Genomic DNA, 222,992 nt, shown 5'->3' on the forward strand with positions numbered 1-222,992 from the left:
TCCCAACCGCCGATCGTGCCCGGCACGGTCAGCGCGGCCAGCCCGCCACGCGCGGGGATCGCGTCCGAATGGCCTTGAGAGGCATACCATTCGGGCGTCGCTAGCGCTGCGGCGTGACCACCCGCGAAGATGCCGATCGGTTTCTCACCCGGGCGGTGGATCAGCCAGAACCCGTCCCCGCCGATCCCGTTCATATGCGGATAGGTCACCGCAACGGTCGCGGCCGCGGCCACCATCGCCTCGATGGCGGAGCCGCCCGCTGCAAGGATATCCTGTCCGGCCAGCGCGGCAGCGCGGTGGGGCGCGCTCATCGCGCCGTTATAGCCGAGTGCGGAATAGAGCATGTCTTACCATCCGATCAGATTGGGCAGCCAGGTCGTGAGCTGCGGGAAGAGATAGACGAGCCACAGCCCGATAAGCTGCAAGCCGATGAAGGGAATGACACCGCGATAGATGTCGCTCGTTTTCACCGATGGGGGCGCGACCCCCTTGAGGAAGAAGAGCGACCAGCCGAAGGGCGGCGTCAGGAAGGATGTTTGCAGGTTTACCGCGACGAGGATCGAAATCCACGCCATGTCGACACCGGCCGCATGAAAGATCGGCAGGAAGAGCGGCAAGGCGATGTAGGAGATTTCGATCCATTCAAGAAAGAAGCCCAGCACGAACAGGAGCGCCATCAGGAAGAAGATCTGCCCGGTCAGCCCGCCCGGAACCGCGCTGAAGGCGTCCTGCACGAGCCGTTCGCCACCAAGGCCGCGGAAAGCGAGGCCGAAGGGCTGCGCGAAGATCAGGATCAGGAAGACCATCGCGCTCGTGACGAAGGCCGAACGCACCGTCTCGCGCAGGATCGTGAAATTCAGCCGTCCCGAGGCGGCAGCCAGCAGGATCGAGCCGAAAGCCCCCATCGAGGCGGCTTCGGTCGGCGCCGCGACGCCGCCGATGATCGAGCCGAGCACCGCAACGATCAGCAAGATCGGCGGCAGCACGACTTTCAGCAGCTTCATTCCGATATCGCGCTTGGAATAGATCGCGCGTTCCTCAGCCGGGATGGCGGGGACGCGATGCGGTGTGATGATGCCGAGGATCAGCACATAGGCGATGAAAAGCCCCGAGAGCAGCAAGCCCGGGATCAGCGCAGCAGCAAAAAGCGTGCCGACGGATTCGCCGGTGATATCGGCCAGCAGGATCAGCACGAGGCTCGGCGGGATGATCTGCCCCAATGTCCCCGAGGCGCAGATCACACCGCAGGCCACGCCCGCGTCATAGCCGCGCCGAATGATCGGGCCGAGCGCAATCAGGCCGACCGTCACGACCGTCGCGCCGACCACGCCCGACGCCGCGCCCATCAGCACGCCCACGAGGATGATGGCCAGCGCCATCCCCCCGCGCAGCCCGCCCATGGCAAGGCCGATGACCTCTAGCAAGTTCTCCGCGATCTTTGATCGTTCGAGCATGATCCCCATGAAAATGAACAGGGGCAGCGCAAGCAGGGTGTAGTTGGTGACCACGCCGAAGATCCGCGCGGGCAGGAGCGAGAACAGCATCGGGCCGAACCCGGCATAGCCAAAGATCAGGCCGGTTGCGCCAAGACAGACTGCCACTGGCAGACCGCCGAGCAGGAGCACGAAGAAAGCTCCGATCATGCACAGGGCAAGGATTTCATTCACGGGCATCGGGAGTGGGTATCCATCAGGTCGAGCGCCCGTCGCGGGTGATATGAGGGATCAGCCGCGCGAGGCTTTCGGCCGTCATTGCGACGGCTTGAAGGGCAAGAAGGGCGAAGGCCGCGGGGATCGCCGCCTTGAGAATATAGCGATAGGGCAGACCGCCGGGATCGGGAGAGCCCTCACCGATCGCGTAGCTGCTCTGGACATAGGCGATCGAGAGCCAGCCGATGATCACCGCGATCGCGCCAAGCGTGACGTTCGCGACGAGATCGATCAGCGCCTGCATCCCGGGCGGCATCTTTGCGTAGAAGATGTCGACGCGAACCTCGCCGCCTTGGTTGAGCCCGTAGGACATGCCGAAAAGCGCGCCCACCGCCATCAGGTGCCATTCGCCCTCCTGAAGGGCGACGGAGCCGAAGGAGAAGAAATAGCGAAACAGCACGTTGAGCGCGACGAGCAGAACAAGCGCCAGCCCGCTCCAGGCCGCGATCTGGCCAATGACACGGACGGCGCCACCGGCACCGTCCGCGATTTTATGGAGAAGACCGGTCATCGTCTCATGCCGGGAGATTGTGATAGGGCTTCTCGGAGATCGCCGCCCATTCCCGGTGCTCTGCGCGGAACGCCATGAACGCGTCATGCACTTTCTTGGTCGCCGGATCCGCCGCAGCGCCCTCTGCAAGAACTTCCTCGGTGACGGTGCGCAGCTGGGCCACAACCTCATCGGGCAGAACATTCGCGATCACGCCCGAGTTCTCCACGAGGTCCTTCAGCGCCGCGGCGTTGTTCGCCTCGCACCAGGTGTGGCTCTCGAGGTTGCAGGCCATCGCGGCGGTCGAGACGATCGCCTGAAGATCGGCGGGCAGGCTTTCCCAGGCGGCCTTGCCGATCAGCAGCTCGGTGACGTTCGAGGGCTCGTGCCAGCCGGTCGTGTAGTAGTATTTCGCAGCGTTCTGCAGGCCGAGGCGGCGATCCTGATAGGGGCCGACGAATTCCGCCGCGTCGATCACGCCACGCTCCAGTGCGGGGAAGATCTCGCCGCCCGGCAGGAGTTTCACGTCAACGCCGAGCTTGGCATAGACCTTGCCCGCCAGACCCGGGATCCGCATCTTCAGGTCCTTGAAATCGTCGACCGTCTCGATCGGCTTGCGGAACCAGCCAGTCATCTGCACGCCGGTATTGCCCATCGGCAGCGCCTTGAGGCCAAGCGGAGCGTAAAGCTCGTCCCAGAGTTCCATACCGCCGCCGTGGTAGAGCCAGGCGTTCATACCCTGGAAGTTCAGGCCAAACGGAACGGTGGTGAAATACTGCGCCGCGGGGAGCTTACCGGCCCAGAAATAGGCGTTGGCCGCGTTCATTTCGACTGCGCCGGAACGCACCGCGTCAAAGCCTTCGAGCGCCGGGATCAGTTCGCCGGCTGCGAAATGCTGGATCTTCAGGCGGCCGTCGGACATCGCCTCGACCTTCTTGCAGAAATCGGTCGGGCTGCCGGGGCCTTCGACATAGAAGGGCGAGCCGGGACCGTAGGCATTGGTCATCTTCCAGCTGAAGCTCGTCTGCGCGCGGGCGATCGAGGGGGTCGCGAGGGGAACGGCGGCGATGGTCGCGCCTGCGGCGAGGAATTTACGTCTGTCCATTGGCTGTCCTTTAATCGGGGAGGTGAGACACAGCCCTTAGAGAAACGATCACGGCGCAATGCCAAAGAGTTGAACCCGCAATTAAGCCGCAAAACTCACTTTGTATACAAAAATAGTTCTTAATTGGTGTTATGTGCACGAAATTTGCGCGCTGCAGGTATGGATTCGGCTTAGAATCGGGAAGACTTGAGCTTTTGCTGCGGACCAATGCGCAAAAAGGTTCGAATCTTGCGCCCGCGGCGCCGGGGATTGGCTCCACAGAGCAAAATTCAGGGCAGCTGGCCCGAAAATCGGAAGATTTGCTGATTTTCAGGGCATTTTTCGCCCTGAGACAGATTTTTCAGGGGACGCCTCAGGCAATCGCCCGCACCCTGCCCTTCCACAGTTGACAAAAGCACGCGTCGAATCCCGCATGAACGAACCAAGAAGTGAATGGTTCATCCATGTCGGATCCGAAAAATACAATCTTAGAGGGAAATGCCTTTGTTGATGTGCTGCGTCAGCTTCGCCTGATGCTCGCGAGCGGCAATATTCCGGCGAACGGCAAGCTGCCTGCGGAGCGTGACCTGGCCGAGACGCTCGGGGTCGGCCGCCGCGCGATCCGGCGCGCGCTGGAGACGCTCGAGAACGAGGGGCTGGTCTGGCGCAAACAGGGCAAGGGCACCTTCATCGGCCAGCCGCCCGATCCGACCGGGGCGCTCGCGGCCTCGATCGCCGGGCAGACCCGCGCCTCCGAAGTGGCCGAAGCACGTCTTTATATAGAGCCCGCCTTGGCCGGACTGTGTGCCGCACGCGCCAAGCCCGACGACGTGCGGCGGATGCGTGTCCTTGCCGAGCGCATCCACAAGACGGCCGATCGCGACACGGCCGAGCTTTGGGACGGCGCGCTGCACAAGATGATCGCACGCAGTGCGGGCAATCGCGTGTTGTTGACTGCGTTTTCGCTACTCGACGAAATCCGTAGCTCGGGGGTCTGGCGCGACCTGCGTGCGAAGGCGCGCGATCCCGCAGCGCGCGCGCTGTATTTCCGCCAGCACATGCAACTCGTCGATTGCATCGAGGCGGGGGATGTCGTGGGCGCGGAGGAGGCGATGCGCGATCATCTCTCGACGGTCTGGCAACGCATGCGGCAGGTGATTGAGCGGAGTGAGGTCGAAAATGGCTAGCCCTGCCCGTCTCCGCGACGATCGCACGACACCCAGCCCCTCAGAAGGTTGCGGGCGTCGCCACCCAGAGGATACGCGAGGTCCCCGGGTCGATGTTGCGATACCGATGCGGCAGGTTCGAGGCGAAGAAGAAACTGTCGCCCGGACCGAGAAAATGGCTCTGCCCGTTCACGATCAACTCGACCCGGCCTTGCAGGATGTAGCCAACCTCCTGCCCCGCGTGATGGATGTCGCCCCCGCTTTCAGCGCCGGGTTCGAGCGTATGGATATTCGCGTCGAGCATCAGGTCGGGGAAAGTCGGCGTCAGGCGCTCCAGCAGGATCGCCCCGCTCGCCCCGCCATGGCTGACCTTGACCGAGGGGCGTTCCTCGGCGCGCATCACGCTGATCTCGTCCTGCGAGGCTTCACTGGCGAAGAGCGCCACGATCGAGGTGTCGAGGGCCGCAAGAATGCGATGCAGCGTCCGCAGCGAGGGCGTCGCCTGATCGGTCTCGATCTTCGAGAGCATCGAGGGAGAGCAGCCGACCTCCTTGGCCAGCACCTGCAAGGTCTTGCCGCGCGCCTTTCGCGTCTCACGCAGCCGTGCGCCCAGATCGGACATGGTGCTTTGCGCCGACTCGGTTGCCCTTCCGTCTGGCTCCTGCCCCGTCACGCGATCGTCATCGTGCTTAATTTTTACGCCCATCCCTCGAAACCCGGCTCATAGAAGCGTCGCGATTATAATATAGGTCAAAAAAGTCGATTAGATCGACATAAAGTTGAACCTCATTCAAAAAATCAACGCAGTCTTTCCTCATATCTCAATCTTCGTCAGGCAACCTTGAGGAAAGTGGAATGAAATTCAATACTGGAAACGGGCTTCGCCGGATCGTCTTCACGCTCGGCGCCACGGCTGGGCTGCTGGTTGCGACCGGCGCGCAGGCCAAGGATACGGTCGAACTGGGCTTCATCGGCCCGCTGACGGGCGGCGTCTCCTCGATGGGTCTGGGCGGGCGCAACTCGGCTGAACTTGCGGTGAAGCTGCGCAATGCCGATCCCGACTCGAAATATCACTACGAGCTCGTCGCGCTCGATGACGAGTGCAAACCCAATGTCGGCGTTCAGGTTGCAACCAAGATGGCGACCGACCGCAAGGTCATCGGTACCATCGCGCATTACTGCTCGGCAGTGGCCATGGGGACGGTCGATGTCTATCACCGCTTCGGCCTGCCCGCGACGGTCTGGGGAGCGGTGCTTCCCGATATCACCTATGGCAACGATTACCCCGAGATCACCCGTGTCAACGGCACGATGATCAACCAGAACGAAAAGGCCGCCCAGTTCATGACCGGGCTCGGCTACAAGACCTTCGCGATCATCCATGACACGACCGATTATGGCAAAGGTCACAACAAGTACCTGTCGCAATTCCTGGCCCAAGACGGGGCCGAGGTGGTCGGCACCTTCGGCGTGACCTCGGACCAGCAGGACTTCACCGCCGAACTGACCCAGGTGAAGGCGCTCAACCCCGATGTCGTGGTCTATGCGGGCCTCACCCCGGGCGGCGTGCGGGTGCGCCAGCAGATGGAGAAACTCGGTATCGAAGCTGTCTTCGAGGGCGTCTCGGGGATCAAATCCGACGCATTCTTCGAAGGTCTGGGCGGCGATCTGGCCGAAGGCACGGTGACCTTCCTCGAAGGCGCGCCGGCCGAGAAGCTGCCGGGTGGCGCTTATTTCCTCAAGGAATACAACGCTGCCGGTTATGACAGCCCCCCCGAAGCCTATGGCCCCTTCGCCTTTGCCGCGATGGACCTGCTGATCGACGCGGTCGAGACCACGGGTCCGGATCGCAAGGCGGTCGTCGACTACATGTCGAAGGTCAAGGAGCACGACTCGATCACCGGCCCGATCACCTTCGACGATCACGGCCAGAACACCGTCGCGCTGATCACCGCCTATGTGGCGCAGGGCGGCAAGTGGGTCGTGTGGGAAGACAGCGATTACGCCAAGGGCACGCTGTCGCTCGTCGCGCCGAAATAAGGCGTACCAGCCAAACGCGGGCGGGCCGGTCGCGGCCCGCCTCTCCAATTTCTCGGGACATGAAGAGGCACGAATGGATTTCGGTCTGATCGCTCAATACCTCGCCAACGGCATCCTGCTCGGAACCATGTATGCGCTTGTCGCGGTAGGGTTCACGCTGTTTTTCGGCGTGCTCGATGTCATCAAGTTCAGCCATGGCGACGTGCTCATGCTGGGCACCTTCATCGGCTTCACCGCCTGGCTCGGCCTCGAGGCGATCGGGATCGTGAACCCGTGGATCCAGCTGGTCGGCGTGCTTCTGTGCAGCCTTGCGGGTACCGCCCTGATCGGGGCGGCGATCGCGAACTGGCTGATCCTGCCGCTGAAGAAGGCGCCACAGCTCAACACGCTTCTGATCACCCTGATGCTGGGCACGGCGATCCGCGAAGCGGTGCGTCTCTTCTACCCGAACGGTTCGAACCCCAAGGCCTTCCCGGCCCTTCTGCCCGACGCCTCGGTCGAGATCGGCAGCTTCGCGCTGCGCGCCGACAGCGTGATCCTCGTCATCTCGGGGCTGGCGCTGATCGGGGCGCTGAACCTCGTGATCAACCGCACGCGCCTGGGCCTCGCGATCCGCGCTGTGGCGCAGGACGAAGAAACCGCGCGCACGATGGGGATCAACTACACGCTCGTCGTGCTGGCGACCTTCGCGATCGGCTCCGGCGTGGCGGCCTTCGCGGGGATCATGAACGGGCTCTACTACAACGAGATCAATTTCGGCATGGGCCTGATCCTCGGCCTGATCGGTTTCTCGGCGGCGATCATCGGCGGCCTGGGAAACCTCTATGGCGCGATCCTCGGCGGCTTTCTCTTCGCGGGCCTTCAGGTCATCGGCGCGGCCCTTCTACCCTTCGCTTCGGCCTACAAGGACGTGTTCGCCTTCGCCGTGGTGATTGCCCTGATGGCATGGAAGCCGACCGGGCTGATCCCTGAACGTTCCAGCGACCGGGTGTAAAACAAATGACCGATATTTCTCTTCCGCAATCGCAACCCTCGCGCCCCTGGATCTCCGCCGCTGCGGTGATCGTGGCCTCGGGGCTCTACTCCTGGGCGCTCCTGATGGCCGAGGAGACCTGGCAGGTTCTCTCGTTGCTCGTGCTCGCGGTCGTTGCGACAGGGGTCGCGATCAAGACCGGCTTCGTGCGGCGCGTCGAGCGTGACTGGGCGGCCTCCGAAACGCGGCTCAACCGGCTCGCCTTTGCGGTGCTGATCGCGCTGATCCTCGTCCTGTCGGGGTCGCATTTCGCGCTGCTGATGATCTCGACCGTGCTTCTTTATTTCGTGGCGTCTCTGGGGCTGAACATCCAGTTCGGCTTCACTGGCCTCGTGAACTTCGCGGGCGCGGCTTTCTTCGGCGCGGGGGCCTACACTGCCGCCGTTCTGGGCAATGTGCTGGTGATCCCGCCGCTCCTGATCCTGTTGGCAGGCGGTCTCGTCGCAATGGCGATCAGCCTGCCGCTGTTGATCCCGATCGTGCGCACGACTGGCCATTACGCCGCCGTCGTGACCATCGCTTTCGGCGTGCTGTTTCGCACCTTTCTCGAGGTCAACGAGATCCTCGGCGGCCCTCAGGGTCTGATGGTCAATTCGATGAAGCTCTTCGGCTGGGATTTCTACAACGCGCCGAGCCTCGGCAACCTCGAGATCTCCTTCTACCTCAACTACGCGCTGCTCGCGGCGGGGCTGGCGGCGCTGGTCTTCGCGCTGTTCCGGCGACTGGAGCGCAGCTGGATCGGGTTGCACATGGATGCGGTGCGACTGGATGAGACGGCCGCCGCCTGTTTCGGGATCTCGGTCAAGCGCACCAAGATCCTCGCCTTCCTGCTCGGCAACGTGATCCTCGGGGTGAGCGGGGCGCTTTACGGGATGATGATCTCCTTCATCGCGCCGGCCTCCTTCACCTTCTCCGACAGTCTGCTGCTGGTTTCGATCGTGCTCCTGGGCGGGCTTGGCAGCCCCTGGGGCGGCGCGATCGCGGCGGCGATCGTGGTACTCCTGCCAGAGAAGCTGCAACTGCTTCAGGAATACCGCTTCCTGCTCTTCTCGATCCTCGTGATGCTGGTGCTGCTGTTCCGCCCCGAGGGCATCCTGCCGCGCCATCTTCGCAACTTCTTCCCGAACCGGAGGACCGATGCATGACCGGACATTTGCTTGAATTCCGCAATGTCGTGAAGCGTTTCGGCGGCGTGACCGCACTGGACGATTTCTCGATGACGCTCGATCAGAGCGAGATCCTCGGCCTGATCGGTCCGAACGGCTCGGGCAAGACCACCAGCTTCAACGTGCTCACCGGCATTTACGGGCCGACCGAGGGGCAGGTCTTCTTCGAGGGACAGGAAATCACCGGCGCCGATCCGCGCGCCGTCTACGAAGCGGGGATCGTGCGTACCTTCCAGCGCTCGCGACTGTGCCTGTCGCTCTCGATCTACGACAACATCATGATCGGCGACACTTCACGGCTCGTGCGCGGGCTGTGGTCCAACCTGATCTCGCGGCGCCGGCTGGAAGAGCAGCTCGACATGACCCGCCGTCAGGCCCGCGATCTCGTGGCGACCTTCTCGGGGCATCTGGCCGACCGGATGGATCAGCCCGTGGGAGCCTTGCCGATGATCGAGCGGCGCCGGATCGAGATCTGCCGCGCGTTGATCTCGGGCCCGCGCCTTCTGCTGCTCGACGAGCCCTCGGCGGGGATGACCCATGACGAAACCCACCAGCTGATGGACGATATCCTCGACGTACGCGCGCGCGGCGAGGGGCTATCGATCATCATCGTCGAGCACGAGATGGGCGTGATCGAACGCATCACCGACCGCTGCATCGTGCTGAGCTATGGCCGCAAGATCGCCGAGGGCACCTATGCCGAGGTGGCCGCCGACAGCGAAGTGCAAAACGCCTATCTGGGAGCCGACTGATGGCAGGGATCGAAATCCGCAACCTCCGCGCGGCCTATGACAAGGCCGATGTGCTTCACGATGTCTCGCTCGACGTGGCGCCGGGCAAGATCACCTGCCTGCTGGGCTCGAACGGCGCGGGCAAATCGACCTTGATCCGAGCGATCCTCGGCCTGACGCCGCCCAATGCGGGCACCATCAAGCTTGAAGGCGAGGACATCACGGGCCTGCCAACCCACAAGGTGATTGCGCGCGGCATCGCCGCGATCCCCGAAGGCCGTCGCATGTTCCCCAAGATGAGCGTGACCGAGAACCTGCGTCTCGGCGCCTATCAGGTGCGCGACGAGGCACTCATCCGCCAGCGGCTCGAGAAGGTCTTCACGCTGTTCCCGCGACTGGCCGAGCGACGCGATCAGCTCGCAGGCACCATGTCGGGCGGTGAGCAGGCGATGGTCTCGATCGGGCGCGGCCTGATGGGCGGGCCAAAGATCCTGCTCATCGACGAGCCCTCGCTGGGTCTTTCGCCGCTCTACGTCAAAGAGAACTTCCGCATCATCCAGGGCATCCGCGACGAGGGGATCACCGTGTTCCTCGTCGAACAGAACGTGCGCCAGACGCTCGCGATTTCCGATTACGGTTATGTGCTCTCGGGCGGCAAGCTGGTTGCACAAGGAGCCGCCGCCGACCTGGCCTCGGACGAGGCCGTGCACGAAGCCTATTTCGGGTGACGGGATGGATGTCGTCGACCTCACACGCCACCTGATCGGTTTCGACACGATCAACCCGCCGGGACAGGAAGCCGAAGCGATGGCCTTCTGCGCCGATCTGCTGCGCGGCGGCGGGTTCGATGTCGAGGTCATTGCGCAAGGTTCGGACCGCTGCAACCTGATCGCCACGAAAGGCATCGGGGCGGGTCGGGCACTGGGTTTCACCGGGCATCTCGACACGGTGCCACTCGGAGGGGCCGCGTGGCGCTACCCGCCGCATGACGGGCTGATCGAAGGCGGCAAGCTCTACGGGCGGGGCAGTACCGACATGAAAGGCGGCGTCGCGGCGTTCATCTGCGCCGCGCTCGATGCGCCGGTACCGCCGGGTGGCATCGCAATCCTGCTGACCGCTGGCGAGGAAACCGGAAGCGATGGCGCCCGTGTGATGATCGAGGCGGGCCCGCTGCCGCCGATCGGCGCATTGATCGTCGCCGAGCCCACCGCAAACCGAGCCGTGCCCGGCCACAAGGGCGCGCTCTGGCTGCGGCTCGTGTTCCACGGGGTGACCGCGCATGGCTCGGCCCCAGAGGCGGGGGTCAACGCGATCGAACTGGCGATGGCGGCACTTACTCAAATCAAAGCGCTCGACCTCGGCCCGGCGCATCCGGTGATGGGCGCGCCGAGCCGCAATATCGGCACGATCTCGGGCGGGCTGAACACCAATTCCGTCCCCGACCGCTGCGAGGTGACGCTCGATCTGCGCTCGGTGCCGGGGATCGTTCATGATGACCTGGTCGCGAAGATCGAAACCTGCCTGCCCGCCGGGACCGAGCTTGCGCGGATCATCGACCTGCCCGCCGTCTGGACCGATCCCGACGATCCGTGGATCGAGGGGATCACGGAACTCAGTGCCCGTGTGGCGAACCAGCCCTCCAACCCGATGGCGATGAGCTATTTCACCGACGCGTCGATCTTCACGCCCGCGCTGGACGCGGTGCCGACCGTCATTCTGGGCCCCGGAGAGCCGCAGCTTGCGCACAAGACCGATGAATATGTGGCCCTGTCACGCCTTGAAGAAGCGGTTAGGATCTACCGCGCGGCGCTAGGCCAGTGGGAGGGATGAGCCGATGAAGGATCTCGCAGAGGGTCTGCCCGGAGCGGTCGCGACGGTACGCGCGATCTCGGAGGGGCGGCTGAGCGCGGAAAGCGCCCTGCAAGCGCGGCTTGAACGATGCGCCGCGATGGAAGCGGAGATCGGCGCCTGGGTGCATCTCGACGCCGAAGGCGCCCTGGCTCACGCCCGCGCGCTCGATGCCGGACCGATGCGGGGGCCGCTGCACGGGGTGGCGCTCGGGATAAAGGACATCTTCGCCGTGCGCGACATGCCCTGGCGTTGCGGCTCGCCAATCTGGGCCGACCGGATCGCGCCATTCGACGCGGGCTCGGTCGCGCTGGCGCGCGCCGCTGGCGCGGTGATCCTCGGCAAGACCGAAACGACCGAATTCGCAGGCTACCAACCCAGCCGCACCCGCAACCCGGTGGTGCCGGGTGCGACGCCGGGCGGCTCTTCCTCGGGCTCGGCCGCTGCGGTCGCCGCCGGAATGGTGCCGCTTGCACTGGGCACGCAGACCTCCGGCTCGATCATCCGCCCCGCCTCCTTCTGCGGTGTGGTCGGCTACAAACCCTCCTTCGATCTGGTCGAAACCTGGGGCGTGGCGGTCTTCGCGCGCTCCTTCGACACGGTCGGGGCCTTCGCACGTTCCGTGCCCGATGCGGCACTCGCAATCGAGGCGCTTTCGGGGCTCGCCCTGCAACCGGGCCGGACGACGGCCACACCGCGCCTCATCCCGTTCCGCGGGCCGACATGGGACATCGGATCCCCCGAGCTCCACGCTCTCTGGACCGATTTCGAGACCAGCCTGCCCGCCGAGCAGAGCGCACCATTCGCTGCCGCGCTGAGCGCCACGATGCGCGACATTCCCGCGCTGCATGCCCGGATCATGGCCGTCGAAGCCTCCGAGGCGCTGGCTCATGAATATGAGATCGGCGCAGACCTGCTTTCCGCCAAGCTGCGCGCGCAGCTTGAAGAAGGGGCGGCGCAAACGCCCGAGCAACGCCTGAACGACCGGTCCGCGATGCTGGCCTTCCGTCAGCGCATGATGGCCGAGACCTCTCCCGGAGACATCTGGCTGACCCCGGCCGCGCCCGGCGCCGCCCCGCCCTTCGAGAGCGGCACGGGCGATCCCGCCTTCAACCGGATCTGGTCGCTTCTGGGTTTTCCCGCCTGCACGGTCCCGTTGCTCGAAGACAGCGCGGGCCGCCCGATCGGGGTGCAGGTCGTCGGGCGACTGGGCGAGGACGCACTGGTTCTCGAAGTCGCTGACCGCCTCATGCGAGATCGCTTCGAGCACGGCGAGATCTGAGCCTTATCCCTTCAGCTACTCGAAAATATCTCTGGGAGGGCGCCCACGGGGCAGCGCCCCCTAGGTTATTTCCGCCCGAAGAACCGGTCGAAGAACCCTTTCGCGCCCTCCTCGGCATCGTCCCAGGCCTCGCCGGCATCTTCGAGCAGCGGGTCGATCGAGCGCTCGCGGAATTGCCGCCACATCGCCCGGATCGTGAGCAGGATCACCACCAGCAGAGTAAGGATGATGATATTTGCCCAAGGGATGATCCGCGTGTCGGGGCTGGGCACGACTTTCAGCCCGACTGCGTTGGGGAAGATGCTCAGCCAGCGCGAGCGCCAGCCGTAGCGCGTCACCGACACCCAGATCGGGTCCGCCTGGGTCGAGATCAGCGACTCGGCCTGGGCCTGGAGATCAGAGCTGTCGAGCTTGAAATAGGGCGGCCAGCCCCAGCCGGTATCCTCGTTCCGAAACACCAGCGTCTTGCTGTTCGGGCGCACCGTGTTGATGAAGCGTACATCGCGGCTCGTGGCGCTCGCGGTACCCACATCCGGCGTCGCCCAGAAGATCGAGTTCTCCCCGAAATCGACGCGGCGCACCTCGGTGCCGACGATACGCACGATGTCATGGCGCGGCAGGTTGTAATGCAGGAAAGTCGCCACGATGGCGAAAAGCACCGCCCAGAAACCCCATTTCACGTAACGCATCGCACCCTCACCTGTAATTCATGAAATAGACGATCACCGCGACCAGCGTGACCGGCAGCACATAGACGAGCCAGATCAGCTTGCGCAGCAGGCTCTTTTCGTAATCTCGCATACCCTCTTCGACAAATGCGTCGCGGGTCTGGGCTATATCACCATAGGCGTGAGTGACATCCCATTCCTTTTCGAGCGACTCCCGGCGCAGCGAGCGGGCATAGATCCGCACCAGCCAGAACAGGATCGTCAGCGCGATCAGACCGAAAACTGCCAATCGGATGAGAGCCAGCATCCTGCGCTCCTTGCCTCAACGGGGGCAGCCTAGGCCGGTGCTGCGGCGAAGGCCAGTCTCAGCGCAACCTCAGCCCCAGACTCACCCCTTGCGCGCGGCCATGGCCATGCGGATCAGCTTGATCGCGATGGCCGCGGCCGCGACCGGGATCAGCGCCATCACATAGGTCGCGGCAAACATCTGGCGCGGCGCGTAACCGTTCGTGCAGCTGCCCGCGTCCGAGAAGAAATTGAACACGAAGCCTGCGCCGCAGGCCGTGCCGGTCATGTAAAAAGCCGGCAACAACATCCCCACCGGCACCAGCGCGAGCAGTTTCGCCCAGTCATATTTCGACAGCCAGCCGCCGACCGCGATGCAGATCACCAGCGCGAAGCCCAGAAACAGGTTCATCATCGTCCTCCTGCCCGACGCCCTCGCCGGGTTTGCCCTGCAATAGCGCGCCGGGTCGTCCTTGGCCATGCGTTTTCCACTTGGAACACGGGCCGCGGCAGGTCTAGCGTGGCGGCATGGACCTCGCTGCGCGCCTCAAACTCGAGATCGACAGCCGCCACGACGATCTGGTCGCGCTGACCCAGGATCTCATCCGCATCCCGACGCTCAACCCGCCGGGGCGGCATTACCTCGAGATCTGCGAATATCTCGCGGATCGGCTGGGCGCGCGGGGCTTTTCGACCGAGCTGATCCGCGCCCATGATGCGCCCGGTGACAGCGAACGCTATCCGCGCTGGAACCTCGTGGCGCGGATCGAAGGCGGACGACCCGGCGAATGCGTGCATTTCAACTCGCATCACGACGTGGTCGAGATCGGCCATGGCTGGACCCGCGATCCCTTCGGCGCCGAGATCGAGGGCGACCGGATCTACGGGCGCGGCGCCTGCGATATGAAGGGCGGGCTCGCGGCCTCGGTGATTGCGGCAGAGGCTTTCCTGGCAGCCTGCCCCGATTTCGCGGGCGCGATCGAGGTCTCCGCGACAGCCGACGAGGAAACCGGCGGCTATGGCGGGGTGGCCTATCTCGCGGCGCAAGGCCGCTTTGACCCCGCCCGCGTGCAGCATGTCATCATCCCCGAACCCCTGCACAAGGATCAGATCTGCCTCGGCCATCGCGGCGTCTGGTGGGCCGAGATCGAGACGATGGGCCGGATCGCGCATGGCTCGATGCCGTTCCTTGGTGACAGCGCGATCCGCCATATGGGCGCGGTTCTGGCCGAGATGGAGGAGACGCTTTATCCGCTCCTGCTGGGCAAACGCACTGAGATGCCGGTGATCCCCGAAGGCGCGCGGGCCTCGACGCTGAATGTCAATTCGATCCATGGCGGCGAACCCGAGCAGGAGGCGGACTATACCGGCCTGCCAGCGCCCTGCGTGGCCGATCGTTGCCGTATCGTGATCGACCGGCGTTTTCTGATCGAAGAAGATCTGACCGAGGTGAAGGCCGAGATCACCGCGCTGATGGAGCGGGTGAAAGTGCGCCGCCCCACGTTCCGCTACGAGATCCGCGATCTCTTCGAGGTGCAGCCCTCGATGACAGAGCACGATGCGCCCGTCGTGCGCTCCACCGCCGCCGCGATCGAGGCGGTGCTGGGGCGCGAGGCCGCCTATGTCGTCAGCCCCGGCACCTATGATCAGAAGCATATCGACCGGATCGGGCGACTGAAGAACTGCATCGCCTATGGGCCGGGGTTGCTGGAGCTGGCACATCAGCCCGACGAATGGGTGGGCATCACCGACATGGCCGACAGCGCGAAGGTGATGGCGCTCGTGCTGGCGGAGCTGCTGGCCCCCTGAAGAAAACATGCCTTTGCCAAGGGGGGCTCTGCCCCCGTCCGCTGACGCGGACTCCCCCGAGATATTTTCGTCAAGAAGAAGGGAGATCAGCCGTGCCAGGCGGCAACAGTTTTCAGACTTGAGAAACCATAGAGCGCCTCGAAGCCCTTCTCGCGACCATGGCCGGATTTACCGATCCCGCCGAAGGGCAGCTCGACCCCGCCACCCGCGCCGTAATTGTTGAGAAACACCTGTCCCGCGCGCAGGCGTTTGGCAAGGCGCATCAGGCGCGGTCCGTTTTCTGACCAGACGGAAGCCACGAGCCCGTAATCGGTGCCATTGGCGATCGCGACGGCCTCTTCCTCATCCTCGAAGGGAATGACGATCTGGGCGGGGCCGAAGATTTCCTCTTGCGCGAGGCGGTGCGCACCATGTCCGCCGCCGATCAGGGTCGGAGCGACGTAATGGCCGGTCGCGGGCGCATCCCCGGCGATCGTGCCTTGCGCGGCGATGGTCAGGTCCGAGGCGAGGCTCAGATAGGTCTCGACAATCTGTTTCTGCCGTCCCGAGATCAACGGACCCAGATTGTGATCGGCAAGCGCGGGCCCGACGACCAGAGCGCGGTAGCGCGCGGCCATCTTTTCGAGCACCTCTTCGTAGCGCGATCTCTCGACGAGGATACGCGAGGCCGCCGAACAGGTCTGACCCGCGTTCTGGATGCCCGCATTGACGAGGAACGGGAGCGCGCGCTCGAGATCGGCATCCGCAAAGACAAGCTGGGGAGATTTTCCGCCGAGTTCGAGCGTGACGGGGACGACATTGGCGGCGGCGGCGGCCTGAATGAGCTGGCCCACCCCGACCGAACCCGTGAAAGAGATATGATTGATGCCCGGATGCGACGAGAGCGCCGCCCCCGCTTCCTCGCCCAGACCGGGAACGATATTCAGCGCGCCTGCGGGCATGCCGGCCTCTTCGGCAATACGGGCAAAGGCAAGCGCGGTAAGCGAAGCTTCCTCGGCGGGTTTGACGACCGCGGCATTGCCCATCGCGAGGGCGGCTCCGACGGACCGGCCGATGATCTGCATCGGGTAATTCCACGGCACGATATGGGCGGTCACGCCATGGGGCTCACGCAGGGTATAGGCGGTGTAGCCGTTGAGGTAGGGAATCGTCTCGCCCATCACCTTGTCGGCGGCCCCGCCGTAGAACTCGAGATAGCGCGCGAGCGCGGTCACATCGGCACGGGCCTGGCTCAGGGGCTTCCCGACATCCATCGCCTCGATCACCACAAGCTCTTCGGTCCGCGCAAGCACGAGACCCGACATCTTCATCAGGATGCGACCGCGTTCGGCGGCCGTGAGCTGGCCCCATTGCCCCTCGAGCGCCACTTGAGCCGCAGTCACGGCCTCGTCGATCTCGCTGGGGGTGCCGCGTGCGATCCGCGCCATTTCCGAGCCATCCGAGGGATTCTCGACGGCCAGTGTCTCGGGCGTCCGACGCCAGTTGCCGCCAATCAGCATTTCTTCGGGGTCGAACCATAGCGGCAGGGTCATGCGGGGCGCTCCTCTCGTCTCGCGAATGGCGCCAAGGTCCGCCGCAGATCCGTCAAGGTCAAGGGGGCGGCTTTCCGCCGACGCGGTAAGGAGGGGACTCGATCACATTCATGTTAGTGTGAGAGGAGGGAACTTTGGCCTATCTAGCGGATTGGTGATCGGGAACCGGGTGCGGGAGCGCCCTCCGAAGAGAGACAGGGAATTGCAAGTGACCACGTGTTCAATGACGCTCAAACGCGCGACCCGCCCGGCTTTGCTGGTGGGTCTTGTCGGGATTCTGGCAGCCTGCGCGAGCGAGCCGCACCAATACGCCCAGCCGACCCAGTCGAGCAAAACCGTTCCCTCGGAATATCAGGCGCGCGACGATGACGGGAAAGACATCCCGGCGGTGAACCCGAAATACCTCGTCGAACGCAACCGCCGCCAGATCGTGCCCTATCACGGGCCCGAACCGGTCGGCACGATCGTCGTCGATCCCTATGCGCGCTTCCTCTATTACATCACCGCCCCCGGTCAGGCCGAGCGCTATGGCGTTGCCGTGGGCCGCGACGGCAAGGGCTTTTCGGGCGATGCCACGATCCAGCGCAAACAGGAATATCCTAGCTGGACGCCTACGCAGAACATGATCAAGGAAGATCCCGATCTTTACGGGCCTTTGAAGGATGGTCTGCCCGGTGGTCTCGATAACCCGCTCGGAGCGCGGGCGCTTTATCTCTACAAGGACGGCAAGGATACCTATTACCGGATCCACGGCACGATGGACCCCTCCTCGATCGGGCGGGCGACCTCGGCTGGCTGTATCCGCCTGTTCAATCAGGACATCATCGACCTCTTCAACAAGATCCCGAAAGGGACAGAAGTGAAGGTGCGCAACCGCGAGGAAAGCCTCGATATGGAAGGGCCGGTCGTCCAGCTCCACTCGGGCTATGTCGTCTCAGCCTATAACCAGGTCGCGATCTCGGAAGACCAGAAGGCCTGGGAGGCCGGTCTGATCCCCGACCCGAACAAGGTCGAACAGGAGCAGCACGAAGCTTCGGTCGCGATGGCCGAGCAGGTGGGCGCCTCGGGAGAAACCGCGCAATCGCCCGATTGCGGCTATCCGGGTACCGCCCCCTGCACGGACGGGACCACGGCGAGCAACTGATCCACTTATTCAATCACCAGACAGACGGCGCGGCGCCTTCGGGCCCGCGCCGTTTGCCTTTGTAACAGCGGGGAAAAGCCGCCCCGATCTCCCCCGTGTCGCGGCGTTTCGGCATTCCTATCTTCCCTTGAGCGGCTCGGACCGTTAGGAGTTGCGACCAAGCAGATCAGGGAGGATTGCCCCATGAGCGCCACCGGAACCTCGCGTCAGAAGATGCCCGCCGACATTCTAGCGATGAAGGGCGGCGCGCCGATCGTTTGCCTGACCGCCTATACCACGCCGATCGCCAAGCTGGTCGACAGCCATTGCGATCTGGTGCTTGTGGGGGACTCGGTCGGCATGGTGCTGCACGGGCTGCCCTCGACGCTGGGCGTCACCATGGAGATGATGGTGATGCATGGTCAGGCCGTCGCGCGCGGGCTCTCGAACGCGCTGATGGTGATCGACATGCCGTTCGGCTCCTACGAGGAAAGCCCCGCGCAGGCGTTTCGCAACGCCGCCCGGCTGATGGCAGAGACCGGCGCAGGCGCGGTGAAGCTCGAAGGTGGCGTGCACATGGCCGAGACGATCGCGTTTCTCGTCGCCCGCGGCATCCCCGTGATGGCGCATATCGGGCTGACGCCGCAATCGGTGAACACGCTGGGCGGCTACAAGGTGCAGGGGCGCGGCGAGGGCCGTGCGCGGCTGATCGCGGATGCGAAAGCCGTGGCCGAGGCAGGGGCGTTCTCGGTCGTGCTCGAGAAAGTGCCGCAGGGCCTGGCCGATGAGATCACCGCCGAGGTCGCGATCCCGACCGTGGGGATCGGTGCCGGTGCGGGCTGCGACGGGCAGGTGCTGGTGGTCGATGACATGCTGGGCCTCTTCACCGATTTCAAACCGAAATTCGTCAAGCGTTTCGGGCAGCTCGGGGTGGCGGCCGAGGCGGCCGTGGCCGATTACGCCGCGGAGGTGCGTGACCGCTCCTTCCCGGCGGCCGAGCACAGCTTTGCCGATGAGGTCAAGAAATGACGCAAGTGATCCGCACCGCCGCCGAGCTGCGCGACAAGGTGGCCGCCTGGAAACGTTCGGGCATGCTCGTGGGCGTTGTGCCGACGATGGGGGCGCTGCATGACGGCCATTTGAGCCTCGCAAGGGCGGCACGCGAGCAGTCGGACCGGGTGATCGTGACGGTCTTCGTGAACCCGATGCAGTTCAACAATGCCTCCGATCTCGACAAATACCCGCGCGACGAGGCGAAGGATCTGGCGCTTCTGGAGGCCGAAGGGGTCGACGTGCTCTTCGCCCCCGGCGTGGACGAGGTCTATCCCGATGGCTTTGCCACGACCGTTTCGATAAAAGGCATCACTGAACCGCTCGAGGGCGCCTTCCGGCCCGGCCATTTTGACGGGGTCGCCACGGTTTGCTCGAAGCTTTTCGGCATGACGCAGGCAGGGCGCGCCTTTTTCGGCGAGAAGGACTGGCAGCAATTGCAGGTCGTCCAGCGCCTCGTGCGCGATCTCAACATCCCGACCCGCATCATCGGCTGCCCGACGATCCGCGAGGAAGACGGGCTCGCCATGTCCTCGCGCAATGTCCGCCTGACCGAAGCGGAGCGCGAGGTCGCGCCGCGCCTGCATGAGATCATGCAGCTTGCCGCGGCCGAGATCCGCGACGGGGTGTCGGCGCAGATCGCTCTGACCAATGCCGAAGCCGCGCTGCTGGAGGCCGGGTTCCGCGAGATCGAATATCTCGAGCTGCGCACCGTCGACGGGTTGCGCCCCGCGGAAGATCTGTCCGAGCCGGCGCGGATGCTTGTAGCACTCTGGCTGGGCGATGTGCGGCTGATCGACAATATCGCCGTCTGAGCCGCCAACCTGGCCCCTTGCGTGCGCCCTTCCTTCTGCCAAAGTGCGCCGGAGGGAGGAGCCACATGAGACTTGAAAACAAGACCGCCATCGTCACCGGTGCGGGTTCGGGCTTCGGCGCGGGCATCGCGCGCCGGTTCGCGGCCGAGGGCGCGCGCGTCATGGTTGCCGATCTGAACGAGGACGCCGCGCAGGCCGTTGCCGAAGAAATCGGCGGGGTTGCCTGTGCTGTCGATGTCAGCCGCGATGCGGATGTCGCCGCGATGACCAAAACCGCGCAGGACACCTGGGGCCGGATCGATATCCTCGTGAACAACGCAGGCACGACCCATCTGCCGAAACCGATGGAAGAGGTCACCGAGGAAGAGTTCGACCGCGTCTTGAACGTGAACGCCAAGTCGGTCTACCTGACCGCCCGCCATATCGTACCGCTGATGAAGGCGCAGCACGCGGGCGCGATCCTCAACGTGGCCTCGACCGCTGGCGTGAGCCCGCGTCCCAGGCTCAACTGGTACAATGCCTCCAAGGGCTGGATGATCACCGCGACCCGCGCGATGGCGGTGGAGCTTGCACCCGAGGGCATCCGCGTCAACGCGATCAACCCGGTCGCGGGCGAAACCCCGCTTCTGAAAAGCTTCATGGGCGAGGACACGCCCGAAGTGCGCGCGAAATTCCTCGCAACGATCCCCCTCGGGCGGTTTTCGACACCCGAGGACATGGCAAATGCCGCGCTGTTTCTGTGCTCCGACGAGGCGAGCATGATCACCGGCGTTGCGATGGAGGTCGATGGCGGGCGCTGTATCTGAGCGGGAGGGGCGTTCCCCTCCCCCACTCACAGCACGGCTGCGAGACGCGTGCCCTGATCAATCGCGCGCTTCGCGTCCAGCTCGGCCGCGACATCCGCGCCGCCGATCACATGCGGGCTGCGGCCAGCAGCGATGAGCGCATCGGCAAGCGAGCGGTCGGGAAGCTGCCCGGCACAAAGCACGACCGTATCGGCTTCGATCAGCGTCGGGTTCTCGCGGGCCTCGCCGAAGGTCACATGAAGCCCCTCTGCGGTGATCTTCTCGTAATTCACCCCGCCGATCATCTTCACATCCTTCATCTGAAGCGCCGCGCGATGGATCCAGCCGGTGGTTTTCCCAAGGCGACGCCCCAGCTTCTCGCGCTTGCGCTGCAGCAGGGTGACGGTGCGCGCGGGGGCCTCGGGCTGCGGCTCGACCAGACCGCCGGGCGTTGCCGCCGGATCGCCGACGCCCCATTCGCGCTTCCATTCCTCGAGGTCGAGCGTCGGGCTGTCGCTGACGGTCAGGAATTCGGCCACGTCGAAGCCGATCCCGCCCGCGCCGATCACCGCGACGCGCGGACCTGCGGTTACGCGCCCCTTGAGGATGTCGATATAGCTCACGACCTGCCCGCCCTCGTTGGGGATCTCGGGATCGCGCGGCAGAACTCCGGTGGCGATGATGATCTCGTCGAACCCGGCCAGCGCCTCGACCGTCGCTTCGGTATTGAGTTTCAGCGTTACCCCGGTTTTCGCGACCATCGTGGCGAACCAGTCGGTGAGGCCGTGGAACTCCTCCTTGCCGGGGATCGCGCGGGCCATGGTCAACTGGCCACCGATCTCGGTGCCGCGGTCGAAAACGGTGACCGCATGGCCGCGCTGCGCGGCAGTGATCGCGGCGGAGAGGCCGGCGGGGCCGGCGCCGACGACGGCGATGGTTTTCGGCGCATCGGTGGGGGTGATGGTGATCTCGGTCTCATGGCCCGCGCGCGGGTTCACGAGGCAGGACGACACTTTGCCCTGGAAGGTGTGATCGAGGCAGGCTTGGTTGCAGGCAATGCAGGGCGCGATCTCTGCGGCGCGGCCCTCCTGCGCTTTGACCACGAAATCTGGATCGGCGAGGAAGGGGCGCGCCATCGACACCATATCGGCGCAGCCTTCGCTCAGCACCGCTTCGGCAGTGGCGGGGTTGTTGATCCGGTTCGAGGTGATCACCGGGATCGAAACCTCGGGACGCAGCCGTCCGGTCAGCCAGGTGAAGGCCGCGCGCGGCACCGAGGTCGCGATGGTGGGCACGCGGGCCTCATGCCAGCCGATGCCGGTGTTGAGCATGGTTGCGCCCGCCGCCTCGATCGCCTTGGCCAGCGTCACGACCTCTTCCCAGGTCGAACCGTCGGGTACGAGATCAATCAGCGAGATCCGGAAGATCACGATGAAATCGGGGCCGACCGCCTCGCGCACGCGCTTCACCACCTCGACCGGCAGGCGCATCCGGTTCTCGAACGATCCACCCCAGCGGTCCTCGCGCTTGTTCGTATGGCGCACGAGGAACTGGTTGAGGAAATACCCTTCCGAGCCCATCACCTCGACGCCATCATAGCCTGCCTCGCGGGCGCGCGCGGCGGAAGTCGCGATATCGGCGATCTGCTTCTCGATCCCGGCCTCGTCGAGCTCTTTCGGCGGGAAAGGGGAGATCGGCGACTTGATCGCCGAGGCCGAGACACAATCGGGCCCGTAGGCGTAGCGGCCCGCATGCAGGATCTGCATCGCGATCCGCCCGCCCGCCGCGTGGACGCGATCGGTGATGAGGCGGTGATTGGCGATATCCTCCGGAGTGAAGAGGCCCGCCGCACCGGGAAACACGCCCCCTTCGGCATTCGGCGCCATGCCGCCCGTGACCATCAGCGCGACGCCACCGCGCGCACGCTCGGCATAGAACTCGGCCACCGCATTCCAGTCACCGCGCTCTTCGAGATTGGTATGCATCGAGCCCATCAACACGCGGTTGGGCAACGTGACATGGCCCAGGTTGAGCGGCTTGAGGAGCTGCGGATACTGGCTCATGAAATCCTCCCTGATTTGGGCAGCACTGTCGCGAGCGCGCCCCGTCTTGTCACGTCAAACGCGGCGTCATTGCGTCTGCGCATCGGTGTGAACGGGCGCGCGAGATGGCCCGTAACCACTTTGTCTGCACGGGAAACTATGCCGCGCGGAACCGTTTCGCGAGAGTAACCAACCCGTGACATTTCCCCCGTATTGTCGCCCCAAGGCCCCAATTGCGCCCGATTTGCCCCGGAAAACAGACGATAACGACAAACAAAACGAGTTCCGCAAAGGTGCGCTAGATGGATCGCCTGACTGAAATGGAAGCCTTCGCGATGGTCGTCGACCAGGGTGGCTTCACAGATGCCGCCAAGAAGATGGGCATTTCCAAATCCGCCGTGTCGAAGCACGTCTCCGCGCTTGAGGCACGTCTTGGCGCACGCCTGCTCAACCGCACCACGCGCCGCGTCTCCCCGACCGAGATCGGCTTGGCTTATTACGACCGTGCGCGCCGTGTGCTCAATGATGCAGGCGAGGCGGATGCCCTCGTCACCTCGATGCAAACCGCGCCCTCGGGGCTGTTGCGCATCTCGGTCGCGACGGATTTCGGCGTGAACCTGCTATCGCCCGTTTTGGGCGATTTCTTGCAGGAATTTCCCGACATCACCGTGAACATGGTTCTGAACAACCGCTACGTCGAACTGATCTCGGAAGGCTTCGACATGGCGATCCGTGTCGGCGAGCTGGAAGATAGCAGCCTGCGCGCACGCAAACTGACCGAGACGTCGCGGCGGATGATCGCCGCGCCCGAGTATTTCGAGAAATACGGGCGCCCCGAACGGATCGACGACCTCAACGAACACAAGCTGCTGCATTACTCCAACCAGTCGGCGGGCAATGTCTGGAAGCTGACCGCGCCTTCGGGCGAGCGGCGTCAGGTGCGTTCGGCGGGCTGGCTCACGGTGAATGACGGCCAATCACTGCTGCATGCCTGCATCGCCGGACTTGGCATCGCCTACCTGCCGTCCTTCCTTTACGCCGACGCGATGCGTCAGGGGCTCGTGGAAGAGGCGATGCCCGACCTCCCGATGGAGACGCTGGGCATCTACGCGATCTATCCGCCGGGCCGCTTCACCCAGCCGAAAGTGCGCGCTTTCATCGATTTCCTCGCCCAGACCTTCGCCGAGAAGGGCCCTGACAACTGGTGAGCCGATCTTCCCCTGCGGGGTCCGATCCGCCTGGACCGCGCTAACTCCGGGTCGAAGTGAGAACCACTTCGACCCGTCTGTTTTTCTCGCGCCCCTCTTTCGTCAGGCTGCTGGCGCGCGGAGCGAGAAATCCTGCCCCTTCGGCGCTCACCTGAGCCGGGTCGACCCCGTATTCGGAGATCAACTTGGCGCGCACCGATTGCGCACGCTTCTTCGAGAGCGCGATATTGGCCGCCAGAGACCCCACCGCATCGGTATGACCGACGAGCATCACCTGCATATCGGGATTGGCCTTGAGAAACTGCGCCAGCGTCGCGAGAGACGCAAACTCGCCCGGCCCAAGGGTCGATGCCCCGGAGGGGAAGTCGAGATCGTCGAGCGCAACGGAGCCGCGGGTCTCGAGCGCGCGGGCGAAGTTCGAAGGGGGCGGCGTCGCGGCTGATCCGGTCGCGGGCAGGGGAGCTGCGGCCTGCGGCGTCGCGAGCGGGTTATCGGGCTGCGCCGGTGTCACGTCGAGCACGCTCAGATCGGTGACCTGAATAAAGCCGGATTCGGACGATCGCGACACAGTGATCGCCACGTATTCGTCTCCCTTGCGCGCCGCGAGATAGCGGAAATCGCCCAGATCGACATGCATCGAGGGCTCGGGCAGCAGATCCAGCGCATAACGGAAATCGAAGCCGCCACAGGCATCGGTGTCGCATTCGTAAAGCAGGGTGTAGCCCGCCGCAGTCAGCTGGTCGCGAAGAGGCGCGAGGATCTGAAGCGTGGTGTTCTGGTTCGCCCTGAGCCGCCAAGCGGTATCGCTGCGCGCGCCTTCGAGCGCGATATGTTTGATCTTGCCATCCTGCCAGGGGCCGACCGCGAGCGAATAGCTCGTCGCGGGGCTCGCCTCCTGCGCCGATTGCGTCGCACCGCCCGGCAGGGTGAGGGCTAGCGGCTCCGCCAGCGCGGGCGCGGCGCAAAGCGTCGCCAGCAGGATGGCGGTCAGGCGGGTCACCGGGCCTCCTCCTTGCGGCGGTAGTGATACTGCGCACGCGCCTCCATCCCGAGGTCGTTCGCGAGCCCGTTCGAGGCGTCATTGACCAGCGTCACGATCATCTCGAACCGCGTTGCGCCCGCATCGGAAGCCCAGCGGGCCGCCTCGTGAACCATCTGGCGGGCAAGGCCCATGCGACGGAACTGGGGAGCGACGGCCAAAGCGTGCAACATTGCCGTGTCCTCATGGAGCGCGACGAACGCGGCACCCGCCGCGCGATCCTGCTTGCGACCCAGCACGCAGGCTTTCGGCCCGGTCACGCGCTCCATGATCGCCTGCCGCTCGGGGCCGACATCGAGCTCGCACCAAAGATCGCGGGCGATCTGGAGCGGCGGCCAATGGGCAAACGCTGTGACGGGCGGCACCTCGCCTTGCACCGTCTCGATCGGGGCGGACCAGAGACAGACCGGATCATAAGCCTCATAGCCACGCCCTTCGAGCACGGCGTCAAGCGCGTCCTCGCCATCGCGGATCATGAAACGCGGGATCTGACCGAGCGCGCGATGGGCGGCTTCCGCAGCCGGGATATCGGCCTCTGCCAGAGGCACTTCGAGCGTGGCGCAGCTCACGCGTGAGCCACCACCCTGACCGTCGCGGATCAGGAACCCTCCGGCGCGGCGGAATTGCGCGGGCGGCCAGGTCGCGTCGATGATCGCATAGGCGTCGGTCATTTGCCCTCCGGGAAGGCGGCCTTGAGCGCCTGCCAGCCCGCCTCGACCTGCTCGGGGTCGGTACCGCGGGTCACGAGATTGGTGCCATACTGCCCTTCCTGCACGAAGGGGTAGGACCCGATCGAGAGGTCGGGGAAACGTCCTGCGATCTCTCGCAGCTCATCGGCCACCGAGGCCTCGGCGACCATCACCTGCCAGTTGCGCGAGATCAGCGGTGCCCCGCCGGTGAGCTTCGGCAAGAGCCCCTCCACCATCGCCTGAAAGATATTGGGCACGCCCGCCATCACATGCACATTGGTCAGAGAAAACCCCGGTGCGCCCGAAACCGGATTGTCGATCAGTTCAGCGCCTTCAGGAATGCGCGCCATGCGCAGACGGGCGGCGGTGAATTCGACCCCGCGCGCGGCGTAATGTTCGGCAAGGATCAAGCGCGCATCCTCGCGCACGTCGAGCGTCGCCCCCATCGCCTCCGCCACCGCATCAGCCGTGATGTCGTCATGGGTCGGGCCGATGCCGCCGCTTGTGAAAAGATGATCGTGGCTTGCGGAAAGCTCACGCACCGCCGCCACGATCACGTCGTTGTCGTCCGGCACGACCCGGATCTCGCGGCACGTGATGCCATGCTCGACCAGCTTTCCGGCGAGGAAATGCGCGTTACCTTCGCGGGTACGGCCGGTGAGGATCTCGTCGCCGATGATCAGGATCGCTGCTGTGGGATTGGGCATCATCTCGCTCCTTTCGACTTGGTATAGGATGCGCGCGCGGCATCGAAAAGAGCGTGCACTGGTCAAGCCCTTCTTTTGTGACTATCTAGGGCCCCGCAACCTGCAAGGAGTGGACCCTTGGACGACAGCCAGGCCCGAGTGACCAAAGACGGAATCCGGATTTACAACGAGAGCGATTTTGCCGGAATGCGCGCCGCCTCTCAGGTGACCGCGCAGATCCTCGACGAGGTCGCGGATCTCGTGAAGCCGGGGGTGAGCACGAGCGAGCTCGACGCCTTCATCGAGAAGCGCGTGACCGAACTGGGCGCGACATCGGCCACGATCGGCTATCGCGGCTATCGCCATGCGAGCTGCATCTCGGTCAACCACGTGGTCTGCCACGGCATCCCGGGCGACAAGAAGCTCAAGGATGGCGACATCATCAATATCGACGTAACGGTGATTGTGGATGGCTGGTACGGCGACAGCTCGCGCATGTATGTCGCGGGCACTCTGAGCCGCAAAGCCGAGCGCCTGATCCAGGTCACCCATGACGCGCTGATGATCGGGATCGAACAGGTCAAGCCGGGCAACACCTTCGGCGATATCGGCCATGCGATCCAGAAATTCGTCGAAGGCCATCGCATGTCGGTGGTGCGTGACTTCTGTGGCCATGGCGTGGGCAAAGTGTTCCATGCGCCGCCGAACGTGCTCCATTACGGGCGCGCGGGAACGGGCGCAGTGCTCGAGGAAGGCATGATCTTCACCATCGAGCCGATGGTGAACCTGGGCCGCCCCGAGACCAAGGTGCTCGCCGACGACTGGACGGCAGTGACGCGCGACAAATCGCTCTCCGCGCAGTTCGAACATTCGGTCGGCGTGACCGCAGATGGCTGCGAGATCTTCACGCTGAGCCCCGCGAACCGTTTCCATCCGACCTGGCGATAAGCCGGCCGACGCGGCCGGACGAAACCGCATTTCCCAGGACCGCTATACGATCTAAAACAGTCGGCAAGGGGGATTGCCCCTTTTGGCTTTGCGGGCTCACTCCCCGGATTGTCCGGACGAATTCGTAGGAGGGTTGAATGCGCGCACCTGCCGATGAAACCTTTGCCGAGATGCTGCGCGCAGCAGTGCCGGGGCTGAGCGTCGGTGCGCCCGGAGCCTCCTACCTCGAAGAACCGCGCGGTCGGCACAAGGGCTGCGGCGGTGTGCTGGTCAAACCGGCCTCGACAGCGGAAGTCGCAGCCGTGCTGCGGACCTGTCATGCGGCGGGTGTGGGTGTCGTGCCCTATGGCGGCGGCACCGGGCTGGTCGGCGGGCAAATCGTCGAAGACGGTCCTGCACCGGTGATCCTGAGCCTCGAAAAGATGACGGCCATACGCGCCATTACGCGCCATGTGCTCGAGATCGAGGCCGGCGCCACCCTGCAGGCGGCGCAGGACGCAGCGGACGGCGCGGAGCGGCTTTTCCCGCTGACCATCGCGAGCCAGGGCTCGGCGCGGATCGGGGGCGTCTTGGCGACCAATGCAGGCGGGGTGAACGTGCTGCGCTATGGCAATGCACGCGAGCTGTGCCTCGGGGTCGAGGCGGTGCTGGCCGATGGCACGGTGATTTCGGGGCTCAAGCATCTGCGCAAGGACAACACGGGCTACGATCTGAAGGACCTGCTGATCGGCTCGGAAGGCACGCTGGGGATCATCACTGCGGCGACGCTGCGGCTGCTGCCGAAACCGGCGGCGGTGGGCACGGCGATGATGGTGGTCGAGAGCCCATCCGCGGCGCTGGAGCTGCTGGAGCTGGCCGAGGCGCGGATGCCGGGCTGTGTCTCGGCTTTCGAGCTGATCTCGGGACAGGGGCTGCGGTTCCTCGATGCGGTCGGCCCGGACGTGCATCAGCCATTTACCACCCGGCCCGACTGGTCAGTCCTGATCGAGATCGGATTGCCCGAGGGGCTGGCGGCCGAGGAAGCGCTGGCGGGACTGTTTGAAGCCGCCGAAGGGCTCGTCAGCGACGGGGTGATCGCAAGCTCCGAGAACCAGCGCGCCCAGATGTGGGCGCTGCGCGAGAGCCTGCCGGAGGCGAACAAGCGGATCGGTTCGATCTCCAGTCACGATATTTCTCTGCCGCTGCCGAAGCTGGCGCAGTTCATCGAAGAGGCGCAGGTGGCGCTGCGCGCGCTCGCCGATATCCGGATCAACTGCTTCGGTCATGTCGGCGACGGCAACCTGCATTTCAACGCCTTCCCGGCGGAAGGGCGCGACCGCAAGGAGTACGAAAACCTGCGTCGCGCGATCCCGGAGACGGTCTATGATTTGGTGGATCGTTTCGGCGGCTCGATCTCGGCCGAGCATGGGATCGGACGGCTGAAGGTCGGCGATCTGGAGCGCTATGGCGATCCGGGGAAGCTGGCGGCGATGCGGGCGATCAAGGCAGCGCTGGACCCGAAAGGCATCCTGAACCCCGGTGCGGTGCTCGCCGAGCGCTGAGCCCAAAAAGAAACGCGCCCCGCCAGGAGAGCAGGCGGAGCGCGGCGTTCCGGTTCACGTGTCTATGCAAGCAGCCGAACCATCAGGCCCGCTCACGATAGCCCGATTCGCGTAAGCAAGATGTTAACGCGCATGAGAATAGGGCAGCGCCGCTGCCTGACGCGCGACCCGCGCCACGTCACGGCTCAGCGGCAAATCCTCGATCCGGTCGAGATCGACCCAACGGGCATTCAGCGCATCGTCGGCAGCACTCGGCTCTCCGGCGAGCCAACGGCATTCGACCGCCACCAGCACGAAATGATGCTCCAGAGCGCCCTCCGCGTCATGGGCGAGGACATCGAGGGCCGTGAAGGCATGGGCTGCCTGCGCCTGCACGCCGGTCTCTTCGCGCAGCTCGCGCTCTGCCGCCTTCAGGAGTGTCTCGCCGAATTCGATCTTGCCGCCGGGAAATCCCCAGAGCCCGGCATCGGGCGGGTTCGCGCGCCGCACCAGCAGGGCCTGCCCGTCGCGGATCACCACGGCAAGGACGGCAGCAACCGGACCCGGGTTCACAGCCCCTCGAACTCGCAGAGCACGTTCACATTCATGCCGAGGCTTTCCAAGAGCTTGCGCCCGCCTAGTTCCGGCAGATCGACGATGAAGGAGAGGCCCACGATCTCGCCGCCGACCCGCTCGATCAGCTGGATGCCCGCCTGTGCGGTGCCTCCCGTCGCCAGCAGGTCATCGACGATCAGGACCTTTTCGCCGGGCTGGATCGCGTCCTCGTGCATCTCCATCACCGCCTCGCCATATTCCAGCTTGTAGGCCTGGCTGATCGTCTGGCCGGGCAGCTTGCCTTTCTTGCGGATCGGCACGAAGCCCTTGGAGAGCTGATGCGCGATCGCGCCGCCAAGGATGAAGCCGCGCGCTTCCAGCCCCACGACCTTGTCGATCTGCTGGCCCGCCCAAGGGTGCAGCAACTGATCGATCGCCATACGGAAGCCGCGCGGATCGGCAAACAGCGTTGTCACATCGCGGAACATGATCCCCTCATGCGGGAAATCGGCGATGGTGCGGATATAGTCTTTGACGTCTTTCATTCGGTCCTCAGAGGTCGAGCACGCGGCCCGCGATGGTCTTGAGTTTCGCTTTCATCTCGGCCGAGCGCTTTTCGGGCGCGGTCATGATCGCACTGTCGAGCGCGTGGGTGCAGCCGGTCGCACAATCGCCCGCGGCGCCCTTGAGCAGGTCCGGCAGGGCCGCGACCAGATCGCGGGCCTTGCCGGCATTCTTGATCGCGACGGCCACGACCTGCGCCACGTCCACCGCGTCGTGGTCGGGGTGCCAGCAATCGAAATCGGTGATCATCGCGACGCAGGCGTAATGCAGTTCGGCCTCGCGGGCGAGCTTGGCCTCGGGCATCCCGGTCATGCCGATCACATCCGCGCCCCATTGACGATAAAGCTCGCTCTCGGCCTTGGTCGAAAATTGCGGGCCCTCCATCGCGACATAGGTGCCGCCCTCATGAACTTTCACGCCGGTCTTGCGCGCGGCCTCGGCGCAGGCTGCCGAGAGATCGGCGCAGACAGGATGCGCAACCGAGACATGGCCGACCATACCGGGGCCGAAGAAGCTCTTCTCACGCGCGAAAGTGCGATCAATATATTGATCCACGATCAGGAAATCGCCCGGCGCATAGGCCTCTTTCAGCGAGCCCACCGCCGAGACAGCAATGAGATCGGTGACACCCAGCTGCTTCATCGCGGCGATATTGGCGCGGTAAGGAACGGTGGTCGGCGTCTCGACATGGCCGCGCCCGTGGCGGGGCAGGAAGGCCATCTTCACGCCGTTGAGCGTACCGGTCAGCACCTGATCGGAAGGCGCGCCGAAGGGCGTCTCGACCGTGACCCATTCGGCGGCCTCCAGCCCGTCGATCTGGTAGACGCCCGAGCCGCCGATCACCCCGATCATCTTCTCCATTCCACTCTTCCTCCGGCTGTCCGCAAACAATCGCGGCGAGCCTAAGCCCCGGGCGCGCGGGAGGAAAGGGGGATTGCAGCCGGGTGCCGCGCGGTTTATCGGCGCAGAGGGGGCCGGGAGCACCCCCTCGGGAGGATCAATGGAAAACCTGCGCGGCTCGGTGCTGATGGTCATCGCGATGGCGGCCTTCGCGATGGAGGACATGTTCGTCAAATCCGCCTCGACACATGTCGCGGTCGGCTTGGTGCTGATGCTGTTCGGTCTCGGCGGGATGGTGGTCTTCGCCACCCTGATCACGGCGCGCGGCCAGCGTTTGCTGCACCCGGCGCTGCTCTCGAAGCCTCTGCTGATCAAGCTCGCGCTCGAGGTGGTGGGGCGGCTCGGCTACACGCTCGGGATCGCGCTGACGCCGCTCTCGAACGCCGCGGCCATTCTGCAAGCCACGCCTCTCGTCGTGGTCGCGGGCGCGGCGGTGGTGTTCTCCGAACGCGTGGGGATGCGCCGCTGGATCGCGGTCGGCATCGGGTTTCTCGGCGTGCTGATCGTGCTGCGCCCCGGCCTCGACGGGTTCGTGCCCGCCGCGCTTTGGACCGTGCTGGGGATGCTGGGCTTCGCGGGCCGTGACCTTGCGACCCGCGCCTGTCCGCCGGTGTTGTCGAATTTCCAGCTCAGCTTCTATGGTTTCATGATGCTGATCCCGACCGGCGCGCTGATCCTGATGATCTTCGGTGGCCCGACCTTGCCCGACCTGATCGCGCTGCGCGACATCGCGGGCGCAGTCGCCTTCGGCAGCTTCGCCTATTGGTCGCTGACGAAAGCGATGCGAATGGGCGAGGTGTCGGTCATCACGCCCTTCCGTTACACCCGCCTGATCTTCGCGCTGATCCTCGGTGCGGTGGTCTTCGGCGAGCGGCCCGATACGGCAATGATTGCGGGGGCGCTTCTGATCGTGGCGAGCGGGCTCTACACCCTGCTCGAGGGCCGCCGCGCGCGCAGAGCCTGAGCGCAGATCTTACCCCCCGGCGGGCCGCAGCATCTCGAAATCCTCATTCACCGCAGCATAATCCCCGCGGTAGCCAAAACGCACGAGCCGGTCCTTGGGCCGGTAGAAACCGTCGCGCAAGCACGCGTCTGCGATATGAACGCCCGTGACCTCGCCATGGACGAGGAAATTCGCATCCCCCAACAGCTCCACCACCTGCACCAGCCGACATTCGAGACTCGCAGGAGCCTCCGCCACGCGCGGACAGTCGATCGTCTCGCATTCGGCTTTGTCGATCCCGCATTCGGCAAACTCATCCGTCCCCGCCGGGAAATTCGCGCAAGAAGCGTTCATCTGGTCCTTGAGCGCATAGGTCACGAGATTGACGCAGAACACGCCCGACTCGCGGATCTGCGCGACACTATCCTTGGTGCCTTCGCGATCAGGCTTGGAGGAGGTCGAGGAAAAGATCACCTGCGGCGGCGTGTAGGCCACCGCATTGAAGAAGGAATAGGGCGCGAGATTGTCGCCCATTGTCCCGCGCGTCGAGATCCAGCCGATCGGACGCGGCGCCACGATCGCGTTGAACGGGTTATGCGGCAGCCCATGGCCATCTTGCGGTCGATAGAACATGCTTTCTCCTGTTTGATCCTGATCTTAGTGCGTGCTACCGCGTCGAACAGGGCGAAAGGACGGGCGCGATGTATCAGCTCGAAGAGGAAACGGACGAGGACTGGTGGGAAGTCGAGGCGCTCTACGACCTCTGCTTTGCGCCCGGCCGCACGGCGCTGTCCTCTTATCGCCTGCGCGACGGGGTGAAAAAGGTCGCCCCGCTGTGCCTCACGCTGCGCCAGGATGGCATCCTCGCTGCGGTGATCCGCTACTGGCCGGTGCTCGTCGGCGGCAAACGGGTGCTGCTCCTCGGTCCCGTGGCGGTCCACCCGACGCGCCAAGGCGAAGGGCTCGGCGGGCTCTTGATGCACGAAAGCCTCGCCGAAGCGCATCGACTGGGCTGGGAACGCGTGCTGCTCGTAGGTGACGAACCCTATTACTCGCGCTTCGGTTTCGAAAAGCTCGAAGGGGTCGAGATGCCGCCCCCCACCAATCCCGACCGGGTGCTCGGGCTTGAGCTGGTTCCCGGTGCCTGGGAGGGCGTGAAAGGTCCGGTCGAGAAGGCCGCCTGATTGCCGAAAGGCACCCACGCCCCCATATTTGGCGAAAAGCAGGAGATGCCCATGGCCGAGATCCTACCCCCCGTGACCGACCCCGTGCTGCTCAAGGAGCTCGACGCGCTGGCCAAACGTCACCGCGTCGCGGGTGGCGTCGTGATGCAACTGATCGGCTATGTCGGCACCTCCGCAGAAAGCCTGCTCGAGAAACTGCCGGCCCAGGTCCGGGGCGGGCTCGACGGCGCGACGGAACGCGCGCTCTCGGGCGCGATGGTGGCGGCGGAACGCTCGCGCGGCATCGTCTCGGACCGCCCCGACTGGCTCAACCGCACGCTGACAGCGGCAATGGGCGCGGCCGGTGGCGCAGGAGGTCTGGCAAGCTCGCTGGCCGAGCTGCCCTTCACCGTGACGATGCTTCTGCGCGCCATTCAGGGCATCGCCGCGGAACATGGTTTCGATCCCGCCTCCGACGAGGTGCGTCTCGAATGCCTGCGGGTCTTCGCCTCGGCCGGACCGCTTGAAAACGATGACGGGATGGACCTGAGCTTTCTCGCCGCGCGCGCCACGATCACCGGGCCGAGCATGAAATCCCTCATCGCCAAGGTCGCACCCCGGCTCTCGGCTGTGCTCGGCCAGAAACTCGCGGCCCAGGCCGCTCCGGTTCTGGGCGCGGTCGCGGGCGCAGCCGTGAACTACGCCTTCACCAGCTATTATCAGGAAATCGCCCGCGTCCATTTCGGTCTCAAACGCCTCGCCCGCGACAGCGGCGCCGATGAAGGCGTGCTGCGCGAAGAGCTCGTGGCGCGGATTGCGAAGTGATCTCCTATAAGCGCCCCTCTCACCCTTCGAGATGCCTCCGAAGGGGATGTTGGACGCTTTGGAAAGAAGCGGCTCTTCGCCTCCAACTGCTCCAAATATCCCGGGGGTGAATGGCCGCAAGGCCAGAGGGGGCAGCGCCCTGTGCCCGACCGTTAATTGTCGGCCTTGCCGGTCCAATCGCTCCTGTCACCACGAGGTGGCATCTCGCGCCTGTATTGCCCTTTGTGCTGATGGTTTCAGTCATCGTGCTCAAGCAACCGTGCCGAGCTCTGCGCGTCCTGACCGGTAAAGAAGAATGCCGCTGGACGTCCCGGCCCAGCCAGCGGAACGCAATGGAGACGAATCCACGCCACCGCGCCTCACACTGTTCCCCCTTTAACGCAAATTGCCGAGATCCATATGGATCTCGGCTGCGAGGCCATCTGGGGACGCTGGGTCCGGTATGAGGGTGATAGATCGGATGAGGCTGCCAAGCTCTTCGTTTGCGCGCGCGACGAGATCAGGATCGCCGAGCAAGGCTTCAAGGTCCTGAATTGCGGCTTCGAAAAGCGCCGCGATGTCAGGTGGTGCTGTGTCTTTCTTGGTCTGCTGCGCCTTGATCTGCATGATCCGCGCTTCAAGATCCGCCACCTCCGCTTTCAGCTCCTTGTCGCGGGCCGAGTAGTCTGCGTAATCCGCGCCCTGCTCGATAGCTTTCATGATCCCTTTGCGCGCCATGGTCGCCTTCGTTAGATCGGCGTTCGCGCGCTTGATCGCGGTTTCCAGATCAGTGCTGTCGAGCGCGCGCAGCTCGGCTTGAAATGCAGCTTCGAACTCCGCGATCAGCTCGGCGCTGTGCAGTTCAGCGCGCAGGGTGTCGAAGACGCGGGGCTCGATCCTGTCCTGTCGGATCGAGATCGTGTTGTTACAAGCCGATCTGCGTGCCTCGCGGCACTGGAAGCGGTTCTTGCCGGATTTGACATAAGGCGCCCCGCAGCAGCCACAGATCAGGAGTCCGCTGAGCAGGTGCTTCGAACGACGCGCAGCATGGGCATTCCCCGACTTGTCGGCTTTGAGAGTGCGCTGCGCAAGCTCTGCTTGAACGGCGTCCCAAAGGTCCTGCGGCACGATCCTCAGATCTTCGTGGGTCCCGCGCACCACATCCTCCTCGGTAGCGAAAACGGCTTTCTCGCCAGTCTCCGGGTGATAACGACGGCCGAACTTACAGACCGAGGCCTCGCCGATATAGAGGCGGTTGTTCAGAATGCCTTCCTCGCGATCTTTGCGGCCTCGGATCGTCGAGCCATCCCAGCTGCCACCCTTAGGTGCCGGGATCCGATCGGCGTTCAACCCCTTGGCGATCGCGTGTGCAGATTTACCGTCAGCGGTCTCCCGAAAAATCCGTTGGACGACTTCGGCCTGTTCCGGGTCAATCTCCCGGTTCAATCCAGTAGGACTCTCGCGCTTCCGATAGCCGTAGGCGCTGGTGTGAAGGCGCCCACGCGCGACTGCGCCTTGCATTCCCCGACGCGTGTGAGCACCGATCATCTCCGAGAACTGCTGTGCGCCAAAACCTCCGAGAAGAACCTTGAAGAAATCCTGCGGGCCTTCTTTCACCGAATGCAGCTCGACGCCCTGAAACTTGAACAGATCGAACTGAGAAAGCGCATCCGCCACCTTACGGGTCAGGCGATCAAGCGCCTCGACCACAACGACATCGACTTCGCTTCGACCGATTGCGTCTTTCATCGCCTGAAAGCCGGGACGGCGCATATTGCGCCCGGTCTTCTCGCGATCTTCGAAGATTGCGACAACCGTCCAACCGTTGCGGTCGCATTCGCGCCGGGCCATGGCGATTTGGTCTTCGATCGAAGTCGCTTTCTGAAGGCTCGACGAGTAGCGGGCATAGATGGCGGCGCGGATCATTTGATGCTCCGCTCGGCCGGAGCTGCATTGATATTCGCGGGCTGGGCAGCCTCGACGAAGCGCCGTGCGGCCGCGCGACCGAGAAGGGAGACGAGCCCAGTCGGCGCGCGCTCGATCCGGATCGTGCCGCCGGGGTTGTCGTTGGCTGCGGTCAGCGTTTGGGTGGATGCCTGCATGTTGTGAGCCTCTTGGTCTGATTTTCGGTTTTCTGAAGCTGTAAAGACCCCCGAAAACTAAAAATGGAAATTTGGCGATCCGTATCGATTTTGACGCCAAGCCTTTGTTTTTGCGAAATAAGAAAATCCAAGCTCGGGTGATTAAATAGACTTAATCTGCCCCGAAAAGGGAGCGCAGATCCCGTTCGGACCCGCGCCCCAAGTTGGGTGGCTGGCTTACTTGCCGAGCCACCGAAGACGGCGGATTTCTTGATCCGCCGCGATCAGATCCGCAACGCGTTCCGAGTGGTTCAGGGCCACCCTCAACTCGTCGCGAAACACCTCGACCGTGTCGTCGGGGAGGAAGGCCCCGAGCCGCTCGATGCAGAGCGCGATTTCGGCTCGGGGCCCGTCGCCAATCGTGTCGCGCCGCTCCAGCCTGCGCTCGAGCGCGGTGAGCTCCGTGCGGATATCCTCGGCGATGCCTTGAGAGAGATCAGAGGCCGATTGCAGCGCAAGACGCAGCGCGCCGGTCGCATCGGCGGCGATGTCCTGAATCCGGTCGATGTCGGGCGTTTTCTGTTCGGGCGAGGACAGGATGATCCGATGGGTGTTGCCGCTCGGGATCATGTTGGGAACGAGCATTGTTGTAACTCCTGTTGCGATTGGGAAAGGCGGCAGCGCCGGCGAACTGACGCTGCCGAAAGGCTTCAGCGTCAGGTGCCGGTGATGACCGCCCGCGCCGCGGCCCGGGCCCGGGCCTCGATCACCGACTTGCGGTCATCGACGCGCGCGCGGCGGCGCTCGGCGCGCGCCTCGGCAGCGATGTCGGCCTCGGCCTGAAGTCGCGCCCGGATCGCGTGCATCCGCTGCAGCGGACGCCCGGTCAGACGGCCAAGCACAGGCGTGCGCAGGGTCGGGCTGACCGCGAAGGCGCGATTGTTGGGGCGCACGATCACAATGCGATCGCCGCGAAACGCCGTCGCGCGGTCGAGCCCGGCCACGCGCGCATCGTGCGAGCCGAGCGGGATGGCATAGCCCTTGCGGACTTTCTCGGTGACGGAGGTGCCGTAGGCGATGGTGAGCCAGCGCTGTCCGGAGATCAGGGCGGACGCGAGAACGAGACAAGGGCGGGCCTTCGGTTCAGGGCCGGTCTTGCCCTCGTTCGTGGGGAAGCGGAACGAGACGATGTCGCCGGAGCGCAAGGTCTCGGACCACGCGTGCGGCTTCGTCTCGACGGTCGAGGGAACGTTGTCGAACATGGGATTCTCCATTTTGGGAAAAGATCGACACGCTCCCGCTCCGGCCCCTGCGAGGTGTCCGGGTTTCGGTCGCGCGTCATATCGACTGCGCGACCGAAACCCGGACGCCTCGGCGGCCTCTCACGCGAAACCACTCGGGCCTTGGCCCGCAGTCATTCGAGGAGCGGCACAAAGCTGGAGGGGGTTCGGGGGAGGCGCGCCCAAGCGGCCTCCCCCGGGCGCAGGGGGTGTCCAGAGGGGGAGTGCAGAACGACGACCCTCTGGTCCCGCGGAAGGCGGCCGGGGTAGTCCAGAGGGGGTGGCGAGCGCCCCTATGGTCCGTCGGAGGACGCCAGGGGGAGGCCGGAGGGGGCGCGGCGAGCGATCTCCCTTCGGTCCCGCGGAAGGCGCGGGGTCCGGGGCAGCGCCCCGGCGAACGGCTTCTGACAGGGAGCGCCAACGGCCCGGACTGTCAGATGCTTAGTGAGTAGATACTTAGACCAAATGGAGATGTTGCTTGGGTTGCTTCGCAAGGCCTCCGAAACGGAATTTGCCATCTCAGGCACGATCCTTCTGCTTCCATTCAACGCGTCGGGTCTTCAGGCAAGAAACGAGCGAGCTGTTGACAGTGATGCAGGCGACAACGTCAAAGGAGGATCGACCTTCACAAGCTCTTGATCTCAAGTCGTGCGAGGTGTGAGATCTGATATAGATGTTGGCGCGACATTGGGATTGTTTCCGGTCAAATGTGACTCTACAAATGAAGAAAGGAAGATGATTTCCCAGATTTCTTTAAGAGAACAAAGTTTGGGTGGCAGACGGTTTGAATTTTACGGTGCGCCCGCCAAGTTGAGCGAGAAGATAAACGACATGAAAGATCGAGTATGACACCTAAAATTGTTTCTGTATTTAACAACAAAGGTGGTGTCGGAAAGACAACGCTTACTTTTCACCTCGCGCATGCCTTGGGCGAGTTGGGAAAAAAGGTTTTACTTGTCGATTTCGATCCCCAATGTAACTTGACCATTGTCTCTATGACCATGGAGCAAATTGAGAAAATTTGGACCGCCGAAGATGCATTCATTGAAGACTTTGCCGCAGCAAAAGAGAATGAGTCTGCCGACAATTTTGATAGATTATTGGATGACGTAAGATCTATCCACTTCATACTCAAGCCAACAGAAGACGGCACCGCAGAACTCCCTCGGCTGCCTCCTCCGGCCTCTTTAACAAAAAACGTGGACTTGCTTCCCGGAAGATTAACGCTCCACCTCTTTGAGGCAAAGATTGGTGAGCGTTGGAGCGGGATTTATCAAGGCGACCCTTTGGCGCTTCGGACCGCAACTCGGGCGCGAGAGTTGGCTTACAAATACGCAGATATGCATGGCTATGACATTGTAATATTCGACACTTCTCCGAGTCTAGGCGCCCTAAATCGGGACATCCTCACTTTGACCGATGGGTTTCTTATTCCGTGCTCTCCTGATCTTTTTTCGATATATGGGATCCGGAACATTGGTGGTGCCTTAGATCTATGGCGAAAGCAATTCGACACAATTTTTCACCTTTTGTCAGACACCAAGAGATCCCAATTTCCCGAGAAGTTCGTTCGCTTGATAGGTTACACTTTGTATAATGCGAGAAGGTATTCTGGGCAAAAAAATCCTCTCGGTTTGGCTGCAGCCCACTATCACTATGCGGAGCAGATTCCCGGCACAATTCGCAACCATATTGATCCAGAAAACTCGCTTCCCTTTGACGAAATATTGGGTGGTTCGATCGGTGGTGACTCTGTAATCTACGCTCATAACACCTTTCCGAGTTTAGCTCAAAAATACCACCTTCCCATGTGGCGCTTGCCCGAGTCCGAACTTCAACCAGAAGACAAGAGCACGATTGGGGGGAATCAACAAAAATTCAAAGATACGCAACAGATGTATCATGCGTTTGCTAGTGACGTAATTGATAGGATTGCGAAGCTATGACAGATACAAAATCCAATGAGGAGGCACCCCCTCTTGCTATTAGCGAAGATGCCATCGAAGAAGTCATTTCTGCCTACAGCGCACGAAAACTTGAGCTTCAGATTTTCGTTGATAGTGTCGTCGCTTTTTTGACAAGTCATCCTGATCTTTCACTGAATGGATCTTCTGTTGTGCACTCTGCGAAATCTCGACTTAAAGACGAGAGTCATTTGAGAGAGAAAATTCTTCGAAAGGCGAAAGATGGAAAAGAAATAAATAAAAACAATATTTTTGAGAGCGTCACCGACTTGGGCGGTGTTAGGATTCTTCATCTTTTTCAAGAAGACTTTAGGCACATTGATGCGCTAATAAGAAAGAAGGTTGAGGAAGGGGATTGGATTTTCAACGAAAAACCTGTCGCAAACACATGGGACCCAGAAACAATAAATTTCTTCAACAACTTCGACTTGGAGGTCAGACAGAGGCCGACATTTTACACCAGCGTTCATTATTTAGTGAAGCCGAGAGCAGACTCTCCACTTTGCTGTGAAATTCAGGTGCGAACATTGTTTGAAGAAATTTGGGGTGAAGTCGATCATCAAATTAATTACCCCCACGCTACGGAAAATATAGCCCTTCGCGAACAGTTACTGGTTCTATCGAAAATATCTGGAGCTGGGAGCCGATTGCTGGACTCTATTCGACGCGTGCGAGATGCGGAGCAAGAAAGTTAACTTTCTGAATTGATTTCTCAGAAAGTCACCCTGGATTGAAATTCAGAGACTAATCTTCTCACCTTCTGAGCCCTCGCAGATTCAGGCTGCATAATGGTCTTGGTCGGCGAGTTGCAATTCGACCTCCAGTGAGCCGCTCACACGCGCATAAACCCAGTTCCGCAGTGTGACCGCCCAACATAAAAAATGCGCGGGTTTCTGCGCTCATGATTTTAATTTTTCGGTGGCTTCCATGGCCAGAACCCTAAAAGAGAGGGTGAACATGCATATCTACACTGCGGCGCGTTCAAGCATTTCACAATGACTTATGCGAGCTATCTCACTTCAAGCGTCGGACCATATCAACGCATTTTTTATTAGGGCAGCCTCAGCAGAGCACACCGGCATCCCCTCAGATTCTTCGATAGATCGTTTAGAAAAGTGGTCGCGACTGAATCATCCTTGCGTCATAGGTCAAGAAAAATTTTCATTAATCCCCGCTCCTGTTCGTAAACATTAAATACACCACCAGAGTGATTAAGAACCGCTCAATAGGGCGCGGCCCTAGTGTCTAGCTTTCACGTTTTCTCCCTCCGCCCACTTTCCGACGGCAACCCCAACAGGAGGCCGTCATGTCCGCGTATCAACCTATCGACGTATCCGCTGCTGCGTCGGTGTCTTCGCCCCGTCCCGTCGTGCTGCGTTTTGCAGAGCTCTATCCACAGCAGCTCTACCGCTATCGGATGCACGGTGAGCGCAAGCAGCAAGAAGATCGACTGGATCATGTCGATCTGAGCCGCACACCGCTGAACGAACAGATCCTCGGCTCCTCGAATTGGCACAAAGAGCTTAGGCAGGCGGTGCGCCTCGCGAGCCTTCAGAATATCAATCAACAGGTCGAAGGGCTGCGCGCAGCCAAGCGTCACAAGGAAGCTGACCGTCGCTTGATCGAGGGGCCGCGCGACCCGTGGCGCAAGTCAAAATCCGGTCCATTGCGCGAGTTCATCATCACCGCAAACCGCGAGTGGTTTGTGCCCCCTGAGACTGACAGCCGCTTTGTAGGGACCGACGCAGAGAAAGCATCGGCACGGCAACAATTGATCCAAGAGCGCGAAGCGCAGTTTCAGGCAAGGGCAATCGAATGGCTGAGATCGCGCTTCGGCGATCAGGTTCTCCATGCCCGTGCGGATCGCGACGAGACAACATTCCACATCCACGGGGTGATCGCGCCCTGGACCGAGAAACACACGAAGCGCAGCGGCAAACAGCGCCTCATCCAGCCATCCTCCCATGCACTTCTGAAGGATTACGAGAAGGCGCAGGACGACATTGGGGAGTTCTTTACCTCTCTGGGACTGGCACGCGGAGAACGACAGGCCGCAGCTCGCCGGAAAGCGAAGGAAGAGAAAAAGACCGATCCGAGCGTGATCATTCCGGGTCGCAAGAAACATGTCCCGGCGCATGTCTGGCGCGCGAATGAGGAGGTCCGCTTGGTCCGCGAAAAAGCCAAGATCGAGGCCGAGACGAAGAAGCTCGAAGCAGAGCAGAAGCGCGCCGAGCGACTGCAGCGTGATGCCAAAGACCAACGAAAGGCTCTGAACGCCGCAAACAAGCGCGTCGAAGCGCGCGAGGCCGAGGCGAATGAAGTGATCGAATAGCCTCACACGCAGCGACGGGGAGCCTCATCCCGGCGCATGGCGACCGACTGGCGGTGGCACCGCGCCTTCCGAAGGAGTCGCGGGAGCGGGAGCGGCTGGAACGCCTCTTGACCGCGCCTGGTGCCTCGGCGCGCAAGCTACTGATCCATCTGGGCGGCGCCTATCGAGCCTTCCGGCTGGGGGCAGCCCGAAAAGCCGAGAATGATGTCGCCGCACGGGTGGCTGCGGTCGCGCAGAAAGAAACAGCTCTCGAAAAGCTGCGGGCCAAGATGCTCGCGGCTCTCCCGTCGAACCTGCGCGGCCATTTCATCGCGGATACGCAAATCGAAAAACGAGAGGTCGAAGATGCAACCAAGGCGCTGAAAGGAAAGAGCAAAAATGGTGATCAATGGAGCTGATAAATCCGCTTCTTGTCGAACCCCGGAGGTCCACATTCATTCCTCACCCCTCGCACGCATAGGAGCACGACATGACCGTTCAAATCCCCCAAACCCAGCAAGACCGCATCTTCCAGCAGTATCTGAATCTCCAGAACAAAGTCGCTCAGGTAGCCGAAAAAGAGCACAAGGCGCAACTGCGCCGACGGCGCTATGTCCTCGACGCCTTTGGCAAGTGGCTGGACAAGGCGCCCCGCAGTGAGGTCGAGGCTTTCCTCAAGGCGCTCTCGGAGGCTTCGTGCGCCGCTGACAGCAAGCGGATCGCAGACTACCTGGCGAAACTGCCTCCCGAACCGGAAGCAACCACTCCGGCCTCGCCTCCCGCACCGCGAGCCTCGACCACGGAAAAGCCTCAGGAGAGGCCCGCGGATCCCAAGAGCAACTGATCAGCGATCACTTCGTGTCGGCGTTAATAATCACGCACGCCAAGCACAAAAGCCCGCCAGTCGACTGGCGGGCTTTCGGCAATGCGCATAGCGTTAGTAGAAAGGCGAGGCCGTTTGACAACTAACGGTCGGGCAGCGCCCCCTCCCCCCTTCACCGGAAACCGATTGACCCGGCAAGCAGCTGTGCGACCGTCGGCTGATCGAGATAGCCGGTCACGGTCAGGCCACTCGCTTTCTGAAAACGGCGAATGGCGCGGCGGGTGTTGTCGTCGAACACGCCATCCACCTTGCCCGGTTTGAACCCCATCTGTGCGAGGCGCTGCTCTACAAGGGATTTCGCCACGCTGGGCAGGCCGAGCGCATCCTCGCGCGCCTTGGCCGCCTTGATCGCGTCGCTTTCCTGGCTTTGCTGCTGCAACTCGGCGATGCGCGCTTCGGCCTCGGCCTTGAAGGCCGGCTTCGGGCGGCTCGCGAGGTAATCGCGATAGGAAGCGATGGTATCGGCGTTGCGCGCAGCGTCCCAATCGGCACGATCGGCTGCCTGCGCTTCGGCGCGGCGGTCTGCCTCGATCGCGTCAAGCCGCTCCTGCGCGAGCTCAGCGAAGAGACCATCGGGGTATTTCTTCAGATAAGCGCGCAGACCCGCCTCATCGCCGGCCTTGCCGGTCTGCTCCCAAAAGGCGCGGTCCTGTCGGTCGATTTCGGCTTGGCGCGCCTCGGCCTCGGCTTTCAGCTCGGCGGCACGTTTCTCGCCCTGCGCTGACAGCGCGGTCAGCTGCGCGCGGGAGAGATAGCCGGTCGGGTCGAATCCGTTCGCCGTCTGCCAACGTGTGATCGCGCCACGTGAGCCGGGGCCGAAGATACCATCCACGCCCTTCGGGTCGAAATCGAGAATCGTGAGGTTCTGCTGCACCTCGCGGCGCTGGTCTCGCGTCAGGTTCAGCGCGTCTTCATCAGCCTTGGCCTGCCGTTCCGGCTCGGCCTTGAGCGTGGTGATCCGGGCTCTGGCCTCATCGGCATTCGGACCTTTGGGATAGCGATCAAGGTAAAGCTGATAGGCGGTGATCGAGTCTTCGGCCCGCGCCATATCCCAATACGGGGAGGAAGGATCGGCCTGCGGAGTCGCGACAGGAGCAGGCGCGGCCTGCATCTCGGCCGCAAGGAAACTGAAGCTGTCGGGCAGGTAGCCACTCGCGACGAGACCCTCGGACTGCGCGGCGCGCATCAGCGGCGCTCCGGGCTTCACCAGGTCACCGGACATCAGCGAGGCGACTTCCCGCGGGCTGCCACGCAATACGGTGACACCCTGCGGGATTGCGAGATCGCCAATGCCGGGTCGCGTCAGACCTCGACCCGTTCCCTCGTCATCGGCGCTACCGAGCAGCAGCACCGCCTGACCGGGATGAGATGCGAGCACGGTCATCACCGCCGAAAGCGGCAAAGCTTCGCTTACCGCCTCCGGCAGGGAGGTGTCACGCATGTCGGTCGGCAGGAACCACGTTTCGGCCCCCGCATGGATGAAGCGGCCCGAAAGAGCGACGACAACGCGGTCTGCATCGGTGGCACGGGTCACGAAATCGCGAAACCGCGCACGAATTTCCGAGGCAGACGCATCATCCTCGGTCAGGATCGAAAAGCCAGCCTGCTGCAAGCCAGCCTCGGCCTTGGTTGGCGCATCCGCGCCGCGCAGATCATCAATCCGGTCGTAATTTGCATTGCCCAGCACCAATGCCAGATCGGCGGCATGGGCAGGGAGCCCGAGCGCCGCCAGCGCGACGCCTGTCAGAAGAAGTTTTCGCATGGGGTCCTCCATCTCTCTCGACGAAGAAACCCGCGATCTTCCCTCCCGGTTCCTCAGTCGTATTTGCGCTGGTCGTCGATCACCTTGCCATCATTGGGCAGCGAGCCCGGCGCGACAAGCTCGATGACGCCCTTCATCTTCAAGGCCTCGCGAATTCCGCCGTCGAAACGCGCGGGATCGGAAGCTTCGGTCTCGATCTGCACCGTCATCACATCCATCTCGCCCTCGCGGGTCGCGACGACGCGAGCCTTGGCGACCTCGGCATGGGCGGCCACGAAGGCCGCGACCTGCTCCGGGCGCACGAACATGCCCTTGATCTTGGTGGTCTGGTCGGCGCGCCCCATCCAGCCCTTGATGCGCATATTGGTGCGCCCGCAGGGGCTGATCCCTTCCATCACAGCCGAGAGATCGCCGGTTGCGAAACGGATCAGCGGGTAATCGGGGTTGAGCGTGGTCACGACCACTTCGCCGACCTCGCCGGGAGCGACCGGATCGCCGGTGCCGGGGCGGACGATCTCGACGATCACGCCCTCGTCCACGATCATCCCCTCCATCGCCCGGCTTTCATAGGCGATATTGCCCAGATCAGCCGTGGCGTAGCATTGCAGGCAGGAGATGCCGCGATCGGCATAGCTCTGGCGCAGGCTCGGGAAGAGCGCGCCACCCGAAACGGTGGCCTTGGTGATCTTCAGCGCCTCGCCCATCTCATCGGCTTTCTCGAGGATGATGCGCAGATAATCGGGCGTGCCCGCGTAGGTGGTGGTGCCGATATCGGCGGCGGCGCGGACTTGCAGCTCGGTCTGGCCGGTGCCCGCGGGCAGGACGGCGGCGCCGACGGCACGCGCGGCGTTCTCGAACATCATGCCCGCCGGGGTCAGGTGGTAGCCGAAGCAGTTCTGCACGATATCGCCGGGACCAACTCCAGCCGCATGCGCAAACCGCCCGAGCCGCCACCAGTTCGGGCTGACATCGCCGGGTTCGTAGATCGGTCCGGGTGACTGGAAGATATGGGCGAAGGCATGGGCGGGCTTCGTGGTCAGACCGCCGAAGGGCGGAGCGCCCTTCTGCGCCGCGCCGAGATCGGATTTACGCAGAACCGGCAGTTTCGCCAAATCGGCACGCGAGATCACCTGTGCTGGATCGACACCCTCAAGATGCGCCGCGATCCCCGGCGCTTTCATCGCCGCTGCGATGAGAGCAGGCAGGCATTCGGCCAGCGAAGCCTCTCGCGCATCCGCGCTGCGGGTTTCCAAATCGTCGAAATACTCAGCCATCTCTCGACCCTTTCCGTTCGGCGGGCAAACCGCCCCCGTGCCGCACCCAAAACGCTGCGCAGCAATTGTTTTAATTCAATGTGTTACGATCACGCCAACCAACGCTTCCGGCGGCGATAGCTGCGCACGTCACGGAAGCTCTTACGGCCCTCGTCGGACATGCCGAGATAGAATTCCTTCACGTCGGGATTCTCACGCAGATCGGCCGCCGGGCCGTCCATCACGATGCGGCCCGATTCCAGGATGTAGCCGTAATGGGCATAGCGCAGCGCGACATTGGTGTTCTGCTCGGCCAGAAGGAAGGTCACGCCCTCGTTCTCGTTGACCGATTTCACGATCTCGAAGATCTGCTCCACAAGCTGCGGCGCGAGACCCATCGAGGGTTCGTCCAGCAGGATCGTCTCGGGGCGGCTCATCAGCGCGCGGCCCATCGCGACCATCTGCTGCTCCCCGCCCGAGGTATAGCCCGCCTGCGATTTGCGGCGCTCCTTCAGGCGCGGGAAGTAGTTATAGACCATCTCGAGATCGGCCTGGATCGCGCCGCGCCCGTCCTTGCGGGTATAGGCGCCGGTCAGCAGGTTTTCCTCGACAGTCAGGTGTTCGAAACAGTGACGGCCTTCCATCACCTGGATCACGCCCTTGCGCACGAGATCGGCGGGGCTCATTTCCTGCACGCGCTCGCCGCGATAGGTGATCGAGCCCTTGGTGACCTCGCCGCGCTCGGATTTGAGCAGGTTGGAGACTGCCTTGAGCGTCGTCGTCTTGCCCGCGCCATTGCCGCCCAGCAGCGCGGTGATCCCGCCCTTGGGTACGTTGAGGCTGACCCCCTTCAGCACGAGGATGACGTGATTGTAGATCACCTCGATATTGTTGACCTCGAGAAGGGTCGTGTCGGTTTTCGCAGCGTCCAGCATGGCTTTCTCCGGGGCGTTGGGGTGGCCCCCGGCGCAAGACGCCGGAGGCCGGTTTGGCTTAGTTGCACCGCTCGGCGATGTTGTTTTCCTTGGCGAAGGCCGCGGAATCTTCGGCGATCAGCGGGTCGATCACGCTCGAATCCGCCGAGATCCAGTCCGAAGCCGCGACCCATTTGCCGTCAGCGGCGTTCCACTTGAACATAAGGCCGGAGCCCGGACCGCCATGATCCGCGCAGGTCGCCTGGATCGGCTGGGCGAAGTTCGGAAGGCCCAGTTCATTCAGACGCGCCTCGGTCAGGTCGAGCTGTTCGAAACCGTCACGCACCTCTGCGGGCGTAACCGCCGAATGACCATGGATCTCCTGCGCCTTGCGGATCGCTTCGGAGATGATCATCGCCGCATACATGCCGCGCGAATAGAGCATCGTGCCCACTTCATCGCCCGCGCCCGCAGCCTTACCGGCGTCGATCACGTATTTCTGGATGTCCGCATAGACCGGGAAGTCCATGCCCGTGCCGTGGAAGGAAACGGTGGTGTACCCATCGGCCTTTTCACCAGCCGAGCGCACGTCGTTTTCCGAACCCGACCACCAGATGCCGACGAAGTTCTCCATCGGGAAGCGGATGTTCACGGCCTCCTGGATCGCGACCTGGTTCATAACGCCCCAGCCATACATGATGACGAAATCAGGCTTCGAACGGCGAACCTGAAGCCATTGCGACTTCTGTTCCTGGCCCGGATGGTCGACCGGCAGCAGTTCGAGTTCGAACCCGTCCCGCGCGGCGAGCTCCTGAAGGGTGCGGATCGGCTCCTTGCCGTAGGCGGAGTTATGATAGACCAGAGCGATCTTCTTGCCTTCGAGAGAGCCGCCAGCCTTGCCCATCAGGTATTGCTCGATGATCGAGGCGCCGTCCCAGTAGTTGGCGGGATAGTTGAACACCCACTCAAACACCTTGCCATTCGCCGCCGAGGTGCGGCCATAACCGGGCGTGTAAAGAACATGCCCGTCGGCGGTCACTTTCGGGATCAGCTGGTAGGTGATGCCGGTGGAGAGCGGGTTATAGGCCAGTGCGCCGTCGCCCTTGGTCGACTCGTAGCACTCCACACCTTTCTCGGTGTTGTAGGCGGTCTCGCATTCGGGCACGCGAACCATCTCGCCACCGATGCCGCCATCGCGTTCGTTGAGCAGCGTGAAATAGTCATTGAAACCGTCGGCATAGGGGATGCCGTTCGCGGCGTAAGGCCCGGTGCGATAGCTGAGGTTCGGCACCACCAGCTCGGCGAAGGCCGGGGCCGAGGTCAGCGTCATCGCCGCCGCGACCAGAGCGGTAAAGGTCTTCTTCATAGAGTTCTCCTCCCAGAGGTACTTTGTTCGTGCCGGGCTCGTCCCGGTTCTTCGATTTGTTGGGCGGCCCCGCCTTAGTGCGGGAAGGGCCAAAGCCGGAGTTTCTCTTTCGCCACGCGCCAGAGCTGCGCGAGGCCATGCGGTTCCGCGATCAGGAAGGTCACGATCAGACCGCCGACGATCATCAGCTCGATATGCGCGGCAAGGTCGGTCGGCCAACCAAGCGTGCCCACGAGCACGTTCTTGAGGAAGACCGGCAGCAGCACGAGGAAGGCCGCGCCCGCGAAGGAGCCGAAGATCGAGCCCAGACCGCCGATGATCACCATGAAGAGGATCAGGAAGCTCTTCTGGATCCCGAACGCCTCGCCCACTTCCGCCGCGCCCAGATAGACCGCGAAAAACAGCGCGCCGGCGATGCCGATGAAGAACGAGCTGACCGCAAAGGCCGAAAGCTTCGTCGTCAGCGGATTCACCCCGATGATCTCGGCGGCGATATCCATGTCGCGGATCGCCATCCATTTGCGCCCGACCGTGCCGCGCGTCAGGTTGCGCGCAATCAGCGCCACGATCGTCAGCATCACGAGGCAGAACATGTATTTCGCCATCGCCGAAGTCTGCGCGCCGGTGACGAACACGCCGAACATCGTGCGCTCGGGCGCGTTGATCTGGCCCGAAGCCGAGTAGTTGTAGAACCACGGCACCTTGTTGAACAGCCAGACAAGGAAGAACTGCGCCGCCAGCGTCGCCACCGCGAGGTAGAAGCCCTTGATGCGCAGGCTCGGCAGGCCGAAGAGCACGCCGACTGCCGCCGTGATACCACCTGCGAGAATGACATGGATGAAGATCGACACCTCGGGGAAGGCAGTCATCAGCTTGTAGACCGCGTAAGCGCCCACCGCCATGAAGCCCCCGGTGCCAAGCGACACCTGACCGGCGTATCCCACGAGGATGTTCAGCCCGATCGCCGCAATCGCGTAGATCAGAAACGGCACCGCGACCGCGTTGGCCCAGTAATCATTGATGAAGAGCGGCACGATCCCGAAGGCAATCGCCAGCACTACGTAATAACGCAGCCGGTCGAACTTGATCGGGAAGGTCTGGCTGTCCTCCCGGTAGGACGTTTTGAAATCACCTGCTTCGCGGTAAAACATCAGCCTCTCCCTTTCCCGAGGGAGAGACGATGTCCTCCCGTCAGCAGCCGCGCCGGATCCTGACCCAGGCCCAGAGCCCGGCCCCGGCGCCCAGCGCCGCCAGTGCGATATTCAGTGTTTGCAGTTGCGTCGGCTCTTCCGGTGGTGCGGCTAGCGCGATCCAGCCGAAGGCGAGCGCTGCTCCCCAGCCAATCGTGAATACGGTTGCGCAGGTCTTCATCGGTAACGGTCCTCCCAAAGCTCGTCACGGTGTCGTGACGGCGGGCTCCCTTCCCGTTGATGCCACGACATGTGACAGCTTGTCGCACCCCTGCGCACCGATCAAGAAAATTATCACTGCGGTGTGAAAGCATCGTGATCATGGTTCAGACCCTCTCGATGATCTTCTCGCCGAACAGGCCCTGCGGCCGGAACACGAGGAAGACGAGTGCGAGGACATAAGCGAACCAGTTCTCGGTTGCGCCACCGAGGAACGGAGCCCCGATCAGCAGCTCGAACAGTTTCTCGCCCACACCGATGATCAGACCGCCGACAATGGCGCCCGGGATCGAGGTAAAGCCACCCAACATGAGCACCGGAAGCGCCTTGAGCGCGATCAGCGAGAGCGAGAACTGCACGCCCGATTTCGAACCCCACATGATGCCGGCGACCAGCGCCACGAAGCCCGCGATCGACCAGACAAGGATCCAGATGAAGCGCAGCGAGATCCCGACCGACAGCGCGGCCTGGTGATCGTCAGCTACAGCACGCAGCGCGCGACCCTGCTTGGAGTATTGCGAGAACACCGTCAGCGCGGCCACCAGCAGCACCGCGACGATGGCCGCCACGATATCGAGATTGTCGATGAAGAAGCCGTAGCCGAACATGTTGTAGGTGACACTGTCGATGGTCTCGTTGATGCCCTGCGGCAGACCCACATCGAGCGTTTTGATGTCCGAGCCCCACATCACGTCCCCGAAACCTTCGAGGAAATAGGCCATCCCGATCGTCGCCATGAAGAGGATGATCGGCGCCTGATTGACGAGATGCTTGAGCACCACCTTCTCGATGATGATCGCGAGCACCACCATCACACCGACGGTCAACAGGATCGCGACCAGCGCCGGGACTTCCCAGGGAAAGTTGGTGTAATGCTTGCCGGTCATCGCGTTGATGAGATGGGCGAAGGGCACCTGCCCTTTCTGGATGCCCACCAGCGTGAGCGCGGCGAACAGGGCCAGCACGCCCTGGGCGTAGTTAAAGATGCCGGAGGCCTTGAAGATCAGAACGAAGCCCAGTGCCACGAGCGCATAAAGCACCCCCGCCATCAGGCCATTCAGCGTCACCTCGGCGGCGTAGAGAACGATATCAGGCATGACGCGCCTCCGATTTCTGAGTTGCGGTGCGGATGGTGTCAGTCATGGGCCACCCCCAGATAGGCGTCGATGACGTCCTGATTGTTGCGCACCTCGTCAGGGGTGCCGTCGCCGATCTTCTTGCCGTAATCCATCACCACGACGCGGTCGGAGAGGTCCATGACCACGCCCATGTCGTGCTCGATCAGCACGATCGTGGTGCCGAATTCGTCGTTCACATCGAGGATGAAGCGGCTCATGTCCTCTTTTTCCTCGACGTTCATCCCGGCCATCGGCTCATCGAGCAGCAGCAGCTTCGGCTCCGCGGCCAGCGCGCGGGCCAGCTCGACCCGCTTCTTCAGGCCATAGGGCAGACGGCCAACCGGAGTTTTCCGAATATTCTGAATCTCAAGAAAGTCGATGATCTTCTCGACCTTCTCGCGATGCTCGTCTTCTTCCTTCGCGGCACCCGTCCACCACCAGCCGGCCTGTGCCAGAAGACCGCTTTTCATATGGGTCAGGCGGCCGGTCATGATGTTGTCGAGCACCGACATGCCGTCAAAAAGCGCGATGTTCTGGAAGGTCCGCGCGATGCCGAGCCGGGCGACCTGGTAGGGCCGCATCGGACCGCGCTTGTAGCCGTGGAACCAGACCTCGCCCTCGGTCGGAATGTAGAAGCCCGAGATCACGTTCAGCATCGAGGATTTACCCGCGCCGTTCGGGCCGATGATCGCCCGGATCTCGCCTTCGCGAATGTCGAAGGAGATGTCCTTGATCGCCACGACACCGCCGAAGCGCAGCGTGATGTTCTTCATCTCCATGATCACGCCGCCGATCTGGCGGCCGTCGGCGGTGACGTAGCCGTCGCTCATATCGTTCATTCCGCTGCCTCCGCCATCGTCTTCGCCGACGCGACCTTCGCATCCGCGATCTTCAGCGTTGCCTTGATCGAGCCCTTGCGGCCGTCCTCATAGGTCACTTCGGTCTCGGTGTAGATCTCGTCGCGGCCGTCATAGAGCGCCTCGATCAGGTCGGCGAATTTCTCGCCGATCACGTTGCGGCGCACCTTGCGGGTCCGGGTCATCTCGCCGTCGTCCGCGTCGAGTTCCTTGTGCAGGATCAGGAATCGATGAACCTGACAGCCCGACAGCATCGGGTCTTCGGCGATGCTCGCATTCACCTCTTCGACATGCTCGCGGATCATCTCGTAGACGCGCGGATGGCCCGCAAGCTCCTGATAGGAGGCGTAGGAGATGTTGTTGCGCTCGGCCCAGTTGCCGACAGCCGTGAGGTCAATATTGATGAAGGCCGTGCAGCGATCCTTGCCCGCGCCGAACACCACCGCCTCGAGGATCGAGGGGTAGAACTTCAGCTTGTTTTCCACGTATTTGGGCGCGAACAACCGGCCATCGGCCATTTTGCCCACATCCTTGGCGCGGTCGATGATCCGCAGGTGACCGGTGTCTTCCTCGAAGAAGCCCGCATCGCCCGTCGCGACCCAGCCTTCCGGGTCCTTGGTCGAGGCCGTGCTCTCGGCGTTCTTGTAGTATTCGACGAAGGTGCCGGGGCTGCGGTAATAGACCTCGCCATTCTCGCCGATCTTCACCTCGACGCCGGGCGAGGGCACGCCCACGGTATCGGCACGCACTTCGCCATCGGGCTGCTGCGTGATGAAGACCGAGGCCTCGGTCTGACCGTAGAGCTGCTTCAGGTTGATCCCGAGCGAGCGGTAGAAGGAGAAGATCTCCGGCCCGATCGCCTCACCTGCGGTGTAACCAACGCGGATGCGCGAAAAACCGAGCGTGTTCTTCAGCGGCCCGTAGACGAAGAGATTGCCAAGCACATAGGACATCCGCTTGCCGAAGCTGACGGCCTTGCCGTCGAGAATGTCGGGACCGACTTCGCGCGCCACCGCCATGTAGCGGTCGAACAGCCATTTCTTGAGACGGCCCGCATCTTCCATGCGGATCATCACCGAGGTGAGCTGGTTCTCGAACACCCGCGGCGGGGCGAAGAAATAGGTCGGACCGATCTCGCGCAGGTCGGTCATCATCGTCTCGGGGCTTTCGGGGCAGTTAACGGTAAACCCAGCCCACATCGCCTGTCCGATCGAGAAGATGAAATCGCCCACCCAAGCCATCGGCAGATAGGCGAGCACTTCATCATTGTGGTTGAGGTGGTCGAACTCGCTGGAAGCCTTCGCCGTCTCGATGATGTTGCGGTTCGAGAGCACCACGCCCTTCGGCTTACCGGTGGTGCCTGAGGTGTAGAGCATCACGCAGGTGCTGTCATAGGTCAGCTCGGCGATGCGCTTGTCGAGCTCGCTCTCATAGCGCGAATGGCCGGCGCGGCCCTCGGCCTGCACATCCTCCAGCGCGTTCATGCGCGAGTGGTCGTATTTCCGCATACCGCGCTTGTCGGTATACATCACATGCTTGATCGCGTGGATGCGGTCTTCGATCTCCACGATCTTGTCGACCTGCTCCTGATCGCCGCACACGACAAAGCGTGCGCCGCAATGCTCCATCACATAGGCCATCTCTTCGGCAGCGGCGTCCTGATAGAGCGGCACCGGAATCGCACCGCACATCTGCGCGGCCACCATCGACCAGTAATGCATCGGACGGTTGCGCCCGATGATGGCGACATGGTCGCCCCGTTCCACGCCAAGGCTCAGGAAGCCAAGCGCCATTGCGCGGATTTCCTCCGCCGCCTGCGCCCAGGTCCAGCTCTGCCAGATGCCAAATTCCTTCTCGCGATAGGCGGGGTAGCCGCCATATCGGGCCACGTTCCGCGCCAAAAGCGCAGGAATCGATTGGGCAGGTGCCTGCCCCTTCGCGACTGCGTCAGCCAAATTGTCCTCCCTCGCGCCGGTGTCCCGACGTCCCTCTCCGCACAGGGCGAATCCTCCGCGCCCAGTTCGGCATGACCGGAGACTGGCTGTCAAAGTTTTCGTGATCTTTTCGTGATTGTAACGAATTCTTACAGCTTCGCTGCGCAGCGAAACGCTCTTTGCCAAGCCCCGCGCGGGTGCTACCCACGCGTTGGAGCGGGAGGAAACGACGTGAGCGAAACAAGCCGCGAAAGGCTGACCCAAGCGGGTCTGAACCTGATCGGACAGGCGTTGTCGATCTTCGACAGCGATCTGCGGCTTGCGGTTTCCAACCGGCAATATCAGCTGATGTTCGACCTTCCCGAACCGCTTACCCGCCCCGGCACCACGTTCGAGGACACGATTCGTCATCTCGTGGCGCGTGGGGAATATGGCGAGGTCGACGATCTCGAGACCGCCGTGCGCGAGCGCGTCGAGACCGCGCGCGCCTTCGAGGCCCATTACATGGAGCGCCAGCGCGCCAATGGCCGGACGATCGCGGTCGAGGGGGCCCCGCTGCCGCAGGGCGGCTGGGTCACCGTCTATACCGACATCACCGAGATCAAGCGCCAGGAGGCGCTGTTACGTGCCCGCTCCGAGGAGCTGTCCGATCAGCTGCTCGATCACGCCGAAGCATTGGCGGCCGCGAACCGTGAACTCGCCGCGACCAATGCCGCGCTGGAGGAAACCTCCCGCCAACTCGCCATCACCGAGGCCCGCACCCGGCAGGTGACCGAGATGACGCCCGCCCATATCGCGCGGGTCGACCACGATCTCATTTACACCTATTCGAATCGGCGTCTGTCCTCTGTCATGCCGGGTTCGCTCGCCAATGCGGTCGGCCGGCACGCCACAGAGGCGTTGGGACCGGAGACCTTCGCCAAGATCGAGCCCGGCTTCACCAAGGCCTTCGCGGGAGAGGCCAACGTGATCGAGATCACGCATGATCCCTCCGGACGACGTATTCGCATCGCGCTGACCCCAGACCGGGATCCCGAGGGCACGGTGATCGGGGTCTTCATTCTCTCGACCGACGTGACCCACGAGACGCAAGCCCGCGCCGCGCTCGCACAGGCCAGCAAGCGCGAGCTGGCGGCGAAGCTGTCCTCTGGGCTCGCGCATGATTTCGCAAACCTGCTGACGATCATCCTCGGGCTGCAAGGGCGGCTGGAGCGGATGGAGGATCTTCCTCCCGAAGCGCATGAGGCGATCCGCGCGACGCTGGCCGCGGCGCGGCGCGGGGGGACTCTGCTCGACCGGATCGCCGCGATTTCGGGGCCGCGCGAACTGCGCCCCGAAGCGGTTGTTCTGGCAGACCTGCTCGACGATCTTGCCGCGATGGCCGGGCCCACGCTGCACGAACCGGTCACGCTGGAGATCGACATCGAGGGTCTCGACACGCCGATCCTGCTCGATCCCGGCCCGCTTCAGGACAGCCTGCTGAACCTGATCCTCAACGCGAATGACGCGATGCGAGAGACAGGTGGCACGATCGCGATCGCCGCTCATCCGGTGCGCGACACTTGGGTCGAGATCTCGGTAAGCGATCATGGCTCCGGCTTCTCGGAAGAGGCGCTCGAACACGCGCTCGACCCGTTCTTCACGACGAAGGGCAGCGAGGGCTCGGGGCTTGGCCTGTCGATGGTCTATGACCAGACCAAGCTTGCGGGTGGCACGGTAAGGTTGCGCAATACCGGCGAGGGCGCACAGGTCACGCTGCGCCTGCCGCTGCGCGAGGTCGCGGCCCAACCCTCCCCGATGCTGGTTCTGCTTGTCGAGGATGACGAGGATATCCGCGCCACAACCCGCGACATGCTGCGCTCGATGGATCACACGGTGATCGAGGCCGGTTCCATCGCCGAGGCCGAGGCGCTGCTGACCCTGCCCGATATCGACGCCGTGCTGTCGGATATCCAGCTGCCCGGTGCGCGGACGGGGGTGGACCTTGCCCGCGCCATCGGCGATCAGGTGCCGGTGATCCTGATGACCTCGCTGCCCCCCGGCGATGCGCTGCGCGCTTCCGCCCCCTGCCCGGTCATCCAGAAACCTTTCACGGCCGCGCAGCTCGCGGCCCTGCTTGCCGGAGCCCGCGGATGAGTGCAGATCTGCCCCTTGTCGCCATTCTCGACGACGAACCCGAGATCCGCCGGATGCTGTCGGATGCGCTGGAAGAGGCGGGGTTCCGCACCCAATCCTACGCCCGCGCAACCGAGTTCGAGGCCGGGCTGAAGCGTTCGTCTCCCGATGTCTGCCTCGTCGATCTGGGCTTGCCCGATCGCGACGGGCTGGCACTGGTGCATCGGCTGGCACTGGAATCGGGGGCGGCGATCATCATCATCTCGGGTCGCGCGCAGGTGCAAGACAGGGTGACGGGGCTCGAGCTTGGTGCGGACGATTACATCATCAAGCCCTTCGACCCGGCCGAGGTCGTGGCCCGCATCCGCGCCCGCTTGCGAAAGGGTCGCACCGAGAGCCCGAGCATCTCGCAGACCGCTTATTTCGCGGGGTGGACTGCCCATTTCGACCGCTACGTTCTGATCGACGAAGAGGCGCACGAAACCTCTTTTTCCCATGCCGAGGGCGAGGTTCTACGGCTTTTCCTCGAAAGCCCGAACCGACTGATCACCCGTGCGCAGATGCAGGAATCCTTGGGCGGCGCTGCGGGTGAAAGCTTCGACCGGGCGATGGATGTGCGGATCTCGAGGCTGCGCACGAAGCTGGGCGAAGACCCGAAGAACCCGCGCCTGATCAAGACGATTTACGGTGCGGGCTACATCTTCCTCGGCGAGGTGCGCTGGGGCTGAGCCGTCCCGTTAACCCTTTTATTCTGGCCAAGGCGGCCGGGTTCTGATTCACTTCACAAAATCGGGATGTTCGGAGCACTGCCATGCTCAACCTCATTCTTCACACGCCGGGAGCCCGGCGGTTCTACCGCGTCGAGATCTCCGACAACCTCTTCGGGGAATACACGGTGCTGCGCGAATGGGGACTGCAAGGCCATAGCGGAAGTCAGTGCCTGCGCTGGTTCTCGAACCTGCGCGACGCCGTGACCGCAGCCGAGACCTTCCGTCGTCGTGCGCAGCGACGCGGCTACCGCCTGAGCGAAGCCGCAGCAGGCCAGAGCGGCAACTGAACAACGCGCTCAGTTCTCGGGCGTCGACTTGCTGCCCTTTTCCTCACGCTTGATCTTCGCCCGGATCTTCTCGAGCCGCGCTTTCAGACGCATGCGGCGGCGGTTCTGATAGGCGGTGATGATCGGCAGCGAGACATAGTAGCAGATCGTCGCCGCGATCACGCCCGGACCCAACCCGCCCACGAGATAGGGCAGCCAGACATCGGTGAAGAAACGTTCGAGCCCGCCCCATTCGGCATGGGCCGGGGTGAACATGGCCCAGAAATTATGGAGCAGATCGTGACTTGCCGCCTGAAAGGTGTTGAGCAGCCCTTCGGGTGCCGCCCCCCGATCGAGCCTGTCGCCCAGGATCTTGTGGCCAAGCTTGGTCGAGAAGACCGCGATGATCGGGAAGGTGACCGGATTGCCGAAGAAGGTCGCGAGGATCGCGGCCAGGATATTGCCGCGCATGATCCAGGCCACCGTGGCGGCACTCAGGAAATGGAACCCGAAGAGCGGCGTGAAGGAAACGAACACCCCCGCCCAGACGCCGCGGGCGATCCGATGCGGGCGGTCGGGCAAACGGTTCACCCTGTGCTTGACGTATTGAAACGCCCGCGACCAGCCGGATTTCGGCCAAATCGCCTCGCGCAGGTTTTCCCACACACCCCGTTTCTCGCGTCGTCTGAAGACCACGCTGCCGTCCTTTCCCCCGCCCGACGCGATGCACGTCAGGGTTTGCGCGACAGGTCTCTTATCCGCTCGACATGCGCCACGTCGCTTTCCGCTTCCAGCGCGGTCAGCAGACGGTGCATGTGCTCGGCATCGCACAGCTCGACCTCGACCAGAAGCGAATAGAAATCCGGTTTCCGGTCGATGAAATTGAGATCCGAAATATTGGCCTTCTGCTGACCAATCAAGGTGCAGATATGTCCCAGCACTCCCGCATCGTTCGAGATCGTGACCTTGAGCGTCGCGGTGTAGACCGGCGGATGATGGCCCGTCTTCCAGTGCAGATCGACCCAGCGCTCGGGCTGATCCTCGAATTCCTCCAGCGCGGGGCAGTCGATCGCATGGATCACCACGCCCTTGCCACGATAGGTGATACCGATGATGCGCTCACCCGGTAGCGGCTGGCAGCAATCGGCGCGGCGGAAGCTCTGATCGGCGCCGAGACCCAGAACCGCGCGGGTCGGTTCAATCTCGGCTTCGGTCTGACGCGCAGCAAGCTCAGGATAAAGCGCCTCGAGCACCACCGAGGTGGCCAGCTCCGCGGAGCCAAGACGCGCCAGCACCTCGAACTCATCACCCAGCCCGAGTGCCTTTGCCGCTGTCCGCAGCGCCTTGTCGGAAACCTTGCGCCCGACATGTTCGAAAGCCACGCGGGCCAGTTCGTGGCCGAGCTTGATAAAGCGGTCGCGATCTTCCTCGCGCAGGCTCTTGCGGATCGCGGCCTTCGCCCGTCCCGTCGCCACGATATCGAGCCAGGTGAGCTGCGGGCGCTGACCCGAAGCGGTAATCACCTCGACCGACTGACCGTTCTTCAGCCGGGTCCAGAGCGGCACGCGGATGCCGTCAACCTTCGCGCCGACACAGCTATTGCCGATCCGCGTATGGATCGCATAGGCGAAATCGATCGGGGTCGCGCCCTTCGGCAGCTTCACCACATCGCCCTTGGGCGTGAAGCAGAAGACCTGATCGGAATACATCTCGAGCTTCACGTTCTCGAGGAACTCGTCGTGATCGCCCTCGCCTTCCGAGAACCGTTCCGTCAGTGAGGCGAGCCATTTCGCCGGATCGACTGCGAAGGGGTTCGCGGCACGCTCGCCATCGCGATAGGACCAGTGCGCGGCCACGCCGGCCTCGGCGACCTCGTGCATCTGGCGCGTGCGGATTTGAACCTCTACGCGTTTGCCGTCCCGGCCCGACACGGTGGTGTGGATCGAACGATAGCCGTTCGTCTTGGGCTGGCTGATGTAGTCCTTGAAGCGGGTCGGCACCGCGCGCCAACGATGATGGATAAGCCCGAGCACGCGGTAGCAATCCATTTCGTTGCGGGTGATGACGCGGAAACCGTAGATATCGGAGAGGCGCGAGAAGGTGAGCTGCTTCTCTTCCATCTTGCGCCAGATCGAATAGGGGCGCTTGGCGCGTCCGAAGACATCCGCCTCGATCCCCTCATCCTCCAAGAGCGCGCGGATATCGGCGGTGATCTGCGGAATCACATCGCCGGTTTCCTTCTGTAGCGAAACGAAACGTCGGATAATCGAGGTGCGCGCCTCTGGGTTGAGCACCTTGAAGGCGAGGTCTTCGAGCTCCTCGCGCATCCATTGCATCCCCATCCGCCCCGCGAGCGGCGCGTAGATTTCCATCGTCTCGCGCGCTTTCTGGGCCTGCTTCTCGACGCGCATCGCACGGATCGTGCGCATGTTGTGCAAACGGTCGGCAAGCTTGACGAGGATAACTCGCAGATCCTTCGACATCGCCATGAACAGCTTGCGGAAGTTCTCCGCCTGCTTCGAGGCCGCGTTCGACAATTGCAGATTGGTCAGTTTCGTGACGCCATCGACCAGCTCGGCGATCTCCTCCCCAAAGAGCCGCGCGACCTCGGTATAGGTCGAGCGCGTATCCTCGATCGTGTCGTGCAGCAGGGCGGTGATGATCGTCGCATCATCCAGCCGTTGTTCAGTCAGGATCGCGGCGACGGCAACGGGGTGGGTGAAATAGGGCTCGCCGGAATGACGAAACTGACCGTCATGCATGTCCTTCCCGTAGGCATAGGCCTTACGGATCAGATCGGCATCGGTCTGGGGATTGTAATTGCGGACGAGCGCGATCAGGTCTTCGACGTCGATCATTCGCGCTCGTTCCGACCTTTCTGGCGATTACTCGCGGCCCTGCGCATCCATCAGCGCGCGCAGCATACGCTCTTCGCTCATGTCGTCTTCGACAGCGCGATCGGGGCTTTCGCCGCCCATCAGCAGAGCCATCGAGTCCTCTTCGGGCTCGTCGACTTCGATCTGGGTCTGGTTGCTTTCGATCAGACGCTCACGCAGATCCTCGGCCGACTGGGTTTCCTCGGCGATCTCGCGCAGGGCGACGACGGGGTTCTTGTCGTTGTCGCGGTCGATCGTGATCGGGGCGCCAGCCGCAATCTCGCGGGCACGATGCGAAGCAAGCATCACCAGCTCAAAGCGGTTCGGAACCTTATCAACGCAATCTTCAACCGTCACGCGGGCCATGGGTCTCTCCAGAAGAACTCGGATTGAAAGGCCTACTTAGGCGCTGCATCCGCGAAACACAAGCGTTCATTGGCCCGTCCGGCAGGCTCAAAGCGGCTCAATCGCGGCTTTTTCAGCCTCGGGAAGTGCCGCGAGCATCTCCATCACACTCATCCCGCTGACCGGATGACGCCAGAGCGGCGCGATATCGGCAAGGGGAATCAACACGAAACCACGATCCTGAAGGCGCGGATGGGGCAGGATCAATTCTTCAGGAGCCTCGCGCATCTGGCTCTCGATCGGCAAATTGCGCCAGCGCGTCCACGTATCGAGATCGGGACAGACGCGTTCCTCGACGGCCAAAAGATCGAGATCGAGCCCCCGCGAAGCCCAACGTGCATCGCGCTGACGACCAAACTCGCTTTCTACCTTATGGAGAGTCGCGAGGATTTCATCGAATTGCAAACCGCTTCGCATTTTGCAACAGGCATTGACGTAGTCCGGACCGCTGCCCTCGGGAACCGCCGGAGTGCGCCAGAACCGACTGACCGCTACGAGCGAAAAACCGAGTTCTTCCAAGCGGCAAAGAGCTGACGTTAGGGAATCTCCGGGCGAGCCGGCAATACTCGGAATATTTCCTCCGAGCGCAACATATGAAAGGGTGTCCATATAGACAGATTCCGTTTTCCATCGCGAATTGCGATATGTCAGTGAATAGTTCCGGTTCGACCCACTGATATGCGCAAGCGCTTTTACCCAATTCGCTTTGTCCCACGCAAACAGGTTTCGGGCTTATGGACTCACCTGTGCGAGAGGAATGCATGTTCTACAAGGACGAACGGCTAGCCTTATTCATCGACGGCTCCAACCTGTACGCCGCCGCGAAGGCTCTTGGCTTCGATATCGATTATAAACTCCTGCGTCAGGAATTCGAACGCCGCGGCAAACTGGTGCGCGCGTTCTACTACACGGCGCTTCTCGAAAACGAGGAATATTCCCCGATCCGCCCGCTGGTGGATTGGCTGAATTACAACGGCTTCGCGATGGTGACGAAACCGGCCAAGGAATACACCGATTCGATGGGCCGGCGAAAAGTGAAGGGCAACATGGATATCGAGCTCGCCGTGGATGCGATGGAACTCGCGCCGCGCCTCGATCATGTTGTGCTGTTCTCCGGCGACGGCGATTTCCGCCCGCTCGTCGAGAGCCTCCAGCGTCAGGGTTGCCGCGTTTCGGTCGTCTCGACCATCCGCAGCCAGCCGCCGATGATCGCCGACGAGCTGCGCCGTCAGGCCGATAACTTCATCGAACTCGATGCACTTCGCGACGTGATCGGTCGCCCTCCGCGCGAACCGCGCGAGGATGACGCCAGCTCGGACAGCTGATCTGGGCCTGACGCCGAAGGCAAAACATGATTGATAGGGCGCGCGGAGACCCCGCGCGCCCTTTGTCTTTTCCGGTCCGCCTCGCTCATGTTCGAAAACGTCTCCCTCTTCGGTCTTTTCATCTCGGCGCTCCTTGCGGCAACGCCGATCCCTTTTCAGTCCGAAGTGGTCTTCGTCGCGCTGCAAACCGCTGGGCACACAAATGTCTGGGCGATGATTCTGGTCGCGGCGGTCGGCAACACGATCGGCGCGCTGATCACCTATGTGATGGGCTTCGGCGTCACCCACTGGAAGGACCGCAAATGGTTTCCCGCAACCGAAGCACAACTCGCCCGAGGGCATCGCTGGTTTGAACGCTGGGGGATCGGGCTGTTGCTTCTGAGCTGGGCGCCCGGAGGTGACCTGATCTGCCTTGTTGCGGGCGTGCTGCGCATGTCGCTGTGGCTTTTTATCCCGCTCGTTTTCCTTGCCAAGGCGGGGCGCTATGCGGTGCTCGCCTGGCTCACTGCGAAAGCGCTCGGAATGATCGGGTGATCGTTCCCTTTACGAGCACGCGCCGGGGCTTTACCTGTGAGACCGAAACGAAGGAGAGCGCGATGAAACCGTCCCTGACCCTCTATCTCGCCGCCCCGCGCGGGTTCTGCGCCGGCGTCGACCGCGCGATCAAGATCGTCGAGATGGCGCTCGAGAAATGGGGCGCGCCGGTCTATGTGCGCCATGAGATCGTGCATAACAAATACGTCGTCGACAGCCTGCGCGACAAGGGTGCGGTCTTCGTCGAGGAGCTCGATGAATGCCCCGATGACCGCCCGGTGATCTTCTCGGCGCATGGCGTGCCGAAATCGGTCCCCGCCGAAGCGGTGCGGCGTGAAATGATCTATGTCGATGCAACCTGCCCCCTGGTGAGCAAGGTTCACAAGGAAGCCGAGCGTCATTCCGAGAACGGGCTCCAGATGGTGATGATCGGCCATGCCGGCCACCCGGAGGTACTGGGCACGATGGGCCAGCTCCCCGAGGGAGAGGTGCTGCTGGTCGAAACGGTCGAGGATGTCGCTGCGATCACGCCGCGCGACCCCGATCAGCTGGCCTTCATCACCCAGACGACACTTTCAGTCGATGACACGGCGGCGATCGTGGCGGCGCTGCAAGCGCGCTTCCCGAAGATCGTCGGCCCCGCGAAGGAAGACATCTGCTATGCGACCACGAACCGTCAGGCGGCGGTAAAGGCGATGGCGCATGAGATCGATGCGCTCCTCGTGATCGGGGCGCCGAACTCGTCGAATTCGCGCCGCCTGGTCGAGGTGGGTCGCGCCGCAGGGTGCCGCTATGCCCAGCTCGTGCAGCGCGCCGCCGATATCGACTGGCGCGCTCTCGAAGGGGCCGGTTCGGTCGGGGTGACCGCCGGAGCCTCGGCGCCCGAGGTGCTGATCGACGAGGTAATCGACGCCTTCCGGCAGCGCTATGACCTCACTGTGGACCAGATCGAGACCGCCCGCGAGGATATCGAGTTCAAAGTGCCGCGCGTGCTGCGGGAGGCCTCGTGATGCGCGGCGTGGGTCCGAAGATTCCGGGGCTGGCACTGGTTCTCGGGCTGGCCGGTCTGATCCCCTTCGTCTGGGGTGTACTGGTCGTGCAGACCGGGGCGTTGATGCTTCCCGGCATGGTCGATCCGCGCGTGGCGGTGCTGGCCTATGCGCTGATGATCTTCTGCTTCATGGCGGGCTGCCTCTGGGGCTTTGCCGCGAAGGGCGACTGGACGCCGGGCTACGGGATCTCGATCGCGCCGGTCCTCTATTTCATTCTCTTCGCGGGCTTCGGCATGCCGATCAATTTCGTGCTGCTGATCGGCTTTGTGCTGCTGCTACCCCTCGATTGGGTCTTCGCGAGCCGTGGCCTTGCGCCCGGTTGGTGGATGAAACTGCGCCTCGTCTTGACGGCAGTCGTCGTCGCCTGTCTGATCGCGATTGTGCGCACGGGCGCCTGACCGGAGATCCCTTTGATGAAACTCTATTCGATGCCCTCTTCGGGCAATAGCTACAAGGTGCGTCTGCTGCTCTCGCTGCTGGGGCAAAGCGCCGAGCTGATCGACGTGGAATATGACAGCGCCGCGCTGAACGAGGCCCATGCATCGGGCGCGCTGCCCTTCGGCAAGGCACCCGTTCTGGTGCTCGATGATGGCCGCGCCCTGCCCGAGAGCAACGCGATCCTGAACTGGCTGGGAGAGGGCACGCCCTTCATCCCCGAGGACGCGTTCGAGAAGGCACAGATGCTCAGCTGGATGTTCTGGGAGCAGAACCAGCACGAAGGCGTCATTGCCGTGCGCGCCGCGATCCTGTGCTACGCCCACCGCGCCGACGAACGCACGCCCGATCGGCTCGAGGCGCTCCTGACTCGCGGCAATGCCTTGTTGCAAGTGATGGAAGACCGCCTGTCTCGCGCCGATTGGCTTGTGGGTGACGCCATCAGCCTCGCCGATATCTGCCTTTATGCCTACACTCACACAGCGGAAACGCGCGGTGGCTATGACCTCGCCGCTTTCCCGGCCCTTCGAGGCTGGCTCGACCGTATCGCCGCACAGAGCGGTTATGTGGGGCTTGATGGCTGAGCTTTACGCATGGACGGACGGCGCCTGCAGCGGCAACCCCGGCCCCGGTGGGTGGGGCGTCTTGATGCGCGCGATGGAAGGCGACACGGTCGTCAAGGAGCGCGAGCTGAAAGGCGGTGAGGCCGAGACCACGAATAACCGGATGGAGCTTCTGGCCGCGATCAACGCGCTGGAAGCGCTGACCCGCGACACGGCGATCACCATCACGACCGACTCCGCTTACGTGAAGAACGGCGTGACCGGCTGGATTCACGGCTGGAAGCGCAACGGCTGGAAGACCGCGAACAAGAAGCCTGTAAAGAATGTCGATCTTTGGCAGCGGCTCGACGAGGCACAGCGCCGCCACAAGGTCACATGGGAATGGATCAAGGGCCATGCCGGCCACCCCGAGAACGAGCGCGCCGATGAACTGGCCCGCGCCGGGATGGAGCCCTTCAAACCGGCGAAGGCAAAATGACCGCGCTGCCCGACTGGCTGACGCAGGTGCCGCTCGGGGCGGCCCTCGATTACGCGGCGGTGGTGGTCTTCGCGCTGACCGGGGCGCTGGTCGCCTCGCGCCAGCAGCTCGACCTCGTGGGCTTCATCTTCATCGCTGCGCTGACCGCCGTGGGCGGGGGCACGCTGCGCGATCTGTTGATCGGGCGCGACACGGTCTTTTGGGTGGGCAATCCGACCTATGTGCTGATCGCCGCTGGCGCGGCGGTGGTGGTCTTCTTCACCGCCCATCTTCTCGAAAGCCGCTATCGGGCACTTTTGTGGCTCGATGCTTGGGCGCTGGCCGTGGCGGTCCCGGCCGGGGTCGCGGTGACGATGCGGCTCGAGCATGGACCGGTGATCGTTCTGATCATGGGCGTGGTGACCGGCACCTTCGGCGGCCTGATGCGCGACGTGGTCTGCAATGAAGTGCCGCTGGTTCTGAAACAGGGCGAACTTTATCTCACCTGCGCCTTTGCAGGCGCAGCGAGCGCTCTGATCGCGAATGCCGCGGGGCTCGACCGCCTCAGCGCGCTCCTGATCTGCGGCGCGGTCACCTTCATCCTGCGCGCAGGCTCGCTGCGCTTTGGGTGGAAACTGCCGGTCTACAAGGCGCGCCCGCCGCGACAGTATTAACCGAAGAGGCTCAGCACCACCGGGGCGAGGAAAGCGGTCAGCACCGCGTTCATCCCCATGCCGATCGAGGCGAAAGCCCCGGCGGTCTCATGCACCTGAAACGCCCGTGCCGTGCCGATCCCATGCGCGGCCACCCCAACCGCGAACCCCCGCGCCCGCCAGTCGCGGAAACCCAGTAGGTTGAGCATCGGCGTTACCGTGATCGCCCCGATCATCCCCGTGAGGATCACCAGCGCGGCGGTCAGCGAAGGCTCTCCGCCCAAGGATTGCGAAATCCCGATCGCCACCGGCGCAGTTACCGACTTCGGCGCAAGCGAAGCGAGCAGCCCCGGCCCCGCCCCCATCGCCTTCGCAATCGCCAGCACCGACACAATCGCCGTCGCGGACCCCGCAAGAAGTCCCGCGATGATCGGCAACAGCGCCTTGCGGACCTTTGGCAGGTTTGCGTGGAGCGGCACCGCGAGACACACGGTCGCGGGCCCGAGCATGAAATGGACGAATTGCGCGCCATCGAAATAGCGCTGATAGGGCGTCCCGGTCATCAGAAGCACACCCCCCAAAAGCACCACCGCAACCATTACCGGATTGGCAAAAGGGCTCCGCCTGCTCAGTTTGAAAAGCGTGTCACCCACCCAGTAGGCGATCAGCGTTGCCCAAAGCCACAGGAGCGGCCCGGAGGAAAGATAGGACCAGAGCTTGAACGGATCAGTCATCGGCCGCGCTCCCGGTCAGCTTCGCCACCGCCACGAAGACCGCAGCCCCGACGACGATCGCGAGCATGGTCGAGCCGATGAGCGCCGCCGCCAGCCCCAGCCCGTGTTCGCGCAGTGCATCGAGATGCGCCACGATGCCCACGCCCGCAGGCACGAAAAGCAGCGAGAGATGCTGCAGGATGAACTGCGCGACAGGCCGGACCACCTCCTTGATCGTGTGCGATACGCTCATCAACACGAGCAAGAAGATCATGCCCAGCACTGGGCCGGGCAAAGGCAGCATGAGCGCACGAGAAATGATCTCTCCGGCGAGCTGGCAGGCTAGGATCAGGGACAGGGCTGGGATCATCGGCAAACCTCCTCGGGTCAGATCCGATGCTAAGCCACCGCGCGCAAAAGAAAAGAGCGGAGCGGGTGCAACCCCGCGCCGCCCCGGATGCATGGCTTGATTGGCGCTTACTCGGCCGGAACCGCGATCGCCTCGGATTTGCCGAAATGGCGGCGGTTGAGATGCAGCACCAGCCAGATCGCCAGCGCCTGCGCGGCGAAGGCCACGCCCGACAGGATCCAATAGGCGACCGAGAATTTCTCCAGCAGCCCAGATTGCACCAGCCCCGCGTTGATCCAGAACTGGGTCATCACGCCGAAAGCCACCGCCGGGCAGACCAGCGCATAGGCGCCCACCGAATTGCCCGCGCCGGTCAGGAAGCGCTTCACATAGCCTGTGCGGCGCAGCATCTCGAGCCCGAACAGCGCGAAGAGAATCTGCACCGAATAGGTCTTGGTGAGGAACATCAGCACCTCCGCTGCCGTCCCGTGGTTCTCGAAATTCACATGCAGCCCGTGATTGACGCGCATGCCGAGGATCCCCAGCACGGTCAGGATCGGGATCACGATCAGGATCGTCGGCACGGCCTCGGCTGCGGCACCGTGGCTCAGCATCGAGTGGATACCCAGCACGAGCGCCACCAGCCCCACGATCAACGCCGCCATCATGAAGAAGGTGGCCAGCATGATGCCCATCCCAGAGGTCAGCGCGACATGGCTCAGCGCGCCTGGCGCGGCAAGGCCCACACCCACCATCGACAGTGCGAAGGCGGGCATCATCTGCGCGAAGGAGCCATTCGCGGTCCAGTCGAAATTGCCATCGGTCTTCACCCGGCCGAGGAAACGGCCCAGCTGCACCAGCGCCAGAATGCCGGTCGCCGTGAATGCCAAAATCGCCATCGGGAAGAGGTATTCCACAACGGTCCAAAGCCCCGGCACGAAGACCATGCCCAGGATGAATGCCACATTGATCGTCATCGCGATCGTCAGCGGCATCGCCATAAGCTGCGTCTCGGCATTCGAGGCGCGCAGCTGCGCATAGCCGTCGGTCTTCTTGAAAGACGACAGCTGGCGCAGGTTCCAGATCAGCAGGCGGATGTTGTGATAGGCAAAGAAGATGATGCCCGCCATCGCGGCGAGGATCATCGCTTTCTGGTAGACCGGCCCATTGGTCAGCGCCTTGGCGATATCCTCGAAGACCGGCACCGACTGGCCGGGATGCGGAATCCAGAAATAGAGCCAGAGGAAGAAGGTGACGGCAGTGCCGCCTGCCCCGAGCGAAGCGAGAAAATAGAGCGGCGAATAGCGGTCCGCCGGGCGCGCGAGAGTGGTCATGGCAGGCCTCCGATTGAGATGAGAGCGTAAAATATTCTACTTGTTGAATATGATGGTAACGCCCCTGTGAGGTTTCCATGCGGCAGGCGGTCGCGGCCCTCTTGCATGCCGTTTTTCGCCGGTCATTCTCGTTGCACGCGCAAGCGGATCACCCGCGACGCCAGGGAAGTTGAGCAGGAAAACGCCAATATCTTGTGGATAACCACCCCCTGAACGCCAGATACAGGGTGTTTTCATTGACTCGCCGCGCGGCCCTGCCGACACTTTCCTGAACCGCACCCAGATTCGGAAAGGCAGTCATTTGCGTTTCACCCGGCTTCGTCTCAACGGCTTCAAGAGCTTCGTGGACCCCACGGATCTCGTGATCCATGACGGTCTGACCGGGGTCGTTGGGCCCAATGGTTGCGGCAAGTCGAACCTGCTCGAAGCGTTGCGTTGGGTGATGGGTGAAAACCGCCCCTCGGCAATGCGCGGCGGCGGGATGGAAGACGTGATCTTCGCCGGTGCTGCCTCGCGGGGGGCGCGCAACTTCGCCGAAGTCTCGCTCCAGATCGACAATACCGAACGTCTCGCACCTTCGGGGTTCAACGACAGCGACGGACTCGAGATCGTGCGCCGGATCACCCGCGACGCGGGCTCGGCCTACAAGGTCAACACCAAGGATGTGCGTGCCCGTGACGTGCAGATGCTGTTCGCCGATGCCTCGACCGGCGCACATTCACCTGCGCTCGTACGGCAGGGCCAGATCTCGGAACTGATCAATGCCAAGCCGAAGAACCGCCGCCGTATTCTGGAGGAAGCGGCCGGGATCTCGGGCCTGTATCAGCGCCGCCACGAGGCGGAACTGAAGCTCAACGGCGCCGAGCAGAACCTGACCCGCGTCGACGACGTGATCGAGCAGCTCGCCGCCCAGCTTGCGACACTTGCCCGTCAGGCCAAACAGGCGGCGCGCTATCGTTCCATCGGTGAGGAATTGCGCCGCGCGGAAGGCATGCTCCTCTATCGCCGCTGGCGAGAGGCGGATATCGCCCGCGCCACCGCCGAGGAGGGCCATCGCGAGAAAATCACCGCTGCAGCGCAGGCGGAACGCACCGCGCGCGAGGCCTCGAAAACCCGCCAAGGCAGGGAAGATGCACTGCCGCCGCTGCGCGAAGAAGAGGCCATCGCGGGCGCGATCCTGCAACGGCTGACTGTGCAGCGCGACGCGCTTTCGGATCAGGAAGATCAGGCGCTCGCCCGCATTGAGACGCTCAAGGCCCGGATCGAACAGCTCATCCGCGACATGGAGCGCGAGGCGGGCCTGAACCGTGATGCGGGCGAAACGATCGGGCGGCTCGAATGGGAGCAGGGCCAGATCGCCAAGGCCTCCGAAGGCCATGCCGACAAGCTCGACGCAGCCGCAGATGCCGCTCATGAGGCCGCCCAGATTCTGCAAGAGCGCGAAGCCCAGCTGTCCGAGCTGACCGAGGATGTCGCCCGTCTTGCTGCGCGCCACCAGTCGGCGCAGCGCCTCGTGACCGATAACCGCGCCACGGCCGAGAAATCCGAAGCCGCCGCCGAACAGGCGAAAGCCGCCGCCGAAGCCGCCGCCGCCGCGCTGGCGAAGGCGAGCGAGGATTACGAGATCGCCGAGGCCCAGCAGGGCGAAGCGCAGGACGCCGCCGAGGCCGCCGAAGAGGCGCTCGCTGCCGCCGACGAGTCGCGCGCCGAGGCTCAGTCGCGCGAAAGCGCCGCCCGCGCGGCACGTTCGGAAGCCGAAGGCGAGGCCGGAGCATTGCGCGCCGAAGTCACAGCCCTTGCCCGCCTCGTCGAGCGCGAGGCGGCGAGCGGTACCCAGCTTCTCGATCGCGTCCGCGTCGACAAGGGGTACGAGGCAGCACTTGGTGCGGCGCTCGCCGATGACCTGCGCGCGCCCGAGGTCGATGACGACGCTCCGACCGGTTGGCAGACCCTGCCCGATTACCCCGCGCCTCAGCCTCTGCCGGTGGGTGTCGAGCATCTTTCGGCCCATGTCGACGTGCCCGGCGTGCTGGCGCGGCGAATCTCGCAGATCGGGCTCGTGGCCGATTACGACGAGGGCGCGCGGCTTCAGGAACAGCTGGCCCCGGGTCAACGGCTCGTGTCGCCCGAGGGCGATCTGTGGCGTTGGGATGGCTATCGCGCGGGCGCCGAAGATGCCCCGACCGCCGCCGCACTGCGCCTCCAACAACTCAACCGCCTGGTCGAGCTCAAGCGCGATCTCGAAGAAGCCGCGGCGCGGGCAGATGGGGCGAAGGACGCCCATGACGCGCTGACCGCCCAGCTCGCCGAAGCCACCCGCGCCGATGCCGCCGCCCGCGAGGCGCGCCGCGAAGCCGATCGCCGTCTGGCCGAGGCAGGCCGCGCCCTCAGCCGCGCCGAGGCCGATCGCTCGATCGCAAGCTCCAAGCTCGAAAGCGCCAAGCTCGCCGTCGCGCGCCATGAGGAAGAGGCGAGCTCCGCCCGCATGGCGCTACGCGAGGCGGCCAATGCTCAGGACTCGCTGCCCGACCTGGATGCGGCGCGCGGCGAGGTCGAGGCGGTGAAAATGACCGTGGAGGCCGCGCGGGTGACGATGCTCACCAAACGCTCCGCCCATGACGAGATCCGCCGCGAGGGCGAGGCCCGACTGAAGCGCCGGCAGGAGATCACCAAGGAAATTTCGGGCTGGCGGCATCGCCTTGAGACTGCCGAGAAACGCTCGGCGGAACTGGCCGCGCGCAAGACCGAGACCGAGGAAGAGCTCAAAGAGGCCTCCGCCGCACCCGAGGAACTGGCTGCCAAACGCGCCGAGCTCTCGGAAGCGATCTCGGATGCCGAAGCGCGCAAGGCCGACGCCTCCGACAAGCTCTCGGGTGCCGAAAGCGCGCTGCGCGAGGCGCAAATGGCCGAGCGCGAGGCGGAGCGTCTCGCCGGTGAGGCCCGCGAGGCCCGCGCCCGTGCAGAGGCCCGCGTCGACGCCGCACGCGAAACCGTCGCCTATGCCGCCGAGCGCATTGCGGAGGAGACCGAGAAGACCCCGCAGGAATTGCTCGACAGCCTCGACGCCGATCCCGAAAAGATGCCTGACGCGGAGACGCTCGATATCGACGTAAACCGGCTCAAGCGCCAACGTGAGAGCCTTGGCGCGGTGAACCTGCGTGCCGAGGAAGACGCGCGCGAGGTGCAGGAAGAGCATGACGCGTTGGTCAAGGAAAAGTCCGATCTCGAAGAGGCGATCCGCAAGCTGCGCGCCGGGATCTCGGGGCTCAACCGCGAAGGCCGCGAGCGCCTGCTGACCGCCTTTGAACAGGTGAACGAGAACTTCCGCACGCTGTTCACGCATCTCTTTGGTGGCGGCTCGGCCAATCTGCAACTGGTCGAGAGCGATGACCCGCTTGAAGCCGGTCTGGAAATCATGTGCCAGCCGCCGGGCAAGAAGCTCTCGACGCTGTCGCTTCTCTCGGGGGGCGAGCAGACGCTGACCGCAATGGCACTGATCTTCGCAGTCTTCATGGCCAACCCCGCGCCGATCTGCGTGCTCGACGAGGTCGATGCGCCGCTCGACGATGCGAACGTGACTCGCTTCTGTGATCTGCTGGATGAGATGACGCGCCGCACCGATACGCGCTTCCTGATCATCACCCACCACGCGGTGACGATGGCGCGGATGGACCGGTTGTTCGGCGTTACGATGCAGGAACAGGGCGTGAGCCAGCTCGTCTCGGTCGATCTGAAGAAGGCCGAAGCGCTGGTCGCCTGACGTCTCCCGGCGGTTCTGGGGTCAGAGCGACTTTTCCATATCCCGATGCGGGATGCCGGCATCGTCATAATCATCGCCATAGGCGACAAAGCCGAGCTTTTCGTAAAACGGGATCGCATAGACCTGCGCCGAGAGATAGGCGCGGGTGCAGCCCATCGCTTCGAACCGATCGCAGGCCTCCCGCACCAAAGCAGCGCCGAGCCCCGTGCCGCGCGCCGATTTCACCACGCAGATGCGCCCGATCTTGCCGGTTTCCTCCCGCCGGATCAGCCGAGCCGTGCCGAGCAGGCGCTCGCCTTCGCGGGCAAGGAGATGGATCGCCTCGTCATCGAGATCGTCCCACTCCTCGGGCTCGGGGATGCCCTGCTCCTCGATGAACACTTCGCGGCGCAGCGCGTGGCAGGGAGTGTAATCCGCGACCGGCTCGATGACGATCATGCGAAGTAATCCTTCAATATGCGGGCGTAGATGCGCGTGAGCGTCTCGATCTGATCGACCGGAACGCGCTCGTCCACCTGATGCATCGTCGCGCCGACGAGACCGAATTCCACGACCGGGCAATGATCCTTCACGAAACGCGCATCCGAGGTGCCGCCCGAAGTGGACAGCTCCGGCGCGCGGCCGGTCTCTGCCTCGACCGAGCGGGCGACGAGATCGACGAAGGGGCTGGGCGGGGTGACGAAGCTCTCCCCCGAGATATCGGGGTTGAGCGCGAAGGTGATGCCGGTTTCCATCGTCACCGCGAGCGCCATTGCCTCGGCCCAGGCGATCAGGCTTTCGCCGCTATGGGCATCGTTGAAGCGAATATTGACGGTCGCGCGGGCCTTGGCGGGAATCACGTTATTGGCCGGGTTGCCGCAATCGATCGTAGTGATCTGGAGCGTGGAGGGCTGGAAATGCTCGGTGCCCTGATCGAGCGGCTCGGCAGTCATCCGGCCCAGCAGATCGACCAGTGCATGAAGCGGGTTCTTCGCCCGATGCGGATAGGCGGCATGGCCCTGCACGCCCTCGGCCTCGATATAGAAGGTCATCGAGCCGCGCCGCCCGATTTTCATCATCTCGCCCATCTCATTGGGGCAGGTCGGCTCGCCCACGAGACAGACCGACATCGCCTCGCCGGTATCCTTCATCCAGTCGAGCAACGCCCGCGTGCCGTCGCGGCCCGGGCCTTCCTCATCGCCGGTGATGGTCAGGATCACCGCGCCATCGGGCGGGGTCTCGGTGACGAAATCCACCGCCGCCGCCGCGAAAGCCGCCACGGCAGTCTTCATATCCGTCGCACCGCGCCCCCACATCACACCATCGATGATCTCGGCGCCGAACGGGTCATGCGTCCATGCCGCCGCATCGCCCACCGGCACCACATCGGTGTGCCCGTTGAAACCAAAGCTCTTCGCCGCCCCCTTCGCGCCCCAGCGCGCAAAAAGGTTCGGCGTGCCGTTGCGATCGACGCGGGTGCAGGTGAAACCAGCCTTCGAGAGCAGGGCTTCCAGTAAGACCAACGCACCACCCTCCTCGGGCGTCACGGAGGGGCAGCGGATCAGCTCGGCGCTCAGGGCTACGGCATCGGTGGTCATGGGCTCTCCTTGTCTCAGCCACAGGCTTAGTGCGCGTGGGCCTGCGGGGCAATGGCTGTTGCAGCCTCGCTACGGCTGCAGCGCGCGCGCCCAGACGCCAAGAAGGGGGCTTCGCAAAACCCCGCGAAGATGTCATAAAACATAATAATGATAAGCCCATGGCAGGGCAGACGAGCAGGGCAAAGCCCGACAAACAAGACGACAAACCGCGCCCGCGCGGCCGTTCGCACATGCTCGCTCTCTGACCACACCGGGCCGGAGGCACGCGATGGAACGACAGGCACCTCTTCCCGCGTATGGGGAGGAACGAGCATGAGACCGCAAGGCGGCTGGATCGCCGCCCATATTGCGCATCGCGGCGCGCATCGCTTCGACGATCACCGGCTGCCCGAGCTTATTGCGCAGGGCACCTTGATGCTCGAATTCACGCTGATGCGCGGCGAAGAGGCGCCGCTACCGCTGATCCACCTCAACCAGCGCGAGGGCTGGCGGGACTTCCTGTCGCTTCAGCTCGATGCCGAGGGGCGCATCGTGATGGCCCAACGACGCGGCGACGCGGTTCATGCGGTCTCACTTGATGCGACACAGGAGCGGCTCGCGGGCGGACAGATGCGCTTGAGCTGGCGCTGGGACGGTCCGGGCCGTGAAAGCCTGCTGACGCTCGAAGCGTTGGATCTCGGGACGATCCGCCAGCAGGCGGGCCTCGCGCCCTTGCCGCTGACACGTGCCGAGATCGTGGCGCTGGCGCAAGGGTCGGGCGCCGCAAGGATCGGCCCGCGCGTGGACTGGCTCGCGATTGGCGATCACCTTCAACCCGTCGGTCCTGCCGCCTGTTTCGCCCCCGCCACGCCGATCGAGACGCCGGACGGGCCACGCCCTGCCGCCCATCTGCAAGCGGGCGATCTGGTACTGACCGCCGATGCCGGTCCGCAGCCCGTGCTCTGGTCAGGCCGCGTCACCCTGCCCGCACTCGGTCATCTGCGCCCGGTGAAGCTCTGCGCCCCGGTCTTCTCGCGGACGCGCGACCTCTGGGTGATGCCGCAGCATCGCGTGGCGCTCGAGGGGCCGTCGGTCGATTTTCTCTTTGGCCTCGACGAAGTGCTGATCGCCGCCGGGGATCTGGTCGATGGCTGCGCCGCGCTGCAACCTGATCGTCCAAGCCTGTTGAGCTGGCAGGGGATCTTGCTTGAAGACCATCACCTGTTGAGCGCCGATGGCTGCAAGATCGAGAGCCTGCATCTGGGCCGTCTCGCCCGCCAGCCGCTTCTGGCCGCAACGACCGCGCTTGCACCGCTGGTGAAGGACGGCCGGCTGCCGCTCCATCGCAAGCCGGTGCGCAAGATCGTACATGGGTATGAGGCCAAGACGCTGGCCTCGGCGCGGCGGCAAGGGCTCCGGCCTTTCGTGGCCTAGCCCATCAGCGCCCGGCGCAGCAGGTTCGCCCCGGCGAGCCCCAGCAGGATCAGCGTCCAGCGCCGGAAGCGCACCGGGTCAAGCTTGTCCTGCGCCTTGAAGCCAAGCTTCATCCCGGCCAATGCGGGCAGCACCATCAAGAGCGACAATGGAATTGTCTGCGCATTCAGCACGCCCGAGACCAGATGCGAGCCGGTCAGGATGATCGCGCCGGTCAGGAACACCACGCCAAGGATGCGCACGGCCTCCTGTTTCGGGGCGTCGATCGAGATCAGGTAGATGATCAGCGGCGGCCCCCAGATCCCCGAGATCCCGCCATAAAGCCCGCCGATGATACCCAGAACCGTCTCGGTCACGGCGCGATGGCGGGTCGGCACGGTGATCTGGCGCCCCGATATCTGCCAGATCGCGAAGGCGACGATCGGCCCACCCAGAAGCGCATACATCAGCGCCTGCGGAATAATGTCGACCAGCGTGGCGCTGACAGGGATGAAGACGATGATCATCGCGATGAAGAGCCGGTAGCGACTGACCGAGCCAAGTGCCGCGCGTACGCCCTGCCGGAAGGCCTGCATCACGTTGGTCACCAGCGTCGGCAGGATCAAAAGCGCCAGAGCCTGATGCGGCGGTAGAAAAGAGGCGAAGCTCGACAGCATGATCATCGGCATCGCGAATCCCACCGCGCCCTTCACGAAGCCCGCGAAAAGCGTGACGCCCAATGCGAGCGCGACCTGCCAGAGTTCCAGTCCGAACATGCACCTATCTCCCCTGACGCGGTTGTATCCGGGCGCGCGAGGCTCTGCATCCCGATTTTGCGGCGTACAAACGAGCAGATTTCAGGGCGTTGCGACATTTTCAGTCGCGCAATACATATGCCGCGAATTTTTATTGCGCTGCGACTGCGAAATATCTAGACAGGCTGCAACCGCAGAATAAGGAGCCGACTCATGGCACATGATGGGGCCGATATGCCGACGACGATCATTCTGGATGACCTTCTCGCTCTGACCGAAGCGAGCCTTCCCGAGCTGGAAACACTGGTGGCCGAGGCGACCGCAAGCCTGCGCGCCGTCACCGAAAAAGACGGTCGTATCTCGGGCGCGCTTCTTGAGGAAAACCAGTACCGCGCCCACGGCCTTGCCTGGCTGACCACCTACCAGCAGTCGCTCAAGCAGCTCCATGCCTGGGCCGCGCGGCTCGTCGAGGAAGCCAAGTTCGGCGAGATGGAAAAGCTGATCGTGCAGATCGGCTTCGGGGAATATCTCGCGCAGATCGCCGGCGGCATCCAGATGAACCAGGGCGAGATGGTGCGCCTGGCCGATATGGGCGTCAGCTGGACGCCCTCGGAGGCTGCGGCCAGGCTGATCGCACAAGGCAATTCGAACGCCGCACGTATGCGCCTGGTCGAGTTGATGCGCGACGTTCAGGGCCGTTCGGTGTTCGGCAATTCCGGTCTCGACGAAGAGCTCGAGATGATCCGCGAGCAGTTCTACCGCTATGCCGAAGACCGCGTGAAGCCGAACGCGCATGAATGGCACCTGAAGGACGAACTGATCCCGATGGAGATCATCGAGGAACTGGCCGAACTCGGCGTCTTCGGCCTGACCATTCCGGAAGAATATGGCGGGCTTGGCCTGTCGAAAGCCTCGATGGTCGTCGTGACCGAGGAGCTGTCGCGCGGCTATATCGGCGTCGGTTCGCTCGGCACGCGCTCCGAGATTGCCGCCGAACTGATCATTTGTGGCGGCACCGAGGAGCAGAAGCAGAAATGGCTGCCGGGTCTCTCGACCGGCGAGATCCTCTCGACCGCCGTCTTCACCGAACCCAATACCGGCTCGGATCTGGGCAGTCTGCGCACCCGCGCGGTCAAGGATGGCGACGACTGGGTGATCACCGGCAACAAGACCTGGATCACCCATGCGCAGCGAACCCATGTGATGACCCTGCTGGCGCGCACCGATCCCGCGACCGACAATTACAAGGGGCTGTCGATGTTCCTGGCGGAGAAGACGCCGGGCACCGATGACAATCCCTTCCCCACCGAGGGCATGACCGGCGGCGAGATCGAAGTGCTGGGCTATCGCGGCATGAAGGAATACGAGCTTGGCTTCGACGGCTTCCGCGTGAAGGGCGAGAACCTTCTGGGCGGCGAAGAAGGCAAGGGCTTCAAGCAGCTCATGGAGACGTTTGAATCCGCCCGTATCCAGACCGCTGCCCGCGCCGTGGGCGTGGCGCAATCGGCGCTGGAAATCGGCATGCAATACGCGATCGACCGCAAGCAATTCGGCAAGTCGCTGATCGAGTTCCCGCGAGTGGCCAGCAAGCTCGCGATGATGGCGGTCGAAACCATGATCGCCCGCCAGCTGACCTATTTCTCGGCCTGGGAAAAAGATCACGGCCATCGTTGCGATCTGGAAGCTGGCATGGCGAAGCTTTTGGGCGCGCGCGTGGCTTGGGCGGCGGCGGACAACGCGCTGCAGATCCATGGCGGCAACGGTTTCGCGCTGGAATACCAGATCAGCCGCATCCTGTGCGACGCGCGCATCCTCAACATCTTCGAGGGCGCCGCCGAGATTCAGGCACAGGTCATCGCGCGGCGTCTGCTGGGGTGAGTGCCGTCTCGGAGAGGCTCGAGTGGAGCCTCTCAGGCACGAACGCGCTGCCCGTGGCAGCGCCGGGCTGATCGCGACGCAGACTCTGAACAGGAAACCTGTCGCCCCGAAGGCGGCAGGTTTTTCATTTCCAAAGGCAGCTACACGCCCGGGGCGACTAGCCCCGGGCAGCGCCCGACCTCCCCCCGGGAGGGCGCTATTGCATTTTCGCAAATGGCTCGCGCGTTCGGCGGGGTGGAGGGATAAAGCGCCGTATGAAAACCGTGGGCCCGCGCCCACCCGAGGTCGGGCGCGGCCCTCCTCGCTTCCCCCGGAACCACTCGTATTCCGTCTCCTATTTGACTTCCCGCCCCGCGCCACCATCTGAACCGCAAGGTTCAGGCACAGGGAGAGGCGCATGGCCCGCAGGATTCTCGTCACCGGCATCACCGGCTTCATCGCGAAACGCATCGCCTATGACCTGCTGGCACAGGGCGAAACGGTGCGCGGCACGCTGCGCAAGGCCAGCCGGGGCGAGGAAGTGCGCGCGGCGCTGGCCGATCTTGGCCCCGAGGCGCTCGACCGGCTTAGCTTTATCGAAGCTGATCTGATGTCGGACGCGGGCTGGGCCGAGGCATTGGAGGGGATCGATGCGGTGATCCACACCGCCTCTCCCTTCCCGATCACCAAGATCAAGGACGAGCGCACGATCATCGCCCCGGCCGTCGAAGGCACGCGGCGCGTCCTCTCGACGGCACAGGCGGCAGGCGTGACGCGCGTGGTGCTGACCTCATCCATGGAAGCGGTGATGCACGGCGTCACATCGGATCCGATGACCGAGACGGACTGGTCGAACCCGAAGGCGCCAACTTGCAGCGCCTATACCCGCTCGAAGATCTTCGCCGAAGAAGCGGCCTGGGAATTCATCGAGGATCATCACGAGATGGAGCTGACGGTGATCAATCCCGGCCTCGTCTGCGGCACACCGATGGATCGCCATACCGGCTCCTCGGTCGAGGTGATCGAGCGGCTGATGGCGGGCAAGGATCCGGCTGTACCCGAGTTCGAACTTCCGGTTGTCGATATCGCGGATGTCTCGGCCTGTCATGTGGCTGCGCTCGACGCGCCTGCCAGCATCGGTCAGCGCTATATCTGCGCGGAGCGTTTTGTCTCCTTCCCCGACATGGCGCGGACACTGAAAGCCGAATTTCCCGACCGTCGAATCCCAACGCGACGCGCGCCGAACTGGCTGGTCGGGGCGCTGGCGCTGTTTGACAGTCAGATTGCCCTGATCAAACCGATGCTTGGCAAGAGGATGCGGCTCAGCCACGCGGCCGCAGCCCGCGATCTGGGTATGACCTTCGTACCCGCGGAGGAAGCGGTTCTGCGCACCGGGCGCTTCCTCGCCGCGAAATAGCCGTTGCACGGCGGGCGCAGGCGCGCCAAACCTTCCCGAAAAGGGAGATGCCGATGATCCGCGACGCCCGCCCCGAAGATGCCGAGGCCATCACCGAGATCTACAATGATGCGGTGCGCAACACGACCGCGATCTGGAACGAGATCGAGGTCGATGCCGAAAACCGCCGCGCCTGGATCGCGGAGCGGCAGGGCGCGGGCTATCCGCTGCTGGTCTGGGAAGAGGACGGGCGCGCCGTGGGCTATGCGAGCTTCGGTCCCTTCCGCCCCCATGACGGCTATCACCTGAGCGTCGAACATTCCGTCTATGTCCACCGCGATCACCGCTCGGGCGGCAAGGGGGCGAAAATGATGGAGGCTCTGATCGAACGCGCCAAAGAGGGCGGCTTCCACGTCATGGTCGGCGCGATCGACGCCGCCAATAGCGGCTCGATCCGACTGCACGAACGTTTGGGCTTTGCCCATGTCGGGTTGATGCCGCAGGTTGGCAAGAAATTCGGGCGCTGGCTGGATCTGGCGCTGCTTACGCTGCTGCTGGATGATCGCGAACGGCCGTGAGCTCCACGTGGGCTTCTAAGAGCTAGCCCGGGGCAACCAGCCCCGGGCCGCGCCCGACCCTCCCCCCGGGAGGGCGCATTGGCGATGTCATCGTGGGTTCGAGCGACTTGCGGGCTTTCTAGATAAAGTGCCAAGCCACAAGCGAAACAAAGCGCCCACCCAAGGATCGGGCGCTGCCCTCCTCTCAACTCACCCCATCCGCCCCAGCAAATCCACCAACCGCTGCCGCGCTTCCGGCAGGGGCCGATCGCCCAGATCCGGCGCCATCCGTTCGCCAAGGAAAAACCCGGTCAGCCGCAGCCCCTGCACGATCTCGGCCAGGCTCGCGGGCCCCTGTCCCAGCAGGCATAGCGGCAAGGGCAGGAGCTTTGGCGCCCACTCGCCTGCCCCCGCACGGCTCACCGCCCGGCCCGAACGCGGGCTGACATAGGCGAGATCGTCGCGCGAGCCGGTCACCGCGCAGGAGGACAGATCGAGCCCGTAGCCCATCTCTTCCAGCAGCCCCAATTCCCAACGCAGATAGAGCGGCACCCAGTCCCCGCCCTCGGCCATCGCGTCGAACAAGGCCTCTGACGCGGCGAACAGCGCGTCATGGGGTTCGCGTTCGGGCAGGGTGAAGCGCAACAGCGCCGTAGCCGCGTTCAGCCCAGCCAATGCCTGCCGATCCGACAGGATCACCGCGCGGCTTTGCAGCGGCTCGAGCGTGTAGCTGCCCAGATGATCTTCCAGCCGCGCGCGCCATGTCGCCATGACCCGGTTTCCCGGCTGCAACATCCCGGCCATCTTGCGCGAGGCCCCGCCGCGCACCACCCCCGCATGACGCCCATGCGCGGCAGAGAACAGCTCGACGATCATCGAGCTTTCCCCATGCGGGCGTGCAGAGAGGATCGTGCCGTGGTCTTGCCAGTCCATGCGCGGACTATCCGTGTCGTGACGTTGCGGCGCAAGCGGCTTCGTGAGTTGCGCGCGCGCCCGGTGCCGCTCTAGCGTCTCGCCATGACACGCGCATCCTATCTTCTGGCGGCCCTGATCGCCCTGATCGAGCTGACCGCTTTCGGGGCGAGCTTCGCCAACAACCTCTCGGTGCATCCAAACGCGGCGGTGCCGCTGGGCGTGCTGTGGCTGATGTTTCGCTATTTCACGATCTGGACGAATACGCTGGTGGGGCTGGCCTTCGCCTGGATGGCGTGGAAGAAGCGTTATCTGTCACGGCCCTTCCTCGCGGCGCTGGTGCTGTGGATCCTGATCGTGGGCGTGGTCTATCACCTGCTGCTCGCGGGCAATGAGCCGCTCTACGGGCTCGATTACCTGTCGAACCTGCTTTATCACACGATTGCGCCGGTGCTGGTGCCGATCTGGTGGCTCGCGCTGGCTCCGAAAGGGTCGCTGAACTGGCCCCATGCGGCGCTCTGGCTGCTCTGGCCGCTGGTCTATCTGGTCTATGCGGTGATCCGGGGGCTCGAAACCGGTTCCTACCCCTATTTCTTCCTCAACCTCGACAAGCTTGGCTGGGACGGGCTGGCGCTCTGGTGCGTGAAGTTCCTTGTGGCCTTCTGGATCGGCGGCTTGCTGATCGTGGCACTGGGGCGCGGGCTGAAACGGCTCGGCCTCAGCCGCTGAGCCCCTCTTCGTCGAGAAGCGTGCGCCCGTCGCGGCTTTCGATCTCGATCACCCACAGGTCCGGGTCGAAACTGCGCTGCTTGCGGATGCTTTCGTCTACCTCGGCCTCGGGCCCGTCATGCAACAGCATCCAGACGCTTTTCCCGGTCATAAGATCCGCGCGCCGCTCGTAGCTTTGCGCGGTGCCGTCGAGCCGCGCGCATTTCACCATCACGGCGCCCGAGGACGCCTGACCATGCGCGGTAACATAGGCGGGGATATTGGCCAGCTCCAACCGCTTGAGATAGGCGCGGACCCAGAAATCCGTGGTCAGCCGCGCCTCGCTCATCACTTCGAGTCCTTGAAATCGAGCCCCATTTCCGAATAGCGCTCGGCCTCTTCCAGCCAGTTCGGGCGCACCTTCACCTGCAAGAACAGGTGCACGGGCCGGTCGAGAAACGCGATCATCTCCTCGCGGGCGGCTTTCGAGATCGCCTTGATCGTCTCGCCGCCCTTGCCGAGGATGATCCCCTTGTGACCGTCGCGAGCGACATAGATCACCTGGTCGATCCGGGCCGAGCCATCCTTGCGCTCTTCCCATTTCTCGGTCTCCACGGTGAGCTGATAGGGCAGCTCTTCATGCAGGCGCAGGGTCAGCTTCTCGCGGGTAATCTCGGCGGCGATCATGCGCAGCGGCAGGTCGGCGATCTGGTCTTCGGGATAGAGCCACGGGCCCTCGGGCATCTCGCCTGCGAGCCATTCCTTGAGGTCCTGCACGCCGTAGCCGCGCTCGGCCGAGATCATGAAAGTCTTGGCGAAGTCGAAGGCCTCGTTGAGCTTCGAGGTCAGGCCCAGCAGCGCCTCGGATTTCACCTTGTCGATCTTGTTGATCGCAAGCGCCACGGGCTGGGACCCCTCACGACCACGCAGAGCCTCGAGAATGCTCTCAACCCCAGGTGTGATCCCGCGATGGGCCTCGACCAGCAGCACGATCATATCGGCATCGGCCGCCCCGCCCCAGGCCGCATTGACCATCGCGCGATCGAGACGGCGACGCGGGCGGAAGATGCCGGGCGTGTCGACGAAGACGATCTGGCTTTGCCCTTCCATCGCGACGCCGCGAATACGGGCGCGGGTCGTCTGCACCTTATGGGTGACGATCGAGACCTTCGCGCCCACCATCGCGTTGAGCAGCGTGGATTTGCCCGCATTGGGCTCTCCGATCAGGGCGACGAAACCGGCGCGAGTGGTCATCTGCAATCCTTCTTGTGCGATACGGGCGCGGAGGTAGCGTATTACGCCGCGTGATGCCAGTCATCATGTTGTTGTAGGCAAGTGACGAGGGCCGCGCCCGAGCCTTGGGTGGGCGCTTTGCTACCTCAGTGGTCTGCGCTTTATCTCAAAAGCCCGCAGGTCGCGTGAACGCGCGAGACATCGCCAATGCGCCCTCCCGGGGGGAGGGGTGAGCCGGGATTGAGCGGCCTTCCAGTGGAAGGACGCCCCGGCGAACGCCTGAGCTTCGCGAAGGCCGGACGGGCGCGGCCCGGGGCTGGTCGCCCCGCGCCAGTTCGGTCCTTCAGCCTTCGAGCCGCTTCAAGAGAGCCTTTGCCGCCGCCATCTCGCCCTGACGCTTCGAGCCGGCCTTGGCGGTCTCGCGCGCACCATTCTCGAGCGTCACTTCGATCGTGAAATTCGGAGCGTGATCGGGACCGTCGCGATGGGTGATCTCGTAACGCGGTGGCGGCAAGCCGCGCGCCTGAGCCCATTCCTGAAGCGCGGTCTTGGGGTCGCGCGCATCTTCCTCGACGCTCTCCAGACGATCCTGCCAGAGCTGCAGCACAAGGTCGCGCGCCGCCTCGAACCCGGCATCGAGATAGACCGCGGCGATCACCGCCTCCATCGCATCCCCCAAAAGCGCCATCTTGCGCCGCCCGCCGGTCATCATCTCGGACCGGCCAAGCTTCAGCGCCGCGCCGAGGTCGATCGCCCGGGCCATATCGGCACAGGCCTCCTTGCGCACCAGCGCATTGAAGCGCGGGGCGAGCTGGCCCTCGGAAGCGGACTTGTCGGCTAGAAACAGCGCCTCTGCCATTACCAGCCCGAGCACCCGGTCACCCAGAAACTCGAGCCGCTGGTTGTCGGGGCGGGTCGGCGTGGAGATCGAGCTATGCGTGAGCGCGCGCAAAAGCAGCTCGGGCCGTTTGAATGTATGCCCGAGACGCTCTTCGAAAGCCTTGATCTCCGCGCTCAGCTTCAATTGATCGCCTTGAAGAACCGGTCCGGACGCCAGGTCCAGAAGTAGAAGAGAGAGCGCCCCGCCGAAGAGAACATGATCCGGTCCGCGCGGCCGATCAGGTTCTCGGCCGGGACAAATCCGAGCCCGCCCACCGATTGCGGGAAGCGGCTGTCCTCGGAATTGTCTCGGTTGTCGCCCATGAAGAAATACATCCCCTCCGGCACGGTATAGACCGGGGTGTTGTCCACCGGGCCATTCTCGTTGATCTGGAGGATGTCATGCGTCACGCCATTGGGCAGCGTTTCCTTGAAGCGCTTCTTGAGGCAGGTATCGCCCATGCCCACCGGCGCGTTCGTGCAGCGCGGCAGCAGCCCTTGCGGTCCCTGCCGCTCCATCACCTCCGCGAAATCGGTTTCCGGCTGCATGCCCACGGCCTTGCCGTTGATCTGCAGAACGCCGTCGATCATCTGGATCTGGTCGCCCGGCAGGCCGATCAGACGCTTGATGAAATCGACATTCTTGGTCGGATGACGGAACACCACCACGTCGCCGCGCTCGGGATCGCTGGCAAGGATGCGGCCCGAGATCGGGCAGGCCGAGAAGGGGCAGGAATATTTGGAATAGCCGTAGGCCATCTTGTTCACGAAGAGGAAATCGCCGATCAGCAGCGTGTCCTTCATCGAACCCGATGGGATCCAGAAGGGCTGGAAGAACAGGGTACGGAACACGCCCGCAATCACCAGAGCCCAGACGATCGTCTTGACCGTATCGAGGATACCGCCCTCGGAGTTCTTCTTCGCCATGTTGTTCTTACCCTGCCTCAAAAATCCCTGCCTGAATACGCGGCCTCACGCCCGAGTCAAGAAAGCTTGCGGGCCTCGATCACGACGAAGGCCTGCGCCCAAGGGTGGTCATCGGTCAGCGTGACATGGATGATCGCCTCGTAACCCTCTGGCGTCATTTCCTTTAAGCGATCCGCGGCCCAACCCGTGACATGCATCGCCGGCTGCCCGGTTGGCAGATTCGTGACCGCCATGTCGCGCCAGGAAATCCCCATCCTCAAGCCCGTCCCGAGCGCCTTCGAGCAGGCCTCTTTCGCCGCCCAGCGTTTCGCATAGGTACCGGCCACATCCTTGCGCCGCTCCGCCTTGCGCTGTTCGGTCTCGGTGAAGACCCGGTTGCGGAAGCGATCCCCGAAGCGTTCGAGCGTGCGCTCTATCCGCTCGATATTCGCCAGATCCGTGCCGATTCCGAGGATCATGGAGCACGCTCCGCCGTGATCTCCTCGCTTGCAAGCGGCAACAAAGCCAGTCCGGCACAGATCACGATCTTCAGGCCCCCGCGCATCCCTTCACCCCTGCTCGCTCTGACGCGCGAGCGCCTTGAGCTGCGTGCGCGCGCCAAGGCCAAAGAAAATCCGGGTCGTGAAGAACAGCACCAGAAGTATCACCGCCATCATTGCGGCGAAAATCGCGAATACGCCCGGATCCATCATCCCGGCCATCTCGGACTGGAGATCGGGAAAGACCACGAGGAAACCCGCCGTCAGGGCGAGTGTGGTAAGAACCAGAAGGCCAAAGGCGATAATGGTGAAGCGCCAGCTCTCGGGCTTCTCCGGCCCGCGGCCAAATCGTTTCACGAAACTGCTCCCCGAGAGATGGGCGGCGATCATCGACGGGATGATCGAGACAGCCGAACTGATGATATCGAAGCCGGTCACGGCCTCGATCGCCATCAGCACAAGCGGCAGCCCGATCGTGAGACCAATGAACCAGGCCAGATAGGTCAGGTAGATTGTGCGCATCCGCTCAGCCCCGCGCCGCGTCCATCAGCTTGCGCATATGCTGGATCGCAGGGCCGAGGCCCACGAAAATCGCCTCGGCGATCAGGAAATGACCGATATTCAGCTCGCGAACCTGTTTCATCGCGGCGATCGGCTCGACCGTCTCATAGGTGAGCCCGTGACCCGCATGAACCTCAAGCCCAAGGCTGTCCGCATAAACGGCGCCGGCCTTGAGCGCCTCGAGCTCGGCATCGCGCGCATCGAATTTGCCTTCGTAATGCAGGTCGCAGTAATGGCCCGTATGCAGCTCCACCACCTGCGCACCGATCTTGGCCGAGGCCTCGATCTGAGCCGGATCGTGGCCGATGAACATCGACACGCGGATGCCCGCCTCGACCAGCGGGCCGACGAAATCACCCAGCCGCGCGACATCGCCCGCCACGTCCAAACCGCCCTCGGTCGTCACCTCCTGCCGCTTCTCGGGCACGATGCAGCAGGCATGGGGGATGTGACGCAGCGCGATCGCCTGCATCTCGGGGGTCGCGGCCATCTCGAGGTTGAGCGGCACCTTGATCCCCGCCATCAGAGCCTCGATATCGGCATCGCGGATATGGCGACGGTCTTCACGCAGATGCGCCGTGATCCCGTCTGCACCCGCCTCTTCCGACAGCAGCGCGGCGCGCAGCGGATCAGGATAGGCCGAGCCGCGGGCATTTCGCACGGTCGCGACGTGATCGATATTCACACCAAGGCGCAAGGGTTTGGGCATTTTTGCCTCCGCATCGTTACGCGCCGGAGTATGCCCGCAGGCTTAAGCGGGGGGAAGGGCGCGATTGTATCGGTCTCAGAACGGGACGGGCGCGGTGAAGGTCATGTGCTGGCCGCCATCGGGATGGCGAAAGCGCAGGGTCTCGGCATGAAGCATAAGGCGCGGGAAATCTTGCGCCGCCCCTTCCGCATAAAGCGGATCGCCGAGGATCGGGTGGCCCAGCTCGGCCATATGCACCCGCAACTGGTGGCTGCGCCCCGTTACCGGCATCAGCCGCACCCGCGTCGTGCCATCCTCAAGGCGCATCACCCGCCAGTCGGTCTGGGCGGGGCGCCCGTGCTCGTGATCCACATGCTGGCGCGGCCGGTTCGGCCAATCGACGCAGAGCGGCAGATCGACGCGCCCCTCCTTTTCAGCCAGCTCGCCCCAGAGCCGCGCCTGATAGGACTTCTTCGTCTGGCGCTTCTCGAATTGCAGTCCGAGATGACGCTGCGCATGAGGGGTCAGCGCGAAGACCATCACGCCGGACGTATCGGTATCGAGCCGATGGACCAGCAGAACCTCGGGATAGATGCCCTTGAGGCGCGAGATCAGGCAATCGGCCTTGTCCGGCCCCTTGCCCGGCACCGAGAGAAGCCCCGCCTGCTTGTCGACCACGAGGATCTCGTGATCGGCATGAAGGATGCGCGGGGCCTCCTGTGGCGGGTCATAGACATATTCCATGCGCGGGGGATGCACCGCCCCCGCGCGGCGGTCAAGTCAGAGCGCGCCGAACACGTCTTTCAGAATGCCTTCCAGCGCCGATGCATCCTCTTGAGTGAAAGCGTCAGGCTGGTCGCTGTCGATATCGAGCACGCCGATCAGCCCGCGCCTCGCGTAGACCGGGATGACCAGCTCCGAGCGGGTGGAGCTGGCGCAGGCGATATGGCCGGGGAAGGCCCCGACATCGGGCACGAGCTGCGTGCGCCCCTCGCGCGCCGCCGCCCCGCAGACCCCGCGTGCAAACGGGATCACGAGGCAGCCATGCCCGCCCTGATAGGGACCGATCTTCAGCAGTTCCGGCTCGGTCACGCGATAGAACCCCGTCCAGTCGAACCGGTCATCCGCGTGGTGGATCTCACAGGCGAGCGTCGCCATCAGCGCGACCTCGTCAATCTCGCCCGCGGTTAGCGCCGCGATGCGTTTGGCCAGATCCGAGTAATCGACCCTCATGGGCGTTCGATTGCGATGGCCGTGCCCTCGCCCCCGCCGATGCAGATCGCGGCCACGCCGCGCGTGAGCCCGCGCTTTTCCAACGCGTTCAGCAGCGTCACGATGATCCGCGTGCCCGAGGCCCCGATCGGGTGACCCAGCGCGCAGGCGCCGCCATTCACGTTCACCTTCTCATGCGGGATATTCAGCTTGTGCATGAAGGCCATCGGCACGACCGCGAAGGCCTCGTTGACCTCCCACAGATCGACATCCTCGACCGACCAGCCGAGCTTTTTCAGCAGCTTCTCGGCGGCAGGCACCGGGGCGGTCGGGAAATCGGCAGGCGCCTGCGCGTGGCTCGCATGACCCAGAATGCGCGCCCGGACAGGCCAGCCTTCCGCCTCGGCCACGGCTTGCGAAGCCAGCACCAGCGCCGCCGCGCCATCCGAGATCGAGGACGAATTCGCCGCCGTCACCGTGCCATCCTTGCGGAACGCAGGCTTGAGCTGCGGGATCTTGTCGGGGCGCGCATTGCCGGGCTGCTCATCGACCGCGACGACATGCTCGCCCTTGCGGGTCTTCACCGTGACCGGCGTAATCTCGCCCTCGAAAGCGCCCGACTTGTCGGCCTCCAGCGCCCGGCTCAGCGAGGCCAGCGCGTAATCGTCCTGCGCCTCGCGGGTGAACTGGAACGCCTGCGCGCAATCCTCGGCAAAGGTGCCCATCAGGCGGCCCTTGTCATAGGCATCCTCCAGCCCGTCGAGGAACATGTGGTCGATCACCTGGCCATGGCCCAGTCGCGCGCCCGAGCGCATCTGCGGCAGCATGTAGGGCGCCTTGGTCATGTTCTCCATCCCGCCCGCGATCATCACCCCGGTCTGCCCCAGGGCGATCTGGTCATAGGCGACCATCGCCGTTTTCATCCCCGAGCCGCACATCTTGTTCAGCGTCGTCGCGGGCACTTCTTCGCCTAGGCCTCCGGCGAACCCGGCCTGCCGCGCGGGCGCCTGACCCTGCCCCGCGGGCAGCACGCAGCCCATCAGCACTTCCTCGATCCGCGAGGGCGCAACGCCCGCGCCCTCCAGCGCCGCCCTGATCGCAGCGCCGCCCAGATCCGCCGCGCTCACATCGGCAAAAACACCCTGCATTCCGCCCATCGGGGTGCGCGCCGCCCCCACGATCACCACGTTTTCCATCTCGTCCTCCCGAAAATCTGCCTCACGGATACCGAATGGTAAGTATTGGCGTCTAGCCTCGATCTCGAATTCGCTTTGCGGGAGCCCAAGATGAACCTGTCTGCCGAAGCCTGTGAAGGCGCGCTCGTCGTCCACGTGGGGGAGGCGCGCCTGGATGCCGCGATCGCGCTCCGGTTCAAGGAACGGATGCGGGAAGTGACCGCGCAACCCGGTGGGCGCGTCCTTCTCAACATGTCCAAGGTGGAGTTTCTCGACAGCTCCGGGCTAGGCGCTGTAGTGGCGGTGATGAAATCGCTCGCCCCGAACCGACGGCTCGAACTTTGCGGACTGACGAGCAATGTCGACAAGGTCTTCCGCCTGACCCGCATGGATTCGGTCTTCGCGATCTATCCGGACCTCGCTGCAGCGCTGGAAGGGGGACGAAAATATGCCTGAGCCGGCTCTCTCGCAGCGCCCGATGCATGGCGAGGCGCCACCGGGCGAACCGCGCATCTTCCATCACAGCTTTCCCGCGACTGCGATGGCCGTGCGCGATGCGCTGCGCTCGGCACTTGCGCGCTTCATCCGGGTGATGACCGAGGAAGAGGCCGGGACGCTCGAACTGATCCTGGCCGAAGTGCTCAACAACATCGTTGAACACAGCTATCGCGACAGCGGAAAGGGTCATGTGACGCTCTCGATCGTTCGGGACGGCCGTGGGCTGAGTTGTTCGGTCAGCGATGACGGAATCGCATTGCCGCCCGGCTGCCTCGGCCCGGAGCCGTCGAACGGAAGCGACCGCCCCGATCCCGAGAGCCTACCCGAAGGCGGCTTCGGCTGGTTCCTGATTCGCGATCTGGCCACCGATCTCGGCTATCACCGGGAGGATGGGCGCAACCTGCTCGCCTTCCGCCTCCCCATCGCGCCACTGGGTGAGCGGCGGACGAATTGAAAGGCCTTCACAACTCAAGCACCAGAAACCGGAATGAGATTTTTACGGATCAGGATTAGGCGGGGGCCTAAGCGTTGGCGGAACAAACCTGGGTTCTGACGGATCTCACGCAATCGACGACGTCGAAGCCGGCACGTCGGAAAACGGTAAACCCGTTCAGTTCAGCTGGAATTGCAGCGAATAGGTTCCGTTGCCAAATTCGCCAAAGAGATCCGGTAGATCCGGATGACTCACCGGTTCGCCCGACCAGTCGGGAACGAGATTCTGCTCCGAGACATAGGCCACGTAATAGCTTTCATCGTTCTCGGCGAGCAGATGATAGAAAGGCTGATTCTTCGGCGGCCGCGCATCCTCGGGGATCGCGTCATACCATTCTTGGGAATTCGAAAAGATCGCATCGACATCGAAGACCACACCCCGAAACGGGTGCTTGCGATGCCGCACCACCTGTCCGATGTGATATTTCGCGCGCGTTGCGTACATAAGTGCTCCTCTTTCCTGATTACTAAATCGTGACCCGGCGGCATGTCCACGTTTTCGCCATATTTTTGCCGGAAACAGATTGTCCGATTCGGAAGGACAGTGACGAAATCCTTGCCGGTTTGCGGTTTTCGTATCGGTGAAATGCGCTTAAGATGGCCACAAACAAGGCCGTCAGAGCAAAGTTGAGCAGTAATGAAAAAATTTCTCGCCCTTGGCGTCGTGCTTCTGATTGCCGCCTGCGGAGGCGGCCCCTCGAAGCCCCCACGCAATCTTGATGACGCGTGTTCGATCATCAAGCAGCGCCCCCAATATTACGCCGCAATGCGTCGCACCGAGGCCCGCTGGGGCATCCCGGTTTCGGTGCAAATGGCGACGATCCATCAAGAAAGCAAATTCGACGGCGACGCCAAGACGCCCTATCGCTTTGCGCTCGGGATCATTCCGCTTGGTCGCCAGAGCTCGGCCTACGGCTACAGCCAGGCGCTTGATGGAACCTGGGATGAATACCGCGAAGAAACCCGCAGTTTCGGCGCGAAGCGTAACCGTATCTCGGACGCGACCGACTTCATGGGCTGGTACATGGATGGCAGCTCCGAGCGCCTCGGGATCTCGAAATCCGACGCCCGGAGCCAGTATCTCGCCTATCACGAGGGGCGCGGCGGCTTCTCGCGCGGCACGCATAACTCGAAGCCCTGGTTGCTGGCCGTGGCGAACCGGGTCGCGGCACGCGCGCAGATGTACGACATCCAGCTGGAGACCTGCCGGCGCTGATCAGCGCCGTTTGGCCACCTCGGCGTCGATCGAGAACATCAGCTGACTGAAATTGCCGCCCTCGGTGAGATTGTTGAGGATGGTCGTGGTCTTCTGGCCGCTCTGATCGGTGATGACCCATTGGCGCAGCTCGGTCGGGTTGTCGGTGAAGACAAGCTGGATCGTGCCGTATTCGGGATGTTCGGGATCCTGCGCAGTGACCACGGTCTTCGTGCCATCCGACGTATGCCCGACCACCATGCCGCTGCGCGACAGGTCGATATTGCGCCCGAGGATCAGGTTTAGCGGCGTCTTCACCAGCGGATATTGCTCGGGCGGCTGGTTCGATTTCGGATCGAATACCGCAACCCGGTTGGCCGAAGCGAGTACCAGGGTCGCATCGTTACTGTACTGGAAGCGCGCACGCCCCGGCCGCTTGATATAAAGCTTGCCGGTGGAGATTGAACCATCAGAATTCACCTGGGTGAAATCCGCCGAGGCCGATTGCATCGCGTTCAGATAAGCGGAGATCTGGGCGAGTGAAAGCTTGCCGGCCGAGGCAGGAAGCGCGAGCGCCAGCGCGAAGACGGCGGCGAGCAGGGTGCGGATCAGTTTCATGGCCATAGATTTAGGCACTCCTTGCGAAAGCGGAAGTCCCGCCGTAACGCGCCACTTTGGCTGCGGGTCCATATTGGGCGCATTTGTGCCGAAGGGCCGATGTCATGCAATAACAGCCAGCAGGTATCGACTAGCGGGTACGGAAAACACCCCGGCACAAAGCTCGGGGTGTTGTTTGCTTCCGCGAACTGAGCCTTACTGCTCGGGCACAAGGATCTCGCGCTTGCCGACATGGTTGGCTGCCGAGACGATGCCCTCATCCTCCATCTGCTCCACAAGGCGCGCGGCCTTGTTATAGCCGATGCCCAGCTTGCGCTGGATGTAGGAGGTCGAGCATTTGCGATCCTTGATCACGATGGCCACAGCCTGATCATAGAGCGCATCCTCGCCATTTGTGTTGCCGCCGGTGTTCAGGCCCAGCACCGCGTCGATATCCGAAACCACGTCATCATCCGGCCCATCCACCACGCCAGACATGTATTCCGGCGGGCCGAAGCTCTTGAGGTGATTGACGATTTCCTCGACTTCCTCGTCCGAGACAAACGGCCCGTGGCAGCGGGTGATCTTGCCGCCGCCCGCCATGTAGAGCATGTCGCCCATGCCCAGAAGCTGCTCGGCGCCCTGCTCGCCCAAAATGGTGCGCGAGTCGATCTTCGAGGTCACCTGGAAGGAAATCCGGGTCGGGAAGTTCGCCTTGATCGTGCCGGTGATGACATCGACCGAGGGGCGCTGCGTGGCCATGATCAGGTGGATGCCCGAAGCACGCGCCATCTGCGCCAAGCGCTGGATACAGGCCTCGATCTCCTTGCCCGCGACCATCATCAGGTCGGCCATCTCGTCGACGATCACGACGATATAAGGGAAGGGTTTGGGCTGGAATTCTTCGGTCTCGAAGATCGGCTCACCCGTTTCCTCGTAGAAACCCGTCTGCACCGTCCGCTTGAACATCTCGCCTTTCGCGAGGCTTTCCTTCACGCGACCGTTGTATCCCTCGATGTTGCGCACGCCCATCTTGGACATCTTGCGGTAGCGCTCTTCCATCTCCGAGACGACCCATTTGAGCGCCACGACGGCTTTCTTCGGGTCGGTCACAACCGGGCTGAGCAGATGCGGGATGCCATCATAGACGCTGAGTTCCAGCATCTTCGGGTCGATCATGATCAGGCGGCATTCTTCCGGCGTCAGACGATAGAGCAGCGACAGGATCATCGTGTTGATCGCAACCGATTTACCCGAGCCGGTCGTCCCCGCGATCAGCAGGTGAGGCATCTTCGCAAGGTTGGTCACGATCGGCTCACCGCCGATCGTCTTGCCCAGCGCCAGAGGTAGTTTCATGTTGGTGTCGCCGAAATCGCGCGCCGAGAGGATCTCGCGCAGAACGACTTTCTCGCGGTGGTCATTCGGCAGTTCGATCCCGATCACCGAGCGGCCCGGCACGGTCGAAACGCGCGCGGAAAGCGCCGACATCGAGCGCGCGATATCATCGGCCAGACCGATCACGCGCGAGGCTTTCAGACCCGGCGCGGGTTCCAGCTCGTACATCGTGACCACCGGACCGGGACGGACCGAGACGATCTCACCCTTTACGCCGTAATCGTCAAGCACGGTCTCGAGCATCCGCGCGTTCTCCTCCAGCGCCTCGTCGGAGAGCTGGTGACGCTGGATGGTCATCGGGTTGGTCAGGAGCGAGAGCGGCGGCGGCTCGTAGGGCGCGGCCTTCGGCGCATCGAACGCGAGTGCCGGCTGGGCCTCCTCCATCGCGCGGCGCGAGGGGGCAATCGGCTTCTTCGCCGGTTGCACAACGCGCTTGGCCTCACTCGATTGCTTGATCACCTGACGGTCGAGACCACGCGCGGCGGCGGGGATCTCGGGAACGGTATCTTCCTCGACCCATTGCGCCGCCCCGGTCTCGTCAAAGGAGTCGGGCTCACCGGCATAGAAATGATCGGTGTGCATCTCCAACGGATCGTCTTCGAACCCGTCGAAGCCCTGATATTCGGGATGCGTCCAGTCCCAGCCGTCATCGTTTTGCGACTCGAGCGCGATCTGCTGCGCGGCAGTCAGGTGCGGCTCTTCAATTCCCTCGAACTCGGAGACATAAGCCTCCGGAAGCGGCGCGGATTCGGGCGCGGGAGCTGATGCCTGCGGCATGTAGCGCGGCTTGGCATGAAGCGGTGGTTCCGCACGCAGCTGGGGCTGGGCCCGCAGCGGCGGCTCGTTATGAAGCACCTGCGGCTGGCGCGGCGCACGCGCAAGGCGCTTGGCCACCGCCGCCAGAACCGAAGCCGGAGCGCGCGGGGCCTCCGCTTCGGGCGTGGCAAAGCTCTCGGGCGCATCAAAGGCAACAAGCTGCGGCTCGTCGGGGGCGTAATCGGGCGCGATCGGCGCGGCTTTACGGCTTTGCACCGCCTGTGCGATGCGCGCACGGATGCGGTCCTCGCTCGGAGCGCTCTGCTCGGACCAGTCCGGCTCGATCTCGAACAGCTCGGGCGTGGGATCATAGGCGTCATATTCCGGCTCGATCGGGCGGCGGATGCGCGACAGCAGCGAGGGTCGCGCGCTCGGCGCGGGCTCCATCTCGGGCGCCCAGCCGGCAGCCATCGCCTGCTGCTCTTCCCATGCGGCAAGCTCGGCAGCGCGTTCGGCAGCCTCGACACGGCGCTGACGCGCGCGATCGGCGGCGGCTTTCGCCCCGAGCACCGAAGCCGACGCCCCTTTGCCCAAAAGGTTCGTGACGCCGACATAGGCGGCAACCGTGCCCAGCCACATGAAACGGGTGATCGCGCGCAGTTCCGGCTTGGTGAAGCCCAGAACGAAGCCCCCGATCGCCAGCATCGCCACGGCGAGTACCAGCGAGAGCAGCTTCAGACCGACCGTCCCGGAAACCGGGACGATGCCCAGAAGCGTGCCCGCGATCATGTCGCCGAAATGCCCGCCAAGACCGAAAGCCTGCCCCCATTGATCGCCCGGCACCAGAAGCGCGGCGTAGACCGCCGCGACCGCCACCGCGATCGGGAAGAAGATGATCCGCCCGGCGAGGCGTTCTTCACCGCGATGGGTGATCATCCGCGCGCCCCAGATCACCAGTGCGGCGGGCAAAAGCCACGCGCCATGACCCACGATCACGAAGAGCGGCGACGCGATCCCGGCCCCGATCCGGCCCAGCCAGTTCTGCACCGGCTCGTCGGAGGCGGCCATCCAGCTCGGATCCTCCGGGTGATAGGAAAACAGCATCATCGAGGCGAGAACGCCAAGCAGGACGAGAAGCCCGCCCACCAGCTCCTTGCCACGGCGTTCAAGGACTGCCTGCGTGTCCTGATCGAAAAGCGGGTCGCGCTGTCGTGCCTGATAAGATGCCATAACCTACCGTCCTCAACCGTAAATGCAGTCGCGAAGCTGGATCAGCCCCCGCTGCGTTTCTTCTCTTGGGGCGACCAAGGCCACCCTGATGAATCCCTTGCCGGGATTGTCCCCATTCACCTCGCGCGCCAGATAGGCGCCCGGCAGCACCCTGATCCCGGTCTCTTGCCAGAGTTTCAGGGCAGCCGCCTCTCCGTCGTCCACCGGCAGCCACAGGAAGAACCCGCCCTGCGGCAACTGGAAGCTGTTCACGCCGGCAAAGATCCGACCGGCGTCTTCGTATTTTTCCGCGTAAAGGCGGCGGTTTTCCTCGACATGAGCCTCATCGGCCCAGGCACGCTCGGCCACGCGTTGCAGCGGCTGCGGCAGCGGCGCGCCGGAATAGGCGCGCAACCGGCGGATATGCGTGATGCTTTTCGGCCCCGCGGCGAGGAAGCCTGAACGTAGCCCCGGAAGGTTCGAGCGCTTCGAGAGCGAATGGAAGATCACCACTCGCTCCGGATCGATCCCTTCTTCCTCGGCGACCTGCGCGGCACCCGGCGGGGGCGCCTCGCGCCAGATCTCGGAATAGCACTCGTCGGCAAAGACGATGAAATCATGCTTCTCGGCCAGATGCAGCAGCTCGGCCAGATAGTCGCGCGAGGCGACGGCCCCCTGCGGGTTCGAGGGCGAGCAAAGATAGGCGATCGACACCCGGTCGAGGATCTCGGGCGCAAGCCCCGCGTAATCGGGCAGAAAGCCGGTCTCGGTCCCGGCGGGGACGAAAACGGGTTCAGCACCCACGGCAGCAGCGGCCACAGCATAGACCTGGTAAAACGGGTTCGGGATGAGGATCACCGGCTTGCCGCCACGCTTTTCCTCGGGGCTCAGCGCCATCGCGGCGTTGTAAAGCCCCTCGCGCGTCCCATTGAGCGCCATGATCCGCTCCGGCCCGATCGAGACCTCGAATCGCCACTTCAGCCAGCCAGAGATCGCGTCGAGCAGCTCGGGCGTGCCGTCATTTGCCGGATATTTCCCAAATTCGCCAAGGTTCTGCGCGATCACCTCACCCACGAAAGACGGCATCGCGTGACGCGGCTCGCCGATGGACATCGACAGGACCGTGCCGCCCGGTTCATGCGAATCGAGCAACGCCCGCAGCCGCGGGAATGCGTATTCGGGCAGGTTCGAAAACCGCTCGGGAAAGTCCATCTGTGCCTCATCGAATGGGGTCTATTTCGCCCCTTATTGAGAATGAGGTTACAAAAGCTGCGCGGTTTCGTCCAGAAAAAGACTGAGTCCAGAGCGGGTTGACGTCGCAAAATGTGACTTTTCAGGCAAGCGCCCGTTCCGCCGCCATCCCGAGTCGCAGCAGACGATCCTCCTGCATCGGCGCAGCCATCAACGAGATCCCGCAAGATGGCACGCCGGTCGGCAGGGTCAGAACGCATAGACCGAGGATGTTGCCGATCCGGGTATTGCGCAGCGCGAGTAGGTTCTCGCTCTCGAAATAAGCCTTGTCGGTGAGCAGACGTTGCGCATCTGGCGGCTCGATCGGCGCGGTCGCGACTAGCACCGCGTCATATTCCGCCGTGGCCTCCAGATATTGCGCGCGATACTCGGCCAGCGCATGCCAGCCTGCCACGTAGTCCGAGGCCAGCACATCCCGCCCGGTGCGGAACCGTTCGAGGATCACCGGATACATCTTCTCGGGCGCGGCCTCGATCACGTGCTTCCACTCGCCATAGGCTTCGGGCGCAAACAGAATGCCCGAGAGGTCCATCGCCGGACGCACCATCGGCAAACCGCGCCGCTCGATCACCGCGCCCGCCTTGGCAAGCCGGTCGACCGCGCTCTCGAACCCCTGCACCGGCTTTTCGCGTGCGCCCTCGAAAGGCAGCCCTTCGAGAACCAGAAGCCGCGTACCCGCGAGGCTCGTCTCACGCAGATCGGGCGCCGCACGCCCCTCGATCAGGGCCAGCACATGGGCGCAATCATCGACATTGCGTGCCAGCGGCCCGATCGTGTCGAAAGACCGGCACAGCGGGACAACACCCTTTGTCGTCACCCTTCCATGCGTCGTCTTGAGCCCCACCAGATCGTTCCAAGCGGACGGGATGCGCACCGACCCGCCCGTATCCGACCCGACCGCCGCCGCCGCGAGCCCGCGCGCGACCGAAAGCGCCGCGCCCGAACTCGACCCACCCGGTGCAAGTTTGGGATCACGGATATTCGGAGGCGTCGAAGTCATCGGATTGATGCCGAGCCCCGAAAAGGCCAGCTCCGTCATATGCGTCTTGCCCAGGCAGACCGAGCCGCCAAGCGTCGCCTGCACCAGCACCTCGGCATCGGCATCGGGCACCCGACCATGAAGAAGCCGCGAGCCGGACTCGGTCGCCACGCCCGCTGTATCGAAGAGATCCTTCCACGACAGCGCCACACCGTCGAGCGATCCGCGCCGTCGGCCTTGTTTGGCACGTTGATGAGCGGCCATTGCCTCGTCGCGAGCGCGCTCCGGCGTCAGGCGCGCATAGATGTCCGCGGCATCCTTCGCAGCCTCCAGATAGGCCTCGGCCTGCTCGACCGGATCGAGCTCTCCGGCGGCAATCGCACGCCCCTGTTCTGCCGCCCCGGCCAACCGCCAATCCATGCCCATCTCCATCGCTCTTTTCGCCACGCTAGCGACAGTCCCGCGCATGGACAATCCCGGTTGCCGCGCCATAGTAGGCGCCATGAAACACGATTCCGACGTCATCATCGCCGGGGGCGGTCTGAATGGCCCCGCCCTGGCCCTCGCGCTGGCCTCGGCCGGGCTCTCCGTCACCCTGATCGACGCTGCCCCCGCCCGACAGCGCGCCACCGATACATTCGACGGACGCGCCTATGCGCTGGCGATCGCGTCGCAGAAACTGCTTGCAGCGATCGGCGTCTGGGGCGCGCTCGCAGATCAGGCGCAGCCGATGATGGAAGTGAAGGCGATGGACGGGCATGCAGGCGAAGGCCCGGCGCCGTTCTTCCTGCATTTCGACTCGCGCGAGCTGGACCAGTCGCCCGTGGGCTACATGCTCGAGGACCGCTTCCTCTACCGCGCCTTCCTCGACGCGATGGAGGCCAGCGACAAGATCACGCTGCGGCATCAGACGCAGGTGGTGGGCCAGGAGGTCCAGCCCGGCGGGGTCGTCGTGACGCTGTCGGATGGCACGAGCCTGAGCGCGAAGCTTCTGGTCGGCGCCGATGGCCGTCGCTCGGGCGTGGCCGAACGCGCAGGCATCACCCGCGAGGGCTGGGGCTATGGTCAGACCGCGCTTGTCGCCGCGATCGACCATGAAAAATCGCATGACGGGATCGCCTATCAGTTCTTCATGCCGTCCGGGCCGCTCGCGATCCTGCCGCTCAAGGGCAACCGCTCTTCGATCGTCTGGAGCGAAACCGACGAAAATGCGAAGACCATCTCGGCCCTGAACGACGAGGATTTCCTCGCCGTTCTACGACCACGCTTCGGGGATTTCCTCGGTCCGATCAAGCTCGCGGGCCCGCGCTTTTCCTACCCGCTGAACCTGACGCTGGCGAAGGCTTATTCAGCGCCACGCGTGGCGCTGGTGGGCGACGCCGCACATGGCGTGCACCCGATCGCGGGTCAGGGCCTGAACCTCGGGTTGCGCGATGTCGCGGCGCTGGCGGAGGTCGTCGTCGAAGCAATGCGCCGAGGCGAAGATATCGGCGCGCAGGACGTGCTGGAGCGCTATCAGGGCTGGCGGCGTTTCGACAGCACCTCGCTCGCGCTCGGCATGGATACGGTCAACAAGCTGTTCTCGAACGAGAACCCGGTGCTAAAGGCCGGGCGCGATCTCGGGATGGGCTTGGTGCAGGCGATCCCCGGATTGCGCCGGGGCTTCATGCGGCAGGCCGCGGGCCTGTCGGGCCCCCTGCCCCGCCTGCTGCAGGGCCGCGCGCTTTAATCGTCGAGACGGCGCGCCTCATCGGCCAACAGGATCGGAATCCCGCCCCGGATCGGGAAGGCCAGTTTGGCCGGCTGCGAGATCAGCTCCTGTTTCTCGGCATCGTATTTCAGCACCGCATGAGTGAGCGGACAGACCAGTGCCTCGAGCATATGCCGGTCGAATAGCGGCTTTTCCGCCGGGGTCTCGTCACTCATTGCAAGCGCTCCTCTCCGCCGCCATGCAGCGCGTATTCGATCAATGTCACCAGCGTCTCGCGCCGGGTCGTCAGGCACGGCGCCTCCAAGAGCGCCTGCTTGTCCTCGGGCTCCAGCGGCAAGAGCATGCCCAGCGAGTTGATCAGCAACTCGTCATCGGCATCCTTGAGCGTTTCCCAATCCGTATCCAGCCCCTGCGCGTGAAAGAATTTCGACAGCAGGTCGAGAAACTGATCGCGACTGAAGCCCTTGTCATGCTCGACCGGCCCGAGATCGCGCTCGAACCCGTCCCAGCTCACTTCGGCGCGGATATAGGGCGTGAACCCTTCGATCTGGCGCATCAGACGGAAACGCGAGATCCCCGAGAGCGTGATCATGTAGCGACCGTCCTCGGTCTCCGAAAATCCCGTCAGACGACCCGCACAGCCGATTGCGTTGAGATGGCTCTGCCCCTCCGGCCCCTTCAGCGGCTGGATCATTCCGATCAGCCGCGTCTTTGTCTTCATGCAATCCTCGATCATCTGCAGGTAGCGTGGCTCGAAGATGTGCAGAGGCAGCCGCGCCCGGGGCAGCAGCAAAGCGCCGGGCAGCGGAAAGAGCGGAATCGTATCGGGCAGGTCGCCTTGCTTCATCATTGGCAAGGAACTAGCGCGCCCCCACGTTCAGGCAAATATCATCGACGACAGTTTGCGGCGACCTTTCGCCACAACCGGATCGGTCGGTTTGAGCGCGTCGAAGATCGTGAAGAGCTGGGTCTTCGCCGCACCGTTATCCCACTCGCGATCCCGACGGAACAGTTCGAGCAACTGATCCACCGCCTCTTCGGCATTGCCGGCTGCGTAAAGCGCCTGCGCATAGTCGAAGCGCGCCTGATGATCGTCCGGATTGGCTTCGACCTTGGCTTTCAGATCGTCAGCAGGCCCCGCCGATTGCGCCTGCTTGGCCAGATCGAGCTGCGCACGCGCGGCCTCGACCGGCGCCGTATCGGCGAGTTTCGCCGGAACTGCGGCCAGCGCCGCTCCCGCCGCATCGAGATCATCCAGAGCGATACGCGCGCGGATCAACCCGCCATGCGCCTCGGCCAGTTCCGGATCTTCCTCGAGGATCGCCGCGAAAGTCTCGGCCGCATCCTCGGCCGCGCCCTCGGCCAGCATCGCCTCGGCCGCCTCGACGGCTTCCGACAGCCCGCCATCGGCCGACCCGCCGGCCGCCTCGATCACCTTGGCGACGAAATTCTTGATCTCCGAGCCGGGCAGCGCGCCCTGGAACCCGTCCACCGGCTGGCCCTGCCAGAAGGCATAGACGGTCGGGATCGACTGGATGCGAAGCTGGCCCGCGATCATCTGGTTCTCGTCGACATTGACCTTGGCCATCACCACCGCGCCCTTCGCGGCCTCGACCTCGGCTTCCAGTGCCGGGCCAAGCTGGCGGCAGGGGCCGCACCATGGCGCCCAGAAATCAACGATGACCGGGACTTCTTGCGATTTCTCGATCACCTCGGCCATGAAATTGGCCTCGTTCACGTCCTTGACGTAGTCGCCTTTCGGCGCGGCATTCGTGTTTCCACCAAGTTCCAGCATGTCCGTCTCCCGATATTGCGGAGGATTTGTCCCCTATATGGACCCTCGCGCCCCGAACGCAAACCCGTTTGCGCGCGGCGCGGCGCCGCAAGCCTCAAAGATCGAATGTCGCGAAAACCGGCGCGTGATCGGAAGGCTGCTCCCAGCCCCGCGCGGCGCGCAGCACGCGCGAGCCATGCGCGGCGTTCGAGATATCCGGCGTGGCCCAGATGTGATCGAGCCTGCGCCCCTTATCCGCCGCATCCCAGTCACGCGCACGATACGACCACCACGAATAGAGAAGCCCCTCGGGGATGTCCTGCCGGGTGACATCGACCCATTTACCCGCCTCCATCACATCGGTCAGGTGCTCGACCTCGATCGGCGTGTGACTGACGATCTTGAGAAGCTGCTTGTGGCTCCACACGTCATCCTCGCGCGGGGCGATGTTCAGATCCCCCACGAGGATCGCCTTCTTCGGCGTCTCGGCGGCGAAGTGATCGCGCATCTGGGTCAGGTAATCGAGCTTCTGCCCGAATTTCTCGTTCACCTCGCGATCCGGCACGTCACCGCCTGCGGGCACGTAGAAATTATGCACCGTAACCCCGTTCTCCAGCGTCGCGGCGACATGACGCGCATGGTTCAGATCCGCGAAATCATGCGCTGCGACCTCTTCCATCGGGATCTTCGACAGGATCGCCACGCCGTTATAGCCCTTCTGGCCGCGGGCAACCATGTGCTCGTAGCCAAGCGCCTTGAACGCCTCGACCGGGATCTTCTCGACCGGGCTCTTGCATTCCTGCAGGCAGAGGACATCGGGCGCCTCCTCGGTCATCAGCTTGCAGACGAGCCCCTCGCGCAGCCGCACCGAGTTGATGTTCCAGGTCGCCAGCGTGAAGCTCATCTTTCTCTCCTGTTTCAAAAGCCGCGCGATCATGTCGAAGGGCGGCCGCATGCGCAACCGCCCCTCTTCTTCTTGATCAAAATATCTCGGGGAGTCTCCGAAGGAGACGGGGCAGAGCCCCCTCTCCCCTTAATCTTGTCTCCATCCGGCGACGGGGGCAGAGCCCCTTTTACTCCGCCCAGCCCGAGATCGACTTCACATCGCAGAATTCCTCGATGCCCCAGCGGCCGCCTTCGCGCGCCCGGCCCGAAGCGCCAACACCGCCGAAGGGCGCGCCATTGCCGCGGTCCTGTCCATTCATTTCGACCATGCCGGAACGCAGAGCCCGCGCCAGCCGGTTGCGGCGCGCGCCATCGCCCGACTGCACGTAGTTCGTCAGCCCGTAAGGCGTTGCATTCGCGACCTCGATCGCCTGCTCTTCGCTGTCGAACGGCATGATCGACAAGACGGGTCCGAAGATTTCCTCGTTCATGATCGTCATCGAGGGATCGCAATCGGCAAACACCGTCGGGCGGACATAGAAGCCGCGGTTGAGATGCTCCGGCCGGCCCGGACCGCCCGCGAGAAGTTTCGCGCCCTCCGCGATCCCAGTTTCGATCAGCCCCTGGATCTTCTCGAACTGCGCCTTGTTCACCACCGGACCGATATGCTTGCCCTCTTCGCGCGGGCTGCCGACCTGGGTTTCCTCGGCGGTCTTGCGCGCGATCTCGACGGCGCGCTCATAGGCCGAGCGCTCGACCAGCATCCGGGTCGGCGCGTTGCAGCTTTGCCCGGAGTTCTGGAAGCAATGCCGCACGCCGCGCGCCACCGCATCGTCATCCGCATCGGCAAAGACGAGGTTCGCCCCCTTGCCGCCCAGCTCCAGCGTCACGCGCTTGAGCGTGTCCGCCGCGGCCTTGGAGATCGCTCGGCCCGCGCGGGTCGAGCCGGTGAAGGAGATCATCTCGACATCCGGATGGGTCGAGAGCTGCGTGCCGACGCCCAGGCCATCGCCGTTGACGAGGTTGAACACGCCCTTGGGCAGCCCCGCCGCATCGACGATCTCAGCAAAGAGCATCGACGAGAGCGGTGCCTCTTCCGAGGGCTTCAGCACCATGGTGCAGCCCGCGAGGATTGCCGGGATTACCTTCAGCGTGACCTGGTTCATCGGCCAGTTCCACGGGGTAATCAGCCCCACGACGCCGACCGCCTCATAGGCGATCATCGCGCCCGGCGTGCCGTCGCCCAGCGGATGCACCCAGTCGAACGCCTTGGCCGCGTCGATGAAATTCTTGATGTGATAGGCGCCCGCGCCCCACTGGTTCCTGCGCGCCAGATCGATCGGCGCGCCCATCTCGAGGCTCATCGCCTGCGCCATGTCCTCGGCACGCTCTGCATAGACCTTGGCAATGCGCTCGACCGCCGCGATCCGCTCGGCCGGATCGGTGGCCTTCCAGCCCGGCAACGCCGCCTTGGCCGCCGCAACGGCCGCATCGGTATCGGCCTGATCGCCGAGTGAGATCACCGCGCAGGGCTCTTCGGTCGAGGGGTCGATCACCTCGCAATCGCGCGCGACTTTCGGTGCGACCCAAGCCCCGTCGATGTAGAATTCGCGTTTCTCGATCATGCGTGCCTCCCGCCTGTTTTCCGCGCGAAGCCTCTCACTCTGCCGGAGGCAGCGCAAGGCCATGCAAAGAAAACTTAAAAAGATTCTAAACCGTCTGGAAGCCCGCTTCCCCAGCGCTTATATCCAGCCCTGACGTGATTTTTCTGCTGACTGGAGGTTGCCCATGGGCCTGCGCATTAACGACATTGCTCCCGATTTCACCACCGACTCGACCGCTGGCGAGATCAAGTTCCACGACTGGGTCGGCGACAGCTACGCGATCCTGTTCTCGCACCCGAAAGACTTCACCCCGGTCTGCACCACCGAGTTCGGCGCCGTCGCCCAGCTCGCCTCGGAATTCGAGAAGCGCAACACCAAGGTGATGGGCGTCTCGGTCGACTCGGTCGAAGAGCACATCAAGTGGAAATCGGACATCGAGAAAGTCGCTGGCGCTCCCGCGAACTTCCCGATCATCGACGACACCTCGCTGAACGTGTCGAAGCTCTATGACATGCTGCCCGCCGATGCCTACATGCCCGACGGCCGTACCGCCGCCGACTCGGCCTCCGTGCGCACCGTCTTCATCATCGGCCCGGACAAGAAGGTTCGCCTGACCATGTCCTACCCGATGTCGGTCGGCCGCAACTTCGCCGAGATCCTTCGCGCCCTCGACGCGATCCAGGCCACCGACGGTCATCCCTTCGCCACCCCGGCGAACTGGGTTCCCGGCCAGGACGTGATCGTCGCGCTGTCGATGTCGACCGACGAAGCCAAAGAGAAGTTCGGCGAAGTCGACGTCAAGCTGCCCTACCTGCGGACCGTCAAGTCGCAGGGCTGATTGGACAAGACAAGAGCCTGCCGTAGTATCTGCGGCAGGCTTTGATATCCGCATCCAATTCAATAAGCAGGTAATCGGGTAATGGCTCGGAACATCGAGACAGTGAAACCGAGGCGCGCGCTTCTGATGGGCGCCTTAAGCACTGTCGGCGATGTCGAAGTTCTTCATCAGGTCACTCGGCGCCTTCGCGACCTTGGAGTGCCCTTTGAAGTAGCGCCCTTCTCGAAGCGCAGAACAGAGATGTTTGATGAGTGGGTCGACGTGTCGACGCTCGATCCACGAGACTATTCGCACGTTGTCTTCGTCTGCGGTCCGTTGACCCGAAAGATGATGGAAAAACGCTGGGAGACGCTGCGACACTTTGAACATTGTGCCTTCATTGGCGTCAACCTCACGATGGTTGCAGACCTAGAAGCATTCAACCCCTTCGACGCGCTGATCGAACGCGACAGCAACAGGGTGACGCGCCCTGATCTGAGCTTTCTGCAAGAGGAGCCGCGCGTTCCGGTCTTGGGGCTATGTCTTGTCGATAGCCAACGCGAGTATGGCAGCCGCCAAAGACACGCCAAGGCGAAAGACCTTCTGGAAGGACTCATACGCCGCTCCGGTGCAGCCTGCATTGAAATCGATACCGTTCTCGCGCCGAACCGCCTGCAGCATGTCGATAACGGCTTCTATAATGCCGCCCAGTTCGAATCTGCGGTTGCCCGCGTCGATGTGCTGTTGACGACGAGGTTGCACGGCACGGTTCTTGCCCTGAAAAATGGCGTTCCCGTTATTTCCATTGATGCCGTTCTCGGGGGCGACAAAGTCAGTCGGCAAACTCGGGAAATCGGGTGGGAAGAAGTCTTTGAAGCTGACAGCGTGACTGATGAAGAGCTTGATCGCGCATTGGAAAGATGTCTTTCACCCGACGCCAGAGAGCGGGCACGGGCCTGTGTCGGTCGTGCGCGAAACAGTCTGGCGAACTTCGATGCTGACTTTTCCAGCGCGATGAGCGTGCTGCCGGATCCCGCCCTCCGTTCGGGCCTGATGCCTCGGCAGGGCTTGGTAAGAAAAATCCGCTCCCTACTGACAAAAGCACGCTGAGACCAGCTCGCTAACTTCGAGTGACGCAAGACACGCCCGGCGCCTTTGCCCCCGCCAGCCTGACTCATTTTTTCCGCCCCCAGCCATAGGAAGCAGAAGCGCTGCCCGATAAGGTCACTGCGACACCATTAGCAAAAGGGCCATGTGCGAGATGAGTGGCGCTCCAGCACCCCGATCGGAACCCGAGCTTACCTTCCCGCAGGAGGTTCAGGAGTATCTCCGTGGAGCCTATTCCGAGGCCGACACGATCCTCGAATATGGCAGTGGTGGCTCGACCCTGCTCGCGGCACGCCTTGGCAAGCGGGTGTTCAGCGTGGAATCCGATCCCGACTGGGCGCAGATGATGCGCGAACGGCTGGCCGCGGCTGGCGTGGCCGAGCGGGCCGAGGTCGTTCACGCCGATATCGGCCCCGTCGGCGCCTGGGGACGGCCGATTGACAAGCGCGCTTCGGCCCGCTTCCACACCTATCCGCTCTCCGTCTGGGATCGCCCGGATTTTGCCCATCCCGACCTGATCCTGATCGACGGCAGACTGCGGGTCGCCTGTTTCGTCTCCGCTGTGCTACGGATCACTCGCCCGGTCACCGTTCTCTTCGATGATTATCTCGACCGACGGAAGTATCATAAGGTCGAGCGCCTGATCGAACCCGTCGAAACGATCGGCCGCATGGCCCGGTTCGAACTGACCCCCGGTCTCGACATGACGAGGCACTGGGGGTGGGCCATCGGCTCATTCAGCGACATCGCTTTTGCCAAGCCGACGGTTTGAGCGGGACGGCAAAGGAGCGAGGGCGCGGCCATCTCCCTTGCCATGTCAGTCAGCCACATATCTGGCGCGAAGCGCGGGCCATACCGACCGACGCGGCAAACGGGACCTCTGGCTTAATCGGCACCGGAGGTCTGGCGCTGAAGACCGTCAGGTAGCCAGGTTGCTCGAAACGACGACCGATTGGAAAGCCCTTGGCCTTTCCGGGCCCTGTCCGATCAAACGGGGCGCCGGAAACAAATCACCTGATCGCTCTCTGCGACCTGTTGCAGGCCGGTCATCTCGATCTGCTGTCTCATCCTTGCAAGATCGGCCTCCTTGCCGGGATACACATGCGGATGCGTTTCCAGGATCACCAGCGTCGCGCGCTCCAGAAGGGCTCCTTCTGCCGCGAACAGGGCGAGTTCCTCGCCCTCGATGTCGCAGACCAGTGCAAAGGGGCCATCCGGCAGCCGTTCCGCCAAGTTCGACAAAGTGATTGCGGGCACGGAAAATCCGCCCTCGCCGTCGCGGGCCACGTGCCCCACATGCGCGTTGTGTCCGAGCGCGAATGTAATCATGGGCTTGCCTGAGTAATCCACCGCGGCTTCGACCACCTCGACCGCACCGGGCGCCGCGCCACGCTCTGCGTTCTGTCGACAGATTGCGGCCAGCTCCGGCTTCGCCTCGACGATGATATGCTGCGCATCAGGGCCAATCCGGTCACGTACCAGCGCCGAAATCACGCCGACACATCCACCAAGCTCGATGACGTTGGTGCCCGGCTGCAGGTATTGGCGGACCATCTCGGCCTCGGGCTCTTCATAGGGGAGGCCCTTTGCCAAAAGATAGCGTATGGCGATATCTGCGTTGCTCGGAACGTGAACGGGAACGCCGTGTGGTGCGAAGTCTTCGCAGCTTTTCCCTCGCAGCCTCTGGATCAAGAAAAACAGGCGGCGGCGGAATTTTCTGAACTTGAAAGGCATGGTTCCATCACGCGAAGGTCGAGGGTTCAATCGTCTTGATGACGACTCGTATGACGCTGGAAGGGACCACAATACCGGGTCGAGAATCGGGAAAAAACGAGATTTCCCGGAAGCGAACGAAACTGCCTGCAAAACGATGCCGTTTCGCGTTGCATCTTGGCTGCACCTATACCGCGCGAGCCGCTTCCTTCTTCTCAACTGTCGGAAAAATCGTCCGTCGAATTTCCTGCCTATCCCCTATCCCAAATGCCTCTCGGAAAGGCAATCTTCTCGGCGCGTTTTCGCATCTTGAGAAGGGCAGCAACATAGCTGTCGCGCATCGGAGCCGAGAGCACAAAAGAAAAAGCCCCGACGCTTGGCCGGGGCTTCCTGATTTTGCGTAAGGAGATCGGCCGATCAGTCGGCTTTCTCTTCCTTCTTCTCGGGAGCGATTTCCTCGCCGGTTTCCTGATCGACCATCTTCATGCCGAGGCGGACCTTGCCGCGATCGTCGAAGCCCAGAAGTTTCACCTTCACTTCCTGACCTTCCTTGAGCACGTCGCTCGGATGGTTCAGGCGCTTGTTGGCGATCTGGGAAACGTGCACGAGGCCGTCACGCTTGCCAAAGAAGTTCACGAAAGCACCGAAGTCGACCAGCTTCACCACTTTACCGGTGTAGATCTGGCCCTCTTCGGGCTCTGCCACGATCGCGTGGATCATGTCGTAAGCCTTCTTGATGGCGTCGCCATTGGCCGAAGCGATCTTGATGATGCCGTCGTCGTTGATATCGACCTTGGCGCCCGACACTTCCACGATCTCACGGATCACCTTGCCGCCCGAGCCGATCACTTCACGGATCTTGTCGGTCGGGATCTGCATCGTCTCGATGCGCGGGGCATGGGCGGAGAATTCCGAACGGCCCTCGGAGAGTGCCTTGTTCATCTCGCCGAGGATGTGCATCCGGCCGTCCTTCGCCTGCGCGAGGGCTTTCTCCATGATCTCGGGGGTGATGCCCGCGACCTTGATGTCCATCTGCAACGAGGTGATGCCTTCGGCAGTGCCCGCAACCTTGAAGTCCATGTCGCCGAGGTGATCCTCGTCGCCAAGGATGTCGGTCAGCACGGCCCAGGAGCCGTCATCTTCCAGCACGAGACCCATCGCGACGCCCGCGACCGCCGATTTCAGCGGCACGCCCGCATCCATCATCGAGAGCGACCCGCCGCAGACCGAAGCCATCGACGAGGAGCCGTTCGATTCCGTGATCTCGGAGACCACGCGGATCGTGTACGGGAAGTCGGTCGCCGCCGGCAACACCGCCTGCAGCGCGCGCCATGCCAGCTTGCCGTGACCGATTTCACGACGGCCGGGCGAGCCCACGCGGCCCACTTCGCCGACCGAGTAGGGCGGGAAGTTGTAGTGCAGCAGGAAGTTCGAACGCGAGTTGCCGTGCAGCGCGTCGATGATCTGTTCGTCATCGCCGGTGCCCAGCGTGGTCACGACCAGCGCCTGCGTTTCGCCACGGGTGAAGAGCGCCGAACCGTGGGTGCGCGGCAGGATGCCGGTTTCCGACACGATCGGGCGCACTTCGTTGAGCGCACGACCGTCGATGCGGCGGCCGTTCTTCACGACGTCGCCACGCAGCACGGCCGATTCCAGCTTCTTCATCGCTGTGCCGAGGGTCGGATCTTCGAGCTGCTCTTCGGTCAGCTGCGCCTTGATCTCTTCCTTCGCGGCGGCAACGGCGGCCACGCGCTCCTGCTTGTCGGTGATCGCGTAGGCGGCGCGCATCTTCTCTTCGCCGAGACCTTTGACCACGTCGAGCATCGGCTTGTAGTCGGGGGCCTGGAAGTCGAAGGGCTCTTTCGCGGCGGCTTCGGCGAGGTCGATGATCAGGTCGATCACCGGCTGCATCGCCTCATGGCCGAACTTCACGGCACCCAGCATTTCCTCTTCCGAAAGCTCGTAGGCTTCGGATTCGACCATCATCACGGCGTCCTTGGTGCCCGCGACGACGAGGTCCAGACGCTGCTCGGGGTTCTCGCGCAGCTTCTGCATGTCGTCGACTTCGGGGTTCAGGATGTATTCGCCATCGGCGAAACCGACGCGCGCGGCGGCGATCGGGCCCATGAACGGCACGCCCGAAATGGTCAGTGCGGCCGAAGCGGCGATCATCGCGACGATATCGGGCTCGTTCACGAGGTCATGCGAAAGAACGGTGCACATCACGAGCACTTCGTTCTTGAAGCCTTCCACGAAGAGCGGACGGCACGGACGGTCGATCAGGCGCGCCGTCAGCGTCTCTTTTTCGGACGGACGGGCTTCGCGCTTGAAGAAGCCACCCGGCACTTTACCGGCGGCGTAGTATTTCTCCTGGTAATGAACCGTGAGCGGGAAGAAGTCCTGGCCCGGCTTCGGTTCCTTGGCAAAGGTCACGTTGGCCATGACGCTCGTCTCGCCCAGAGTGGCGATGACCGAGCCGTCAGCCTGACGGGCAACCTTGCCGGTTTCCAGCGTGAGCTCGTCTTCGCCCCACTGGATGGATTTTTTCACAACATTGAACATTCAGCGTATCCTGTCTGGGAGCACTCACGGGCGTATCCCGTGTCTCCCGTTTGCATGGCGGCCCCATTGCCGCCGCCCCCAATCCTTATGCACGCGCCCGGGGGCCTTGGGCGTCACGTCTCAGATGGGGCTGCCCTTACAGGAAATGAAGGGGTTTGGGAAGGATGGAGTTGGGCGGTCAGCCGAGCTGCGCCCAAATCTGGCCGTAATGACCGGTCACATTGCTTTCAGATAGATACCAAAGAATTAAAGACCTCGAATGATCAAGCGCACCGCCCTTTTCATCGATGCCGAAAACATTTCTCCGAGCTTCGCCACGAAGATCCTGTCACGCGCAAGATCGGGTGGAGAGCTTTTCTTGCGGCGTGCCTACGGGGATGTAGCAAAGATCAAGGGATGGGGCGAGCTTCCGGCGATCCGCCTGATCCATTCGGGATGCGGCAAGAATGCGGGCGATCTCCTGCTTTCGCTCGACGCGCTCGAGATCGCGCTCACCGGGGCGGCGGACTGTTTCGTGATCGCAAGTTCGGATGGCGACTTCACCCATCTCGCGACGCGCTTGCGCGACAAGGGCAAGGAGGTGATCGGGATCGGAGAGGGCAAGACGCCCCCCACATTCCGCGAGGCCTGCTCGATCTTTCACTCGCTCGAAGCCCCGGCGACCAAACCTCCCGTGAAAGCCGCGACCAAGCCCGCCGCGCGACCATCCAAGCCAACCGAGCCCGAGCCCGCCAAGGCGCTCTCTCTCGATCACAAGATTCGTTCGACAATTGCGCAGCACAGCAAGGCGGGGCGCGGCATGCTGATCACCCATCTCTCGGCTGCGATGAAAAACGCCCATAGCGTCAAGATCAGCGAGCTGCCCGAAAAGCGCTGGCGCCCTTATCTGGCGGCCCGTCCCGCGCTTTACGACCTTGACCCAAAAGGCCCGGAGGCGCTGGTGCGTTTTCGCCCCGAGGGTTTCGCCAGCGCATAGGCCAATGCGCCCCCTCGCAAAGCAAAACGCCCGCCTCTTTACGAGACGGGCGTTCCGTGATTCCGAAATGACCGGACGGTCTTAGCGACGCAGGCCGAGGCGCTCGATCAGCGACTGGTAGCGTGCCACGTCCTTGGCCTTCAGGTAGTCGAGCAACTTGCGGCGCTGCGCGACGAGCATCAGAAGACCACGACGCGAGTGGTTGTCTTTCTTGTGCTCTTTGAAGTGCTCGGTCAGGTTGGCAATGCGCTTCGAGAGGATAGCGACCTGAACTTCGGGCGAACCGGTGTCGCCTTCCTTGGTGCCGTATTCCTTGATGAGCGCGTTCTTGTCTTCAACGGTGATCGACATCGGGGTCTCCTGTATTAAGGGTTCGGGCACAAGCCGGGATGTCGTCCAGCAAGGTCCATATATCCACCCCGAGCGGGGCAGATGCGCGCGTATAGACGCGAATCAACATGAAGAAAAGCCTTATTTTACTGCCTGCCAAACCTCGGGCTCCGGCAAGTCCGCGGGCGTCAGAAGCGTCACATCCTCCGCGCGCAGATCGCCGGCATGCAGCACTTCGGCCAACCGCACCCCGTCGAGAAGCACCCAGGCCGCCCCCTCATGCACCTCCGAAGGCTCGATGCTGATCAGGGGGGTCGGCGCGCTCGTTGGATCGTAGAGTATCGCGATCCGGTCTTCGTCTTGCGTATAATCGGCGATCGTTGCGGGGGCCGCAGGGTCGATCCAGCCGCCCAGCGCGAAGAGATCGTCGTCCTCCCCGCCCTCAACCCGGTCGCCGGAACCAGCCAGAAGTGTATCGGAGCCCGCGCCGCCATTGAGCGTATCGACATCTACCGTCTCTGCAGCGGAACTCAGCCCAATCAGCAGATCGTTCCCGCCATCGCCGTTGAGCTCATCATTGCCCGCATCGCCAAGAAGCGTATCGTTCCCATCCGCGCCGCTCAGCGTGTCGTCTTCCGATCCGCCCGAGAGCCAATCCTCCCCGGCCCCGCCCAGAAGCGTGTCTTCCCCCGCATCGCCAAGAAGCGTGTCCGCCCCGAAGCCACCCGAAAGCGCGTCATCGCCCCCGTCTCCGCGCAGCCGATCGTCCCCGTCGCCGCCTTCGAGCGTATCCGCCCCCACGCCGCCGCTCAGATCATCGTCACCGGCATCGCCAAAAAGCCGGTCCTCGCCCTCTTCACCCGAAAGCGTGTCATTGCCCGCATAGCCTGCGATCTGGTCATCGCCCGAACCACCCGCGATTTCGTTCACTCCCTCGTCGTCCCACAGAATGTCATCACCTTCGCCGGAATCGGGGGAGGCGACGGGTTCGGGACGACTCTCGCCCGCGCTGACCTGTGCAAAAGTTTCGGGAGCGGGATCGAGCAGATCGGTGCCTTGCTCCTCCATCCCCTCGTCTTCCGGCGTGTCCGGTTCTGTCTCCTCGTCCCCGGCAGAGGAAAACGCAATCAGGCCCGCCGACGCCCCCGCGACGAACAAGCCCAGCAAACCGGACAGAAACAACATGACACTCACCCCCGTGAAATCGCGGCGATTGTAGCGCCGGGGGGGACGCTTCCCCTAATTCTAAAGGGTTAAATGCTTAACGACCCGTGGGCGGCCACGAGAGGGATCAAGGCGCGGGCCAGGGCTCGGGCTGATGCTCGTAAGCTATGTAAAGCGGATGTTTTGGCGCGCCCGCCTTGGTCAAGCCAAGGTGATGCAACTCGCGCCCCGTTGCGCGTAAAAGCCGTTCCACCGCGGCCCCACGATCGAGATGCGCGCCATGCGCACCCCAGGCGCAGATGATCCGGTCACCGGGGCCACCTGCCCAATCGAGGCTCTCGCGGATCGCCGTGTCATTCTCCGGCCCGACTGGATCGGGCTGCGCGCGCATGACCTTCGGATCGGTGGCACGATAGGCGAAGATATTGGTCACGCGAAACGCCCCGAAACCCAGCGCCCGGGCGCGACGTTCGCAGCGCTCCACCGTCGGGTCGTTCTGCACCTCGGTCGCGGTGGAGGGGTTGAGCATGATGAAGAGCGCACGCGGCTTGGTCTCGTCCCAGACCCGCGTGAGCAAATAGCGGTAGCCCTCGCAATCGGAATAGACCGCAACGGAAGGAGCGTCGCCCTTGATATGCGCGCGCGTGATCATCGTGCTCTTTTGTCCCTTGCTTCGGCTGCTTGTCGCGTCGGATGCCTCCGGCGGGGATATTTGAAGCAGTTGGAAGGCAAGGTCAAAGATTGAAGACGCGGCTCGGGTGGACTTCGCCGGATTTGTAGATGCCCACGGCGAGCGGCTGGCCCTCATGACTGACCCAGACCTCGTCGCCCCATTCGGCCTCGCCGGGCAGAACCATGCCCGGATTGCCGTTCTTCAGCCGCACCGCGCCCTCGGGGGTCGCCTTGAGCTGCGGCAGGTCTTCCAGGCCCAGCTCGACCGGCAGGAGTTTTGCATCGAGCTCGGGCGTCTTCGCCAACTCGTCGATCTGCTCGATCGTCATCCCGTCGCTCGCCTCGAACGGCCCCGACCATTCGCGGCGCAGCCAGAGCACATGGCCGAGACAGCCGAGCTTTTGCCCCAGATCGCGCGCGATCGAGCGCACATAGCCGCCCTTGCCGCAGACCAGTTCCAGCTCGACCGTATCGGCATCGGGGCGCGCCAACATCACAAGGCTTTCCACGTAAAGGGGCCGCGCGGCGAGATCCATTTCCTCGCCCGCCCGCGCCAGCGCATAGGCGCGCTCGCCATCGACCTTCACGGCGGAGAATTGCGGCGGGACCTGTTCTATATCGCCCTCGAACGCCTTGAGCGCCTCTGCGATCTCGTCATCCGCGGGGCGCAGATCGGAGGTGGCGATCACCTCGCCCTCGGCATCATCGGTATTGGTGGCCGACCCGAGCTGCACCTGGAACCGGTAGCATTTCAGCGCATCGGTGATGAAGGGCACGGTCTTCGTGGCCTCGCCCAGCGCCACCGCCAGAACCCCCGTCGCCGCCGGGTCGAGCGTGCCCGCATGGCCCGCCTTCTTCGCATCGAGCGCCCAGCGCACCTTGTTCACCACCGCGGTCGAGGTGATGCCTGCGGGCTTGTCCACGATGAGCCAACCGGAAATGTCGCGGCCTTTCTTGCGTGCCATGGGGTCTCCTTCGCGTTCGAGCCGCGCCTGCTAGCCCAAGGCGCGCGCCACGTCAATCGGCAGAGCTTGCCGGCGCAGGCGCGATCAGCGCCACGATCGGCCCCATCGGCAGGCCCATATCCTCGCGCCCCTGATCAGGGATCGTGAGCCGCGAGACCTTGCCGTCGAGGTAAAGCGCGTTCGGCGTCTTCAGCTCGTCGCGAAAGAGTCGCGCAAATTCGTGGAAGGACACGGGTTGGTCCGAGATCGCGAAATAGGCGGTCCGCCCGTCGGCAGAGACGCCCACCCCATTGCGGATATGCTTGGAGGTGCCGTCTTCGAGAAATTTCGGATGCAGCGCCCCCTCGATCACCAGCATCGGACCGGATTGGGTCGCGTATTCGCAGCTTGGCGGATCGGCGGCAAAGGCGCGCGACTCCACCACCGAGAAATCCTTGCCGATGCAGAACACCCCATTCGGCAACAGCCCGAAATTGCCGGGCCCTTCCGAGGTGACGATCCTGTGCAGCTCCTCGCCGTTTTCGATGAACAGCCCAACCGGCTTGCGATCGGGATGATACATCCCCGCATTCATCGCAAAGACCACATGATCGCCGGCGGGGATCACTTCGGAGAGACGCTCGGGCGTGCCAATCAGGTTGCCATCCGCATCATCAAGGAAAAGCCGCAGGTCATCCCCGGCATGGGCCTCGCAGACCGTATAGCCGGTGCCATCGAAACTCAGATCGCGGCAGGGCGCTTGCGCGAAGGCAGGGCCGGCCAGCAGCGCCAGCGCCGCCGCCTTATTCCAGATCGTCGTCATCTTCCTCGCGCGCGGCGATGTCGCGCTGCACGGTCTCGTCGGAAAACAGCCGCCGCGTCTCATCGAGCCGGTCATAGGTCTCGTCCAACCGGAACCGCAGGTCGGGGCTGTATTTCGCGGTCATCTCTTTGCCCAACAGATGCCGCAGCTCGCCCTTGTTGCGCGCGAGCGCCGCGATCAGCTCCTTGCCGCCCTGCCCGCCCAGCGGCGTGACATAGGCCGTCGCCACCTTCAGATCGGGCGAGCAACGCACCTCGCCCACCGTCACCGAGATCCGGTTGAGATCGGGGTCATGCACGTCGCCACGCAGCAGGATGTCCGACAGCGTGCGCCGGATCAGTTCGCCCATGCGGAGCTGACGTTGCGAGGGGCCTTCGCCCGAGGAGAAACGGTTCTTTGCCATGGCGCTCACATAGGGCCTCCGCGCCTTTTGCGCAACGGGGGCTTTGCCAAGCCCGCCCGCACAAGCTAGAGAACGCCAAACCGTGAAGGAGACAGACATGAGCGATCTGCCGGGCATCGTGATCACCGGGGCATCGGGCCGGATGGGCCAGATGCTGATCCGCACCGTGACCGAGAGCGACAAGGCCCGCCTTGTGGGCGCGGTCGAACGCACGGGCCATGACTGGATCGGCAAGGATCTGGGCGAGGCGATGGGCGGCGCGCCGAGCGGCGTGATCGTGACCGACGATCCGCTCGAAGCCTTTTCCGGCGCGCAGGCCGTGATCGATTTCACCGCCCCCGCCGCCACCCGCGAATTCGCGAAGATCGCGGCGCAGGCGCGGCTCACCCATGTGATCGGCACCACCGGGATGGATGAGGACGACATCGCGGCGCTCAAGCCTTGCGCGCGCCACGCGGTGATCGTGCGCGCGGGCAATATGAGCCTCGGGGTGAACCTTCTGACCCTGCTGACGAAGAAGGTCGCGGCAGCACTCGATGCCGATTGGGATATCGAGGTGATCGAGGCGCATCACAACAAGAAGGTCGATGCGCCTTCCGGCACCGCGCTGATGCTGGGCGAGGCGGCGGCCGAAGGCCGGGGCATCTCGCTCGCCGAGAACCGCGAATCGGGCCGCGACGGCATCACCGGCGCACGCAAACATGGCGCGATCGGCTTCTCGGCCATTCGCGGCGGCGATATCGTGGGCGAGCATGACGTGCTCTTCGCAGGCATGGGCGAGCGCATCATCCTGCGCCATGTCGCCACCGACCGCGCCATCTTCGCGCGCGGCGCGCTCAAGGCCGCGCTCTGGGGGCAGGACAAGGCGCCCGGCGAATATGACATGATGGACGTGCTGGGGCTCTGAAACCTGGCCCCTTCTTCTTGATGGAAATATCTCGGGGGTGAGGCGCATAGCGCCGAGGGGGCAGAGCCCCCTTTCTGACTGAGAGATCTCGCCATCCGGCGACGGGGGGCAACGCCCCCCTCCGCCAGCACCGCGATCAGAAGTCGATCGCGATGCCCTTCTTTTCCCAATCGCCGTAGCGCACGGGTTCGGGACCGTCGCGGCCGCCAAGCTCGGTCGGCAGCTCCATCTCCTTCGCCTTCTTGCGGCGTTCCTCGGCCTCGGCCAGCGCGCGGATCGCCTCGGGCGGCAACTCGCGCTTCTCTTCGGGCTGATCGGACATGGCCTTGTCCTTTCTTGTCTGCGGATCGGGGCATGATATAGGCCTGCGCTCAAGCCGCAACAAGCCAGGAAGCCGCAGCCCATGTCCAGACCCGACCCCGCGCGCCGCGCCGCCCTCGGCCTGATCGTCGGCGTTCTCGAGGATCACGAGAGCCTTGCCGAGCAGATCGGCGCGGAGGCGCTCGACGGGCTCGAGCCTGCACAGCGCGCCCGCGCCCAGCGCCTCGCGACGACCACGCTGCGCCATATGGGCCGCGCCGACCGCATCCTGAAACCGCATCTGCGCCGCCGCGCGCCGACCGACGTAATGGCGCTGCTGCGACTGGCGACGGTCGAACTGCTGGAAGAGAAACAGGCCCCGCATGGCGTGGTCGATGCTGCCGTGACGCTGGTGAAATCGGCTGGGCCGAAGGTGCGCAGCTTCTCGGGGCTGGTGAATGCGGTGCTGCGCAAAGTCGCCGACGAGGGCGACAAATGGGAGACCACCCCCGCCCCCGAGATGCCCGGCTGGCTGCGCGGCCGGGTGATGTCGGCGTTCGGCAAGAAATCCGCGCAGGCGATGGAGCTGGCACATCTGGCCGGGGCGCCGCTCGATCTGAGCGTGAAGGAAGATGCGGCAGGCTGGGCGGAAACGCTCGGCGCGGAATTGCTGCCCACGGGCTCACTGCGCTTGCAGAACGCTGGAAAGGTCTCGGACCTGCCCGGTTTCGAGGAAGGCGCATGGTGGGTGCAGGATGCGGCCGCCGCATTGCCCGCGAAGCTGCTGAGCCCTGTTACCGGCGCCCGCGTGCTGGATCTCTGCGCGGCACCCGGCGGCAAGACGCTGCAACTGGCGAGCGCGGGGGCGGAGGTCACCGCCCTCGATATTTCCGAGGCCCGCCTGGAACGGCTCGCCGAAAACCTCGACCGGATGCAGCTCGAGGCCGAGGTGATCGCCGCCGATGCGCTCGAATGGGAGCCCGAGGCGCCCTTCGATGCGATCCTGCTCGATGCGCCCTGCTCGGCCACCGGCACGATCCGCCGCCATCCCGACCTGCCCTTCATCAAGGATGGCGCTTCGATCAAGCCGCTCTTTGCGCTGCAGGAACAGCTTCTCGATCGCGCACTGGAATGGCTCAAACCCGGCGGCACGCTTGTCTATGCGACCTGCTCGCTTCTGCCGGAAGAGGGCGAGGCGCAGATTAAGGCCGCGCTTGCCCGCCATCCGGACCTCGAAATCATCCGCCCCGACCTTCCCGGCATCGAGCCCGACTGGATCACCGAAGAAGGCGGGCTGCGCCTGCGGCCCGATTTCTGGGCAGAGCGCGGCGGTATGGACGGCTTCTACATGGCGAAGCTGCAACGCTCTGCCTGAACGCGCATCGCAGACGGTGACAGGTCGCGCCTGCGTGAGTAACGTGAGCGCATCCCCCGACAGAAGGGCTTCTCGAGCGGCAACAGGAATGGGCAAGGACACTTCCGGATCGACGGCGAAACTCGGCACGGCGCTCAACCGCCTTGCTGCCGCACGCGCGGGTCGCGCCCGCCCCGCCACCGGCTTCGTCAGCCAGCCCGAGCCGCGCACGATCGGATCCTTCGCCAAGGGGCGGCAGCTCATCCAGGGCAATTTCCTCTTCTCAGGCTTCCTGATCGAAGGGCCCGGCGTGAATATCTGGGATCTGCCGATGCCCGATCCCGCCTTCGAGGAGGCGCTGCAAGGCTGCGGCTGGCTCGATGATCTGGCCGCCGTGGGCGACCGCGAGGCGCGGATTCGTGCGCAGGATTGGGTCTTCGGCTGGATCGACCGCTTCGGCGACGGCAAGGGGCCGGGCTGGACCCCGGATCTGACCGGGCGCCGCCTGATCCGCTGGATCAACCACGCGATCTTGCTGCTCAACGGGCGCGAGCGCGATGATTCCGACCGATTCTTCCGAGCGCTCGGCCAGCAGACAATTTTTCTCTCGAAACGCTGGACCAGCACCGCGCCGGGTCTGCCGCGCTTCGAGGCACTGACGGGCCTGATCTATGCGGGGCTCGCTCTGACGGGCATGGAACGTCATGCGACCCCTGCGATCGAAGCGCTGACCAAGGAATGCGAGGCGCAGATCGACGCCGAGGGCGGCATCCCGACGCGCTGCCCCGAAGAGCTGCTCGAAGTGCTGACGCTGCTCAATTGGGCCAATGAGGCCCTGATGACCGCCGGGCGCACTCCGCCGGGGGCGCTGCTCGACGCGATTGCGCGCATCGCGCCCACGCTGCGCGCGCTGCGCCACTCCGACGGGGCGTTGGCGCGGTTTCACGGTGGCGGGCGCGGGCTCGAAGGGCGGCTCGACGCAGCGCTCTCGGCCACCGGCATTCGCGGAGTTCGGCGCGAGCCGATGGCGATGGGTTTCGTGCGGATGCAAGGCGGGCGCAGCTCGCTCATCATCGACGCGGCACGACCGCCGCAGGGGACGGCGTCGGCCAATGCCCACGCCTCGACGCTGGCTTTCGAACTCACCTCGGGCCGCCGCCCGATGATCGTCAATTGCGGCTCGGGCGCACATTTCGGCCGCGACTGGCACCGTGCGGGCCGCGCGACGGCCAGCCACTCGACGCTCTCGATCTATGGCTATTCCTCCTCGCGGCTCGGGCCCGAACGGCTCTTCGGCCGCGCCCCGCGCGCCTATCTCGACAAGACCCCCAAGGATGTCTGGGCCCGTACCGACGACGCGACCGAGTCGGGCATGATCTTCGGCCATGACGGCTATACCGAGACCCACGGCATGACCCATATCCGCGAGCTGGACCTGAGCACGGATGGGCGCGAGCTGCGCGGACGTGACACGCTCGGCGCGATGACTCCCGAAGATATCGCCCGCTTCGAGCAGATCTTCGAGCGCGAGGGGCTACGCGGCATCCCCTTCGATATCCGATTCCATCTCCATCCCGATTGCGACGCGACGCTCGACATGGGCGGTACCGCCGTGTCGGTCGCGCTGCGCTCGGGAGAGATCTGGGTTTTCCGTCACGATGGCGTGGCCGATCTGACACTGGAGCCCTCGGTCTACCTCGAAAAAGGGCGCATCCGCCCGCGCGCGAGCCTCCAAATTGTGCTTTCGAGCAAGGTTCTCGATCGGGCCTGCCAGATTGGCTGGACCTTTTCGCAAGCACGCGATAACCCCTCGGCCATCGTCGCGCCCTGACCTTGGGGCAGATCCCGAGGCTCACAGGGGCGCCCCCTGACTTGAGCCTTGCGAGGAGCTGCTGCCCGTGACCCGCCCGATCCCCCTGACCCGTGCGCTGATTTCCGTTTCCGACAAGACCGGACTGGTCGAGTTCGCCCAGGCGCTGGCCGCGCGCGGCGTGGAGCTTCTTTCGACCGGCGGCACCGCCAAGACGCTGCGCGAAGCGGGCCTGAGCGTGCGCGACGTGGCCGACGTAACCGGTTTTCCGGAAATGATGGATGGCCGCGTGAAAACGCTGCATCCGAAAGTGCATGGCGGCCTGCTCGCGCTGCGCGACAACGAGGAGCACCTCGCGGCGATGGAGGCCCATCAGATCGAGGCGATCGACCTGCTGGTGGTCAACCTCTACCCGTTCGAGGAAACCGTGGCGAAGGGCGCCGATTACGAGACCTGCATCGAGAATATCGACATCGGCGGCCCGGCAATGATCCGGGCTGCGGCGAAGAACCATGCCTTCGTCTCGACCGTCGTGGATGTGGAAGATTACGCCGCCGTTCTGGCCGAGCTCGACGCCAATGACGGCGCGACCACCTATCCCTTCCGCCAGCGTCTCGCCCAGATCGCCTATGCGCGCACCGCCGCCTACGACGCGGCCGTCTCGACCTGGATGGCTGGCGCCATCGGCGAAGAGACCCCGCGCCGCCGCGCTTTCGCGGGCAAGATCGCGCAGACCCTGCGCTACGGCGAGAACCCGCATCAGCAGGCGGCCTTCTACCTCGACGGTACGAACCGCCCGGGCGTGGCGACCGCCAAGCAGCTTCAGGGCAAGGAACTGAGCTACAACAACATCAACGACACCGATGCGGCGTTCGAACTGGTCTCGGAATTCGGCACCGAAAAGCCCGCCGTCGCGATCATCAAACACGCCAACCCCTGCGGCGTGGCGACCGGCGAGACCGTGATCGAAGCCTATAAGCGCGCTTTCGACTGCGACCGCACCTCGGCCTTCGGCGGAATCATCGCGCTGAACCAGACCCTCGACGCGGCCACCGCCGAAGAGATCACGAAGATTTTCTCGGAAGTCATCATCGCACCCTCCGTGGATGACGCCGCGAAAGAGGTCATCGCGAAGAAGAAGAACGTGCGCCTGCTGGAAACCGGCGGCCTGCCCGACACCACCGCGCCGATCACCACCTATCGTCAGGTCGCGGGTGGCTTCCTCGTGCAGGACAAGGACAATGGCGTGATCACGCTCGACGATCTGAAGGTCGTGACCGAGCGCCAGCCCTCGGAACAGGAGCTGAAAGACCTGCTGTTCGCGTGGAAAGTCGCGAAACACGTCAAGTCGAACGCGATCATCTACGTCAAGGACGGCGCGACCGTGGGCGTGGGCGCGGGCCAGATGAGCCGGGTGGATTCCACGCGCATCGCCGCGCGTAAGGCCGAGGACATGATGGAAGCCTGCGGCATGGCCGAGACGCCCACCAAGGGCTCGGTCGTGGCGTCCGACGCGTTCTTCCCCTTCGCCGACGGGCTCATCACCGCCGCCGAAGCCGGTGCCACCGCGATCATCCAGCCCGGCGGCTCGATGCGCGATCAGGAAGTGATCGACGCGGCCAACGAACGTGGTCTTGCCATGGTCTTCACCGGAATGCGCCATTTCCGCCACTGATCTGCCGATTTCTGCGCGTAGTCCGGTGATACCGGGCTGCGCGGGGAACGCGGAACGGACAAGGGACAGGACGGAAGAAAAGATGCGGCTTGCAGCGAAAGTGACAGCGGGGGTGCTGATCCTCGATCAGGTCACGAAATATATCGTGGTGCAGGGGCTCCATCTCGACCGGCTGGGCGCGATCGACGTGATCCCGCCTTTCCTCAATTTCCGCATGGCCTGGAATCGCGGCGTCAATTTCGGCCTGTTCGCAGGCGAGGCGGATGCAATGCGCTGGGTGCTGATCCTCGTGGCACTGGCGATCTCGGCCTGGGTCTGGTTCTGGATCGCGCGCGAACCCCATAGCCGAAAGGTGCATATCTCGGCAGGGCTTCTCGTCGGGGGCGCGCTTGGAAACGTTGTCGATCGACTCGTCTATGGCGCAGTGGCCGATTTTCTCAACATGTCGCTGCCGGGATGGACGAACCCCTACTCGTTCAACGTGGCTGACATCACGATCTTCCTTGGTGCGGTTGGGCTTGTTCTCTTCACCGGCAAGGACAATCGCGCGCCAGAGCACTAGGTTGGTTTTTCGCAGGTGACGCCGCCTTCGTGTTGCGCTAAGACGGGGTCGGAACTGGGAAGGGAGTGGTCCATGCAGGCTCGGATCGGCACGCTCGGAATCGCAATGATGGCGGTTTTGACGCTGGCTGCCTGCGGCAATAACCGCGAGCCCAGCCTGATGAATCTGCGTTCCTCGCATCAGGGGCCGGACGAATTCGGCGTATTGCCGACGAAGCCGCTCGAGATGCCCAAGGATCTCGGCGCCCTGCCCGCGCCCACGCCGGGTGGCAAGAACATCACCGACCCCACGCCCGAAGCCGATGCCGTGGCCGCCCTTGGCGGCAATCCGCGTCGCCTCGAAGAGAGCGGGCAGGTGCCCAATGGCGATCGTGCGCTGGTTTCGGCCGCCTCGCGCTATGGCAGCCAGGCGGGCATCCGCCAGACCCTCGCTGCCGAGGATTACGAGTGGCGCAAGGATCACGACGGTCGCCTGCTCGAGCGTCTGCTGAGCGTCTCGGTCTATTACAAGGCTTACAAGCCGATGGAGCTCGACCAATCGGCCGAACTCGAGCGGTGGCGCCGCCTTGGCATCATCACCCCTGCCGCTCCGCCCTCGGGCGAGGCTCAGCAGGAAGTGAAGTAAGACGAAATCCCATCACGAGACCGTCAGCGTGCTTTGCACGGAGCGCGGGAGTGCCTATCTTGCTTGCAACTGTGTCTTGTGAGGAGTTGGGCATTGCGCGCGTTCCTGTTCGCCCTGTTGATGTTGGCAGGTTTGAGCCCGGCGGTTGCCGGTAACGTCTCTACCTTCGAGTTGGAAAATGGCCTCAAGGGCGTCGTGATCGAAGATCATCGCGCGCCGGTCGTCGTCCATATGGTCTGGTACAAGGTCGGATCCGCCGATGAAAAGCGCGGCAAATCCGGCATCGCGCATTACCTCGAACACCTGATGTTCAAGGGCACGGACACGATGGCGCCGGGCGAACTGTCGAAGACCGTCGCTGCCAATGGCGGCTCTGACAACGCCTTCACAAGCTATGACTACACCGCCTATTTCCAGCGCATCGCCGCCGACCGGCTGCCGCTGGTGATGAAGATGGAAGCGGATCGGATGCGCAACCTGCGGATCTCGCCCGATGATGCGAAGACCGAGTTGCAGGTGATCCTGGAGGAACGCTCGCAGCGCACCGACTCCAACCCCTCGGCGCTGTTCAACGAGCAGGCGCGCGCCGCCCAGTTCCTCAATTCGCCCTACGGCACGCCGGTGATCGGCTGGCGCAAGGAGATGGAAGGCCTGACGCGGCAGGACGCCCTGAACTGGTATCACGAATATTACGCCCCCAATAATGCAGTTCTGGTGGTCGCGGGCGATGTGAAGCCTGACGAGGTGAAAGCGCTGGCCGAGAAGTATTACGGCGGTCTGAAGCCGACCGAGGATCTGCCGCCGCGCGCCCGTCCGCAAGAACCGCCGCAGCGCGCCGCGCGCCACATCACCTTCAAGGATGACCGCGTCGCCCAGCCCTATCTGGTGCGCTCCTATCTCGCCCCTGAACGCAACCCGGATGATCAGAAACGCGCCGCCGCGCTGACCGTGCTGTCCGAGATCCTCGGCGGCAATCAGGCGACTTCCGTGCTTGGTCGCAAGCTGATCTATGGCGATGGCACGGCGATCTATGCTTCGACCTATTACGACGGCATGTCGATTGACCCGACCACCTTCAACATATCGCTCATGCCGGCGAAGGATGTGAGCCTTCCCGAAGCCGAAAAGGCGCTCGACAACGCAATCGCGCAGTTCCTGACCGAGGGGATCGACCCAGATCAGTTCGCCCGCATCAAGACGCAGGTGAAAGCCTCCGAGATCTATTCGCGAGACAACACCCAAGGGCTCGCCCGCCGTTATGGCGAGGCGCTGGCTTCGGGCTTTTCCGTGCAGGATGTCGAGGACTGGCCCGATGTTCTAACCTCGGTCACCGAGGAGGACGTGATGGCCGCCGCCCATGATCTGTTCGAGGCGCGTAATTCGGTCACCGGCTACGCCGAACCCGCGAGCAAGCCGCTCGCCGCTGCGGCCCCTGCTGCCCCGCCCGCCCCCGCGCAGGAGGTCACGCAATGATCCATACCCGTTTCCCGATCGCCGCGCGTCTCGCGATGGCGACGCTGTTTGCGCTGATCCTCGCCCTGCCCGCCCGCGCCATCGAGATCCAGGAGGTGACCTCTCCCGGCGGCATCAAGGCATGGCTCGTCGAGAATCACGACATCCCCTTCACCGCGCTCGACATTGCCTTCAAGGGCGGTGCGAGCCTCGACGCGCCGGGCAAGCGCGGTGCGATCAACCTGATGACCGCAACCCTCGAAGAGGGTGCGGGTCAGATGGACAGCCAGCAATTCGCCGAGGCGCAGGAGGCGCTCGCGGCGCAGTTCAGCTTCGATGTGGGCGATGATTCCCTAGACATCTCGGCGCGGATGCTGACCGAGAACCGCGACAAGGCCGTCAGCCTGCTGCGCGAGGCGCTGGTCAATCCACGCTTCGACCAGACCGCGATCGACCGCGTGCGTCAGCAGGTGCTCGCGATCATCGCTTCGGACAAGCAAGATCCGAACGCTGTCGCCGCCGAGACTTTCCGCAAGATCGCCTATGGCGGCCACCCCTATGGCAGTTCGCTCAACGGCACCGAGGAGAGCGTGAAAGGGTTGACGCGCGAGGACATGTTCGCAGCCAAGGACCGCGTCATGACCCGCGATCACGTGGTGATCTCGGCGGTTGGCGATATCACACCCGAAGAGCTTGGCCCGATGCTCGACAAGCTCCTGGGGGATCTGCCCGCCAATGGTGCCGAGATGCCGCCTGCCGTCACGCCCGATCTCAAAGGCGGCGTGACCACGGTCGATTTCGACAGTCCGCAATCGGTGGTGATGTTCGGCCAGAAGGGTATCGCGATGAGCGATCCCGATTTCTTCCCGGCCTATGTGCTCAACCAGATCCTCGGCGCGGGGGGCTTTTCTTCTCGGCTGATGGATGAGGTGCGCGAGAAACGCGGCCTGACCTATGGCATCGCCTCCTATATCGTCGACAAGGACCTCGCGAAGACCTGGCAGGGCAGTTTCGCCTCCGCCAATGAAAAGGTCGCCGAGGCGATCTCGGTCGTGAAGGAGGAGTGGCGCAAGGCAGCCACCGGAAAGGTCACCGACAAAGAGCTGGAAGACGCCAAGACCTATCTGACCGGTGCCTATCCCCTGCGCTTCGACGGCAATGGCACGATCGCGGGGATTCTGACCGGCATGCAGCTCAACGGTATGGATCGCAGCTATATCGACACCCGCAATGACAAGGTGAATGCGGTCACGAAAGAAGATGTCGCGCGTGTCGCCGAGCGTATTCTCGACCCGAAGGACCTGACCTTCATCGTCGTCGGCCGCCCGCAAGGTCTAAACTGATTTCGTCGACCAGATTTCGCTGGGGATAGTTGGCGCGAATCTCTTTAGATGAGGCGCGCGCCATGCTATCCCTAGTGGGATGAACCAGCACAACCGCAATATAGGCACGGGCGAACGCCCGGTGATCCGTCAGCTCGATGACGCTGCGGCAAACCGCATCGCGGCGGGCGAGGTGGTCGAACGCCCGGCCTCCGCGGTGAAAGAGCTGGTGGAGAACGCTTTGGACGCGGGCGCGACCCGGATCGCGGTGGATTACGCCGATGGCGGCAAGACCCTGATCCGCGTGAGCGACGATGGCTGCGGGATGACCGCCGAGGATCTGCCGCTGGCGCTCTCGCGGCACGCGACCTCGAAGATCGACGGCTCGGACCTGCTCAACATCCACACCTTCGGCTTTCGCGGCGAGGCTCTGCCCTCGCTCGGTGCGGTCGGACGCCTGACGATCACCTCGCGCGCGGAGGGGTTCGATGCCTGCCAGATCACCGTCGCGGGCGGCCAGATCGGCCCGGTGAAACCGGCGGCACTGAACCGGGGCACGGTGGTCGAGCTGCGCGATCTTTTCTTCGCGACCCCTGCACGTCTGAAATTCATGCGCACCGACCGGGCCGAGGCGCAGGCGATCGCGGATGTGCTCAAGCGCCTCGCGATGGCGGAACCGTATGTCAGCTTCACCCTTACGGACGTCTCGAACGGCCAATCGCGCGAGATCTTCCGCGCCGATGGCGAACAGGGCGAGCTCTTCGACGCGCTCTCGGCGCGGCTTGGCCGGGTGATCGGGCGCGCCTTCGCCGATAACGCCGTACGGATCGAGGCCGAGCGCGAGGAAATCCGCCTGACCGGTTATGCTGCGTTGCCGACCTATTCGCGCGGCGCGGCGGTGGAGCAGTTCCTATTCGTCAACGGCCGCCCCGTACGCGACAAGCAGCTGATCGGCGCGCTGCGCGCGGCCTATATGGATTTCCTGAGCCGCGAGCGTCACCCCGCCGCCTGCCTCTTCATCACCTGCGACCCCGAGCGCGTCGATGTGAACGTGCATCCCGCCAAGGCCGAGGTGCGCTTTCGCGAGGCGGGCACCGTGCGCGGGCTGATCGTGACCGGGCTGCGCCATGCGCTCGCGCAGGCGGGGCATCGCGCCTCCTCCACCGTTGCGGACGCAACTCTGGGCGCGATGCGGCCCGAACCTACCGCCGACCAGCCGCCGCGCATCTACCAGATGGACCGGCCGAGCTATGGCGCGATGCGCTCCTCCTATGCCGCGCAGGCCCCGCTGATCGAGCCGTCCTTCCACGAGGCCCCTGCGCCGACCTTCGATTACGCCCCCTCCGCCCGCGCCGAGGCCACGGCCCCCGCCGAGCCCGCGCTGACCGAAAAACCGCTCGGCGCCGCCCGCGCGCAGGTGCATGAGAATTACATCATTGCCCAGACCGAACGCGGCATCGTCATCGTCGATCAGCACGCGGCGCATGAGCGGCTGGTCTATGAAAAGCTGAAAGCACAGATGGCGGAAAACGGCGTGCCCGCGCAGGCGCTGCTGATCCCCGAGATCGTGGAACTTTCCCAAGGCGATGCGGCACTGCTGCTGGAACATGCCGAGGCGCTTGGCCGCCTGGGCCTGACCATCGAGCCCTTTGGCGGCGCAGCGATTGCCGTGCGCGAAACCCCCGCCGTCCTTGGTGAGATCAATGCCGAGGCGCTGCTGCGCGACGTTCTCGACGAGCTGGCCGATCTGGGCGACAGCCAGCTGGTGCAGGCGAAGATCGAAGCGGTGCTGAGCCGCATGGCCTGCCACGGCTCGATCCGCTCGGGCCGCCAGATGCGCGCCGACGAGATGAACGCGCTCTTGCGCCAGATGGAGGCCACGCCCCATTCCGGCCAATGCAACCACGGGCGCCCGACTTACGTCGAGCTGAAACTCAGCGATATCGAGAGGCTCTTCGGGCGCACATGATCCAGATCGGCGATATGACCCTGAACCTGAACGATCCGCTGACGCTCGGCCTTCTGCTGGGCGGTGCGGCGTTGATCCTTCTGCTGATCCTGATGGTGGCGATGCTGCGCGCCGCGGGCCGCCAGACCCGCGCGATGGACCCGATGATCGGCCAGATGAACCTGCTCGCGCAGCGGGTGCAGAATCTCTCGGACGGGCAGCAACAGCTTTCGGGCGGGCTGCATCACGTCTCCGAGGCGCAGGCAGCGAGCCAGACCAAGGTGCTCGCGCTGATGGAGCAGCGCCTAGCCGATGTCTCCCGCGCGATGGGGGAGAGCCTGCACGGCACCGCGACCCGCACGGCGCGATCCTTGGGCGACCTGCATCAGCGGCTGGAAGCGATCGACAAGGCGCAGGCGAATATCGAGAAGCTCTCGGGCAATGTTCTGAGCCTGCAAGACATTCTGTCGAACAAGCAGACCCGCGGGGCGTTCGGGGAAATCCAACTGCACGATATCGTCGGCAAGGCGCTGCCGTCGGACAGTTTCACGATGCAGGCGACGCTCTCGAACGGGAAGCGCGCGGATTGCCTGATCCACCTGCCCAACCCGCCCGGGCCGATCGTGATCGACTCGAAATTCCCGCTCGAAGCCTATGAGGCGCTGCGCCGAGCCGATACCCAATGGGAGCTGCAAGAGGCCGCCCGCGCGATGAAAACCGCCGTGCGCGCCCATATCAAGGCGATCTCCGAGAAATACATCCTTGAGGGCGAGACCGCCGACGGCGCGCTGATGTTCCTGCCCTCCGAAGCCGTCTACGCCGAGCTGCACGCGAACTTCCCCGAGCTGGTGCGCGAGGGGTTTGCCGCCAAGGTCTGGATCGTCTCGCCCACGACCTGCATGGCGACGTTGAACACGATGCGCGCCGTTCTGAAGGATGCGCGCATGCGCGAACAGGCGGGCGCGATCCGGCGCGAACTGGCCGCGCTTTATTCCGATGTGGACCGGCTCGGCACGCGGGTCGAGAACCTTGACCGGCATTTCGGGCAGGCGGCAAAGGATATCGCGGAGATCAAGATCTCGGCCGAGAAGGCAGGCAAGCGTGCACGTCGCCTTGATAATTTCGATTTCGAGGAACTTGCCCCCGAGACTGACACCCCGCGCGTGGTCCAGATCGAGCGCTGAGTTTTTGCAGCTTGCGCAAGCGCCCGTCCGAAGCGAAAATAGGCGCTCAAACGGAGGGACCCATGCTCACCATCAGCCCGGCCAAGATTGCCCATGTCATCATCCGCGCGCGCAAGTTCGACGCGGACGTGCCCGGCTCGGGCCAGGCTCGTGAGTTGCGCGCCTTCATCGCAGCCCTCAACGAGGATGAACAAGCCGCACTGACCGCCGTGATGTGGATCGGTCGCGACACGTTCGACGCCTCGGAGCTGCAAGAGGCGATCCAGACCGCCAAGGCCGAGGCGACCGCGCCGACCGAGGATTACCTGCTGGGGATCCCGATGCTGGCCGATCACCTCGAAGACGGGCTGAACGCGCTTGGCATCAGCCTCGAAGAGGCCGAGGAAGACATTTACCCCTCCGTCTGATCTTCCCTTTCGCGCAACGACAAAGGCGGCCCCCGCAGGGACCGCCCTCGTCACTCGTTACTTGAGAGACACTGACACGAAGAGAGACGGGCTCAGGCCACCAGTCGGTAGCCGCCCGATTCGGTGACGAGCAGACGCGCGTTCGAGGGATCGGGCTCGATCTTCTGACGCAGGCGATAGATATGCGTCTCGAGCGTGTGGGTCGTGACGCCTGCATTGTAGCCCCAGACCTCATGCAGCAGCACGTCGCGCGGCACCACGCCATCGGTGGCGCGATAGAGGAACTTGAGGATGTTGGTTTCCTTCTCGGTCAGGCGCACCTTGCGGTCCTTGTCGTCGACCAGCATCTTCATCGCCGGCTTGAACGTATACGGGCCAAGCTGGAAGACGGCGTCTTCGGACTGTTCATGGGTGCGCAGCTGGGCGCGCAGCCGCGCCAGAAGCACCGGGAACTTGAACGGCTTGGTGATGTAGTCATTCGCCCCCGAATCGAGACCGAGGATCGTATCGGCATCGGTATCGTGACCGGTCAACATCAGGATCGGGCATTTCACGCCGGTCTTGCGAAGCTTCTTGCACAGCTCGCGACCGTCGGTATCGGGCAGACCCACATCGAGCACGACGAGATCGTAAAGCGCCGACTTGGCCTTATCCACGGCCTCGTGACCGTTTCCGGCCTCATAAACATCGAAATCATCCGTTGCGATGAGCTGCTCCGCGAGCGCCTCCCGCAGATCGGTATCGTCATCAACCAAAAGCACTTTCTTCAAGGATGCCATCTTTCCGCCTCCACTTGCAGTTGACGCATAGCTGTTGCGCATTCACTTGCATGGCAAGGGGAGTGAAACCAATCTCACGCGGACGTGTCAAATCGCGCGGAGATATTTCAATTTGTTACAGTCGGGGCTATCTCAGAGCGCATGAGCGGCGAATTCACCCTTGGGCCCAGCCCCACCGAAAGACTCAATCGCGCCCGTGCAGATCTGCGCATGGGTGTGCCGGTGCTGCTGTCGGGCCGCCTTGCCGTGGCGGTCGAGACGCTTTCGCCCGAGCGGCTGGAGGCGCTGCGCGCGCTGGGGCCGCTGGTGCTGGCGATTACCGAACGGCGCGCTTCGACACTCAAGGCGCGCGTCTACGACGCAGATGTTGCGCGGATCAAAGTTCCTGCAGATGCCGATTTGCGCTGGCTCCGGGCGTTGGCCGATCCGGCCGATGACCTGCGCGTCCCGATGAAAGGCCCGCTTGAGGCATTGCGCGGCGGCGATGCCGATCTCGCCCGCGCCGCAATCCGACTCGCGAAATCCGCCCAGCTTCTGCCCGCAGCCCTTCTGGTCGAAGCCCCCGATCCGGCGCCTGCCGATCTCACCTGCATCTCGGCCGAAGAGGCGCTGACCGCTTCCGATATTCCGCAAGCCTTCGCCCCGGTCTCCGCCGCGCGCGTGCCGATGCGGGCCGCGGAGGCGGGCCGCCTGCATATTTTCCGCCCCGATGACGGCGCCGAAGAGCATTACGCGATCGAAATCGGCCAGCCCGATCGGTCGAAACCGGTACTCGCCCGGCTGCACTCGGCCTGTTTCACCGGCGACGTGCTGGGCTCGCTCAAATGTGATTGCGGCCCTCAGCTCGATGCGGCGCTGACAATGATGGGCCACGAGGGGGCAGGCGTGCTTCTCTATCTCAATCAGGAAGGACGCGGGATCGGTCTTGCCAACAAGATGCGCGCCTATTCGCTTCAGGATCAGGGCTTCGACACGGTCGAGGCGAACCACCGGCTCGGTTTCGAGGATGACGAGCGCGATTTCCGTATCGGTGCGGCGCTGCTGAAAAAGCTCGGCTTTTCCAAGGTTCGGCTTCTGACCAACAACCCCGCGAAGGTGAAGATGCTGGAAGCGAACGGGATCGAGGTCGTCGAGCGCGTACCGCTCAAGGTCGGCATGAGCCGCCACAACGCCGCCTATCTCGCCACCAAGGCCGAGAAATCGGGCCATATCCTGTGATGCGGCTGACCCCGACAGGGCTCCTCTTTCGCGGCCGCCGCTTCCCCGTCGAGATTGGGCGTGGCGGTATCACCTGTGACAAGCGGGAGGGCGATGGGGCGACGCCTGCGGGTCGGCTTCATATCCTGCGCATGTTCTATCGCCCTGACAGGTTACCTCCGCCCCAGCCTTGGGCGGAACCGATCGGCCCGCGTGACCTGTGGTGCGACGCATCGGACCATCCGGCTTATAACCAGCGTGTCCAGGCACCCTTCGCGGCATCTCACGAGCAAATGCGCCGCTCCGATCCGCTCTACGATATCGTACTCATCACCGACTGGAACTATCCGGCGGCCACCCCCGGGAGAGGTTCCGCAATCTTCCTGCACCAGCGCCGACGCGCAGGCTACCCGACCGCAGGCTGCCTCGCGTTCCGCCGCGATCACCTGATCTGGATCGCGCAAAGAATTATCCCGGGCGAAGCGCTCGAAATCCCTCTTCTTCTTGAGAAAAATATCTTCCGGGGGTCCGGGGGTGGAAAACCCCCGGCGCTCACCACCGGAGACAAGGCTTAAGGAAACCGGGCCTAGGAATAGTCGCGCGCACCGAAAATCGCCGAGCCCACCCGCACATGGGTCGCCCCTGCTGCAATGGCCTTTTCGAAATCGGAACTCATCCCCATCGACAGACCGTCGAGTCCATTGCGCGCCGACATCTCTGCCAGCATCGCGAAATGCGGGGTCGGGTCTTCGCTTTCGGGCGGAATACACATCAGACCATGCACCGGAAGATCCATCCCCCGTGTCTCGGCCACGAAAGCGTCGAGATCCTCGGGCAGCACCCCGGCCTTCTGCGGCTCGGCACCCGTATTCACCTGGACGAAAAGATCGGGGGAGGCTCCGCGCGCCTGCGCAAGATTAGCGAGTTTCTTTGCCAATGAGGGACGGTCGAGCGTATGGATCGCCTCGAACAGCTCCACCGCGAGCTTCGCCTTGTTGCTCTGGAGCGGCCCGATCATATGGACCTCACAGCCGGGAAATTCCTCGCGCCAGGCGGGCCATTTGCCCTGCGCTTCCTGCACGTAATTCTCGCCAAACAACCGATGGCCTTCGCGCAGCACTGCCTCGACGCGCTCGGCCGGCTGCACTTTCGATACGGCGATGAGTTTCACAGAGCCCGGCGCACGTCCCGCCGCATTTTCCGCATCGGCGATTCGCGCCTGAATATCACTCAATCCCATGGGACCCTCCTGTCAGCGGCCCCAAGAAACACCGCAAAGCACAAAAAGAAAAGAGCGGGCACAAGGCCCGCTCTTCCCTTCGTTCAGATCCGTTAGGATTAGAACGAGAACTTGATGCCGAGGTCAGCAACCGGATCGGTGCCCGACAGATCGTCATCAGCGATACCGCCTTTGACAACCGCGCCGCCGCCGAGGTCGTACTCAGCGCCGAGACCGTACCAGGTCACGTCGGTGTTGGCGTCGTTGTCTTCGACTTTCTGCACGTAGCCACCAACGGTGGTCGCACCGAAGACCGACGTAACGCCGAGGCCGTAGTAGTTCAGATCAGCGTCTTTGCCCGCTTTCGCGATAGCCGCTTTGACCGAGGTGTTGCCGAACTTGGCGACACCAGCGAGGGTCAGCATGTCGACGTCAAAGAGGTCGCCATCAGCAACTTCGTAGCCCAGGCCAACGGTGTAGTTGCCACCGAAGGTGTAAGCAGCAGCGACTGCGTACTCTTGACCAGCGTCCATGCCGCCGGCTTTGCCGTCCGACATCGAGGCCGCGACCGAGAACGCACCGAAGGTGCCGGTGTACAGCAGGTTCGGGCCCGAAGTGTAAAGACCGCCAGCTGCAGTGGTGGTGGTGGTGGTGCCAGAGGTGGTGGTGGTGGTGACCGTCACCATACCTTGGTTCGCGATGCTGAAGCCGCCGTTGTCGCCGGTCAGGTACGGGATGTCGTTCGAGAACCCGCCGACGGTGGTCAGGTCGGAGAAGCCAACTTCGTAGAAGTCGCCGAACAGAGCTTCCGAAGCGCCGACAACGTCACCCATCGAGACTTTGCCAAAAGCGCCCGAGATGTAGACCGAGCCTTCGAGGCCGTAAGCAGCGCCGTTCGAAGCAGCCGAGTCGCCAGCTTGGTCAGCGCGGAACGAACCGCCGAATTCCAGGCCGCCGTCGGTCTGACCCGACAGGGTGAAGCTCACGCGAGCGCGGCTCGAGAAGTTCCACTCGTTGTCGGTGGTAGCGGATTGACCGTCGTAACGGACACCCATGCGGCCGTCGCCCGAAACGGTGACTTCAGCGGCAGCAACGCCGGCGGTCAGCACGAGAGCGGTCGTCGCGAAGAGAACCTTTTTCATCGTTTTCCCTCATTGTCTTACAGATAACCCCCAACTCAGGGACATCCGAATTGGGTATGAAGCTCTTTTCCTCTTCCCCCCCCCTCAATGCAACTCAAAGCGCCCCGCCCAAGCGAATAGCCTTATTGATGGTGCAGAGTTGCCACAGTGCCGATCACCCCGCCCTGTGCCCTCGCGGGCGCGTATACGTATAAGGTGGGATTTGCTCACCCGGAAAAACCTTGTCGGGCATGGGGGCTTGGGCTAGAGAAAGGGCAAGTTCAAGGACGTAAAGCCGACGGGGACCGCTTCGCATGATCACCAGAACCCTTCTGAAGAGCACGGCAATTCTGGGGCTGTGCCTCTCGCTTGCGGGCTGCGGCGACGGAAAGCTGTTTTCCTGGGGTGGCGCGAGCGCCGCGAATCCCCAACAGAAGGCGTCCAACCAACTCGACCACCGGAGCGGCTATAACGAACCGCTGGCCGATGACACCAATCGCACCATCGCGAAAAAGTCGACCGTCTGGGACCTTTTTGGCAACAAGGGCGACCCGAACATCACCGTCGAGGTGAACAAGTATATCTGGCAGGCCTCGCTCGAAGTGCTTGATTTCCTGCCGATTCAGGAAGTCGACCCCTTCTCCGGCGTGATCGTGACCGGCTACGGCACCCCTCCGGGTGGCGGGCGCGCCTACAAGGCAACTGTCTATGTCACCGATCCTGCGCTCGATGCGCGCTCGCTCAAGGTCTCGATCCGGACCCGTGGCGGCGCGGTATCGCCTGACACGCAGCGCGCAGTCGAAGATGCGATTCTCACCCGTGCGCGCCAGCTTCGGATCCGCGACTCGAAGCTCTGATCGCACCCCGGACAGCCGAACCGAATTTCTTATCCCCGCCCGAGCAAGCCTCCGGCGGGGATATTTCTGTCCAAATGCCCGCTGCCGCTGGACCTTAACCCCAAGCCCAGTGTAGCAAGCTCGCGCAGAATTCGACGTGATGGGGGCCCGAGATGGCACGCTACGAACCGAGCCAAAGCGAGACGAAATGGCAACAGGCCTGGAACGAGGCCGATCTCTTCGCCGCGCGCCGCGATCCGGCCAAGCCGAAATATTACGTCCTCGAGATGTTCCCCTACCCGTCGGGCCGCATCCATATGGGCCATGTGCGCAACTACACGATGGGCGACGTGGTCGCGCGCTACAAGATGGCCAAGGGCTTTTCGGTCCTGCATCCGATGGGCTGGGACGCCTTCGGGATGCCCGCCGAGAACGCCGCGATGGAACAGGGGGGCCACCCGAAAGACTGGACCTACGGTAATATTGCCGTGATGAAGGATCAGATGAAGCCGCTGGGCCTCTCGATCGACTGGTCGCGCGAGTTCGCCACCTGTGACCCGGAATATTATGGCCAACAGCAGGCGATGTTCATCGACATGCTCGAGGCCGGTCTCGTCTATCGCAAGAATGCGGTGGTGAACTGGGATCCGGTCGACATGACCGTTCTGGCCAATGAACAGGTGATCGACGGCAAGGGCTGGCGTTCGGGAGCGGAAGTCGAACGCCGCGAACTGACGCAATGGTTCTTCAAGATCTCGGATTATGCCGAGGAGCTGCTCGACGCGCTCGACAACCTCAAGGACTGGCCCGAGAAGGTGCGCCTGATGCAGGCGAACTGGATCGGCAAGTCGCGCGGTCTGCAATTCGCCTTCTCGACAGTCGAGGCTCCCGAGGGATTCGATCGGCTGGAGGTCTACACCACCCGCCCCGATACGCTGATGGGTGCGAGCTTCGCCGCGATCTCGCCCGACCACCCGCTGGCCAAGCATCTCGAACGCCACGATCCGAAAGTGGCCGAGTTCGTCGCGAAATGCCGCGCAGGCGGCACGACCGAGGAAGCGATCGAGACCGCCGAGAAGCTGGGTATGGATACCGGCATCAAGGTCCGTCACCCTCTCGACACGAGCTGGGAGCTTCCGGTCTATATCGCGAACTTCATCCTGATGGATTACGGCACCGGCGCGATCTTCGGCTGCCCGGCCCATGACGCGCGCGACTTCGAATTCGCGACGAAATACGGGTTGCCGATCACGCCCGTGTTCGAGCCCGTCGAGGGCGACTACCCCGAGGCCGAATACGTCCCGCTGAAATCCGAGAAAGTCCGCTATGTCCGTGGTTTCGCGGGCGATGAAGTGCAGACCGGCGAAGACGGCGTCGCAACCGCCATCGCCTTTTGCGAGGAAAACGGCATCGGTCAGGGCGTGACCAAGTTCCGCCTGCGCGACTGGGGCCTGAGCCGCCAGCGCTACTGGGGCTGCCCGATTCCGGTTATTCATTGCGAGGCCTGTGGCACCGTTCCGGAGAAAAAGGAAAACCTCCCCGTCGCGCTGCCCTATGACGAGGACGGCCAGAAGATCGACTTCTCGATCCCCGGCAACCCGCTCGATCGTCATCCGAGCTGGCGCGACTGCGCCTGCCCGAAATGCGGAGCGCCCGCCAAGCGCGAAACCGACACGATGGATACCTTCGTCGATTCGAGCTGGTATTATGCGCGCTTCACCTCGCCGCGCGCGACGACGCCGACCGATCCGGCGGAAGCCGAGTACTGGATGAATGTCGATCAGTATATCGGCGGCATCGAGCACGCGATTCTGCATCTGCTCTATTCGCGCTTCTTCGCCCGCGCGATGCACAAGACCGGCCACCTGCCCGCGAAAGCGATCGAGCCCTTCGACGCGCTCTTCACGCAAGGCATGGTGACGCATGAGATCTACCTCACGCGCGACGAGAAAGGCCGCCCCGTTTACCACCTCCCCGAAGAGGTCGAGGACGGCAAGCTGAAGGCGACGGGCGCACCGGTCGAGATCATCCCCTCGGCCAAGATGTCGAAATCGAAAAAGAACGTCGTCGATCCGATGAACATCATCGCCGAGTTCGGAGCGGATACCGCGCGCTTCTTCGTGATGTCCGACAGCCCGCCCGAGCGTGACGTGGAATGGACTGCCGCCGGGGCCGAGGCGACTTCGAAGTTCCTCGCCCGCGTGCATCGCATCGCCGATGAGATCGCAGGTTCCGACGCGCCCGCGAACGAAGCCGAGGATACTGCGCTTCTGAAGGCGACGCACAAGGCAATCGACGAGATCACGAACTCGATCGAGGGCTTCGCCTTCAACAAGGCGGTCGCCACGCTTTACGGCCTGACCAATACGCTCTCGAAATCGAAGGCCGGGGCCGAAACCAAACGCGAAGCCATGAAGCTCATGGCGCAGTTGATGGCGCCGATGGTGCCGCACCTGGCCGAAGAGGTCTGGTCGATGCTGGGCGGCGAGGGCTTCGTGATCGCAGCGGCCTGGCCGGTCGCAGACCCGGCGCTGCTGGTCGAGGATTCGGTGACCCTGCCGATCCAGATCAACGGCAAGCGGCGCGCCGAGATCTCGGTGCCCAAGGACATGCCGAAGGAAGAGGTTGAAAAGCTGGTTCTGGCCGACGAAGCTGTCGTGAAGGCGCTGGCCGGTGGCCAGCCCAAGAAGCTGATCGTTGTGCCGGGGCGGATCGTCAATGTGGTCATCTGACAGACGCGCGTTTCTGGGTCTTGCAGGGGCGGCTGCCCTCGCGGGCTGTGGCTTCACCCCGGCCTACGGGCCGCAAGGCGGGGCCGCGAAACTGCTGAATGGCGTGCAGCCCGATGCGCCCAAGACCCGCGACGGGTTCGAGCTGGTCCAGCAACTGGGTGCGCGGCTCGGCCCCTCGGGCACACCGCGCTACCGGCTCGCCTACAAGATCACCACCAAGGCCATTGGCCAGGGCATCGCGCCCGATAACGCCACGACTCGCTATCAGCTCAACGGCTCGGTCGACTACACGTTGCATGACGCTGGCACCGATGCGGTTCTGCTGACGGGCCGCGTGACCTCCTTCACCTCGTGGTCGGCCACCGGAACCGTGGTCGCGACGCAGGCTGCCGAGCAGGATGCCCATCGCCGCCTGATGCGCATCCTCGCTGACCAGATCATCACGCGCCTTCTCGCCCAAGCGCCGGGCTTGCCGGAATGAAACTGACCGGCGTTGCAGCGACCCGCTATTTCGCCAAACCTGAACCGGAGCGCACCGGCCTTCTGATCTTCGGCATGGATGCGATGCGCGTCGCGCTGCGCCGTCAGGAGGTCATCGCCGCGCTGATCGGCCCGCAAGGCGAAGAGGAAATGCGCCTGAGCCGCATCGCGGGCGGCGATCTGCGCAAGCAGCCCTCGCTGCTGCTCGATGCGATCAAGGAGGTCGGCTTCTTCCCCGGCCCGCGCGTGGCCTTTGTCGAGGACGCAACGGATGCGATGGCGGATGCGGTCACCACGGCGCTCGACGAATGGCGCGAAGGCGATGCCCAGATCGTGGTCACCGCCGGTTCGCTCGCCGCGAAATCGAAGCTGCGCAAGGCGTTCGAGGGTCACAAGAACGCCTATGCGATCGGTATCTACGACGATCCGCCAAGCCGCGAAGAGATCGAGGACATCCTGCGCCGTGCTGGCTTGCGCGACATCTCGAACGAGGCGATGACCGATCTGGTCACGCTCTCGCGCGCCCTCGACCCGGGCGATTTCCGCCAGACGGTCGAGAAGATCGCACTCTACAAATTCGGAGATGACACCCCTCTGACCCCGGCCGATGTCTCCGCCTGCGCGCCGTCCTCGGTCGAGGCGGGCGTCGATGATGTTCTCTCGATCGTGGCTGAGGGCCGCGCGCCCGAACTGGGCCCGGTGATGCGGCGATTGGAAAGTCAGGGCGTGCAGCCAGTGCAGCTCGCCATTGCGGCGATGCGCCATTTTCGCGCCCTTCACGCCGCTGCCTCCGATCCGCAAGGACCAGGCTCCGGTATCGCCCGCATCCGCCCGCCCGTCTTCGGCCCGCGCCGCGACCGGATGCAGCGGCAGGCGCAAAGCTGGGGCATGTACAAGCTCGAGACCGCGCTGAAGGAACTGGTCGAGGCCGACCTCACCCTGCGCTCGGCCAGCCGCGCGCCGCAGATGGCGGTGATGGAGCGCGCGCTGATGCGGCTCGCGATGCTGGCGCGACGGTGAAACAGGCGCTCGTCATCGGAGGCGGCCCGGCTGGCCTGATGGCCGCCGAGGAACTCGCCCGCGCAGGGATCGCAGTCACGCTGGCCGAGGCGAAACCGACGCTTGCGCGCAAGTTCCTGATGGCCGGGAAATCCGGGCTGAACCTGACCAAGGAGGAACCACTCGAGGCGTTCCTGTCGCATTACTCGCACCCGCAGATCGCCGCGATCACCCGCGCCTTCGGCCCCGTAGAGGTGCAATCCTTCGCCCGCGACCTCGGCGTCGAGTTGTTCACCGGCTCCACCGGCCGGGTCTTTCCCGTCGAGATGAAAGCCTCACCCATGCTGCGCGCCTGGATCGCGCGGCTGGAACGTCTCGGCGTCACGATCCACACCCGCTGGCGCTGGCAGGGCTTCGACGGCGAGGCGCTGATCTTCGACACGCCGGAGGGCCGCCAGACCCTCACCCCCGACACCACGGTGCTCGCGCTTGGCGGTGCGAGCTGGCCGCGCCTCGGCTCGGATGCCGAATGGGTCGCTTGGCTCGCCGCAAAGGGTGTCACCCTCTCCCCGTTCCAACCCGCCAACATGGGCTTCGCGATCGACTGGTCGATCCATATGGCCAAGCTCCTCGGTCAGCCCGTCAAAGGCGCGGCGCTTATCACCCCCACCCGCCGGACCCGCGGAGAATTTGTCATCTCCGCCCGCGGCCTTGAGGGCGGCGGTATCTATGAGCTTTCGGCCGAATTGCGCGACGGCGCGCCGCTTGCCCTCGACCTCGTTCCTGATCTCAGCATCGAAGACCTCGCCACCCGCATCGCGAAACTCCCGCCGAAACAGAGCCTGAGCAATCGCCTCCGCAAGGCCGGCAAACTCGATCCGGTCAAACTCGCCCTCGCGCTCGAATGGGGTCGACCGATGCCAAACGAACCAGCCGAACTCGCCGCGACCCTCAAATCCCTCCCCGTCCCGCTCGGCCCGCCGCGCCCTCTTGCCGAAGCAATCTCGAGCGCGGGCGGCATCGCCTGGGACAGCCTCACCGGCGACCTCGAACTGACCGGTCTGCCCGGCGTCTTCGCCGCAGGCGAAATGGTCGACTGGGAGGCACCCACGGGCGGCTATCTCCTGACCGCCTGCCTCGCCACGGGCCGCCATGCCGGACGCGCCGCCGCAAAACGGCTTACCCCTTCTTCTTGATGGAAATATCTCGGGGGGCTCGCGACAGCGAGCGGGGGCAGCGCCCCCTCTACCCGTCCCGCCGCGCCACCGCGCGCTGATAGGCCGGCCGCGCCCGCATCCGCGCGTGGTATTCGCTCAGCCGGTGCTCGACGATCGGGAATTTCGCCATCAAGGCCCAGTCAAGGCAATGGGTGAGGATGATATCCGGCACGGTCAGCTCTTCCCCCATGACGAACTCACCTTCGCTCATCCGGTGGATCAGCGTGTGCTGCGAGCGCTCGAGCTCCCAACGCAGCGAATTCTTGATCCCCGACAGCCGCAGCTCCTCGGGCAGGATGAAACTATGCCGCGCGGCGGTCCAGAGATTGGCGTCGAACTCATCGAGCAGGAATTGCGTCACACTGTCCTGACGCGCCCTCTCCAGCGTCCCCGCTTTATGCGTCAACCGCCCATGCGCATCCGAGAGATAGGTGATGATCGCGGTGGAATCGGTGATCGGCGTGCCATCGACCACCAGCACCGGAACCTTGCCCGCCGGGTTGAAGGCCACGACATCCTCCGAGCGCGGCGCGGCGCGCACATGCTCATAGTCCAGCCCCAACTCCTCGAGCATCCACAGCACACGCAAAGTGCGCGACCCGACCGTTCCGATGACCGTATACATCCTGTCTCCCCGTCAAATCGGCGGCATTGGGCCACGGGTCCGGGAAAGGTGCAAGAGACCCGCGCGATTGTTACCGAGACAAACGCGACATTGACGCTGCGACGGCTTGGTAGCGTTATGCGCCCCGCGCGGAGGGGAGATCCGCCGGGAGACACAAAATGACCCAAGCCCGACTGTTCACGCCGGTCCTGATCGGTGGTGCCGTGATCCTGATGCTCAGCTTCGCCGTCCGGGCGAGCTTCGGCGTCTTCCAGATCCCGATCGCGAGCGAGTTCAACTGGCCGCGCGCCGAATTCTCGCTGGCGATCGCCGTGCAGAACCTCGCCTGGGGCATCGGCCAGCCGATCTTCGGCGCGATCGCCGAACGCTGGGGCGACCGACTCGCGATCATCCTTGGGGCGCTGGTCTACGCGCTGGGGTTGGTTCTGTCGGCCTTCGCGATCAATCCCGAACAGCACCAGTTGCTGGAAATCCTCGTGGGCTTCGGTATCGCAGGCACCGGCTTTGGCGTGATCCTCGCCGTGGTGGGCCGTGCGACCTCGGATGAGAACCGCTCGCTCGCGCTGGGAATCGCCACGGCGGCAGGCTCGGCGGGTCAGGTCTTCGGCGCACCAATGGCCGAACTTCTGCTCGGTCATTTCCCCTGGCAGACCGTGTTCCTGATCTTCGCCGCCGTAATCCTCGCCTCGCTCATGTTCCTGCCGCTGATCCGCGCCCCCGAACGCGCGAGCCGCGCGGAGCTGGCCGAGAGCATGGGCACCGTCCTGATGCGCGCCTTCCGCGATCCTTCCTACACACTGATCTTCCTCGGCTTCTTCTCCTGCGGCTATCAGTTGGGCTTCATCACCGCGCATTTCCCCGCGATGGTGACCGAGATGTGCGGTGCGGTGGCCCCCGGATCGCTGCTGGCCGGGATCGGGATCGAGACGACCTCGGCGCTTGGCGCCGCCGCGATCTCGGTGATCGGGCTCGCGAATATCGTGGGCACGATCTATGCGGGCTGGGCAGGCAAGCGTTGGTCGAAGAAATACCTGCTAGCAGGGATCTACCTACTGCGCACCTTCGTTGCCGCCGCCTTCATCCTGACGCCGATGACGCCCGCGACGGTGCTGATCTTCTCGCTCGCGATGGGGGCGCTGTGGCTCGCGACCGTGCCGCTGACCTCCGGCCTCGTCGCGCATATCTACGGGCTGCGCTACATGGGCACGCTTTACGGGATCGTCTTCTTTTCCCACCAGGTGGGCGCGTTCCTGGGCGTCTGGCTGGGTGGCAAGCTCTATGATGCCTATGGCGATTATACCTTGGTCTGGTGGGTCGGCGTCGGCGTCGGCGCGTTCTCTGCCATCGTGCATCTGCCCGTGCGCGAGAACCGGACCGAGCTTCAGCCTGCCTGATCCAGAATCGCACGCAACCCCGAGCGGTAATCCGGGTAGCGCAGCGTGACGCCCAGCTCCCGCTTGATCTTGTCGTTGCGCACCCGCTTGCTCTCGGCATAGAAGCTGCGCGCCATCGGGCTGAGATCGGCCTGATCGAACGGCACCTCGGGCGGCAGCGGCAGGCTAAGCAGTTCGGCGGCATAGGCGATCACATCCTGCGGCGGGGCCGGGTCGTCATCGCAGACGTTATAAACCGCGCCCGGATCGGGATGCTCGATCGAGGCCAGCAGCACCTGCGCGATGTCCTCCACATGGATGCGCGAGAAGACCTGGCCCTCCTTGATGATCCGCCGAGCGGTGCCGCCCTTCACCTTCTCGAAAGGGCCGCGCCCGGGGCCGTAGATACCCGCGAGCCGGAAGATATGCAGCGGCAGATTGTGCGCGGCAGCCAGCGCGCCCCATGCCGCCTCGGCCTCGACCCGAGCCTGACCGCGTTTCGTCGACGGCGTCAGCGGCGTCGCCTCATCGACCCAGTCGCCCGCGTGATCGCCATAGACGCCCACGGTCGAGAGATAGCCCACCCATTCCAGATGCTGCGCTGCAGCAATGGCATCATGCTGCGCAGCGAGAACCGGGTCGCCCTCGGCGCCGGGCGCCACGGAAGTCAGCAGATGCGTCGCCTCATCGAGCGGCAGATCGCCCCCGTTCCAGATCAGCGGCTCGACCCCTTCGGAGCGCAACAGCTCGGCTTTCTCGGCGTTGCGCGTCGTGCCGATCACCCGCCAGCCACGCTCCAGCAGAAGGGCCGCGAGCGCGCGCGCCGAATAGCCGTGCCCGATGGAAAGAAGTGTCGGCATATCGGCCCCCTTTTGCCTTTCTGTCACGAGACATAGGTAGAGCCTGTGCGAATGCATAACAACGTCTCTTGAACCTTCCTGCGGGCAATGACAGGCTTGGACATGGAACAGAAGAACAAGATCAAATCCTGGCCCGAAGCCGCGACGCGCCTCATTGCCGTGGCTGCCGGGCGCGAACCTGCCGACCTCGTGATCCGGGGTGGCAAATGGGTCAATGTCCACTCCCGCGAAGTGCTTGAAGGCTACGATATCGCCGTCGCCGAAGGGCGTTTTGCCGCCATCGCCCCGGATCTGTCGGACAGCATCGGACCCGAGACCGAGGTGATCGAGGCCGAAGGGCGCTACATGGTGCCGGGGCTCTGCGACGCGCATATGCATATCGAGAGCGGCATGCTGACGCCCGCCGAATTTGCCGCTGCGGTGATCCCGCACGGCACCACAACCATGTTCACCGACCCGCATGAGATCGCGAATGTGCTGGGCCTCGAAGGCGTGCGAATGATGCATGACGAGGCGCTGATGCAGCCCGTGAACATCTTCACCCAGATGCCCTCCTGCGCCCCCTCCGCGCCGGGGCTCGAGACGACGGGTTTCGAGATAACCCCCGATGATGTGGCCGCAGCGATGCAATGGCCCGGCATCATCGGTCTGGGCGAGATGATGAACTTTCCCGGCGTGATTGCGGGCGATCGCAAGATGCTGGCCGAGATCGCGGCGACGCAGAATTTCAACAAGACAGTTGGCGGGCACTATGCCTCGCCCGATCTGGGCGCCCCTTTCCGCGCCTATGTGGCGGGCGGACCGGCCGACGATCACGAGGGCACTTGCGAAGCAGACGCGATCGCGCGCGTGCGTCAGGGCATGCGTTCGATGATGCGGCTGGGCTCTGCGTGGTATGATGTGGAGACCCAGATCACCGCCGTCACCGAAAAGGGCCTCGACCCGCGAAACTTCATCCTTTGCACCGATGATTGCCACTCCGGAACGCTGGTGCATGACGGCCATATGAACCGGGTCTTCCGCCATGCGGTCGAGTGTGGGGCCGATCCGCTCGTGGCGCTGCAGATGTGCACGATCAATACGGCGACCCATTTCGGGCTGGAGCGCGAGTTGGGCTCGATCACGCCGGGCCGCCGCGCCGATCTGATCCTGACCTCGGACCTCGCGACACTACCGGTCGAACAGGTCATCGCGCGGGGCAAGACTGTTGCGAAGGATGGCAAGCTGCTGGCCGAGTGCCCGCATTATGACTGGCCCGAGAGCGCGCGTAACACCGTGCATCTGGGCAAGACCCTCACGGCTGCGGATTTCGAGATCGAGGCCCCCGAGGGCGCGAACACAGTCACCGCCCGCGTGATCGGCGTGGTCGAGAACCAGGCGCCGACCAAGGCGCTGACGGAGGAGCTCGATGTAACCGATGGGCTCGCGCAGCCTGACACCGGCAAGGACATCGCGCAGATCGCGCTGGTGGAACGCCATCAGGGCACGGGCGGGGTCACCAACGGCTTCGTGTCGGGCTTCGGCTACAAGGGGCGGATGGCGATGGGCTCGACCGTGGCCCATGACAGCCACCACATGATCGTCGTGGGCACCGACCGCGAGATGATGGCCGCCTGCGCCAACCGGCTTGGCGAGATGGGCGGCGGGGTCTCCGTCTGGAAGGACGGGGCCGAGATCGCCTCGGTGCCGCTGCCAATCGCCGGGCTGATGTCGGACGATCCGGCCGAAACGGTGGCCGCGCGCGCTGCGAAAATGGTCGAGGCGATGGCCGAATGCGGCTGCACCCTGAACAACGCTTACATGCAGCATTCGCTGCTCGCGCTCGTCGTGATCCCCGAGATCCGCATATCGGATCTGGGGCTCGTGGACGTGACGCGTTTTGAACTGACGGACCTTTTTGAATGAATGAAACGCTCGAATTGATCACGCCGGATGCTTCGGCGGCCGAGACCTTCACCGATGCCGCGAAAGCGGTTGCCCATCTCGAGGCACTTTATGCCGAGGCGACGGGTTTCCTGCTCGAGAAGTTCAACGAAACGCTCGAGAGCAAGACCGCGACGGCCCGCTTCCGCGCCTTCTACCCGGAAGTGCGGATCACCGTGTCCTCGCATACCAAGGCCGACAGCCGTCTGAGTTTCGGTCATGTCGCCCTGCCCGGAACCTATGCCGCGACGATCACCCGGCCCGACCTGTTTCGCAATTACCTGACCCAGCAACTCGGCCTGCTGATCAAGAACCATGGCGTGCCGGTTCATGTCGGGCCTTCGGAGACACCGATCCCGGTGCATTTCGCGGTCGCCGCTCATCCCGAGGTGACCGTGCCGCAGGAAGGCGTGCTCGATTTCAGTCTGCGCGACGTGTTCGACGTACCCGATCTTGCGGGGATGAACGACGATATCGTCAACGGCATGGCGGGGCCGAACCCCGATGGTTCAGGGCATCTGGCCCCCTTCACCGCGCAGCGGGTGGATTATTCGCTCGCGCGGCTGTCGCACTACACCGCGACCAAGGCCGATCACTTCCAGAACCATGTCCTCTTTACGAATTACCAGTTCTACGTCGACGAGTTCGAGGCGGTGGCGCGCCGGATGCTGGCCGATCCGAGCTCGGGCTATACGAGCTTCGTGGCACCCGGCAATCAGGAGATCACCGATCCGCAGGCAGAGATCCCGGGCCTCGCGAAGCTGCCGCAGATGCCGACCTATCACCTCAAGCGGGCCGATGGTCAGGGCATCACGCTGGTCAATATCGGCGTCGGCCCCTCGAATGCGAAAACCGCGACCGATCATATCGCGGTGCTGCGCCCCCATGCCTGGCTGATGGTCGGCCATTGCGCGGGTCTGCGCAATTCGCAGCAGCTGGGCGATTTCGTCCTCGCGCATGCCTACCTGCGCGAAGATCACGTGCTCGATGACGACCTGCCCGTCTGGGTGCCGATCCCCGCGCTAGCCGAGGTTCAGGTGGCGCTGCAGGAGGCCGTGGCCGAGGTGACCGAACTGGAAGGTTATGAGCTCAAGCGGATCATGCGCACGGGTACGGTGGCCACCATCGACAACCGCAACTGGGAGCTGCGCGACCAGTCCGGTCCCGTCCACCGCCTCAGCCAGTCGCGCGCCGTCGCCCTCGACATGGAAAGCGCCACGATCGCCGCGAACGGCTTCCGGTTCCGCGTTCCCTACGGCACGCTTCTGTGCGTGTCCGACAAGCCGCTTCATGGCGAGCTGAAGCTACCCGGCATGGCGACCGAGTTCTACCGCACGCAGGTCGCGAACCATTTGCTGATCGGGATCCGCGCGATGGAGAAACTTCGTGAAATGCCGCTGGAACGAATCCACAGCCGGAAATTGCGTAGCTTCGAGGAAACAGCGTTCCTGTGACGCAGGAAAATCCCGGCGCATTTCCCGAAAAGGGCTTGCCATGCTCAATAAAAACGTGTCGAACATGGCCCACCAACCGTGAGACACGGACGAAATTGACCCCGGAGCAGCGGGGCGAAGAGAGGAACAAAGATGTCGAAACCGATGACCAAGACCCAATTGGTGGCCGCCCTCGCCGAAGCGATGGACGCCGACAAGAAAACCGCTTCGGCCGCGCTCGACGCGATCTCCGCGGTCGTGACGAAAGAAGTGGCTGCCGGCGGCGCCGTGACCCTCCCGGGCATCGGCAAAGTCTACTGCAAGTCGCGCCCCGAGCGCATGGTCCGCAACCCGGCCACCGGCGAGCAGATGCAAAAGCCCGCTGACAAGCAGGTCAAGGTTACCGTGGCGAAAGCGCTCAAGGACAGCGTGAACGCCTGATCCATCCTCTCAGGCAACTGAGGGACGGAGAACTTCAAGGGCGCCCGCGAGAGATCGGGGCGCCCTTTTCAGGTCCGGAGGACACATGGATCTGCGCGCAATCGGAATGGGGCTGGCCTTTGCCCTGATGTGGTCATCGGCCTTCACCTCGACCCATATCATCGTCGCCGAAGCACCGCCGCTCGCGGCGCTCTCGGTGCGCTTTCTGATCTCGGGCGTAATCGGGATCGCACTGGCACGCGCGCTGGGACAGAGCTGGCAGCTCAGCCGGGCGCAGTGGCGCGCGACGCTCATTTTCGGGCTCTGCCAGAACGCGCTCTATCTCGGGTTCAACTGGGTCGCGATGACGACGGTCGAGGCCTCGGTCGCGGCGATCATTGCCTCGACCATGCCGCTGATCGTGGGCGCGCTTGGCTGGATCGTCTTCCGCGACCGGATCCCACCTCTGGGTATCGCGGGACTTGTGGCGGGGTTCGCGGGCGTTGGCATCATCATGGGTGCGCGCCTGCAAGGCGGTGTCGACCCCGTCGGTCTGGGCCTGTGCGTGGCCGGTGCGCTGGCCCTGGCTGTCGCAACGCTCACCGTGCGCGGAGCAAGCGACGGCAAAGGGGGAGTGCTGATGATCGTCGGGATCCAGATGCTCGTCGGCTCTGCGAGCCTCGCGGTCGTCTCGCTCCTGACTGAACATCTCGCGGTGAACGTGACTCCGAAACTGAGCATCGCCTTCATCTACACGGTGATCGTTCCCGGGCTGATGGCGACCTGGATCTGGTTCCGGCTGGTCGGTCGTATCGGTGCGGTGCGGGCAGCGACCTTCCACTTCCTGACGCCGGTGTTTGGCGTGGCGATCGCGGCGGTGGTGCTGGGCGAAAAGCTCGACTGGCATGATGCGCTTGGCGTCGCGGTGATCGCAGGCGGCATCCTCGCAGTGCAGATCTCGAAACAGGAAGCCCGGCGCTAGGCGCGGAAAGCGGCCGCAAAGGGCTCCGGAAGATCAAACTCCGAAAGCGCTCGGGCCCGGCCCTCGGCCGACATCTTGCGTGCAGTCTTCTCGACGATCTTCAGCAGAGCCTCGGGTTCCTGACTGGGGGCGAAAGGCGCGAAATAATGGCGCAGGAAGGTGAAGCAGATCACGTCTTCAAGCGCCTGCACCTCCGCATCGCGCTTGATCCCCTCCTTGCGCAGCATCTTCTCTACCTGCGCCACCTCTTCTTCCGAATAGCCCGCTTCGGCCATGATTGCGCCCACGCGCGCCGCATGACGCCGGCCCTGCTCGCGCCGCCATTCGAGATAGCCTTGCCGTCCCTCGGGGAAGTCCTTGCGTGGCAAGAGCCAGCGCTCGATATGCTGCCCGCGCGCGGCGATTTGCAGCCCTTCGGACGCCTCGGGGAAGAGCCGCTCCAACTCCGCCGTCATCCGCTCGCCATAGAGCCGCGCCGCGGGCACGCCCTCTTCAAGCGTCGGGTCGAGACCATTGGCGGCGTCGATGGCGGCGAGCGCCTTCACAACTCGGTCGGTCATTCGGCAATCCTTCCCGCGCGGGGCTGACTTCCTTCACCGCGTTGTGGCATGGATCGGATCGGGCAGCCAGAGGGAGGCGCGTTTGGACGGCTGGAGCGAATTCATTCTCGCGGGGATGCTGTTTCTTGCATCGCATGCGATCCCCTCGATGCCCAAACTCAAGGCAGCACTGGTGCGGCGCCTCGGCCCGCGGGGCTGGGTAATCGCGTTCAGCCTGCTCTCGACGGGGCTTCTGTTCTGGGTGATCTACGCCGCTGGACGCGCGCCTTACGTGGAGATCTGGCCGCAAGAGATCTGGGCGCGCTGGCTGGTCAATCTCGCGATGCCCATGGCAATCCTGCTTGGCAGTTTCGGGCTGGGTACCCCAAACCCCTTCGCGTTCGAGGGGCGCACCACCGGGTTCGATCCGGTACATCCCGGGATCGCGGGGCTGACACGCCAGCCGCTTCTGTGGGCCATCGCGATCTGGGCCGGAGCGCATCTCGTCGCCAATGGAGATCTGGCACATGTGATCTTGTTCGGAGCTTTCGCGCTTTTCACCGCGATGGGGATGCGCACGCTCGAGGCGCGCAAACGCCGGCAGATGGGCGAGACGACGTGGCAGCGCCTGAGCGCTCGGACCGCGATGATCCCGGGCGCAGCGTTGCTTGCAGGGCGCTGGCGTCCACAGCGCTGGCCTTCGCCGATCCGGCTGGTGGCGGCGGTGCTCGTTTGGGCAGCCCTCTACCACCTGCACACGCCTGTGATCGGGGTCAGCCCTCAGCCTTAGGAGCCGCGCAGAACCTGCAGCAACTCAAGCGTCGCATAGCCATCCGGCGGGAGCCCGCGCGCTTTCTGGAAGGCAACGATCGCCTTCGTCGTGTTCGCGCCGATCTTGCCATCGGTGCCATCCGTGTCGAAGCCCGCCGCAGTCAGACGTTCCTGCAACTCGACCTTCTGGGTTTCGCTCAGCGGCTTGCCGGTACGCGGCCAATCCTGCACGAAGGGCCCCTTGCCCGCGATGCGGTCCGAGAGATGCCCGACACCGATCACGTAGCTGTCGGCGGCGTTGTAGCGCGAGATTGCTCTGAAATTTCCGAAAATCATGAAAGCCGGACCTTTTGCCCCGGCCGGGACGAGAATCGAGGCCTCACCATAACTCGGAACCGTGCCACCCGTGGCCGCGCGCACGCCAAGTTTCGCCCAGTCGGAGGGACTCTTCTTGGTGCCTTTGCCCGTCAGCCCATAGTTGAACCCGGACGGCAGGATGACCTCCACACCCCAAGGTTGCCCTTTCGACCAGCCCGAGCGCGCAAGGTAGGCCGCCGTCGAGGCCAGCGCGTCGGTCGGATCGTCCGACCAGATGTCGCGCTTGCCGTCTCCGGTGAAATCGACCGCATAGGCGAGGTAGGAGGTCGGGATGAACTGCGTGTGGCCCATCGCACCAGCCCACGAGCCGGTCATGTGGCGCGCATCCACATCGCCCGACTGGATGATCTTGAGCGCTGCGATGAGTTGCTTGGCAAAGAATTCACCGCGCCGTCCGTCATAGGCAAGCGTTGCCAGCGCCGGAATGATCGCGGTCTTGCCGCGATAGGCGCCGTAGCGGCTCTCCATGCCCCAGATCGCAACGACGACCTCTTTCTCGACCCCGTATTTCCGCTCGATCGCATTCAACTCACGCGCATGCTGACGCAGCATCTGCTGACCCGTCGCGACCCGCTCGGGCGAGACGGCGCTGTCGAGATAATCCCAGATCGACTTGGTGAACTCCGACTGGTAGCGGTCGCGCTCGATCACCTTGGGATTGTAGCGCGCATCGGCCATGGCGCAGTTCCAGGTGGCCTCGGTGATCCCGTTGGCGAGCGCGCGTTGCTTGAACTGCGCGAGCCATGCCTCGAAGCGCGCTTCGGTCGCGGGATCGGCGGCGGGGATCGGATCAGCCACGGGCGTGGAGCCTTTCAGCATCGGGCGAGGCGAAGATTCGGGCGGGCCTGCACAGGCCGAAAGCGCCGAAAAAGCCATGAAAGTCAGAGGAATAATCTTGCCCGGAAATGTCATTTGTCTGCCCGCCTGCTCGCTGTTTGGTAACAGTGTATCAACGCCCCGTGAGGTTTCAACGGGGCGCAGAGCGCGCAAGCGGGTTATTGCAGCGGCTTTTTGTCGTCGCCGAAATAGGGCTCCATCTGGGCGATGATCACGGAGTTTTCCTCGAGGGCTCGCGCCATCAACGCCCGCTCCTCGTCGTCGATTTCGTGTCCCTGTTTCTCGCGCTCCGCGATCGTGCCGTAGCCGGTGACATCGAGCGGTGCGAGCTCGGCTTGTTTGAGGATCGCCACGGTCTCGCGCACAGCCTCCGCCTCGTCGACCCCGGAGGCGTAGCAGAGCAAGCCCGCCCCCGACGCCCCTTTCGGCAACCCGTCATTAGGTGCGCGTCCAACCTCGACAAGGAGGGTGTAAACCTGCTGGCTGCGTTTTTCCTTGGTCATCCCCGTCTCCATCCGCTCGTCCCGGTGGCACTGCCTGCCCGCCATAGCCGTCCAGAGCCCTCGTATCAAGGCGCATGGGAGAATGCGCGCTGTCAATGACCGGAATCAGATACGGCGCGACAATGTGCTGTACCATTGGTCAGTTATCTTCTGGGGAGGGGGTCACACCATGCGTTTCACACGTCGCTTTCTCGCGCCCGCGACCGCGATCATCCTGTCAGTTGGTGCCTCCGGCGCGCACGCGGACGAAGCCTTTGCCGAGGCATACCGATCCTTGCTCACCGCGGGCAAACCCGCCGAGGCGGCGCAACTTGCGTCGGAGGCGCTTTCCGCGTCCGAGGGCGATCAGCAGGCGCGCTTCGCGCTTGGCGCCGCGCAATTCCTCGTCGCGGTCGAGAACCTCGGCCATGGGCTCTACACCTACGGGATGCGGACCGATTACGACACGAACTTCTTCGGTCTTGGCCTGACATCCCTGCCGTTTCTGCGCCTGCCAATCCCGCAAAACCCGAACCCGGAACCGGCAAGCTTTGAGGCCATCAACGGGCTGCTCATGGCCTTCACCGACGACCTCGCCATCGCCGAGGCAACGCTCGGGAAGGTCAGCCCGGAACCGTTCGAGCTGACGCTCGATATCGGAACGATTGGTCTCGATTTCGACCGCGATGGAGAAGTGAGCCCCCGCGAGTCCGTCTCTTCGCTGCTTTCAGCGACCGCTCGGCAGATCGGCCAGAAGCCGGAACTGATCGTCGATTTCGACCAATCCGACGCAGTCTGGCTGCAGGGCTATTGCCACCTTTTGACGGCGATGGCGAATGGCGTCAGCGGGCATGACTGGAGCGAGGCGTTCAACCTGACCTTCCACAACGTCTTCCCAAGCGCGGATCTTGTGGGAGGCCCGTTGCGCGCGGCCGAACAGGAGACGCGAGATCGGATTGCCACATTCCTCGACGCTGACGGCAATCCGCCGCGCTGGCCGTCATTCCCGCAAGGGACACCTTGGAAGGAACGGCAGGAGAAAACCAATGCGTGGCGGCTCTCTCCCGAGGGGGATCGCTATTTCGAATACAGCCGGTTGCGGCAGACGCTTGAAGGCGGCGAGATCGCGGACCTGATCGCTTTCGTCCACCTCTTCCGTTGGCCGGTCGTCGATGCGGAACGCGTCGCCTCGGTGCGCACGCATCTCCTCAAGATGGTCGAGTTGAGCCGCGAGAACTGGGTGCGGATCGGAGCGGAGACGGATGACGCGCGCGAATGGGTCCCCAATATCAACCAAACGGGCGTCTTCCCGAATATGCGGGTGACGCAGATGACGCGGGACGGCTGGACGATGTTCCTCGATCGCTTCGAAGCGGTGCTCAATGGAGATTTGCTTATCCCGCATTGGCGCTTCCCCGATCAGGGCGTGAATGTCCGGCGCATGTTCGAAGAGCCGCAAACGCTCGACCCGGTGCTGATCATGCAGGGTGTGGCGGTGCTGCCTTATCTTGAAGAAGGCGACATGACGGGCATGGGAGATGTGAACGCGATCTTCCGCCTCTTTGATGACGGGTTCTTCCGCTACTTCATCTACTTCAACTGAAAAACCGGCGGGCACGGCCCGCCGGTCTCATATCTCACGTATCGGGCGCAGGTCAGTCGCGCAGCAGTTCGTTGATGCCGGTCTTGGAGCGCGTCTGCGCATCCACGCGCTTCACGATCACCGCGCAGTAAAGGTTGATGCCGTTCTTCGAGGGCATCGAGCCCGAGACGACGACCGAATAGGGCGGCACTTCGCCATACATGACCTCGCCGGTCTCGCGGTCGACGATCTTGGTCGATTTGCCGATATAGACGCCCATGCCGAGCACCGAACCTTCGCGCACGATGCAACCTTCGACGACCTCCGAGCGTGCACCAATGAAGCAGTTATCTTCGATGATGGTCGGTCCTGCCTGCATCGGCTCCAGCACGCCGCCGATGCCGACGCCGCCCGAGAGGTGCACGTTCTTGCCGATCTGCGCACAGCTGCCGACCGTCGCCCAGGTGTCGACCATCGTGCCCTCGTCCACATGGGCACCGAGGTTCACGAAGGAGGGCATCAACACCACGCCCGGCGCGATATAGGCCGATTTGCGAACGATGCAGTTCGGCACGGCACGGAAGCCCGCGGCTTTCCATTCCTTGTCGCCCCAGCCTTTGAACTTGCTGTCGACCTTGTCCCACCAGTGACCGCCCTGCGGGCCGCCATCCTGCTGCTCCATGTCCTTCAGACGGAAGCCGAGCAGAACCGCCTTCTTCGCCCATTGGTTCACATGCCAGTCGCCATTCTCAAGTTTCTCGGCCACGCGCAGCTCGCCGCGATCCAGCGCGTTCAGCGTATCCTCGATCGCTTCGCGGGTCTCACCGCCCGTCGAGGGCGTGATGGTGTCGCGAGCTTCCCAGGCAGCTTCAATGGCAGTTTCGAGCGCGGCGTTCGACATGGGCAGATCCTCTTTCAGGTGGCCTTTACAGCGTTCACGCTATAGTTGGTCAAAGCCAATCGCGCAATGAGCAGGAGCCCCATGAAGGACGATCCGACGCACCCGTTCCGCCACTCGCATGAAGACGCGCAAACGGCAGGCCGCATCCCCGACACGCCCCAGACCCGCGCCCCGGCCTATCGGCTGGCCTATACGGATGTCGATTTCATGATGCGCGAGGAGCTGCGTCCGGTGCGGTTGCAGCTCGAGCTCCTGAAACCGCAGATGATCATGGACGAACGTGGAATCGAGTCGACCATCGTGATGTTCGGCGGCGCGCGCATCCCCGCCCCCGAGAAGAAGGACAGCGCCAAGACGCCCTATCTGGCCGAGCTGTCGCGCTATTACGAAGAGGCGCGGCTGTTTGCCAAGGCGATGACGGATCGGTCGATGAAAAGCTATGGCCGGGAATTCGTGATCTGCACAGGCGGCGGTCCCGGCGTGATGGAGGCGGGCAATCGCGGCGCGCATGAGGCGGGCGGCCAGTCGATCGGGCTCAATATCGTGCTGCCGCATGAGCAGGCGCCGAACGAATTCGTCACCCCCGATCTGGCCTTCAACTTCCATTATTTCGCGATCCGGAAGATGCATTTCCTGATGCGCGCCCGCGCGATCTGCGTCTTCCCCGGCGGCTTCGGCACGCTCGACGAGATGTTCGAGGCGCTGACGCTGATCCAGACGAACCGGATGTCGCCCATCCCCTTCATCCTGTTCGGGCGCGGTTTCTGGGAAGAGATCATCAACTGGGAGCGGCTGGCCGAGGCCGGCACGATCTCGCCCGAGGATCTCGATCTGGTCAGCTTCGTCGAAACGGCCGAGGAGGCCGTCGCGGTGATCGACGGCTGGGATTACTCGAAATGCGGCTAAGCGGCGCGGCCTAGGCCTGCGCCTCGGCGCTCACTTCGGGCAGTTGCGCGCGATGCTCGACACCCGCGCGCGCCGCCGCGACCAAGGCGCGGAACAGCGCCCGCTGGCGATGCGCGTAGGTCAGATATTCCGGGTGCCATTGCACGCCGAGCGCAAAAGGCTCCTCGATCCGCTCGACCGCCTGCACCATGCCGGAGCCATCCCGCGCGGCCACACGCAACCCATCGCCCAACCGATCGACGGCCTGCGAATGCAGCGCGTTGACGCGCATCGGCTCCAACCCCGCGAGCGCACCAAGCCGCGTGCCGGGCTCGATCCGCACATCCTTCTTGGGCAGAACCGTCGAGTTTTTGCGCGCGCCATAATGATTGTAGGCGTCCTGATGCAGGTTGCCGCCCAGAGCGACATTGAGCATCTGCGCGCCCCGGCAAATGCCCAGCACCGGCTTGCCCTGCGCCATTGCCTCCTCGACGAGGCACTTCTCCAGCTCGTCGCGTGCCGGGTCGAGCACTGCGCTCGCGACCAATTCGCCATCGTAAAGCTCGGGCGAGATGTCATCGCCGCCGCCGACGATGATCCCGTGGACATGGCGCACCTCGGCGCGACGTCCCGCGACCCAGCGCACCGAGCGCCCACCCGCGAGCCAGACACCCAGCGCAATGAACGGATAAACCCGCCAGCCGGTCCGGCGCGAGGTGGAGATGCCGATCAGCGGCCTCATGCGCGGGCGTCCTTACCCAGACCCGCCTCCTCCAAAATCGTGCCGCAGGTCTCGACCCATTTGTCGCCGAACGGGTGAAAGCCGCCTTTCGCGGCGAGCCATTCGCGGCTCAGCCGCTCCAGCAACTCGCGATCCACGGCGATCGTCTCGACCAGCCACCACCGCCGCCATTCGCTGTCGAGCGACCAATCCGGATCGTCTATCCGGCAATCAGGCAGACGGAAATGGAAGGCCGGGCGCGGCGAGACGGTGCCGCCCTTGCCCTCCTTCGGATCGATCAGATCGGGGCGCAGCTCGCAGAAGATCGGCAGCATATCGAGCCCGTGATTGCGCGACAGCGTGTGCTTGCGATAGGTCGCGATCGCCTCTTCCAGCGTGGCATCGGGGCCGAGCGTCGCCAGATCGGCGATAAGCTTTTTGGGATAGGGCGCGGTGAAGGGCAGCAGCTCGCGCGTGCGCTCGATCGGCCAGACTTCGCGCATCCATTCCTCGATCAGCGCGAAAGCCAGAAGCGGGCGCACGATATCCTCGGCCGTCTCCGACGCGATCTCGGGGTTCAGATGCAACCCGAATCCGTAGAGCGGTGACCGCCCTGTTCCTTCTGCACCTTCGCTGCGCAGCAATTCAATGAAATCAGATAGTTGCAGAAGCCCCTCGCGCGGCAGCGGATCGGTCACGATCTCGACCGGAATGACCTCACGCCCGACCCGCAGACCGAACTCCTTGAGGGTGCTGTCGGCCTCCTTGCGAAGGAAGATATCGAGATAGATCTGAAGATCGCCGATCTTGCTCCCAGTGACCTGCCAGTCGCTTCCATCGACCTTCCCGGCCTCGCCGCCCAGCGCATCGGCGGCGATATGAGCGATGCGCTCTTCTGTCAGGCCGGCGAATTCGATCTCCACGCCGGTCCGGCGTGGTTTGCCCTTGGCATTATCGGGTTTCGGTAGCGGGGCGATGGCCTCTCGCATCATGATCTCTCCGGTTCAATGTCCCTCTTATGAGGGACAATTCCGAACGCCACCTGCGGGTTCCCTCAGAGCCCCGCCTCGGCCTGAATCTCCGCCCGAGATTTGCGCGCGCGCTCAGTCGCCGATTTCAGCTGGCCGCAGGCTGCCATGATATCCTCGCCGCGCGGGGTCCGGATCGGCGAAGCGTACCCGGCCTTGTAGATGATGTCGGCAAAGCTCTCGATCCGCTCCCAATCGCTGCGTTCGTAAGGAGCGCCCGGCCATTCGTTGAACGGGATCAGGTTGATCTTGGCGGGGATGCCACGGATCAGTTTCACCAGACGGCGTGCATCCTCGTCGCTGTCGTTCACACCCTTGAGCATCACGTATTCGAAGGTGATGCGCTCGGAATTCGACAGGCGCGGGTAGTCGCGCAGCGCATTCAGCAACGTCTCGATGTTCCATTTCTTATTGATCGGCACGAGCCGGTCGCGCACCTCGTCGGTCGTCGCGTGGAAGGAAATCGCCAGAAGGCAGCCGATCTCTTCGGCGGTCTTGGCGATTTCGGGCACGACCCCCGATGTCGACAACGTGATCCGGCGTCGGCTCAGGCTCAGACCTTCGCCATCCATCACGACTTGCATCGCGTCGCGGACATTCTCGAAGTTATAGAGCGGCTCGCCCATGCCCATCAGAACGACATTCGACACCAGCCGCGTCTCGTTCTTCGGCGTGTTCTGCTCGGGCCATTCCTCAAGATCGTCGCGCGCCACCATCACCTGACCGACGATCTCGCCCGCGGTCAGGTTGCGCACCAGTTTCTGTGTGCCCGTATGGCAGAACGAGCAGGTGAGCGTGCAGCCGACCTGGCTCGAAATACAAAGTGTGCCGCGATTTTCCTCAGGGATATAGACCGCCTCGACCTCGTGGCCGCCCGCAATCTTCAGCAAGTATTTCCGCGTACCATCCATCGAAACCTGCTTCGAGACGATTTCGGGCACGGCGATCTCGAACCGCTCGGCCAGCATCGCGCGATAATCTTTTGCGAGGTTGGTCATCTGCGCGAAATCGCGCACGCCCCAATGGTAGATCCACTGCCAGATCTGGCCGACGCGCATCTTTGCCTGTTTCTCGGGCGTCCCCGCCTCGATCAGCACATCGCGCAGCTGGTCACGGGTGAGACCGACGAGGTTCACCTTGCCGCCCTCGGGCAGCTTGCGCGGGATCGTGTGCACGTCTTGCGTGATCGGAGCCGAAGGCTTGGTCATGGCACGTTTCCTTGAAATGAGGCGCTTCATATAGGGGATTCGGGCCTGCAATAACAGGGGGCAATGCAAGCCGTGCTCACAACGCAAAAGCCCCGGCGCGCGGGCCGGGGCTTATCGGTTCTTTCAGGCGCGTCTTACTGGCAGCGTTTCTCAGCCTCGTCCGTCGCCGCAGTGAACCCCATCAGCGAGAACGTGTCCTCGGTCTGGGTGCCACGGCTCGAACGCGCGGTAAGTTTCACATCGGCACCCGCCTTGAGAGCCGCAATGATCTTGGCATCCTCATCAGGCGAGCCCGCCCATGCGCCCTCCCCATCGGTGAAGAGCGTGAATTTCTGACCCCCGACTTCGAGATCGACCGTCGAGCCGTCGGCGAAGGGATAGCCACCCATGAAGGAAATCTCGGGCTTCTTGCCCGGGCGATAAGTGACGAACAACAAAATGTCGCCGCGGCGCACCTGAACGGCCTTGCCGTCTTTCGTGTTCACCGTCTTCTTCGGCTTCGACACGCCCCAGCATTCCTTCGGATTGTCGTCGACGAAAACGCTCCAATCCGTGTTTGCGGCCACGCGGTTGGTGCTCTCCTGAGCCATCGCGCCCTGTCCCGCCCCGAACATGAGCGCAGCAATCGCCGCGACCCGCAGACCAATTTTCATCATGCTTACAGCCTCCAGCTGTCGTTTTGCCTCTGCATCGCCCGGGCCGGTCGCCCTGTTTTTCATGGCGGATGCGTTTTCCACTCGATAACACTCATTTAACCTACAAATGCCTAGGGGGAAAACCCCGCGACGGCGAGTTTTCGCGCATGACCCGGAGAGAATGATGACAGCAGCACCGATGATCGAATTGTGGCGGGGCGGGATGTTGGAGTCCGAGCATCACGGTCATGCGGTTATCTACGGCCCGGGTGGTGTCGAGATGGCTTGGGGGGACCCGAACGCGGTGATTTTCCCGCGTTCTTCGGTGAAGATGATTCAGGCGCTTCCGCTCATCGAAAGCGGGGCGTCCGAGGCCGCGGGACTGACAGAACGGCAGCTCGCTTTGGCCTGCGCAAGCCATTCGGGCGAAGCCCGCCACCGTGAGGCTGTCGCGGATTGGCTCGCAATGCTCGGATTGAGCGATGACGACCTGCGCTGCGGCGCGCATATGCCGCGCGACCCGGCCGAAAAGAAGCGGCTGATCTGTTCGGACAGCACGCCTTGTCAAATGCACAACAATTGCTCGGGTAAACATGCCGGGTTTCTGACCCTCAACCGCCATCTTGGAGGCGGCTCGGAATATGTCGATGTGATGCATCCTGTACAAAAGGCCGTGAAGAGCGCTTTCGAAGAGGTGACTGGCGAAACCTCCCCCGGTTTCGGGATCGACGGCTGCTCGGCGCCGAATTTCGCGACCAGCGTGACGGGGCTGGCCCGTGCGATGCAGTTCTTTGCCGCGGCCAAACCTGGTGGGGGGCTACGCGAAAACGCTGCAGCGCGGCTCGCCCAAGCGATGGGGCGATACCCCGAAATGGTGGCGGGTGACGGGCGTGCCTGCACCGATCTGATGCGCGCTATGGGTGGTCGTGTCGCTGTGAAGACCGGAGCGGAAGCCGTCTTTGTCGCGATCCTGCCAGAGCAACAGCGCGGCATCGCCCTGAAAATCGTCGACGGTGCCACCCGCGCGTCGGAAGCTGCGATCACTGCGCTCCTGCTTCGCCTCGGCGCGCTTGAGCACAGCCATCCAGTCGTGGAAAGGCTTTTGACCGGATCGCAGCGCAATTGGCGCGGGCTAATCACCGGCGAGCTGCGGCTGGCCCCGGGGTTTGGCTGATCAAAGGAGCAGAGAGAAGCTGCTCGTGCCCGCACCTTGCAAGAGCATAAGCGCGGCATTTCCCGAACTGATCGAACCACCGCTATCGATCTGACTGCGCAAGAAAAAATCGCGTGTCAATTTTTCGAGCGCTCCTGCTTCAGCAAACTGGCCAGGATCAGAAAATCCGTAAAACGCCTCAGTTTTCTGCGCATAAATCGTCACCTGTTGATCCACATCGAGCGACGCGATGCTCGGCGGAAGACCAAGCGCAGTTTGGAAAACGCTGCTCAGTGAACCGCTTCCGATAATCGTATACCATTTCGTCGCAACGCTTGTGTCCTTGGCCGCGACTTCGGGAAGGTCGCGCTGCAAGGCAAGTGCCAAACGCATATCCCCATCTGCGTCGCCAACCGCGATCTCGAACTGCTGCGTTTCATATCGCCCGATAATTTCGTCGGCGAAATCGGATATCACCGTGCGCGGTGTCGAGTAATTGCCGAAACCGAAAGCCTTCGTAAATGCGAGATAACGTTTGTCCGAAAGCTTGTTGGCCAAGGCCTCACCATCCAGCGACCCCTCTTCGAGCACTTTACGAATGAAGAACGTGTTTCCAATGTCCTCATCAAGACCGAATGCGCCCAGCGCCACACCAAGGAGTCTGCGATCGGCAACCAGATCTTCTGCGCTCGTGATCGATCCGATTTTCTCGCGGAAATACGCCTCCTGAGTTTGCACCTCCGCCGACGCGACAAAAGCCGCCTTCTGGCTTGCCATCGTCCGGTTGAGAAACCCCCAACCGGCATAGCCGGAATTTGGAACGATGGGCTGATAACTCATGACGGGCGCGCAGAGAGCAATCGCTCCTCCCTTGGCAGAAGGCTGCGCAACGCCTTGAGTGCCTGGTAATGCTGATTGTCAATGACCGCCAGCGTCGCCGCATTGAGCTGGGTCCGGCTGTCGTGATCAGTGAGCACTTGGCTAAGTTGTTCAATCCCGCGCAACAGTTGCAACTTCGCCTCCTCCGGGTCCGCATCTCCCGAGAGCACGAGCTGGGCGATATAGCAGACACGGCGTACCGGGGTATTGACCTCGCCGGGATGGATCGCATCGCGCAGGCGCAGAATATTCGCATTGGGCGTCATGATCGCCAAGCGCGAACGTCTTTCCCCATTTTCGATCACGGCGCCATTGATCAGAACCCGTTCCTTCGGTGCCAGCTTCAGGACGAGACCAGTCATGCCGCCCCTCCATCCTGACGAAGCCCGCGCATGATAGCGGTGTTGATTTCTACCAGGACATCTGCCGACGCCCCACCCAAGAGAACCTTTCGACTGTGAGACTGCGTGAATTCGTTCAGATAGAAGAGACGCGCGCGCAGCTCTTTAGGAAGTTCATTCGCGGGATCAGCCACATCCGCTGCCAGAACGGTCCAGAGCTTGCGGTTGTCGTATATTGCCTCGGCGAGAGCGGGAAACTGTGCCGCGCCAGCATCTTCGGCCTGTTTGAGGCGGCGCGTGATCCGCGCGAAAAGCTCGAACTCCGTGCCTCGAGCGGTGCGCGCAGGCTGGGTTGGGTTGGCATAGGCCGTTTTGGCCAAGGTCGTCGCGTACACGGGAAATCCTTCCTGTGGCTGAATGCTGCGTTGCGCGGCTTTTCCGCGAGGAAAAGGGGCGCCGTTTCCGGCGCCCCAGGATCAGGTCAGCGGAACAACGACAGGATGTTCTGCGGCTGCTGGTTGGCGATCGAAAGCGCTTGGATCCCAAGCTGTTGCTGGGTCTGCAGAGCCTGAAGACGTGCCGAGGCCTCTTCCATATCCGCATCGACCAGCGAGCCAATCCCGGCCTTCATCGAGTCAGTGAGATTCGAAATGAAACTCGATTGCGTTTCGATCCGGCTGGCGACCGAACCAAACTGCGCCGCCGCTTCAATCGAGGTCTGGATCATCATCTCGATATTATCGAGTGCCGCCGAAGCGCCAGCATTCGTCGTCACATCGATATCATCGAGCCCTGACATGCCACCGGTCTGCACGGCGTTATCGTTGGCATCATCATTGGCTGTGATCGTCACGGTTGCATCAGTCGAATTGCTGTTGGCAATCTCGAGAACCCATTGATCGGAAGCGTTCTTAGAAACCTTAGTTGCCAGATCCGCATTGTTCTCGGAGTCGATTGCGACCTTCAGCCCTTTGACGACATCTTCCATCGTGTCGCCACTGCTCGCCACATAAGTCGCCGTAACACCGTTCGACAGCGCAAACTGATAACCGTCACCCTCGTTTACGGTCACATTCGAGAAAGTGAAGCTCTCTGCGCGCTGATCGAGTGTCACCGAAGTCGCGCCCAGCGTGCCCGCAGATGCACCGCCTTGGGTCACCGCAATCGTGGTCGGATCGAAATCACGCGTCGAGGCAAATTCAAGCGTGCCGCTATTGTTTGCGACCGAGATACCCTCGATTTGGGCCGCGTTGATCGCGTCGGCAATCGTCTGGGCGGCGGTGGTATTGGTCGCACTCAGATCGCCAGCTGCGAAACTAATGGTCGTGCCACCAATATTGAAGGACAACGAATCACCGCTGAAATCGCCCGTGAGACTGATATCAGCGGCTGTCGGCGATGCGGCCCCGTCATCACGAATTGCCGATGCGGACAGCGTCGTGGAAGTCGCCTGGACGTTCGTCGAGAGGTCGGTCAGTCCTGCACCGGTCCCAAGCGACCCGTCGGTCATGGTGAGATCTTGGCGCGACACGACGATATGCGACGCATTCACGCTTCCATCGGTTTGGCGGTCGAGCGACGAAAGAACCGAAACCGAGTCCATGCCCTCGATCAGGTTTAGCCCGTTGAACTGGGCCGCGCCGACGACAGAACTGATTTGGTCTCGCAGCGCGACGATATCGTCCTGAATCTTCACTCGATCGACGTTCGATTCCTGTGCGGCGACGATCTTTCCTTTCATCTCGGTCAGAAGGTCGGTGATCGTCTCCGACGCCTGGCGTGCCACCGCAACGGTCGATTCGCCGAGCGCGAGGCTGTCGGAAATTCCCTTGAAGCCCTTCACATCGGACTCCATGACCTTCGAAATGGCCCAGACGGCGGCATTATCCCTCGCGGAACCGACCGATTTACCCGTCGAAATTTCGGATTGCGTAGTGGCAAGGTTGGAATTGATCCCCTTGAGGGTCTGAAGCGCGACCATCGCGCTGGTATTCGTCAGAATGCTGGACATGTCTTATCCTTTCCCGATCGGCGCTTTGCGCCGTAAGTTCAAAAGCCGCGATTTCATGCGGCGCTCATGGCGTTCTGACCTATGCGGAGCCTTCATCTGACCACGCGCCATCCAATGGATGCGGGCCCAAGATGAGATCATCGCTGTTAAAGAGCCCCTAACATGCTGTGGAATTTCTCGAAATCGCGTTCAGAAATTACCAATAGGGTTAATGAGTTATGCGCGACGTTCGAAGGCCGATCCGTCGCGACGGATCGGGGCTCTACGTCCGGAAGCATCGTAGGAATCGAAGCCGCGTGCAGCGATCATGATTGTTTTCAGCCGTGTCTGAGCCGCGCGCACACCCTGAAGTGCTGCGGCGAGAAGACGTTCGTTCTCGGTTGCCATCTGGCGCAACGCCAGAAGCTGCTCCGAAGACGGGTTCTCAAGCCGCGCCAGCGCACGCTGTTTTTGGTCCGCGAGTCCGGTTAGCGCACCGAGATCCGCCGCCCGGATAGCCTCCCGTTCGACCCGCAGAATATTCATCAGCTCAGTCACGGGGGCTGTTTCACTCGACATCGTTCGCCTCGCGAGCCTCGAGCGCATTGAAAATCGTCTCAGCGAGACCGATTCCACCCGCAGTCACCATGCGCTTTGCCTGCTCGTCACGAAGAAAGGACGCGAATTGTTCTTCACCCACTCCTCCACCAAAAGCACCGTTCATTTCTTCCAAACCAGCATGTTTGAGCATTTCCGAAAGGAAACCAGCCTCCAGCGCCTGGGCCGAACGACGCAATTCAGCGCTCCGCTCTACTGACCGCGAGACATCCGACGCGGAGGTCGCGAAGTTAAATTGGCCGATTTGCATGGATTGCTCCAATTGATGCGATTTTTTCCGATCATGCAGGCTGGGGGTAAAGAATCGGTAACCCCGAGACGGCAATCTCGCCTCATTCACAGGCAGAAGTCGTGAGGATCATGATTCCCTTTTCGCTCATCGAATCCGTTATGGCGCCCCATCCCGAAAAGACCATGTTTGCGTCGGATACGCAGATGGCAGGCGAACCATTCAGGGCCGCGTTCGACGGCACGGCAGGCATTGCACCGGGCTCTCTCTTGCAGCGTTCGGAAACGGCTGCCTTCGCCTTCACAGCCGAGCTTCGGCTGGAAGAAGAGGAGCACGTCGCCACGTTTGAGGACACTTCAAGCCTTATCGCTCAGGACAAAAAGGGTGAAAGCGGCGAGACCAAAGCCAAGACAACGTCGACGGAAAAGGGTCTGGCAGATATCGCTGCCGACCGGAGCTCGGCACAGATACCACAACCGGGTATTGCCGAAATGGTCAGTCTTCGCGCAGCGATCCTACCGCCAAGTGACGCCAACCGGGTAGAGCCGAAGCCTTTGCACTCGTCCAAAGAGCCCAAATCCGATGAGGACAACGCTGGGATTTCCGAAACGCCCTCGCCGGTCCCTGCTCTAACGGCACCTCTTCTACCGGATTCTCGGGAGATGCCCCACGGTGACAGGAAACTGAGCGCCATTCCTTTGGGCTCTGCTCCGGAAATGACCACACAGACGACAGGCCGATCTCTTGGCACGCCGCAGACCGAAATGGGTTGGGCGACGGAAGTGTCATCCGCGATTTCGCTTCCCGAGCAATCCGGCGCGGACGCAGAGCAGAACGTGGCTCTCGTGGAAACTCCCGGTATCGAGACACGACCCACAACGGCAAATCCCGCGCAACCGATTGATATGAATTCCGAAATCGTCTCTACGCCGATTTCGTCCTTGCCCGCGTCTCAGCCTGAGCAGGGCGCGGTGGAGGCCACTGCCGGATCTCCGTCTCAAACGCAAAACATGATGCCCCGCGCGCAAGAAAGCGATCACCGCCACCAAATCGCCGAGCCGACGCAACCGGCACAATCAACGCAAAAACCTGAGATGGCCGGCACGATCGACGCGTCGGAGCACATCGGCTTTGCCAACCCCGGAGCGCAGAGCATCCACACCTTTGTTGACCGAGGCACAGCCTTGCGTAAAGCGGCCGACCCGGTGATCGCACAGCTTGTCCCTTCCGTGAGCCCTCTCGCGGCGCCAACGCAGTCTCAGCCGTCCGATGCCCCTCCGGTCCAAACTGAAACCCTTGTTTCGGCACTGGCTCCGGGTGCCGCCCAACCAGCTACGGCAAACCCGATCGAACCCAAGATCGAGGGTGAGGCGGCTTCGGAGCCCTCCCAGGACGCGCCGCATACCACAAGTGTACATGCACGGCTCAGGCCGCAACCCGGCGTGGTGTCTGAAAGCTCCGCGCAAGATCACCTTGTCTTCCGTCCCGAGACGCTCCGCGCCGATGGGCCGAGAGACGTGTCTGCGCCGCCAGTCATCTCCAAAGCCATTTTGGAACACGGCGACGGCCTGACCGATTTGCGCGCGCCCGCGTTCGATCCCCCTTTCGCACGCCCAGATCTACCTGCCGCAACCGCTCCGGAACAGCTGCGCCCCACCTCAGCACCTTCCACGCCCGCGCTCGCACAGGCTGTCGGGCAGCAAATCGGCACCGCTTTGGCCCAGATGCCCGATCAGCCGGTCGAAATTTCGCTATCGCCTGAAGAGCTGGGCCGCGTGCGGCTCACGCTTCATGGCCATGACCAATCCATGACCGTCGCGGTTCAGGCGGAGCGTCCCGAGACGCTCGACCTGATGCGCCGTCATATCGACAGCCTCGCGCGGGAAATGCGCGATCTTGGCTACGTCACGCTGAATTTCACCTTTGACCAGAATCGTGGCCGGAACGCGTTCGCACAGCGTGAAAGATCCGACGAAGGCCAGGATTGGCTCTCGCCGCAGGTTCCAGAACTGGCAGAGCGTCCGCCCGCCCGATTCGTGCCGATACACTCGGCCGCGTCGGGTCTCGACTTGAGGATGTGAGGACAGAAAATGACGACCACCACACCTATCACCGCCAGCAGCGCCGTCACAGCGGCCGCAAATTCCGCCACCACCGCGCAAAGCGCGGGTCTCAGTTCGGATTTCCAGACCTTTCTGACCATGCTGACGGTACAGATGCAGAATCAAGACCCCCTCAACCCGATCGAAAGCTCGGATTACGCGGTGCAACTCGCGACGTTTTCCGGGGTTGAGCAACAAGTGAAGACCAACGATCTGCTCCAGACCCTGAGCACGCAGCTCGGTCTCAACGGCATGTCGGAACTGGCAGGCTGGGTCGGGATGCAAGCCCGCGCCGAGGCCCCCGCCTGGTTTGACGGGGACAGCCCGGTCGCGCTCTCGCCGAACCCCATACTCGGGGCGGATCAAGCGATCCTCGTGGTGAGCGATGCCAGCGGAGCGACCGTCGCGCGCGAAGCCATTCCGGTCAGCGCCGAACTGCGCGCCTGGGACGGGCGTGATGCCAGTGGCGCGACCCTTCCGGCGGGCGTTTACGAATTCAGCCTCGAAAGTTATTCAGGGGGCACGCTTATCGGCACGACTGCCGTCGAAACCTATAATCGGATTACAGAGGCTCAAGGCACTGCAAGCGGGCCGGTTCTTATCCTCGAAGGAGGCAGCGCGATCTCGACCGAAGCCGTGACCGCCCTGCGCGAGGGTTAGATCAATTCGCCCAGAAGCACCCCGATCAGCAACAGAGCCACGCCCCCGGCGACCAGCGCGGCATAGCGCCAGCCCTTCGGTTCGACCGGTGCCGGGGGCTCTTCTGTCTGACGGCGGATCGCGGCCTTGAGCAGCTCAGGCAGTTCCGGCCCGAAGCGACCCAGCACCTGAACCGTGCGCCGCAAGTCATTGAGCGCGGCGCGCGGCCCGAGATTCTCACGGATGTACTTCTCGACGACGGGGCGGGCGACCTCCCACATGTTGATCGTTGGGTTGAGCGAGCGCGCCACCCCCTCGACCACGACCATCGTGCGTTGCAGCAAGATCAGCTGGGTCTGGGTCTGCATCCCGAAGCGCTCGGTCACCTCGAAGAGATAGGCCAGAAGCCGCGCCATCGAGATATGCTCGGCATCCATGCCGAAAATCGGCTCGCCCACGGCGCGCAGCGCCAGCGCGAAATCGTCGACATCGCGATCGGCAGGTACATAGCCCGCTTCGAAATGGACCTCGGCCACCCGGCGGTAATCGCGCTGGATGAAGCCCATCAGGATCTCGGCATAGACGCGACGGGTATATTCGTCGATCTGCCCCATGATCCCGAAATCATAGGCGAGAATGTCGCCATTCGCGGCGACCTTGAGGTTCCCGTGATGCATGTCGGCATGGAAATAGCCGTCGCGCAGCGCATGACTGAGAAAGAGCTGCAATACCCGCTCGCCGATCAGGTTCACATTGTGACCCGCCGCGATCAGCGCCTCGCGATCGCCAAGCGGCAGCCCTTCGGCCCAATCAAGCACCATCACCCGCTTGGCCGAAAAATTCCACGCGGGCTGCGGCACGAGGAAGCCGGCGTCGTCTTTGGTATTCGCACCGAATTGCGAGGCGGCCGAGGCCTCGAGACGTAGATCCAGCTCGCCCAGAACCACGGATTCGAAATGTTTCACCACCTCGGTCGGGCGCAGGCGACGCGAGGCGGGCGAGAGCCGTTCGATCATCCCGGCCGCAAAATGGAACGCGTCGAGATCGCGGCGGAAGGCCCGCTCGATCCCCGGGCGCAGCACCTTCACCGCGACCTTCTCGCCGGTATCGGCACGGCGCGCGGAATGGACCTGCGCGATTGAGGCCGCGGCGACCGGCTCGGAGAACTCCATGAAGAGCCTGTCGGCCGGCGCGCCAAGCTCTTCCTCGATCATCCGCTTTGCGATGCCCGTGTCGAAAGGCGGCAGCTTGTCCTGCAGGACGCGCAGCTGATCGGCGAGCTCATCGCCCACCACATCAGGCCGCGTCGAGAGGACCTGCCCGAATTTGATATAGGCCGGACCCAGCGCGGTGATCGCCCGCGTCACCGGCGGCAGCTCCGGATCGCCCTTGTAGCCAAGCCAGGCGAAAGGCGCGCTGATCGCATAGGCCACCGCACGCAGGCGCGGCGGCGTATCCATCGCCTCGAGCGCCTGATGCATCGCGCCGGTGCGGATGAAGGTCGCGCCGGTTCGGATCAGGCGCCAGATGTTATGCGGTCCGCGCATCGCTCAGATTTTCCAGCCCGAATGCAGCGCCGCGATCCCCATCGACAGGTTGCGGTAAGAGACGTTCTCGAACCCGGCCTCGCGGATCATCTGCGCGAAGGTCTCCTGCGGCGGGAACTTGCGGATCGATTCCACCAGATACTGGTAGCTGTCGCGGTCATTCGCGACGATCTCGCCCATCTTCGGGATCACGTTGAAGGAATAGAGGTCATAGGCCTTCTGCATCATCTCGTTCGGGATCTGGCTGAATTCCAGCACCATCAGCCGCCCGCCCGGACGCAGCACGCGGTAGGCTTCCTTCAGCGCGTCGGGGATGCGCGTCACGTTCCGGATCCCGAAGGAGATCGTGTAGACGTCAAAGCTGTTATCGGCAAAGGGCAGCGCCATCGCATCGCCCACCACCCAATCGAGACTGTCGGCAAGGCTTTCGGCCTCGGCCCGCTTGCGGCCTTCGACCAGCATCGACTCGGTCATGTCGCAGACCGTGGCATGGCCCGAGCCCGCGCGCTTGAGGAAACGGAAGGACACGTCGCCCGTGCCGCCCGCCACATCCAGCAGCTTCTGCCCCGGGCGCGGCGCGAGCCAGTCCATCATCGCATCCTTCCAGACGCGGTGAATGCCGACGCTCATCAGATCGTTCATGATGTCGTATTTCGAGGCCACCCGCGAAAACACGCCATGGACCATCCCGGCCTTCGCGTCTTCGTCCACGGTCTGAAAGCCGAAATGCGTGGTCTTTGATTGCTCTGCGCTCATGGGCCCTTGCCGATCCTGAATTCTCCCCCTTCTTATAGGGGCCCTTTGCCGCAAGACAATCCGATGAGGAGGAACAATGCCCGAATTGCCCGAGGTCGAGACGGTTCGTCGCGGGCTGGCGCCTGCGATGGAAGGCCACCGGATCGAGCGGGCCGAGGTGAATCGCCCCGACCTGCGCTGGCCCCTGCCCGAACGCATGGCCGAGCGGCTGACCGGCGCGAAGGTCGAGCGGCTGCGGCGGCGCTCGAAATACATCCTCGCCGATCTCGATACCGGGGAGAGCCTGCTCATTCACCTTGGCATGTCTGGGCGGATGCTGGTTTCGGGGGTTACCCTCGGAGAGTTCCACCTCGACCACCCTGCCCCTTTGAAACACGACCATGTCGTGCTGCACATGTCGGGCGGCGGGCGCGTGACCTTCAACGATGCGCGCCGGTTCGGAGCGATGGATCTGGTGCTGACCGAGCGTGAGGCGGCGCATTGGCTGCTCGCGGGAATCGGCCCCGAACCCTTCGGCAACGACTTTCACGAAGAGTATCTCGTCGAGGCGCTCAAACGCCGCGCGAGCCCGATCAAGACGGCGCTGCTCGATCAGCATGTCGTTGCGGGGCTGGGCAATATCTATGTCTGCGAGGTGCTCCACCGTGCGGGAATCGATCCGCGCCGTCAGGCGAAACGCATTTCCAACGCGCGGCTGGCCTCGCTGGTGCCGATCATCCGCGAAGTGCTGACCGAGGCGATCGCCGCGGGCGGCTCATCCTTGCGCGACCACCGTCAGGCGGATGGCGAACTCGGATATTTCCAGCACAGCTTCCATGTCTATGACCGCGAGGAGGCGCCCTGCATGACCTGCGGCACCTCGATCCGGCGCATCGTGCAATCGGGCCGCTCGACCTATTTCTGCCCCGCCTGCCAGAAATGACGCCACGCCCCGAATGTCATTAGACGCTTGATCTGGCCTCCTCCTCTGCTAGGAGTCGCGTTCAGACACAAGGAAAGGCAAGACCGAATGGCCTACCAGACCCTGATCGTCGAGATCGAGGACTACGTTGCCCTGATCCGGCTCAACCGCCCCGAAGCCCTGAACGCCCTGAACTCCCAATTGCTGGGGGAACTGGCCGAGGCGCTGAAATCGGCGGAAGAGAATGACAAGGTGCGCTGCATCGTCATTACCGGCTCGGAAAAGGCCTTCGCGGCCGGGGCGGACATCAAGGAGATGTCGGAAAAGAGCTTCGTGGACATGTTCACGAGCGATTTCTTCGGCGTCGAAGCAGAAGCGATCAAGCGCATCCGCAAACCGATCATTGCCGCCGTCTCGGGCTACGCGCTCGGGGGCGGCTGCGAATTGGCGATGATGTGCGACTTCATCATTTGCGCCGAGAACGCCAAGTTCGGCCAGCCCGAGATCAATCTCGGCGTTATTGCCGGCATCGGTGGCACCCAGCGCCTGACCCGCTTCGTCGGCAAGTCCAAGGCGATGGACATGCATCTCACGGGCCGCTTCATGGATGCGGCCGAGGCCGAACGCTCCGGGCTCGTGAGCCGTGTCGTGCCCAACGCGAAACTGATCCCCGAGGCAATGGCTGCGGCCCAGAAGATTGCTGAGAAGTCGATGCTGGCGGCCGCTGCGGCAAAGGAAGCGGTCAACCGCTCCTACGAGACGACGATGGAGGAAGGCATCCTCTTCGAGCGCCGTCTCTTCCACGCGCTGTTTGCCACCGAGGATCAGAAAGAGGGCATGGCCGCCTTCCTCGAGAAGCGCGAGCCCCAGTTCCGCGACAAGTGATCGCGCGAAAGATCGAACACGCAGGCGGGGCTTCGGCCCCGTTTCGCAATTATGGGCTTCCCCTTCAGGCACTTTTGCCCTAAGAGGCCCGCTTACATGCGCGTGGAGCCCGCTCAGGCTAGAATCATCCGGTTCTCTGGAAGCCCGGGGTCTGTCGTGCAATTGAGATATGAACAGACCCGGAAAGTGGGAAACAGACCATGGCCAATACGCCCCAGTCCAAAAAGCGCGCCCGTCAGAACGAGCGTCGTCAGGACATCAACAAAGCGCGTCGCTCGCGCATCCGCACCTATATCCGCAAAGTCGAAGAAGCGATCGCTTCGGGTGACTATGCCGCCGCGACCACCGCTCTGCGCAACGCTCAGCCCGAGATCGCACGCGGCGTGACCAAAGGCGTCATCCACAAGAACACCGCCTCGCGCAAAGTGTCGCGCCTGGCCTCGCGCGTGAAGGCTCTCAACGCCTGATCCGCAAAACGACTGGATTCGTTTACAAAAACGCGCCTGCTTTTCGTGCAGGCGCGTTTTTTTATGCCTAATCAACGCGTTGACACATAACTGTTGCAGTTTTGCGCAGCCCCCCGAGATTCGTTTTCCGGAATCTCCCGTCAAGAGCAAAGGTCAGTTGCCTGTCGCCGCGAGGGCTTGCTAGCTTCACCTTGCGATTCACGTCGCCTTGGGGGACATGACGCATTTTTCGGGCTGTCGTCGGGCAATAAGTCTGCCACGACAAAGAAAAAGCTTCGCCGCGGCCCGGCAAGATGCGATTCCGATTCTCGAGGGCTCAAGACCCTCAGCTTCGGCAGGTAAGCCTGCAACCGGGAGGATTCCCGGGGCGGCTGTCATGTCTCGTTGCCATGGGGAGGAGACGGCCTGCCAGCCGCACTTCCGCATGTGTCCGAGGCGATCTCGTCGCACTTGATGTGTGTGATATATGGGCGGGAAAATGACAGACGATACCTGGGGACGGGTCTGCAATGAACTTCAAAAAACCGTTGGGCAGAATAACTATACGACCTGGATTGCTCCGCTGGAACTGATCCACCTCGAGGACGGCATCGCCTCGTTCCGAGCCCCGACCAAATTCATGCGCGACTGGGTCTCGCGCAATTTCGCCGAACCGATTCTGAGCGAGCTGCGTCGTGCTGGCGTGAGCGCCGAGCGCGTTGATATTTCCGTGCCGCTGCGCCAGGCCGCGAATGGCATCAAGCCCGCCGCGAAACCCGCAGCCGCTCCGGTCAAACCGCGCAAGCCCGTCCGCGCCGAAGCCGAGCCGCTCCCCGGTGCGCCGCTCGATGCGCGTTTCACCTTCGACAGCTTCGTCGTCGGCAAGCCGAACGAACTTGCGCACGCCGCCGCCAAGCGCGTCGCCGAAGGCGGCCCTGTCACCTTCAACCCGCTTTTCCTTTATGGTGGCGTTGGCCTCGGCAAAACGCACCTGATGCATGCGATCGCGCATGAGCTTCGGGTGCAGCGCCCCGATCTGCGCGTGCTCTATCTCTCGGCCGAGCAGTTCATGTATCGCTTCATTCAAGCGCTGCGCGACAAGCAGATCATGGACTTCAAGGAGATGTTCCGCTCGATCGACGTTCTCATGGTCGATGACGTGCAGTTCATCGCCGGCAAGGAGTCGACGCAGGAAGAGTTCTTCCACACGTTCAACGCGCTCGTCGATCAGGGCAAACAGATCGTCATCTCTGCCGATCGCGCACCGGGCGAAATCAAGGATCTTGAAGAGCGCATCAAGTCGCGCCTCTCCTGCGGCCTCGTCGTCGACCTGCACCCGACCGATTACGAACTGCGCCTCGGCATCCTCCAGACGAAGACCGATGCCTATCGCGCCGAATATCCCGATCTCCAGATCGCGCCCGGCGTGCTCGAATTCATCGCGCATCGCATCAGCTCAAACGTGCGCATTCTCGAAGGCGCACTGACCCGTCTCTTCGCCTACGCCTCGCTGATCGGTCGTGAGATCACGATGGATCTCGCGCAGGAATGCCTCAAGGACCAGCTGCGCCAATCCGAGCGCAAGGTCACGGTCGAGGAAATCCAGCGCAAGGTGGCGGAGCATTACAACGTCCGCCTTTCCGATCTGGTCGGTCCGAAGCGCCTGCGCGCGATCGCCCGTCCGCGTCAGGTGGCGATGTTCCTCGCGAAATCGCTGACCACCCGGTCGCTGCCCGATATCGGGCGCCGTTTCGGCGGCCGCGATCACACCACGATCATGCACGGAATTCGCAAGATCGAGGAGCTGCGCGCGACGGATTCGCAACTCGCCGAAGATATCGAGTTGCTCCGCCGCCTCCTCGAGAGCTGATCTGAGCCCGCGGGCTTGACGCTCCGGGCAAAGCGGCCGAATGTCTGCGAAAACCGTTGTGCCGGCGGCGCAAGGTGCTACCTTGCCGTCCCCGGAAAGTCGTGAGGGATCGACATGAAATTCAGCATCGAACGTGCCGCGCTGCTCAAGGCCGTCTCGCAAGCGCAATCCGTTGTGGAACGCCGCAACACGATCCCGATCCTCGCCAATGTGCTGATCGAAGCCGAAGGTGACACGGTCCAATTCCGCGCGACCGACCTCGATATCGAAGTGGTCGACAAGGCGCCCGCCATGGTCGAGCGTGCTGGTGCCACCACCGTCTCGGCGGTGATGCTGCACGAGATCGTCCGCAAACTGCCCGATGGCGCGCTTGTCTCGATCTCGGACGATGCCGCCGCGGGCCGCCTGAACGTGCAGGCTGGCAAATCGAGCTTCAACCTCGCCACCTTGCCGAAGGAAGACTTCCCGGTCATGGCGAGCTCGGAATATGTCGCCAATTTCGCCGCGAAGGCGGGCGTGCTGCGCCGCCTCTTCGACAAGTCGAAATTCGCCATCTCGACCGAGGAAACCCGCTATTATCTCAACGGCGTCTACATGCATGTCGCGACTGGCGAGGATGGTCAGGTTCTGCGCTGCGTGGCGACCGATGGGCACCGTCTCGCCCGGATCGACGCCGCCCTGCCCGATGGTGCCTCTGGCATGCCCGGCGTGATCGTGCCGCGCAAGACCGTGAACGAGCTGCGCAAGCTGCTCGACGATGACGAACAGGAAATCGCCGCCTCCGTGTCGGAGACGAAGGTGCGTTTTGCCACTCCGGCGATCACGCTGACCTCGAAAGTTATCGACGGCACCTTCCCCGATTACACCCGCGTCATCCCGACCGGGAACACCCGCCAGCTCGAGGTCGACGCGACCGAGTTTGCCAAGGCCGTTGATCGCGTGGCCACCGTGTCCTCGGAGCGTTCGCGCGCGGTGAAACTCGCGCTCGATGCCGACAAGCTGGTGCTCTCGGTGAACGCGCCCGATGCCGGTGCCGCGGAAGAAGAGCTGGTCGTGGCCTATGCCGACGAACCGCTCGAGATCGGCTTCAACGCAAAATACCTGCTCGAGATCGCGAGCCAGGTCGATCGTGAAAACGCCGTCTTCCTGTTCAACTCCTCGGGCGATCCGACCCTGATGCGCGAAGGTGGCGACACCTCGGCGGTCTACGTGGTCATGCCGATGCGCGTGTGACACAGGCTCCCTGCCGGACAAGCTGATGCTGCGGAACCTGAAGATATTGCAGTTCCGCTCGCATCGCCGTGCCGAAATTGCCTTCGATGGACGGCCCGTGGCGATCTACGGGCCGAACGGGGCAGGCAAGACGAACATCCTCGAGGCGGTCTCGCTGCTCTCGCCTGGTCGCGGTTTGCGCCGGGCGCAGTCCGATGAGCTGATGCGCCGCGCTGAAGCCGTGGGCTGGAAGCTGCAAGCCGCGACTGACACCCATGAGATTGAGACCTCCGCGCTGCCCGGCGAGTCCCGTCGCGTCGAGATCGACGGGAAAGCCGCGCCGCAGGTGGCGCTGGCGCAGATCCTGCGGGTGTTGTGGCTGGTGCCCTCGATGGACAGGCTCTGGATCGAAGGGGCCGAGGGGCGCAGGCGGTTTCTCGACCGGATGGTGATGAGCTTCACGCCGTCGCATGCCGAGGCCACGCTCGCCTATGAAAAGGCGATGCGCGAACGCAACCGCCTGCTGAAAGACATGGTGCGCGATCCGAACTGGTATCACGCGCTCGAGGGGCAGATGGCCGAGGCGGGTGCGGCGATCCGGGCGAACCGGGCGGAGGCGCTGGCACGGATCGCTCAGGCGCAGGCCGATGCCGCTACGGCCTTTCCCGCGGCCCGGTTGGAACTCGACAATGAGGGGCCTGAGGATCTTGCGGCCGCGCTCGATGCCAATCGCGCCCGCGACATGGCAGCGGGGCGCACGCTGGAAGGCCCGCACCGTGCCGATCTTCTGGCGACCTATGTCGAGAAGGACGCGCCCGCTTCGCAATGCTCGACAGGCGAGCAGAAAGCGCTGCTGATCTCGCTGATCCTCGCCAATGCGCGGGCGCTTGCGGGCGAGGATGTGGTGCTTTTGCTCGACGAGGTCGCGGCACATCTGGACTCCGGCAGGCGCGCGGCGCTTTATGACGAAATCTGCGCGCTCGATGCCCAGGTGATGATGACCGGCACCGGAGCGGAACTGTTCGACGCGCTCGGCCCGCGCGGTCAATATCTCGAGGTGGTCGAGGGGCCGCAGGGATCGCAGGTCGAAGAGGTCACGCCATGAGCTATCCCAAACAGCGCGTCACGCTGATCACCCTCGGCGTGACCGATCTCGATCGCGCCAAAGCCTTTTACGCCGCACTTGGCTGGGCCCCGCAATCCGAGCAGGAAGGCGTCGCCTTCTACCAGTTGCACGGCATGGGGCTTGGCCTCTTCGGGGTGGACGATCTGGCGAAAGATCAGGGCCGACCCGATGCAGCGCTCGGAACCGGGGCGATGACATTGGCGCAGAATTTCGACACGCCCGAGGATGTCGACGCCGCCTTTGCCGAGGCGCTGGCCGCCGGGGCCACGACGCTAAAAGCTCCTGAAAAAGTCTTCTGGGGCGGTTATTCCGGCTATTACGCCGATCCCGACGGCCACGTCTGGGAACTCGCCCATAACCCTTTCTGGCCACTGGCCGCTGATGGAAGCCTGACCCTGCCATGACGCTCACTTTCGCGCAGATCGCCCTTTACTCCGGCGCGCTTCTCGTTCTGTTTCTGACCCCCGGCCCCGTCTGGCTCGCACTTCTGGCGCGTGCCATGTCGGGCGGTTTCGCGAGCGCCTGGCCGCTCGCGCTTGGCGTCACCGTGGGTGACATGATCTGGCCTGCACTCGCCATTCTTGGCGTATCCTGGCTTGTGGGCGAGTTCAGTTGGTTTCTCGAGGCCCTACGCTGGGTCGCCGTCCTGATGTTCGTCGGCATGGGGGTGCTGCTGATCCGCCATGCCGATCACCAGATCAGCTCCGACAGCCGCCTGACGCGCCCCGGCATGTGGGCGGGCTTCGTCGCGGGGCTGATCGTGATCATAGGCAATCCCAAGGCGATCCTGTTCTATATGGGCATCCTGCCGGGCTTCTTCCCGATCGCGACGATGACCTGGATCGACATCGCGATCGTCAGCCTGATTTCGGCCGTCGTACCGCTGACCGGAAACCTGATCCTCGCAGCCTTCGTGGACCGGATACGGACCTTCGTGCAAAGCCGCGGCAAGCTCGCCCGGCTGAACCGGATCGCAGGCGGTCTGATGATCTTCGTAGGCCTCGTGATCGCCGTGACGTGAGCCCCCAAATCTTGTGTCCAAGGCGTGACATTGCCGCGCCCAGCCGATATAAAAACGGCAGCAAAGACAGGACGCGCAGGCATGACCGACGACACCCCGAAGAAGAACAATTACGGCGCCGAATCCATCAAGGTTCTCAAAGGCTTGGAAGCCGTGCGCAAACGGCCGGGCATGTATATCGGTGACACCGATGACGGCTCGGGCCTGCATCACATGGTCTACGAGGTCGTCGATAACGGGATCGACGAGGCTCTTGCGGGCCATGCGGACTACGTTCACGTGAAAATTCACGCCGACAGCTCGGTCTCGGTGCGCGACAACGGGCGCGGGATTCCGGTGGATATCCATGCCGAGGAAGGCGTTTCGGCAGCCGAAGTCATCATGACCCAGCTTCATGCGGGCGGTAAGTTCAACAACACCGACGATGACGGCAATGCCTACAAGGTCTCGGGCGGTCTGCACGGGGTCGGCGTCTCGGTGGTGAATGCGCTCTCGGACTGGCTGGAGCTGACCGTCTGGCGCGACGACAAGATCTACAAGGCCCGCTTCGAGCATGGCGAATGCGTCGAGCACGTCCATGTCGTGGGCGACGCGCCCGGCGAGAAGGGCACCGAAGTACGCTTTCTGGCCTCCAACAAGGAGACCGATCCGGAAGGCACCTTCTCAAACCTCGAATACAGCTTCGCCACGCTGGAAAAGCGGCTGCGTGAACTGGCCTTCCTCAATTCCGGCGTCCGCATCATCATCGAGGACGAGCGCCCCGCAGAGCTGGTGCATACCGAACTGCATTACGAAGGCGGCGTTCGGGAATTTGTGAAATATCTGGATCGCTCGAAAACGGCCGTCATGCCCGAGCCGATCTACATGGTCGGCGAGGTGCGCGGCATCGGCGTCGAAGTCGCGATGTGGTGGAATGACAGCTACCATGAATCGGTGCTGCCCTTCACCAACAACATCCCGCAGCGCGACGGCGGCACCCACCTCGCGGGCCTGCGCGCGGCGCTGACCCGCACGATCACGAAATACGCGCAGGAAAGCGGCATCGCGAAGCGCGAGAAGGTCGATTTCACCGGTGACGATGCGCGTGAGGGCCTGACCTGCGTGCTTTCGGTGAAAGTGCCGGACCCGAAATTCTCCAGCCAGACCAAGGACAAGCTGGTCTCCTCGGAGGTCCGCCCCGCGGTCGAGAACCTCGTGAACGAGAAGCTCTCCGAATGGTTCGAGGAGAACCCGAACGAGGCCAAGCAGATCGTCGGCAAGATCATCGAGGCGGCGCTCGCCCGCGAAGCCGCCCGCAAGGCGCGCGAGCTGACGCGCCGCAAGACCGCGATGGATGTGGCCTCGCTGCCCGGCAAGCTCGCCGATTGTCAGGAAAAAGACCCGGCGCTGTCCGAAGTCTTCCTCGTCGAGGGTGACTCCGCCGGCGGTTCGGCCAAACAGGGCCGCGAGCGCAAGAACCAGGCCGTTCTGCCGCTGCGCGGCAAGATCCTCAACGTGGAGCGCGCGCGCTTCGACCGGATGCTCAGCTCGGACCAGATCGGCACGCTGATCACCGCACTCGGCACCGGGATCGGCCGCGACGAGTTCAACATCGACAAGCTGCGCTACCACAAGATCGTCATCATGACCGATGCGGACGTCGACGGCGCCCACATCCGCACCCTGCTGCTGACCTTCTTCTTCCGCCAGATGCCCGAGATCATCGAGCATGGTTACCTCTACATCGCGCAGCCGCCGCTCTACAAAGTCTCGCGCGGCAAGTCCGAGGTCTATCTGAAGGACCAGACCGCGCTCGAGGATTACCTGATCGACATGGGCGTCGAGGGGGCCATTCTGCGCCTCAACACCGGCGAGGAAATCAGCGGCCAGGATCTCAAGCGCGTCGTCGAGGAGGCCCGCCTGATCAAGCGCATCCTCGCCACCTTCCCGACCCATTACCCGCGCCACATCCTCGAACAGGCTGCGATCGCGGGCGCGATGCTGCCCGGCAAGATTGATGCCGATGCGCAGGGCGTCGCCAATTCGGTCGCCGCCCGCCTCGACCTCGTCGCGCTGGAATACGAACGCGGCTGGCAGGGCCGCCCCACGCAGGATCACGGCATTCGCCTCGCCCGCGTGTTGCGCGGTGTCGAAGAGGTCCGCACGCTCGACGGCGCCGTGTTGCGCTCGGGCGAAGCGCGCCGCCTCGGCTCGCAGACCGAGGAGCTGCGCGAGGTCTATGACCGCCCCGCAAAGCTTGTCCGCAAGGAGCGCGAAATCCTGATCCACGGCCCGCTCGAACTGCTCGACGCGATTTTGCAGGAAGGCGAGAAAGGCCTCAGCCTCCAGCGCTACAAGGGCTTGGGCGAGATGAACCCCGAGCAGCTTTGGGAAACCACGCTCGACCCTTCTGCGCGCACGCTTTTGCAAGTGCGCATCGAAGACGTGGCCGAGGCCGAGGACATCTTCTCGAAGCTGATGGGCGACGTTGTCGAACCGCGCCGTGAGTTCATCCAGCAAAACGCGCTGACGGTAGAAAACCTCGATTTCTAAAGTGGTGTAGGGCAGCGCATAATGCTTCGCGCTGCCCATAAGGTTTCGTTCTCGCGGTTTGGGCCTACAAGGCGAACGGGGAGGATTCTCGAATCCTGGTCACACTTTTTTGATAAATTTCTGACCCAGCTTCGGTTCCAGAGCTATGGGTGGACGTCAGCCAGGGAGAACCGCCTGCTTGGCACTCACTCTGCCAGAAACTCGATCGGCAGCTTTTGATCGCAGCGCGACAAAAAGGGCGGGAAGCGCAATTCTCTGGTCGCGACACAGCGTCAAACTGGACTGGGCAACCGAAAAGAGTGTCCATGCTTGGCGAAGGAGATCAACGTGACCAAACCAAGTAAGGCTGAAATCTTAGACCTCGTGAGCAAACGCGCAAAAAATCGGATAAAGGGCAGCGTGCGGTTAGAGATGCCCGGCACAGCTACGTTCTATGTGGACGAAACTGGAGCAATTGAGAGCGATCAGGCCGCTGACATAACTCTGACGGCGGAGGCTAGCGTGTTCTACGACATAGCAATGGGAGTAAAGAACCCCGCAAAGGCGTTTATGATGCGCCAGCTAAAAGTTGACGGAAATCCTATGAAAGCGCTCAAAATTGGAGAAATCCTGAGTACGACGGACTAGATTTCTTGACCCAACACGACCCGGCTTCATCGCAGGTTTGATGTATTCCTCACGCGAGACGCGGTGTTGCTGGGAAACGCGCAAATGCTCGGTCGATACAACCGCCGCGAATTGCAGCACTGTGAGCGGCGCCGAGTTCAAATCATTTCGGATCATGCGCAAGCGGCGAATGTCCGGTCGGGCGGGTAGCGCCGCAACGGGCACTCGGCAGGATGAATGGCTGCAAAGGGCCGACCGCGGAATTGAACTGATTTGAACGGAGAAGCCGCGTGTAGCTTCTGCGAGAAAGTTGCGATGCGAACCACTGCAGATCTGGGCGGCGATAACGAAGCTCACCGCCGAGATGGCTGAAATAGGAGTCTAAGGCAAAACGCAGACTCTGCGAGGATTGTCACCCCATACGCCGGAGCGAAAGCTGCCGAAAGGTGAGGAGCGACGAACCGCAAACCGCTGCCGGTCAGATAGACCAAACCCGCAAATGCGAGCCCTGCACCGAAGGCTTTTGCGAAGACGCCCGAACGCCAGACCAACGCGCCCATCATCAGGCTGTTCACGCCGAAGAAGACCAGCCCGAGATCATAGCCGTGGCCATGCAGGTCGAGAAACACCAGTGCCAGTGACTGCATGTCGCCCGCGTCGCCTGCGTTCGAAAGGAGCAGCCAAGCAGCCTGCAACGCCATCAGATTTGCCGCGATGAGGACAGCCTGGATCAGCCGGAACACCATCGCCGACAGGGCAAGTCCGTGGGCTACCTTTCGAAAAATCAGGTAGAGCAGGACGGCGAGGCCAACGTCACTCAGCGCCATGACCAGATCGGCGGCAATTGCCAGTCGGAATTGGCCCGGCGCCGCGAGGATCGCCTTGGCCGTACCCGGGGCATCCGACAGATCGATCAGCGGGCCCCGAAGGCCAAGCTCGGCACCGAGCCCCATGACGATGATGACGAGATAAAGTATGCCGGCGATGCGAGACTTTCGGGCCAGATCGTCGGACAGGGAAAGATGGCTCACGCGGAAGATCCTAGTTTGGTGACTGTCAGGCTGCGTTCGAGTGTATCACGACGGCGCGCGGACGCGCGCGGGCGGTTCGCGCGCTGTCCCGCCCAGACCGCCAGAAGGACGATGGCCGCGCCGCTCATCTGGAGCCAAGACAGCCCCTGACCCAGCCAGAGCCATCCGAGAATGACCGCCGTGACCGGGCTCATCATCCCAAGCATGGAGACCGCGCCGGGCTCGAGGCGGGCGATACCGCGGAACCAGATCGCATAGGTCGCGGCCGCTCCGATCAGGCCGAGCCAGATCAGCCCAGCAAGGTTCAGCGCGGTCAGCGGCGGCAACGACGGCTCGACGATCAAAGCCAGTGGTAGCAAGATGAGCCCGCCCGCCGCGAGTTGCCAGCCGGTGAAACTGAGCGGCGAGACGGGCGGCTGCCACTTGCGGCTCAGCACCGTGCCTGCCGCCATCGACGCGGCCCCACCAAGACCAGCGGCTATTCCCACAGGGTCGAGTGCAGCCTCGGGCCCCAGGAGAAGAAGCGCGACGCCCAGAACTCCCGTGGCCGCCGCAATGACCGCACCGGCCAGGATCGGCGTGCCAAGCCAGCCGCGCGCCATGAGAATGACCATCATCGCCTGGAGCGAGCCAAGCGTCGCCGCGACTCCCCCGGGTAGCCGATAGGCCGCCACGAATAGCAGGCTCCAGAACACGGTGAAGTTCAGGCTGCCAAGCAGGAAAGCGCGGCCGAGCCATGCGCGCGGCGGCAGCGATCGCGTGAGCATGATCAGCACGAGCCCCGCAGGTAAGGCACGCAGAGCCGCAAGCGTGATCGGATAGCCAGCGGGCAGAGCTTCGGTGGTGACGAGATAGGTGCTCCCCCAGATAGCCGGGGCGAGCGCCGTAAGAATAATATCGGTAGTGCGTGACATCGGGTGACTCGAATTCAAGGACAAGCGAGAGGGAGAGGGAACAGCGCGAGGGTCCATGTGTCGGCGGGCCGCATTACGCCCCCTCCGCATGCTGCACCAAGAGAAAGCCTTCCTCCCGCGACGGCTCGACGAAGTGGCGCGTGAACTGGCGAAACTGGGTTTCGGACACCGCGAACGGGTGATCCCCGCGTTGATTGCGCGCCTGCAACCGCGCCAGGCACATAGCGTCGGACACGTCGAGCACATGAAGTTGATGCGTCGCATCGGTCTGGTCGAGGATACCGCGTAGCCAGTCCCGTTGCGCGACGGTATTCGCTGGAAAATCGAGCACAACCGAAAGGCCCGCATCCAGCAGTTTCACGACATGTGGCGCGATGACTCGCCGGAGCCTCGAAGAATAGTCGACGTAATCGGACGGTAACCGCAACGCATAGGCAAAAAGCGCGTGGAGCCACTCGTCCTCGGCGATGAGCACCGTTCCGGGCGCGCGCGCCAAGCGTGCTGCCAAGGTGGATTTGCCAGAGGCGATCTTGCCGCACAGCATGTGAAGGGTTGGTGAAGGATGGGTCATTTTGGGACCTTCGGTCGGGTCGCTCAGCGGAAGTGGCGAGGAGAAAGACAGGGGCGCTCGGGCCAAGGCTCGAGTCCGATATCGCGCATCAGATGGGGTGAGAGATCGCGCGGTACGCGGCGCGGGGTGTAGCGCCGATGCCGGAGACCTCGGAACAGGAAACAGAACTGCATCTGGATTACTCCTCAGGCGATGAGTTTCAGCGAGCTGCGCAACTGCGCCGCGAGGTCGTCGCGCGTCCTGTTCACAAGGCGCGCGCCCGTTTCCCGGACGATCAGCGCTGGAATGGAGCGCACCTGGAGCGCGCGGGCGCGTTGCCGATCGGCTTCGACAGCCTCGGCCGTGGCCGGGGCGTCGAACGCGTCTGCGAAGGCCGTCGTCTCGAAACCGAGGCTTCGCGCGACGTCACGCACGACGCCCGGATCGGCGATGTTCCGGGCCTCGGTGAGATGCGCGCGCTGCAGTCGGTCGAATATTTTCCAATGGGCACCCTGCCCGCCCAGCATCTCGGCGGCCTTGCATCCGAGCGCGGCGGTCATCCCGTGGGGATAGTCGAACGGCGCGGCCCGCATGGCCTCGATATCGACAAGCTCGGGCCGGTCGCTGACCTCTCGGCAGACCGTCCAATGCCCGAGAATGGTCTCGCGAGCCGCTTCGGATGACCCCCAGCGCGCGGCCATCTCGGCGCGATCGGCCTGAAGGACGAAAGTGCGGTGCCGAATATCGAGATCGAACTCGGCGGCGAGGCTCCGCATCCGAGACGAGATGTTGAAGCACCAGCAGCAGACGACGTCGTGAAAGAAATCGATGGTGAGCCTCGGCATCACGCGGCCTCCTCGTTCAGGGCGGCTCCTGCGAGCCGCGCCGCGATCCGGGCGACATGGGCGCCTTGAAAGCGTGCGCCCGCAAGGTCCGTCTCGGTTGGCACCCGCGATCCGTCGGCCCCGGCGATCGTGCCAGCGCCGTAGGGCGCACCGCCGACAATCCCGTCCGCCCGCGTCTGATCGGCGAAGGTGTAGGGCATTCCGGCGATCAGCATCCCGAAATGCTGCAGTGGAATCTGCGTGGAGAGCAGCGTCGCCTCGTGCCCGCCATGCTGCGAGCCGGTCGAGGTGAACACGGCGGCGACCTTTCCGACGAGCGCATTGCGCGCCCAAAGCCCGCCCGCCTGATCGAGGAAAGACTTCACCTGCCCGGCCATCATCCCGAACAGCGTGGGCGTGCCAAAGATGATCGCGTCATAGGCTTCGAGGTCCGCGGGGCTGGCGACGGGCGTGTCATCGGCCGCGAAGCCCGCCTTCTGCCGGATATCGTCAGACAGGGTTTCAGGAACACGGCGCAGGTCGACATGCGTGCCGGGCACGCTGCGCGCCCCCTCGGCTTCGGCTTGGGCGAGCGCACGGACATGGCCGTAGCTGGAGTAATAGAGAACGAGAACGCGGGTCATTGGATCCTCTCAGGGCATGGGTTTCGTTGCCTGAAAAGATCGGGGATCAGCGGCGTCGGAATAAGCGGCCGAAGCTCACTTCATTCTTTACGCTGGTTGAAGAATGTCAGGCTTCCATCGCCGCGCGGAGATGATCGAGAAACGCCGTCACTTTCGCATCCATACCCAGACGAGAGCCCGTCACGGCGAAGATTTCGGGCGCAGGCAGTTCCCACTCCGGCAGGACGCGCACCAACTCGCCTCGCCTCTCCGGCTCGTTCGAGACGAAATCCGGCAAGGTGCCGATGCCTTGGCCCGCGATCAGCAGATCACGCAGCACGAGGCTGTTGCCTACGCGAATGGCAGGATCGAGATCGAGGATGAGTGTGCCTTCTGGCCCGTTCAACGCCCATTTCGTCAGATGGTCGGCCAGCAGGAAGCCGATGACCCTATGCCCTGCGATATCCTCCGGTCGCTCGGGTAAACCGGCCCCGGCAAGATAGGCGGGCGAAGCGAAAATACGCTGCCGCATCGTGCCGATCCTGCGCGCGATCAGGGCGGAATCCGGCATCGCGGGTCGGATACGGATCGAGACATCGAAGCCGCCCTCGACCATGTCGACGATCCGGTCGTCAAGCGAGAGCGACAGCCGAAGATCGGGATGTGCGTCGAGAAACTCCGGCAGGATTGGAGAGATCATCGTCTGACCAAACGAGCTGGACGCATTCACTTTGAGATGCCCGCGCACTGCCCCCGCCCCATCGCGGATGCGCGTCTCGACCGTCTTCACCGCATCGAGGATGCCGCTCGCCTCGTCGTAGTATAGCCGCCCGGCATCGGTCAGCGACATCGCGCGCGTCGTGCGGGTAAGCAGCGAGCTCCCGAGGCTTTCTTCCAGCAGCTTGATCTCGCGGCTCAGAAGTGCAGGCGAAACCCCGAGGTCCTCCGCGGCACGCACGAAACTGCCGCGTTCGACAATGCGGCGAAAGGCTTGCATGACGGAGAGCTTGTCCATTTCGGAAGAACCTTGTGGCGGTCGGTAACGCTCCGAATAGCACGAACGTCGCCCTACGCGAACGCCCCATGGCGCGCCATCGCTTTCGCTGACTATCAGTAGCGCGTGATCCGAGCCCGCAGGCCGAGCCACATTTCGATGCGGAGCGCACTACTCTTAACGCAAGCTTAGCGCCCCGAAGCTCGCAACGTTTTCCGAAGTCCCCCGAGAGACCGATAACCACCCCCAAAGGGAAAAGACTGACCTATTGCAGTATGGAACTCTCATCATCGATGAAAGCCAAACTGTTTCGCCCAGCTTCGATGATCGCAGTTCAAACAGGGCGCAAGCCGTGGAGTTTGCTCCGCCCGACAGAAATGTCTGCCTCTCCGCCACACTCCTCGGCAATTAAGATGTCGATTGGCTCGCGCACCTATACGAAAAGCGCGGCACTTTCTGACATGCTGGCCCCATTCGTCGCGATCCGCCAACGCTCAGACATCGACGAGACGGGCGACCGGCGAGGGCGCGCGTGGGCTAGCCGAGTTCACGTCGCAACCTTAGGTTCCGCGCAGGAAAACGTCTGGCTGAGCAAAGCGGCGCCACAGCAGAGGATCCCCTTGGGAACGGCAGCTATAGAGTGGGGTGACCTTTCGATCGGGAGGGCAACGAGCCGGAATTCAGACAGGCCTCGTCGTGAGTTGCCCGCACTCGATCAACGTGATTCTCACCGCGGCGTGATCAAACTTCGCCACTCAACGCAACATTCTGCTCAAAAATTGTGCAAAATTCGTAAGAATGTGAGGCTGGATTGCCGAAGCTCGAACGACAACTCCGTTAAGTCTTGTCGTCAGCCCCCCTCGCTGCGAACTTAAAGCCACATCGGAAAAATCCGAACGGCATTCACGCCTCGCTTTGACACCGCGCTTTTGCGGACAGTCAGCGAGGCGTTTTGCGTTTTGGCTCCGAAGAAACCGCGAGGGTGAAGATGAAGAAACGGATCGAGCTTGGACTGCTCTATTCCCGCTCGGGGAGCTATTCGCTGATCTCCGAGGCGTGCCGCATCGGTGCGCTGAGTGCGATCGCCGAGATCAACGCCCTGCCGGACTTCCCACTGAGCCTGATCCCGGTCGAGCGCGATCCGCAGGGCAATATCGACGCCTATGGCCCGCTTTGCGAGGAAATCCTGCGCGAGAGCGGCGCCCGGCATGTAGTCGGCTGTGTCACCTCGTGGAGCCGCAAAGAGGTGATCCCGACGCTGGAGAAATTCGGCGGCACGCTCTGGTATGCGGTGCCCTACGAGGGGTTCGAGGCCTCCGATCACATCGTCTACACCCATGCCTGCCCGAACCAGCACCTTCTGCCCCTGTTGGGTTGGGCCTTTGCGCGGCTCGGCCGCCGGGGCTTCCTGACCGGATCGAATTACATCTGGGGCTGGGAGATGAACCGGCTCGCACGCGATGTGATCTCATCTGCGGGCGGCGAGGTGCTGGGCGAGCGCTACCTGCGGCTCGGCTCGCTCGAGATCGACCGGATGATCGACGAAATTCGCGCCACGCGCCCCGATTTCGTTCTCAACAACCTGATTGGCCCGTCGCAATACGCCTTCCTCGAAGCCTATCACCGCCTCGGCCAGGAAGACCCGCATTTCCGCCCCGAGACCTGCCCGATCCTGTCGTGCAATCTCACCGAATGCGAAATGCCGGCGATCCATCCGGCGGCCGCCGAGGGGCTGGTCGCGGCAGGTCCTTATTTTCGCGGAGCCTCGGGCTGGCCCGAGGTCACGAACCGGAATTTCGGCTCGTCGCACGAGGCAGCCGCCTGGTCCTCGGTCTATCGCTTGGCGCGGCTGCTTTCAGGCCATGAAGGCGCGCCGGAGCAAAGTCTCGCGCAGCTTCTGGCCGATGCGCCCGCGGGCAGCGAGGGCATTGATCTGGCGACCCACCATACCGAGCTGCCCGTGCTGATCGCGCAGGTCGAGAACGGGGCCTTCGCGGTGCGCGAGAGCTTCGCTCCGGTGGCAGGCGATCCCTATCTCGCCCATGGCCGCGAAGCGGTCGCACCCGGGGCGCCGCGCCTGAAGGTGGTGTCATGAAGCGCAAGATCCGCATCCCGAACCTTGGCGGCGCGCACGCCTATATCCTGCACCGTCCGCACCCGACCGTGCAGGCGCTTGAGCGGCAATTGCGCGCGATCGGCCTGACAGTCGTTCATTGCTGGCCGGAGCTGCCTGCCGAGGCGCTCTCGGGCGATTTCGTCTTCTTCGATGCCGATCAAGGCTATGACGAGCAGTTCCCGTGGAAACCGGGGCAAAGCCCGATGCCGATGATCGCGCTGATCGGCTCGGAAGCGCCGGGCCGGATCGAGTGGTCGCTCGAAGCGGGGGCGCATGCGCAGCTTCTCAAGCCGGTGGGCGATGGTGGGGTCTATTCGGCGCTGCTGATCGCGCGACTGGCCTTCGAGGCGCGCCAGTCGCTCTCGGTCGAGATCGCGGATCTGCGCCGCAGGCTCGATGAACGCCAGACGGTCGTGCGGGCCGTCACTTTGCTGGCCGCGCGCGGCAAGACCGAATCCGAGGCCTATGACCAACTGCGCCAGATGGCGATGGCCTGGCGCGTCAGTTTCGAGGATGCCGCACGCCGCATCGTCGCCAATCACGAGGAACAAGGGGGCCCCGATGACCGACGCGACCTTGGCTGAGGGACCGGCCCGCCCGCAAAGCGCGTTGCGCCGTCTGCTGCGGCGCAAGCTCGCGATCCTCGGTATGGCGATCATCGCGATCGTGACGCTTGGCGCGATCTTCGCGCCCTGGATCGCGCCTTTCGCGCCGCAAGACCAGATGTTCGACGGGCTGACGCTGGAAGGCGCGCCGATGCCGCCGGGCGAGAAGTTCTGGCTCGGCACCGATCTTCTGGGGCGCGACCTGTTCTCGCGCATCCTTTACGGCGCGCGCACCTCGCTGATTATCGGCGTGGTGGCGAACGGTCTGGCGTTGATCATCGGCACGCTGATCGGCGTGACCGCGGGCTATTTCCGCGGCTGGATCGGCGCGGTTCTGATGCGCTTCACCGATCTGATGATGGCCTTTCCGGCGCTGCTGCTGGCGATCTGCCTTGCCGCGATCTTCACGCCGTCCCTTTGGATCGTCGCGATGGTGATCGCGCTGGTGAACTGGGTGCAGACGGCGCGGGTGGTCTATACCGAGACCTCGGCGCTGGCCGAGCGTGAATTCGTCGCCGCCGAGAAGACGCTGGGCGCAGGAACCGCGCGCATCCTCTTCCGCCATATCCTGCCGCATCTGGTGCCGATGATCATCGTCTGGGGCACGCTGGGGATCTCGACGACCGTGCTGCTCGAGGCGACGCTGTCCTATCTCGGCGTGGGCGTTCAGCCCCCGACGCCGAGCTGGGGCAACATCATCTTCGAGAACCAGACCTATTTCCAGGCGGCCCCGTGGCTCGTCTTCATTCCGGGCGCGGCGATCCTGCTCTTGGCGCTGTCCTTCAACCTCGTGGGCGATGCGCTGCGCGACGTGCTCGACCCGACGCAGAGAGGGCGTGAGTGATGCTGGCCTATCTGATCCGCCGCCTGATTCAGGCCGCCCTGATCCTGCTGGGCGTGTCCTTCATCACCTTCTTCCTGCTCTTCGTGCTGCCCGCCGACCCGGTGCGCCAGATCGCGGGCCGCTCGGCCACACCTGAAACGGTTGCCAATATCCGCCACCAGCTGGGCCTCGATCAGCCTTTCGTGGTGCAATACTGGCGCTACCTGACGGGCCTCTTCCAAGGCGATATGGGCCGCAGCTACCTGCAAAAGACGGAAGTGGCGACTCTGATCGCCGCCCGTCTGCCCGCGACGCTTCTGCTGATGCTGGGCGCAATCGTGGCCGAGCTGATCATGGGGCTGACGCTCGGCATCGTGGCCGCGATCCGCCGCGGAGGCGCGCTCGATCAGTCGCTGATGATCACCTCTTTCGTCGCGGTCTCGGCGCCGCAATTCGTGGTGGGGCTGCTGCTGCTCTATGTCTTCGCGGTCAAGCTGAGCTGGTTCCCGATCGGCGGTTATGGCAGCTTCTCGAACCTCGTGCTGCCGGCGCTGACGCTCGGGATCATGGGCTCGGGCTGGTATAGCCGGATGATGCGCTCGAGCATGATCGACGTGCTGCGCTCGGACTATATCCGCACCGCGCGCGCCAAGGGGCTGCGCCGCTTCCGGGTGCTCGCGCTGCACGCGATGCCCAACGCTATCCTGCCGATCATCGCGATGATCGGGATCGACATCGGCATCTTCATGTCGGGCATTGTCGTCGTGGAAAGCGTCTTCGGCTGGCCCGGCATCGGTCAGCTCGCCTGGCAGGCGATCCAGCGCGTCGACATTCCGATCATCATGGGCGTCACGCTCGTCTCAGCCTGCGCGATCGTGCTGGGCAACCTGCTCGCCGACCTCATCACCCCCTTCATCGACCCGCGCATCAAGCTGCGCTGATCGCAACCAGATACCCCGGGTCAACCGGGGAGCACATGAGAAGAAAAGTCCAACAGACGGAGAAAAACTCAAATGAGCCTGATGAAAAACATCCTTGCCACCAGCGCGCTGTCGCTCTCGCTGGGTCTCGCCAGCCTCGCCTCGGCGCAGGATTACCAGCCCGATCCGAACGCCAAGCCCGGCGGCAATATCATCGTCACCTACAAGGACGATGTGGCCACGCTCGACCCGGCGATCGGCTATGACTGGCAGAACTGGTCGATGATCAAATCCGTCTTCGACGGGCTGATGGATTACGTCCCCGGCACGACCGAGCTGCGCCCGGGTCTTGCCGAGAGCTACGAGATTTCCGACGACGGCACGACCTTCACCTTCAAGCTGCGCCAGGGCGTGAAATTCCACAACGGCCGCGAGATGACGGCCGAGGACGTGAAATACTCGCTCGACCGCGTGACCACCCCCGCGACGCAATCGCCGGGTGCCGGGTTCTTCGGCTCGATCAAGGGCTATGACGCGATGGCGGATGGCTCGGCCACCAGCCTCGAAGGCGTGACCGTCGTCGATCCCTACACCGTCAAGATCGAGCTTTCGCGCCCCGACGCGACCTTCCTGCACGTGATGGCGCTGAACTTCGCCTCGGTCGTGCCGAAGGAAGCGGTCGACGAATACGGCACCGATTTCGGCAAGCATCCCGTGGGCACCGGCGCATTCAAGCTCGCCGACTGGACCATCGGTCAGCAGCTCGTCCTGCAGAAGAACGCCGATTACTGGCGCTCGGGCGTGCCTTACCTCGACAGCATCACCTTTGAAGTCGGTCAGGAGCCGATCGTGGCGCTGCTGCGCCTGCAGAAAGGTGAGGTGGACGTGCCCGGCGACGGCATCCCGCCCGCGAAGTTCAACGAGGTGATGGGCAATCCCGACGAGGCCAAGCAGGTCGTCGTGGGCGGCCAGCTGCATACCGGCTACATCACGCTCAATGTCGAGATGGCCCCCTTCGACAAGGTCGAGGTGCGTCAGGCGATCAACATGGCGATCAACAAGGATCGCATCGTGCAAATGATCAACGGCCGCGCGACCCCCGCGACCCAGCCGCTGCCGCCCTCGATGCCGGGCTATACCAAGGATTACGCAGGCTATCCCTTCGATCCTGCAAAAGCCAAGGAGATGCTTGCCGAGGCCGGTCTGCCCGACGGGTTCGAGACCGAGCTTTACGTGATGAACACCGACCCGAACCCGCGCATCGCGCAGGCGATCCAGCAGGATCTGGCGGCGATCGGCGTGAAGGCCGACATCAAGGCGCTGGCGCAGGCCAACGTGATCGAGGCGGGCGGCACGCCGAAAACCGCGCCGATGATCTGGTCGGGCGGCATGGCCTGGATCGCGGACTTCCCCGATCCGTCGAACTTCTACGGCCCGATCCTCGGCTGTGCCGGTGCGGTTGAAGGCGGCTGGAACTGGTCGTGGTATTGCAACAAGGATCTCGATGCGATGGCCACCGAGGCGGACTCGATCACCGATCCGGCCAAGCAGGACGAGCGCCTGCAGAAATGGTCGGACGTCTACATGAAGGTCATGGAAGACGCGCCCTGGGTGCCGGTGTTCAACGAGAACCGCTACACCATGAAGTCGACCCGCATGGGCGGCGCCGATGCGCTTTATGTCGATCCGGTTTCGATCCCGGTGAACTACGATTACGTCTACGTGACGGAGTAAACGCGCATGTGCAAAGCCTGTGATTACACGATCCACGGCGCACAGCACCATTTCGGCTGGGACAACTCGCTTGTCCCGGCCGAGACGGTCGCCCCGGGATCGACCATCGAGTTCCATTGCCACGACAGCTCGGCCGGACAGCTCGGGCCGTCCTCGACCGTGGAAGACGTGAAGACCCTCGATTTCGGCAAGATCAATCCGGTCTCCGGGCCGATCTTTGTCGAAGGCGCCAAGCCCGGCGACGTTCTGAAAGTCACCATCGACAGCTTCGCCCCGCGCGAGCAGGAGGGCTCTGCCTGGGGCTGGACCGCAAATATCCCCGGCTTCGGTCTGCTCGCCGATCAGTTCGAGGACCCGGCGCTCAACATCTGGAAATACGACGCCGCCTCGCCCGACAAGGCGCTTTGGGGCAGCGAAGGCAAGGTCGCGCTCAAGCCCTTCTGCGGCACGATCGGCGTCGCACCGGCCGAGGCGGGCCTGCATTCCATCGTGCCCCCGCGCCGCGTGGGCGGCAATCTTGATATCCGCGATCTGGCGGCGGGCGCCACGCTCTACCTGCCGGTCGAGGTCGAGGGCGCGCTGTTCTCCGTGGGCGACACCCATGCCGCGCAAGGCGATGGCGAGGTTTGCGGCACCGCGATCGAGAGCCCGATGAACTGTGTGCTCAGCTTCGATCTGATCAAGAACGAGACGCTGAAATTCCCGCGCTTCACCACGCCGGGGCCGGTCACGCGCCACCTCGATACGGCGGGCTACGAGGTCACCACGGGCATTGGCCCGGACCTGATGTCGGGCGCGCGCGATGCGGTCTCGGGCATGATCGACCTGCTGTGCAAGACGCGCGGCATGTCGGCGGTCGATGCCTATATGCTGGTCTCGACCTGCGGCGATCTGCGGATCTCCGAGATCGTGGACATGCCCAACTGGGTCGTCAGCTTCTATTTCCCGAGAAACGTGTTCGAATGATCGAAGTGCGAGAAACAAACGCCGGGGCCGGTTTGGCCCCGGAGGCCGCCCAGCCGGTGCTGTCCGTCGACGGGCTCACGATCTCGGTGCGCTCGGAAGGGCGCGAGCGTCCGCTGGTCAGCGACCTCAGCTTCACGCTCGCGCGCGGGGAGACCATCGCCATCGCGGGCGAAAGCGGCTCGGGCAAATCGCTGACCTCGCTCGCGATCATGGGGCTGCTGCCGCCCCCTGCCCTGCACGTCAGCGCCGGGGCGATCCGCTTCCAGGGCGAAGACCTCACGCGCCTGCCCGAAAGCCGGATGCGCGCCATGCGCGGTAATCGCATCGCGATGATTTTTCAGGAGCCGATGACCTCGCTCAACCCGGTTCTGACGATCGGCCTGCAACTGGCCGAGGCGATCCGCGCCCATGAGCCGGTCACGAAACGCGAGGCCCGGGCCCGCGCGCTGGAAGCCCTGCGCCGCGTGCGGATTTCCGAACCCGAGCGCCGCATGGGCCAATATCCGCACGAATTGTCTGGCGGGATGCGTCAGCGTGTGATGATTGCGATGGCGCTCGCGCTGCGCCCCGACGTTCTGATCGCGGACGAACCGACCACCGCGCTCGATGTGACGGTGCAGCGCGAGGTGCTCGACCTGCTGCGCGATCTGCAAGCAGAGATGGGCACCGCGATCATCCTGATCACCCATGACATGGGCGTCGTGGCCGAGATGGCCGCGCGGGTGATCGTGATGAAACAGGGTCGGGCCGTCGAGACGGGCGCGGTTGCGCAGATCTTCTCGGACCCGCGCGAGGCTTACACGCAAGATCTTCTGGCGGCGGTGCCGCGCATGGGGGACGGCAGCGGCGCGCGGGCAGCCTCCCCGGAGGCGAAACCCGTGGCGCGCCTGCGCGACGTGAAGGTGCGGTTCGACATTCGCGGCGGGATCCTGTCGCAGGTGACGCACCGCGTCCACGCGGTCGAGGGCGTCAGCTTCGACATCATGGAGGGCGAGACCTTCTCGCTTGTCGGCGAAAGCGGCTGCGGCAAATCCACCATCGCCAAGGCGCTGACCGGGCTCGTGCCGCATCAGGGCCGGATCGAGGTCGCGGGCCACACGATGGGCGGGCTGAGCGGCGCCAAGATGAAAGAGATGCGCCGCGACGTGCAGATCGTTTTCCAGGACCCGATGGCCGCGCTCGATCCGCGGATGCGCGTGGGCGATCTCGTGGCCGAGCCGCTGGTCATCCACGGCATCGGCACGCCCGAGGAGCAGCGCGAGAAGGTCGCGGGGCTGTTCGAGCGGGTGGGGCTGACCCGCGATCAGCTTGATCGCTATCCGCACGAGTTCTCGGGCGGTCAGCGGCAACGGATCTGCATCGCCCGCGCGCTGGCACTGCAACCCAAGCTGATCGTCGCGGATGAAAGCGTCTCGGCGCTCGATGTCTCAGTGCAGGCGCGGGTGCTGGACCTGCTCGATGCGCTGAAACGCGAATTCGGCATCGCTTACCTGTTCATCAGCCATGACATGGCCGTGGTCGAGAATATCTCGGACCGGATCGCGGTGATGTATATGGGTCAGATCGTCGAGATGGGCACGCGGGCGCAGATCTTCGGCTCGCCGCAGCATCCCTATACGAAGCGCCTGATGGCGGCCGTTCCGATCCCCGATCCCGGCAGGGTCCGCCCGCCCACGCCGCGCCTGTCCGGCGAGGTGCCAAGCCCGGTCTACAAGCTGGGTGAACACCCACAGCGTCTATCGCTGCGCAACATCGGCAACGGGCATCTTGTGGCGGACATCGGTCTGGGCGGCGTCCTTTAGCGACACGGCTTTCTCAGGCGCTGCAATGATCAGAGAAAGCGGCAGGTGTCTTCCGCGCCGCGCGACAAGTTCCGCGGTCCGCGCAGAACGTTCCTGTCAGTTCCCGCGTAGCGCGTCGAGATAGATCCGTACCGCGTCCTGCACATGCCGGAAGCGGTCACCGCCGAGATGCGTGCCGCCGAACCACCGCGTGACCACGATGATGTGGTCATGCAGCCCTTCGCGTTCCAGCATTCGCAGGATCACCATACCCGCACCAGCCTCGCCATCATCGTTCTTCAACGGCGCGTCGGCGCTCAGCAGCGCCCAGCTGTTGTGGGTCGCCTTGGCGAATTTCTTCTTGCGGCAAAGCTCCTTGATGAAGGCTTTGGCCTCTTGCTCGGAGGCGCAGGGCCCGCCCGAGACCGCATATTTCGATCCGCGGTCACTGATGATGTTGTCGAGGATGCGCATGGGTCAGGCTTAGAGCCCCGGCAGCCCGACCTCAAGCAGCGGCGGATTGTGGACCCTTGACTTTAATCAAACGTTTGATTAAATCTGCACTCATGGATCAAGTCATCGCCCCACCGCCCAAAGGCACCGCGCTTGCGCTCATCGACGCGGCGATCGCGCTTTTCGGCACGAAAGGCTTCGCTGCCACCTCGACACGCGAAATCGCCGAGCGGGCCGGGACGAATGTCGCTTCGATCTCCTATCACTTCGACGGCAAGGAGGGGTTGCGTCGCGCCTGCGCCGAGGAATTCGTGCGCCGGATGCACGAGATCCTTGGCCCGCCCGTCCCGCTCGATGGCCTCACACCCGAGGCTGCCGAGACCGTTCTCAAGCGGCTTCTACATGCGCTCACCTTTCGCGTCCTGACCGAATCCAGCATTGCCACGATGATCAATTTCGTTGTTCGCGAAATTTCGGAAAAAAGCGAAACAATTGATATATTTTACAATTCTTTGATATCAATCGCTCATAAACGGCTCAGTACACTCTGGTCGATCGCAGCCGGCGTCCCGGACGACAGCCCGGAGACGGCTTTGCGCGCCTTTTCGATGATCGGGCAGGTTCTCTATTTCCGCCTCGGCTCCGAGATCGTCCTGCGCCGCATGGGCTGGGCCGAGATGGGTTCCGATCAGGCCGAAGACATCTACCGCGTGCTCGAAGGCAATCTCGAAGCCTTGCTCGCCCAAGCCCGGAGGGCTACCCCATGATCCTGTGTTCAATCCCGATCCTGTCTGGATTTCTCTCCGCCTGTGCGGCCCCGGCCCCACTGGCCACCGGCTATGTCGAGGGCGATTACGTCCTGATCTCACCGGTCACCACCGCCCAGATCGAAACGCTTCCCGTAAAACGCGGCGACCGCGTGACGACCGGAGAGGTGGTCGCGGGGCTTGAAAAGAGCGACGCGAAGATTGCCGTTGCGCAGGCCGAAGCCGCCGTCGCGAAGGCGAAAAGCGAGCTGGCCAACCTGCTCGAAGGCAAGCGCCCCGAAGAAATTCAGGTGATCGCCGCCACGCTGGCCTCGGCGCAGGCCCAGGAGGCCGAAGCCAAACGCTCCGTCGACCGCATCGTAACCCTGGTCGAGCGCGGCGCGGCGACCCAGACCCAGCTCGACGATGCGCGCACCACGCTCGAGGTCGCCACGGCGAAGGTCGCGGAGGCACAGGCCAACCTCAACGTCGCAAAACTTCCCGCCCGCCCGCAACAGATCGCCGCCGCCGAGGCCGCCGTGCGCTCGGGACAGGCCGATCTCGACAAGGCGAACTGGGTTCTGGAGAAACGCGACCTGCACGCGCCCGCCAGCGGGATTGTCTCAAACGTCATCCACCGCGCAGGCGAGATCGTCTCGCCCTCCACGCCGATCCTCTCGATCCTGCCCGACAACGCAGTGAAGCTCAGCCTCTTTCTTCCGGAAAAGAGCCTCTCCAGCGTGAAGGTCGGCGATACGCTCGCCGTGCATTGCGACGGCTGCGCGCCCGATCTGACCGCGACGATCACCTATATTGCCGACGGGCCGGAATTTACCCCGCCGGTGATCTACTCGCTGCAAAACCGGCAGAAACTCGTCTACCTGGTCGAGGCGCGGCCCGCCAAACCCGGCACGCTGAAACCCGGCCAGATCGTCGATGTGACGCGGGAAGGGACCGATGGCTGAGGAAAACGCCATCGAGGTCTCGGGCCTGACCAAACGGTTCGGAGACAAGACCGTGGTCGATCATGTCTCGCTTGAAGTGAAGCGCGGCGAGATCGCGGGGTTTCTTGGCCCCAACGGTTCGGGCAAGACCACGACAATCCGCCTGATGTGCGGATTGTTGACCCCTGACGAGGGCGAGGGTCGCGTGCTTGGCCATGACATCCTGCATGAAGGGCCGACGATCAAACGCGAGGTCGGCTACATGACCCAGCGATTCTCCTTTTACGAAGACCTCACGATCGAGGAGAACCTCTCCTTCGTCGCGGGTGTCTACCAGCTCGGCCGTCAGGCGGTGCGCGATACGCTGGCCGACCTTGGCCTGACATCGCGGCGCACGCAGCTCGCGGGCTCGCTCTCGGGTGGCTGGAAACAGCGCCTCGCGCTCGCGGCTTGTATCATGCACCGACCGCAGCTTCTGATGCTCGACGAGCCCACCGCAGGTGTCGATCCCAAGGCAAGGCGCGAGTTCTGGGACGAGATCCACGAACGCGCTGCCGACGGGCTGACGGTACTCGTCTCGACCCATTACATGGACGAGGCCGAGCGCTGCCACAGGATCAACTACATCGCCTATGGCAAGCTGATCACCCGCGGCACGGTGCCCGAGGTGGTGCGCGATGCAGGGCTGTCAACCTTCGTGCTGAAGGGTCCGCGCCTGTCCGAAGCCCAGCGCCTTCTCAAAGGCAAACCCGGCGTCGATCAAGTCGCTCCATACGGCACGGATTTGCACGTTATCGGCCGGAACAGGGTCGAATTGGAGCGGTCCGTGACCGAGGCAGCCTCGGCCACGCAAAGTGACGCCAAACCCGCCGAGACCAGCCTTGAAGACGTGTTCATCCAGCTCATGGGCGAAGCGCAGGACAATATGGCATGAACCGGTTTTTCTCTCTCCGCCGCCTGCTCACGCTGATCCGCAAGGAAGCGATCCAGATGCGCCGCGATCGGCTGACCTTCGCGATGATGCTGGGCGTGCCGCTGATGCAGCTGATGCTGTTCGGCTTCGCGATCAACAATGACCCGAAACACCTGCCCGCCGCCCTCGTCGCGGCCGATGAGGACAAATACACCCGCGCAATGGTCACCGCGCTGGAGATGACGGGCTATTACAATTTCATCTATCCCAATGCGAGCGCCGCCGAGGCTGAGCATCTTCTGGCTTCGGGAACGGTCGCCTTCGTGGTCACCGTACCCTCCGACTTCGGAACGCGCCTGGAGCGCGGCGACAATCCGAAGATCCTGATCGAAGCCGATGCGACCGATCCGGCGGTGGCATCGGGCGCGGTCTCGACGCTTGGTCAGGTCGCCTCCGACGCGGTCACCCGCGCCACGGGCCAGGAGTGGGACAAGAAGACCAAGGCCGCCCAGCAGGTTCAGGTCGTCGTGCACAAACTCTACAACCCCGAGGGGCTCACACAGTTCAACATCGTCCCGGGTCTGCTCGGCGTGATTTTGCAGATGACGATGGTGATGATGACCTCGATGGCGCTGACGCGAGAGACCGAGCGCGGCACGATGGAGAACCTGCTCTCGATGCCCGTCTCCCCGCTCGAGATCATGCTCGGCAAGGTACTGCCCTATTTCGGCGTGGGCGCGGTGCAAGTTGTCGTGGTGCTCTCGGCCTCGAAGCTGATCTTCCACGTTCCCTTCATGGGCAGCTTGTGGCTCCTCTTCGCGGGGATCTTGCTCTTCGTGATGGCTCTGGTGATCCTCGGCTACCTGATCTCGAGCGTGGTGCGCACGCAAATGCAGGCGATGCAGGTGACGATCTTCTATTTCCTGCCCTCGATCCTGCTCTCGGGCTTCATGTTTCCGTTCCGGGGCATGCCCGACTGGGCGCAATACCTCGGCGAGACCCTCCCCCTCACCCATTTCCTGCGAATGATTCGCGGCGTGATGCTCAAGGGGGCGAGCTTTGCCGATGTTTCGGGGCCGCTCTGGGTGCTGGGGCTTTTCGTGGTGATCTTCGCGCTGGCAGCCCTCAGCCGGTTCCGCCGCACGCTCGATTGAAAAAAGGGCCGCCCCGAAAGGAGCGGCCCTTTGAAATTCATCTCATCCCCGGATCAGACCGGCGGCTTGCCGCGAACCGCGCGGGCGACCATGGCCACCACGAACAGGATCAGGAAAACCACGAACAGGATCTGTGCGATCCCGGCCGACGCGCCAGCGATGCCGCCGAAACCAAGCGCCGCGGCAATGAGCGCGATGATGAGGAAAGTCAGGGCCCAACCAAGCATGGGTCATCTCCTTGCATCTGTTTCAAACAACGGCGCGACTTGCTGCGCCTTTCATGGCAGACAAACACGCCCAACAGTGTCAGGTTCCGGAATCGGGGCCGAACTTATTTCGGGAACCTCACGCGCGGCGGAGCGTTTCGCGAGCGCGATTCTTTTGAACCTGAGTCACTCAACTCATCGGGAGAAAGGCAGAGGCGATGCACTTCAACATGACACAACTGGGCGGTTTCTGGGGGATTGTGCTGCTCGCGCTCGACATATGGGCGCTGGTTTCGATCGTCGGTTCCAACCGCGGCACCGGCGCGAAAGTGCTCTGGGCGCTTCTCGTCTTCCTGCTGCCTCTCCTGGGCTTCTTGATATGGCTCATCGCCGGACCGCGTGCGAAGTCGTAAACTGCCGCCACTCGGTTCACCTGCTGACGGGAACCCACACCCTCTGGTCGCGTTGAGAGACCAGACGGCGTGGCACCCCGCCACGCACCGTTCGGGAGACTTTGATGAGCGAACATCCTGGCGATGATGACACGGGCCACCACAAGCGCGGCACTGTCAGCGAGTTGCTTGAACGCGTGGTCGAACAGACCCGCGAGATCGCGCGCGCCGAAGCCGAGCTCGTCCGGGCCGAGGCCGCCCATCGTGCAAGCCTCCTGCGCAATGCGGTGATCCTCGCCGCGATTGCGTTGGTTTTTGCACTGGGCGCCATCTTCCCGCTGACGCAGTCGGCCATCCTCGGTCTGCAATGGGCCGGAATCGCCGAAGGCCCCGCGACATTGATCGTGGGCGCGGTGCTCCTCATCCTAGGCATCATCCTCGCATTGGTGGCGATCTCGCTGCTGCGCAAGGTCTCGAGCCCTCCCGAACGGATCAAGGAGAACCTGTCCGCCGATGCGCGGGCCCTCAAGGAGAGCTTGAAATGACCGAGAAGAGAACGATCAAGGAAATCGAAGACCGCCTGCGCGATGAGCGCGCCGATCTCGCCTCGACGCTGGCCGACCTGACGGGTCGCGTCGCCCCCGATTACCTGTCCGATCAGGTCTCGCAGTTGGTGCGCGATTACGCCAAGCCCGTCGCCAAACGCGCCGAAGAGGCCGTGCGCGAAAACCCGGTGGCCTTTGCGCTCGCCGGCGCCGGTCTGGCTTGGCTCCTCTTGAAGAACCGCAAATCCGACAGCGCCGAGGTTGAAGACGAAATTGCCGAGGCCGATCCGCTGATGATGTCGAGCGCGCCGGTCACTGACGACTGGATCGATGAGATCGACGAGTTGCGCGCCGAAGCCTCGGCTCGCCTCGACCAGATCGAGATCGACGCCAACTCCACGCGCGACAGCGCGCGCGATTTCGTCAAGGAACGCGCCGATGTCCTCGCGGATTTCGCCGCCGATCTGCGCGGCTCGCTGGCGTCGGGGCTTGGCGATCTGAGCGACGAGGCGCGCGAGCGCGTGATCAAGGCGCGCGAAGCGGCTTATTCCGCCCGGATGAAGATTCAGGACGGCGCGGTGAAGGCCGGATCGAGCGGCAAGCAGATGATCAAGGATCATCCGCTGATCGCCACCGCGCTCGGCATCGCCATTGGTGCGGCCATCGTCAGCGCGATGCCCAAGCCTGACATTAACCGCCGCAGCTTCGGCCCGCGCGCGAACCGCCTGATCGACGAGGCCCAGCGTCTCTATGTCGAAGAGAAATCTCGGGTGCGGAAAGTCGCTGAAGACGTCAAAAGCGAGTTCAAGAAGACCGCACGTTCGGTCTCCGAGACCGCTAAGGACGAAGCCGCCCAGACCGCGCGCGATATCTCGGATCAAGCCGTGAGCGCAGGTCAGGATCTGGCCGAGCGTCTTGCCCAACAACTTGCTGACGAGGCCAACCGCACCCTGCGTGATGTCGGCAAGTCGCTGCGCGAGGGCAAGGCCGAGGTAAAGCGCCCGAGCGGCTCGGGTAATCACATCGCGCATTGATCGCGACCAACACATGATTGAAAGGCCGGGCATCGCGCCCGGCCTTTTCTTATGCGGCCTTTTCTTACGCGGCTTCACCAGATCGGACCAAAAGAAAAACGGCGCATCGGTCTCCCGATACGCCGTTTTCCGCTGGATTAGTCTCTGATCAGACCTTGTCGAACCATTCGTCGACTTCCTTCTCGGCCGCCTCTTTGGACTTGCCGTATTTCTGTTGAACGAGACCCACGAGCTGCTCGCGATGGCCCTCGGCCTGGGCCAGTTCGTCATCGGTCAGCTCGCCCCATTTCTCCCGAGCCTTGCCCTTGAGTTCCTTCCAGTTGCCTTTGATTTCGTCCCAATTCATCGCGTCTCTCCTTTCAGAAGTGCTTTCGAAAATCTCTGTGGAAGTAACGTCTCGCTCGCCTCGATGTTCCGCCGGTTGCGCACAATAAAGTCGGGAACCACTCTGCCCGGCCGGAGTTGTCTGCCAAACACCGGGAGACTGTTTATTCACCATGTATCGCCTGGAGACCCTCTCGCGCGCGTCGGTTGTCGTGATCGCCGTGATCGCCACTGTCGCCGCGCTCGATCAGGTGGAGAGCCTCTTTGCCCCCGTCACGCTCGCGTTGGTGGTCGGCATCGTGCTCTCACCCATTTCCGATGCATGGGAGAAAAGAGGATATGCGCCTGTCTGGGGGGCGCTTACCTCGCTCGTGATCTCGCTGATGGTGGCGGCGCTGCTGGTTCTGGTGATCCAGCCCGTCGTGTCCGAGCTGTCGCGTCAGGCGCCGAAAGTCTGGAACGACATGCGCTCCACCATCATCGACATGCGCCACATGGTGCAGGGCATTCAGGACGCCTCCGATCAGGTCAGCGAAGCCATCGCCCCAGCGGGTGACGCCGCGAAGGAGAAGGCGGCCTCCTCGGACAAGAGCGCGATGCCGGACGCCGCCGATATCGTCATGCTCGCCCCTGCACTTCTGGCGCAGGCGCTGATCTATATCGGCACGCTGTTCTTCTTTCAGTTGTCACGCCCGCAGATCTACGATTGGATCGCCAAGCATCTCGCGGAACCCGCCCAGCGCGGCACGACCGCGAACCGCCTGCGCACCGCCGAGACGCGCGTGTCGCATTATTTCCTGACGATCACCGTGATCAACGCGGGGCTCGGCTTCCTCGTCGGTGTCGCGATGCAGCTCATCGGCCTGCCCAATGCGCCGCTTTGGGGGATCGTGGCTTTCCTGATCAATTACATTCTCTATCTCGGCCCCGCGACACTCGTTGTGGCCCTGATCTTTGCAGGGATAGCCGCCTTCGACGGGCCGCGCGTGATCCTGCCGCCGCTGATCTATATCGCGCTCAACACCACCGAAGGGCAGTTCGTCACCCCCGCCGCGATCGGGCGGCAGATGCGGATCAACCCACTGCTGGTGTTTTTCTCACTGACTTTCGGGATCTGGCTCTGGGGGCCCCTGGGCGGTGTGGTCGCGATTCCGCTCCTGCTATGGGCGCTCGTTCTGACCGATAGCCTCCCCGAGCCGCGCGAAGCGACCATGGCCAACGCCAGTTCCGAGAGCTGACCCTCAGACCATTTCCTCTGGAATGAACGGCAGCCTCCGCCCAGCGCGTCTCGCCGCTTGCAGATTGTAGGGCAGCAGAAAGCCGCGCCGGTCCTCGACAGGTTGCGCCGCGTTCATCCGCGCAAGCTCCGCCCAGGCCGAAACCGCCCGCGTAGGGTCGAAAAATGCCTCTTCCGGCTCTGCTGGCAACCAGTGGCGCATCACCCGGTGGCGCATCGCCTCGATCCCGTCATTGCGCCGCAGATAAACCCCTGCCTCGCTATCCCAGCGCAGCGACCGCCCGTTGAGATTGGCCGAGGTGATCAAAGCCGCCTCATCATCGAAAATCGACACTTTCGCATGTACATAGACGAGCGGCGCCCCCTTGCTGCGCATTACCCCGTCATCGTGCGAGGAGGGCTCGCGCGGCGTGGCGGGGCAGCCCACGAACAGGCGGCTTCCGAACCCTTCCATGAGCGTCTCGATCGCCCGCGCTTGCAGTGCCTCGCCATAGCGGACATCGAGCCCCGGCTTGTCGGCAAAGGCCAGATCCTCGGGCGCGGCGGGCAGGATCAGGATCAGCCCCAGCCGCGGATTGGCGCGCGCGGCCTTGGCCAGATGCCGCGCGAGATTGCGCGACCGGAAATATTGCGTCTCGAGATAGATCAGCTGTTGGGCCCGCGAGATCAGCATCTCATGCGCGCTCTCGATCTCGGTGCGATAGGTTTTCGGCGCGATATGGAACAGGTTCCGGCTGCGGCGCTGCGACAGCGTGCGCAGCAAACGGCGCGGCGGCTGAGCCTTGTCCGCCCCGGCACAGCTTTCGTGAAACCCCTCCAGATGCGCCTTCGCTTCCTTCACCACCGGCCCGGTCATCATCAGTTGCACATCATGCCAGGTCTGCTCGCCCTTGCGCGCATGATCGGGCGTATCATAACGCCGGTCATCGAGGTCTAATCCGCCGATATAGAGCCTTTTGTGATCGAAAACCGCGAGCTTCTGATGATGCGTCGCGGGCCAGAGTTCGGGCAGCGCCCCAGGCCGGCGCGACAGCGTTCCGTCGTCACTTTGCTGCAAATGCCGCGCCAGCCCCGGCATATCACGCAGCGCCGCCAGCCGTTCGGTCCTGGGCATCTCGTTGAGCCAGCGCACATGGTTGCCAAGCTTGCGCCAGACCATGGGCGAGAAGGCAAGTCGCGGCACGATTCCGGCCTGCGCGGGATGCATCAGCGCGCGCACCCGCAGCTTCGCACGCGGTCCGGCAAGCTCGCGCGCCGCCGCAAACATCCGCATCGAGGACCACGTCATCCGGTGCAGCTCGGGCCGCGCGCAGGGATCGAAATCGCACAGGTCCATCCGGATCTCGACCCCGCGCCTCAGCACGTGGACGATCATGTCGAACCACGTCTGCCCGACCTCACGCCCGCGGCTCGAACGCAATTTCGTATTCAGGTCAAAGACACGGAAGGAGCCATGGATCTCGTGGCGCGAATCCAGAAAGGCGGCCTCGAGCGCCGGGTAGGCCTCAGCCGCCGTCAGGAGCAGCTTCGCCCTGCTCTCGGCCCGAATTCCCGCTTTCTTCAACCGATCCATACGGCCTGCTTTGTGACGGCCGCGATGGCGCAAAGCCCATCACAGCGGTGTGAAACCCATGCGTTACTCTGATGAACCTGTTTCACTCCGAGAGGATTTCAACCCTTCGACATGGCGCAACTCGCTCTCGACAAGCGGGCGCAGGGCAAAATCCGTCTCGAGAATATATTCGGTCTCCAGCGTCTCGATCCGCATCTGACCGGCGAGCTGTTGAACGAAGGCATTGACCAATTGCGAGCCGAGCCCCGTACCATCCACCGTCTCGGATTGCTCCGCATCGGGATCGACGGTGTTGGCCACGCGCAGCCGCGCCTGCATCCCCTCACCGCGCCGCAGGCTGATATCGAGCTTCGGTGTGCCCTGCCTCGCGGAGGCGTATTTCATCGCATTCGTCATCGCTTCGGTCAGCAGAAGCGACAGCGGCACGGCCTGATCCGGTGTCAGGTGAATATCGTCGATCTGGCAATCGACGGCGATATGCCGCCCCGGCCCGGTCGCAAGCCGCGTGATCTGACGCACGATATCGGGCAGCAGCTCCTGTGCGCGAATATCGGTAAGCCCCGAGGTCTGATATAGCCCGCGGTGGATCGTCGCGAGGCTGATCACCCGCTCCTGCAAGCCTTTCATCAAACCCTTCGCCTCGGGCGTGCGGGCCTGACGCATCTGCATGTTGATGATCGAAGCGATGAGCTGGAGGTTGTTCTTCACCCGGTGATGCACCTCGCGCAGCAACACCTCCTTGTGGTGAACCATGTCCTCCAATTCCGCCTCGTCATGCAGGATCGTCTCGGTCATCCGGTCATAGGCTTCGGCAAGATCGCGGATCTCGGACGGCGCACCCGCAAGATCGAGCTTGCCCACGATGCGACTTCCGGTCGCAAAATTCGTGATCGCCCGCGAGAGCTTGCGCACATGGCCGATCACCAGCTTCTGCATCGCGAAATAGGCCACCAGCAGGCTCGCGGCCCACATCAGCGCCGGAAACAGCACCGGCGAGATATCTGCAAAGGGGCTGAGCGCCGAGGCCGCCTGCGCGGGCCAGCTGCCCAGCGCGTAAAGCTCGTCGGGCACCAGTTCGACGACGGAATAGACCCGCTCGTTGCCCCGGTTGGAATCGCCCGAAAAGGTCACCGCCCCCGCCTGCGCCAGCAATTTGAGCGAACGATCCGCCGGCAGATGCGCCTGCGTGTTCGACAACCCGTCCGAAGAGGTCAGGATCGTGCCGTCACGGTCGAAGGTCATGATCACCAACGGCCGGTCATCGGCGAGCTTGGGCCCGTCCTCGGCCAGCGACAGCTCGGTGTGGGGCATCGAGATCGTCACGATCCCGATATGCTGACCGATATTGTTGAAGACCGGCTGCGCCACCCCAAGAACCGACGTGTTGGAAACCGGCGCATTGCGATTGACGTAGAAGGTCGTGCCCTTAGCCTTCGAGATCCGCTGATAGATGTCCTGACCGGCGAAATCATAGGTCTGACCGGTGCTCGAACAGGTCATCTGTCCGGTATCGGGGATGAAGGCCACGAGCGAGAAATTCGGGAAGGCCTGCGAGATTTCACGCATCCATTTCGAACAGGCCTCGGCATTGCCGACCAACGGCTGCACCGTGTTCGCCAGCACACGCGCTGCATCCTGCGCGTGCTGGATCACCCGCGACTCACCGGCCACGGCGCGCATCGTCTCGCCCATCAGCGCGGCCTCGGAGCGCGCCTGTGCCTCGCGCACGACCGAGGTGGATTGCAAGATGGCGATGATCAGCAGCGGGAAGAGCGCAACCGCCAGCATCAGCGCCAGCCGAACCCCCAGCCCGTCAAGAAAGAACAGGCCGCCCCGTGTCCGTTTCCGGATCGGGGCGGCCTTTGTTTCGTCTTCCACTGCCGCTTTCGCGGCTTCAGAACTCATGCGGCGGCGACTCCGGATTTACCCATCACGGCGAGCGAGTTCCGATCGGCGCCCGCAAGGATATCCTCACCTTCTTCGAGACCGAGCATTTCCGCAAGCCGTGCACGCGCACGATTCGCCCGGCTCTTGACCGTGCCGACGGCGACGCCCATCATCCCGGCCGCTTCCTCATAGGAGAAGCCCGAGGCACCCACCAGCGTCAGCACCTCGCGATGTTCGGGGCTGAGCTGATCGAAGGCCACGACGAAGTCGTTCATCGCGAGGCGCCCGTCATGAGCCGGCTTTTCATAAAGCGTCGCGGCATGGATCCCCTCGGGATCGGCCACCTCGCGCTTGCGTTTGCGTCGGTCGGAATAGAACGTGTTGCGCAGGATCGTGAACAGCCAGGCACGCAGGTTCGTGCCGCGCTCGAATTTCTCGATATTCGACCAGGCTTTCACGATCGTATCCTGAACCAAATCATCGGCCGCCGCGGAATTGCGCGTCAGCGAAAGCGCGAAAGCGCGCAGAGCACCCAGATGTTCAGGCAGTTCATCGCGCGGGTCGCGCGCATCGGTGGCCGGGGCGGCGCGGGAGGGCGTCGTCATTTGCCGCCCTCCTTTGCCTTCAGCTGAGCCAGGAGATCCTTGAACCGATCCGGCACCTCTTCCTGAAGCGCCTCTTCGTAAACCCGCTTGAGGTTTTCATTAATCTGCTCTCGGATACTGGCCTTGGACTTTTCGTCAGGCATGTCACTATACATTCCGGTTCCCGATCCCACATTCTTTGCACGGAACCAAACGCGGGGCCAGACGTTCGGTTCCCGAGAAAAGTCAAAAAGGGGGCTTACATGTCCGAAGATATCGCCAACACCATCGGGGCCAACCTGCCGTATCTGCGTCGCTATGCGCGTGCACTGACCGGCAGCCAGGACAGCGGCGACCGTTACGCTGCTGCTACGCTCGAGGCGATCCTCGAAGATACGTCACCTTTCGAGAACAACGACCCGAAGGTCGCTTTGTTCCATGCTTTCCACCTTGTCTGGGCGTCGGCTGGCTCCCCTCTGGGTGAACCCGATAACCGCCTCTCGGCGCGTGCGCAGGATCATATGTCCACGCTGACGCCGAACACCCGCGAGGCACTGCTCCTCCACTCGATCGAGGGATTCCGCGTCGAGGAAATCGGCGCGATCATGCAGATCGACGCCGATGAGGCGAAGGAACTGATCGACATCGCCATCCGCGAGATGGAAAGCTCGATCTCGGGCAAGATCATGATCATCGAGGACGAAGCCATCATCGCGATGGATATTCGCGCCATCGTCGAGGATATGGGCCATTCCATCACCGGCATCGCGCGCACCCGCGACGAGGCGGTGGAGCTTGCCGCGAAGGAAAAGCCCGACCTGATTCTCGCCGACATCCAGCTCGCCGACAATTCCTCGGGGATCGATGCGGTGAACGACATTCTCGCGCAGTTCGGCCCCGATCTGCCCGTGGTCTTCATCACCGCCTTCCCCGAGCGTCTGCTGACCGGCGAGCGCCCGGAACCGGCCTTCCTGATCACCAAGCCCTATACCGAAAGCCAGGTGCAATCGGCCGTCAGCCAGGCGATGTTCTTCTCCTCGACGGAGACGCTCGCGGCCTGATTTCCGCAGGAAGAGAGCCTAATTTGGAAGCCCCGGAGGATGCTCCGGGGCTTTTTCTTTCTTCATCAGGTTCCGATCAGCGCGAGACGCTAACATAGCCTCGCGTCTTGCCGTCGTTGTCGGAATCCACCGTATTCATCGCAGCGAAAAGTGCCTCTGCCGTCACCCAGACCGGCGGATATTTGTAGCGCGTCACGTCGAGGATCAGGAACCGATCGGTATCCGCATCATAGGCGCCAAGTGGCGAAATATGTCCGCCCGACTCCTGCCCAATCGCCTTGCGCAGATAATTCACCAGAATGAAGTGATCGTCATCGGCAAGCTCAGCCACCGCCGTCTTGCGGAACGCATCAAGATCGGACTCGCTTGCGTGAACATCCGTCACTTTCAGATCATGGGCCGCCAGCAAACCGCCCAGATCGTCGAGCGTCATCCCATAGGGCGGGCTGAGGATCGCCTTCGCCGGCTTCACCGCGTCGGCCGCCGGGGTGAAGATGTTCTCCTGATCGAACAAGCCCAGTCCAAGGGTCTTCTTCGATGCCGGACGCGGTACGTTCAGCGCGTTGAGAACCATCGCGATTGTCGCCGGCCCACAATAGGCCGGATTGATCTGCGTCGTGAAGTTGATGCTCAGCGGAAAATAGTCATTCCGCGCCTCAGCCCCCACCAGCAGCGCTTCACCCTCGGGGCTCGCGAGGCTGATCACCCCCTCGGGCAGCGGCAGCGTCTCCGCCTGCACCGTCGTGATACAGGCCAGAAGCAAGGCCGATAGGATCGATCCAAGGACTTTCATGGCGCCCTCGCCCGATCCGAGTCGCTTCCTTCAAGGTACCACACGCGCCTTGATCAGGAGCGTTTACCTCTGCTGCACAGGTATCTCGTGGGCCAAGGCTATCCGCGCCGGCCCACGAGCGCGCTTGATCGCCTCACCTCAAACCCCTTCCGTGGATCGCGCCCAGAGGTTGACCTCCTCATCGCTCGCATGGCTGTCGATCTCGGCCAGTTCCTCCTCGGTGAACTCGAGATTCGACACTGCACCGGCGCAATCCACCACCTGCTCGGGTTTCGAGGCCCCGATCAGCGCCGAAGTGATGCCGCCATTTCGCAGCACCCAGGCAATCGCCATCTGCGCCAGCGTCTGCCCGCGTCGCTCCGCGATCGCGTTGAGCGCGCGCACCTTCTCCAGCGCTCCTTCGGTGATCGTACCCGGATCGAGCGACTTGCCCTGATCGGCCCGCGAGCCTTCGGGAATCCCGCCCAGATATTTCTTCGTCAAAATCCCCTGTGCAAGCGGCGTGAAGGCGATCGAACCGACGCCGAGTTCGCTCAGCGTGTCCTTCAACCCGTCGCGCTCGACCCAGCGGTTGAGCATGTTGTAGCTCGGCTGGTGGATCAGCAGCGGCACGCCCATCTCTTTCAGGATCGCTGCCGCGGCGCGGGTGCGATCGGAATTGTAGCTCGAGATCCCGATATAAAGCGCCTTGCCCGAGCGCCAGATATGCTCCAGCGCGCCCATCGTCTCTTCCAGCGGCGTCTCGGGGTCGAACCGGTGCGAATAGAAGATATCGACATAATCGAGCCCCATCCGCTTCAGCGACTGGTCACAGGACGCGATCAGGTATTTCCGGCTGCCCCATTCCCCATAGGGCCCCGGCCACATGTCGTAACCCGCCTTCGACGAAATGATCAGCTCGTCGCGGAAGCCCGCGAAATCGGTGCGCAGGATCTCCCCGAACGCCTCTTCGGCCGCGCCCGGCGGCGGGCCGTAATTGTTGGCCAGATCGAAATGGGTGATGCCATGATCGAAAGCGGCCTGACAGATCGCGCGCTTCGTCTGATGCGGCGTGTCATGGCCGAAATTGTGCCACAGCCCCAGCGAGACAGCGGGCAATTTCAGCCCCGAGCGCCCGCAATAACGATAGGACATGCGTGAATAGCGATCCTCGGCGGGATGATAGGTCATCGGCTCCTCCTGCAATGTTAGCGAAAACAGATCACAGCCATGGGTCCGCCGCAAGTTGCGCTCGCGCAGGGCTTGCGCAATGGTGAGCGCAAAGGAGATCCGCGTGAGAGAAACAGCGAAATTCGGCCTCAGCCTGTTCGGACGACTGGTGGAGTCGAATATCACCCTCGTGTCGGCCGGTGTCGCTTTCTATGCGATGCTCGCGATCTTTCCCGGCATCTCCGCCACCATCGCGATCTGGAGCGCCTTCGCCGATCCGGCGGTGATCCATACCTATCTCAAGGTCGCCTCCGAGTTCATCCCGCCCGAGGCCTATGCGCTGATCAACGATCAGATCCAGAGCTGGCTGATCGGGCCGCGCTCGACGATCGGGATCGGGGTGATCATCTCGGCAGCGGTGACGTTGTTCTCGGCGCGCGCTGGTGTGGCGGCGCTGGTGCTGAGCCTCAACGTGATCCACGGCACCAAGCCGCGCGCAACGATCTGGAGCTTCGTCATGGGGTACCTGATGACGGTGTCCCTCGTGGGCGTGATGCTCGCCGCGCTGGCAACCGTCGTCATCGTGCCGATCGTCGTGAATTTCCTTCCGTTTCATGAGGTTACAAAGCTTCTGCTCTCGGGCTTGCCTTGGGGCGCGATGATCCTGCTGATGTTCACCGCGCTCGGTATTCTCTACCGCTACGGTCCCAATACCGAAGGCAGGCGCGATCCGATCCTGACGCTCGGCGCCGTGCTGGCGGCGGCGGTCTGGGGGATCAGCTCGCTCGGACTGACCTACTACCTCGCGAATTTCGGCAATTACAACAAGGTCTACGGCTCGATCGGAGCGGTGATCGCGCTTCTGGTCTGGCTCTACCTGAGCGCCTTTTCGGTGCTTCTTGGCGCGGCGCTGAATGCCGAGCTTTCCGCCTTTCGCAAACGTCAGGCCATCGCGGCGGCCGAGGCGGAGAAAGACGCGCAGGCCCAGGCCGAATAAGCGCAGCTTATCCATCTGCTTCGGGAATAAGCTGCGCTTATGCGATCAGTAGTTCCGCTCGAAATAGACGCCGAGCGTGCTCTGCCCCTCGGAGTCGACCGATCCACGCGCCGTCACATTCTTCGTCACGTCGAGATTGAGGTTGACCTGCGAGGTGCCGTCGCCGCTCACCGTGACATCGGTATAGATGTTGTCGGTGAGATATTTCCCGACCTTGAGCTGCGTATTGCCCTCGGCATCGGTCGACACATCGAGATCGTCGAGGCCGAAATTCTTCCGCAGATTGCCGATGATCCCTTCGCCGCCTTTACCCGCCAACGTGGCCACGGCCGAGGCGAGCTGCGCCGCCTGCAACACCGAGAGGTTCTCGATCGAGCGACCGAAGATCAGCCGCGCGAGAACCTCGTCCTGCGGCAGCTCGGGCGAGGAGGTGAACGTGACATTCGGCTCTGTCGCGCGACCTTCGATATTGATCGAAATCGTGTAATCGTCCTGGCTCGTCGTCGCGGTGAAGGTCAGCCAGGGCACGAGCGCGCCTTGCAAAGCGATCTTGCCCTGATCGAGCGTGAAGCGCTGGCCGAGAATATCGAGACGCCCGCGCACGAGGTTGAACTGCCCGACCGGGATCACATCCGAGGTCGTGCCGGTGACACGCAGGCTGCCGCCGAGTTCCGCGTCAAGCCCGCGGCCGCGCACGAAGATCCCGCGCGTCGCGGCAATCGTCACATCGAGCGGATAGGACGGACCAGTCTTCGCGCCCGTTGCCGTGGCGGGCTCCGTCGAGAGCAGCCCCGCGCGGTTGAGCGTCTGGCGCACTGCCGCGCTTTCGCCGGTATGGGTCATGCCCTCGGGCACCGCCGCACCGCCGCCAAGCCCGGAGGACGGCACGCGCAGCTCGGTATCCTCGAGCGTGATCCGTCCGGCGATCTTCGCCCCGCCCGCAAGCGGCCCATCCATGGTGATCGTGCCCGAAGCGCGGGTGTCGTACAGCTCGGGATCGCGTAGCCGCGCTCGGTCGAGGCGGATCGTGAGATTGCCGCTATAGGGCGCCGACAGCGCGACCGGCCCGCTGATGCTCAGCGATCCGCCAGTGCTGAGCCGTCCGTTGAGATCAAGCTGCGCCGACCCGCCCGACAGGTTCACATTGGTTTTCACGTCGTCCAGCACCAAGCCGAGATTCGGCGCGACGATCTTGGTGCCCGTCGCGCTGACCGTACCCGAAAGCGCGCCGAGGCCGGGCTTTCCCTTGAGCCGCAGATCGAAACTCAGCGGGCCTTGCAGCGAGCGCGGCTCGATGAAGGCGTTGATCAGCGCCGTCTGGGCCTGGCCCGTGATGCTCAGATCGGCATCGTTGAAATCAGAGGAGACGCGACCAGACACCTTCGCCTCGGTGCCGCCCGGACCGGAGCCGGAAAGCGCGAGATTGTAGCCTGCGCCATCTTCGCCCACCGTTCCAGACAGGCTCACCGGCCCGGCAAAGCCGGGAGCGAGCAAGGCCGCGTTGGACAGGCGGGCATTCAGATCGAGCGTGCGCCCACTCTCCGCCGCCGCCCCTTGCGCCGAGACATCGAGCTGCGGGTTGTTGAGTTGCAGATCGCGCAGCTGGATCTGGCCCGCGGTATAATCGGCCAGAAGCGAAAACTTGGTCGTGCCGGCCAGAATCTTGTCGGCTTCGGCCTGACCGATCGCGAGCGCGCGACCCGTGCCATCGAGCTTGAACGTGTAGGTCTCACCCGAGAACGTGACGGTCGCGTCGGCATCGACCCCGCCGCGATAGCCGCCACCGAGGATCGAAAGATCCTTCGCGCTCAGATTGGCGGTGAGTTTGCCATCCTTGCTCGCCAGCGTGCCCTGCGCCTGGAGCGTCCCCGCCGCCGTTTTCACATTGAGCGTATCGAGCGCCAGACCGGTCTCGTCGCGCTTGGCGGAAACGGTGATCTCGGAGCGGCCCGCAAGCGCGCGGTCAGCCTGCGGCTGGTCGATCGCGATGTCCTGACCGATCACATTGAGATCGGCATCAAAAGCGCCGGTCAACACCGTGTAGCTGCCCGCGACCGAGGCCTGCGCCTGGCCCGAAAGCGGGCGGCCCGCGAGCCCCGAAATCACGCTGATATCCGAATGATTGACCTGCGCGGTGCCCTTGATCGTCACACCCTTGTCGAGATCGGAGATCGTCAGATTGGCGTCGGCGCGGTAGTCACGGCCCAGAAGAGAAAGCTGTGAGAGCCGCAGCGGCTTGTCCTGCTGCCAGGAGAAGACCGCCTTCGCCGTGGCGAAAGGACCGACCGCCTCGCTGAGCGCGGAATCGGCGAACTCGAGTCCGTTCAGTCCGAGGATGATCGTGCCGCCGACGCTGGGCGGCGCGCTTTGGCGGATCCGGCCCGAGCCCGAGAGGTTCGCGGTCAGCATTTTCGTGCCATCCTCGCGGCGGAGCTGATCGAGCGTGCCCGAGAGTTTCCAGCCATCGCCCTGCGCCTTGTCATAGGCGAGGTTGATCGTGCCCGACTGCACCCAGGTCTTCGTGCCCGAAAGCGGAAGCAGCACCTCTTGCCCGTCGCCAAGGCCGAGTTGGCCGGTCAGGTCGAATTTCTCGGGCATGTTGTTGGTGCCGATCAGCGCCGAGCCGCTCAGCTGGAGCGCGCGCGACTTCAGGTCGAGCCCATCGATCTGGGTCTGGCCCGAGGCGCTGCGGCTGCCGGAAACCACGAGCGCAACCGCGTCGCCGAAGAAGGCGCGGTAGTCTTCGGGCAGAAGCGGTCGGACATCGCCGCTGAAGGCGGCCGAGAAATTGGTCTGGGCGGGTGCGCCTTCGGGAGCGCCTTTCGGCGCGGCCTCTTTCACCGTCACCTGCCCGGCAAGGCGCTGCTGGCCTTGCGTGCTCAGCACGATATCGGCGGTGAAATCGGCGATCGGACCACTGCCCGACACCGCGAGCGTCATCGGCGGTTCGCCCGGCAGGCCGATGCGCTTGGTGATAATGCCGCCCTGACCCTCATCGATCAGAAGATCAAGGCCCAGTTCGCGCGTGCCGTTGTCATAGGCGGCCGTCAGCGAGAACGCCCCCTTCTGCCCGTCGATCCGGTCGATGGCGAGCTTGGCCTTGCCTTCGCCGCCCGCCAGGGACATCGAGCCGGTCACCTTGACCGTCGCGGCTTGCCCCAGGATCGGCGCGCCGAGGATTACCTTCTTCGCGTCGATCTTGCCGATATTGACCGAGACCGGCAGTTCGGGCAGCGCGAAAGGTTTTGCCTCGGGGCTGGGCGTGCCGTCGCTGGCTTGCGCATTGGGCAGGCGCGGCAGGTCGATCTCGGCGGCGGACAGTTCGTCGATTTCGATCTTTCCGGTGAGCAAGGCCGAGCGGCTCCACTGGATCGCGCCGTCCTTGATCGTGAGCCACGCGCCATCCGCATCGGAGATCGTGAGCTGCGTAAAGGTCGCGCGCGAACTCAGCGCGCCTTCGAACCCGTCGAGCCGCACGGTGCGGCCCGCACCCGAGAGGTTATCCTCGATCAGCCCGGTCAGATAGGAGCGGTCGCGCGCAGTCTGCTCGGCGGTCGCCGCGCCCGCGCCACTGTCGGTTTGAGGGGTGCTGTCCTGCGCGCTGGCGATCAACGGGGTCAGGCAGAGGGCGAGAAGAAGTGCAAAACGTCTCATCAGAAGGCCTGCCCGATACCGATATAGATCTGTGCGCCCGAACCGGTGTCGCCGCTCACCGGGAATCCGACATCGAGCCGGATCGGACCGATGCCGGTCTTGTAACGCACGCCGAGACCTGCACCGGCCTGCGAGCCGCTCTCGCCGCCACCCGAGACATAGCCGTAATCGTAGAACGCCACCGCGCCGATATTCTTCGTGATCCCGAAGCGCGCCTCGCTCTGGACGCCCACGAATTCGGTGCCGCCCGTGGCGAGGGTGCCGCCGTCGAGTACCTTCACGCCGAGCGATTGGTAGGGCTGGCCGCGCACCGTGCCGCCGCCGCCCGAATAGAAGAGGTAGTCGCGCGGGGTCTCTTCGAGATCGGCGCCGACGACACTGCCGAGTTGCAAACGGCCAGCCAGCACGAAGCGCTTGCTCTCGCCGAAGCTTTTATACGCACGCAGGTCACCGGTGAGCTGCGCACCCGTCCCGGTGGTCTGGTCGAGCCCGAAGAAGGGCGTGACCCCGGCCTGAACGTAAAAGCCCTTGGTCGGGTCCATCTTGTTGTCACGGTCGTCCCAGGTGAGCTTCGTGGGCAGGTAGACCTCACGGAAGATCGTTTCGCCGGACGTGTCGGTGACCTTCGACCAACCGTAATTGATCGAAATGTCGCCGGTAAGCTTGTCGTTGAAGATGCGCGTCAGACCAAAGCCGATATCGAAGGCGTCCTCGTCGTAATCATCCTCGTTCTTGTGGCTGAGCGCGGTCGTCACATAAGCGTTCGTATCGGGGTTGAAGGTCGCAGGACGGTCAATCCGCGCTCCGATCGAATAGTCGATCCCTCCGGTCGCCCCGCCGATCCCGCTCACTCCGGTATCAATGCGGAACCGTTCCCCACCGCCAAAGAGGTTCCGATGCAGCCAATAGCCCGACAGCCCGAGCCCGTCGGTGCTGTTGAGTTCCGCCCCAAGACCGATCTTGCGCTTCTTCTGCTCGACCACTGCGAGGGTCACATCGAGACTGTCATCAGGGTTGAGCGTCTTCGCCTCGGTGATCGCGACAGACGAGAAGATGCCGGTGCGCTGAAGCCGCGACTGCACTTCGTCGAGCTTCTTCGGGTCATAGACTTCGCCCGTCGGGAAGCCCGCGATTTCGCGCAGGCGCTTCGTGCGCAGACGCTGATTGCCCGAGGTTTCAAGCTTGCCGAAGGTCACCACCGGACCCGGCGCGATACGGATCTCGGAAGACAGCGTATTCGCGCGATGATTGGCGACGATATCCTGCGCGGCAACCTGCGCCTTGGCATGACCTTCGTCGCGCCATTTCGTCGTGGCCTTGCTGGCCGCGTCGATGATCACGCCCGACTGGGCGACCTGACCTGGCGCGTAGCCTTCGGGCAGATCGGTGCCGGGCGCGACCGGACCGATCTCGGCGCGGGAAAAATGAAAAAGCGGGCCGGGATTCACCGAGACCGTCACCTGCGTCACGCTGGCGGGCGCATCGAGCGGCGGGATATTCGCCGCTTCGCGCCCGTCGATCTTGATCGAGACCACGCCCGAGTAATAGCCCTGCGCAAAGAGCGTCGAGACGATGCGATTGTAATCGGCGCGTGCGGCGGCGAGCACATCCTGCCCGTCCTTGCCCTCGGCATCCTTGTTCTGAACCAGAAGCGAGGCGCCTTCGAGCACCGATTTCAGCCCGGACTCCGCACCGGGCGTGCGGAATTTCAAATCATAGGCAAAGCTTGGCGACGACAGCGATACCAGCGCGGTCACACTCAACAGAAAAACTCGAATTCGCTTGGATGCCATCGTTTCGCGTCTCCGGACAATCAGAGCTAAACTCGCAGTTATCGAATGAAATGGCCAGAGCAGGCGCAAGCCTCCGCCGATCAAAACCACAAGATCGGCGGAAAAACTCCGTCCTCAGCAAATCAGCGTCGGCAGGATCCGGTCCATATGCTTTTGCATGTAGATCCGCAGCCAATTCGAGAAGCGATCGGGATGGCGTTTGACCTCCGCTGCGAGGTCGTAAAGGCCGACCCAGCGCGTGTCCGAAACCTCTTTCGGGTCGGGCTTGACCGCCATGCCGGGTCGCGCAAAGGCGATATAGACATCAACCACCTCATGCTCGACGAGCCCGCCATCGACCTCGGTGCGATATTCGACCCGGTCCGCATGGGCGGGATAGAGCCCTTCGATACCCAGCTCGTCACGCAGACGCCGTACCGCGCATTGCTCAGGGCGCTCGCCCCAGTTGGGATGGCTGCAACAGGTATTGGACCACCGACCCGGCGAATGGATCTTCGCCGCGGAGCGCTTCTGGAGCAGGATCTGATCCCCATCCATGACAAAAATGGACACCGCCCTGTGGCGGAGCCCTTTTCGATGCGCTTCCATCAACTCGACCGGCGCCAATTCGCCGTCGATCCATGCCTGGATCTGTCCCATTTGTAACCTTGCGTCCCGTGCCACGCCGGAGAATCCGGGGGCACGAGGCAAAGATGGGGCTGAGACCGCGTCGAGTCACGGTGTCAGCTTGTCCCTGAGGCAGCATGCCGCGCCCCCGGGCCCTCACGATCGTGTCAGCGGCTCAGGAGAGCATCTGACCTTCCGCTTCGGATTGCTGGCGACGGGCCAGCTCGTTGCGGTAGAGCGCGACGAAATCGACGATCTCGAGGTTGAAGGGCGGGAAACCGCCATCGCGGGTCACATCGGAAACGATGCGGCGCACGAAGGGGAAAAGCTGACGCGGGCATTCGATCAGCAGGAAGGGATGGAGCTGATCCTCCGGCACGCCCTCCACGTGGAAGATCCCACCATAGTCGAGCTCGAGCAGGTACAGGGTCGAGTTGTCGGCCTTGTTGGTCGAGACGACCTTGAACTTGGTGATCACTTCGTACTGGTTGTCCTGCGTACGCTTCTTCGCGTCGAGGCTCACCTGCACCTGCATCTCGGGCTGGATATCGGCGGTTTGGAGCCCTTTCAGGGCCACGTTGTTCTCGAAGGACATGTCACGCACGAATTGCGCGAGAATGTTCATCCGCAGTTGGGGCTGCTCGGCCGCGGCCGCGCCGTTTGCTTCTTCCGTCATGGACCTCTCCAGAATTGTCTGGGAGGGGTTTAGCACCCTGCTGCGCGCGCCTCAATTCTCAATGACGGGTCCAGCCCGAGGGGCCATCCGAGGGCGGTTGGCGATGGGTCATCTCCTCGGCCTCTTCGGCATCGAGGATCTCGGGATCGTTGGGCCGGCGATTGTCATAGGCGTTGGTACGATACGCCCCGCCCATCTCGAAGCGCGTCACCTTCACGCGGCTCGCGGCATGTTTCATCACCCAGTCGCGGATGCCCGGGATCAGAAGCAAGATCCCCACCGCATCGGTAAAGAACCCCGGCGTGAGCAACAGAACCCCCGCAACGAGGATCATCGCGCCATGCGCCAACGGACGGGATGGATCACGCAGCTCATTGAGAGAGTCGCGCAGATCGTTCATCGCGCGCGCGCCCTCGCGGCGCACCAAAGAGGTGCCGATGATCGCCGTCAGCAGCACGATCCCCAGCGTCGGCCAGAGTCCGATCAGCCCGCCCACCTTGATGAACAGCCCGATCTCGATCAGCGGGACGGCCAGGAAGGCCAAAAAGATCCACATTGCATCCTCTTTCGCTCGTCCGCGACGCATGGGCGCGCCAGTGGACTTGAACCTGTCGAGGCCTTACATAAGTACCCAACGACCAAACGACAAACACAGCAAAAAACTCGGGGTCTCGATGTCCGGTGCCGTTATCCAGCTTATCGTTCTCGCGGCAATCGCGATCTTCCTGATTCTCAAGCTGAAAAGCGTGCTTGGCACGCGTGAAGGCTATGAGAAGCCGATCATTCCCGAAACCGCGCCCGACTCCGCGCCGAAGCGCGATTTCGACGTGATCGAGGGTGGACCGGACCACGATATCATCGACAATGTGCCAGAAGGCTCGACCGCCGCGGTGGCACTGGCCGCGATGAAGCGCGTGGAGCCGCAATTCTCCGTCTCGCAATTCCTGCAAGGCGCGCGTGGCGCTTACGAGATGATCCTGATGGCCTTCGAGACCGGCGATCTGGAGAAGGTGAAGCCGTTCCTGGCGCCCGAGGTCTACGAGGCCTTCGAGACGGCGGTGAACGCGCGCAAGGAACAGGGGCTCGATGTTCAGGCGGAGTTCCTCGGGCTGCGCGAACTGGTCCTCAGCGATGCCGATTTCGACCACACCACCAACGAGGCCGAGGTGACGGTGCGTTTCGGGGCCGAGATCATCTCGGTTGCGCGCAACGCCGCCGGCGAGGTGGTCGAGGGCGACCCCAAGACGCCGCGCAAGCAGCGTGACATCTGGACCTTCGCGCGCACGATGGGCGCCAACGATCCGAACTGGCAGCTCGTCGCGACGGGCGGCTAAGCCCGGTGGCGCTGTCCTTCAGCGATATTCCCGGCTGGGACCGGGACGATCACGCCGCCGCTTGGGCGGCGTTTTGCGTCACGGCCGATCTGAGCGGGCTGGCTCCGATCGAGACCGATGATGCGAAAGCCGCCTTTGAAGCACTGTTCGAGCCGGTCGAGATTGCTGCCGAGGGCGCAGCTCATTTTACCGGTTATTACGAGCCTGAGCTGAACGGCGCGCGCGAGAAATCCGCGCGCTTTACCTATCCGCTTTATGCGAAACCCGCTGAAATAGGGTCTGATACGCCTTGGTTCACCCGCGCCGAGATCGTTGAAGGCGATTTGCTGGCAGGGCGGGAGCTGGTCTGGCTCGACAGCCCGATCGAGGCGTTTCTGGCGCAGGTCCAGGGCTCGGTACGGATCCGGTTTCAGGACGGAACCAGCCTGCGGCTGGGCTATGACGGCAAGAACGGTCATCCCTATCGCTCGATCGGCAAGGAACTCGTGGCACGCGGGGTCGCGCCTGTCGCGGAGATGACGCCGGATCGCATCCGCCAATGGGGGCGCGAAAACCCCGGCGAGGTGCAAGCGCTGCTCAATCATAACCCGTCTTTCGTCTTCTTCCGCGTGTTGGAGATTCCACCCGAGACCGGCCCCTTGGGCGCGATGGGACGACCCGTCAGCGCCGGGCGCAGCCTTGCGGTGGACCCCGAACACGTGACGCTCGGCAGCCCGGTCTGGATCGACTGCCCGGGCTTCGGCCAGCGGTTGATGGTGGCGCAGGATGTGGGCTCGGCGATCAAGGGCGCAGGACGCGGCGATATCTTCACAGGCTCCGGCCCGGAGGCCGGGCACATCGCGGGGGCAATCAACACGAAGGGCCGGATGGTCGCCCTGCGGAGGCGCGCATGAGCAAACGCCGCAAACTGTCCCCTGAAGAGCGCGAACTCTGGGATCGCGTCGCCGCCTCGACCCATCGCTACCGCCCGGAAAAGCCAGATTCCGCTGAAACAGAGCCTGTCTTGGCGCCGAGCGCCAAACCCAAGCCCAACCGGCCAGAGCTGCGCGGCTTCCAATTGGGGCAGCATGCGAAACCCTGCGCGCCGCGCCATGATCTTGCTCCCGGGCCGGGCGAACATCTTGCCCGTCAGCCGGTCGTGATGGACCGCAAGGCGCATAAGTCGATGACGCGCGGCAAGTTGAAGCCCGAAGCCACGCTCGACCTGCACGGGATGACGCTGGCCGAGGCTCATCCCGAGCTGATCCGCTTCATCCTGACCGCCCAGAGCCACGGCAAGCGACTGGTGCTGGTGATCACCGGGAAGGGCAAGCGCGGCGACGATGACGGGCCGATCCCGCGCCGGGTGGGCGTGCTGCGCCATCAGGTGCCGCAATGGCTGCGGCTGATGCCTCTGGCCCCGGCGGTGATGCAGGTGAGCGAGGCGCATCTGAAACATGGCGGCTCGGGCGCCTATTACGTCTATCTGCGCCGGATGCGCTAACCGCCCGAGATTGGGGCCAACACGATCTGGGTCGCGTTCTCGACCGTCAGGATAACCGCCTGCCCGAGCCCGGTACGCCCACGCTGATCGCCCTCCAGAACTTTCGCGATCTGGCCGGTGCTGTCGAGTAGACGGATCAGCGCTGGCGAGGTGACGACGTTGAAATGCCCATCTCCGGTATTGAAAGCCGAAACATTGACCACGGTGACCTTGTAGCGCGCAATCCGGTTGAGATCTTCGAGATTGCCGAGCCGGTCGCTTTGCCCGGTCAACCGCGCGGACAGCTGCAAGGCCCGGTCCTTTTGCGACGTGAAGATCACGAAGGGCTGGGGCAGCGTTCCGATCGCGTCGGCCTGGGTCTGAAACAGGTCCACCGCAATGTCGGGCGAGATCAGAATGACGCCGCCAAGGCTCGAAAACAGACCCTGTTTCTGCGCAATCGCCTCCTGACGCAGCACTTCCATTGTCAGTTCCGTGCCCAGAGAATGCGCCACGAGAAGGATGCGACGGGCCCCGGCCGCGCGCAGATCTCCAAGCAGTTCGACCAGACCGTCACGCGCGAACAGCACGGAATCCCGGTCATAGGCATAGCCCAGAACATTTGCCCGCGAAGGCCAGGAATAATGCACCATAACGCCGGGCAGATCGAAATCCTCGCCCATCTGCGCCATGCGGTAGAGGCCTTCGGCAAAGGAGTTGTTGAAGCCATGGACGAAGACCACCGCCTCGCCTTTGTTCTGGCGAAGCGCTGTGCGCAGCTCCGACAGGAACTGCGCGCGCGGCAGGTCGATCTGGGCCTGCGAGATCATGAATTGTGTCTTGGGATCGGCGGGCGTGCCACCGGTCGTGGGATAGTCGATCTGGGCAGTCTGGCGTTCAGGTGGCGTCGCGACATCGAACCGCGCCAGACGCAGCTCGGGGCTACGCTCGAACCCGAAAGGCTGGCCGGTTTCAGGATCGGGCGCGCGGGTGGAACCCACGAAGATCGCCCGCGCATTCGGGTCGGGGTGGTCGAGATAGGCCAGCCGCCCGCGCGGGGCGCAGGCGGAAAGCGTGACCAGAATGATGACAACCAGAATGCGACCCATACCCGGCCCCGAACAATTCAGGGCCGAGGATAGCAAAGCCCACGCGGGGCGCTAGGGGTCAGAGGACGTAACGGCTCAGATCGGTGTCGCGGGTCAGATCGCCCAGCTCGTTTTCCACGAAAGCCGCATCGACGGTGACGCTCTGGCCGCCCCGGTCGGGCGCGGTGAAGGAGAGCTCCTCGAAGACGCGTTCCATGACGGTATAGAGCCTTCTGGCGCCGATATTCTCGACCGAGCGGTTGACCTCGGCGGCGATGCGCGCGAGTGCGGCGATCCCGTCGGCGGTGAAGCTGACGGTGACCTCTTCGGTCTTCATCAGCGCTTCGTACTGCCGGGTCAGGGCGTTGTCGGTCTCGGAAAGAATCCGGGTGAAGTCTTCTTCCGTGAGCGCCTGAAGCTCGACCCGGATCGGCAGGCGGCCCTGCAATTCGGGCAGCAGATCCGAGGGTTTCGCGATGTGGAAAGCGCCGGAGGCGATGAACAGGATATGGTCGGTCTTCACCGCGCCGTATTTGGTCGACACCGTCGTGCCCTCGATCAGCGGCAGCAGGTCGCGCTGCACGCCTTCGCGGCTGACATCGGCGCCACGGGTCTCGGCCCGGGCGGTGACCTTGTCGATCTCGTCGATGAAGACGATGCCGGAATGCTGCACGGCCTCGAGCGCGGCGGTCTTCACCGTCTCGTCGTCGAGAAGCTTGTCGGCCTCTTCCGAGATCAGCAAGTCGTAGCTTTCCGAGACGGTCATCTTGCGGCGCGTTGTGCGGTTGCCGCCGAAAGCCTTGAACAGGTCTTGCAGGCCCTGCATCTGCTGTTCCATCCCCGGCTGGCCGCCCATCATCCCGATCGGCATGCCGCCGGACTGATCGGCCACATCGAGCTCGATGATCTTGTCGTCCAGCTCGCCATCGCGGAGCTTCTTGCGGAACATATCGCGAGTGCCTGCGCGCGCGTCCGAGCCCGCGAGCGCGGAAATCACGCGATCCTCGGCAGCCTTATGCGCCTTCGCCTTGACCTCTTCGCGCATGTATTCGCGGGTCTCGACCATCGCGACATCCATCAGATCGCGGATGATCTGTTCCACGTCGCGGCCGACATAGCCCACTTCGGTGAATTTCGTGGCCTCGACCTTCAGAAATGGCGCGCGGGCGAGTTTCGCCAGGCGGCGCGAGATCTCGGTCTTGCCGACGCCGGTCGGGCCGATCATCAGGATGTTCTTTGGGTAAACCTCGTCGCGCAGGTCATCGGGCAGCTGCTGACGGCGCCAGCGGTTGCGCAGCGCGACGGCCACGGCGCGCTTTGCGTCCTTCTGGCCGATGATGAAACGGTCGAGTTCCGAGACGATTTCGCGGGGGGTCAGATCGGTCATGGAGTGCTCCGTGGGGTTCGGCAGGCGAGGCGTGCCGGATGTGTCTTGTAAGGCGCGGATCGGGCTTAGCCGCCGATCGTCTCCACCGTCAGATTGCCATTGGTGTAGACGCAGATATCAGCCGCGATCGCCATCGCACGGCGCGCGACCTGCTCGGCATCGAGATCGGTCTCCATCAGCCCGCGTGCCGCGGCCAGTGCATAGTTGCCGCCGGAGCCGATAGCCGCGATGTCATGCTCAGGCTCGAGCACATCGCCCGCGCCGGTCAGGACGAACAGATCCTTTCCATCGGTGACGATCAGCATCGCTTCGAGATTGCGCAGGTATTTGTCCATGCGCCAATCCTTCGCCAGCTCCACGCAGCCGCGGGCGAGCTGACCGGGCGCGGACTCCAGCTTTTTCTCCAGCCGTTCAAGCAGGGTGAAGGCATCCGCGGTCGAACCGGCGAAGCCCGCGACGATATCGTGCCCGCCGGGGCTAAGGCGGCGCACCTTGCGCGCGGTGCCCTTGATGACGGTCTGGCCAAGGCTGACTTGTCCGTCGCCCGCGACGACCACCTTGCCGCCTTTGCGAATGCCGACGATCGTGGTGCCATGCCAGCCCGGGAATTTCTCTTCGGCCATGTCGTTCCTCCGTTTGCGCAAAAGATATGTAACCCCGAAGCCGGGGCTGCAACCCCGCTTGCCCGTTCCCCGGCCCGACGCTAGCTTCACGCCATGAATGAACGGCATCTTTCGATCTATCTCGACGACTGGATCCTGGAAGATGTCCGGGCGGGTCGCCATAACTTTTTCAGACGGTTGATCGGGGCGGTGGAAGCCGCTGGCTGGAGCGTCTCGCTGCATGAAACCGGGCCCGAGGCGCGTCACGAGGCCCCCCACAAACCGGGCTATGCGCTTTACCGGATGGAGGCGCCAACGCATGCGCGCGCGTTGACCTGCCGGCGAAGCTATGTCGGGGCGTTCTGGCATGTCGAGAAAATGGCCGAACGGTGGGATTGGCCGGTGGCGCAGGCGACATTCGCGGCGAATTCGGTGGATGGAGAGGCCGCCGCGCAGTTCTTCTTCGCCATGCGAAAAAGGCTCTATCCCGGCGTAAAACCGAGCAACGACGACAATCTGGCCTTCATTCCGCTTCAAGGACGGCTGCTCGATCATCGCTCGTTCCAGGCTGTGAGCCCGGTGCAGATGATCGAGGAGGTGATCGCCCGTCACGACGGGCCGGTTGTGGCGACACTGCACCCGCGCGAGCACTATGACGGTGCCGAAATCAATGCGCTTGAAGCGCTCAATGCGCGCTTTCCGAGGTTCCGGTTCCAAAGCGGCGGATCGCACGAGCTGCTACCGCGGTGCAAGTTCGTGGCCACGCAGAACAGCGCGCTGGCGCTGGAGGGGTTCTTCCTGCGCAAACCGGCGGTCCTGTTTGGCCTGTCGGATTTCCATCACATCGCTGGATCGGTGCCGCGCGACGGGATCGAGGCCGCCTTCGGGAAACTACGCCAGACGCCGCCGGTCGCACGCTATCTCTACTGGTTCTTGCAGCTCAACGCGCTGAACGCGGGCCGTCCGGAGTTCGAGGATCGCCTGCGCGCACAGCTGTGGGCCTGCGGTTGGCCGATCTAAACTGTGGATCCAAACCGCTTCGCGCCTCTGCCCGACAAAAGCGCATTCAGCCCAATGAAAAAGGGCGCCAACCGGGCGCCCTCTTCCTCAAATCGGTCAGATCCGATCAGATCGATTCGGTGATCCAGCTTTGCAGCGCGGCTTTCGGTGCGGCGCCGATCTTGTTCGAGACAACCTCGCCATCCTTGAACAGGAACAGCGCCGGGATGCCGCGAACGCCGAGAACGGCCGGGCTGTCCGGGTTTTCGTCCACGTTCACCTTCACGACCTTGACCTTGCCGGCCATCTCTTCCGAGATTTCCTCCAGCGACGGGCCGATCATGCGGCAGGGGCCACACCATTCGGCCCAGAAATCCACCACGACGGGGATATCGGATTTGCGCACTTCCTCGTCGAAAGTGGCGTCGGTAACAGCAACGGTAGCCATATCAGCCTCCTGAGAATTCGGTTGCAGCGAAGGTATGTCCCGGCCCGCATCACGTCAAGATACGGGGGGTGTTCGCAATGACGCATCAAGCTGTGCATCAGAGAGCGGCATGATCGCGCCGCTCCGCGTCCAGAGGATCGAACAGCGGATCGGCTGGCCGGGATGAATTTGGCGCAGCGCGGCTCGATAGGCGGCCATCTGCTTCACGATCCCTTCGGGGACATCCTCGGGACGGTCCGGAACCACGCGGTTCGACTTGTAATCGAGCAGCTCGATACCCTCCGGACCGACCCGCATCCGGTCGATGAACCCGTGAATACGTGCGCCGAGCTCGGCGATTTCAGCGGTGATCTCGACTTCGGCCAACGTGTCCGGGCCCAGCCAATCCGCCATGCCCGGCGCATCGAGTACCGTCTGCGCCTCGGTCAAAACAGGCTCTATTTCGGCAGGAAGCAGCGCATCTTCGCCTTGCGAGAGCAGAATCCGAGCGATCTCGGGCCAATCGGCGCGGGGCCGAAGCGGGAGATGTTCGAGAAGACGGTGGAGATTTCGACCATGCCGTTTTGCGGCCTCCTCATCGCCTGCACCACCCTCTCCGAAAAGCGCCTTCTCGCCCCCCAGATCAGAGGGCGAAAGCAGTTTCGGGGTTGGCGCGACATCCGGCGCGGGGGTCAATGCCCAAACGGGAAGCTCCGGCGGTGTGACTTGGTCCATCGAAGCCGGGGCAATGGCCGTCGCGGGCCAGTCACCATTGCAATGACGCAGGATCTCGCCATGCGCACGCAACTCCTCGGAAAGAGCTGAGACACTTTCTGTACCGGCATGATCGAGCCCCGATTGCATCCGCGCATACCAGCTCTCGTCGCCCTGACCGACATCGCCAGCCCCGGCTACGATCAGCCATTTCTCGGCCCGCGTCATCGCGACATAGAGAAGACGCAGCGCCTCTTCCTCGCGGGCCCGTTTCTCGGCCTCCGCGGCTACGTCCTGTGCGGCGGGCGCCTGCGCCGTCGGTTGTCGCCAGGCGGCCGGACCCTCGGGCAAACGCAGAAGTTTGGGCGGATTAGGCTCTCTTTTCTTCGCCGTGTCGGGCAGGATCACGATCGGCGCCTCGAGGCCTTTCGAGCCATGCACCGTCATCACCCGGATCGCGCGTCCCGCCCCTTCGAGTTGACGCTTGACCTCGACATCATCCGCCTCGAGCCAGCCTAGGAACCCGGTCAGGCTCGGCACCTCGTTGCGCTCGAAAGCCAAGGCCTGCGAAATCAATTCGTCGATCCCGTCCTCGGCCTCCGGCCCGAGCCGCGCCAGCAACCTCTCGCGACCGCCATGCCGGGTCAGAAGTCGCTCGATCAGCTCGAAAGGCCGCAGGAAATCGGCCTGATCGCGCAGATCCTGTAGAATTGCGAGCGTATCGGGCCGGCTGGTATCGTGACGCAGTGCCTCCCAGAGGAAGCCCTTGCGCGGTTTGGCGAGCGCGTAAAGCTCTGCCTCGGACCAGTTCAGGAGTGGCGAACGCAGCGCTTCGGCGAGCGACAGATCGTCCTCGGGCGTCGCCAGGAATGCGAGAATCGACCGGATGTCGCGCACGGCCAGTTCCGCGCCGAGCTTGAGCCGGTCCGCGCCCGCAACTGAAAGCCCGATGGCTTTGCAAGCGCGGATCACCTCGGTGAAAAGCTCCGAACGGCGGCGCACGAGGATCAGGAAGTCGCCCTCATGGACCGGGCGCGCACCGCCCTCCGCCTCGTGATCGGGAATCTGGACGCCCGAGGCGATCATTTCGCGGATCTCGCTGGCGATCGCGCGCGAGAGGACCGAGACATCCGAGGCGCTGCTTGGCAGGTCTACCGGATCGGACCAGTCGCCCTCCTCGATGGCTTCCTCCTGCGAGATCACCGGCCAAAGATCGACGCGACCGGGAAGCGTCTCGCGGAAAGCGATATGCGAGGGCGCACCGCCCAGCCCAGCCTCTGCTCCACGCGCGAAGCTTTCGTCGACGACGCGCAGCACGGAGGCTGCCGAGCGGAAGGAATGTTCAAGCTCCAGCGTCACGAGCGCCTGCCCGATGCCGCGGAACTTTTCGGTGAAATGGGCCCGCATAGTCTCGAATTGAGCCAGATCGGCGCCCTGGAAGGAGTAGATCGACTGCTTGCGGTCGCCCACGACAAAGAGCGTGCGCTGCTTCTCGCGCGCACCTTCGCCTGCGGTGAATTCCTCCGCGATCCGCTCGATCACGCGCCATTGGCGGGGGCTCGTATCCTGAGCCTCGTCGACCAGAATGTGGTCGATCCCGCCATCGAGCCTGAACAGTACCCATTGCGCGACCGACGGATCTTCGAGCAGCGCTGCCGCGCGGTCGATCAGGTCGTCGAAATCGAGCCAGCCGCGAGCGGCCTTGAAGGCGTCAATCCGCGGAAGGAAGGCTTGGGCAAACCGATGCAGGATCAGGCTTTGCTGAGCTGCGACAAGGGCGAGACGCCTCGGTCGGGCCTCGGCGATTCGCTCCGACAGGTCGGCCAGACCCTCGAATGCGCCCGCGCCGAGCGTCTTTGCGAGACCCTTCGTCACGACCTTCTCGCCCTTGGCCTGATAAGGTGGCCCCTCCTTGGGATTCTTGACGCAAAGCACCTCTTCAAGCGCCTGCATCGCGCCGAGATCGAGATCCGTAATCGCCGCCAGCGCCCGGCCAAGTTTCTGGTCATTCGCGCCACTCGCGAGGCATTGGGGCGTGACCTCGCGCATCAGCGCCAGATCGCCTGCGCGGAAGGTCTGGGCCAACAGTCGCGCGCTGTCGAAACCGGCTGGCAGCCCATAGGCCGCCTGTAGTGTTTCGAGGTCGATCTCCTTCGGAAAACCGACACTGTTATGGCTTATTTGACCTACGAGCGCGGCCAAATCCTCGCCCGAAAAGATCGACAAAAGCGCGTCGAGGCGGTCACGATCAGGCCCGCTGGCCATCTCTTCCAACACATCCTCGCGCATCAATTGTCCGGCGCGGTCGTCCATCTCGGAGAAGCCATGCGGCACCTTCGCCTCGAGTGGGAACCGACGCAGCAAGGCCGCGCAAAAGGCATGGATCGTCTGGATTTTCAGCCCGCCCGGTGTCTCGATCGCCTGGGCAAAAAGGCGCCGCGCAGTGGCAAGCTCATCTGCGCCCAGCGGTCCTTCGGCCCCGAGATCGCGAAGCGCCGACCGCAGCTCGACCTCCTCCATCATCGCCCACTTGCCCAGAAGCCCGAGCAGGCGGTTCTGCATCTCGGCCGCCGCGGCCTTGGTGTAGGTGAGGCAAAGGATCCGGTGCGGCTCTGTCCCCGAAAGCAGCATCCGCGCCACCCGGTCCGTCAGAACCTTGGTCTTTCCCGAACCCGCATTCGCCGCAAGCCAGACCGAATGACTGGGCACCGAGGCCTGCTGCTGCCGTTCGCTTGCCGACTGGGTCACGCCGAACCCTCCTTGGGCGGAGTGTCGGTGATGTCCCATTCGCCAAACCGCGATAGCTGGTCATAATCGGACACATCGCGCGCTTTCTGCATCGCCCGGCGCGCGGTGAAACCTTGCGAGGGGCGCAGATAGCGCGCGATCAGCTCTTCGAGTTTCGCCCAGCTATCCTCGGGCGTCTCTTCGCGGTCCTTGACCTTGATCGTCTGGCCCATCGTCCGCGTTTCGCCATCCCCGCCGAGCCGGATATAGGTCATCGCCGAAACGTCACGCGGCCCGATCTGCTCGAACGCGCCACGGCTCACCATCGCCGCCTCGAGCAGCATCTGCTTGTTGAAGGCCAGAACCTCTGCGTCTCCCGGTGGCTCGCCCGTCTTGTAGTCAAATATCTCGGCACTGCCATCTTCGAGAATGTCGATCCGGTCGGGTTTCGCAGAAAGTGTGAAATTCACTTTTTGCAGTGGAATAGAGCCTTTTTTCTCGATCACGG

225 protein-coding genes (2 of these 225 only partly in view) are annotated in these 222,992 nt (G+C 63.5%); 108 read left to right on the forward strand and 117 right to left on the reverse strand.

The features are described 5' to 3' along the window. The 4 genes in view from TP2_RS06310 to TP2_RS06325 are tightly spaced (at most 16 nt apart) and all read right to left on the reverse strand, a layout consistent with a single transcriptional unit that may run on beyond the window. On the reverse strand, positions 1-344 hold the 5' portion of the coding sequence (locus TP2_RS06310) for a gamma-glutamyltransferase family protein (RefSeq protein WP_038074946.1). It extends 1,243 nt beyond the left edge of the window; only the first 344 of its 1,587 coding nucleotides appear in the window; it begins with the start codon at positions 342-344; its stop codon lies off the left edge, out of view. 3 nt (positions 345-347) lie between these two features. Then, complete coding sequence (locus tag TP2_RS06315) at positions 348-1,673, reverse strand: TRAP transporter large permease (protein WP_038074947.1); 1,326 nt, start codon at positions 1,671-1,673, stop codon at positions 348-350. Positions 1,674-1,689: 16 nt separating this feature from the next. Further along, the gene (locus TP2_RS06320) at positions 1,690-2,220 is read right to left on the reverse strand and encodes a TRAP transporter small permease subunit (RefSeq protein WP_038074948.1); all 531 of its coding nucleotides are present in this window, start codon (positions 2,218-2,220) and stop codon (positions 1,690-1,692) included. Between the two features lie 4 nt (positions 2,221-2,224). Further along, positions 2,225-3,304, reverse strand: a complete 1,080-nt coding sequence (locus TP2_RS06325; protein WP_038074951.1) for a TRAP transporter substrate-binding protein — start codon at positions 3,302-3,304, stop codon at positions 2,225-2,227. Positions 3,305-3,747: 443 nt separating this feature from the next. On the opposite strand from TP2_RS06325, the gene TP2_RS06330 reads away from it, so the two are divergent. Further along, positions 3,748-4,470, forward strand: coding sequence for a FadR/GntR family transcriptional regulator (locus TP2_RS06330; protein WP_038074953.1), 723 nt, complete (start codon positions 3,748-3,750; stop codon positions 4,468-4,470). 40 nt (positions 4,471-4,510) lie between these two features. Here the strand turns inward: TP2_RS06330 and TP2_RS06335 are convergent, their stop codons facing one another. Beyond that, positions 4,511-5,071 carry a cupin domain-containing protein gene (locus TP2_RS06335; RefSeq protein WP_051692271.1) on the reverse strand — a complete coding sequence of 187 codons (561 nt, stop codon included), beginning with the start codon at positions 5,069-5,071 and terminating at the stop codon, positions 4,511-4,513. 233 nt (positions 5,072-5,304) lie between these two features. Between TP2_RS06335 and TP2_RS06340 the strand changes: the two genes are divergently transcribed. The 7 genes from TP2_RS06340 (at position 5,305) to TP2_RS06370 (ending at position 12,549) form a co-directional block, all read left to right on the forward strand. Continuing rightward, positions 5,305-6,489, forward strand: coding sequence for a branched-chain amino acid ABC transporter substrate-binding protein (locus TP2_RS06340; RefSeq protein ID WP_084714017.1), 1,185 nt, complete (start codon positions 5,305-5,307; stop codon positions 6,487-6,489). Positions 6,490-6,562: 73 nt separating this feature from the next. Further along, positions 6,563-7,483, forward strand: coding sequence for a branched-chain amino acid ABC transporter permease (locus TP2_RS06345; RefSeq protein ID WP_038074956.1), 921 nt, complete (start codon positions 6,563-6,565; stop codon positions 7,481-7,483). Positions 7,484-7,488: 5 nt separating this feature from the next. Next, positions 7,489-8,667, forward strand: a complete 1,179-nt coding sequence (locus tag TP2_RS06350; RefSeq protein ID WP_084714020.1) for a branched-chain amino acid ABC transporter permease — start codon at positions 7,489-7,491, stop codon at positions 8,665-8,667. Next, positions 8,664-9,440 (forward strand): ABC transporter ATP-binding protein, encoded by a 777-nt coding sequence (locus TP2_RS06355; RefSeq protein WP_038074958.1) that lies wholly within the window; start codon positions 8,664-8,666, stop codon positions 9,438-9,440. Before TP2_RS06350 ends, TP2_RS06355 begins: the two co-directional genes overlap by 4 nt. Beyond that, complete coding sequence (locus TP2_RS06360; RefSeq protein WP_038074960.1) at positions 9,440-10,147, forward strand: ABC transporter ATP-binding protein; 708 nt, start codon at positions 9,440-9,442, stop codon at positions 10,145-10,147. The genes TP2_RS06355 and TP2_RS06360 overlap by 1 nt, the downstream gene beginning before the upstream one ends. A gap of 4 nt (positions 10,148-10,151) precedes the next feature. Continuing rightward, positions 10,152-11,249 carry a M20 family metallopeptidase gene (locus tag TP2_RS06365; protein WP_038074963.1) on the forward strand — a complete coding sequence of 366 codons (1,098 nt, stop codon included), beginning with the start codon at positions 10,152-10,154 and terminating at the stop codon, positions 11,247-11,249. Between the two features lie 4 nt (positions 11,250-11,253). After that, complete coding sequence (locus TP2_RS06370) at positions 11,254-12,549, forward strand: amidase (protein ID WP_051692273.1); 1,296 nt, start codon at positions 11,254-11,256, stop codon at positions 12,547-12,549. 65 nt (positions 12,550-12,614) lie between these two features. On the opposite strand, the gene TP2_RS06375 is transcribed toward TP2_RS06370, so the two are convergent. The 3 genes from TP2_RS06375 to TP2_RS06385 all read right to left on the reverse strand — a co-directional run bounded on the left by TP2_RS06375 (position 12,615) and on the right by TP2_RS06385 (position 13,914). Then, positions 12,615-13,238 (reverse strand): DUF1523 family protein, encoded by a 624-nt coding sequence (locus tag TP2_RS06375; RefSeq protein WP_038074966.1) that lies wholly within the window; start codon positions 13,236-13,238, stop codon positions 12,615-12,617. Between the two features lie 7 nt (positions 13,239-13,245). Then, positions 13,246-13,524 (reverse strand): hypothetical protein, encoded by a 279-nt coding sequence (locus TP2_RS06380; RefSeq protein WP_051692275.1) that lies wholly within the window; start codon positions 13,522-13,524, stop codon positions 13,246-13,248. Positions 13,525-13,605: 81 nt separating this feature from the next. Next, on the reverse strand, positions 13,606-13,914 hold the full coding sequence (locus TP2_RS06385; RefSeq protein WP_157617062.1) for a hypothetical protein: 309 nt from the start codon (positions 13,912-13,914) through the stop codon (positions 13,606-13,608). A 116-nt stretch (positions 13,915-14,030) separates the two neighbouring features. Between TP2_RS06385 and TP2_RS06390 the strand changes: the two genes are divergently transcribed. After that, positions 14,031-15,311, forward strand: coding sequence for an acetylornithine deacetylase/succinyl-diaminopimelate desuccinylase family protein (locus tag TP2_RS06390; RefSeq protein WP_038074972.1), 1,281 nt, complete (start codon positions 14,031-14,033; stop codon positions 15,309-15,311). An 86-nt stretch (positions 15,312-15,397) separates the two neighbouring features. On the opposite strand, the gene TP2_RS06395 is transcribed toward TP2_RS06390, so the two are convergent. Next, the gene (locus TP2_RS06395) at positions 15,398-16,843 is read right to left on the reverse strand and encodes an aldehyde dehydrogenase family protein (RefSeq protein ID WP_038074975.1); all 1,446 of its coding nucleotides are present in this window, start codon (positions 16,841-16,843) and stop codon (positions 15,398-15,400) included. 208 nt (positions 16,844-17,051) lie between these two features. Between TP2_RS06395 and TP2_RS06400 the strand changes: the two genes are divergently transcribed. The 4 genes from TP2_RS06400 to TP2_RS06415 all read left to right on the forward strand — a co-directional run bounded on the left by TP2_RS06400 (position 17,052) and on the right by TP2_RS06415 (position 20,637). Then, complete coding sequence (locus TP2_RS06400) at positions 17,052-17,987, forward strand: L,D-transpeptidase (protein ID WP_338065276.1); 936 nt, start codon at positions 17,052-17,054, stop codon at positions 17,985-17,987. Between the two features lie 183 nt (positions 17,988-18,170). Then, complete coding sequence (gene panB, locus TP2_RS06405) at positions 18,171-18,995, forward strand: 3-methyl-2-oxobutanoate hydroxymethyltransferase (protein WP_038074977.1); 825 nt, start codon at positions 18,171-18,173, stop codon at positions 18,993-18,995. Continuing rightward, the gene (gene panC, locus TP2_RS06410; protein ID WP_038074978.1) at positions 18,992-19,831 is read left to right on the forward strand and encodes a pantoate--beta-alanine ligase; all 840 of its coding nucleotides are present in this window, start codon (positions 18,992-18,994) and stop codon (positions 19,829-19,831) included. The genes panB and panC overlap by 4 nt, the downstream gene beginning before the upstream one ends. A gap of 65 nt (positions 19,832-19,896) precedes the next feature. Beyond that, on the forward strand, positions 19,897-20,637 hold the full coding sequence (locus TP2_RS06415; RefSeq protein ID WP_038074979.1) for an SDR family oxidoreductase: 741 nt from the start codon (positions 19,897-19,899) through the stop codon (positions 20,635-20,637). A gap of 26 nt (positions 20,638-20,663) precedes the next feature. On the opposite strand, the gene TP2_RS06420 is transcribed toward TP2_RS06415, so the two are convergent. Further along, the gene (locus TP2_RS06420) at positions 20,664-22,679 is read right to left on the reverse strand and encodes an NADPH-dependent 2,4-dienoyl-CoA reductase (RefSeq protein WP_038074980.1); all 2,016 of its coding nucleotides are present in this window, start codon (positions 22,677-22,679) and stop codon (positions 20,664-20,666) included. A gap of 281 nt (positions 22,680-22,960) precedes the next feature. On the opposite strand from TP2_RS06420, the gene TP2_RS06425 reads away from it, so the two are divergent. Next, the gene (locus tag TP2_RS06425; RefSeq protein WP_038074982.1) at positions 22,961-23,866 is read left to right on the forward strand and encodes a LysR family transcriptional regulator; all 906 of its coding nucleotides are present in this window, start codon (positions 22,961-22,963) and stop codon (positions 23,864-23,866) included. Between the two features lie 40 nt (positions 23,867-23,906). Here the strand turns inward: TP2_RS06425 and TP2_RS06430 are convergent, their stop codons facing one another. The 3 genes from TP2_RS06430 to TP2_RS06440 are packed head-to-tail and all read right to left on the reverse strand — an operon-like array spanning position 23,907 to position 26,301. Beyond that, complete coding sequence (locus TP2_RS06430) at positions 23,907-24,866, reverse strand: OmpA family protein (RefSeq protein ID WP_038074985.1); 960 nt, start codon at positions 24,864-24,866, stop codon at positions 23,907-23,909. Further along, complete coding sequence (locus TP2_RS06435; protein WP_038074987.1) at positions 24,863-25,576, reverse strand: GNAT family N-acetyltransferase; 714 nt, start codon at positions 25,574-25,576, stop codon at positions 24,863-24,865. Before TP2_RS06435 ends, TP2_RS06430 begins: the two co-directional genes overlap by 4 nt. Next, positions 25,573-26,301 (reverse strand): competence/damage-inducible protein A, encoded by a 729-nt coding sequence (locus TP2_RS06440; RefSeq protein WP_038076094.1) that lies wholly within the window; start codon positions 26,299-26,301, stop codon positions 25,573-25,575. Before TP2_RS06440 ends, TP2_RS06435 begins: the two co-directional genes overlap by 4 nt. Positions 26,302-26,418: 117 nt before the next feature. Here TP2_RS06440 and map point away from each other — a divergent pair, with 117 nt between their 5' ends. Continuing rightward, on the forward strand, positions 26,419-27,228 hold the full coding sequence (gene map / locus TP2_RS06445) for a type I methionyl aminopeptidase (RefSeq protein ID WP_038074989.1): 810 nt from the start codon (positions 26,419-26,421) through the stop codon (positions 27,226-27,228). A gap of 137 nt (positions 27,229-27,365) precedes the next feature. After that, positions 27,366-28,769: an FAD-binding oxidoreductase gene (locus tag TP2_RS06450; protein WP_038074991.1), complete on the forward strand. Its 1,404-nt coding sequence runs from the start codon at positions 27,366-27,368 to the stop codon at positions 28,767-28,769. A 123-nt stretch (positions 28,770-28,892) separates the two neighbouring features. On the opposite strand, the gene TP2_RS06455 is transcribed toward TP2_RS06450, so the two are convergent. From TP2_RS06455 to TP2_RS06465, 3 genes are read right to left on the reverse strand one after another with little or no spacing between them, the layout of a single operon-like run. Beyond that, entirely contained in the window at positions 28,893-29,321 is a 429-nt protein-coding gene (locus TP2_RS06455; RefSeq protein ID WP_038074993.1) for an NUDIX hydrolase, read from the reverse strand. Further along, positions 29,318-29,848, reverse strand: a complete 531-nt coding sequence (locus TP2_RS06460) for an adenine phosphoribosyltransferase (RefSeq protein WP_038074995.1) — start codon at positions 29,846-29,848, stop codon at positions 29,318-29,320. The genes TP2_RS06455 and TP2_RS06460 overlap by 4 nt, the downstream gene beginning before the upstream one ends. A gap of 7 nt (positions 29,849-29,855) precedes the next feature. Further along, positions 29,856-30,728 (reverse strand): S-methyl-5'-thioadenosine phosphorylase, encoded by an 873-nt coding sequence (locus TP2_RS06465; protein ID WP_038074998.1) that lies wholly within the window; start codon positions 30,726-30,728, stop codon positions 29,856-29,858. Between the two features lie 139 nt (positions 30,729-30,867). Between TP2_RS06465 and TP2_RS06470 the strand changes: the two genes are divergently transcribed. Then, complete coding sequence (locus TP2_RS06470; RefSeq protein ID WP_038075002.1) at positions 30,868-31,731, forward strand: DMT family transporter; 864 nt, start codon at positions 30,868-30,870, stop codon at positions 31,729-31,731. Positions 31,732-31,740: 9 nt separating this feature from the next. On the opposite strand, the gene TP2_RS06475 is transcribed toward TP2_RS06470, so the two are convergent. Then, the gene (locus tag TP2_RS06475) at positions 31,741-32,343 is read right to left on the reverse strand and encodes a flavin reductase family protein (protein ID WP_038075004.1); all 603 of its coding nucleotides are present in this window, start codon (positions 32,341-32,343) and stop codon (positions 31,741-31,743) included. 68 nt (positions 32,344-32,411) lie between these two features. On the opposite strand from TP2_RS06475, the gene TP2_RS06480 reads away from it, so the two are divergent. Together TP2_RS06480 and TP2_RS06485 are read left to right on the forward strand one after the other, a co-directional pair. Beyond that, positions 32,412-32,894, forward strand: a complete 483-nt coding sequence (locus TP2_RS06480) for a GNAT family N-acetyltransferase (RefSeq protein WP_038075006.1) — start codon at positions 32,412-32,414, stop codon at positions 32,892-32,894. 51 nt (positions 32,895-32,945) lie between these two features. Continuing rightward, the gene (locus tag TP2_RS06485) at positions 32,946-33,698 is read left to right on the forward strand and encodes an EcsC family protein (protein ID WP_420804590.1); all 753 of its coding nucleotides are present in this window, start codon (positions 32,946-32,948) and stop codon (positions 33,696-33,698) included. 375 nt (positions 33,699-34,073) lie between these two features. Here the strand turns inward: TP2_RS06485 and TP2_RS06490 are convergent, their stop codons facing one another. The 4 genes from TP2_RS06490 to TP2_RS06505 form a co-directional block, all read right to left on the reverse strand. Then, positions 34,074-35,603, reverse strand: coding sequence for a recombinase family protein (locus tag TP2_RS06490; RefSeq protein WP_038075010.1), 1,530 nt, complete (start codon positions 35,601-35,603; stop codon positions 34,074-34,076). Further along, positions 35,600-35,779, reverse strand: a complete 180-nt coding sequence (locus TP2_RS18875) for a hypothetical protein (protein WP_038075013.1) — start codon at positions 35,777-35,779, stop codon at positions 35,600-35,602. The genes TP2_RS06490 and TP2_RS18875 overlap by 4 nt, the downstream gene beginning before the upstream one ends. 216 nt (positions 35,780-35,995) lie before the next feature. Further along, positions 35,996-36,403 carry a hypothetical protein gene (locus TP2_RS06500; RefSeq protein WP_038075016.1) on the reverse strand — a complete coding sequence of 136 codons (408 nt, stop codon included), beginning with the start codon at positions 36,401-36,403 and terminating at the stop codon, positions 35,996-35,998. Between the two features lie 71 nt (positions 36,404-36,474). Further along, a complete protein-coding gene (locus TP2_RS06505) occupies positions 36,475-37,020 on the reverse strand; it encodes a type II toxin-antitoxin system PemK/MazF family toxin (protein ID WP_169739508.1) in 546 nt (181 codons plus the stop codon). Between the two features lie 863 nt (positions 37,021-37,883). Here TP2_RS06505 and TP2_RS06510 point away from each other — a divergent pair. The 5 genes from TP2_RS06510 to TP2_RS06525 all read left to right on the forward strand — a co-directional run bounded on the left by TP2_RS06510 (position 37,884) and on the right by TP2_RS06525 (position 42,157). Continuing rightward, a complete protein-coding gene (locus TP2_RS06510; RefSeq protein WP_038075020.1) occupies positions 37,884-38,984 on the forward strand; it encodes a ParA family protein in 1,101 nt (366 codons plus the stop codon). Further along, a complete protein-coding gene (locus TP2_RS18260) occupies positions 38,981-39,697 on the forward strand; it encodes a RelA/SpoT domain-containing protein (RefSeq protein ID WP_084714025.1) in 717 nt (238 codons plus the stop codon). Before TP2_RS06510 ends, TP2_RS18260 begins: the two co-directional genes overlap by 4 nt. Before the next feature lie 611 nt (positions 39,698-40,308). Continuing rightward, positions 40,309-41,334 carry a plasmid recombination protein gene (locus tag TP2_RS06515; protein ID WP_051692279.1) on the forward strand — a complete coding sequence of 342 codons (1,026 nt, stop codon included), beginning with the start codon at positions 40,309-40,311 and terminating at the stop codon, positions 41,332-41,334. A gap of 53 nt (positions 41,335-41,387) precedes the next feature. Then, a complete protein-coding gene (locus TP2_RS06520; protein ID WP_157617064.1) occupies positions 41,388-41,732 on the forward strand; it encodes a hypothetical protein in 345 nt (114 codons plus the stop codon). A gap of 71 nt (positions 41,733-41,803) precedes the next feature. After that, a complete protein-coding gene (locus tag TP2_RS06525) occupies positions 41,804-42,157 on the forward strand; it encodes a hypothetical protein (RefSeq protein ID WP_038075027.1) in 354 nt (117 codons plus the stop codon). Between the two features lie 151 nt (positions 42,158-42,308). On the opposite strand, the gene TP2_RS06530 is transcribed toward TP2_RS06525, so the two are convergent. From TP2_RS06530 to TP2_RS06570, 9 genes are all read right to left on the reverse strand, one after another. Next, positions 42,309-43,958 carry a peptidoglycan-binding domain-containing protein gene (locus TP2_RS06530; protein WP_038075030.1) on the reverse strand — a complete coding sequence of 550 codons (1,650 nt, stop codon included), beginning with the start codon at positions 43,956-43,958 and terminating at the stop codon, positions 42,309-42,311. Between the two features lie 53 nt (positions 43,959-44,011). After that, positions 44,012-45,232, reverse strand: coding sequence for a phenylacetate--CoA ligase family protein (locus TP2_RS06535; protein ID WP_038075034.1), 1,221 nt, complete (start codon positions 45,230-45,232; stop codon positions 44,012-44,014). Positions 45,233-45,321: 89 nt separating this feature from the next. Further along, the gene (locus tag TP2_RS06540; protein ID WP_038075036.1) at positions 45,322-46,146 is read right to left on the reverse strand and encodes an ABC transporter ATP-binding protein; all 825 of its coding nucleotides are present in this window, start codon (positions 46,144-46,146) and stop codon (positions 45,322-45,324) included. Positions 46,147-46,204: 58 nt separating this feature from the next. Further along, complete coding sequence (locus tag TP2_RS06545; RefSeq protein ID WP_038075037.1) at positions 46,205-47,491, reverse strand: ABC transporter substrate-binding protein; 1,287 nt, start codon at positions 47,489-47,491, stop codon at positions 46,205-46,207. Between the two features lie 74 nt (positions 47,492-47,565). Continuing rightward, complete coding sequence (locus tag TP2_RS06550; protein ID WP_038075041.1) at positions 47,566-48,642, reverse strand: branched-chain amino acid ABC transporter permease; 1,077 nt, start codon at positions 48,640-48,642, stop codon at positions 47,566-47,568. A gap of 40 nt (positions 48,643-48,682) precedes the next feature. Then, the gene (locus TP2_RS06555; RefSeq protein WP_038075043.1) at positions 48,683-48,862 is read right to left on the reverse strand and encodes a hypothetical protein; all 180 of its coding nucleotides are present in this window, start codon (positions 48,860-48,862) and stop codon (positions 48,683-48,685) included. 145 nt (positions 48,863-49,007) lie between these two features. Further along, complete coding sequence (locus TP2_RS06560; protein ID WP_038075049.1) at positions 49,008-49,997, reverse strand: branched-chain amino acid ABC transporter permease; 990 nt, start codon at positions 49,995-49,997, stop codon at positions 49,008-49,010. A 38-nt stretch (positions 49,998-50,035) separates the two neighbouring features. Next, positions 50,036-50,857 (reverse strand): ABC transporter ATP-binding protein, encoded by an 822-nt coding sequence (locus TP2_RS06565; RefSeq protein ID WP_038075053.1) that lies wholly within the window; start codon positions 50,855-50,857, stop codon positions 50,036-50,038. Further along, the gene (locus tag TP2_RS06570) at positions 50,854-52,830 is read right to left on the reverse strand and encodes a long-chain fatty acid--CoA ligase (RefSeq protein ID WP_038075056.1); all 1,977 of its coding nucleotides are present in this window, start codon (positions 52,828-52,830) and stop codon (positions 50,854-50,856) included. Before TP2_RS06570 ends, TP2_RS06565 begins: the two co-directional genes overlap by 4 nt. Positions 52,831-53,040: 210 nt before the next feature. On the opposite strand from TP2_RS06570, the gene TP2_RS06575 reads away from it, so the two are divergent. The 3 genes from TP2_RS06575 to TP2_RS06585 all read left to right on the forward strand — a co-directional run bounded on the left by TP2_RS06575 (position 53,041) and on the right by TP2_RS06585 (position 55,981). Next, positions 53,041-54,945, forward strand: coding sequence for a hybrid sensor histidine kinase/response regulator (locus TP2_RS06575; RefSeq protein ID WP_038075060.1), 1,905 nt, complete (start codon positions 53,041-53,043; stop codon positions 54,943-54,945). Further along, on the forward strand, positions 54,942-55,652 hold the full coding sequence (locus TP2_RS06580) for a response regulator transcription factor (RefSeq protein ID WP_038075063.1): 711 nt from the start codon (positions 54,942-54,944) through the stop codon (positions 55,650-55,652). Before TP2_RS06575 ends, TP2_RS06580 begins: the two co-directional genes overlap by 4 nt. A gap of 83 nt (positions 55,653-55,735) precedes the next feature. After that, a complete protein-coding gene (locus TP2_RS06585) occupies positions 55,736-55,981 on the forward strand; it encodes a WGR domain-containing protein (protein WP_038075067.1) in 246 nt (81 codons plus the stop codon). 9 nt (positions 55,982-55,990) lie between these two features. Here TP2_RS06585 and TP2_RS06590 read toward each other — a convergent pair whose 3' ends face one another. The 4 genes from TP2_RS06590 to folK all read right to left on the reverse strand — a co-directional run bounded on the left by TP2_RS06590 (position 55,991) and on the right by folK (position 59,850). Further along, complete coding sequence (locus TP2_RS06590) at positions 55,991-56,656, reverse strand: DUF2062 domain-containing protein (protein WP_038075070.1); 666 nt, start codon at positions 56,654-56,656, stop codon at positions 55,991-55,993. 35 nt (positions 56,657-56,691) lie between these two features. Then, positions 56,692-58,818, reverse strand: coding sequence for a RelA/SpoT family protein (locus TP2_RS06595; protein ID WP_038075073.1), 2,127 nt, complete (start codon positions 58,816-58,818; stop codon positions 56,692-56,694). A gap of 27 nt (positions 58,819-58,845) precedes the next feature. Then, positions 58,846-59,202 carry a DNA-directed RNA polymerase subunit omega gene (rpoZ, locus tag TP2_RS06600; RefSeq protein ID WP_038075076.1) on the reverse strand — a complete coding sequence of 119 codons (357 nt, stop codon included), beginning with the start codon at positions 59,200-59,202 and terminating at the stop codon, positions 58,846-58,848. A gap of 87 nt (positions 59,203-59,289) precedes the next feature. After that, the gene (gene folK / locus TP2_RS06605) at positions 59,290-59,850 is read right to left on the reverse strand and encodes a 2-amino-4-hydroxy-6-hydroxymethyldihydropteridine diphosphokinase (RefSeq protein WP_084714031.1); all 561 of its coding nucleotides are present in this window, start codon (positions 59,848-59,850) and stop codon (positions 59,290-59,292) included. Positions 59,851-60,002: 152 nt separating this feature from the next. Here folK and TP2_RS06610 point away from each other — a divergent pair, with 152 nt between their 5' ends. The 7 genes from TP2_RS06610 to TP2_RS06640 all read left to right on the forward strand — a co-directional run bounded on the left by TP2_RS06610 (position 60,003) and on the right by TP2_RS06640 (position 64,281). Then, positions 60,003-60,566 carry a LabA-like NYN domain-containing protein gene (locus TP2_RS06610; protein WP_038075080.1) on the forward strand — a complete coding sequence of 188 codons (564 nt, stop codon included), beginning with the start codon at positions 60,003-60,005 and terminating at the stop codon, positions 60,564-60,566. Positions 60,567-60,653: 87 nt separating this feature from the next. Next, entirely contained in the window at positions 60,654-61,100 is a 447-nt protein-coding gene (locus TP2_RS06615; RefSeq protein WP_038076101.1) for a YqaA family protein, read from the forward strand. A gap of 62 nt (positions 61,101-61,162) precedes the next feature. Continuing rightward, complete coding sequence (ispH, locus tag TP2_RS06620) at positions 61,163-62,110, forward strand: 4-hydroxy-3-methylbut-2-enyl diphosphate reductase (protein ID WP_038075083.1); 948 nt, start codon at positions 61,163-61,165, stop codon at positions 62,108-62,110. Next, complete coding sequence (locus TP2_RS06625; protein ID WP_038075085.1) at positions 62,110-62,550, forward strand: DUF3429 domain-containing protein; 441 nt, start codon at positions 62,110-62,112, stop codon at positions 62,548-62,550. Before ispH ends, TP2_RS06625 begins: the two co-directional genes overlap by 1 nt. A gap of 15 nt (positions 62,551-62,565) precedes the next feature. Continuing rightward, entirely contained in the window at positions 62,566-63,171 is a 606-nt protein-coding gene (locus TP2_RS06630; RefSeq protein WP_038075088.1) for a glutathione S-transferase family protein, read from the forward strand. Further along, on the forward strand, positions 63,164-63,628 hold the full coding sequence (gene rnhA, locus TP2_RS06635) for a ribonuclease HI (RefSeq protein WP_038076104.1): 465 nt from the start codon (positions 63,164-63,166) through the stop codon (positions 63,626-63,628). Before TP2_RS06630 ends, rnhA begins: the two co-directional genes overlap by 8 nt. Further along, on the forward strand, positions 63,625-64,281 hold the full coding sequence (locus TP2_RS06640) for a trimeric intracellular cation channel family protein (protein WP_051692281.1): 657 nt from the start codon (positions 63,625-63,627) through the stop codon (positions 64,279-64,281). The genes rnhA and TP2_RS06640 overlap by 4 nt, the downstream gene beginning before the upstream one ends. On the opposite strand, the gene TP2_RS06645 is transcribed toward TP2_RS06640, so the two are convergent. From TP2_RS06645 to TP2_RS06655, 3 genes are all read right to left on the reverse strand, one after another. Then, positions 64,278-64,994: an LrgB family protein gene (locus TP2_RS06645; protein WP_038075091.1), complete on the reverse strand. Its 717-nt coding sequence runs from the start codon at positions 64,992-64,994 to the stop codon at positions 64,278-64,280. The genes TP2_RS06640 and TP2_RS06645 overlap by 4 nt on opposite strands. Next, positions 64,987-65,343 (reverse strand): CidA/LrgA family protein, encoded by a 357-nt coding sequence (locus TP2_RS06650; protein ID WP_038075094.1) that lies wholly within the window; start codon positions 65,341-65,343, stop codon positions 64,987-64,989. The genes TP2_RS06645 and TP2_RS06650 overlap by 8 nt, the downstream gene beginning before the upstream one ends. Positions 65,344-65,450: 107 nt before the next feature. Next, the gene (locus TP2_RS06655; protein WP_038075097.1) at positions 65,451-66,656 is read right to left on the reverse strand and encodes a TsoY family (seleno)protein; all 1,206 of its coding nucleotides are present in this window, start codon (positions 66,654-66,656) and stop codon (positions 65,451-65,453) included. 301 nt (positions 66,657-66,957) lie between these two features. On the opposite strand from TP2_RS06655, the gene smc reads away from it, so the two are divergent. Beyond that, complete coding sequence (smc, locus tag TP2_RS06660) at positions 66,958-70,416, forward strand: chromosome segregation protein SMC (RefSeq protein WP_038075102.1); 3,459 nt, start codon at positions 66,958-66,960, stop codon at positions 70,414-70,416. Between the two features lie 21 nt (positions 70,417-70,437). On the opposite strand, the gene TP2_RS06665 is transcribed toward smc, so the two are convergent. Both TP2_RS06665 and dapE read right to left on the reverse strand, forming a co-directional pair. Next, positions 70,438-70,854: a GNAT family N-acetyltransferase gene (locus TP2_RS06665; protein ID WP_051692282.1), complete on the reverse strand. Its 417-nt coding sequence runs from the start codon at positions 70,852-70,854 to the stop codon at positions 70,438-70,440. Further along, positions 70,851-71,993 (reverse strand): succinyl-diaminopimelate desuccinylase, encoded by a 1,143-nt coding sequence (gene dapE / locus TP2_RS06670; protein ID WP_038075105.1) that lies wholly within the window; start codon positions 71,991-71,993, stop codon positions 70,851-70,853. Before dapE ends, TP2_RS06665 begins: the two co-directional genes overlap by 4 nt. Positions 71,994-72,305: 312 nt before the next feature. Here dapE and TP2_RS17930 point away from each other — a divergent pair, with 312 nt between their 5' ends. Beyond that, entirely contained in the window at positions 72,306-73,406 is a 1,101-nt protein-coding gene (locus TP2_RS17930) for a Hint domain-containing protein (RefSeq protein WP_051692284.1), read from the forward strand. On the opposite strand, the gene TP2_RS06680 is transcribed toward TP2_RS17930, so the two are convergent. After that, the gene (locus TP2_RS06680; protein WP_038075110.1) at positions 73,403-74,161 is read right to left on the reverse strand and encodes a sulfite exporter TauE/SafE family protein; all 759 of its coding nucleotides are present in this window, start codon (positions 74,159-74,161) and stop codon (positions 73,403-73,405) included. The two genes, TP2_RS17930 and TP2_RS06680, sit on opposite strands and share 4 nt — an antisense overlap. Before the next feature lie 192 nt (positions 74,162-74,353). Between TP2_RS06680 and TP2_RS06685 the strand changes: the two genes are divergently transcribed. From TP2_RS06685 to TP2_RS06695, 3 genes are all read left to right on the forward strand, one after another. After that, positions 74,354-76,018 (forward strand): acyl-CoA dehydrogenase family protein, encoded by a 1,665-nt coding sequence (locus TP2_RS06685; RefSeq protein WP_038075114.1) that lies wholly within the window; start codon positions 74,354-74,356, stop codon positions 76,016-76,018. 397 nt (positions 76,019-76,415) lie between these two features. Continuing rightward, the gene (locus TP2_RS06690; RefSeq protein WP_038075117.1) at positions 76,416-77,414 is read left to right on the forward strand and encodes an NAD-dependent epimerase/dehydratase family protein; all 999 of its coding nucleotides are present in this window, start codon (positions 76,416-76,418) and stop codon (positions 77,412-77,414) included. Between the two features lie 53 nt (positions 77,415-77,467). Next, positions 77,468-77,971, forward strand: coding sequence for a GNAT family N-acetyltransferase (locus TP2_RS06695; RefSeq protein ID WP_038075118.1), 504 nt, complete (start codon positions 77,468-77,470; stop codon positions 77,969-77,971). 189 nt (positions 77,972-78,160) lie between these two features. Here TP2_RS06695 and recO read toward each other — a convergent pair whose 3' ends face one another. Then, positions 78,161-78,883, reverse strand: a complete 723-nt coding sequence (gene recO / locus TP2_RS06700) for a DNA repair protein RecO (RefSeq protein ID WP_038075120.1) — start codon at positions 78,881-78,883, stop codon at positions 78,161-78,163. Between the two features lie 84 nt (positions 78,884-78,967). Here recO and TP2_RS06705 point away from each other — a divergent pair, with 84 nt between their 5' ends. Next, on the forward strand, positions 78,968-79,591 hold the full coding sequence (locus tag TP2_RS06705; protein ID WP_038075123.1) for a Pr6Pr family membrane protein: 624 nt from the start codon (positions 78,968-78,970) through the stop codon (positions 79,589-79,591). Here the strand turns inward: TP2_RS06705 and TP2_RS06710 are convergent. From TP2_RS06710 to TP2_RS06755, 10 genes are all read right to left on the reverse strand, one after another. Then, positions 79,581-79,919: a DUF1491 family protein gene (locus TP2_RS06710; RefSeq protein WP_038075126.1), complete on the reverse strand. Its 339-nt coding sequence runs from the start codon at positions 79,917-79,919 to the stop codon at positions 79,581-79,583. The genes TP2_RS06705 and TP2_RS06710 overlap by 11 nt on opposite strands. After that, positions 79,919-80,824: a GTPase Era gene (gene era, locus TP2_RS06715; protein WP_038075131.1), complete on the reverse strand. Its 906-nt coding sequence runs from the start codon at positions 80,822-80,824 to the stop codon at positions 79,919-79,921. The genes TP2_RS06710 and era overlap by 1 nt, the downstream gene beginning before the upstream one ends. A 322-nt stretch (positions 80,825-81,146) precedes the next feature. Continuing rightward, on the reverse strand, positions 81,147-81,827 hold the full coding sequence (gene rnc / locus TP2_RS06720; RefSeq protein ID WP_038075134.1) for a ribonuclease III: 681 nt from the start codon (positions 81,825-81,827) through the stop codon (positions 81,147-81,149). Further along, positions 81,824-82,609, reverse strand: coding sequence for a signal peptidase I (gene lepB, locus TP2_RS06725; protein WP_038075136.1), 786 nt, complete (start codon positions 82,607-82,609; stop codon positions 81,824-81,826). Before lepB ends, rnc begins: the two co-directional genes overlap by 4 nt. A 56-nt stretch (positions 82,610-82,665) precedes the next feature. Continuing rightward, complete coding sequence (gene acpS / locus TP2_RS06730) at positions 82,666-83,067, reverse strand: holo-ACP synthase (RefSeq protein WP_038075140.1); 402 nt, start codon at positions 83,065-83,067, stop codon at positions 82,666-82,668. Positions 83,068-83,157: 90 nt separating this feature from the next. Continuing rightward, entirely contained in the window at positions 83,158-83,610 is a 453-nt protein-coding gene (locus TP2_RS06735; protein ID WP_038075143.1) for an ABZJ_00895 family protein, read from the reverse strand. Between the two features lie 4 nt (positions 83,611-83,614). Beyond that, complete coding sequence (locus tag TP2_RS06740; protein ID WP_038075145.1) at positions 83,615-84,358, reverse strand: pyridoxine 5'-phosphate synthase; 744 nt, start codon at positions 84,356-84,358, stop codon at positions 83,615-83,617. Positions 84,359-84,433: 75 nt separating this feature from the next. Beyond that, entirely contained in the window at positions 84,434-85,081 is a 648-nt protein-coding gene (locus tag TP2_RS06745) for an RluA family pseudouridine synthase (protein WP_038075148.1), read from the reverse strand. Positions 85,082-85,117: 36 nt separating this feature from the next. Then, the gene (locus tag TP2_RS06750) at positions 85,118-85,570 is read right to left on the reverse strand and encodes a GAF domain-containing protein (RefSeq protein WP_038075151.1); all 453 of its coding nucleotides are present in this window, start codon (positions 85,568-85,570) and stop codon (positions 85,118-85,120) included. After that, positions 85,567-86,745: a thiolase family protein gene (locus TP2_RS06755; protein WP_038075156.1), complete on the reverse strand. Its 1,179-nt coding sequence runs from the start codon at positions 86,743-86,745 to the stop codon at positions 85,567-85,569. The genes TP2_RS06750 and TP2_RS06755 overlap by 4 nt, the downstream gene beginning before the upstream one ends. 90 nt (positions 86,746-86,835) lie before the next feature. Between TP2_RS06755 and TP2_RS06760 the strand changes: the two genes are divergently transcribed. Together TP2_RS06760 and TP2_RS06765 are read left to right on the forward strand one after the other, a co-directional pair. Then, on the forward strand, positions 86,836-87,180 hold the full coding sequence (locus TP2_RS06760) for an STAS domain-containing protein (protein WP_038075159.1): 345 nt from the start codon (positions 86,836-86,838) through the stop codon (positions 87,178-87,180). Then, positions 87,173-87,676: an ATP-binding protein gene (locus tag TP2_RS06765; protein WP_051692285.1), complete on the forward strand. Its 504-nt coding sequence runs from the start codon at positions 87,173-87,175 to the stop codon at positions 87,674-87,676. Before TP2_RS06760 ends, TP2_RS06765 begins: the two co-directional genes overlap by 8 nt. A 156-nt stretch (positions 87,677-87,832) precedes the next feature. On the opposite strand, the gene hspQ is transcribed toward TP2_RS06765, so the two are convergent. After that, positions 87,833-88,159 (reverse strand): heat shock protein HspQ, encoded by a 327-nt coding sequence (gene hspQ, locus TP2_RS06770; protein ID WP_038075161.1) that lies wholly within the window; start codon positions 88,157-88,159, stop codon positions 87,833-87,835. A 192-nt stretch (positions 88,160-88,351) separates the two neighbouring features. Between hspQ and TP2_RS06775 the strand changes: the two genes are divergently transcribed. Next, positions 88,352-88,930: a transglycosylase SLT domain-containing protein gene (locus TP2_RS06775; protein ID WP_038075164.1), complete on the forward strand. Its 579-nt coding sequence runs from the start codon at positions 88,352-88,354 to the stop codon at positions 88,928-88,930. On the opposite strand, the gene TP2_RS06780 is transcribed toward TP2_RS06775, so the two are convergent. The 4 genes from TP2_RS06780 to TP2_RS06795 form a co-directional block, all read right to left on the reverse strand. After that, the gene (locus TP2_RS06780) at positions 88,931-89,527 is read right to left on the reverse strand and encodes a LolA family protein (RefSeq protein ID WP_038076118.1); all 597 of its coding nucleotides are present in this window, start codon (positions 89,525-89,527) and stop codon (positions 88,931-88,933) included. 195 nt (positions 89,528-89,722) lie between these two features. Next, positions 89,723-92,887, reverse strand: a complete 3,165-nt coding sequence (locus tag TP2_RS06785) for a DNA translocase FtsK (RefSeq protein ID WP_038075167.1) — start codon at positions 92,885-92,887, stop codon at positions 89,723-89,725. 12 nt (positions 92,888-92,899) lie between these two features. Further along, entirely contained in the window at positions 92,900-94,078 is a 1,179-nt protein-coding gene (locus TP2_RS06790) for an aminotransferase class I/II-fold pyridoxal phosphate-dependent enzyme (RefSeq protein WP_038075170.1), read from the reverse strand. 121 nt (positions 94,079-94,199) lie between these two features. Next, a complete protein-coding gene (locus tag TP2_RS06795) occupies positions 94,200-95,516 on the reverse strand; it encodes an amidase (protein ID WP_038076121.1) in 1,317 nt (438 codons plus the stop codon). Positions 95,517-95,598: 82 nt separating this feature from the next. Here TP2_RS06795 and TP2_RS06800 point away from each other — a divergent pair, with 82 nt between their 5' ends. Beyond that, complete coding sequence (locus TP2_RS06800) at positions 95,599-96,825, forward strand: FAD-dependent monooxygenase (protein ID WP_038075173.1); 1,227 nt, start codon at positions 95,599-95,601, stop codon at positions 96,823-96,825. Here TP2_RS06800 and TP2_RS06805 read toward each other — a convergent pair. The 5 genes from TP2_RS06805 to TP2_RS06825 form a co-directional block, all read right to left on the reverse strand. Next, the gene (locus TP2_RS06805; RefSeq protein WP_038075176.1) at positions 96,822-97,022 is read right to left on the reverse strand and encodes a Trm112 family protein; all 201 of its coding nucleotides are present in this window, start codon (positions 97,020-97,022) and stop codon (positions 96,822-96,824) included. The genes TP2_RS06800 and TP2_RS06805 overlap by 4 nt on opposite strands. After that, complete coding sequence (locus TP2_RS06810; RefSeq protein ID WP_038075179.1) at positions 97,019-97,657, reverse strand: LON peptidase substrate-binding domain-containing protein; 639 nt, start codon at positions 97,655-97,657, stop codon at positions 97,019-97,021. The genes TP2_RS06805 and TP2_RS06810 overlap by 4 nt, the downstream gene beginning before the upstream one ends. Positions 97,658-97,684: 27 nt before the next feature. After that, positions 97,685-98,602, reverse strand: coding sequence for a thioredoxin family protein (locus TP2_RS06815; RefSeq protein ID WP_038075182.1), 918 nt, complete (start codon positions 98,600-98,602; stop codon positions 97,685-97,687). 94 nt (positions 98,603-98,696) lie between these two features. After that, positions 98,697-99,485, reverse strand: coding sequence for an exodeoxyribonuclease III (locus TP2_RS06820; RefSeq protein ID WP_038076125.1), 789 nt, complete (start codon positions 99,483-99,485; stop codon positions 98,697-98,699). Between the two features lie 169 nt (positions 99,486-99,654). Beyond that, positions 99,655-101,091 carry an aldehyde dehydrogenase family protein gene (locus tag TP2_RS06825; protein WP_038075183.1) on the reverse strand — a complete coding sequence of 479 codons (1,437 nt, stop codon included), beginning with the start codon at positions 101,089-101,091 and terminating at the stop codon, positions 99,655-99,657. A 163-nt stretch (positions 101,092-101,254) separates the two neighbouring features. Here TP2_RS06825 and TP2_RS06830 point away from each other — a divergent pair, with 163 nt between their 5' ends. The 3 genes from TP2_RS06830 (at position 101,255) to TP2_RS06840 (ending at position 103,766) form a co-directional block, all read left to right on the forward strand. Then, positions 101,255-101,908, forward strand: coding sequence for a peroxiredoxin (locus TP2_RS06830; protein ID WP_038075186.1), 654 nt, complete (start codon positions 101,255-101,257; stop codon positions 101,906-101,908). An 81-nt stretch (positions 101,909-101,989) separates the two neighbouring features. Beyond that, positions 101,990-102,997, forward strand: a complete 1,008-nt coding sequence (locus TP2_RS06835) for a polysaccharide pyruvyl transferase family protein (protein ID WP_038075189.1) — start codon at positions 101,990-101,992, stop codon at positions 102,995-102,997. Between the two features lie 142 nt (positions 102,998-103,139). Continuing rightward, positions 103,140-103,766 carry a class I SAM-dependent methyltransferase gene (locus tag TP2_RS06840; RefSeq protein WP_240473720.1) on the forward strand — a complete coding sequence of 209 codons (627 nt, stop codon included), beginning with the start codon at positions 103,140-103,142 and terminating at the stop codon, positions 103,764-103,766. A 215-nt stretch (positions 103,767-103,981) separates the two neighbouring features. Here the strand turns inward: TP2_RS06840 and TP2_RS06845 are convergent, their stop codons facing one another. Both TP2_RS06845 and pnp read right to left on the reverse strand, forming a co-directional pair. Continuing rightward, positions 103,982-104,728: an FkbM family methyltransferase gene (locus TP2_RS06845; protein ID WP_038075192.1), complete on the reverse strand. Its 747-nt coding sequence runs from the start codon at positions 104,726-104,728 to the stop codon at positions 103,982-103,984. A 396-nt stretch (positions 104,729-105,124) separates the two neighbouring features. After that, the gene (gene pnp / locus TP2_RS06850; RefSeq protein ID WP_038075195.1) at positions 105,125-107,269 is read right to left on the reverse strand and encodes a polyribonucleotide nucleotidyltransferase; all 2,145 of its coding nucleotides are present in this window, start codon (positions 107,267-107,269) and stop codon (positions 105,125-105,127) included. 259 nt (positions 107,270-107,528) lie between these two features. Between pnp and TP2_RS06855 the strand changes: the two genes are divergently transcribed. Then, on the forward strand, positions 107,529-108,245 hold the full coding sequence (locus TP2_RS06855; RefSeq protein ID WP_038075199.1) for an NYN domain-containing protein: 717 nt from the start codon (positions 107,529-107,531) through the stop codon (positions 108,243-108,245). A gap of 81 nt (positions 108,246-108,326) precedes the next feature. Here TP2_RS06855 and rpsO read toward each other — a convergent pair whose 3' ends face one another. The 6 genes from rpsO to rbfA form a co-directional block, all read right to left on the reverse strand. Beyond that, complete coding sequence (gene rpsO, locus TP2_RS06860; protein WP_038075202.1) at positions 108,327-108,596, reverse strand: 30S ribosomal protein S15; 270 nt, start codon at positions 108,594-108,596, stop codon at positions 108,327-108,329. A 120-nt stretch (positions 108,597-108,716) separates the two neighbouring features. Continuing rightward, complete coding sequence (locus tag TP2_RS06865; protein ID WP_051692287.1) at positions 108,717-109,760, reverse strand: calcium-binding protein; 1,044 nt, start codon at positions 109,758-109,760, stop codon at positions 108,717-108,719. 106 nt (positions 109,761-109,866) lie between these two features. Beyond that, the gene (locus TP2_RS06870; protein WP_038075205.1) at positions 109,867-110,391 is read right to left on the reverse strand and encodes a DUF1643 domain-containing protein; all 525 of its coding nucleotides are present in this window, start codon (positions 110,389-110,391) and stop codon (positions 109,867-109,869) included. A gap of 82 nt (positions 110,392-110,473) precedes the next feature. Then, positions 110,474-111,376 carry a tRNA pseudouridine(55) synthase TruB gene (gene truB / locus TP2_RS06875; RefSeq protein WP_038075208.1) on the reverse strand — a complete coding sequence of 301 codons (903 nt, stop codon included), beginning with the start codon at positions 111,374-111,376 and terminating at the stop codon, positions 110,474-110,476. A 52-nt stretch (positions 111,377-111,428) separates the two neighbouring features. Next, positions 111,429-112,178, reverse strand: coding sequence for a phosphodiester glycosidase family protein (locus TP2_RS06880; protein ID WP_051692289.1), 750 nt, complete (start codon positions 112,176-112,178; stop codon positions 111,429-111,431). Continuing rightward, complete coding sequence (gene rbfA, locus TP2_RS06885; RefSeq protein ID WP_038075211.1) at positions 112,159-112,581, reverse strand: 30S ribosome-binding factor RbfA; 423 nt, start codon at positions 112,579-112,581, stop codon at positions 112,159-112,161. Before rbfA ends, TP2_RS06880 begins: the two co-directional genes overlap by 20 nt. A gap of 97 nt (positions 112,582-112,678) precedes the next feature. Here rbfA and dapB point away from each other — a divergent pair, with 97 nt between their 5' ends. Next, positions 112,679-113,488, forward strand: coding sequence for a 4-hydroxy-tetrahydrodipicolinate reductase (gene dapB, locus TP2_RS06890; RefSeq protein WP_038075215.1), 810 nt, complete (start codon positions 112,679-112,681; stop codon positions 113,486-113,488). A 136-nt stretch (positions 113,489-113,624) separates the two neighbouring features. Here dapB and TP2_RS06895 read toward each other — a convergent pair whose 3' ends face one another. Beyond that, entirely contained in the window at positions 113,625-113,810 is a 186-nt protein-coding gene (locus TP2_RS06895) for a DUF1674 domain-containing protein (RefSeq protein WP_038075218.1), read from the reverse strand. 81 nt (positions 113,811-113,891) lie between these two features. On the opposite strand from TP2_RS06895, the gene TP2_RS06900 reads away from it, so the two are divergent. The 10 genes from TP2_RS06900 to TP2_RS06945 all read left to right on the forward strand — a co-directional run bounded on the left by TP2_RS06900 (position 113,892) and on the right by TP2_RS06945 (position 126,126). Further along, complete coding sequence (locus tag TP2_RS06900) at positions 113,892-115,163, forward strand: RsmB/NOP family class I SAM-dependent RNA methyltransferase (RefSeq protein ID WP_038075219.1); 1,272 nt, start codon at positions 113,892-113,894, stop codon at positions 115,161-115,163. Between the two features lie 88 nt (positions 115,164-115,251). Beyond that, positions 115,252-116,973 carry a heparinase II/III family protein gene (locus TP2_RS06905; protein WP_038075222.1) on the forward strand — a complete coding sequence of 574 codons (1,722 nt, stop codon included), beginning with the start codon at positions 115,252-115,254 and terminating at the stop codon, positions 116,971-116,973. A 67-nt stretch (positions 116,974-117,040) separates the two neighbouring features. Beyond that, a complete protein-coding gene (gene purH, locus TP2_RS06910) occupies positions 117,041-118,627 on the forward strand; it encodes a bifunctional phosphoribosylaminoimidazolecarboxamide formyltransferase/IMP cyclohydrolase (RefSeq protein ID WP_038075225.1) in 1,587 nt (528 codons plus the stop codon). Positions 118,628-118,709: 82 nt separating this feature from the next. Further along, positions 118,710-119,189, forward strand: coding sequence for a signal peptidase II (lspA, locus tag TP2_RS06915; protein ID WP_038075228.1), 480 nt, complete (start codon positions 118,710-118,712; stop codon positions 119,187-119,189). A gap of 72 nt (positions 119,190-119,261) precedes the next feature. Then, positions 119,262-119,813 (forward strand): DUF3035 domain-containing protein, encoded by a 552-nt coding sequence (locus tag TP2_RS06920; protein ID WP_038075231.1) that lies wholly within the window; start codon positions 119,262-119,264, stop codon positions 119,811-119,813. 120 nt (positions 119,814-119,933) lie between these two features. Beyond that, positions 119,934-121,286, forward strand: coding sequence for a M16 family metallopeptidase (locus tag TP2_RS06925; RefSeq protein WP_051692368.1), 1,353 nt, complete (start codon positions 119,934-119,936; stop codon positions 121,284-121,286). Further along, complete coding sequence (locus TP2_RS06930) at positions 121,283-122,608, forward strand: M16 family metallopeptidase (RefSeq protein ID WP_038075235.1); 1,326 nt, start codon at positions 121,283-121,285, stop codon at positions 122,606-122,608. The genes TP2_RS06925 and TP2_RS06930 overlap by 4 nt, the downstream gene beginning before the upstream one ends. A 79-nt stretch (positions 122,609-122,687) precedes the next feature. Beyond that, on the forward strand, positions 122,688-124,556 hold the full coding sequence (gene mutL / locus TP2_RS06935) for a DNA mismatch repair endonuclease MutL (RefSeq protein ID WP_038075238.1): 1,869 nt from the start codon (positions 122,688-122,690) through the stop codon (positions 124,554-124,556). Next, entirely contained in the window at positions 124,553-125,719 is a 1,167-nt protein-coding gene (locus TP2_RS06940) for a DNA recombination protein RmuC (protein WP_038075240.1), read from the forward strand. The genes mutL and TP2_RS06940 overlap by 4 nt, the downstream gene beginning before the upstream one ends. Positions 125,720-125,781: 62 nt before the next feature. Further along, entirely contained in the window at positions 125,782-126,126 is a 345-nt protein-coding gene (locus tag TP2_RS06945; protein ID WP_038075244.1) for a DUF3775 domain-containing protein, read from the forward strand. A 92-nt stretch (positions 126,127-126,218) separates the two neighbouring features. On the opposite strand, the gene TP2_RS06950 is transcribed toward TP2_RS06945, so the two are convergent. Beyond that, the gene (locus TP2_RS06950; RefSeq protein WP_038075247.1) at positions 126,219-126,905 is read right to left on the reverse strand and encodes a response regulator transcription factor; all 687 of its coding nucleotides are present in this window, start codon (positions 126,903-126,905) and stop codon (positions 126,219-126,221) included. Positions 126,906-127,046: 141 nt separating this feature from the next. Here TP2_RS06950 and ribA point away from each other — a divergent pair, with 141 nt between their 5' ends. Together ribA and TP2_RS06960 are read left to right on the forward strand one after the other, a co-directional pair. Next, a complete protein-coding gene (ribA, locus tag TP2_RS06955) occupies positions 127,047-128,123 on the forward strand; it encodes a GTP cyclohydrolase II (RefSeq protein ID WP_038075249.1) in 1,077 nt (358 codons plus the stop codon). Continuing rightward, complete coding sequence (locus tag TP2_RS06960) at positions 128,123-128,677, forward strand: L,D-transpeptidase family protein (RefSeq protein WP_084714036.1); 555 nt, start codon at positions 128,123-128,125, stop codon at positions 128,675-128,677. The genes ribA and TP2_RS06960 overlap by 1 nt, the downstream gene beginning before the upstream one ends. A gap of 11 nt (positions 128,678-128,688) precedes the next feature. Here the strand turns inward: TP2_RS06960 and TP2_RS06965 are convergent, their stop codons facing one another. Together TP2_RS06965 and TP2_RS06970 are read right to left on the reverse strand one after the other, a co-directional pair. Next, positions 128,689-129,342 carry a YggS family pyridoxal phosphate-dependent enzyme gene (locus TP2_RS06965; RefSeq protein ID WP_038075252.1) on the reverse strand — a complete coding sequence of 218 codons (654 nt, stop codon included), beginning with the start codon at positions 129,340-129,342 and terminating at the stop codon, positions 128,689-128,691. Positions 129,343-129,440: 98 nt separating this feature from the next. Continuing rightward, a complete protein-coding gene (locus tag TP2_RS06970) occupies positions 129,441-130,463 on the reverse strand; it encodes a porin (RefSeq protein ID WP_038075255.1) in 1,023 nt (340 codons plus the stop codon). Positions 130,464-130,759: 296 nt separating this feature from the next. On the opposite strand from TP2_RS06970, the gene TP2_RS06975 reads away from it, so the two are divergent. The 5 genes from TP2_RS06975 (at position 130,760) to TP2_RS06995 (ending at position 136,685) form a co-directional block, all read left to right on the forward strand. Next, positions 130,760-131,299 (forward strand): DUF3576 domain-containing protein, encoded by a 540-nt coding sequence (locus tag TP2_RS06975; RefSeq protein WP_420804610.1) that lies wholly within the window; start codon positions 130,760-130,762, stop codon positions 131,297-131,299. A 152-nt stretch (positions 131,300-131,451) separates the two neighbouring features. Beyond that, entirely contained in the window at positions 131,452-134,010 is a 2,559-nt protein-coding gene (gene leuS, locus TP2_RS06980; RefSeq protein ID WP_038075259.1) for a leucine--tRNA ligase, read from the forward strand. Then, positions 133,997-134,491 (forward strand): LPS assembly lipoprotein LptE, encoded by a 495-nt coding sequence (gene lptE, locus TP2_RS06985; RefSeq protein WP_038075262.1) that lies wholly within the window; start codon positions 133,997-133,999, stop codon positions 134,489-134,491. Before leuS ends, lptE begins: the two co-directional genes overlap by 14 nt. Continuing rightward, a complete protein-coding gene (gene holA, locus TP2_RS06990) occupies positions 134,488-135,510 on the forward strand; it encodes a DNA polymerase III subunit delta (protein WP_038075263.1) in 1,023 nt (340 codons plus the stop codon). The genes lptE and holA overlap by 4 nt, the downstream gene beginning before the upstream one ends. Next, entirely contained in the window at positions 135,507-136,685 is a 1,179-nt protein-coding gene (locus TP2_RS06995) for a TIGR03862 family flavoprotein (protein ID WP_038075266.1), read from the forward strand. The genes holA and TP2_RS06995 overlap by 4 nt, the downstream gene beginning before the upstream one ends. Before the next feature lie 49 nt (positions 136,686-136,734). Here TP2_RS06995 and TP2_RS07000 read toward each other — a convergent pair whose 3' ends face one another. Next, positions 136,735-137,331: a glutathione S-transferase family protein gene (locus TP2_RS07000; protein WP_038075268.1), complete on the reverse strand. Its 597-nt coding sequence runs from the start codon at positions 137,329-137,331 to the stop codon at positions 136,735-136,737. Positions 137,332-137,489: 158 nt separating this feature from the next. Between TP2_RS07000 and TP2_RS07005 the strand changes: the two genes are divergently transcribed. Continuing rightward, a complete protein-coding gene (locus TP2_RS07005; RefSeq protein WP_038075272.1) occupies positions 137,490-138,725 on the forward strand; it encodes an MFS transporter in 1,236 nt (411 codons plus the stop codon). Here TP2_RS07005 and TP2_RS07010 read toward each other — a convergent pair. Beyond that, complete coding sequence (locus TP2_RS07010) at positions 138,713-139,564, reverse strand: SDR family oxidoreductase (protein ID WP_038075275.1); 852 nt, start codon at positions 139,562-139,564, stop codon at positions 138,713-138,715. The two genes, TP2_RS07005 and TP2_RS07010, sit on opposite strands and share 13 nt — an antisense overlap. 102 nt (positions 139,565-139,666) lie before the next feature. Here TP2_RS07010 and ade point away from each other — a divergent pair, with 102 nt between their 5' ends. From ade to TP2_RS07030, 4 genes are all read left to right on the forward strand, one after another. Then, complete coding sequence (ade, locus tag TP2_RS07015; RefSeq protein ID WP_038075276.1) at positions 139,667-141,469, forward strand: adenine deaminase; 1,803 nt, start codon at positions 139,667-139,669, stop codon at positions 141,467-141,469. Next, positions 141,466-142,941, forward strand: coding sequence for an AMP nucleosidase (locus tag TP2_RS07020; RefSeq protein WP_038075279.1), 1,476 nt, complete (start codon positions 141,466-141,468; stop codon positions 142,939-142,941). Before ade ends, TP2_RS07020 begins: the two co-directional genes overlap by 4 nt. 132 nt (positions 142,942-143,073) lie before the next feature. Beyond that, positions 143,074-143,361, forward strand: a complete 288-nt coding sequence (locus TP2_RS07025) for an HU family DNA-binding protein (RefSeq protein ID WP_038075280.1) — start codon at positions 143,074-143,076, stop codon at positions 143,359-143,361. Between the two features lie 85 nt (positions 143,362-143,446). Beyond that, a complete protein-coding gene (locus TP2_RS07030) occupies positions 143,447-144,322 on the forward strand; it encodes a DMT family transporter (protein ID WP_038075283.1) in 876 nt (291 codons plus the stop codon). Here the strand turns inward: TP2_RS07030 and TP2_RS07035 are convergent. Further along, on the reverse strand, positions 144,319-144,882 hold the full coding sequence (locus TP2_RS07035) for a DUF4202 domain-containing protein (RefSeq protein ID WP_038075285.1): 564 nt from the start codon (positions 144,880-144,882) through the stop codon (positions 144,319-144,321). The two genes, TP2_RS07030 and TP2_RS07035, sit on opposite strands and share 4 nt — an antisense overlap. A gap of 82 nt (positions 144,883-144,964) precedes the next feature. Here TP2_RS07035 and TP2_RS07040 point away from each other — a divergent pair, with 82 nt between their 5' ends. Then, on the forward strand, positions 144,965-145,651 hold the full coding sequence (locus TP2_RS07040; protein WP_038075287.1) for an NnrU family protein: 687 nt from the start codon (positions 144,965-144,967) through the stop codon (positions 145,649-145,651). Here TP2_RS07040 and TP2_RS07045 read toward each other — a convergent pair. Continuing rightward, positions 145,648-146,829 carry a lytic murein transglycosylase gene (locus TP2_RS07045; protein WP_240473721.1) on the reverse strand — a complete coding sequence of 394 codons (1,182 nt, stop codon included), beginning with the start codon at positions 146,827-146,829 and terminating at the stop codon, positions 145,648-145,650. The two genes, TP2_RS07040 and TP2_RS07045, sit on opposite strands and share 4 nt — an antisense overlap. A gap of 176 nt (positions 146,830-147,005) precedes the next feature. Further along, on the reverse strand, positions 147,006-147,350 hold the full coding sequence (locus TP2_RS07050; RefSeq protein WP_038076140.1) for a hypothetical protein: 345 nt from the start codon (positions 147,348-147,350) through the stop codon (positions 147,006-147,008). 169 nt (positions 147,351-147,519) lie between these two features. On the opposite strand from TP2_RS07050, the gene TP2_RS07055 reads away from it, so the two are divergent. Continuing rightward, positions 147,520-148,932, forward strand: a complete 1,413-nt coding sequence (locus TP2_RS07055; RefSeq protein WP_038075288.1) for a hypothetical protein — start codon at positions 147,520-147,522, stop codon at positions 148,930-148,932. Positions 148,933-148,984: 52 nt separating this feature from the next. Here the strand turns inward: TP2_RS07055 and dapD are convergent, their stop codons facing one another. Continuing rightward, positions 148,985-149,812 carry a 2,3,4,5-tetrahydropyridine-2,6-dicarboxylate N-succinyltransferase gene (gene dapD / locus TP2_RS07060; protein ID WP_038075291.1) on the reverse strand — a complete coding sequence of 276 codons (828 nt, stop codon included), beginning with the start codon at positions 149,810-149,812 and terminating at the stop codon, positions 148,985-148,987. 81 nt (positions 149,813-149,893) lie between these two features. Between dapD and TP2_RS07065 the strand changes: the two genes are divergently transcribed. Beyond that, positions 149,894-150,718 (forward strand): LOG family protein, encoded by an 825-nt coding sequence (locus tag TP2_RS07065; RefSeq protein WP_038075294.1) that lies wholly within the window; start codon positions 149,894-149,896, stop codon positions 150,716-150,718. Between the two features lie 10 nt (positions 150,719-150,728). Here the strand turns inward: TP2_RS07065 and TP2_RS07070 are convergent, their stop codons facing one another. From TP2_RS07070 to TP2_RS07085, 4 genes are all read right to left on the reverse strand, one after another. After that, positions 150,729-151,439: a gamma-glutamyl-gamma-aminobutyrate hydrolase family protein gene (locus TP2_RS07070; protein ID WP_038075297.1), complete on the reverse strand. Its 711-nt coding sequence runs from the start codon at positions 151,437-151,439 to the stop codon at positions 150,729-150,731. Continuing rightward, complete coding sequence (locus TP2_RS07075) at positions 151,436-152,410, reverse strand: amidoligase family protein (protein WP_038075300.1); 975 nt, start codon at positions 152,408-152,410, stop codon at positions 151,436-151,438. The genes TP2_RS07070 and TP2_RS07075 overlap by 4 nt, the downstream gene beginning before the upstream one ends. A gap of 62 nt (positions 152,411-152,472) precedes the next feature. Continuing rightward, positions 152,473-153,654, reverse strand: a complete 1,182-nt coding sequence (gene rlmN, locus TP2_RS07080; protein WP_038075303.1) for a dual-specificity RNA methyltransferase RlmN — start codon at positions 153,652-153,654, stop codon at positions 152,473-152,475. Between the two features lie 134 nt (positions 153,655-153,788). Continuing rightward, complete coding sequence (locus TP2_RS07085) at positions 153,789-154,310, reverse strand: invasion associated locus B family protein (protein WP_420804597.1); 522 nt, start codon at positions 154,308-154,310, stop codon at positions 153,789-153,791. Positions 154,311-154,470: 160 nt separating this feature from the next. Here TP2_RS07085 and TP2_RS07090 point away from each other — a divergent pair, with 160 nt between their 5' ends. Then, positions 154,471-155,463 (forward strand): asparaginase, encoded by a 993-nt coding sequence (locus TP2_RS07090; RefSeq protein WP_038075306.1) that lies wholly within the window; start codon positions 154,471-154,473, stop codon positions 155,461-155,463. Here TP2_RS07090 and TP2_RS07095 read toward each other — a convergent pair whose 3' ends face one another. From TP2_RS07095 to TP2_RS07120, 6 genes are all read right to left on the reverse strand, one after another. Further along, entirely contained in the window at positions 155,464-156,282 is an 819-nt protein-coding gene (locus tag TP2_RS07095) for a DUF1217 domain-containing protein (protein ID WP_038075311.1), read from the reverse strand. Further along, complete coding sequence (gene flbT / locus TP2_RS07100) at positions 156,279-156,683, reverse strand: flagellar biosynthesis repressor FlbT (protein ID WP_038075312.1); 405 nt, start codon at positions 156,681-156,683, stop codon at positions 156,279-156,281. The genes TP2_RS07095 and flbT overlap by 4 nt, the downstream gene beginning before the upstream one ends. Then, entirely contained in the window at positions 156,680-157,057 is a 378-nt protein-coding gene (gene flaF, locus TP2_RS07105; protein WP_038075313.1) for a flagellar biosynthesis regulator FlaF, read from the reverse strand. The genes flbT and flaF overlap by 4 nt, the downstream gene beginning before the upstream one ends. A gap of 86 nt (positions 157,058-157,143) precedes the next feature. Then, complete coding sequence (locus tag TP2_RS07110; protein WP_038075316.1) at positions 157,144-158,673, reverse strand: flagellin N-terminal helical domain-containing protein; 1,530 nt, start codon at positions 158,671-158,673, stop codon at positions 157,144-157,146. A gap of 216 nt (positions 158,674-158,889) precedes the next feature. After that, positions 158,890-159,231, reverse strand: a complete 342-nt coding sequence (locus tag TP2_RS07115; RefSeq protein WP_157617065.1) for a hypothetical protein — start codon at positions 159,229-159,231, stop codon at positions 158,890-158,892. Continuing rightward, the gene (locus TP2_RS07120) at positions 159,221-159,520 is read right to left on the reverse strand and encodes a rod-binding protein (RefSeq protein WP_038075321.1); all 300 of its coding nucleotides are present in this window, start codon (positions 159,518-159,520) and stop codon (positions 159,221-159,223) included. The genes TP2_RS07115 and TP2_RS07120 overlap by 11 nt, the downstream gene beginning before the upstream one ends. 110 nt (positions 159,521-159,630) lie before the next feature. Between TP2_RS07120 and fliK the strand changes: the two genes are divergently transcribed. Together fliK and TP2_RS07130 are read left to right on the forward strand one after the other, a co-directional pair. Continuing rightward, complete coding sequence (fliK, locus tag TP2_RS07125; RefSeq protein ID WP_038075323.1) at positions 159,631-161,580, forward strand: flagellar hook-length control protein FliK; 1,950 nt, start codon at positions 159,631-159,633, stop codon at positions 161,578-161,580. 9 nt (positions 161,581-161,589) lie between these two features. Beyond that, positions 161,590-162,261 carry a flagellar hook capping FlgD N-terminal domain-containing protein gene (locus TP2_RS07130; protein WP_038075326.1) on the forward strand — a complete coding sequence of 224 codons (672 nt, stop codon included), beginning with the start codon at positions 161,590-161,592 and terminating at the stop codon, positions 162,259-162,261. On the opposite strand, the gene ubiB is transcribed toward TP2_RS07130, so the two are convergent. Together ubiB and ubiE are read right to left on the reverse strand one after the other, a co-directional pair. Continuing rightward, on the reverse strand, positions 162,258-163,787 hold the full coding sequence (gene ubiB / locus TP2_RS07135; protein WP_038075328.1) for a 2-polyprenylphenol 6-hydroxylase: 1,530 nt from the start codon (positions 163,785-163,787) through the stop codon (positions 162,258-162,260). The genes TP2_RS07130 and ubiB overlap by 4 nt on opposite strands. Before the next feature lie 3 nt (positions 163,788-163,790). Further along, on the reverse strand, positions 163,791-164,543 hold the full coding sequence (gene ubiE / locus TP2_RS07140) for a bifunctional demethylmenaquinone methyltransferase/2-methoxy-6-polyprenyl-1,4-benzoquinol methylase UbiE (RefSeq protein ID WP_038075331.1): 753 nt from the start codon (positions 164,541-164,543) through the stop codon (positions 163,791-163,793). 76 nt (positions 164,544-164,619) lie between these two features. Here ubiE and mutM point away from each other — a divergent pair, with 76 nt between their 5' ends. The 10 genes from mutM (at position 164,620) to TP2_RS07190 (ending at position 175,163) form a co-directional block, all read left to right on the forward strand. Beyond that, a complete protein-coding gene (gene mutM / locus TP2_RS07145; RefSeq protein ID WP_038075334.1) occupies positions 164,620-165,465 on the forward strand; it encodes a bifunctional DNA-formamidopyrimidine glycosylase/DNA-(apurinic or apyrimidinic site) lyase in 846 nt (281 codons plus the stop codon). Between the two features lie 87 nt (positions 165,466-165,552). Next, complete coding sequence (locus TP2_RS07150) at positions 165,553-166,329, forward strand: enoyl-CoA hydratase (protein ID WP_038075337.1); 777 nt, start codon at positions 165,553-165,555, stop codon at positions 166,327-166,329. A 200-nt stretch (positions 166,330-166,529) separates the two neighbouring features. After that, positions 166,530-166,796 (forward strand): 30S ribosomal protein S20, encoded by a 267-nt coding sequence (rpsT, locus tag TP2_RS07155; protein ID WP_038075340.1) that lies wholly within the window; start codon positions 166,530-166,532, stop codon positions 166,794-166,796. A 478-nt stretch (positions 166,797-167,274) separates the two neighbouring features. Next, the gene (gene dnaA / locus TP2_RS07160; RefSeq protein ID WP_038075342.1) at positions 167,275-168,645 is read left to right on the forward strand and encodes a chromosomal replication initiator protein DnaA; all 1,371 of its coding nucleotides are present in this window, start codon (positions 167,275-167,277) and stop codon (positions 168,643-168,645) included. 114 nt (positions 168,646-168,759) lie between these two features. Beyond that, the gene (dnaN, locus tag TP2_RS07165) at positions 168,760-169,878 is read left to right on the forward strand and encodes a DNA polymerase III subunit beta (RefSeq protein WP_038075343.1); all 1,119 of its coding nucleotides are present in this window, start codon (positions 168,760-168,762) and stop codon (positions 169,876-169,878) included. Between the two features lie 25 nt (positions 169,879-169,903). Next, positions 169,904-170,962, forward strand: coding sequence for a DNA replication/repair protein RecF (gene recF / locus TP2_RS07170; RefSeq protein ID WP_157617067.1), 1,059 nt, complete (start codon positions 169,904-169,906; stop codon positions 170,960-170,962). Next, positions 170,959-171,387: a VOC family protein gene (locus TP2_RS07175; RefSeq protein ID WP_038075345.1), complete on the forward strand. Its 429-nt coding sequence runs from the start codon at positions 170,959-170,961 to the stop codon at positions 171,385-171,387. The genes recF and TP2_RS07175 overlap by 4 nt, the downstream gene beginning before the upstream one ends. Next, entirely contained in the window at positions 171,384-172,004 is a 621-nt protein-coding gene (locus TP2_RS07180; RefSeq protein ID WP_038075346.1) for a LysE family translocator, read from the forward strand. The genes TP2_RS07175 and TP2_RS07180 overlap by 4 nt, the downstream gene beginning before the upstream one ends. Positions 172,005-172,085: 81 nt before the next feature. Next, positions 172,086-174,536 carry a DNA topoisomerase (ATP-hydrolyzing) subunit B gene (gyrB, locus tag TP2_RS07185; protein WP_038075348.1) on the forward strand — a complete coding sequence of 817 codons (2,451 nt, stop codon included), beginning with the start codon at positions 172,086-172,088 and terminating at the stop codon, positions 174,534-174,536. 327 nt (positions 174,537-174,863) lie between these two features. Continuing rightward, the gene (locus tag TP2_RS07190) at positions 174,864-175,163 is read left to right on the forward strand and encodes an SCP2 sterol-binding domain-containing protein (protein WP_038076150.1); all 300 of its coding nucleotides are present in this window, start codon (positions 174,864-174,866) and stop codon (positions 175,161-175,163) included. A gap of 332 nt (positions 175,164-175,495) precedes the next feature. Here TP2_RS07190 and TP2_RS07195 read toward each other — a convergent pair whose 3' ends face one another. From TP2_RS07195 to TP2_RS07220, 6 genes are all read right to left on the reverse strand, one after another. After that, the gene (locus TP2_RS07195) at positions 175,496-176,173 is read right to left on the reverse strand and encodes a DUF4386 domain-containing protein (protein ID WP_051692297.1); all 678 of its coding nucleotides are present in this window, start codon (positions 176,171-176,173) and stop codon (positions 175,496-175,498) included. Beyond that, positions 176,170-177,087 carry an EamA family transporter gene (locus TP2_RS07200; protein WP_051692299.1) on the reverse strand — a complete coding sequence of 306 codons (918 nt, stop codon included), beginning with the start codon at positions 177,085-177,087 and terminating at the stop codon, positions 176,170-176,172. Before TP2_RS07200 ends, TP2_RS07195 begins: the two co-directional genes overlap by 4 nt. Positions 177,088-177,160: 73 nt before the next feature. Further along, positions 177,161-177,658: a P-loop nucleotide/nucleoside kinase family protein gene (locus TP2_RS07205; RefSeq protein WP_038075350.1), complete on the reverse strand. Its 498-nt coding sequence runs from the start codon at positions 177,656-177,658 to the stop codon at positions 177,161-177,163. Positions 177,659-177,843: 185 nt separating this feature from the next. Further along, on the reverse strand, positions 177,844-178,482 hold the full coding sequence (locus TP2_RS07210; protein WP_038075352.1) for a DsbA family oxidoreductase: 639 nt from the start codon (positions 178,480-178,482) through the stop codon (positions 177,844-177,846). Beyond that, the gene (gene wrbA / locus TP2_RS07215; RefSeq protein WP_038075354.1) at positions 178,482-179,105 is read right to left on the reverse strand and encodes an NAD(P)H:quinone oxidoreductase; all 624 of its coding nucleotides are present in this window, start codon (positions 179,103-179,105) and stop codon (positions 178,482-178,484) included. Before wrbA ends, TP2_RS07210 begins: the two co-directional genes overlap by 1 nt. A 106-nt stretch (positions 179,106-179,211) precedes the next feature. After that, a complete protein-coding gene (locus TP2_RS07220) occupies positions 179,212-180,099 on the reverse strand; it encodes a LysR family transcriptional regulator (protein ID WP_038075356.1) in 888 nt (295 codons plus the stop codon). Positions 180,100-181,066: 967 nt separating this feature from the next. Here TP2_RS07220 and TP2_RS07225 point away from each other — a divergent pair. The 7 genes from TP2_RS07225 to TP2_RS07255 all read left to right on the forward strand — a co-directional run bounded on the left by TP2_RS07225 (position 181,067) and on the right by TP2_RS07255 (position 189,044). Next, entirely contained in the window at positions 181,067-182,173 is a 1,107-nt protein-coding gene (locus tag TP2_RS07225) for a transporter substrate-binding protein (protein ID WP_038075358.1), read from the forward strand. Beyond that, positions 182,170-182,778, forward strand: coding sequence for an ANTAR domain-containing response regulator (locus tag TP2_RS07230; RefSeq protein ID WP_038075360.1), 609 nt, complete (start codon positions 182,170-182,172; stop codon positions 182,776-182,778). Before TP2_RS07225 ends, TP2_RS07230 begins: the two co-directional genes overlap by 4 nt. After that, on the forward strand, positions 182,756-183,643 hold the full coding sequence (locus TP2_RS07235; protein WP_038075361.1) for an ABC transporter permease: 888 nt from the start codon (positions 182,756-182,758) through the stop codon (positions 183,641-183,643). Before TP2_RS07230 ends, TP2_RS07235 begins: the two co-directional genes overlap by 23 nt. After that, positions 183,643-184,563 (forward strand): ABC transporter permease, encoded by a 921-nt coding sequence (locus TP2_RS07240; protein WP_038075362.1) that lies wholly within the window; start codon positions 183,643-183,645, stop codon positions 184,561-184,563. The genes TP2_RS07235 and TP2_RS07240 overlap by 1 nt, the downstream gene beginning before the upstream one ends. Positions 184,564-184,644: 81 nt before the next feature. After that, the gene (locus TP2_RS07245; protein ID WP_038076157.1) at positions 184,645-186,276 is read left to right on the forward strand and encodes an ABC transporter substrate-binding protein; all 1,632 of its coding nucleotides are present in this window, start codon (positions 184,645-184,647) and stop codon (positions 186,274-186,276) included. A gap of 6 nt (positions 186,277-186,282) precedes the next feature. After that, positions 186,283-187,242, forward strand: a complete 960-nt coding sequence (locus TP2_RS07250) for an acetamidase/formamidase family protein (protein ID WP_038075363.1) — start codon at positions 186,283-186,285, stop codon at positions 187,240-187,242. Beyond that, complete coding sequence (locus TP2_RS07255) at positions 187,239-189,044, forward strand: ABC transporter ATP-binding protein (protein ID WP_038075366.1); 1,806 nt, start codon at positions 187,239-187,241, stop codon at positions 189,042-189,044. The genes TP2_RS07250 and TP2_RS07255 overlap by 4 nt, the downstream gene beginning before the upstream one ends. Before the next feature lie 96 nt (positions 189,045-189,140). Here the strand turns inward: TP2_RS07255 and TP2_RS07260 are convergent, their stop codons facing one another. After that, a complete protein-coding gene (locus tag TP2_RS07260) occupies positions 189,141-189,497 on the reverse strand; it encodes a YigZ family protein (protein ID WP_038075368.1) in 357 nt (118 codons plus the stop codon). Between the two features lie 92 nt (positions 189,498-189,589). On the opposite strand from TP2_RS07260, the gene TP2_RS07265 reads away from it, so the two are divergent. From TP2_RS07265 to TP2_RS07280, 4 genes are read left to right on the forward strand one after another with little or no spacing between them, the layout of a single operon-like run. Beyond that, positions 189,590-190,243 carry a CerR family C-terminal domain-containing protein gene (locus tag TP2_RS07265; RefSeq protein ID WP_051692301.1) on the forward strand — a complete coding sequence of 218 codons (654 nt, stop codon included), beginning with the start codon at positions 189,590-189,592 and terminating at the stop codon, positions 190,241-190,243. After that, the gene (locus tag TP2_RS07270) at positions 190,240-191,187 is read left to right on the forward strand and encodes an HlyD family secretion protein (protein WP_038075371.1); all 948 of its coding nucleotides are present in this window, start codon (positions 190,240-190,242) and stop codon (positions 191,185-191,187) included. The genes TP2_RS07265 and TP2_RS07270 overlap by 4 nt, the downstream gene beginning before the upstream one ends. After that, a complete protein-coding gene (locus tag TP2_RS07275; protein WP_038075374.1) occupies positions 191,180-192,100 on the forward strand; it encodes an ABC transporter ATP-binding protein in 921 nt (306 codons plus the stop codon). Before TP2_RS07270 ends, TP2_RS07275 begins: the two co-directional genes overlap by 8 nt. Then, positions 192,097-193,233 (forward strand): ABC transporter permease, encoded by a 1,137-nt coding sequence (locus TP2_RS07280; protein WP_038075376.1) that lies wholly within the window; start codon positions 192,097-192,099, stop codon positions 193,231-193,233. Before TP2_RS07275 ends, TP2_RS07280 begins: the two co-directional genes overlap by 4 nt. Positions 193,234-193,286: 53 nt before the next feature. On the opposite strand, the gene TP2_RS18265 is transcribed toward TP2_RS07280, so the two are convergent. Beyond that, entirely contained in the window at positions 193,287-193,460 is a 174-nt protein-coding gene (locus TP2_RS18265) for a DUF1328 domain-containing protein (protein WP_038075379.1), read from the reverse strand. A 197-nt stretch (positions 193,461-193,657) separates the two neighbouring features. Between TP2_RS18265 and TP2_RS07290 the strand changes: the two genes are divergently transcribed. From TP2_RS07290 to TP2_RS17935, 3 genes are all read left to right on the forward strand, one after another. After that, positions 193,658-193,852, forward strand: a complete 195-nt coding sequence (locus TP2_RS07290; protein WP_206198328.1) for a PLDc N-terminal domain-containing protein — start codon at positions 193,658-193,660, stop codon at positions 193,850-193,852. Positions 193,853-193,956: 104 nt separating this feature from the next. Then, a complete protein-coding gene (locus TP2_RS07295; protein WP_038075383.1) occupies positions 193,957-194,376 on the forward strand; it encodes a phage holin family protein in 420 nt (139 codons plus the stop codon). Next, entirely contained in the window at positions 194,373-195,410 is a 1,038-nt protein-coding gene (locus tag TP2_RS17935; protein WP_051692303.1) for a hypothetical protein, read from the forward strand. The genes TP2_RS07295 and TP2_RS17935 overlap by 4 nt, the downstream gene beginning before the upstream one ends. Before the next feature lie 148 nt (positions 195,411-195,558). Here TP2_RS17935 and TP2_RS07305 read toward each other — a convergent pair whose 3' ends face one another. Next, complete coding sequence (locus TP2_RS07305) at positions 195,559-195,756, reverse strand: CsbD family protein (protein WP_038075386.1); 198 nt, start codon at positions 195,754-195,756, stop codon at positions 195,559-195,561. A gap of 151 nt (positions 195,757-195,907) precedes the next feature. Between TP2_RS07305 and TP2_RS07310 the strand changes: the two genes are divergently transcribed. Beyond that, positions 195,908-196,972, forward strand: coding sequence for an AI-2E family transporter (locus tag TP2_RS07310; protein WP_038075388.1), 1,065 nt, complete (start codon positions 195,908-195,910; stop codon positions 196,970-196,972). A 3-nt stretch (positions 196,973-196,975) separates the two neighbouring features. Here TP2_RS07310 and TP2_RS07315 read toward each other — a convergent pair whose 3' ends face one another. From TP2_RS07315 to TP2_RS07330, 4 genes are all read right to left on the reverse strand, one after another. Then, positions 196,976-198,544, reverse strand: coding sequence for a phospholipase D family protein (locus TP2_RS07315; protein WP_038075389.1), 1,569 nt, complete (start codon positions 198,542-198,544; stop codon positions 196,976-196,978). 63 nt (positions 198,545-198,607) lie between these two features. Continuing rightward, a complete protein-coding gene (locus tag TP2_RS07320; protein ID WP_084714039.1) occupies positions 198,608-200,449 on the reverse strand; it encodes a sensor histidine kinase in 1,842 nt (613 codons plus the stop codon). Beyond that, positions 200,446-201,036, reverse strand: a complete 591-nt coding sequence (locus tag TP2_RS07325; protein WP_038075392.1) for an RNA polymerase sigma factor — start codon at positions 201,034-201,036, stop codon at positions 200,446-200,448. Before TP2_RS07325 ends, TP2_RS07320 begins: the two co-directional genes overlap by 4 nt. Continuing rightward, positions 201,033-201,179 carry a NepR family anti-sigma factor gene (locus TP2_RS07330; protein ID WP_038076168.1) on the reverse strand — a complete coding sequence of 49 codons (147 nt, stop codon included), beginning with the start codon at positions 201,177-201,179 and terminating at the stop codon, positions 201,033-201,035. The genes TP2_RS07325 and TP2_RS07330 overlap by 4 nt, the downstream gene beginning before the upstream one ends. A 99-nt stretch (positions 201,180-201,278) precedes the next feature. On the opposite strand from TP2_RS07330, the gene TP2_RS07335 reads away from it, so the two are divergent. Beyond that, positions 201,279-202,076 carry a response regulator gene (locus tag TP2_RS07335; protein ID WP_038075395.1) on the forward strand — a complete coding sequence of 266 codons (798 nt, stop codon included), beginning with the start codon at positions 201,279-201,281 and terminating at the stop codon, positions 202,074-202,076. A gap of 76 nt (positions 202,077-202,152) precedes the next feature. On the opposite strand, the gene TP2_RS07340 is transcribed toward TP2_RS07335, so the two are convergent. After that, positions 202,153-202,869, reverse strand: a complete 717-nt coding sequence (locus TP2_RS07340) for a phytochelatin synthase family protein (RefSeq protein ID WP_038075400.1) — start codon at positions 202,867-202,869, stop codon at positions 202,153-202,155. A 138-nt stretch (positions 202,870-203,007) separates the two neighbouring features. Further along, positions 203,008-204,039, reverse strand: coding sequence for an L-glyceraldehyde 3-phosphate reductase (gene mgrA / locus TP2_RS07345; protein WP_038075403.1), 1,032 nt, complete (start codon positions 204,037-204,039; stop codon positions 203,008-203,010). A gap of 103 nt (positions 204,040-204,142) precedes the next feature. Between mgrA and TP2_RS07350 the strand changes: the two genes are divergently transcribed. After that, positions 204,143-205,015 (forward strand): YihY/virulence factor BrkB family protein, encoded by an 873-nt coding sequence (locus tag TP2_RS07350; protein WP_169739509.1) that lies wholly within the window; start codon positions 204,143-204,145, stop codon positions 205,013-205,015. 45 nt (positions 205,016-205,060) lie between these two features. On the opposite strand, the gene TP2_RS07355 is transcribed toward TP2_RS07350, so the two are convergent. The 5 genes from TP2_RS07355 to TP2_RS07375 all read right to left on the reverse strand — a co-directional run bounded on the left by TP2_RS07355 (position 205,061) and on the right by TP2_RS07375 (position 212,300). Further along, positions 205,061-208,669: a translocation/assembly module TamB domain-containing protein gene (locus TP2_RS07355; protein WP_038075408.1), complete on the reverse strand. Its 3,609-nt coding sequence runs from the start codon at positions 208,667-208,669 to the stop codon at positions 205,061-205,063. Beyond that, positions 208,669-210,426, reverse strand: coding sequence for an autotransporter assembly complex protein TamA (locus TP2_RS07360; RefSeq protein ID WP_240473733.1), 1,758 nt, complete (start codon positions 210,424-210,426; stop codon positions 208,669-208,671). The genes TP2_RS07355 and TP2_RS07360 overlap by 1 nt, the downstream gene beginning before the upstream one ends. 150 nt (positions 210,427-210,576) lie before the next feature. Continuing rightward, positions 210,577-211,101 carry an isopentenyl-diphosphate Delta-isomerase gene (gene idi, locus TP2_RS07365; RefSeq protein WP_038075413.1) on the reverse strand — a complete coding sequence of 175 codons (525 nt, stop codon included), beginning with the start codon at positions 211,099-211,101 and terminating at the stop codon, positions 210,577-210,579. Positions 211,102-211,243: 142 nt separating this feature from the next. Further along, entirely contained in the window at positions 211,244-211,744 is a 501-nt protein-coding gene (gene secB, locus TP2_RS07370) for a protein-export chaperone SecB (RefSeq protein ID WP_038075416.1), read from the reverse strand. A gap of 58 nt (positions 211,745-211,802) precedes the next feature. Then, positions 211,803-212,300, reverse strand: coding sequence for an FxsA family protein (locus TP2_RS07375; RefSeq protein ID WP_038075419.1), 498 nt, complete (start codon positions 212,298-212,300; stop codon positions 211,803-211,805). A gap of 118 nt (positions 212,301-212,418) precedes the next feature. Between TP2_RS07375 and TP2_RS07380 the strand changes: the two genes are divergently transcribed. From TP2_RS07380 to TP2_RS07390, 3 genes are read left to right on the forward strand one after another with little or no spacing between them, the layout of a single operon-like run. Further along, positions 212,419-213,078 carry a Tim44/TimA family putative adaptor protein gene (locus tag TP2_RS07380; protein WP_038075422.1) on the forward strand — a complete coding sequence of 220 codons (660 nt, stop codon included), beginning with the start codon at positions 212,419-212,421 and terminating at the stop codon, positions 213,076-213,078. Positions 213,079-213,083: 5 nt separating this feature from the next. Continuing rightward, a complete protein-coding gene (mltA, locus tag TP2_RS07385; protein ID WP_038075426.1) occupies positions 213,084-213,971 on the forward strand; it encodes a murein transglycosylase A in 888 nt (295 codons plus the stop codon). Next, positions 213,968-214,561 carry a Smr/MutS family protein gene (locus TP2_RS07390; RefSeq protein ID WP_038075429.1) on the forward strand — a complete coding sequence of 198 codons (594 nt, stop codon included), beginning with the start codon at positions 213,968-213,970 and terminating at the stop codon, positions 214,559-214,561. Before mltA ends, TP2_RS07390 begins: the two co-directional genes overlap by 4 nt. On the opposite strand, the gene TP2_RS07395 is transcribed toward TP2_RS07390, so the two are convergent. The 3 genes from TP2_RS07395 to hslV form a co-directional block, all read right to left on the reverse strand. Continuing rightward, positions 214,558-215,649 carry an alpha/beta hydrolase gene (locus tag TP2_RS07395; protein ID WP_038075431.1) on the reverse strand — a complete coding sequence of 364 codons (1,092 nt, stop codon included), beginning with the start codon at positions 215,647-215,649 and terminating at the stop codon, positions 214,558-214,560. The two genes, TP2_RS07390 and TP2_RS07395, sit on opposite strands and share 4 nt — an antisense overlap. A 58-nt stretch (positions 215,650-215,707) precedes the next feature. Then, a complete protein-coding gene (hslU, locus tag TP2_RS07400) occupies positions 215,708-217,015 on the reverse strand; it encodes an ATP-dependent protease ATPase subunit HslU (protein ID WP_038075434.1) in 1,308 nt (435 codons plus the stop codon). A gap of 65 nt (positions 217,016-217,080) precedes the next feature. Then, positions 217,081-217,638, reverse strand: a complete 558-nt coding sequence (gene hslV, locus TP2_RS07405; RefSeq protein WP_038075438.1) for an ATP-dependent protease subunit HslV — start codon at positions 217,636-217,638, stop codon at positions 217,081-217,083. Between the two features lie 93 nt (positions 217,639-217,731). On the opposite strand from hslV, the gene TP2_RS07410 reads away from it, so the two are divergent. Then, positions 217,732-218,637: a hypothetical protein gene (locus TP2_RS07410; protein ID WP_038075441.1), complete on the forward strand. Its 906-nt coding sequence runs from the start codon at positions 217,732-217,734 to the stop codon at positions 218,635-218,637. A gap of 106 nt (positions 218,638-218,743) precedes the next feature. Here the strand turns inward: TP2_RS07410 and trxA are convergent, their stop codons facing one another. The 3 genes in view from trxA to addB are tightly spaced (at most 54 nt apart) and all read right to left on the reverse strand, a layout consistent with a single transcriptional unit that may run on beyond the window. Then, positions 218,744-219,064 carry a thioredoxin gene (trxA, locus tag TP2_RS07415; protein WP_038075443.1) on the reverse strand — a complete coding sequence of 107 codons (321 nt, stop codon included), beginning with the start codon at positions 219,062-219,064 and terminating at the stop codon, positions 218,744-218,746. 54 nt (positions 219,065-219,118) lie between these two features. Next, complete coding sequence (gene addA, locus TP2_RS07420; protein WP_038075446.1) at positions 219,119-222,505, reverse strand: double-strand break repair helicase AddA; 3,387 nt, start codon at positions 222,503-222,505, stop codon at positions 219,119-219,121. Beyond that, positions 222,502-222,992, reverse strand: the 3' end of a protein-coding gene (gene addB / locus TP2_RS07425) for a double-strand break repair protein AddB (RefSeq protein ID WP_038075448.1). It continues 2,476 nt past the right edge of the window; 491 of the gene's 2,967 nt are visible here — the last part of the coding sequence; its start codon lies beyond the right edge, outside the window; its stop codon occupies positions 222,502-222,504. The genes addA and addB overlap by 4 nt, the downstream gene beginning before the upstream one ends.

It is taken from the genome of Thioclava pacifica DSM 10166 (assembly GCF_000714535.1).
Classification (GTDB): Bacteria; Pseudomonadota; Alphaproteobacteria; order Rhodobacterales; family Rhodobacteraceae; genus Thioclava; species Thioclava pacifica.

What these genes read in the sequence shown, in the direction of transcription:
- TP2_RS06315 (WP_038074947.1), bottom strand. Translation starts at nt 1,673, where the DNA reads ATGCCCGTGAATGAAATCCTTGCCCTGTGCATGATCGGAGCTTTCTTC.
- TP2_RS06320 (WP_038074948.1), bottom strand. Translation starts at nt 2,220, where the DNA reads ATGACCGGTCTTCTCCATAAAATCGCGGACGGTGCCGGTGGCGCCGTC.
- TP2_RS06325 (WP_038074951.1), bottom strand. Translation starts at nt 3,304, where the DNA reads ATGGACAGACGTAAATTCCTCGCCGCAGGCGCGACCATCGCCGCCGTT.
- TP2_RS06330 (WP_038074953.1), top strand. Translation starts at nt 3,748, where the DNA reads ATGTCGGATCCGAAAAATACAATCTTAGAGGGAAATGCCTTTGTTGAT.
- TP2_RS06335 (WP_051692271.1), bottom strand. Translation starts at nt 5,071, where the DNA reads ATGTCCGATCTGGGCGCACGGCTGCGTGAGACGCGAAAGGCGCGCGGC.
- TP2_RS06340 (WP_084714017.1), top strand. Translation starts at nt 5,305, where the DNA reads ATGAAATTCAATACTGGAAACGGGCTTCGCCGGATCGTCTTCACGCTC.
- TP2_RS06345 (WP_038074956.1), top strand. Translation starts at nt 6,563, where the DNA reads ATGGATTTCGGTCTGATCGCTCAATACCTCGCCAACGGCATCCTGCTC.
- TP2_RS06350 (WP_084714020.1), top strand. Translation starts at nt 7,489, where the DNA reads ATGACCGATATTTCTCTTCCGCAATCGCAACCCTCGCGCCCCTGGATC.
- TP2_RS06355 (WP_038074958.1), top strand. Translation starts at nt 8,664, where the DNA reads ATGACCGGACATTTGCTTGAATTCCGCAATGTCGTGAAGCGTTTCGGC.
- TP2_RS06360 (WP_038074960.1), top strand. Translation starts at nt 9,440, where the DNA reads ATGGCAGGGATCGAAATCCGCAACCTCCGCGCGGCCTATGACAAGGCC.
- TP2_RS06365 (WP_038074963.1), top strand. Translation starts at nt 10,152, where the DNA reads ATGGATGTCGTCGACCTCACACGCCACCTGATCGGTTTCGACACGATC.
- TP2_RS06370 (WP_051692273.1), top strand. Translation starts at nt 11,254, where the DNA reads ATGAAGGATCTCGCAGAGGGTCTGCCCGGAGCGGTCGCGACGGTACGC.
- TP2_RS06375 (WP_038074966.1), bottom strand. Translation starts at nt 13,238, where the DNA reads ATGCGTTACGTGAAATGGGGTTTCTGGGCGGTGCTTTTCGCCATCGTG.
- TP2_RS06380 (WP_051692275.1), bottom strand. Translation starts at nt 13,524, where the DNA reads ATGCTGGCTCTCATCCGATTGGCAGTTTTCGGTCTGATCGCGCTGACG.
- TP2_RS06385 (WP_157617062.1), bottom strand. Translation starts at nt 13,914, where the DNA reads ATGAACCTGTTTCTGGGCTTCGCGCTGGTGATCTGCATCGCGGTCGGC.
- TP2_RS06390 (WP_038074972.1), top strand. Translation starts at nt 14,031, where the DNA reads ATGGACCTCGCTGCGCGCCTCAAACTCGAGATCGACAGCCGCCACGAC.
- TP2_RS06395 (WP_038074975.1), bottom strand. Translation starts at nt 16,843, where the DNA reads ATGACCCTGCCGCTATGGTTCGACCCCGAAGAAATGCTGATTGGCGGC.
- panB (WP_038074977.1), top strand. Translation starts at nt 18,171, where the DNA reads ATGAGCGCCACCGGAACCTCGCGTCAGAAGATGCCCGCCGACATTCTA.
- panC (WP_038074978.1), top strand. Translation starts at nt 18,992, where the DNA reads ATGACGCAAGTGATCCGCACCGCCGCCGAGCTGCGCGACAAGGTGGCC.
- TP2_RS06415 (WP_038074979.1), top strand. Translation starts at nt 19,897, where the DNA reads ATGAGACTTGAAAACAAGACCGCCATCGTCACCGGTGCGGGTTCGGGC.
- TP2_RS06420 (WP_038074980.1), bottom strand. Translation starts at nt 22,679, where the DNA reads ATGAGCCAGTATCCGCAGCTCCTCAAGCCGCTCAACCTGGGCCATGTC.
- TP2_RS06425 (WP_038074982.1), top strand. Translation starts at nt 22,961, where the DNA reads ATGGATCGCCTGACTGAAATGGAAGCCTTCGCGATGGTCGTCGACCAG.
- TP2_RS06435 (WP_038074987.1), bottom strand. Translation starts at nt 25,576, where the DNA reads ATGACCGACGCCTATGCGATCATCGACGCGACCTGGCCGCCCGCGCAA.
- TP2_RS06440 (WP_038076094.1), bottom strand. Translation starts at nt 26,301, where the DNA reads ATGCCCAATCCCACAGCAGCGATCCTGATCATCGGCGACGAGATCCTC.
- TP2_RS06450 (WP_038074991.1), top strand. Translation starts at nt 27,366, where the DNA reads ATGCGCGCACCTGCCGATGAAACCTTTGCCGAGATGCTGCGCGCAGCA.
- TP2_RS06460 (WP_038074995.1), bottom strand. Translation starts at nt 29,848, where the DNA reads ATGAAAGACGTCAAAGACTATATCCGCACCATCGCCGATTTCCCGCAT.
- TP2_RS06465 (WP_038074998.1), bottom strand. Translation starts at nt 30,728, where the DNA reads ATGGAGAAGATGATCGGGGTGATCGGCGGCTCGGGCGTCTACCAGATC.
- TP2_RS06470 (WP_038075002.1), top strand. Translation starts at nt 30,868, where the DNA reads ATGGAAAACCTGCGCGGCTCGGTGCTGATGGTCATCGCGATGGCGGCC.
- TP2_RS06475 (WP_038075004.1), bottom strand. Translation starts at nt 32,343, where the DNA reads ATGTTCTATCGACCGCAAGATGGCCATGGGCTGCCGCATAACCCGTTC.
- TP2_RS06480 (WP_038075006.1), top strand. Translation starts at nt 32,412, where the DNA reads ATGTATCAGCTCGAAGAGGAAACGGACGAGGACTGGTGGGAAGTCGAG.
- TP2_RS06485 (WP_420804590.1), top strand. Translation starts at nt 32,946, where the DNA reads ATGGCCGAGATCCTACCCCCCGTGACCGACCCCGTGCTGCTCAAGGAG.
- TP2_RS06490 (WP_038075010.1), bottom strand. Translation starts at nt 35,603, where the DNA reads ATGATCCGCGCCGCCATCTATGCCCGCTACTCGTCGAGCCTTCAGAAA.
- TP2_RS18875 (WP_038075013.1), bottom strand. Translation starts at nt 35,779, where the DNA reads ATGCAGGCATCCACCCAAACGCTGACCGCAGCCAACGACAACCCCGGC.
- TP2_RS06500 (WP_038075016.1), bottom strand. Translation starts at nt 36,403, where the DNA reads ATGCTCGTTCCCAACATGATCCCGAGCGGCAACACCCATCGGATCATC.
- TP2_RS06505 (WP_169739508.1), bottom strand. Translation starts at nt 37,020, where the DNA reads ATGTTCGACAACGTTCCCTCGACCGTCGAGACGAAGCCGCACGCGTGG.
- TP2_RS06510 (WP_038075020.1), top strand. Translation starts at nt 37,884, where the DNA reads ATGACACCTAAAATTGTTTCTGTATTTAACAACAAAGGTGGTGTCGGA.
- TP2_RS18260 (WP_084714025.1), top strand. Translation starts at nt 38,981, where the DNA reads ATGACAGATACAAAATCCAATGAGGAGGCACCCCCTCTTGCTATTAGC.
- TP2_RS06515 (WP_051692279.1), top strand. Translation starts at nt 40,309, where the DNA reads ATGTCCGCGTATCAACCTATCGACGTATCCGCTGCTGCGTCGGTGTCT.
- TP2_RS06525 (WP_038075027.1), top strand. Translation starts at nt 41,804, where the DNA reads ATGACCGTTCAAATCCCCCAAACCCAGCAAGACCGCATCTTCCAGCAG.
- TP2_RS06530 (WP_038075030.1), bottom strand. Translation starts at nt 43,958, where the DNA reads ATGCGAAAACTTCTTCTGACAGGCGTCGCGCTGGCGGCGCTCGGGCTC.
- TP2_RS06535 (WP_038075034.1), bottom strand. Translation starts at nt 45,232, where the DNA reads ATGGCTGAGTATTTCGACGATTTGGAAACCCGCAGCGCGGATGCGCGA.
- TP2_RS06540 (WP_038075036.1), bottom strand. Translation starts at nt 46,146, where the DNA reads ATGCTGGACGCTGCGAAAACCGACACGACCCTTCTCGAGGTCAACAAT.
- TP2_RS06545 (WP_038075037.1), bottom strand. Translation starts at nt 47,491, where the DNA reads ATGAAGAAGACCTTTACCGCTCTGGTCGCGGCGGCGATGACGCTGACC.
- TP2_RS06550 (WP_038075041.1), bottom strand. Translation starts at nt 48,642, where the DNA reads ATGTTTTACCGCGAAGCAGGTGATTTCAAAACGTCCTACCGGGAGGAC.
- TP2_RS06555 (WP_038075043.1), bottom strand. Translation starts at nt 48,862, where the DNA reads ATGAAGACCTGCGCAACCGTATTCACGATTGGCTGGGGAGCAGCGCTC.
- TP2_RS06560 (WP_038075049.1), bottom strand. Translation starts at nt 49,997, where the DNA reads ATGCCTGATATCGTTCTCTACGCCGCCGAGGTGACGCTGAATGGCCTG.
- TP2_RS06565 (WP_038075053.1), bottom strand. Translation starts at nt 50,857, where the DNA reads ATGAACGATATGAGCGACGGCTACGTCACCGCCGACGGCCGCCAGATC.
- TP2_RS06580 (WP_038075063.1), top strand. Translation starts at nt 54,942, where the DNA reads ATGAGTGCAGATCTGCCCCTTGTCGCCATTCTCGACGACGAACCCGAG.
- TP2_RS06585 (WP_038075067.1), top strand. Translation starts at nt 55,736, where the DNA reads ATGCTCAACCTCATTCTTCACACGCCGGGAGCCCGGCGGTTCTACCGC.
- TP2_RS06595 (WP_038075073.1), bottom strand. Translation starts at nt 58,818, where the DNA reads ATGATCGACGTCGAAGACCTGATCGCGCTCGTCCGCAATTACAATCCC.
- rpoZ (WP_038075076.1), bottom strand. Translation starts at nt 59,202, where the DNA reads ATGGCCCGCGTGACGGTTGAAGATTGCGTTGATAAGGTTCCGAACCGC.
- folK (WP_084714031.1), bottom strand. Translation starts at nt 59,850, where the DNA reads ATGGACACCCTTTCATATGTTGCGCTCGGAGGAAATATTCCGAGTATT.
- TP2_RS06610 (WP_038075080.1), top strand. Translation starts at nt 60,003, where the DNA reads ATGTTCTACAAGGACGAACGGCTAGCCTTATTCATCGACGGCTCCAAC.
- TP2_RS06615 (WP_038076101.1), top strand. Translation starts at nt 60,654, where the DNA reads ATGTTCGAAAACGTCTCCCTCTTCGGTCTTTTCATCTCGGCGCTCCTT.
- ispH (WP_038075083.1), top strand. Translation starts at nt 61,163, where the DNA reads ATGAAACCGTCCCTGACCCTCTATCTCGCCGCCCCGCGCGGGTTCTGC.
- TP2_RS06625 (WP_038075085.1), top strand. Translation starts at nt 62,110, where the DNA reads ATGCGCGGCGTGGGTCCGAAGATTCCGGGGCTGGCACTGGTTCTCGGG.
- TP2_RS06630 (WP_038075088.1), top strand. Translation starts at nt 62,566, where the DNA reads ATGAAACTCTATTCGATGCCCTCTTCGGGCAATAGCTACAAGGTGCGT.
- rnhA (WP_038076104.1), top strand. Translation starts at nt 63,164, where the DNA reads ATGGCTGAGCTTTACGCATGGACGGACGGCGCCTGCAGCGGCAACCCC.
- TP2_RS06640 (WP_051692281.1), top strand. Translation starts at nt 63,625, where the DNA reads ATGACCGCGCTGCCCGACTGGCTGACGCAGGTGCCGCTCGGGGCGGCC.
- TP2_RS06645 (WP_038075091.1), bottom strand. Translation starts at nt 64,994, where the DNA reads ATGACTGATCCGTTCAAGCTCTGGTCCTATCTTTCCTCCGGGCCGCTC.
- TP2_RS06650 (WP_038075094.1), bottom strand. Translation starts at nt 65,343, where the DNA reads ATGATCCCAGCCCTGTCCCTGATCCTAGCCTGCCAGCTCGCCGGAGAG.
- TP2_RS06655 (WP_038075097.1), bottom strand. Translation starts at nt 66,656, where the DNA reads ATGACCACTCTCGCGCGCCCGGCGGACCGCTATTCGCCGCTCTATTTT.
- TP2_RS06665 (WP_051692282.1), bottom strand. Translation starts at nt 70,854, where the DNA reads ATGATCGTCATCGAGCCGGTCGCGGATTACACTCCCTGCCACGCGCTG.
- dapE (WP_038075105.1), bottom strand. Translation starts at nt 71,993, where the DNA reads ATGACCACCGATGCCGTAGCCCTGAGCGCCGAGCTGATCCGCTGCCCC.
- TP2_RS17930 (WP_051692284.1), top strand. Translation starts at nt 72,306, where the DNA reads ATGAGACCGCAAGGCGGCTGGATCGCCGCCCATATTGCGCATCGCGGC.
- TP2_RS06680 (WP_038075110.1), bottom strand. Translation starts at nt 74,161, where the DNA reads ATGTTCGGACTGGAACTCTGGCAGGTCGCGCTCGCATTGGGCGTCACG.
- TP2_RS06685 (WP_038075114.1), top strand. Translation starts at nt 74,354, where the DNA reads ATGGCACATGATGGGGCCGATATGCCGACGACGATCATTCTGGATGAC.
- TP2_RS06690 (WP_038075117.1), top strand. Translation starts at nt 76,416, where the DNA reads ATGGCCCGCAGGATTCTCGTCACCGGCATCACCGGCTTCATCGCGAAA.
- TP2_RS06695 (WP_038075118.1), top strand. Translation starts at nt 77,468, where the DNA reads ATGATCCGCGACGCCCGCCCCGAAGATGCCGAGGCCATCACCGAGATC.
- recO (WP_038075120.1), bottom strand. Translation starts at nt 78,883, where the DNA reads ATGGACTGGCAAGACCACGGCACGATCCTCTCTGCACGCCCGCATGGG.
- TP2_RS06705 (WP_038075123.1), top strand. Translation starts at nt 78,968, where the DNA reads ATGACACGCGCATCCTATCTTCTGGCGGCCCTGATCGCCCTGATCGAG.
- TP2_RS06710 (WP_038075126.1), bottom strand. Translation starts at nt 79,919, where the DNA reads ATGAGCGAGGCGCGGCTGACCACGGATTTCTGGGTCCGCGCCTATCTC.
- era (WP_038075131.1), bottom strand. Translation starts at nt 80,824, where the DNA reads ATGACCACTCGCGCCGGTTTCGTCGCCCTGATCGGAGAGCCCAATGCG.
- lepB (WP_038075136.1), bottom strand. Translation starts at nt 82,609, where the DNA reads ATGGCGAAGAAGAACTCCGAGGGCGGTATCCTCGATACGGTCAAGACG.
- acpS (WP_038075140.1), bottom strand. Translation starts at nt 83,067, where the DNA reads ATGATCCTCGGAATCGGCACGGATCTGGCGAATATCGAGCGGATAGAG.
- TP2_RS06735 (WP_038075143.1), bottom strand. Translation starts at nt 83,610, where the DNA reads ATGCGCACAATCTACCTGACCTATCTGGCCTGGTTCATTGGTCTCACG.
- TP2_RS06740 (WP_038075145.1), bottom strand. Translation starts at nt 84,358, where the DNA reads ATGCCCAAACCCTTGCGCCTTGGTGTGAATATCGATCACGTCGCGACC.
- TP2_RS06745 (WP_038075148.1), bottom strand. Translation starts at nt 85,081, where the DNA reads ATGGAATATGTCTATGACCCGCCACAGGAGGCCCCGCGCATCCTTCAT.
- TP2_RS06750 (WP_038075151.1), bottom strand. Translation starts at nt 85,570, where the DNA reads ATGAGGGTCGATTACTCGGATCTGGCCAAACGCATCGCGGCGCTAACC.
- TP2_RS06755 (WP_038075156.1), bottom strand. Translation starts at nt 86,745, where the DNA reads ATGGAAAACGTGGTGATCGTGGGGGCGGCGCGCACCCCGATGGGCGGA.
- TP2_RS06760 (WP_038075159.1), top strand. Translation starts at nt 86,836, where the DNA reads ATGAACCTGTCTGCCGAAGCCTGTGAAGGCGCGCTCGTCGTCCACGTG.
- TP2_RS06765 (WP_051692285.1), top strand. Translation starts at nt 87,173, where the DNA reads ATGCCTGAGCCGGCTCTCTCGCAGCGCCCGATGCATGGCGAGGCGCCA.
- hspQ (WP_038075161.1), bottom strand. Translation starts at nt 88,159, where the DNA reads ATGTACGCAACGCGCGCGAAATATCACATCGGACAGGTGGTGCGGCAT.
- TP2_RS06775 (WP_038075164.1), top strand. Translation starts at nt 88,352, where the DNA reads ATGAAAAAATTTCTCGCCCTTGGCGTCGTGCTTCTGATTGCCGCCTGC.
- TP2_RS06780 (WP_038076118.1), bottom strand. Translation starts at nt 89,527, where the DNA reads ATGAAACTGATCCGCACCCTGCTCGCCGCCGTCTTCGCGCTGGCGCTC.
- TP2_RS06785 (WP_038075167.1), bottom strand. Translation starts at nt 92,887, where the DNA reads ATGGCATCTTATCAGGCACGACAGCGCGACCCGCTTTTCGATCAGGAC.
- TP2_RS06790 (WP_038075170.1), bottom strand. Translation starts at nt 94,078, where the DNA reads ATGGACTTTCCCGAGCGGTTTTCGAACCTGCCCGAATACGCATTCCCG.
- TP2_RS06795 (WP_038076121.1), bottom strand. Translation starts at nt 95,516, where the DNA reads ATGGATTGGCGGTTGGCCGGGGCGGCAGAACAGGGGCGTGCGATTGCC.
- TP2_RS06800 (WP_038075173.1), top strand. Translation starts at nt 95,599, where the DNA reads ATGAAACACGATTCCGACGTCATCATCGCCGGGGGCGGTCTGAATGGC.
- TP2_RS06805 (WP_038075176.1), bottom strand. Translation starts at nt 97,022, where the DNA reads ATGAGTGACGAGACCCCGGCGGAAAAGCCGCTATTCGACCGGCATATG.
- TP2_RS06810 (WP_038075179.1), bottom strand. Translation starts at nt 97,657, where the DNA reads ATGATGAAGCAAGGCGACCTGCCCGATACGATTCCGCTCTTTCCGCTG.
- TP2_RS06815 (WP_038075182.1), bottom strand. Translation starts at nt 98,602, where the DNA reads ATGCTGGAACTTGGTGGAAACACGAATGCCGCGCCGAAAGGCGACTAC.
- TP2_RS06820 (WP_038076125.1), bottom strand. Translation starts at nt 99,485, where the DNA reads ATGAGCTTCACGCTGGCGACCTGGAACATCAACTCGGTGCGGCTGCGC.
- TP2_RS06825 (WP_038075183.1), bottom strand. Translation starts at nt 101,091, where the DNA reads ATGATCGAGAAACGCGAATTCTACATCGACGGGGCTTGGGTCGCACCG.
- TP2_RS06830 (WP_038075186.1), top strand. Translation starts at nt 101,255, where the DNA reads ATGGGCCTGCGCATTAACGACATTGCTCCCGATTTCACCACCGACTCG.
- TP2_RS06835 (WP_038075189.1), top strand. Translation starts at nt 101,990, where the DNA reads ATGGCTCGGAACATCGAGACAGTGAAACCGAGGCGCGCGCTTCTGATG.
- TP2_RS06840 (WP_240473720.1), top strand. Translation starts at nt 103,140, where the DNA reads ATGTGCGAGATGAGTGGCGCTCCAGCACCCCGATCGGAACCCGAGCTT.
- TP2_RS06845 (WP_038075192.1), bottom strand. Translation starts at nt 104,728, where the DNA reads ATGCCTTTCAAGTTCAGAAAATTCCGCCGCCGCCTGTTTTTCTTGATC.
- pnp (WP_038075195.1), bottom strand. Translation starts at nt 107,269, where the DNA reads ATGTTCAATGTTGTGAAAAAATCCATCCAGTGGGGCGAAGACGAGCTC.
- TP2_RS06855 (WP_038075199.1), top strand. Translation starts at nt 107,529, where the DNA reads ATGATCAAGCGCACCGCCCTTTTCATCGATGCCGAAAACATTTCTCCG.
- rpsO (WP_038075202.1), bottom strand. Translation starts at nt 108,596, where the DNA reads ATGTCGATCACCGTTGAAGACAAGAACGCGCTCATCAAGGAATACGGC.
- TP2_RS06865 (WP_051692287.1), bottom strand. Translation starts at nt 109,760, where the DNA reads ATGTTGTTTCTGTCCGGTTTGCTGGGCTTGTTCGTCGCGGGGGCGTCG.
- TP2_RS06870 (WP_038075205.1), bottom strand. Translation starts at nt 110,391, where the DNA reads ATGATCACGCGCGCGCATATCAAGGGCGACGCTCCTTCCGTTGCGGTC.
- truB (WP_038075208.1), bottom strand. Translation starts at nt 111,376, where the DNA reads ATGGCACGCAAGAAAGGCCGCGACATTTCCGGTTGGCTCATCGTGGAC.
- TP2_RS06880 (WP_051692289.1), bottom strand. Translation starts at nt 112,178, where the DNA reads ATGACGACGATCTGGAATAAGGCGGCGGCGCTGGCGCTGCTGGCCGGC.
- rbfA (WP_038075211.1), bottom strand. Translation starts at nt 112,581, where the DNA reads ATGGCAAAGAACCGTTTCTCCTCGGGCGAAGGCCCCTCGCAACGTCAG.
- dapB (WP_038075215.1), top strand. Translation starts at nt 112,679, where the DNA reads ATGAGCGATCTGCCGGGCATCGTGATCACCGGGGCATCGGGCCGGATG.
- TP2_RS06895 (WP_038075218.1), bottom strand. Translation starts at nt 113,810, where the DNA reads ATGTCCGATCAGCCCGAAGAGAAGCGCGAGTTGCCGCCCGAGGCGATC.
- TP2_RS06900 (WP_038075219.1), top strand. Translation starts at nt 113,892, where the DNA reads ATGTCCAGACCCGACCCCGCGCGCCGCGCCGCCCTCGGCCTGATCGTC.
- TP2_RS06905 (WP_038075222.1), top strand. Translation starts at nt 115,252, where the DNA reads ATGGGCAAGGACACTTCCGGATCGACGGCGAAACTCGGCACGGCGCTC.
- lspA (WP_038075228.1), top strand. Translation starts at nt 118,710, where the DNA reads ATGCGGCTTGCAGCGAAAGTGACAGCGGGGGTGCTGATCCTCGATCAG.
- TP2_RS06920 (WP_038075231.1), top strand. Translation starts at nt 119,262, where the DNA reads ATGCAGGCTCGGATCGGCACGCTCGGAATCGCAATGATGGCGGTTTTG.
- TP2_RS06925 (WP_051692368.1), top strand. Translation starts at nt 119,934, where the DNA reads ATGTTGGCAGGTTTGAGCCCGGCGGTTGCCGGTAACGTCTCTACCTTC.
- TP2_RS06930 (WP_038075235.1), top strand. Translation starts at nt 121,283, where the DNA reads ATGATCCATACCCGTTTCCCGATCGCCGCGCGTCTCGCGATGGCGACG.
- mutL (WP_038075238.1), top strand. Translation starts at nt 122,688, where the DNA reads ATGAACCAGCACAACCGCAATATAGGCACGGGCGAACGCCCGGTGATC.
- TP2_RS06940 (WP_038075240.1), top strand. Translation starts at nt 124,553, where the DNA reads ATGATCCAGATCGGCGATATGACCCTGAACCTGAACGATCCGCTGACG.
- TP2_RS06945 (WP_038075244.1), top strand. Translation starts at nt 125,782, where the DNA reads ATGCTCACCATCAGCCCGGCCAAGATTGCCCATGTCATCATCCGCGCG.
- TP2_RS06950 (WP_038075247.1), bottom strand. Translation starts at nt 126,905, where the DNA reads ATGGCATCCTTGAAGAAAGTGCTTTTGGTTGATGACGATACCGATCTG.
- ribA (WP_038075249.1), top strand. Translation starts at nt 127,047, where the DNA reads ATGAGCGGCGAATTCACCCTTGGGCCCAGCCCCACCGAAAGACTCAAT.
- TP2_RS06960 (WP_084714036.1), top strand. Translation starts at nt 128,123, where the DNA reads ATGCGGCTGACCCCGACAGGGCTCCTCTTTCGCGGCCGCCGCTTCCCC.
- TP2_RS06965 (WP_038075252.1), bottom strand. Translation starts at nt 129,342, where the DNA reads ATGGGATTGAGTGATATTCAGGCGCGAATCGCCGATGCGGAAAATGCG.
- TP2_RS06970 (WP_038075255.1), bottom strand. Translation starts at nt 130,463, where the DNA reads ATGAAAAAGGTTCTCTTCGCGACGACCGCTCTCGTGCTGACCGCCGGC.
- leuS (WP_038075259.1), top strand. Translation starts at nt 131,452, where the DNA reads ATGGCACGCTACGAACCGAGCCAAAGCGAGACGAAATGGCAACAGGCC.
- lptE (WP_038075262.1), top strand. Translation starts at nt 133,997, where the DNA reads ATGTGGTCATCTGACAGACGCGCGTTTCTGGGTCTTGCAGGGGCGGCT.
- holA (WP_038075263.1), top strand. Translation starts at nt 134,488, where the DNA reads ATGAAACTGACCGGCGTTGCAGCGACCCGCTATTTCGCCAAACCTGAA.
- TP2_RS07000 (WP_038075268.1), bottom strand. Translation starts at nt 137,331, where the DNA reads ATGTATACGGTCATCGGAACGGTCGGGTCGCGCACTTTGCGTGTGCTG.
- TP2_RS07005 (WP_038075272.1), top strand. Translation starts at nt 137,490, where the DNA reads ATGACCCAAGCCCGACTGTTCACGCCGGTCCTGATCGGTGGTGCCGTG.
- TP2_RS07010 (WP_038075275.1), bottom strand. Translation starts at nt 139,564, where the DNA reads ATGCCGACACTTCTTTCCATCGGGCACGGCTATTCGGCGCGCGCGCTC.
- ade (WP_038075276.1), top strand. Translation starts at nt 139,667, where the DNA reads ATGGAACAGAAGAACAAGATCAAATCCTGGCCCGAAGCCGCGACGCGC.
- TP2_RS07020 (WP_038075279.1), top strand. Translation starts at nt 141,466, where the DNA reads ATGAATGAAACGCTCGAATTGATCACGCCGGATGCTTCGGCGGCCGAG.
- TP2_RS07025 (WP_038075280.1), top strand. Translation starts at nt 143,074, where the DNA reads ATGTCGAAACCGATGACCAAGACCCAATTGGTGGCCGCCCTCGCCGAA.
- TP2_RS07030 (WP_038075283.1), top strand. Translation starts at nt 143,447, where the DNA reads ATGGATCTGCGCGCAATCGGAATGGGGCTGGCCTTTGCCCTGATGTGG.
- TP2_RS07035 (WP_038075285.1), bottom strand. Translation starts at nt 144,882, where the DNA reads ATGACCGACCGAGTTGTGAAGGCGCTCGCCGCCATCGACGCCGCCAAT.
- TP2_RS07045 (WP_240473721.1), bottom strand. Translation starts at nt 146,829, where the DNA reads ATGCTGAAAGGCTCCACGCCCGTGGCTGATCCGATCCCCGCCGCCGAT.
- TP2_RS07050 (WP_038076140.1), bottom strand. Translation starts at nt 147,350, where the DNA reads ATGACCAAGGAAAAACGCAGCCAGCAGGTTTACACCCTCCTTGTCGAG.
- TP2_RS07055 (WP_038075288.1), top strand. Translation starts at nt 147,520, where the DNA reads ATGCGTTTCACACGTCGCTTTCTCGCGCCCGCGACCGCGATCATCCTG.
- dapD (WP_038075291.1), bottom strand. Translation starts at nt 149,812, where the DNA reads ATGTCGAACGCCGCGCTCGAAACTGCCATTGAAGCTGCCTGGGAAGCT.
- TP2_RS07065 (WP_038075294.1), top strand. Translation starts at nt 149,894, where the DNA reads ATGAAGGACGATCCGACGCACCCGTTCCGCCACTCGCATGAAGACGCG.
- TP2_RS07070 (WP_038075297.1), bottom strand. Translation starts at nt 151,439, where the DNA reads ATGAGGCCGCTGATCGGCATCTCCACCTCGCGCCGGACCGGCTGGCGG.
- TP2_RS07075 (WP_038075300.1), bottom strand. Translation starts at nt 152,410, where the DNA reads ATGATGCGAGAGGCCATCGCCCCGCTACCGAAACCCGATAATGCCAAG.
- rlmN (WP_038075303.1), bottom strand. Translation starts at nt 153,654, where the DNA reads ATGACCAAGCCTTCGGCTCCGATCACGCAAGACGTGCACACGATCCCG.
- TP2_RS07085 (WP_420804597.1), bottom strand. Translation starts at nt 154,310, where the DNA reads ATGATGAAAATTGGTCTGCGGGTCGCGGCGATTGCTGCGCTCATGTTC.
- TP2_RS07090 (WP_038075306.1), top strand. Translation starts at nt 154,471, where the DNA reads ATGATGACAGCAGCACCGATGATCGAATTGTGGCGGGGCGGGATGTTG.
- TP2_RS07095 (WP_038075311.1), bottom strand. Translation starts at nt 156,282, where the DNA reads ATGAGTTATCAGCCCATCGTTCCAAATTCCGGCTATGCCGGTTGGGGG.
- flbT (WP_038075312.1), bottom strand. Translation starts at nt 156,683, where the DNA reads ATGACTGGTCTCGTCCTGAAGCTGGCACCGAAGGAACGGGTTCTGATC.
- TP2_RS07110 (WP_038075316.1), bottom strand. Translation starts at nt 158,673, where the DNA reads ATGTCCAGCATTCTGACGAATACCAGCGCGATGGTCGCGCTTCAGACC.
- TP2_RS07115 (WP_157617065.1), bottom strand. Translation starts at nt 159,231, where the DNA reads ATGTCGAGTGAAACAGCCCCCGTGACTGAGCTGATGAATATTCTGCGG.
- TP2_RS07120 (WP_038075321.1), bottom strand. Translation starts at nt 159,520, where the DNA reads ATGCAAATCGGCCAATTTAACTTCGCGACCTCCGCGTCGGATGTCTCG.
- fliK (WP_038075323.1), top strand. Translation starts at nt 159,631, where the DNA reads ATGATTCCCTTTTCGCTCATCGAATCCGTTATGGCGCCCCATCCCGAA.
- TP2_RS07130 (WP_038075326.1), top strand. Translation starts at nt 161,590, where the DNA reads ATGACGACCACCACACCTATCACCGCCAGCAGCGCCGTCACAGCGGCC.
- ubiB (WP_038075328.1), bottom strand. Translation starts at nt 163,787, where the DNA reads ATGCGCGGACCGCATAACATCTGGCGCCTGATCCGAACCGGCGCGACC.
- ubiE (WP_038075331.1), bottom strand. Translation starts at nt 164,543, where the DNA reads ATGAGCGCAGAGCAATCAAAGACCACGCATTTCGGCTTTCAGACCGTG.
- mutM (WP_038075334.1), top strand. Translation starts at nt 164,620, where the DNA reads ATGCCCGAATTGCCCGAGGTCGAGACGGTTCGTCGCGGGCTGGCGCCT.
- TP2_RS07150 (WP_038075337.1), top strand. Translation starts at nt 165,553, where the DNA reads ATGGCCTACCAGACCCTGATCGTCGAGATCGAGGACTACGTTGCCCTG.
- rpsT (WP_038075340.1), top strand. Translation starts at nt 166,530, where the DNA reads ATGGCCAATACGCCCCAGTCCAAAAAGCGCGCCCGTCAGAACGAGCGT.
- dnaA (WP_038075342.1), top strand. Translation starts at nt 167,275, where the DNA reads ATGACAGACGATACCTGGGGACGGGTCTGCAATGAACTTCAAAAAACC.
- dnaN (WP_038075343.1), top strand. Translation starts at nt 168,760, where the DNA reads ATGAAATTCAGCATCGAACGTGCCGCGCTGCTCAAGGCCGTCTCGCAA.
- recF (WP_157617067.1), top strand. Translation starts at nt 169,904, where the DNA reads ATGCTGCGGAACCTGAAGATATTGCAGTTCCGCTCGCATCGCCGTGCC.
- TP2_RS07175 (WP_038075345.1), top strand. Translation starts at nt 170,959, where the DNA reads ATGAGCTATCCCAAACAGCGCGTCACGCTGATCACCCTCGGCGTGACC.
- TP2_RS07180 (WP_038075346.1), top strand. Translation starts at nt 171,384, where the DNA reads ATGACGCTCACTTTCGCGCAGATCGCCCTTTACTCCGGCGCGCTTCTC.
- gyrB (WP_038075348.1), top strand. Translation starts at nt 172,086, where the DNA reads ATGACCGACGACACCCCGAAGAAGAACAATTACGGCGCCGAATCCATC.
- TP2_RS07200 (WP_051692299.1), bottom strand. Translation starts at nt 177,087, where the DNA reads ATGTCACGCACTACCGATATTATTCTTACGGCGCTCGCCCCGGCTATC.
- TP2_RS07205 (WP_038075350.1), bottom strand. Translation starts at nt 177,658, where the DNA reads ATGACCCATCCTTCACCAACCCTTCACATGCTGTGCGGCAAGATCGCC.
- TP2_RS07210 (WP_038075352.1), bottom strand. Translation starts at nt 178,482, where the DNA reads ATGCCGAGGCTCACCATCGATTTCTTTCACGACGTCGTCTGCTGCTGG.
- wrbA (WP_038075354.1), bottom strand. Translation starts at nt 179,105, where the DNA reads ATGACCCGCGTTCTCGTTCTCTATTACTCCAGCTACGGCCATGTCCGT.
- TP2_RS07220 (WP_038075356.1), bottom strand. Translation starts at nt 180,099, where the DNA reads ATGGACAAGCTCTCCGTCATGCAAGCCTTTCGCCGCATTGTCGAACGC.
- TP2_RS07225 (WP_038075358.1), top strand. Translation starts at nt 181,067, where the DNA reads ATGAAGAAACGGATCGAGCTTGGACTGCTCTATTCCCGCTCGGGGAGC.
- TP2_RS07230 (WP_038075360.1), top strand. Translation starts at nt 182,170, where the DNA reads ATGAAGCGCAAGATCCGCATCCCGAACCTTGGCGGCGCGCACGCCTAT.
- TP2_RS07235 (WP_038075361.1), top strand. Translation starts at nt 182,756, where the DNA reads ATGACCGACGCGACCTTGGCTGAGGGACCGGCCCGCCCGCAAAGCGCG.
- TP2_RS07240 (WP_038075362.1), top strand. Translation starts at nt 183,643, where the DNA reads ATGCTGGCCTATCTGATCCGCCGCCTGATTCAGGCCGCCCTGATCCTG.
- TP2_RS07245 (WP_038076157.1), top strand. Translation starts at nt 184,645, where the DNA reads ATGAAAAACATCCTTGCCACCAGCGCGCTGTCGCTCTCGCTGGGTCTC.
- TP2_RS07250 (WP_038075363.1), top strand. Translation starts at nt 186,283, where the DNA reads ATGTGCAAAGCCTGTGATTACACGATCCACGGCGCACAGCACCATTTC.
- TP2_RS07255 (WP_038075366.1), top strand. Translation starts at nt 187,239, where the DNA reads ATGATCGAAGTGCGAGAAACAAACGCCGGGGCCGGTTTGGCCCCGGAG.
- TP2_RS07260 (WP_038075368.1), bottom strand. Translation starts at nt 189,497, where the DNA reads ATGCGCATCCTCGACAACATCATCAGTGACCGCGGATCGAAATATGCG.
- TP2_RS07265 (WP_051692301.1), top strand. Translation starts at nt 189,590, where the DNA reads ATGGATCAAGTCATCGCCCCACCGCCCAAAGGCACCGCGCTTGCGCTC.
- TP2_RS07270 (WP_038075371.1), top strand. Translation starts at nt 190,240, where the DNA reads ATGATCCTGTGTTCAATCCCGATCCTGTCTGGATTTCTCTCCGCCTGT.
- TP2_RS07275 (WP_038075374.1), top strand. Translation starts at nt 191,180, where the DNA reads ATGGCTGAGGAAAACGCCATCGAGGTCTCGGGCCTGACCAAACGGTTC.
- TP2_RS07280 (WP_038075376.1), top strand. Translation starts at nt 192,097, where the DNA reads ATGAACCGGTTTTTCTCTCTCCGCCGCCTGCTCACGCTGATCCGCAAG.
- TP2_RS18265 (WP_038075379.1), bottom strand. Translation starts at nt 193,460, where the DNA reads ATGCTTGGTTGGGCCCTGACTTTCCTCATCATCGCGCTCATTGCCGCG.
- TP2_RS07290 (WP_206198328.1), top strand. Translation starts at nt 193,658, where the DNA reads ATGCACTTCAACATGACACAACTGGGCGGTTTCTGGGGGATTGTGCTG.
- TP2_RS07295 (WP_038075383.1), top strand. Translation starts at nt 193,957, where the DNA reads ATGAGCGAACATCCTGGCGATGATGACACGGGCCACCACAAGCGCGGC.
- TP2_RS17935 (WP_051692303.1), top strand. Translation starts at nt 194,373, where the DNA reads ATGACCGAGAAGAGAACGATCAAGGAAATCGAAGACCGCCTGCGCGAT.
- TP2_RS07305 (WP_038075386.1), bottom strand. Translation starts at nt 195,756, where the DNA reads ATGAATTGGGACGAAATCAAAGGCAACTGGAAGGAACTCAAGGGCAAG.
- TP2_RS07310 (WP_038075388.1), top strand. Translation starts at nt 195,908, where the DNA reads ATGTATCGCCTGGAGACCCTCTCGCGCGCGTCGGTTGTCGTGATCGCC.
- TP2_RS07315 (WP_038075389.1), bottom strand. Translation starts at nt 198,544, where the DNA reads ATGGATCGGTTGAAGAAAGCGGGAATTCGGGCCGAGAGCAGGGCGAAG.
- TP2_RS07320 (WP_084714039.1), bottom strand. Translation starts at nt 200,449, where the DNA reads ATGAGTTCTGAAGCCGCGAAAGCGGCAGTGGAAGACGAAACAAAGGCC.
- TP2_RS07325 (WP_038075392.1), bottom strand. Translation starts at nt 201,036, where the DNA reads ATGACGACGCCCTCCCGCGCCGCCCCGGCCACCGATGCGCGCGACCCG.
- TP2_RS07330 (WP_038076168.1), bottom strand. Translation starts at nt 201,179, where the DNA reads ATGCCTGACGAAAAGTCCAAGGCCAGTATCCGAGAGCAGATTAATGAA.
- TP2_RS07335 (WP_038075395.1), top strand. Translation starts at nt 201,279, where the DNA reads ATGTCCGAAGATATCGCCAACACCATCGGGGCCAACCTGCCGTATCTG.
- TP2_RS07340 (WP_038075400.1), bottom strand. Translation starts at nt 202,869, where the DNA reads ATGAAAGTCCTTGGATCGATCCTATCGGCCTTGCTTCTGGCCTGTATC.
- mgrA (WP_038075403.1), bottom strand. Translation starts at nt 204,039, where the DNA reads ATGACCTATCATCCCGCCGAGGATCGCTATTCACGCATGTCCTATCGT.
- TP2_RS07355 (WP_038075408.1), bottom strand. Translation starts at nt 208,669, where the DNA reads ATGAGACGTTTTGCACTTCTTCTCGCCCTCTGCCTGACCCCGTTGATC.
- idi (WP_038075413.1), bottom strand. Translation starts at nt 211,101, where the DNA reads ATGGGACAGATCCAGGCATGGATCGACGGCGAATTGGCGCCGGTCGAG.
- secB (WP_038075416.1), bottom strand. Translation starts at nt 211,744, where the DNA reads ATGACGGAAGAAGCAAACGGCGCGGCCGCGGCCGAGCAGCCCCAACTG.
- TP2_RS07375 (WP_038075419.1), bottom strand. Translation starts at nt 212,300, where the DNA reads ATGTGGATCTTTTTGGCCTTCCTGGCCGTCCCGCTGATCGAGATCGGG.
- TP2_RS07380 (WP_038075422.1), top strand. Translation starts at nt 212,419, where the DNA reads ATGTCCGGTGCCGTTATCCAGCTTATCGTTCTCGCGGCAATCGCGATC.
- TP2_RS07390 (WP_038075429.1), top strand. Translation starts at nt 213,968, where the DNA reads ATGAGCAAACGCCGCAAACTGTCCCCTGAAGAGCGCGAACTCTGGGAT.
- TP2_RS07395 (WP_038075431.1), bottom strand. Translation starts at nt 215,649, where the DNA reads ATGGGTCGCATTCTGGTTGTCATCATTCTGGTCACGCTTTCCGCCTGC.
- hslU (WP_038075434.1), bottom strand. Translation starts at nt 217,015, where the DNA reads ATGACCGATCTGACCCCCCGCGAAATCGTCTCGGAACTCGACCGTTTC.
- hslV (WP_038075438.1), bottom strand. Translation starts at nt 217,638, where the DNA reads ATGGCCGAAGAGAAATTCCCGGGCTGGCATGGCACCACGATCGTCGGC.
- TP2_RS07410 (WP_038075441.1), top strand. Translation starts at nt 217,732, where the DNA reads ATGAATGAACGGCATCTTTCGATCTATCTCGACGACTGGATCCTGGAA.
- trxA (WP_038075443.1), bottom strand. Translation starts at nt 219,064, where the DNA reads ATGGCTACCGTTGCTGTTACCGACGCCACTTTCGACGAGGAAGTGCGC.